Annotated in this window: 178 protein-coding genes and 1 riboswitch (1 of these 179 only partly in view); of the genes, 79 read left to right on the top strand and 99 right to left on the bottom strand. The window is 43.0% G+C overall.

The genetic code is table 11. From position 1 onward, the window contains the following. The 3 genes from IQO02_RS14815 to IQO02_RS14805 all read left to right on the top strand — a co-directional run. Nucleotides 1-73, top strand: partial view of a 5-oxoprolinase subunit PxpA gene (locus IQO02_RS14815; RefSeq protein ID WP_010429651.1) — the 3' end only. Its footprint begins 671 nt before the window's first position; only the last 73 of its 744 coding nucleotides appear in the window; its start codon lies off the left edge, out of view; the stop codon is at nucleotides 71-73. 130 nt (nucleotides 74-203) lie between these two features. Continuing rightward, nucleotides 204-971 (top strand): 5-oxoprolinase subunit B family protein, encoded by a 768-nt coding sequence (locus IQO02_RS14810; protein WP_010429648.1) that lies wholly within the window; start codon nucleotides 204-206, stop codon nucleotides 969-971. After that, complete coding sequence (locus tag IQO02_RS14805) at nucleotides 964-1,914, top strand: biotin-dependent carboxyltransferase family protein (protein ID WP_010429646.1); 951 nt, start codon at nucleotides 964-966, stop codon at nucleotides 1,912-1,914. The genes IQO02_RS14810 and IQO02_RS14805 overlap by 8 nt, the downstream gene beginning before the upstream one ends. A gap of 151 nt (nucleotides 1,915-2,065) precedes the next feature. On the opposite strand, the gene IQO02_RS14800 is transcribed toward IQO02_RS14805, so the two are convergent. The 3 genes from IQO02_RS14800 to IQO02_RS14790 all read right to left on the bottom strand — a co-directional run bounded on the left by IQO02_RS14800 (nucleotide 2,066) and on the right by IQO02_RS14790 (nucleotide 7,184). Beyond that, nucleotides 2,066-3,520 carry an FAD-dependent oxidoreductase gene (locus IQO02_RS14800; protein ID WP_010429644.1) on the bottom strand — a complete coding sequence of 485 codons (1,455 nt, stop codon included), beginning with the start codon at nucleotides 3,518-3,520 and terminating at the stop codon, nucleotides 2,066-2,068. Nucleotides 3,521-4,069: 549 nt separating this feature from the next. Then, nucleotides 4,070-6,508, bottom strand: coding sequence for an ABC transporter permease (locus tag IQO02_RS14795; RefSeq protein WP_029189175.1), 2,439 nt, complete (start codon nucleotides 6,506-6,508; stop codon nucleotides 4,070-4,072). 1 nt (nucleotide 6,509) lies between these two features. Beyond that, nucleotides 6,510-7,184: an ABC transporter ATP-binding protein gene (locus IQO02_RS14790; RefSeq protein ID WP_102282491.1), complete on the bottom strand. Its 675-nt coding sequence runs from the start codon at nucleotides 7,182-7,184 to the stop codon at nucleotides 6,510-6,512. On the opposite strand from IQO02_RS14790, the gene IQO02_RS14785 reads away from it, so the two are divergent. The 5 genes from IQO02_RS14785 (at nucleotide 7,183) to mrdA (ending at nucleotide 15,098) form a co-directional block, all read left to right on the top strand. Further along, nucleotides 7,183-7,824 (top strand): arylesterase, encoded by a 642-nt coding sequence (locus tag IQO02_RS14785; RefSeq protein WP_016788251.1) that lies wholly within the window; start codon nucleotides 7,183-7,185, stop codon nucleotides 7,822-7,824. The two genes, IQO02_RS14790 and IQO02_RS14785, sit on opposite strands and share 2 nt — an antisense overlap. A gap of 81 nt (nucleotides 7,825-7,905) precedes the next feature. Beyond that, nucleotides 7,906-9,105 carry an enoyl-ACP reductase FabV gene (gene fabV, locus IQO02_RS14780; protein ID WP_016788250.1) on the top strand — a complete coding sequence of 400 codons (1,200 nt, stop codon included), beginning with the start codon at nucleotides 7,906-7,908 and terminating at the stop codon, nucleotides 9,103-9,105. Nucleotides 9,106-9,281: 176 nt separating this feature from the next. Continuing rightward, the gene (locus tag IQO02_RS14775) at nucleotides 9,282-11,189 is read left to right on the top strand and encodes a GGDEF and EAL domain-containing protein (protein ID WP_016788249.1); all 1,908 of its coding nucleotides are present in this window, start codon (nucleotides 9,282-9,284) and stop codon (nucleotides 11,187-11,189) included. A gap of 119 nt (nucleotides 11,190-11,308) precedes the next feature. After that, nucleotides 11,309-12,964, top strand: a complete 1,656-nt coding sequence (locus tag IQO02_RS14770; protein ID WP_010429631.1) for an ABC-ATPase domain-containing protein — start codon at nucleotides 11,309-11,311, stop codon at nucleotides 12,962-12,964. 235 nt (nucleotides 12,965-13,199) lie between these two features. Then, nucleotides 13,200-15,098 (top strand): penicillin-binding protein 2, encoded by a 1,899-nt coding sequence (gene mrdA / locus IQO02_RS14765; RefSeq protein WP_010429629.1) that lies wholly within the window; start codon nucleotides 13,200-13,202, stop codon nucleotides 15,096-15,098. Between the two features lie 145 nt (nucleotides 15,099-15,243). Here the strand turns inward: mrdA and IQO02_RS14760 are convergent, their stop codons facing one another. Together IQO02_RS14760 and IQO02_RS14755 are read right to left on the bottom strand one after the other, a co-directional pair. Further along, nucleotides 15,244-15,882 (bottom strand): DNA-J related domain-containing protein, encoded by a 639-nt coding sequence (locus IQO02_RS14760; RefSeq protein WP_016767430.1) that lies wholly within the window; start codon nucleotides 15,880-15,882, stop codon nucleotides 15,244-15,246. A 157-nt stretch (nucleotides 15,883-16,039) separates the two neighbouring features. Next, nucleotides 16,040-16,879: an isopenicillin N synthase family dioxygenase gene (locus IQO02_RS14755; RefSeq protein WP_016785231.1), complete on the bottom strand. Its 840-nt coding sequence runs from the start codon at nucleotides 16,877-16,879 to the stop codon at nucleotides 16,040-16,042. A 199-nt stretch (nucleotides 16,880-17,078) separates the two neighbouring features. Here IQO02_RS14755 and IQO02_RS14750 point away from each other — a divergent pair, with 199 nt between their 5' ends. Next, nucleotides 17,079-17,687: a DUF2238 domain-containing protein gene (locus tag IQO02_RS14750; protein WP_016785230.1), complete on the top strand. Its 609-nt coding sequence runs from the start codon at nucleotides 17,079-17,081 to the stop codon at nucleotides 17,685-17,687. A 107-nt stretch (nucleotides 17,688-17,794) separates the two neighbouring features. On the opposite strand, the gene IQO02_RS14745 is transcribed toward IQO02_RS14750, so the two are convergent. The 5 genes from IQO02_RS14745 to IQO02_RS14725 form a co-directional block, all read right to left on the bottom strand. Then, complete coding sequence (locus IQO02_RS14745; RefSeq protein WP_016788247.1) at nucleotides 17,795-18,046, bottom strand: hypothetical protein; 252 nt, start codon at nucleotides 18,044-18,046, stop codon at nucleotides 17,795-17,797. A gap of 21 nt (nucleotides 18,047-18,067) precedes the next feature. After that, nucleotides 18,068-18,988 carry a DMT family transporter gene (locus IQO02_RS14740; protein WP_016788246.1) on the bottom strand — a complete coding sequence of 307 codons (921 nt, stop codon included), beginning with the start codon at nucleotides 18,986-18,988 and terminating at the stop codon, nucleotides 18,068-18,070. A gap of 30 nt (nucleotides 18,989-19,018) precedes the next feature. Next, on the bottom strand, nucleotides 19,019-20,710 hold the full coding sequence (locus tag IQO02_RS14735) for an SgrR family transcriptional regulator (protein ID WP_010429613.1): 1,692 nt from the start codon (nucleotides 20,708-20,710) through the stop codon (nucleotides 19,019-19,021). 163 nt (nucleotides 20,711-20,873) lie between these two features. Continuing rightward, entirely contained in the window at nucleotides 20,874-21,107 is a 234-nt protein-coding gene (locus IQO02_RS14730) for a DUF3389 domain-containing protein (protein WP_010429612.1), read from the bottom strand. Nucleotides 21,108-21,193: 86 nt separating this feature from the next. Further along, nucleotides 21,194-21,619, bottom strand: coding sequence for a hotdog fold thioesterase (locus IQO02_RS14725; RefSeq protein WP_010429610.1), 426 nt, complete (start codon nucleotides 21,617-21,619; stop codon nucleotides 21,194-21,196). Nucleotides 21,620-21,757: 138 nt separating this feature from the next. Here IQO02_RS14725 and IQO02_RS14720 point away from each other — a divergent pair, with 138 nt between their 5' ends. Further along, complete coding sequence (locus IQO02_RS14720) at nucleotides 21,758-22,546, top strand: M48 family metallopeptidase (protein ID WP_016792035.1); 789 nt, start codon at nucleotides 21,758-21,760, stop codon at nucleotides 22,544-22,546. A 103-nt stretch (nucleotides 22,547-22,649) separates the two neighbouring features. On the opposite strand, the gene IQO02_RS14715 is transcribed toward IQO02_RS14720, so the two are convergent. After that, complete coding sequence (locus IQO02_RS14715; protein ID WP_016793692.1) at nucleotides 22,650-23,732, bottom strand: site-2 protease family protein; 1,083 nt, start codon at nucleotides 23,730-23,732, stop codon at nucleotides 22,650-22,652. Nucleotides 23,733-24,088: 356 nt separating this feature from the next. On the opposite strand from IQO02_RS14715, the gene IQO02_RS14710 reads away from it, so the two are divergent. From IQO02_RS14710 to IQO02_RS14700, 3 genes are all read left to right on the top strand, one after another. Then, a complete protein-coding gene (locus IQO02_RS14710; protein ID WP_010429604.1) occupies nucleotides 24,089-25,342 on the top strand; it encodes an outer membrane protein transport protein in 1,254 nt (417 codons plus the stop codon). 18 nt (nucleotides 25,343-25,360) lie between these two features. Then, on the top strand, nucleotides 25,361-27,880 hold the full coding sequence (locus IQO02_RS14705; protein ID WP_016793691.1) for a VolA/Pla-1 family phospholipase: 2,520 nt from the start codon (nucleotides 25,361-25,363) through the stop codon (nucleotides 27,878-27,880). A 227-nt stretch (nucleotides 27,881-28,107) separates the two neighbouring features. Further along, nucleotides 28,108-28,665 (top strand): PhnA domain-containing protein, encoded by a 558-nt coding sequence (locus IQO02_RS14700; RefSeq protein WP_004730927.1) that lies wholly within the window; start codon nucleotides 28,108-28,110, stop codon nucleotides 28,663-28,665. Nucleotides 28,666-28,754: 89 nt separating this feature from the next. On the opposite strand, the gene IQO02_RS14695 is transcribed toward IQO02_RS14700, so the two are convergent. From IQO02_RS14695 to aspT, 7 genes are all read right to left on the bottom strand, one after another. Further along, nucleotides 28,755-29,915, bottom strand: a complete 1,161-nt coding sequence (locus tag IQO02_RS14695; RefSeq protein WP_102282492.1) for a BamA/TamA family outer membrane protein — start codon at nucleotides 29,913-29,915, stop codon at nucleotides 28,755-28,757. Nucleotides 29,916-30,174: 259 nt separating this feature from the next. Then, nucleotides 30,175-31,080: a LysR family transcriptional regulator gene (locus IQO02_RS14690; RefSeq protein WP_016767437.1), complete on the bottom strand. Its 906-nt coding sequence runs from the start codon at nucleotides 31,078-31,080 to the stop codon at nucleotides 30,175-30,177. Nucleotides 31,081-31,235: 155 nt separating this feature from the next. Continuing rightward, nucleotides 31,236-31,661, bottom strand: a complete 426-nt coding sequence (locus tag IQO02_RS14685; protein ID WP_029203009.1) for a hypothetical protein — start codon at nucleotides 31,659-31,661, stop codon at nucleotides 31,236-31,238. Nucleotides 31,662-31,677: 16 nt separating this feature from the next. Then, the gene (locus tag IQO02_RS14680; protein ID WP_016793688.1) at nucleotides 31,678-32,850 is read right to left on the bottom strand and encodes a patatin-like phospholipase family protein; all 1,173 of its coding nucleotides are present in this window, start codon (nucleotides 32,848-32,850) and stop codon (nucleotides 31,678-31,680) included. Between the two features lie 218 nt (nucleotides 32,851-33,068). Beyond that, nucleotides 33,069-33,926 carry a pyridoxal kinase PdxY gene (gene pdxY / locus IQO02_RS14675; RefSeq protein ID WP_010429583.1) on the bottom strand — a complete coding sequence of 286 codons (858 nt, stop codon included), beginning with the start codon at nucleotides 33,924-33,926 and terminating at the stop codon, nucleotides 33,069-33,071. Nucleotides 33,927-34,144: 218 nt separating this feature from the next. Further along, on the bottom strand, nucleotides 34,145-35,743 hold the full coding sequence (locus tag IQO02_RS14670; RefSeq protein ID WP_016793687.1) for a bifunctional aspartate transaminase/aspartate 4-decarboxylase: 1,599 nt from the start codon (nucleotides 35,741-35,743) through the stop codon (nucleotides 34,145-34,147). Between the two features lie 163 nt (nucleotides 35,744-35,906). Continuing rightward, nucleotides 35,907-37,622 carry an aspartate-alanine antiporter gene (gene aspT, locus IQO02_RS14665; protein WP_016792029.1) on the bottom strand — a complete coding sequence of 572 codons (1,716 nt, stop codon included), beginning with the start codon at nucleotides 37,620-37,622 and terminating at the stop codon, nucleotides 35,907-35,909. A gap of 472 nt (nucleotides 37,623-38,094) precedes the next feature. Here aspT and IQO02_RS14660 point away from each other — a divergent pair, with 472 nt between their 5' ends. The 6 genes from IQO02_RS14660 (at nucleotide 38,095) to IQO02_RS14635 (ending at nucleotide 46,288) form a co-directional block, all read left to right on the top strand. Further along, nucleotides 38,095-38,307 carry a DUF1656 domain-containing protein gene (locus IQO02_RS14660; protein ID WP_010429574.1) on the top strand — a complete coding sequence of 71 codons (213 nt, stop codon included), beginning with the start codon at nucleotides 38,095-38,097 and terminating at the stop codon, nucleotides 38,305-38,307. Nucleotides 38,308-38,317: 10 nt separating this feature from the next. Then, nucleotides 38,318-39,184 carry an HlyD family secretion protein gene (locus IQO02_RS14655; RefSeq protein ID WP_016785222.1) on the top strand — a complete coding sequence of 289 codons (867 nt, stop codon included), beginning with the start codon at nucleotides 38,318-38,320 and terminating at the stop codon, nucleotides 39,182-39,184. 9 nt (nucleotides 39,185-39,193) lie between these two features. Continuing rightward, nucleotides 39,194-40,549 (top strand): FUSC family protein, encoded by a 1,356-nt coding sequence (locus IQO02_RS14650; RefSeq protein ID WP_102282493.1) that lies wholly within the window; start codon nucleotides 39,194-39,196, stop codon nucleotides 40,547-40,549. A 321-nt stretch (nucleotides 40,550-40,870) separates the two neighbouring features. Then, entirely contained in the window at nucleotides 40,871-42,529 is a 1,659-nt protein-coding gene (locus IQO02_RS14645; protein WP_010429568.1) for a hypothetical protein, read from the top strand. 129 nt (nucleotides 42,530-42,658) lie between these two features. Next, nucleotides 42,659-44,755: a carboxylesterase family protein gene (locus IQO02_RS14640; protein WP_016796777.1), complete on the top strand. Its 2,097-nt coding sequence runs from the start codon at nucleotides 42,659-42,661 to the stop codon at nucleotides 44,753-44,755. A gap of 81 nt (nucleotides 44,756-44,836) precedes the next feature. Then, on the top strand, nucleotides 44,837-46,288 hold the full coding sequence (locus tag IQO02_RS14635; protein WP_016796513.1) for a phospholipase D family protein: 1,452 nt from the start codon (nucleotides 44,837-44,839) through the stop codon (nucleotides 46,286-46,288). A 300-nt stretch (nucleotides 46,289-46,588) separates the two neighbouring features. On the opposite strand, the gene IQO02_RS14630 is transcribed toward IQO02_RS14635, so the two are convergent. The 6 genes from IQO02_RS14630 to IQO02_RS14605 form a co-directional block, all read right to left on the bottom strand. Then, on the bottom strand, nucleotides 46,589-48,307 hold the full coding sequence (locus IQO02_RS14630) for an autotransporter assembly complex protein TamA (RefSeq protein WP_016796776.1): 1,719 nt from the start codon (nucleotides 48,305-48,307) through the stop codon (nucleotides 46,589-46,591). A gap of 186 nt (nucleotides 48,308-48,493) precedes the next feature. After that, complete coding sequence (locus IQO02_RS14625) at nucleotides 48,494-49,780, bottom strand: DEAD/DEAH box helicase (RefSeq protein ID WP_016785217.1); 1,287 nt, start codon at nucleotides 49,778-49,780, stop codon at nucleotides 48,494-48,496. 143 nt (nucleotides 49,781-49,923) lie between these two features. Next, on the bottom strand, nucleotides 49,924-50,664 hold the full coding sequence (locus IQO02_RS14620; RefSeq protein WP_016793681.1) for a DUF1223 domain-containing protein: 741 nt from the start codon (nucleotides 50,662-50,664) through the stop codon (nucleotides 49,924-49,926). A gap of 182 nt (nucleotides 50,665-50,846) precedes the next feature. Then, nucleotides 50,847-51,035, bottom strand: a complete 189-nt coding sequence (locus IQO02_RS14615; RefSeq protein ID WP_010429554.1) for a hypothetical protein — start codon at nucleotides 51,033-51,035, stop codon at nucleotides 50,847-50,849. 312 nt (nucleotides 51,036-51,347) lie between these two features. Beyond that, entirely contained in the window at nucleotides 51,348-52,349 is a 1,002-nt protein-coding gene (locus IQO02_RS14610; protein ID WP_016793680.1) for a TerC/Alx family metal homeostasis membrane protein, read from the bottom strand. Nucleotides 52,350-52,997: 648 nt separating this feature from the next. Continuing rightward, nucleotides 52,998-54,737 (bottom strand): bifunctional metallophosphatase/5'-nucleotidase, encoded by a 1,740-nt coding sequence (locus tag IQO02_RS14605; RefSeq protein ID WP_016767452.1) that lies wholly within the window; start codon nucleotides 54,735-54,737, stop codon nucleotides 52,998-53,000. Nucleotides 54,738-54,975: 238 nt separating this feature from the next. Here IQO02_RS14605 and IQO02_RS14600 point away from each other — a divergent pair, with 238 nt between their 5' ends. Then, entirely contained in the window at nucleotides 54,976-56,721 is a 1,746-nt protein-coding gene (locus IQO02_RS14600) for an ATP-dependent endonuclease (RefSeq protein ID WP_010429541.1), read from the top strand. 222 nt (nucleotides 56,722-56,943) lie between these two features. On the opposite strand, the gene IQO02_RS14595 is transcribed toward IQO02_RS14600, so the two are convergent. Beyond that, entirely contained in the window at nucleotides 56,944-57,438 is a 495-nt protein-coding gene (locus IQO02_RS14595; protein WP_016793679.1) for a DUF1097 domain-containing protein, read from the bottom strand. A gap of 203 nt (nucleotides 57,439-57,641) precedes the next feature. Continuing rightward, on the bottom strand, nucleotides 57,642-58,547 hold the full coding sequence (locus IQO02_RS14590; RefSeq protein ID WP_010429535.1) for a LysR substrate-binding domain-containing protein: 906 nt from the start codon (nucleotides 58,545-58,547) through the stop codon (nucleotides 57,642-57,644). 259 nt (nucleotides 58,548-58,806) lie between these two features. Between IQO02_RS14590 and focA the strand changes: the two genes are divergently transcribed. Beyond that, on the top strand, nucleotides 58,807-60,258 hold the full coding sequence (gene focA / locus IQO02_RS14585; protein WP_016768772.1) for a formate transporter FocA: 1,452 nt from the start codon (nucleotides 58,807-58,809) through the stop codon (nucleotides 60,256-60,258). A gap of 307 nt (nucleotides 60,259-60,565) precedes the next feature. Here the strand turns inward: focA and IQO02_RS14580 are convergent, their stop codons facing one another. The 3 genes from IQO02_RS14580 to IQO02_RS14570 all read right to left on the bottom strand — a co-directional run bounded on the left by IQO02_RS14580 (nucleotide 60,566) and on the right by IQO02_RS14570 (nucleotide 62,109). Further along, a complete protein-coding gene (locus IQO02_RS14580) occupies nucleotides 60,566-61,135 on the bottom strand; it encodes a YceI family protein (protein WP_010429532.1) in 570 nt (189 codons plus the stop codon). Next, nucleotides 61,132-61,671, bottom strand: coding sequence for a cytochrome b (locus IQO02_RS14575; RefSeq protein WP_010429530.1), 540 nt, complete (start codon nucleotides 61,669-61,671; stop codon nucleotides 61,132-61,134). The genes IQO02_RS14580 and IQO02_RS14575 overlap by 4 nt, the downstream gene beginning before the upstream one ends. Before the next feature lie 192 nt (nucleotides 61,672-61,863). Further along, on the bottom strand, nucleotides 61,864-62,109 hold the full coding sequence (locus IQO02_RS14570) for a DUF2164 domain-containing protein (protein WP_010429527.1): 246 nt from the start codon (nucleotides 62,107-62,109) through the stop codon (nucleotides 61,864-61,866). A gap of 307 nt (nucleotides 62,110-62,416) precedes the next feature. Here IQO02_RS14570 and IQO02_RS14565 point away from each other — a divergent pair, with 307 nt between their 5' ends. After that, a complete protein-coding gene (locus tag IQO02_RS14565) occupies nucleotides 62,417-63,052 on the top strand; it encodes a hypothetical protein (protein ID WP_010429523.1) in 636 nt (211 codons plus the stop codon). Between the two features lie 574 nt (nucleotides 63,053-63,626). Continuing rightward, nucleotides 63,627-64,364 (top strand): EAL domain-containing protein, encoded by a 738-nt coding sequence (locus tag IQO02_RS14560; protein WP_016793678.1) that lies wholly within the window; start codon nucleotides 63,627-63,629, stop codon nucleotides 64,362-64,364. Between the two features lie 160 nt (nucleotides 64,365-64,524). Here the strand turns inward: IQO02_RS14560 and IQO02_RS14555 are convergent, their stop codons facing one another. Genes IQO02_RS14555 through IQO02_RS14545 form a run of 3 tightly spaced genes read right to left on the bottom strand, consistent with a single transcriptional unit; the run spans nucleotide 64,525 to nucleotide 69,724 of the window. Continuing rightward, nucleotides 64,525-67,584 carry an efflux RND transporter permease subunit gene (locus tag IQO02_RS14555; protein WP_016793677.1) on the bottom strand — a complete coding sequence of 1,020 codons (3,060 nt, stop codon included), beginning with the start codon at nucleotides 67,582-67,584 and terminating at the stop codon, nucleotides 64,525-64,527. Beyond that, complete coding sequence (locus IQO02_RS14550) at nucleotides 67,581-68,636, bottom strand: efflux RND transporter periplasmic adaptor subunit (RefSeq protein WP_010429514.1); 1,056 nt, start codon at nucleotides 68,634-68,636, stop codon at nucleotides 67,581-67,583. The genes IQO02_RS14555 and IQO02_RS14550 overlap by 4 nt, the downstream gene beginning before the upstream one ends. Continuing rightward, nucleotides 68,636-69,724 carry an efflux RND transporter periplasmic adaptor subunit gene (locus tag IQO02_RS14545; RefSeq protein ID WP_016768768.1) on the bottom strand — a complete coding sequence of 363 codons (1,089 nt, stop codon included), beginning with the start codon at nucleotides 69,722-69,724 and terminating at the stop codon, nucleotides 68,636-68,638. The genes IQO02_RS14550 and IQO02_RS14545 overlap by 1 nt, the downstream gene beginning before the upstream one ends. Before the next feature lie 156 nt (nucleotides 69,725-69,880). On the opposite strand from IQO02_RS14545, the gene IQO02_RS14540 reads away from it, so the two are divergent. Further along, on the top strand, nucleotides 69,881-70,609 hold the full coding sequence (locus IQO02_RS14540) for a TetR/AcrR family transcriptional regulator (RefSeq protein ID WP_016785211.1): 729 nt from the start codon (nucleotides 69,881-69,883) through the stop codon (nucleotides 70,607-70,609). A 146-nt stretch (nucleotides 70,610-70,755) separates the two neighbouring features. Here IQO02_RS14540 and IQO02_RS14535 read toward each other — a convergent pair whose 3' ends face one another. The 3 genes from IQO02_RS14535 to IQO02_RS22375 form a co-directional block, all read right to left on the bottom strand. After that, nucleotides 70,756-72,027 carry a DEAD/DEAH box helicase gene (locus IQO02_RS14535; protein ID WP_010429504.1) on the bottom strand — a complete coding sequence of 424 codons (1,272 nt, stop codon included), beginning with the start codon at nucleotides 72,025-72,027 and terminating at the stop codon, nucleotides 70,756-70,758. A gap of 57 nt (nucleotides 72,028-72,084) precedes the next feature. Next, nucleotides 72,085-72,696: an ACP phosphodiesterase gene (locus IQO02_RS14530; protein ID WP_010429502.1), complete on the bottom strand. Its 612-nt coding sequence runs from the start codon at nucleotides 72,694-72,696 to the stop codon at nucleotides 72,085-72,087. Between the two features lie 191 nt (nucleotides 72,697-72,887). Further along, nucleotides 72,888-73,016 (bottom strand): hypothetical protein, encoded by a 129-nt coding sequence (locus IQO02_RS22375; protein ID WP_010429500.1) that lies wholly within the window; start codon nucleotides 73,014-73,016, stop codon nucleotides 72,888-72,890. A gap of 447 nt (nucleotides 73,017-73,463) precedes the next feature. Here IQO02_RS22375 and IQO02_RS14525 point away from each other — a divergent pair, with 447 nt between their 5' ends. Then, nucleotides 73,464-74,687 carry an aromatic amino acid transport family protein gene (locus IQO02_RS14525; protein WP_016793676.1) on the top strand — a complete coding sequence of 408 codons (1,224 nt, stop codon included), beginning with the start codon at nucleotides 73,464-73,466 and terminating at the stop codon, nucleotides 74,685-74,687. Nucleotides 74,688-74,835: 148 nt separating this feature from the next. Beyond that, nucleotides 74,836-76,260, top strand: a complete 1,425-nt coding sequence (locus tag IQO02_RS14520; protein WP_010429493.1) for a methyl-accepting chemotaxis protein — start codon at nucleotides 74,836-74,838, stop codon at nucleotides 76,258-76,260. 596 nt (nucleotides 76,261-76,856) lie between these two features. Here the strand turns inward: IQO02_RS14520 and IQO02_RS14515 are convergent. The 3 genes from IQO02_RS14515 to IQO02_RS14505 all read right to left on the bottom strand — a co-directional run bounded on the left by IQO02_RS14515 (nucleotide 76,857) and on the right by IQO02_RS14505 (nucleotide 80,307). Beyond that, nucleotides 76,857-77,582, bottom strand: a complete 726-nt coding sequence (locus tag IQO02_RS14515) for an HAD-IA family hydrolase (RefSeq protein WP_016768765.1) — start codon at nucleotides 77,580-77,582, stop codon at nucleotides 76,857-76,859. A gap of 325 nt (nucleotides 77,583-77,907) precedes the next feature. Next, complete coding sequence (locus IQO02_RS14510; RefSeq protein ID WP_016793675.1) at nucleotides 77,908-79,752, bottom strand: HD domain-containing phosphohydrolase; 1,845 nt, start codon at nucleotides 79,750-79,752, stop codon at nucleotides 77,908-77,910. A gap of 60 nt (nucleotides 79,753-79,812) precedes the next feature. After that, complete coding sequence (locus IQO02_RS14505) at nucleotides 79,813-80,307, bottom strand: hypothetical protein (protein WP_010429480.1); 495 nt, start codon at nucleotides 80,305-80,307, stop codon at nucleotides 79,813-79,815. A gap of 248 nt (nucleotides 80,308-80,555) precedes the next feature. On the opposite strand from IQO02_RS14505, the gene IQO02_RS14500 reads away from it, so the two are divergent. From IQO02_RS14500 to IQO02_RS14485, 4 genes are all read left to right on the top strand, one after another. Then, nucleotides 80,556-81,032: a CreA family protein gene (locus IQO02_RS14500; protein ID WP_010429477.1), complete on the top strand. Its 477-nt coding sequence runs from the start codon at nucleotides 80,556-80,558 to the stop codon at nucleotides 81,030-81,032. A gap of 143 nt (nucleotides 81,033-81,175) precedes the next feature. Then, nucleotides 81,176-82,480 (top strand): inosine/guanosine kinase, encoded by a 1,305-nt coding sequence (locus IQO02_RS14495; RefSeq protein WP_010429474.1) that lies wholly within the window; start codon nucleotides 81,176-81,178, stop codon nucleotides 82,478-82,480. Nucleotides 82,481-82,780: 300 nt separating this feature from the next. Further along, nucleotides 82,781-84,529, top strand: coding sequence for a formate--tetrahydrofolate ligase (locus tag IQO02_RS14490; RefSeq protein WP_010429472.1), 1,749 nt, complete (start codon nucleotides 82,781-82,783; stop codon nucleotides 84,527-84,529). 254 nt (nucleotides 84,530-84,783) lie between these two features. After that, a complete protein-coding gene (locus IQO02_RS14485; protein WP_010429468.1) occupies nucleotides 84,784-86,688 on the top strand; it encodes a diguanylate cyclase in 1,905 nt (634 codons plus the stop codon). Nucleotides 86,689-86,753: 65 nt separating this feature from the next. Here IQO02_RS14485 and IQO02_RS14480 read toward each other — a convergent pair whose 3' ends face one another. Further along, a complete protein-coding gene (locus IQO02_RS14480; protein WP_016793674.1) occupies nucleotides 86,754-87,359 on the bottom strand; it encodes a beta-phosphoglucomutase family hydrolase in 606 nt (201 codons plus the stop codon). Between the two features lie 87 nt (nucleotides 87,360-87,446). Between IQO02_RS14480 and arfB the strand changes: the two genes are divergently transcribed. Continuing rightward, on the top strand, nucleotides 87,447-87,857 hold the full coding sequence (gene arfB, locus IQO02_RS14475; protein ID WP_016768716.1) for an alternative ribosome rescue aminoacyl-tRNA hydrolase ArfB: 411 nt from the start codon (nucleotides 87,447-87,449) through the stop codon (nucleotides 87,855-87,857). 142 nt (nucleotides 87,858-87,999) lie between these two features. Here arfB and IQO02_RS14470 read toward each other — a convergent pair whose 3' ends face one another. After that, nucleotides 88,000-88,317 (bottom strand): helix-turn-helix transcriptional regulator, encoded by a 318-nt coding sequence (locus IQO02_RS14470; protein ID WP_010429462.1) that lies wholly within the window; start codon nucleotides 88,315-88,317, stop codon nucleotides 88,000-88,002. Nucleotides 88,318-88,516: 199 nt separating this feature from the next. Here IQO02_RS14470 and IQO02_RS14465 point away from each other — a divergent pair, with 199 nt between their 5' ends. Further along, a complete protein-coding gene (locus tag IQO02_RS14465) occupies nucleotides 88,517-88,840 on the top strand; it encodes a hypothetical protein (RefSeq protein WP_016768715.1) in 324 nt (107 codons plus the stop codon). A 108-nt stretch (nucleotides 88,841-88,948) separates the two neighbouring features. On the opposite strand, the gene IQO02_RS14460 is transcribed toward IQO02_RS14465, so the two are convergent. The 3 genes from IQO02_RS14460 to IQO02_RS14450 form a co-directional block, all read right to left on the bottom strand. After that, on the bottom strand, nucleotides 88,949-90,013 hold the full coding sequence (locus IQO02_RS14460) for a S1 family peptidase (protein ID WP_016788233.1): 1,065 nt from the start codon (nucleotides 90,011-90,013) through the stop codon (nucleotides 88,949-88,951). Between the two features lie 251 nt (nucleotides 90,014-90,264). Continuing rightward, nucleotides 90,265-91,398, bottom strand: coding sequence for a glycine cleavage system aminomethyltransferase GcvT (gene gcvT, locus IQO02_RS14455; RefSeq protein WP_010429454.1), 1,134 nt, complete (start codon nucleotides 91,396-91,398; stop codon nucleotides 90,265-90,267). A 447-nt stretch (nucleotides 91,399-91,845) separates the two neighbouring features. Then, nucleotides 91,846-92,469 carry a helix-turn-helix domain-containing protein gene (locus tag IQO02_RS14450; RefSeq protein ID WP_010429452.1) on the bottom strand — a complete coding sequence of 208 codons (624 nt, stop codon included), beginning with the start codon at nucleotides 92,467-92,469 and terminating at the stop codon, nucleotides 91,846-91,848. 441 nt (nucleotides 92,470-92,910) lie between these two features. Between IQO02_RS14450 and IQO02_RS14445 the strand changes: the two genes are divergently transcribed. The 3 genes from IQO02_RS14445 to gcvP all read left to right on the top strand — a co-directional run bounded on the left by IQO02_RS14445 (nucleotide 92,911) and on the right by gcvP (nucleotide 97,604). Further along, a complete protein-coding gene (locus tag IQO02_RS14445; protein ID WP_193838589.1) occupies nucleotides 92,911-94,203 on the top strand; it encodes a serine hydroxymethyltransferase in 1,293 nt (430 codons plus the stop codon). A 51-nt stretch (nucleotides 94,204-94,254) separates the two neighbouring features. Next, a complete protein-coding gene (gcvH, locus tag IQO02_RS14440; RefSeq protein ID WP_004730871.1) occupies nucleotides 94,255-94,635 on the top strand; it encodes a glycine cleavage system protein GcvH in 381 nt (126 codons plus the stop codon). Nucleotides 94,636-94,724: 89 nt separating this feature from the next. Continuing rightward, complete coding sequence (gene gcvP, locus IQO02_RS14435; RefSeq protein WP_016793673.1) at nucleotides 94,725-97,604, top strand: aminomethyl-transferring glycine dehydrogenase; 2,880 nt, start codon at nucleotides 94,725-94,727, stop codon at nucleotides 97,602-97,604. Nucleotides 97,605-97,969: 365 nt separating this feature from the next. Here gcvP and IQO02_RS14430 read toward each other — a convergent pair whose 3' ends face one another. The 3 genes from IQO02_RS14430 to IQO02_RS14415 form a co-directional block, all read right to left on the bottom strand. After that, nucleotides 97,970-98,587, bottom strand: coding sequence for a hypothetical protein (locus IQO02_RS14430; RefSeq protein WP_010429442.1), 618 nt, complete (start codon nucleotides 98,585-98,587; stop codon nucleotides 97,970-97,972). 138 nt (nucleotides 98,588-98,725) lie between these two features. Further along, complete coding sequence (locus IQO02_RS14425) at nucleotides 98,726-99,163, bottom strand: hypothetical protein (RefSeq protein WP_010429440.1); 438 nt, start codon at nucleotides 99,161-99,163, stop codon at nucleotides 98,726-98,728. Between the two features lie 146 nt (nucleotides 99,164-99,309). Beyond that, nucleotides 99,310-99,906 (bottom strand): DJ-1/PfpI family protein, encoded by a 597-nt coding sequence (locus IQO02_RS14415; RefSeq protein WP_016793671.1) that lies wholly within the window; start codon nucleotides 99,904-99,906, stop codon nucleotides 99,310-99,312. Nucleotides 99,907-100,298: 392 nt separating this feature from the next. Between IQO02_RS14415 and IQO02_RS14410 the strand changes: the two genes are divergently transcribed. After that, complete coding sequence (locus IQO02_RS14410; protein ID WP_102282494.1) at nucleotides 100,299-101,681, top strand: MATE family efflux transporter; 1,383 nt, start codon at nucleotides 100,299-100,301, stop codon at nucleotides 101,679-101,681. 97 nt (nucleotides 101,682-101,778) lie between these two features. Here the strand turns inward: IQO02_RS14410 and IQO02_RS14405 are convergent, their stop codons facing one another. From IQO02_RS14405 to IQO02_RS14395, 3 genes are all read right to left on the bottom strand, one after another. After that, nucleotides 101,779-102,324 (bottom strand): type II secretion system protein, encoded by a 546-nt coding sequence (locus IQO02_RS14405; RefSeq protein WP_010429415.1) that lies wholly within the window; start codon nucleotides 102,322-102,324, stop codon nucleotides 101,779-101,781. A gap of 385 nt (nucleotides 102,325-102,709) precedes the next feature. After that, on the bottom strand, nucleotides 102,710-104,236 hold the full coding sequence (locus tag IQO02_RS14400; RefSeq protein ID WP_016788227.1) for a methyl-accepting chemotaxis protein: 1,527 nt from the start codon (nucleotides 104,234-104,236) through the stop codon (nucleotides 102,710-102,712). Between the two features lie 409 nt (nucleotides 104,237-104,645). Continuing rightward, the gene (locus IQO02_RS14395; RefSeq protein ID WP_010429411.1) at nucleotides 104,646-105,530 is read right to left on the bottom strand and encodes a LysR family transcriptional regulator; all 885 of its coding nucleotides are present in this window, start codon (nucleotides 105,528-105,530) and stop codon (nucleotides 104,646-104,648) included. A gap of 153 nt (nucleotides 105,531-105,683) precedes the next feature. Here IQO02_RS14395 and IQO02_RS14390 point away from each other — a divergent pair, with 153 nt between their 5' ends. Then, entirely contained in the window at nucleotides 105,684-106,289 is a 606-nt protein-coding gene (locus IQO02_RS14390) for a short chain dehydrogenase (RefSeq protein ID WP_010429409.1), read from the top strand. A 141-nt stretch (nucleotides 106,290-106,430) separates the two neighbouring features. On the opposite strand, the gene IQO02_RS14385 is transcribed toward IQO02_RS14390, so the two are convergent. The 7 genes from IQO02_RS14385 to IQO02_RS14355 all read right to left on the bottom strand — a co-directional run bounded on the left by IQO02_RS14385 (nucleotide 106,431) and on the right by IQO02_RS14355 (nucleotide 113,445). Beyond that, complete coding sequence (locus IQO02_RS14385; protein WP_016784203.1) at nucleotides 106,431-107,057, bottom strand: LysE family translocator; 627 nt, start codon at nucleotides 107,055-107,057, stop codon at nucleotides 106,431-106,433. Between the two features lie 246 nt (nucleotides 107,058-107,303). After that, complete coding sequence (locus tag IQO02_RS14380; RefSeq protein ID WP_010429404.1) at nucleotides 107,304-108,164, bottom strand: delta-class carbonic anhydrase; 861 nt, start codon at nucleotides 108,162-108,164, stop codon at nucleotides 107,304-107,306. Between the two features lie 358 nt (nucleotides 108,165-108,522). Beyond that, nucleotides 108,523-109,002: a hypothetical protein gene (locus tag IQO02_RS14375; protein ID WP_016768836.1), complete on the bottom strand. Its 480-nt coding sequence runs from the start codon at nucleotides 109,000-109,002 to the stop codon at nucleotides 108,523-108,525. Between the two features lie 133 nt (nucleotides 109,003-109,135). After that, nucleotides 109,136-109,537: a hypothetical protein gene (locus IQO02_RS14370; RefSeq protein ID WP_016768835.1), complete on the bottom strand. Its 402-nt coding sequence runs from the start codon at nucleotides 109,535-109,537 to the stop codon at nucleotides 109,136-109,138. Between the two features lie 199 nt (nucleotides 109,538-109,736). After that, nucleotides 109,737-110,801, bottom strand: coding sequence for a tryptophan--tRNA ligase (gene trpS / locus IQO02_RS14365; RefSeq protein WP_016794783.1), 1,065 nt, complete (start codon nucleotides 110,799-110,801; stop codon nucleotides 109,737-109,739). A 257-nt stretch (nucleotides 110,802-111,058) separates the two neighbouring features. After that, nucleotides 111,059-111,859: a hypothetical protein gene (locus IQO02_RS14360; RefSeq protein ID WP_016768834.1), complete on the bottom strand. Its 801-nt coding sequence runs from the start codon at nucleotides 111,857-111,859 to the stop codon at nucleotides 111,059-111,061. Between the two features lie 254 nt (nucleotides 111,860-112,113). Next, nucleotides 112,114-113,445: a D-serine ammonia-lyase gene (locus tag IQO02_RS14355; protein WP_016768833.1), complete on the bottom strand. Its 1,332-nt coding sequence runs from the start codon at nucleotides 113,443-113,445 to the stop codon at nucleotides 112,114-112,116. Nucleotides 113,446-113,578: 133 nt separating this feature from the next. Between IQO02_RS14355 and IQO02_RS14350 the strand changes: the two genes are divergently transcribed. Further along, nucleotides 113,579-114,772, top strand: coding sequence for an MFS transporter (locus IQO02_RS14350; RefSeq protein WP_016796501.1), 1,194 nt, complete (start codon nucleotides 113,579-113,581; stop codon nucleotides 114,770-114,772). 14 nt (nucleotides 114,773-114,786) lie between these two features. On the opposite strand, the gene IQO02_RS14345 is transcribed toward IQO02_RS14350, so the two are convergent. Both IQO02_RS14345 and IQO02_RS14340 read right to left on the bottom strand, forming a co-directional pair. Next, nucleotides 114,787-115,599 carry a helix-turn-helix transcriptional regulator gene (locus IQO02_RS14345; protein ID WP_016796500.1) on the bottom strand — a complete coding sequence of 271 codons (813 nt, stop codon included), beginning with the start codon at nucleotides 115,597-115,599 and terminating at the stop codon, nucleotides 114,787-114,789. A gap of 97 nt (nucleotides 115,600-115,696) precedes the next feature. Continuing rightward, nucleotides 115,697-116,230, bottom strand: coding sequence for a YbhB/YbcL family Raf kinase inhibitor-like protein (locus IQO02_RS14340; RefSeq protein ID WP_016784198.1), 534 nt, complete (start codon nucleotides 116,228-116,230; stop codon nucleotides 115,697-115,699). Nucleotides 116,231-116,601: 371 nt separating this feature from the next. Here IQO02_RS14340 and IQO02_RS14335 point away from each other — a divergent pair, with 371 nt between their 5' ends. Then, nucleotides 116,602-117,459, top strand: a complete 858-nt coding sequence (locus tag IQO02_RS14335; RefSeq protein WP_016784197.1) for a polysaccharide lyase family 7 protein — start codon at nucleotides 116,602-116,604, stop codon at nucleotides 117,457-117,459. Between the two features lie 172 nt (nucleotides 117,460-117,631). Here the strand turns inward: IQO02_RS14335 and IQO02_RS14330 are convergent, their stop codons facing one another. Continuing rightward, nucleotides 117,632-118,543 (bottom strand): LysR family transcriptional regulator, encoded by a 912-nt coding sequence (locus IQO02_RS14330; protein ID WP_010429377.1) that lies wholly within the window; start codon nucleotides 118,541-118,543, stop codon nucleotides 117,632-117,634. 127 nt (nucleotides 118,544-118,670) lie between these two features. Between IQO02_RS14330 and IQO02_RS14325 the strand changes: the two genes are divergently transcribed. After that, nucleotides 118,671-119,735 (top strand): HlyD family secretion protein, encoded by a 1,065-nt coding sequence (locus tag IQO02_RS14325; RefSeq protein ID WP_010429374.1) that lies wholly within the window; start codon nucleotides 118,671-118,673, stop codon nucleotides 119,733-119,735. A gap of 3 nt (nucleotides 119,736-119,738) precedes the next feature. Next, entirely contained in the window at nucleotides 119,739-121,289 is a 1,551-nt protein-coding gene (locus IQO02_RS14320; protein ID WP_010429371.1) for a DHA2 family efflux MFS transporter permease subunit, read from the top strand. A gap of 113 nt (nucleotides 121,290-121,402) precedes the next feature. On the opposite strand, the gene IQO02_RS14315 is transcribed toward IQO02_RS14320, so the two are convergent. From IQO02_RS14315 to IQO02_RS14305, 3 genes are all read right to left on the bottom strand, one after another. Further along, nucleotides 121,403-121,813, bottom strand: a complete 411-nt coding sequence (locus IQO02_RS14315) for a phosphate ABC transporter substrate-binding protein (RefSeq protein WP_010429368.1) — start codon at nucleotides 121,811-121,813, stop codon at nucleotides 121,403-121,405. A 9-nt stretch (nucleotides 121,814-121,822) separates the two neighbouring features. Continuing rightward, nucleotides 121,823-122,971, bottom strand: a complete 1,149-nt coding sequence (locus IQO02_RS14310; protein WP_010429365.1) for a hypothetical protein — start codon at nucleotides 122,969-122,971, stop codon at nucleotides 121,823-121,825. 131 nt (nucleotides 122,972-123,102) lie between these two features. Continuing rightward, complete coding sequence (locus IQO02_RS14305) at nucleotides 123,103-124,716, bottom strand: methyl-accepting chemotaxis protein (protein WP_010429363.1); 1,614 nt, start codon at nucleotides 124,714-124,716, stop codon at nucleotides 123,103-123,105. Nucleotides 124,717-125,087: 371 nt separating this feature from the next. Here IQO02_RS14305 and IQO02_RS14300 point away from each other — a divergent pair, with 371 nt between their 5' ends. The 3 genes from IQO02_RS14300 to IQO02_RS14290 all read left to right on the top strand — a co-directional run bounded on the left by IQO02_RS14300 (nucleotide 125,088) and on the right by IQO02_RS14290 (nucleotide 128,369). Continuing rightward, a complete protein-coding gene (locus tag IQO02_RS14300; RefSeq protein ID WP_016784196.1) occupies nucleotides 125,088-126,671 on the top strand; it encodes a response regulator in 1,584 nt (527 codons plus the stop codon). Then, nucleotides 126,665-126,997, top strand: coding sequence for an Hpt domain-containing protein (locus IQO02_RS14295; RefSeq protein WP_010429358.1), 333 nt, complete (start codon nucleotides 126,665-126,667; stop codon nucleotides 126,995-126,997). Before IQO02_RS14300 ends, IQO02_RS14295 begins: the two co-directional genes overlap by 7 nt. A gap of 475 nt (nucleotides 126,998-127,472) precedes the next feature. Beyond that, nucleotides 127,473-128,369, top strand: coding sequence for a sigma-70 family RNA polymerase sigma factor (locus tag IQO02_RS14290; protein ID WP_016788220.1), 897 nt, complete (start codon nucleotides 127,473-127,475; stop codon nucleotides 128,367-128,369). Between the two features lie 205 nt (nucleotides 128,370-128,574). On the opposite strand, the gene IQO02_RS14285 is transcribed toward IQO02_RS14290, so the two are convergent. Both IQO02_RS14285 and IQO02_RS14280 read right to left on the bottom strand, forming a co-directional pair. Next, nucleotides 128,575-128,922 (bottom strand): hypothetical protein, encoded by a 348-nt coding sequence (locus IQO02_RS14285; RefSeq protein ID WP_010429354.1) that lies wholly within the window; start codon nucleotides 128,920-128,922, stop codon nucleotides 128,575-128,577. Between the two features lie 217 nt (nucleotides 128,923-129,139). Beyond that, on the bottom strand, nucleotides 129,140-146,365 hold the full coding sequence (locus IQO02_RS14280) for a tandem-95 repeat protein (RefSeq protein ID WP_102282495.1): 17,226 nt from the start codon (nucleotides 146,363-146,365) through the stop codon (nucleotides 129,140-129,142). 186 nt (nucleotides 146,366-146,551) lie between these two features. Between IQO02_RS14280 and IQO02_RS14275 the strand changes: the two genes are divergently transcribed. From IQO02_RS14275 to IQO02_RS14230, 10 genes are all read left to right on the top strand, one after another. Then, on the top strand, nucleotides 146,552-146,914 hold the full coding sequence (locus IQO02_RS14275; RefSeq protein ID WP_016768822.1) for a hypothetical protein: 363 nt from the start codon (nucleotides 146,552-146,554) through the stop codon (nucleotides 146,912-146,914). A 3-nt stretch (nucleotides 146,915-146,917) separates the two neighbouring features. Then, entirely contained in the window at nucleotides 146,918-148,267 is a 1,350-nt protein-coding gene (locus IQO02_RS14270) for an HlyD family type I secretion periplasmic adaptor subunit (protein ID WP_102282496.1), read from the top strand. Nucleotides 148,268-148,270: 3 nt separating this feature from the next. Then, complete coding sequence (locus tag IQO02_RS14265; RefSeq protein ID WP_010429315.1) at nucleotides 148,271-150,502, top strand: response regulator; 2,232 nt, start codon at nucleotides 148,271-148,273, stop codon at nucleotides 150,500-150,502. Next, entirely contained in the window at nucleotides 150,477-151,901 is a 1,425-nt protein-coding gene (locus IQO02_RS14260) for a TolC family protein (RefSeq protein WP_016796497.1), read from the top strand. The genes IQO02_RS14265 and IQO02_RS14260 overlap by 26 nt, the downstream gene beginning before the upstream one ends. Continuing rightward, nucleotides 151,891-153,477 (top strand): ABC transporter transmembrane domain-containing protein, encoded by a 1,587-nt coding sequence (locus IQO02_RS14255; RefSeq protein WP_016796496.1) that lies wholly within the window; start codon nucleotides 151,891-151,893, stop codon nucleotides 153,475-153,477. Before IQO02_RS14260 ends, IQO02_RS14255 begins: the two co-directional genes overlap by 11 nt. Continuing rightward, nucleotides 153,474-155,612, top strand: a complete 2,139-nt coding sequence (locus IQO02_RS14250; RefSeq protein ID WP_016792798.1) for an ATP-binding cassette domain-containing protein — start codon at nucleotides 153,474-153,476, stop codon at nucleotides 155,610-155,612. The genes IQO02_RS14255 and IQO02_RS14250 overlap by 4 nt, the downstream gene beginning before the upstream one ends. Before the next feature lie 109 nt (nucleotides 155,613-155,721). Continuing rightward, nucleotides 155,722-156,096 (top strand): hypothetical protein, encoded by a 375-nt coding sequence (locus IQO02_RS14245; protein WP_010429308.1) that lies wholly within the window; start codon nucleotides 155,722-155,724, stop codon nucleotides 156,094-156,096. Between the two features lie 214 nt (nucleotides 156,097-156,310). After that, a complete protein-coding gene (locus IQO02_RS14240) occupies nucleotides 156,311-159,493 on the top strand; it encodes a response regulator (protein ID WP_016793656.1) in 3,183 nt (1,060 codons plus the stop codon). Nucleotides 159,494-159,502: 9 nt separating this feature from the next. Next, nucleotides 159,503-159,979 carry a hypothetical protein gene (locus IQO02_RS14235; RefSeq protein WP_010429302.1) on the top strand — a complete coding sequence of 159 codons (477 nt, stop codon included), beginning with the start codon at nucleotides 159,503-159,505 and terminating at the stop codon, nucleotides 159,977-159,979. 1 nt (nucleotide 159,980) lies between these two features. Next, nucleotides 159,981-161,048 (top strand): ABC sulfate transporter permease, encoded by a 1,068-nt coding sequence (locus IQO02_RS14230; RefSeq protein WP_010429299.1) that lies wholly within the window; start codon nucleotides 159,981-159,983, stop codon nucleotides 161,046-161,048. 136 nt (nucleotides 161,049-161,184) lie between these two features. Here the strand turns inward: IQO02_RS14230 and IQO02_RS14225 are convergent, their stop codons facing one another. The 3 genes from IQO02_RS14225 to IQO02_RS14215 form a co-directional block, all read right to left on the bottom strand. Further along, a complete protein-coding gene (locus IQO02_RS14225) occupies nucleotides 161,185-161,595 on the bottom strand; it encodes a phosphate ABC transporter substrate-binding protein (RefSeq protein WP_010429296.1) in 411 nt (136 codons plus the stop codon). Between the two features lie 9 nt (nucleotides 161,596-161,604). Next, nucleotides 161,605-162,741 carry an outer membrane beta-barrel protein gene (locus IQO02_RS14220; protein WP_016768816.1) on the bottom strand — a complete coding sequence of 379 codons (1,137 nt, stop codon included), beginning with the start codon at nucleotides 162,739-162,741 and terminating at the stop codon, nucleotides 161,605-161,607. Nucleotides 162,742-162,872: 131 nt separating this feature from the next. Continuing rightward, nucleotides 162,873-164,339, bottom strand: a complete 1,467-nt coding sequence (locus tag IQO02_RS14215) for a methyl-accepting chemotaxis protein (protein WP_016768815.1) — start codon at nucleotides 164,337-164,339, stop codon at nucleotides 162,873-162,875. A gap of 621 nt (nucleotides 164,340-164,960) precedes the next feature. Here IQO02_RS14215 and ggt point away from each other — a divergent pair. Then, on the top strand, nucleotides 164,961-166,691 hold the full coding sequence (ggt, locus tag IQO02_RS14210; RefSeq protein ID WP_102282497.1) for a gamma-glutamyltransferase: 1,731 nt from the start codon (nucleotides 164,961-164,963) through the stop codon (nucleotides 166,689-166,691). Between the two features lie 139 nt (nucleotides 166,692-166,830). On the opposite strand, the gene IQO02_RS14205 is transcribed toward ggt, so the two are convergent. Both IQO02_RS14205 and IQO02_RS14200 read right to left on the bottom strand, forming a co-directional pair. Further along, entirely contained in the window at nucleotides 166,831-167,889 is a 1,059-nt protein-coding gene (locus IQO02_RS14205) for a hypothetical protein (protein ID WP_016796495.1), read from the bottom strand. An 87-nt stretch (nucleotides 167,890-167,976) separates the two neighbouring features. Continuing rightward, entirely contained in the window at nucleotides 167,977-169,308 is a 1,332-nt protein-coding gene (locus IQO02_RS14200) for an anaerobic sulfatase maturase (protein ID WP_010429281.1), read from the bottom strand. A 137-nt stretch (nucleotides 169,309-169,445) separates the two neighbouring features. Between IQO02_RS14200 and IQO02_RS14195 the strand changes: the two genes are divergently transcribed. After that, a complete protein-coding gene (locus IQO02_RS14195) occupies nucleotides 169,446-170,234 on the top strand; it encodes a formylglycine-generating enzyme family protein (RefSeq protein ID WP_016768812.1) in 789 nt (262 codons plus the stop codon). A 106-nt stretch (nucleotides 170,235-170,340) separates the two neighbouring features. After that, on the top strand, nucleotides 170,341-172,023 hold the full coding sequence (locus IQO02_RS14190) for an alkaline phosphatase family protein (RefSeq protein ID WP_010429274.1): 1,683 nt from the start codon (nucleotides 170,341-170,343) through the stop codon (nucleotides 172,021-172,023). Nucleotides 172,024-172,191: 168 nt separating this feature from the next. On the opposite strand, the gene yegS is transcribed toward IQO02_RS14190, so the two are convergent. The 10 genes from yegS to IQO02_RS14140 form a co-directional block, all read right to left on the bottom strand. Next, nucleotides 172,192-173,100 carry a lipid kinase YegS gene (gene yegS / locus IQO02_RS14185; RefSeq protein WP_010429272.1) on the bottom strand — a complete coding sequence of 303 codons (909 nt, stop codon included), beginning with the start codon at nucleotides 173,098-173,100 and terminating at the stop codon, nucleotides 172,192-172,194. Between the two features lie 18 nt (nucleotides 173,101-173,118). Beyond that, nucleotides 173,119-174,024, bottom strand: coding sequence for a LysR family transcriptional regulator (locus IQO02_RS14180; RefSeq protein WP_010429270.1), 906 nt, complete (start codon nucleotides 174,022-174,024; stop codon nucleotides 173,119-173,121). A 78-nt stretch (nucleotides 174,025-174,102) separates the two neighbouring features. Further along, a complete protein-coding gene (locus tag IQO02_RS14175; protein WP_010429269.1) occupies nucleotides 174,103-175,455 on the bottom strand; it encodes a BatD family protein in 1,353 nt (450 codons plus the stop codon). Then, a complete protein-coding gene (locus IQO02_RS14170) occupies nucleotides 175,452-177,176 on the bottom strand; it encodes a VWA domain-containing protein (RefSeq protein WP_102277648.1) in 1,725 nt (574 codons plus the stop codon). The genes IQO02_RS14175 and IQO02_RS14170 overlap by 4 nt, the downstream gene beginning before the upstream one ends. Next, entirely contained in the window at nucleotides 177,169-178,248 is a 1,080-nt protein-coding gene (locus IQO02_RS14165; RefSeq protein WP_010429266.1) for a vWA domain-containing protein, read from the bottom strand. Before IQO02_RS14165 ends, IQO02_RS14170 begins: the two co-directional genes overlap by 8 nt. Next, complete coding sequence (locus IQO02_RS14160) at nucleotides 178,241-178,783, bottom strand: DUF4381 domain-containing protein (protein ID WP_010429265.1); 543 nt, start codon at nucleotides 178,781-178,783, stop codon at nucleotides 178,241-178,243. The genes IQO02_RS14165 and IQO02_RS14160 overlap by 8 nt, the downstream gene beginning before the upstream one ends. After that, the gene (locus IQO02_RS14155) at nucleotides 178,784-179,746 is read right to left on the bottom strand and encodes a DUF58 domain-containing protein (RefSeq protein ID WP_016766798.1); all 963 of its coding nucleotides are present in this window, start codon (nucleotides 179,744-179,746) and stop codon (nucleotides 178,784-178,786) included. It lies immediately after the preceding gene. A gap of 12 nt (nucleotides 179,747-179,758) precedes the next feature. Continuing rightward, nucleotides 179,759-180,742, bottom strand: coding sequence for an AAA family ATPase (locus IQO02_RS14150; protein WP_010429261.1), 984 nt, complete (start codon nucleotides 180,740-180,742; stop codon nucleotides 179,759-179,761). A 166-nt stretch (nucleotides 180,743-180,908) separates the two neighbouring features. After that, nucleotides 180,909-183,305, bottom strand: coding sequence for a tetratricopeptide repeat protein (locus IQO02_RS14145; RefSeq protein WP_016794980.1), 2,397 nt, complete (start codon nucleotides 183,303-183,305; stop codon nucleotides 180,909-180,911). Nucleotides 183,306-183,502: 197 nt separating this feature from the next. After that, the gene (locus tag IQO02_RS14140) at nucleotides 183,503-185,050 is read right to left on the bottom strand and encodes an arylsulfatase (RefSeq protein ID WP_016786452.1); all 1,548 of its coding nucleotides are present in this window, start codon (nucleotides 185,048-185,050) and stop codon (nucleotides 183,503-183,505) included. Nucleotides 185,051-185,395: 345 nt separating this feature from the next. Between IQO02_RS14140 and IQO02_RS14135 the strand changes: the two genes are divergently transcribed. Both IQO02_RS14135 and IQO02_RS14130 read left to right on the top strand, forming a co-directional pair. Beyond that, nucleotides 185,396-186,958: an arylsulfatase gene (locus IQO02_RS14135; protein WP_010429253.1), complete on the top strand. Its 1,563-nt coding sequence runs from the start codon at nucleotides 185,396-185,398 to the stop codon at nucleotides 186,956-186,958. Nucleotides 186,959-187,246: 288 nt separating this feature from the next. After that, nucleotides 187,247-187,912 (top strand): DUF2057 family protein, encoded by a 666-nt coding sequence (locus IQO02_RS14130; RefSeq protein WP_016766795.1) that lies wholly within the window; start codon nucleotides 187,247-187,249, stop codon nucleotides 187,910-187,912. Between the two features lie 116 nt (nucleotides 187,913-188,028). On the opposite strand, the gene IQO02_RS22220 is transcribed toward IQO02_RS14130, so the two are convergent. The 5 genes from IQO02_RS22220 to IQO02_RS14110 form a co-directional block, all read right to left on the bottom strand. Then, a complete protein-coding gene (locus tag IQO02_RS22220; RefSeq protein ID WP_010429247.1) occupies nucleotides 188,029-188,172 on the bottom strand; it encodes a hypothetical protein in 144 nt (47 codons plus the stop codon). Nucleotides 188,173-188,325: 153 nt separating this feature from the next. Then, the gene (locus IQO02_RS14125; RefSeq protein WP_016796494.1) at nucleotides 188,326-189,045 is read right to left on the bottom strand and encodes a Crp/Fnr family transcriptional regulator; all 720 of its coding nucleotides are present in this window, start codon (nucleotides 189,043-189,045) and stop codon (nucleotides 188,326-188,328) included. Between the two features lie 404 nt (nucleotides 189,046-189,449). Beyond that, nucleotides 189,450-190,448, bottom strand: a complete 999-nt coding sequence (locus IQO02_RS14120; RefSeq protein WP_010429242.1) for an adenosine deaminase — start codon at nucleotides 190,446-190,448, stop codon at nucleotides 189,450-189,452. Nucleotides 190,449-190,536: 88 nt separating this feature from the next. Further along, nucleotides 190,537-190,636, bottom strand: a riboswitch (purine riboswitch). 83 nt (nucleotides 190,637-190,719) lie between these two features. Continuing rightward, nucleotides 190,720-191,214: a GNAT family N-acetyltransferase gene (locus IQO02_RS14115; RefSeq protein WP_016796493.1), complete on the bottom strand. Its 495-nt coding sequence runs from the start codon at nucleotides 191,212-191,214 to the stop codon at nucleotides 190,720-190,722. Between the two features lie 162 nt (nucleotides 191,215-191,376). Beyond that, complete coding sequence (locus tag IQO02_RS14110; RefSeq protein WP_050612845.1) at nucleotides 191,377-192,360, bottom strand: DUF2860 family protein; 984 nt, start codon at nucleotides 192,358-192,360, stop codon at nucleotides 191,377-191,379. Between the two features lie 202 nt (nucleotides 192,361-192,562). On the opposite strand from IQO02_RS14110, the gene IQO02_RS14105 reads away from it, so the two are divergent. Then, nucleotides 192,563-193,060 carry a fasciclin domain-containing protein gene (locus tag IQO02_RS14105; RefSeq protein WP_010429233.1) on the top strand — a complete coding sequence of 166 codons (498 nt, stop codon included), beginning with the start codon at nucleotides 192,563-192,565 and terminating at the stop codon, nucleotides 193,058-193,060. A gap of 101 nt (nucleotides 193,061-193,161) precedes the next feature. Here the strand turns inward: IQO02_RS14105 and IQO02_RS14100 are convergent, their stop codons facing one another. The 5 genes from IQO02_RS14100 to IQO02_RS14080 all read right to left on the bottom strand — a co-directional run bounded on the left by IQO02_RS14100 (nucleotide 193,162) and on the right by IQO02_RS14080 (nucleotide 195,965). Next, a complete protein-coding gene (locus tag IQO02_RS14100) occupies nucleotides 193,162-193,458 on the bottom strand; it encodes a hypothetical protein (protein ID WP_010429230.1) in 297 nt (98 codons plus the stop codon). Between the two features lie 106 nt (nucleotides 193,459-193,564). Further along, on the bottom strand, nucleotides 193,565-194,044 hold the full coding sequence (locus IQO02_RS14095) for a GNAT family N-acetyltransferase (RefSeq protein ID WP_016785165.1): 480 nt from the start codon (nucleotides 194,042-194,044) through the stop codon (nucleotides 193,565-193,567). Between the two features lie 76 nt (nucleotides 194,045-194,120). Further along, nucleotides 194,121-194,450 (bottom strand): cupin domain-containing protein, encoded by a 330-nt coding sequence (locus IQO02_RS14090; RefSeq protein ID WP_016796491.1) that lies wholly within the window; start codon nucleotides 194,448-194,450, stop codon nucleotides 194,121-194,123. 90 nt (nucleotides 194,451-194,540) lie between these two features. Then, nucleotides 194,541-195,044, bottom strand: coding sequence for a YgjV family protein (locus IQO02_RS14085; protein WP_050612844.1), 504 nt, complete (start codon nucleotides 195,042-195,044; stop codon nucleotides 194,541-194,543). 120 nt (nucleotides 195,045-195,164) lie between these two features. Beyond that, a complete protein-coding gene (locus IQO02_RS14080; protein WP_050612843.1) occupies nucleotides 195,165-195,965 on the bottom strand; it encodes a PhzF family phenazine biosynthesis protein in 801 nt (266 codons plus the stop codon). Between the two features lie 646 nt (nucleotides 195,966-196,611). Here IQO02_RS14080 and IQO02_RS14075 point away from each other — a divergent pair. Next, nucleotides 196,612-197,643: an ABC transporter substrate-binding protein gene (locus IQO02_RS14075; protein ID WP_102277649.1), complete on the top strand. Its 1,032-nt coding sequence runs from the start codon at nucleotides 196,612-196,614 to the stop codon at nucleotides 197,641-197,643. Nucleotides 197,644-197,646: 3 nt separating this feature from the next. After that, complete coding sequence (locus tag IQO02_RS14070; protein ID WP_016793647.1) at nucleotides 197,647-200,079, top strand: putative bifunctional diguanylate cyclase/phosphodiesterase; 2,433 nt, start codon at nucleotides 197,647-197,649, stop codon at nucleotides 200,077-200,079. A gap of 399 nt (nucleotides 200,080-200,478) precedes the next feature. On the opposite strand, the gene IQO02_RS14065 is transcribed toward IQO02_RS14070, so the two are convergent. The 3 genes from IQO02_RS14065 to IQO02_RS14055 all read right to left on the bottom strand — a co-directional run bounded on the left by IQO02_RS14065 (nucleotide 200,479) and on the right by IQO02_RS14055 (nucleotide 204,024). Beyond that, entirely contained in the window at nucleotides 200,479-201,504 is a 1,026-nt protein-coding gene (locus IQO02_RS14065) for a diguanylate cyclase domain-containing protein (protein ID WP_010429209.1), read from the bottom strand. Between the two features lie 10 nt (nucleotides 201,505-201,514). Beyond that, complete coding sequence (locus IQO02_RS14060) at nucleotides 201,515-201,970, bottom strand: hypothetical protein (RefSeq protein ID WP_010429206.1); 456 nt, start codon at nucleotides 201,968-201,970, stop codon at nucleotides 201,515-201,517. Nucleotides 201,971-202,485: 515 nt separating this feature from the next. Further along, nucleotides 202,486-204,024, bottom strand: coding sequence for a bifunctional GNAT family N-acetyltransferase/carbon-nitrogen hydrolase family protein (locus tag IQO02_RS14055; protein WP_010429203.1), 1,539 nt, complete (start codon nucleotides 204,022-204,024; stop codon nucleotides 202,486-202,488). Nucleotides 204,025-204,604: 580 nt separating this feature from the next. Between IQO02_RS14055 and IQO02_RS14050 the strand changes: the two genes are divergently transcribed. The 7 genes from IQO02_RS14050 to IQO02_RS14020 all read left to right on the top strand — a co-directional run bounded on the left by IQO02_RS14050 (nucleotide 204,605) and on the right by IQO02_RS14020 (nucleotide 211,882). Beyond that, complete coding sequence (locus IQO02_RS14050; RefSeq protein WP_016766787.1) at nucleotides 204,605-205,858, top strand: GGDEF domain-containing protein; 1,254 nt, start codon at nucleotides 204,605-204,607, stop codon at nucleotides 205,856-205,858. 476 nt (nucleotides 205,859-206,334) lie between these two features. Further along, nucleotides 206,335-206,745: a c-type cytochrome gene (locus IQO02_RS14045; RefSeq protein WP_016796490.1), complete on the top strand. Its 411-nt coding sequence runs from the start codon at nucleotides 206,335-206,337 to the stop codon at nucleotides 206,743-206,745. A 65-nt stretch (nucleotides 206,746-206,810) separates the two neighbouring features. Further along, nucleotides 206,811-208,235 carry a cytochrome-c oxidase, cbb3-type subunit I gene (gene ccoN / locus IQO02_RS14040; RefSeq protein WP_102282498.1) on the top strand — a complete coding sequence of 475 codons (1,425 nt, stop codon included), beginning with the start codon at nucleotides 206,811-206,813 and terminating at the stop codon, nucleotides 208,233-208,235. Beyond that, entirely contained in the window at nucleotides 208,236-208,850 is a 615-nt protein-coding gene (locus tag IQO02_RS14035; protein ID WP_016766784.1) for a cbb3-type cytochrome c oxidase subunit II, read from the top strand. Then, on the top strand, nucleotides 208,847-211,003 hold the full coding sequence (locus tag IQO02_RS14030) for a c-type cytochrome (protein WP_016785157.1): 2,157 nt from the start codon (nucleotides 208,847-208,849) through the stop codon (nucleotides 211,001-211,003). Before IQO02_RS14035 ends, IQO02_RS14030 begins: the two co-directional genes overlap by 4 nt. 261 nt (nucleotides 211,004-211,264) lie before the next feature. Then, nucleotides 211,265-211,492 (top strand): PAS factor family protein, encoded by a 228-nt coding sequence (locus tag IQO02_RS14025; protein WP_004730426.1) that lies wholly within the window; start codon nucleotides 211,265-211,267, stop codon nucleotides 211,490-211,492. Nucleotides 211,493-211,699: 207 nt separating this feature from the next. After that, nucleotides 211,700-211,882, top strand: a complete 183-nt coding sequence (locus IQO02_RS14020; protein ID WP_004730424.1) for a hypothetical protein — start codon at nucleotides 211,700-211,702, stop codon at nucleotides 211,880-211,882. Nucleotides 211,883-212,050: 168 nt separating this feature from the next. Here the strand turns inward: IQO02_RS14020 and IQO02_RS14015 are convergent, their stop codons facing one another. From IQO02_RS14015 to IQO02_RS13985, 7 genes are all read right to left on the bottom strand, one after another. After that, nucleotides 212,051-213,343: an alpha/beta fold hydrolase gene (locus tag IQO02_RS14015; RefSeq protein ID WP_010429186.1), complete on the bottom strand. Its 1,293-nt coding sequence runs from the start codon at nucleotides 213,341-213,343 to the stop codon at nucleotides 212,051-212,053. 385 nt (nucleotides 213,344-213,728) lie between these two features. Then, nucleotides 213,729-214,466, bottom strand: coding sequence for a DUF3726 domain-containing protein (locus IQO02_RS14010; protein WP_102270168.1), 738 nt, complete (start codon nucleotides 214,464-214,466; stop codon nucleotides 213,729-213,731). Next, nucleotides 214,463-216,289, bottom strand: coding sequence for a hypothetical protein (locus tag IQO02_RS14005; protein WP_102277651.1), 1,827 nt, complete (start codon nucleotides 216,287-216,289; stop codon nucleotides 214,463-214,465). Before IQO02_RS14005 ends, IQO02_RS14010 begins: the two co-directional genes overlap by 4 nt. Before the next feature lie 278 nt (nucleotides 216,290-216,567). Beyond that, on the bottom strand, nucleotides 216,568-218,175 hold the full coding sequence (locus IQO02_RS14000) for a BCCT family transporter (RefSeq protein ID WP_016786459.1): 1,608 nt from the start codon (nucleotides 218,173-218,175) through the stop codon (nucleotides 216,568-216,570). 228 nt (nucleotides 218,176-218,403) lie between these two features. Further along, the gene (locus IQO02_RS13995; RefSeq protein ID WP_102277652.1) at nucleotides 218,404-219,399 is read right to left on the bottom strand and encodes a membrane dipeptidase; all 996 of its coding nucleotides are present in this window, start codon (nucleotides 219,397-219,399) and stop codon (nucleotides 218,404-218,406) included. Between the two features lie 210 nt (nucleotides 219,400-219,609). After that, nucleotides 219,610-221,070, bottom strand: a complete 1,461-nt coding sequence (locus IQO02_RS13990; RefSeq protein ID WP_016788197.1) for an aldehyde dehydrogenase family protein — start codon at nucleotides 221,068-221,070, stop codon at nucleotides 219,610-219,612. 199 nt (nucleotides 221,071-221,269) lie between these two features. Further along, a complete protein-coding gene (locus IQO02_RS13985; protein ID WP_010429168.1) occupies nucleotides 221,270-221,668 on the bottom strand; it encodes a RidA family protein in 399 nt (132 codons plus the stop codon). 157 nt (nucleotides 221,669-221,825) lie between these two features. Here IQO02_RS13985 and IQO02_RS13980 point away from each other — a divergent pair, with 157 nt between their 5' ends. From IQO02_RS13980 to IQO02_RS13935, 10 genes are all read left to right on the top strand, one after another. After that, on the top strand, nucleotides 221,826-222,707 hold the full coding sequence (locus IQO02_RS13980) for a LysR family transcriptional regulator (protein ID WP_010429166.1): 882 nt from the start codon (nucleotides 221,826-221,828) through the stop codon (nucleotides 222,705-222,707). Between the two features lie 792 nt (nucleotides 222,708-223,499). Continuing rightward, nucleotides 223,500-223,901 (top strand): hypothetical protein, encoded by a 402-nt coding sequence (locus IQO02_RS13975; RefSeq protein ID WP_010429164.1) that lies wholly within the window; start codon nucleotides 223,500-223,502, stop codon nucleotides 223,899-223,901. A 1-nt stretch (nucleotide 223,902) separates the two neighbouring features. Next, entirely contained in the window at nucleotides 223,903-224,673 is a 771-nt protein-coding gene (gene atpB / locus IQO02_RS13970) for a F0F1 ATP synthase subunit A (protein ID WP_010429161.1), read from the top strand. 45 nt (nucleotides 224,674-224,718) lie between these two features. Next, nucleotides 224,719-224,955, top strand: a complete 237-nt coding sequence (atpE, locus tag IQO02_RS13965; RefSeq protein ID WP_004730405.1) for a F0F1 ATP synthase subunit C — start codon at nucleotides 224,719-224,721, stop codon at nucleotides 224,953-224,955. Between the two features lie 54 nt (nucleotides 224,956-225,009). Further along, nucleotides 225,010-225,480, top strand: coding sequence for a F0F1 ATP synthase subunit B (locus tag IQO02_RS13960; protein ID WP_004730401.1), 471 nt, complete (start codon nucleotides 225,010-225,012; stop codon nucleotides 225,478-225,480). Nucleotides 225,481-225,491: 11 nt separating this feature from the next. After that, entirely contained in the window at nucleotides 225,492-226,043 is a 552-nt protein-coding gene (locus IQO02_RS13955; protein WP_010429143.1) for a F0F1 ATP synthase subunit delta, read from the top strand. A 9-nt stretch (nucleotides 226,044-226,052) separates the two neighbouring features. Then, on the top strand, nucleotides 226,053-227,594 hold the full coding sequence (gene atpA / locus IQO02_RS13950) for a F0F1 ATP synthase subunit alpha (protein WP_010429141.1): 1,542 nt from the start codon (nucleotides 226,053-226,055) through the stop codon (nucleotides 227,592-227,594). A gap of 47 nt (nucleotides 227,595-227,641) precedes the next feature. Then, nucleotides 227,642-228,511 carry a F0F1 ATP synthase subunit gamma gene (gene atpG, locus IQO02_RS13945; RefSeq protein WP_102277653.1) on the top strand — a complete coding sequence of 290 codons (870 nt, stop codon included), beginning with the start codon at nucleotides 227,642-227,644 and terminating at the stop codon, nucleotides 228,509-228,511. Nucleotides 228,512-228,553: 42 nt separating this feature from the next. Next, the gene (atpD, locus tag IQO02_RS13940; RefSeq protein WP_102277654.1) at nucleotides 228,554-229,939 is read left to right on the top strand and encodes a F0F1 ATP synthase subunit beta; all 1,386 of its coding nucleotides are present in this window, start codon (nucleotides 228,554-228,556) and stop codon (nucleotides 229,937-229,939) included. 15 nt (nucleotides 229,940-229,954) lie between these two features. Then, nucleotides 229,955-230,398, top strand: coding sequence for a F0F1 ATP synthase subunit epsilon (locus IQO02_RS13935; RefSeq protein WP_010429133.1), 444 nt, complete (start codon nucleotides 229,955-229,957; stop codon nucleotides 230,396-230,398). Nucleotides 230,399-230,686: the final 288 nt, after the last annotated feature.

The raw sequence follows: 230,686 nt of genomic DNA, 5'->3' as shown, positions 1-230,686 counted from the left end.
CGTGCATGGTGATAACCCTCAATCCATCGCTCTGATTAGAAAAATCAGACAAGATCTTAATACGTTTAATTAGTACGAAGCGTAAGTCTATCGCACGCTAATTATTAAGTAATGATTGTTAAATCCTATGTGACTTAGGACATGGAAGTTAAAAAGCTAAAGCTAAGTTGAAAAACAAGAATATCAAAATGTATGGAAACGAAATGACGACGAATCCGATTGAATTTAATATAGCGCCGGTTGCCGAATGTAGCGTTTTAATCACGTTAACGTTGCCGCATTTAAAAGGTGATACTAATGCGATCAATGCGCAGTATATGGCTCATTTTGCTGATGCCATTCGCCAGAACTTAACAACCGTATTGATGAATGTGACACCCGCTTACCACACTATATTGGTTGACTACTTACCTTATCGAATCTCAGAGCAACAGTTTATCAAACAGCTTAATTCGCTATTAGCTGCAGCGCTTTCTTCCTTCTCAGAGACTCAAGAAACGCTCAATGTTATTGAACTACCCGCCTATTACTCACCTGAAACCGCGCTTGATTTAGATAGGTATCAGGAGAAAGGCTTATCGATTGAGGATATCATTGAATATCACACCTCTCAGACCTACAGTGTCAGCGCGATAGGATTTATTCCCGGCTTTGCCTTTATGTCGGATGTGGTGAGTAGGCTTGCGTTACCACGTCACTCAACCCCGCGTTTAAGTGTTCCTAAAGGAAGTATCGCAATTGCAGGATCAAAAACGGCGGTTTACCCATCGGAGTCACCAGGTGGTTGGAACATTATTGGCAACTGCCCTTTGTCGCTGTTTGACCACAGCCAATTGAAGAACGCAGATACTACACAAGTTCCGCTATCACTGCTGAATGTAGGTGATACTGTCCGTTTTAAAGCGATATCAAAACATGAGTTTATGGATCTTAGGTTTATAGCGCTTGGTGGAGATATCACATATGGGTAAATTAAATAATAAACCGACGCTTACAGTAGTTAAACCAGGCCCTTTGAGTTTGATTCAAGACTTTGGCCGATTTGGTGTCGCTCACCTTGGGTTGACACAAGGCGGGCCAGTTGATGATTACTCTTATAGTTGGGCTAATTATCTATTAGGAAATGCCGTTAACTTAGCGGCGTTGGAAATTACACTCGGTCAATGTGCGTTAAAAATAGATTTTGATTGTGAGATGGCGTTATGCGGCGGCGATCTACAAGCGAAGTTAGATGGTATGCTTTTAGGGAACTGGAGTACTTTCCAAGCTTTTAAAGGACAAGTCCTCTCATTTGGTCTACCTAAAAATGGATTAAGAGCGTATTTGGCAATTAAAGGAGGCTTCGATGTTCCTTCCACCCTTCATAGCTGTTCGACTGTAACGAGAGAACAGATTGGTGGGCTTGATCAAGATGGAGAACCCTGTAAACAAGGGCAACAAATTGGTTTTTCCAAGCATCGTATTACTCGCCCTTTTAAAGCGTTGAGTGTGACCTTCCGCTATAAACCGGATTACAACCTACCAGTAAATTTAAGAGTTATTGAAGGTTACCAAAGCAACCTCTTCTCAGAACCAGCAAAAGAGACGTTGTATAATACGCAATATAACGTTGACCAGAATTCGAATCGAATGGGCTATCGACTCAATGGCGAGCCAGTCGATTCCCCTGATATTTCTCTATTGTCCGAAGGTATCGCCCTTGGTGCGATTCAAATCCCACGAGATGGGCAACCGATCGTATTGCTCAATGACAGACAGACCATTGGGGGTTATCCAAAGATTGGATGTGTTGCGAGAATCGACTTACCGCGCTTGGCACAAGCCAAACCAGGGCATCCAATTTCGTTTAGTAGAGGCGATCGCTTAGGGCTTCAAGATGTATGGTGTCAGTGGGCGCAGTTTTTTGGTTATTGATCTTTTCTGTTTAGAATGGCTATTCGAAGCTTCCGCGACTATGTTCGCATAAAAAGGCGTTTAAATTATAAACCCAGCTTACTACTTGCTAGTAAGCTGGGTTTGACTTTTGGCATCTTGGTTTGGGTAACAAACAAGGCTGAATAAGCTTTTAGTGGTGCTCTTGCCCTGATATTTTAGCAAGAGCGTCCGGGTAACCACGTTCCTTGGTCAAGTCTATCGCTCTGTTTTCAATATCATTTATGTTAAGTGACATTGTCACTGAGTGTGCGCTTTCAATCGGCATAGTCTCGGTCACACCAAACCAACGTTGAGCAACCTTCTGCGCGGCCTCTAGTGTTGAAGACGCCTTTACGACTTCAAGTCGAGCATAGCGATCACCACAGAATGAAACATCTGAAGCTCTTAGACTCGGATCGGTTCCTGGAATCTGCTGCGCGCCAAACAGAGGTTTGCCACCAACCATTGCAGAACTAAAACTTGGGATGAACTGAGACATATGCGTAATTGCAGCACGAGTTCTTAATTCAAGTTGCTCTTCGCTCCAACCGGATACGATTTTCTTAAGAAGCTTTGAAGGCAACTGTGGCTGGGACGAATCTGTTGATGAAGAAACTAGCCCACCCTCAAACAGAGTAATCCCTTCTGTCATACCGTGAAGTTGGAACACACCATCAGCATACGGCGTTAATTGCGCCATACCTTGCGGGGTGCCTCTCGGGCCATGGAAGATTACCTCTGGCCACTCTTCTTTGCATTCTTGAGAATATGGCCACTCTGTCACGTATGCAGCTTTGAACTCAACAAGTCTTTGTTGTTTCGAACCGACAAAATCATCCACAATACCTGTTTCAAACCCACTAGCATTGATCAAGTAGTCAGTCGTCAGATGTTGGTTTTGGTTTTCATGGTCTGAGTAAGTCAAAGACCAGCCTTGTCCTGTCGATTCAACAGACTTTAAGCGACTGTTGGTCAACACAGTACAATTCGGTTGCTTACCTAAAGACAGTTGAGCCGTCGCCGAAAGTCGAAATACACTCCAGCCATACTCTTGAACCATTGCGACCGGGTATTTAAGCGTATCTAAATTAGTATGCTTAGCAAAAGGAATGCACCAGTCGTCGAGTGAAATCGGTTTTAGAGGCTGAGTTTTTGTAGAAAGGGCTAACAACTCATCTTTGCTATAAAGTTTGTAGTACTCATCCGGGTCACCAAGCACTTGATTGCTGTTATCTTGTTTAACAAGCTCAGCGTAAGCGTTTTTGATTATCTTTAAACGAGGAAGTAGATCCATTGGTTCCCCACCATCACTATGCGGCACAGCAATGATTGTTGGGCGTATATTGATGGTGTGTGGGAATAAACGGACGGTATCAATAGACTGAGTGAGAAGTTGTAGACATTGCTCTACAGAAATATCTCGATACAAATTGCCGCCCGCGTGCAGGTGGCAAATAGGTGGGCCATTAACCAAACTCGGCCCTTTTTCCAAGATAGTGACATTAAAACCCAACTCACTAAAGTGAATCGCACTTGTCGTTCCGGCAATGCCGCCACCAACAATGGCAATAGAAGGTTGATTTGTATCCGTTTTGTTGTGGTTCATCGTGTTCTGTAGAATATGATTAACTGTCTCTATTCTACTTTTGTTCTGCGACGAATTAAAACACATTTTTATCAAGGTCTTAGTTGGGCACTTATTAATATCTATGTAAAAAATATAAATAATCTCTTGACTCAATAACTCCAGATAGAGTTTTAAAGGTTATTCTAACAGTCGAATTTGCCCTAAGTGACGCCACATAAAGGCTGCCTCAATACTTGTAAAACAATGATGTTAACTTATCCCTAAAGTTATCCACCGTTTTTGTGGATAACTGTTGATAACGTTCTTGCTAAGTTGCGCAAACCCTTTGTTTACAGGGACTAACCGTTGTTCATTAAATCGGCATTATTGCTCAATAACTTTTAATTAATGCTAAAAAATGTCGATTTTAAGGTGTGAAATTTTTTACTTATACTACGAGTTGGTCAAATAAAAAACGATCTAAAGCGGTGTATTATAGATAGTGCATGACTAAGTATAAAAAATTCACTTTAGACCGTTTGACTCGATTTCGTTAATTTTTAATCTTTACTTGCCGTCTGTTGGTTTTTAACCAAAATCTTTGTTCATTGGCGCTAACAATCGTTTAATCAAACTATTCACGACAGCAGCTAGCGTGATGAAAGTAAGAATTGGTAAAACAACCCAGAGCATTGGGTGAAGCGATGGTTCTAACTCAAAACCAAAGTTCATTACACCGGCTACGCTAAGTTCTGAACCTAGAGCAGCAATAGAACCCGCGACTAAAGCCATTAAGCCATATTCACACCAAATCGTGTTGAGAATCCGCTTCTTACTTGCCCCTAGAGTTCGATACAAGCGTATTTCTTGTTGTCTTTGGGATAAACTCAACCTTAGTAAGGTAAAAATGAGTAACAGCCCCGCTACAACACCCAAAGCCGCAAGCACGGTAATAGACCAAACAATCTGCTTGAGTAGTTCCTGGATCTTACTACCCATTTTACGAATATCCATCAAACTGACGGTTGGATGCTTTCGGGACAGTTCGTTGAGCATTTGATTGTGTTGCTCTTCGAGCCTGAAGCTCACTAGCCAGGTTGACGGAATCGAACTCAAAACATCAGGAGTAAAGATAAAATAGAAGTTCGGTTTCATTTCGCGCCACTCTACTTCTCGGATGCTATTCACTTTTGCGGAAACGCTTTGGCTATTAATGGTAAACGAAAGTTCATCATCAATCTTCAATCCAAGTTGATCAGCCACATCAGATTCAACAGACACGCCCTGCCCTTGTGTCCAACTGCCTTCTAGCACCTCATTGTATTCAGGCAAACTATCACCCCAAGTGAAATTAATCTCACGACTAAGAGCGTCGGTCTGATCAGATGTATCGCTGTATTCTGCTGCCTCTACGCCATTGATTGTCGTCAATCGTCCACGAATAATTGGAAATGCTTGAGTACGCTCTACTTCATTCGAGTCAATGGTCGCGAGATAACTGTCTTTTTCATAGCTCGCAATATTCAGTGCGAAAGCATTGGGTGCGTTTTCAGGTAAGGTTTGTTGCCAATCGGATAATAAATCGCTTCTTACTAACCAAATAATCGATAACAACATTAAAGACAAAGCCAAAGAGCCAAATTGGATGCCCGTTGCTAATGGTGTTCGATTAATTCGGCTTAACGCCAAGCGCATCGATGTTGACGTTGGCAACTTACTGAATAGGCGAAGAACAACCGTACTCACTATTGCTAGCACTAAGAACAGGCATGCAATACCCACTAAGACTATCCATACCAACAAGTTATCGCCGTACATCAACATCATTGGAATAATAGGAACGAGCAATAACAAGTACTTCTTATAACTTTCGTTTGACTGGTGGCTCGATTGAATCACGCTGATTGCTGAGGTCGAGACCAAGCCAATCAATGGAATTCCGAGTGCAGGAACACCAATCAAAAGACTAGATAAAATGGCCAAAATAGCAGGTTCTGCACCATAGCTAGGAAGCGGCGTTGGCAGTAAGTCTCCGAGCGGAATTCGAAGCAAAAACTCTAGGCCTATACCTATAGCGATGCCTAATACTGCACCAATAACCACAAGTAGAAAGACCTGTACTGACAGCCATTTAATGATCCATTGCTTACTCGCCCCCAAGCTTTTAAGCATCGCGATGGTTTTACGACGACTCGCCACATAGTGCTGGCAAGTTAAAACTAAAGTCGTTGCAGCCATAATCACCACGATGGCAACGGTCAGTGACAGGTATTGCGTGGTGCTTTCAAACATCTCATTGGTGCGGCTTGCTGAATCTTGCGTGCGCCATCGATCGCTTGGTGTTAATTCGATACTGTCTTGAGCGGATTTAAGCTGTGTTTCATCGCCGTTCAAAAACAATCTAAAGCTAACGCGACTGCCCGGTTGAATTGCACCCGTGGCATCGATATCACTTTCGTGTATCAATACTGCAGGCATCTGTTGGAATGGGTTAAAGCTCAACCCAGGCTCTTGGGTGATTCGCCCTGTTATCGTTAAATCCGCATCGCCAATCGTGACATTGTCACCAATTTCAACTTCAAGTTGAGCAAATATACGTTCATCCAGCCAAAGTTCCCCCGGCTCTACGTGATTTCTAAACGTATCATTAGCTTGCTGAAGTATCATTTCGCCGCGTAATGGATAATTGCTTTCAACAGCCTTAACCGTGACTAACTGCATTGAGTGGTCACTAAATGCCATGGTTGAAAAACGGGTTAATTGGGAGCTTTCTAACTGCTCAGCTTCAGTGAGTTCGAGTAAGAGCTGTGGGATTGGGTTCGCCGAAATAAACACACTGTCCGCTGTTAAAGCATCCTTTCCCTGCTTAACAATGACTTGTTCCATACGCTCCGCCAACGCTGACAACGCGAATACACAGGCAATAATTAGTGTTAAAGCGATCGATACTGGCCACAGTTGTCCGTGTCGAATCTCTTCTATACTCCATGAAAACAGGCGTTTGTTGAGTCCCTTTGATGAATTCAATTTAGACTTCCTCTATATTACCGACGTGCATTTTCAAAGTTCGCTGGCAACGTTGTGCAAGCTTAGGATCATGTGTCACTAAGACTAACGTTGTTCCGTGGGAAGAGTTGAGCTCAAACAACAGCTCGATAATTTTTGCTGCCGTCTGTTGGTCTAGGTTGCCGGTAGGTTCATCGGCAAACAAGATTTTTGGTTTGATCATAAAGGCACGGGCTAAAGCTACTCTTTGTTGCTCGCCGCCAGATAGTTGAGATGGTAAGTGATCGAGCCTGTCTTTTAATCCGACAGACTCTAATAAAGCGGTCGCACGTTCGATGTCTTCGTCTTCACCTTTAAGCAAACAAGGTAGTGTGACATTTTGCAGTGCAGATAAACTTGGGATTAACAAAAAGCTCTGAAATACAAACCCGACAGATTCACTGCGGATTTTTGCTCTAGCTTCATCATCAAGTTGTGATAGAGGCTGACCTAATAAACTGATTTCGCCCATTGTTGGTACATCAAGACCCGCAAGCAAAGTCATTAAGGTCGATTTACCAACACCGGATGTCCCCACAATCGCCACAGTTTCGCCTTCACGAATATCGATATCGACGTGTTCTAAGATTGTTAAATGTTCTTGATTAGTAGACACTGTCTTGGAAACAGCTTCTGCTTTTATGATGGATGTATGCATGACTCGACTAATTTCCTTTTTATTTTTTATTTTATTTTCAACCGCTTCGTTGGCTCAAAATACTGAGCTAGTTCGAAATCCTACGTTAGCTCCAAGCGCTACTTTATTGATACTTGGCGATAGTTTGAGTGCTGGCTACAACATGGATATCAAACAGAGTTGGCCAAGTTTGCTGCCGGACGCTCTTACGAAGCATGATAAAGCGATTACCGTGGTTAATGGTAGTATCTCTGGTGACACAACAGGCAACGGTTTAGCACGTTTACCGCAGCTACTTGAAGAGCATGCGCCTGACACCGTTCTTATTGAGCTAGGAGCGAATGACGGACTTCGTGGCTTCCCACCTAAGCTTATGTCTGCAAATTTAGACCAAATCATTGAGCAGATAAAAGCCTCGGGCGCCATACCAATCATGATGCAGATAAAAATCCCACCTAACTACGGTAAGCGTTATAACCAACAATTTGAATACGTTTTCACGTCACTTGCTGATCAAAAAAATGTACCGCTTTTGCCATTTTTCCTGGAGCATATCATCCTTAAACCTGAGTGGATGATGAACGATGGATTGCATCCAAAACCTGAAGCTCAACCTTGGATCGCTGAATTTGTCGCCGAAGAATTATATCAGTATCTTTAGGTTTTAATGGTCTAGCTCAATAAATTTTACACAGCTTTACGTTAGCCTGAGTGCATATCGCCGTTAACTGTAAGGTTATTTATGCTGATCGAACCTATTATCAAGGGTGTGGTAGCCAAAAGCGCTCATCCTCTTGGCTGTCAAGAAGCTGTCAAGCAACAAATTAAATTTGTTAAGAGTGCGCCGCAAATCAAAAATGGCCCTAAACGAGTACTGATTCTCGGCGCTTCCTCGGGCTTCGGACTCGCCTCTCGTATCGCCCTTACTTTTGGCGGGGCTAAAGCAGACACCATCGGTGTTTCATTTGAACGTGGTCCTAATGAAAAATCGCTAGGGACCGCCGGTTGGTACAACAACATCTATTTCAAAAAAGAAGCCGAACGTGAACAACGTACTGCGATAAACATCGTTGGAGATGCTTTTTCAAAAGAAACACGTGCACAAGTTGTCGAAGCCATTGAAACTTACTTCGAAGGTGAAGTCGATCTCATTGTATACAGCTTAGCTGCTGGCGTTAGACCTAAACCCGATTCCGATGAATTCTGGCGCTCCGCGATTAAACCTATTGGCGAAAGCGTTACCGGCGCCACCATCTCTCTTCAACATGACAACTGGGTGACCAATACGCTTGAAGCTGCGACGGAAGAAGAAGCCGAAAGTACACTCAAGGTAATGGGCGGAGAAGATTGGGAAAACTGGATAGATGATCTCATTAACGCAGAATCTATTGCCCCAGGGTGTAAGACAATTGCGTTTTCTTATGTTGGCCCAGAAGTGACACACCCTATTTATCTAGACGGCACTTTAGGTCGTGCCAAGATAGATCTTCACCAAACCAGCCACGCGCTCAACCTTGAGTTGGCAAACTTTGATGGTAACGCTTACGCGACGGTTTGTAAGGCATTGGTGACTAAGGCAAGCGTATTCATTCCAGGATTAAGTCCTTACCTACTTGCTCTGTATAAAGTAATGAAAGAAAAGGAGACACACGAAGGTTGTATCCAGCAGATGCAGCGTCTTTTTAGCAGCAAATTATATGGCCAATCAAAAGTACCACTTGATGGTGAACGCCTGATAAGAATGGATGATTGGGAGTTAGATCCTGAGACACAAGCGCATGTTGCAGAGTTACTTGATGTTATGGATGGAAATAACTTCCAAACCCTGGGTGACTACAAAGGGTTTAAAGAGGAGTTTCTGCAGTTAAATGGATTTGCTCAGCCATCCGTAGACTATAATCAGAAACTTAACACTGAAGATTTTATAAAGTTAAAGCCTTAATTGAAACTTATCTCATTACTGAGACCCAGATTCATATTTGAAAACCTCTGTGAAATTGCAGAGGTTTTTTTCTATAACATTTCTTATACTTAGTTTACGTAAGATTCACAGTTTTTGGTTCATCATAATTGACACAGGATGTGTTGATGCATTTAGCATAATAGACTCGGAGTCATATGAAGAAAATCAAAACTCTAGATTTAGACATCCCAGACGATATGGAGTCTAGTTGGCAAAATATTGTTGACCTTTTAGCTCAAATCACTCAAGTGCCCGCTGCACTCATCATGCGTGTTCACACCAATTACCTTGAAGTATTCTCTACTAGCAGCAGTGAAAACAACCCATATAAGAAAGGCGATACAGAAATATTGGGAAACGGGCTTTATTGTGAAAGCGTTATGGAGTCTCAACAACAGCTCGTTGTGCCCAACGCTTTGGCCGATCCAAAATGGAAAAACAACCCAGATGTCGAGCTCGGCTTAGTTTCTTACTGTGGTATTCCGCTGCTATGGCCTAATGGTGAGCTTTTCGGCACCATATGTATTTTAGATTCTAAAGAAAACCATTACACACCTACCTACATCAAGCTGTTAGAAAGCTTTCGAATCTCTATAGAATCTCAGCTAAAAACCCTGTTTCAACACGCTAAGCTGACTCAAATGAATCGAGACTTGAAAAATCGCGTTTATACTCGAACCAAGGATCTCGCAAGCCTCAACTATTCCTTAAATCAAGAAATTGATAAACGAAAAGCCGCTGAGCAAAAGATAAACTTTCAAAAGAATCATGATTTAGGAACCGGTTTTTTAAACCGCAATGCGTTTGAATCCCGCTTAAACAACAAACTTTCAGCCAAAACAACGCTAACTGGCCGTTCATTCGCTGTCGTCCATATTGGATTTACTAACGGAAGACGCATCCAAGCACGCTATGGTTACAACGCATTAGATCAAGTGCTCGTAGAATATCGACAACGAATCGACAGCATAGCCGATCTTGAGGTATTAACCGCGCGCCCTACTTCGATTGACCTCGTACTTGCGTTCAGTGTTAAAGATTTAGACCATCGCCTTGAAGAGCTTTGTCAAACTTTGGTTAGAGTGGGACATTCCGAGTTCGATATTGAAAACGATAAAATTCACTTACATGCATTTATTGGGATTGCGGTAACGGATAGTGAAGACGATGCGGAAAGTGTATTGCAAAAGTCATCAGAAGCGATGCTTGCTTGTAAAGATTCAGGACAAAAATTTGCTTACTACTCGCAAACCCATGCCGAAGAACAAAGTCACATCAATAAGATTGAGAGTTACCTACTACAGGCCGTTCGTAATGATGACCTCATGCTCTATTTTCAACCCAAAGTCTGTCCATTAACTCATCGCTGGGTTGGTGCAGAGGCTCTACTACGTTGGCGTCACCCAGTTTTGGGAGACATCTCCAACGAAACTTTGATACACATGGCTGAGCAAAACGGTTTGATTTTTGAAGTCGGTAGCTTTGTTCTACGTCATGCGATCGAAAAAGCCAAAGAATGGTCGAAACACGTTCAAGACTTCAAAATGGCTGTTAATGTGTCAGCAGTCCAACTCAAGAACGTCCACTTTGCAGAACAAGTCGTTCACCTATTAGAAACTTACCACCTTGAGCCCTATTTATTAGAACTGGAAGTCACTGAAAGTGGACTGATTGCAGATGAAGTTGTTGCCAAGAATACATTGGAATCACTACACGACATTGGCGTTACATTGTCACTAGATGATTTTGGTACCGGTTACGCATCATTCAGTTACCTTAAGAAATTTCCGTTTGATGTTATTAAGATTGATAAGAGTTTCATCGACCAAATGCTCAACTCAAATGAAGACTCAGAAATTGTCCGATCTATTGTTCAAATAGCCAAAAAGCTCGACTTAAAAGTGACGATTGAAGGAGTAGAATCTGAAGTTCAAGAGAAGTTTATTATTGATGAGGGTTGTGATGTGGCTCAAGGATATCTTTACGGTAGACCAATGCCGAGCCAAGAATTCGAACACAGCTTAATCAATCAAAACTATTTAGGGACAACTCGTTACGCTTAAAGCGAAAAAGATCAGTTAGTTTTGGATTTAGGCCTACTTTCTCTTTACTCTAAAGGTGGTGATTTTTATAATCGCCGCCTTTCTGTTTTTATCTTCCCTTTATATAGGCATTCCTCGTTATGGATCAGTTGACTGCAAAGCTTAAAAAGCTCGAAAAACAAAACTTCCGCGCATATCAACAAATTAAAGGTCAATACGACTTTGCTGATTTCGAATTACACATCGACCACGTTCAAGGTGACCCGTATGCATCATCTTCACGTTTTCGCGCAACACGCGCCTGGTCGTTAACAGGGTTAGATTGGCTTAAAGAAAAATCTTATGAATACCAAGTAGCAGCTCGTGATTTTATTGCACGCAGCTTCTCTGAGTTTGCTAAGCAAGAAGCGACGGTCTCTATTGCACTGACAGGTCAAACCGTTTTAGACAATACTGCTGTTGTTTTCACTGATCACGGTATCGAAATTCGTTTTCGTATCAACCTACCTGCTGATGGTCGCAGTATTCTTGCAAAGAAAGCAATTAACATCATTACATTCTATTTGCCTAAGTTTATTCGTCGCGCAACGCTTGAACGCGAACTCAACATTGAAGCGATGATTAAACATTGTGAAGCTGTTGAAGACCAAGACGCATTACGTGCTCAATTAGAAGAAAACAACCTAGCGGCATTCGTTGCAAATGGCAGTGTATTACCTCGTATTGCAGGTAACTGTGACCTGCCAATGAAAGGTGCGGTTCCTTTCCTAGCACCAGAGTCTTTGAGTGTGACGCTAAACACACCAAACCAAGGTGATGTGACAGGCCTAGGTATTCCAAAAGGTATCACACTGATTGTTGGTGGTGGTTTCCATGGTAAATCTACACTATTGAACGCCGTAGAACGTTCTATCTACAACCATATTCCTGGTGATGGTCGTGAAGGCATTGTTACTGCTACGGATACAATGAAGATCCGAGCGGAAGATGGCCGATGCGTACATAACTTGAACTTATCTAACTACATCAACCATTTACCGATGCAAAAAGATACGTCTGATTTTAGTACTCAAGATGCTTCTGGCTCTACATCTCAAGCTGCTTGGTTACAAGAATCGATTGAAGCGGGTGTACAAACGCTCCTTATCGATGAAGATACGTCAGCGACTAATTTCATGATTCGTGACGAGCGTATGCAAGCGCTGGTATCAAAAGGGGCTGAGCCTATCACTCCACTTGTTGACCGTATTGGTCAACTTCGCGAAGAGATGGACATATCAACTATCGTAGTAATGGGTGGTTCTGGCGATTACTTAGATGTGGCAGATACTGTGATTCAAATGCACGACTACCAAGCCGTAGACGTCACTGAAAAAGCTCAAGAAGTGATCGCTCAACATCCTACTCAGCGAACTAACGAATGTGAGACGGCATTAGAAACGTTTGTTCCTCGCTCGTTAAACCGCGCTGCACTAATGAACATTCTTACTGACGGAAAATTCAGAGTTAACGCGAAAGGCAAAGAGTCACTGCGTTTTGGTAAGGAATTTGCTGACCTTTCAGCATTAGAGCAATTAGAGTCGACTTCAGAAGTGAACGCGATTGGTTGGGCTTGGTTCCAGTTTGCACAAACGCCGGGTTGGTCAAACAACCCTGCAAAAGAATTCAACGCAATTCTAAGTGATGAATGGTACGCAAACATGCCGAAATATGGTGACTTAGCAAAACCAAGAATACTCGATGTAATGGCGGCTCTAAACCGTATGCGTAAATCTCAGTTCAAACCTTCGAACTAGATATACCCAACAGCACTAATACATATCTTCGGCTCTCACTCATGAGGGCCATTTTTTCGCGTGTATTCTCTAAATTTCTCGTGGATCCCCGTCTAATTTAATTCAGTTTTCTTTATTGCATTCGTAATATCAGACAATCTTGTAAATAATGACACAGCTTTTACAAAGCCATGGTGATATTCAGATAAAGTCCTGCCTCGACAAATGTAACTAAATGTAACTGACTGAGGTTTTGATGAACCACAAACGCGTAAAAATGCGTGATCATAAAAGCGAAGTAAATTTATTCAGAAATCGTGTCATCGTGGCATTTCTCGGGATTGTGATCTTCACCCTCGTCTTGATTGGAAATCTTTATAGACTCCAAGTCCAAAATTTTGAGAGCTACCAAACTCGCGCCGATGGTAATCGAATCAAAGTACTGCCAATCGCTCCGACTCGTGGGCTGATATACGACCGCAATGGTGTGCTATTGGCTGAAAACCAACTCGTCTATGATTTGACAATGATTCCTGAACAAACGGATGACGTTGAGTTGATGATCGAAAAGCTCAATAAGTTTATTCCTCTAAATGAGGAACAAATCGCTCGTTTCACAAAGCGCTTTAAGAACACTCGCCGTTTTAAGTCGGTAACAATACTGGAAAACCTCACAGAAGAAGAAATCGCTAAGTTTTCTGTTCATCAATATCAATTTCCGGGTTTATCCATCAATACCAGCCTAAAACGTTTTTACCCTAGCGGTGAAATACTAACTCATGTTTTAGGGTATGTTGCTCATATCAATGATAGCGATCTAAAAAAGCTAGAAGAACAAGGTAAAGACGCTAACTATCAAGCCACTACCACCATAGGTAAACTCGGCGTGGAGCGATATTACGAAGACTTACTCCACGGACAAAAAGGTTATCAAGAAGTTGAAGTCAATAGCCGTGGTCGTGTTGTGAGAACAATCCAATACGTCCCCCCCGTCGCAGGTAAAGACATCGTTCTCAACATCGATATCGAGTTACAAAAGTACGTGTTCGAGCAACTCGAAAATCGCACTGGTAGTGCTGTGATTCTTGATCCGAAAGACAACAGTGTTTTAGCGATGGCATCGAGTCCTAGTTATGACCCAAATCTGTTTGTTGATGGTATATCGAGTAAAAACTATCAAGTATTACTGAACGATCCTGCTCATCCCTTGGTGAATCGCACAACGTTAGGCGTGTACCCGCCCGCCTCTACAGTTAAACCATTTATGGCCGTTGCTGGGCTACAAGAGCATGTCATTTCAGAAAATACCGTTCGTAATGATCATGGTATATGGCGAATTCCAGGTTCTAAATCCAATTCGAAAGCATGGCGAGATTGGAAGCGTTGGGGACATGGTCCTGTCGATGTGACACAAGCGATTGAAGAATCGGTTGATTCATTCTTTTATCAAACCGCTTTTGATCTGGGCATCGATCGTATTTCAACTTGGATGAATCGCTTTGGCTTTGGCAAACCAACAGGAATTGATATCTATGAAGAGAGTAACGCCAATATGCCGACACGTGAGTGGAAAATGATGCGCTATCGTACGCCTTGGTATCAAGGTGATACAGTTCCAATCGGTATTGGCCAGGGCTACTGGACTTCTACACCTCTACAATTAGCTAAAGCAACGTCAGTTTTGGTTAATCACGGTAAAGTCATGCCTCCCCATATTTTACGAGCAACGTTAGATCACGGAGAAGATTTTGACACGCAACAACTTGTTAAATCTGATTCAATGCCGTCTATCACTGAGGTGCCAGATAATATATGGGATGTGCCGATCAACGCAATGCGACTCGTAAACCACGGTAGTAGAGGCAGCGGCAGACGTGCATTTAAGGGAACTAATTATACTAGTGGTGGGAAATCAGGGACGGCACAGGTGTTTGATCTGGCGAAGGATCAAGTTTACAACTCTAAAAAGCTCGCAACGCACCTACTCGACCACGCTCTTTACACAGCCTTTGCACCTTATGAACACCCTGAATATGTCGCAACTGTTGTAATTGAACATGGTAACGGTGGTTCAAAAGTAGGTGCGCCTTATATCCGCAAAGTTCTGGATTATGCTTTTGAGCATAAAAGTGGTCAGAACAAAGATCACTCCTAGCACTAACAAATAAAATAGCACCAACACATAACGTATGTTAAAGCACATAGACGTAATGACGACAAAGCCCTACTTGTTTCACTCACTAGGTAGGGCCTTCTATTTTGGGCTTCAAATCAACTAGGTATCAAAAAGTTACGTTCGATTACGAGCTTCGCAATACATGCCACGCTTCACAGAGCGTTTGAAATTTTGCCGTGTTGCCTTCGTCTCTGTCTGGATGCCATCTCAACGCCAGTTGTCTCCATCGTTTTCTAATCTCATGGTGAGTGGCGTCTAAAGGTAACTCAAATAAGCTCAACGCTCGGTTTCGATCCATATCGAGCTCATCACCACCAACAAACTTCCTGTATCGAGTCCAAAATTCGTTCAACAGCCTTTTGACTTCGCCTTCATCAGCTTCATAGTTAACCCAGTTAATGTAGTAGTCTCTAAGTGGGTCTTGATGATCGATGCAGTGACTGCTTTCGTGATAACGACCATTCATCAATTCGATATCCATCGCTTGGACTTGCAGCCAGCTATCAGGGTGTAAGGTTTCTTGAAGCTGATAAAGCGCATTCATGATGAGGAAGTTCTTTTTGAACAACTCTTTCTCAGCCACAGCATCTAACACTGGAACAAGCCCAAGGTCATTGAGGTGCGCTGCTAGTGTATGCACTTTCCAGCCACTTGGCTTATGTTTGAGTACTTCCATAATTGGCCAAAGCAAAGGGTTTTCCATATGAGCTTGGAAACTACAGCTTATGTCTTGATTGCTCGATGTATTTAGCTTGTCTAGCATAATGAATGGGCCCGTGGCCAAGTACCTGAAGTTCTTTAATTGAAAGCGATTTATGGAAATTTGTCGAGTTTCAAATAAAAAAAATTCAAACAGTTAAACGTATATAAGCAAAAGGACCAGCATTACGCTGGCCCTTTAGAGAATAAAACTTATTTAATTAGATAACGCCAAGCTCTCGTAGACGTTCCATTAAATATTCATTCGCAGTGTATTTTTCTGATAATACCACTTCTGGTTTCGGGTGTAAGAATAGCGGAAGAGAGATACGTGACTTCTCTTGGCGCTCGCCCGATGGGTTAATCACGCGATGTGTCGTTGATGGGAAGTAACCGCCTGACGCTTCTTGAAGCATGTCGCCGATGTTGATGATCATGTTACCGAAGTCACATGGAACATCTAACCACTCGTCATTTTGAGCTTTAACTTGAAGGCCCGGCTCGTTTGCAGCAGGAAGAACAGTCAGTAGGTTGATATCTTCGTGTGCTGCTGCACGGATAGCGCCTGGCTCTTCGTCACCTTGCATTGGTGGGTAGTGAAGTACGCGAAGTAATGTTTGCTCGCTACCGTTAATCATTTCAGACAGAGCAATTGAAAATTTCTCTTGTACTTCTTTAGGAGCATGCGCTTCAACCCAACCCAATAGCTCTTGAGCAAAAGTGTTAGCACGTTGGTAGTAATCTAGAATCTGTTCTTTCAACTGATCAGGAATCTGGCCCCAAGGGTATACGTGAAAGTACTCTTTGATATCTTTTACAGTGTGGCCCTTTGCAACTTCAGACACTGAAGGTGGAAAATATCCATCTTGTGTTTCAACATTAAAGTGGAAGTTCTCTTTCTCTTCAGAGATGAAAAATTGGTACCAGTTTTCGTAAATAGACTCAACAAGCTCTTTCGGAATTGGGTGGTTTTTTAGTACGCCAAATCCAGTTTCACGTAGAGAGCGAACAAATTGTTCTGCTGCGTCGTCAGCAAGATAATCGACAGTTTCCAGTTTCATGACTTTCTTTCTTGTTATGTAGTGATTGAGAGATTTTATGGTTCGCTTTGTTGTAAATCAAACTTTTGTGAAACTCTCGCAATCGTTTGTCTAGATACTGGGCTACAACACTAATTTTCAACAAATTTGGTAATACACCCCAATTGAACAGTGTTCAAAACTGTGTAACTATTAATGAAACTTATATTGGGATCTGATGATGACAACTACACCACTTGTTCAAAATAGACCTTTACTTACGTTAACCGCCTTCTATTTGGTTATCTTTCTATTCTCTGCATTTTCGCCTTCTTCGAGAGCTGTGTGGATAGCGGAAATTGTACCTGCATTATGTATTCTCGTTGGTATTTGGTGGCTTTCGACTAAGCTTACTTTCTCAAAAACGTCTTATGCTCTAATGTTTATCTGGCTTATCTTGCACACGATTGGCGCGAAATATACTTTCGCAGAAGTGCCATTTGATTGGTTCAATAACATGATAGGTTCTGAACGTAACAACTTTGACCGCGTGGCGCACTTCTCTATTGGTCTTTATGCTTACCCACTCGCTGAGTACTTGATTCGTAAAAAGCTGGCTCAACCGATATTGGCCTGTTTCTTTGCGCTATTTGCGATCATGAGTGTGGCTGCAGGTTATGAAATTATAGAGTGGTGGTACGCGGAGATTGCAGGTGGTGATGAAGGTATCTCGTTCCTTGGTTCACAAGGTGATATTTGGGATGCACAGAAAGACATGCTGTGTGATACCACGGGTGCAATTGTTTCACTACTGCTTCTTAAGCTTCAAGGGATTGTCAGAGCTTATTGAGCTCAATCTTTTATTCTGAGTATCAAAAGCAACGTTGAAATGCCAAACACAAACAGTGTTTTGGCATTTTTAGTGGGTCATCATACTTGGTATTTGATAATGACTGTTTATTTCATTGTGACCTTTCCACCAACAAATTTGTAAGCAGGCGTCCCTCGAACCAAGGTGTCTCGCGCAAATTCAACCCCGCATTCAGGGCACACACATGGCTCTGTCGTGAAGTCTTCAACAATACGCTCCTTAAAACACTTCATGAGTGCACCTTTGCCACCTTTGCGATACTTAAAAAGTTGCGTTTTACATTTCGCACAGAAAATGTGAACCGTTTTGATCGGTTGTTTCTTATTTGGTTTAGCCATAGAAGTTAATGATTCAACTCTTTATTTCTTAAGTTTAGGTGCGACAAGAACCAAGCTGATCCCAAGTAAAATAACCGTAGATGAAACAACAAACTGCATGGTTACTGGTTCAGATAGTAATAATACGCCTCCAAGCGTTGCTATTACTGGCACAGAAAGCTGCGCGATCGACGCAACCACAGTATTGAGCTTTTTCACGACGTAATACCACACGCTATAACCCACTCCCGAAGCAACAGAACCTGACATAACCGCGTAAATCATGCCTTGTTCGGTGATAGATATTTGAGGTAACACGCTAGGTAGAACAACAAATATACTTAACACTACGATAATGGCTAGTGAACCGAATGCAAAATTGGCAGTCGTTGATTGAAGAGCGTCTGTGGATTTTTTACCTGCTAACGTGTAAATACCCCACGCGATTCCTGCTAATGACATCAATACAATAGAGAGCAAATCTGGTGAACGAGCAGATCCTGTCGGCATCAATAAGTAAGCGAGACCTGCGACAGACAATAGACATCCCCCCCACTCAAGTGATGACATTCTATTTCCTGACAACAAGTGTGCCGCAATCATAGTAAATTGCACAGCGACAAAGAGCACGAGAGCACCAAGCCCGGCTCCAAGTTCCAAGTAAGCAAACGAGAAACCAAACATATAAACGAGCAGCGACAATATTGAAGTCAATTGAAATTGAGACCTAAGCTTTGTGAGAGCGGATGCACTTGTTTTTGACTCCACAAGCTTAGGTTCAGATGTCGATTTAGATTGGGAAGATAAGGTTAATAAAATCAGAAGTGTCGCCGCACCAGACAAGATACGCACGATCGAAAAACTCAAAGGATCAATCGTTTGATCCATTAATGCCCAGCGACACAAGACTGAATTGGCAGCAAAGGCCACCAGCGTAATAAGTGTGATCATCGCAGTTTGCATTGTTTTGTCCTAATTGCATTTTCTAGTATTTCAATCAACTTCAGGCTTAACCCAAACTTGGCTAAAGTCGAACCAACCAAGTGCATTGCACTTGGCATTTTGCAGCGTACCGCATTGATCTTTATTAACACCTAACCAGCAATGGAACATAGGTATCAATTGATTACTTTGTACGAGTTGTTTACCAAGTTGTCTTGCAGGGAATTGCTCAAATTCACCGGACCGCCAACGATCAATCATATGACACCACTGGTCAAAATCGTCCGCTGGGCTAGATTCATCGAGAAAACTGTAATCCATCAACCAACCCGCCAACGCATCGTCTCGATTATTAGCAATACCCATTGGGTTGATCCAAATATCAACGTCATCGGCATGTGGTGGTTCTGTTTTGTAACCGTGAAGTTCAACATCAACATTGTATTGCTTTAATACTGTGACAATCGCTTTTGCTAACGTTGGAAACATTGGATGCTGGCATTGGTACGCCAGTCTTATAGTCGGTTTACTGTTTGCTGGTGGACAAACTGGAGTCTTCAATTTGATGTCATACCAACCAGGCTTGATTCCATATGCGTGAAGTACGCCCAGGTCTATGACAGTTTCTTTGGGAATATGCACAAACAGATCAGCCGCATTCAAGGTGTTCGATAAAAACTCTGCCCACGCCGGATCTTTTGCAATACCCTTTTTTCTGTTCAGTAACAAATACGTACAACCAGGATCAAGTTCAACTTCATCACTGTCGCCACGGTCTGCCATCACAGGCTTAGAAAGACTTGGATAAACCATTGATGAATACGCCTCATCGACAACCCAAACTTCAACACGGTCTATCAGAGGCCTAAAACCAAAGTATCCATTAAAAGCATTTAACACGAGTTGCTTTTCGTCGTTCTTCTCTACGCGATACGGGCCGGTGCCGATAGGTCTAATATCATAATCTTCGCCACGTAAAGTCATCGGTAACGTGACTTTAGCAACCGATTCAGTGAGAGCGAGGGGGAAATGCCTATCCGGACGCGTTAAAAAAACATCGACGACGCAATTTGCTGGCGATGAGACATCTTTAATATGAGAGAACATATTGAGCGGCTCAAGTTGTAAAAGCGTATCCACTACATGATTAGTTAATAGCGGTTCTCCGTTATGAAAGCGGACCCCCGGTCTCAAGAAAAATCGCCATTGATAGTCATTTATTTTTTGCCAAGAGTGAGCTAAATCCGGCTGTAGTTGATCATTTTCGTCTAGGCGGGTTAAACCACTAAAAACCTGACAAGCAATGTGTTGTTCAGAACGGCGCATTGATTTGGTAGGGTTGAGCATTGATAGTGGACGATAATAAGGTAAACGTATGACCTGTTCACCCTCTTGATACTGTACACCTAAATAGTTCTGTATAACTTGAGTGAGTTTTGCAGCATTGTGGTCGAGCACTGAAAGTGCCTGTCCAATTTTGCCTTCTTGTAAATAGCGCGTAGCTAAGTTTTCGCTTACATCACAACGATTCTGCTTAAAGATAAGTTGAGATAATTTACCCCGCCCCGCAGCAGGTAACCACTCTACCCACCCTTCTTCTTCGAGCTTGTTGAGAACCATTCGGGCATTTCGGCGCGTACAACAAAGGACATCTGTGATGTCGTCTAACTGAACATCAGAATCTTTACCGTCAAAATGTTCAAATAGAGTTTCAAATTGAACACGAAGTCTTGGGCTACTCATAAAGAGGAAAACTTATTCAAAGGATATTGAATTCAGTTTCCCTATTTTACGAGTCAAAATCAATCGAACTTATGATTTATTACGAAGAGATTATGAATGTGAGTCGGTTTAGTATCCTTAACAGAAAGCGAAAGGTTTGAATAAACGCTGTCATAGCCAGTAATTACATCACATCGCAGCCAATTTCATTGGCGATGTCACGGAGCTGTTGTTCATTGTCTAATTTAATCGACCATTTACATTCTGAACCGTTGGCAGAAATAACGTTTGCCCCTTTTCCGATCAGTTGAATCGCATCAACTTGCGCTTGCAGTGTGACTCTATGCTCACCATTCAGACGAACAACTAGCTCATGTGCTGTTGCGATGACTTTTCCACTTTTAAACGTTATGACCATGGATTTCTCTAACTAAAATAAACAGTTTATATGAGGTTAATAAGCTGAGGATGGATTGATTCCTGTCCCCAGCCTTTCTTATCGAATTAACGTTTGTGCTTCTTCACTGCAATAGTTAGCCGGCTTGTACAGACTAAGCGTTGACGCTCATCAGTAATGTTTATCTGCCATACTTGGGTAGACACGCCAAGGTGAATAGGCTCGGCAGTGCCGATAACATGGCCCTCACGCATTGAACGAACGTGGTTGGCATTAATGTCTAATCCAACGCAATAGTAACCATCAGGAACGCAGAAGTTTGCTGCGAGTGAACCTAGCGTTTCGGCTAAAACTACCGATGCACCGCCATGAAGCATGCCCAGCGGTTGGTGCGTAAAGTGACAAACCGGCATCGTCGCCACTAAAGAACGATCGTTAACTTCAGTGTAAACAATGTCGAGGTGCTCAATTAAGGTATTCTTTGAGGTCGCGTTGAAAATATCGAGGTCAACGGGCTTTTTCCAGATCGTCATGTTGGGTCCTTAATTATTGATTTTGCTATCGCGTGAGCCGCTTTTTTTGTCTTAAAGCTATAAGTTATCTTACAACTATTAGTTATTACGCAAGTTGATGTTAACATGCATAAAAACCGAATATACAGAGGATATTGTATGACGTCATGGATGAAGTTTGCCTTGCTTCTCACACTTGCAGGCCTAACCGCATGTAGCGCTTCCCCGACAGGAAGAAACCAATTGCTGCTTTTTTCAGATCAAGACATGTCTCAGCTTGGAGCACAGTCTTTTGAACAAATGAAGAAAGAACAACCAATCAGTAAAGATGCAAAAACCAACGCGTACGTTCAATGTGTAGCGAACAGTATTACTCAACACATTCCTAAACAAGGCTTTAGTGAATGGGAAGTCGTTGTTTTTGATAGCGACCAAGTGAACGCCTTTGCGCTACCTGGCGGAAAAATTGGCGTATACACGGGTTTGCTCAATGTTGCGGTTAACCAAGACCAATTGGCGACAGTTATCGGCCACGAAGTTGCACACGTATTAGCGGATCACAGTAATGAGCGTCTTTCTCAGTCTCAAATAGCTAATACAGGTTTATCTATCACTAGCGTCGCCTTGGGAGCTTCGGAGTACAAACAGTACCAAGGGATGACGATGGCAGCCCTAGGTTTAGGAGTTCAATACGGTGTTATTCTACCTTATGGCCGAACTCAAGAGTCAGAAGCCGATGTCGTAGGTTTAGAGTATATGGCTCAGGCCGGCTTCGATCCTAACCAGAGCGTCGACTTGTGGCAAAACATGGCAAAAGCATCAGGTGGAAGTCAACCGCCAGAACTGTTGTCTACGCACCCTTCTCACAGCACGCGTATCAAGGATCTGCAAGCAACCATCAAAACGTTACCTCAGTCTGGTGCCACGAAACCAAATTGCAAAGCATAATTTACCCATCAGTAACATGGCTTAATACAAAAGCGCCCTATCCATTTTGGTTAGGGCGTTTTTGTTGGTTTCATGAGCTATTCGAACGGGTTCAACTCACAGATTAAGTGCCTAGAATTTGTAACGGAAGGCTTAGTAGTTCATCACCTGTTGACGCGAAGTACCAAATAACGCCAATCAAGCTACTCACCAAACCAACATACCAGACGAATGACACTACTTGTCCATACCTATCTAACGGCAGCAAGTGACTGTGATGACGCCCTTTCCATTCGAACAGAATCTCAACACTACCCATAATTAATAGGAAACCAAACAGGGTTAAGTTCAATTGGTAACTCAACACGACACCTGCAACGGCGGCTGCGACACAGAGTACAATACCCAACACGCTGTTCATCGAAAAGCTGATACTTTTCAACACGTGGCCGCCATCAAGAGGCAAGATCGGTAGCAGATTGAATAAGTTTAACAAGGCATTAAATACTGCAAGCCCGGCAAAGAACATCTCACCAGTTGCCCAATACAACACCATAAATACCAACGACAATATCAACCCAAACAGTGGTCCCATAATCGAGATCACCACGTCTTGCCAGCGTGTATTAATCTTTTCGTCAGAGAGCGCCAAGCCACCGAGGAATGGTATTAAATAGATGCCTTTAGTCTTCATACCAAAGTACTTCATCGCTCTGATATGACCATATTCATGAAACATTAGACAAGCGATCAAGGCCAAAGCGAACTGAATAGAAAACAACCATGAATAAGCCGCTAAACTTGCAGAGGCTAAAACTACTTTAATCAACTTAGCGCTTTTGAGCGCTTTCATACCAAGTGATACTAAACCGATTAAGCTAAAACGCTTCTCTGTTTTAGGTGCTACAACGGGTGTTTGTTGCTCGATATCTTTAGTATTACGAGTGCCTTCAGTAATGGTTTGGCCATTAACTGACGCTTTATACGTCATCTCAAACGGTTGCCATTGAACCAAGGCTTCAACGTGACACTGCAACGTATCTTCACCAGCACGTAACGTAAATGTATGAATTCGAGCGTTATCTAACTCCGTAGTTGCATCAAGTTGCGACACTAACGTATTGTCCCAAAATAATTGCTGCCATCCTGCCATTGACCCTTCTAAACGAAGTGGCTTCCCAAGAAATTCTACAGCGAGTAATTCCAAATTTAAATTCCAATCTAATGACTTTCAAAACGAATCAACATTATGCCGATTTAGTGATAAACGGTAAACATAAACAAAACTGTTACATATTGAGCAATTGGACACTATTTATGCCGATAGTGTGCATAAACATTCTGGTCACACCTCCAACCACGAATAAATCATTGATTACATGCATATTATTGATGTTAAAGTCCCGCCCCCTAAAAATATAACTTCACAAAATGACAACTCATTCTTTGACTTTACATGAAACATGAATTTAACATGTTATTTACATTAGAGCATCGTTCACAAGAATGCTCCCTGTGTTTTCAACAATAAGAATGAGATTTGATGCCCTAGGAGGGTCAAGGATGAAAACAATACAACGCTCTCTCGTTTCACTTTCTGTGCTATTTGCATGTAACTCACTTGCGGCTGGTTTCCAAGTTGCTGAGCACTCTGCCTCAGGTCTTGGTCGCGCATTCTCAGGTGAAGGCGCGGTAGCGGACAACGCAAGTGTACTAGCGAGAAACCCCGCCGCGATGACCCTATTTGATACAGCCCAATTTTCAGGCGCGGTTTCTATCGTTGATCCAGAGGTTAACGTCACTCAAACCAAAATTAATGATAGCGATTTCAATCAGAAGTCTTCTGACGTAGCCCCTTTGCAAATAGTCCCGGCCGCTTACTACATCAGTCCAATCAATGAAAAGTGGGCATGGGGGATTGGCATGTTCACTACATATGGCGTTGCTACTGATTATCCCGACGATATTTATGCAGGTGATTTAGCTGGTGACACATCTTTGGTGTCCGTAAACCTAAATCCAAACATTGCTTACAGAGTAAATGAAAGCTTAAGCCTTGGTGCTGGTATCAATCTGGTATATGCGGAAGCTGAGTTAAATAGACACAAAGGAAGCCTGCCTGTTGGCGGATCGCCAAGTGATAAACTGATATCAATGACTGGTGAAACGTTCGCTTTTGGCTGGAATGTGGGTGCGTTGTACGAACTGAATGAAAATAACCGTTTTGGTTTTGGCTATCGCTCATCTGTTGAACTTGATTTTGATGACGGAGAGTTCACGGATTACACCGGCTTAAAAATGGAGAGTGGTGCTCCAGGTAAGACAACCGGACGCTTAGAAATTGAACTACCCGATATCTTTGAACTATCTGCTTTTCATCAACTTAGCGATGCTTGGGCAATACATTATGGTTGGCAATTAACCAAATGGAGTAAGTTCAAAGAATTAAAAGCAACGAGTTCAGATTGTAAAAATAATGAGTGTTTCTTAAAAACCGAGCATTACGAAGACAACCAAAGATGGTCTATAGGTGCTACTTACATGGTTAACCAAAGCTGGACTCTACGTGCCGGTTTGGCATATGACGAACAAGCTGGTGAAGCAACGTTAAGCATCCCCGATAGCGACCGTATGTGGTATTCAGCCGGTTTAACTTATGCAGTTTCTGAAAACATGACTGTCGATGCAGCATTTGCGTTAGTACAAAGTGAAAGTGGTTCGTTTACCGAAACCGATGCAGCAGGACAAAAGCTTACATTTGATGCTGAAGGCGTTGCTTACCTTTCAGCGATACAACTTAACTACACGTTCAACTAACCGTACGGGAATAATTACATGAATAACAAATTTTCTTTATCTCTCGTATGCTCAGCTTTACTTCTTGCTGGCTGTGGGGACAACAGTGAAAGCTCTGGCGATTCAACGGCTGCACCTTATTCCGATGCAATCAATCAGTCATTGGCTAGAAGTTCTAAAATTAGCTTTACGCTTTTAGGTAGTGAAGCGGATGTTCCTCTTCCCTCTTTCTTTCTATTCGATACCAATGATCACACATTGAACATTCCGTTAGATTCAAATTCAACGGGGTTATTGAATGATCCAAAAGTAGCGATGGGAGAAGCAGATGGTTGGAGTACTATCATGCCGTTCACCATCAATGTGAACCTTTCTAATGACAGAACGTTGAAGAATGATGTCGTAATGATGGGTACGACACCGTTTAGCGCGCACTTAAATGCTGGCGTAAAAGTCGCTAAAGTGGATGTTGATCTGGGCACCGGTGTAATGTCTAACTTTACTGCGCTAACTGCTGGAGTTGACTATTTAGTGGCATCTAGCGATTTTAAGACCATACAAGTTTTACCTCTTAAAGGTTTAGATCCTAGCTCTGACTACATCTATGCATTAACTGACTCAATTGTTGATAGCGCAGATGAACCACTAGGAACATCAAGCTCCTACGCGTCTTTAAAAACTACAGATATAGACCAAGCAGGCTCGCTCGATTTACCACAAAAAATCATCCATCAAGTTGAAGCGTTATTCGCTGGCTATGGTGAAGTGTCAAGTTCAGATGAGATCATCTATTCATCTTGGTTTACGACTGCTTCAGCTGGTAACGTTATGAACGGTGCTAAAGCTGCAATTGCACAAACGATTAGTCCCGCAGTTACCCCTTCTGATATATGGAAGAACCTAGCGAATCCAAATAATATTTCGGTAGCTGATCTCGATAAGCTATATACTTTTACAGTTGATGGAGCGAAACAGGATTTTGCTACAGCTGTACAAGCTGACGCGATGTTTAAGAGCGCATTTGGTGACGATGCTGCTACACAATTAGCGGCTGGTTACAACGCTAACTTCTCAGCACCAGCTGCTGCTTCTATTCAAGTTTATCGCGGAACAGTTGAACTGCCATATTTCTTGTCTGATTCATTAACAGACGATGAATGGAAAACAACGCCTTGGCGCAGTGCTATGCCTAGTGTTTTAACTATCTTAAGCGTACTCAGCTCAGGAAGTGACGCGGACAAAACAGCCGTTGCTACACAGCTAGCAGGTTTAGGGATTACTGAGCCTACTACTCAACTCTATCAAGCAGAGTACCAACAATTACTCATTGGAGAAAAGTTAACCCTCGCAGATGGAGAACAGTTAGACAGCGCGCGTATCATGACTAAATACAGCGCTGTACCGCAAATTCGAGCAGTAACGTCAGTGCCGTTCGTTATGTTTGTGCCTGAAGGAGTAGCTATCGACAGTAGTTTACCAATTTTACAGTATCAACACGGTATCACTAGTATCAAAGAGAGTGCTTATGCTTTCGCGATTCAGCATATTGGCGGCGCACTTACTGGAACAGCGCCATACAAACCCTATGCAATTATCGCTATTGATCAACCACTTCACGGTCAACGCGCACTAAGTGCGGATGCCGTGACGACACCAACGTCACCTACCGTATACATGAATCTTGAGTACTTGCCTGTTGCTCGAGACAATATTCGCCAAAGTGCAATTGATGGGCTTGGGGTTCGATTTGCTTTAAATTCAGCTACCGATGCTGCATTCAGTAACCTAGATAAAACAAATGTATCTCTATTTGGGCATTCCATTGGGGCTATTACAGGAATCAACTCTTACACGGTAGGTAATACTGTGTTGAACCCTGCTATCGATTCTATGTTTAGTTATACAAGTGCAACCCTTGCTAACCCAGGTGGTGGTATTGCTCCTTTCTTGCTTAACTCAGGTTCTTTCTCTCCTGAGATCAAGCATACCGTTAGCCTATCAAGTGTAACAGAGTACCAAGCACACTATTCAAGTAACTGTGTTCCAGTGAGTAAATCTGGTGGCCTTTGCTTTAATGAGTATTACACGACCTTAAGTAGTGACAGTGCGCCTAGTTCAGATAAAGCAATTAAAGCGACAATTGACTCTACTCTTACTTCATTCATGTATGCTGCGCAAACAGTTCTAGATAACGTTGACCCATATAATATTGCATCTACAACTACCGGACCTGTACTTGGTATTCAAGCAGATGGTGATGGAACAATACCAAACTCTGTTGCTGAGATCCCAACAGCCGGAACTGAACCACTGTTTAAGAAATTATCCTTGGTTAATACTGCAATCGATGCTTCAGGGACGAGAGTTGCTTCTTACTTTGACGCAAACTCTTCAGCTGGGCATTCAACTGTAATTTCAGCGAGCACTACTGGTACAGATGTTGCTGCAAATACAGAAATGACCTCTCAAATCATCCAGTTTACTCTTACTCAAGGTAACGCTACTGGAACGTTAGCAGTAGACGATACTCTACTGGATGCTTCTAAAAATGTTCAGTAGACGCATACGGAGATAAACCACCCTCTAATGCCAGCTTAACCGCTGGCATTTTTGTATCTGTCGTTCGAACAATCTCCCTCGTTAACCGTTTGCATAGAACCTTAAAACACAAATGGTTGATCTCAGCTAAAATTAATCAAGACAGAATACCGTACGACCTCTTTCTTTATTGTAAATAAAGTGGATAATAGCCTCGTAATTTAATACCTAATAAATGTGAGTCCATTATGTCTTCTGAAGCTACTATGCTAGAACGCTGCCAATCTAAATGTGAACTATGTGGTTCTGATTCTTCTCTTACTGCATACGCAGTGCCGCCACACAGCCACGTAACAGTGGATCACGGCATCATGGTATGTGACAAATGCCTTGGTGAGATTGACGATCCTAAAGACATCAACCACTGGCGTTGCCTAAGCGACAGCATGTGGAGCCAAGAAGCGCCAGTTCAAGTAATGGCGTGGCGTCAACTAACACGTCTGAACTCTGAAAGCTGGGCTCAAGACGCGCTAGATATGATGTACCTTGAAGAAGAAACATCAGTTTGGGCACAAATCGGTATGTCTGCTGATGACAAGCCTCTTGATGTGAACGGCGTTGAACTAAAAAAAGGTGACGACGTAACAGTAATTAAAGATCTGCCAATCAAAGGTACTAACCAAGTGATTAAGCAAGGTACTGTTATCCGTGGTATCAGCGTTGGTGACGATCCTAAGCTTGTTTCTGGTAAAACAAACGGCGGTCAATCAATGTACGTAATCGCTGAGTTCTGCCGTAAAAAGTAATTATTCTTTTAGCTGAACAAAATCTAAAAAGGCGCTAATGAATAATTAGCGCCTTTTTTATTAGAAAAAATCAAACCGATTTAGTAGTTCTAGAAACCACTGCCTATATTAAAGTAGATAGCGCGTTCTTCATGGCTTTGCGCGTAGTCCATACCAAGGTGTAAACCATAACGTCTCGCAATTTGATATCTGAAGCCCACTCCACCCGCATTCACCTTGTTACTTTGATCAGCTCGCTCCGTTGCTTTTCCTGAACCATAGAAGCCTGATACTTTCCAACGATGATTGATACTGTAACTCAGCTGCCCTTGAAGGGTTTCAACTTCATCCCCTTGATAGCGAAATGAAGACACACCTCTTAATTCAACATAGGGCTTAGCTGTGGGAGACACAAATCCATCACCTTGCTCATAATTTTGATAGTTACCCGCTAACCCAAGTGTCCACTTTTCTGACACTGGAATGTAACCTTCCCCTTCAATATTTAAGTTTCGATAGTTTGAATCACTACCAATCACCTCGTCAAATACCATGTAGTCTGCAGAAAATCGATATCCTTTTGTTGGATAAAACAAATTGTTCCTTGTATCGAACTCAGCTTCAATACCTAAACCAGATGTCACTGATTCAGTGCCTAGGGTAAACTCCATGAGTTTGTCGACCAAACGATTATCAGATTCAACTTTAGACTTGGCGAATAACTGTTTCAAACCTATCATCCAAGGTGTATCACCGATTCTAAATTGCACCTTTTTTGAAAGTACCGCGACCGACGTTGATGTGCCAAATTTCAAGTCTAATTCTTTGCCACCAAAAGAAAGTTGCTTATATAAATCGATATTCGCAACACCGAAACCACCGCCACCGGTATAACGAATTGAATCATTCATCCATGAACGTCTGTGGCCACCAAAAACAAACCAGGTTTCATTTTCTGTTCCTAAAGCACCAACAACACTCATCGCAGATGGAACAAGTTGCGCACCACCATCAATAGCCTTTAACGCTGCTTCTTTACGGATTCGTTTTTCTTCTTCGTCCTCGTGTAAAAACAACCCAGCAACACCACCACCATAACCAACCGCAGGCTCGGTAATTAGTATAGGTATAGGTAAAAACCCCGTTGCATTTTCTGCAATGTGATGTCCCATATCAAATTGACTATCAACAGGATCATAAAACGATGCAAAGGAAGGTGTTATCGTAAGCAAAGAGCAAGAAAAAAGAGCAAAGCCGCCGCAGCGATTCATAAGATTGGCCTCAATAAAAAGGCCGGGTAATTACCCGGCCGAAAGTTTGCTTCCTTGCAATAAACATAGAAATTAAACACTTATTGCCAATAAAGGGGGTCCTTAATCGACTGGGTTAGAGTAGGTCAAACTGTGGCATTGCCCTACTCTCATATGGAGGATCTAGCCCTACAAAATCAAATCATTCTAAAGATGACAAAGACGAAAAAGGCTCATATAAATGAGCCTCTGTGAACAAGTAAACTGTGTTATTGGTTCATTAATCTCGCTTTAGCAATCGCTCTACGTTTTCTTTGATAACTGATAATACTGATGACTTAACTTCGCTAATTTGTTTAGAATGAGGGCACCATAGTGCAAAGCCAAATTTAAATCCTTGTTCCATTTCAGACGATTGTATAGGTTCGATGTCGTAATGCGAAAATTCAGAATGAGCGAACGTTTTTGGTAGAAGTGCCCATCCTAGACCTGCTTCAACCATTTTGATAACTAGCGCTAATTGGTCGACTTCTTCATTGTCAGAACTAACGGTTATTTTTTCGGACATTCCTTCTTCAATGAAGGATTTTAAGACAAACTGCTTCGCATTTCTTAGCGCTAAAAGTACATCTTCTTTTGCCAAAGATGAAAACTCACCATTTTTTTGAACGAAAGGAAAAAATTCTATATGGCCTAAAAAGGTGGCATCAAAACTGTGTATTCCACGACTGTCATGCACGTTGACCAATCCAAAATGATACTCACCGCTCTGAAGGCCTTGCTTAATGTCTTTTTTATTTCGTACAAGAAAATTCACTCGCATCATCGGGAAATCACGACGCAACTTCTTTCGAATATCCACAAGGATTTGATGAGGTATCACACTTGAATAAGCAAAAGTAATGTTTTCCAAACCGCCATAAGACAAGCTCAAGGCTACCTTGTCGAAAGTGCGTGCTTGTTCAATCGTTTGCTTAGCATAGTGATAGAGATGGTGCCCATCTTCTGTTGGCTTAACCGATCTTCCAACCCTTTCAAATAGACTTACCGCGAGTTGGTCTTCAAGGTTAGTAATAACCTGGCCGATTGTTGTTCTGTGCTTGTTAAGCTTAACCGCAGCCTTGCTAAAAGACAGTTGGTCATAGACAGTCACAAACGCGAGAAGTTGTTCAATGCTGAAATTCATTTTGTTGTGCTTACTTTTAGTTGTTATGTATTTAAATTATCACAGGTTGACGAAATATCTACTTTGTCAGAATAATAATAGTGAAATGAATTTGTCTGGTTTAAAAAAAAACCTACTTAAGTCAGTAGGTTCTATCATTGACGTGTAACGAATACTTAAATGTATTCGATAATTCGTGCTAAGTAGTTAAAGTCGCCTGAATCACCGTGGTAATTGCGGTAAACATCGACACTAAAATATCTAGGTTGATCCGCTTGAATATGTTCAGCAATACGCTGCTCAATGGACTCTAGAGTTTCACCCGTTTGCGAGTAAATGTATTTTTTGGTGTTTTTTTGAAGCTGGCGTTGCTTGGCTTCTTTGTGTGTAACGTAATTGTTCACTTCACCCCACAGACCAATGTAATCAATCGCCACATAGTCTGAATTTTCTTCAATCATGATCAACGCCGCTTCTTGCTGAACGTCGGCCAGTTGTAGCATGTCATTATCGACTTTCTGTTGTTCCATTAAGGTTGCGTTTTGGGCTATTACACAGGTAGACGTTGTCATTAAAAGTATCGCTAATGTTGTTTTTCTCATTTTCTAATATCCCTAACTAAGGTAATTCGGTTACCCAAGGTTTCCCGCGTGTTGCTTTGTGATAACCATATTTGTATATGGTTAATAGGTAATGTTCATCAAACATGTCTTTGGTGCGTTTTGCATAACTAAAGTCGTGTTCCATATAAGTAAATTGCATATCGATATTGTTGATTTCGCAGATGTATTTCATTCGATATAGGTCACCACGTGTTTGAGCAAGAGTCAGGCTTGATACGCTCTTTGCTACCAAATCGAGCCCCTTATCTCTGAGTGAGTGATACGGTGCTTTCAGCGAGCCATTTCGAATAATATCGAGTTGTGGTGATGTCTCTAACCCAAGTGAATCTGAGATCTGTTGATAATCGAAGTTAGATGGATTGAAGAACACTTGAGTCGCTAAACCGCCATCGACATGCAACTCTTCAAAAATTACACCTTCATGTTCCACATTAATAAACTGCGGTGGGAATACTCCGGGAATGGAAGCACTTGCCGCCAAGACCTTATAAATGAGTTCAGACTTATTTGGCATGTCACTGTTTGCTATTGCGCCCACATTCCAAATGACAAGCTCGCCAGAATCAAAATGTGTGGTGCCAATAAACAAACGTTTGCCGCTGCGATGTTGCGTTGCAATTTGCTCAATCATCGGTTCAGGGAAAGCCTCAGCAATAAACTGGTACAAGTGTTCTCCATCGGTAAACGCATCTTTAAAGACAGTGTTTAAAAAGTTCTTTTTTCCGAGCACTGATTTATCATTGATGTTCAACATTACTTTTTTCATCTTCGAAAACGCATCTCCCCCGATAAACACAAACGGTGCCATTAATGCTCCTGCGCTGATGCCAGTCACTATCGAGTAGTCCTTCAGTTGGCCTGATTCTTCAAGCCCTATTAAGATACCCGCACCAAAAGCTCCGTTTGCGCCACCTCCTGACAATGCCAAGATGTTCAGTTGATCGCCTGATACGGTAATCGGCGTGGTTTGATCGTCTGCAGAGTATAAGAAGTCTGGCGCCTCACTCGCCCAAATACGCAGTGGCTCTTCTACTGATGATGCATCTTCTACAATGACGTCTTTGTAATTGTCTTTGTTTACGCGTACATCCAGTGTGTGAGGTGAACTACAAGCCACTACTAGAAATGACAAAGCAACGGTAAGACCCGAAGAGATTAGACGGTTCATATTTAGGCTCATTTAATTTTCTCTAACGTGATTCAGAGACTCTGTTTAATAAAATTAAAAAGCAGAGAAGTTAATAAATAGGATAAAGTGAAGTCCATCTCTTTGTGGTCGTAATATAGCTAGAATCGGGCTTAACTCGTAATCTCGTTTGTAGGACTCTATCCATCGAATAGTCACCCTGTTAGCCTTCGTCTTAAACACTGTTGGAGTTAAACGCTCTAGCCTATTTTAACTACGTTGAAGTCGTGAGTAGGCTCAACAAATTCATATTGAGCATTAATCGTTTGTAGTTCCCAAGTGCCATAGCTCTTAGTCAGCTCCAATACACCGTAGACGGCGTTGTTTGCGTGACGGAGTGCAGCCACCGGAGACATTTTTTTCATTAATCCTGCAGTAAATAAGCCCGAAATAAGATCGCCAACACCAACCGGTTGTTTATCAAATTCGATGTTCGGTCGTTGAGCTAAATAGCATGCTTTTTTCGTTGCGAGGATCATACTGAATGCGTCGTCCGGTAATGAGTGTAGATGTTTCACTAGCACGATTTTTGGCCCAAGCTCCAGAGCTTTCTTACAGGCTGTAACCGCATCATAAAGCGAGTGAATTTTGGTGTCGGTCAATTCACTCAGCTCAAATTGGTTTGGTACGATCACATCAGCTATAGGTAGCAAATGCTTAGCAATAGCCGCTTTAACGCCTACATCAACAATGCAACCTTTGTCCGGGTCTCCCATTACAGGGTCACAAATATAGAGCGCACTGTGGTTCTTTTCTTTGATGAGGTTCACCGCCTCGGCAACCGCTTTGCATTGGTCTGCACTTCCCTGATAGCCCGATAAGACCGCCCCACAATCTTTCAACGCACTGATGTTGTCTAAGCCTCGAACTAAGTTTCGAATATCGTCCGAACTAAATGTTTGCCCCGTCCAACCTTGTTCATATTGAGTGTGATTAGAGAACTGTACAGTATGGATTGGCCACACATCGAGCCCCATTCTTTGGATTGGAAAAACCACAGAGCTGTTGCCTGCATGCCCATAAACCACGTGAGATTGAATAGAAATAATGCTTTTCATACGCCGCTCTTTTTTTAATTTTAATTAGATTTTGGATTACTAGGGTAAGACGACTAAATAAACACAACGGAACGTCAAGATAGGCAGTTTTTGCCTTCTAACCACTGTGCTTATTTGGTCGGAATAGCCTCGACATCGCCGAGGCTTATTCTTAGTGAGTTGAACGTCATTGACTTAAAATCGAGTCTTCAGTTTTAAGTTTTAAGTTTGACTAAAACTTATTCGCCTTGAAACTCAGCGAAGTGTTCGTCTAACACCTTGCGTGTTGCGCGGCCAATCAGTTCGTACTCGTGGTGAGTCAAGTTAGCCAGTGACACACGAACAGAAGCGTGTACTACATCGAAGCCTTTGCCAGGAAGCAAGATAACGCCAGTTTCGTGTGCAAGGCGGAACAGGAAGTCTTTACCCTTCTCGTTCGCTTTGAACCATTCAACGAAAGCTGGGCCATACAATTTGCCACCCAAAGTGTCGAGCTCAAGCAATGTGTAGTAGTCCACACGGTCTTTGTTTTCTTCAATTTCAATACCCATATTTTTGTACAAAGTTTTGTAACGCTCGCGAATAATACGTTTGCACGCTTCTTTGTAGTTTTGCTCTGAGTCCATTAGGCAGTTCAATGAGAACAGCGCCATTTGAACTTGTTGTGGTAGTGAAAGACCGGCAGTGTGGTTTAATGCAACACTTCGGCTGTCTGCAACGATACGGTCAATGAACTTAATGCCGCGTGGTTCCGGGTCTAGCGTCTTGTAGCGATCATCCAGTTCCAGCTGACGAGTTTCTGGTTGGCTGCGCATTGCATCATCGAACACGTTGTTGTGCTGAATCGCAATCGAGCCAAGGCGCCAGCCTGTCGCACCGAAGTACTTAGAGAATGAGTAAACACAAAGCGTGTTGTATGGAAGTTTGGCAAACAGTGAAACGAAATCGTCTGCGAATGTACCGTATACATCATCGGTGATAATGAACAGATCACTACGTTGTGTGTTAACGAAGTCTGAAAGGTTATTCAGAGTCTCATCGGAGAACTTCACTGATGCAGGGTTTGCTGGGTTTACCACACATAGCAGTTTGATGTCTTTGTCTTCAAGCTTCTCGATTTCAGACATAGGTAGCTGCCATGTTGTCTCATCTAAACGAAGTTCTACAATCTCAAGTTCGTATTCTGAAAGCTCAGGGATTTCTAGGTAAGGTGTGAAGATTGGTGTGATTAACGCAACCTTATCGCCTTTCTTTAGTAGACCGTTGTGAAACATGGTTTGGAATGTGTACGTCATTGATGCCGTGCCACCTTCCGTTGCAAACAGATCGAAATCTGTCGTCATTGGCATAGGACCGTACATCTCTTCTGCAATGTATTGTTTTACAACGCTTTCGATATTCGTCAGCATTCGTGGTGGTACTGGGTAGTTACACGCTAAATACGCATTCACTAGCTCATTTAAGAACACTTGCTTCTCGATACCTAATCGATCTTTTGCGTAACTCAGAGCTTTTTCAATGAATTGAACACCTGGGTTCTGTTGATTGTTGTTTGCGTAAGAATCAAAGCGCTCAACAATACCAACACCATCTGGAATGCCGCCAAAACTTCCGTCTAAGTAAGAGTATGTGCGCTCCGCTTCCATTACTGCGAATTCACCCAAGCGAATAAATGCTTTACGTGGCAATGTTGCTAGGAAGTTTGGATTACCACGACCTGCATCTAATAAAGTACGGTCTGGCACTGTTTGCGCAACTTCAATTAATTTGTCTTTTAATTCAAACGGGCTTAAATCAGCGAATTTAGAAAAGTCGATAGTTGTATTTTGTGTAGTCATGATATTTGCCTAATAATTTAATCTTAAACACTTTCAATTAGAATGAAGTGTTTTACTTAAGTGTGATTATTCAGGCCTACCCTATTTCGTTATTGGGCAGGTCTTTTAATAAGGTGATAATTTTTTAGTGTCTTTTAAATCTGTAATGAATTCTTAGGTTCAATTACATACCCGCATTAACGGTAATAATGCCGACGATAATTGGTCCCCATAGAGTCAGTAACACGTTGGCTACAGCGTAAGTCACGGTGAACGAAAATACTGGCGTTGCATTGCCTGTTTTCTCCATCAATGCTGCGAATGCTGGGTTTGCACTTCGACCACCAGTCACACAACCTAAAGCTTCTACTGGGTTCTTGATCTTCAACACAAAGTACGAGAAGAAGAATGAAATAATCTGTGGAATGATGGTGACTGCCATACCCAAGAACAGAAGTGACATTCCGTGTTCTTTGATGGTATCAACCGCTTGAGGGCCTGCTTGTAGGCCAACAATACCTACAAATGCCGCTAGACCAAAGTCACGAATGAAGTTTGCTGCACCCACTGGGAACTGAGCCACATGTGGGTTTCGGCTACGTAACCAACCAACAAGTAAACCAGAGATCAAACAACCTGCACCAGAACCAATCGTGACGGGAATGCCTGCAATCTTGAAGCTAATTAAGCCAATAAGAAGGCCCAACACCATACCGAAACCCAGTACGATGAAGTCAGTCATAGTCGCAGAACCCATGCGCTTACCGATGTATTTTTCAACTCGGTTAATGTCTTGAGCGGTACCCGTTAGCTGGATAACATCGTTCTTCTCAACAATAAGGTCTTCAGTAATCGCCACTGAAGTACCTGCACGCATGTAGTCTGTCACATACACGCCACGGAATGAGCGTTCGTTTGAGCTGTCTTTGATTTTTTTTAGCGAGCGACCTATTAGCTTGCGGTTATCAGCGATAAGTTGACGATTTTCTTCAATAACTTCATAGCTTTCCGGTAATGCTACTTCATTGCTTTGTGCCTTGCTCTGTAGCTCATGAACCGCATTTCTACGGCCGGTAACCACAACAAGGTCGCCGGCTTTAAGCGCAGTGAACTTGTCTGCACTTAGCTCTTTTCCATCGCGCTCAATAAGTTCGATACACGCAGCAAGTGATGATTGATTCAGTTGTGCTAGCGTTTTCCCAACCAATTTATCGTCGTGAGTTACTTTAAAAGCACGTGTCACTAGAGCGGTGACTGCGTTAAATTCGCCTTCTGCTAAATCGCGTTTGCCGTTAGAGTTTTTCTCTTCTAGGGCTATCGCTTCAGCTCGAATGTCCCATTTCATCAGTGTTGGGAATACCCAAGTCACCATCAAGATTGGTCCTAAAGAACCAAAGATGTATGTTACCGCGTAACCAACCGCTACGTTTGTTTGCATCAGGTGTTTGGCTTCTTCAGATACGCCGCCTAAACGTGCAATCGCATCGCCTGCAGTACCAATGATCGCGGATTGAGTTAAGCCACCAGCCGCTAGACCTGCAGCTGTACCTCTATCTAGATCAAATAACCACGCGGCAGCAAGCACACACAATAAGCCTGAAACCGTCATAACAACCGCAGAGAGCAGAATGTTAATGGTTCTGAAGTTAAGGGCTTTAAAAAATTGCGCGCCGCCTTGATAACCCACAGCATAAATAAAGAGCGCAAAGAAAATACTTTTTACGCCGGGATCAATCTGAACACCAAATTGCCCAATAATTACACCCATTAATAATGTTCCGGCTACCCCGCCTAAAACAAATCGGCCGATAGTAATTTTACCAACCATATAACCCAATGAGAGTGTAATAAATAGTGCGACAAATGGTGCCATGTCAAACAGATTAGAAATAATGTCCATGACAAATTTACTCTTGTTACTAAATATAAGGAGTAAATAATCTAACGAATAACTTAATAATGATATTTGTTGGATTATTAAAAATAAATAAAGCATCTCGTTGCTTCGAACCGAATATTAAGAACAAAAGGTTTTAATATGTAATCTCATTTGATGGATCAGATCATCACTTTGACTATTTGGATAACTCTTAAAGCGTAATTTACTTCTAAAGTCGTTGTTTTAACTGCATTAATCTGGCACCAGCAGAAATGAGTTATTTTCGAAATAAATTGCGATTAATTGTTTTTAAACCCTGAACGGTAACCTACCTGGCCTTGTTCTAATGGCTTGCGATACTAAAGAAAGACATGGCTGGCATAGCTACCTAGTAAAGTCGATTTTTTGATGGATCCGGTCCTCTATACGCGATTATCACAATAAATCGAATTCCGTTATCTTTGTATTCATCAAACAAATAGAGAAAAGAACCATGAACACAATGCCACATGAACTTGTGTGGGGTGAAGTCTACTTCCCACCGCTGTTATTGGTTATCGCACTGGCTTACATATTGACAATGCTAACAGGGTCAATCGCTACCAGGTTTGGCCTTCATAAGTACGTCGCCTTTCCTGCAATAGCAGAACTGAGCTTGATCGTGATTTTTACTGGCGCTATCGGCCATTTTATTACCATTTTTTGAGGCACTTACTTTGATCAAACGTTATCTCATCACACTTTTATTATTGGCTGCTGCGGGAACTGTGGTTTATAGCTATTACCAGTCGTACTCAAGTAACCCGTGGACCAGAGACGGGCAAGTGAGTGCTTATATTGTCTCGATTACACCTCGAGTAACGGGTCAAGTGATTGAAGTACATGTCGAAGACAACTCTAAAGTGAAAAAAGGCGATCTTCTTTTTGAAATCGATCCGAGTATTTACAAGGCGACCTACAGAAAAGCACTTGCCACACAAAAACAAGCGTTTGCCCTACTCGCCAAAGCCAAAAATGAAGAACAACGCGCCTTGAATTTAGAGAAAAGAACGCCCGGTGCCGTGCCCGTGCTCACTCTAAACAACTTAAACAACGCGGTAGAAACAAGCGCCGCGAATGTCGAACTGGCAAAAGCTAACGTAGAAGAAGCACATCTTAACCTTGAGTACACCAAGGTATATGCACCTACTAACGGCTATATTACTAACCTGACCCTACGCGTGGGTTCTCAAGTCGTCGCAAATTCACCTGTGGTTGCGCTAATTGATGAAGATAGCTTTTGGATTGAAGGTTATTTCAAAGAGACTGATTTAGTCGGCGTCGACGTTCAGGACACTGCCTATGTGACCTTAATGATGCACAACAATGTTCAACTAGAAGGACATATCAAAAGTATTGGCTTTGGTATTGCCAAGCAAGACGGCAGCACTGGTAATGATTTATTGCCAAATGTGAATCCAAATTTCCAATGGATACGTCTCGCTCAACGCATTCCTATCAAAGTTAAGTTAGACAAAATACCTGAGGACGTACAACTGCGTGTTGGTATGACTGCCTCGATTAAAATAATCAAAAATAGCTAGGTGGTTCTAATGTTCACTGCATCGACTAAAGACGCGATTAAAGCCGCACTGTCTATCGTTATCGCAATCTGCCTAGCGTTGTGGTTTGGCTGGGAAAAACCCTATTGGGCTGCGATAGCCGTTGCAGTGATGACATTGAACGAAAGCTTCGCCCATTCAATAAACAAAGGCCATAACCGGTTAATGGGAACCTTGTTAGGGACCGGTTATGCCTTTTTCCTTATCGCCATGTTTTCTCAAGATCGTTTCTTGTTTCTAGCATTTTTTACGCTGTTCCTTGGGGTGTGTATCTTCATGTCGAACGACGAGAAGTACGGTTATATCTTTTCAATTGGATTTGCCGTGTGTTCAATTGTTTCATGCATGGGCGGGTTTGATAGCCAAACCACCTTTCACTTTGCTGTTCTTAGGCTTCAAGAGACACTACTAGGAGTTGTGGTCTTCTCTTTTGTGTATCGCATCGTGTGGCCTGTGAATACTGAGCTCAACTTTGTACAACGTTTCGAAACAAGTAAACAAGCGTTGTTAGATGCAATGGAAAAATCAGACGACATCGATATTGCCGCACTTGAAAGCAACACCGCAAATATTGATAAGCTGTATCAACTTTTAGATTTACCACTGACCGGAAGTTATCATCTTAAAGAGAACATCCAAACATGGCGTTTGCGTATCGATGAAATGGCGCATATCCAAGATGCATTAATCAAACAAAGTAACAGTGAACCTAACTTGGGTATCCAGTGGTCGGTTATTATTAAGAACTTGAAGACGTTCGATGTCTTAACACCAGAACAATCTCTTGTTGAAGGCGAACTCAATGTAATGGGCGATCATAAAGAAGTTTCTTGGCATCATGCTCATCGCACGTTTGTTGAACATTTGAATGAAGATGGGCGCAAAGTGCTGCAAGGCGTGTCGATGTTTATCACATCACTATTGATTTGGATTTATCTTCCAGTGCCGGGCGGGGTTATCTTTCCTATGTTAGCCGGTGTATTCTCTTCTATGGTGCCGACAATGCCACCAAGCGTTATTAAGGATGCCTTCTATGGTGTATTGGGCACAGGATCGGTGATTCTGTTGCAGTACATCTTTGTGATGCCCTCAATGACGGAGTTATGGGCGCTCGGTCTATTCTACTTCCTTAACATTATGGTGATATGGAAAGTGTTCGCCACGCCTAAACTCATGGTGCATCGAATACTAGGTGTTAATTTGTTAGTCGTACTGACATCTGGAGCTCTCAACCTTACGCCCGTTTACCAAATTGAAACACCGCTATTAATGTTGGTTAATATCTTAATCATTTTAATGATAGCCAAGCTGTTTACTGATCTATTTAGGGTGAAGGTCACCGCTTAAAGCTCAATACATAAACCACTTCAACAATACGGCCTGCCCAGCATTTTACTTAGCAGGCCGTTTTTTATCTTATAAAAATCATATAAATCAGAATGTTAGAGTAGTTATTCATTAAAGTAGGATAGCGTCCATCAAACGCGATTAACGCGATCTGCCACCTCCTCTTAAAATCCTCTCATTGATTGACGCAATGCATTTTTAGTCGCGACATTCACACTAGCAATCCTAACGGATAAATACATAACAACTGAACACGACGTTCAGTATTACATCGACTGTTTGAGTCTCGAAGGTTTGAGGCCACTCAGCGTGGAAACCGTCATGAGTTTTTTTGAAATACGCACCAGCGCCTGTAAGACCCATACTCTTTCTGTGTTAGCGAGCGCCCTATTACTTATTACTCCCACTTTTGCGTCAGCAGCAAAAACCAAGACTTACACCGAAGTCAAAGAGCAAGGTCGAGTACTGTTTGACAAATATGGCATAAGTCATGACTTGCCAAAGCTAGCAATAAGCTCACTAGTACAAGGTCAGCACCTAGTTGAACACGCACATCGTACACTGCAAGTTGGTGATGATGTTCGTGACTCAAGCGTCTACCTCGTCAAGAACACCGACACTAAAGGCAACATCGACCTTCGTATCAAATATAACCCAGATGAGCTGGATGATAACGAAAACCTACTCGATGAAATAGAAGCCTTCACACGTACCGAATATCGCTTACGTCACTATGCAGAAAGCTTTGATTCATCTTCGGTTCGAGTAAAAGAAATCGACGATAACAAAGTAATCATCAGCTTCGATTATTCGAAGTATGGACTCCCTCAAGATATCGCATATTTCCGTTTTTTGAATGTCGACATTGAGTTAGTCGACGGTGAACCAAAACGAATGCTGATCAGCAATGACAAGCCGTTCAAACACCATACCTACAAGGTAGAAAGCTATAAGCAAGAGATTGAGTTTCACACTTTACCGACGGATAAGTTAGTCATCGCAAATAAAACAACTGAAGTGGTTGGTACAACCAAGAACAAGCCAATGAAGATGACGAGCATCATCGAACCAGTCGCGTTTTATGAAGAGGATAACGGCGTACAAGTGGTCAACGAAGCGAGGCTTCAAGAAGTATCAGACCCAAGAATGTTAGAAGCGAGCGTCAAGCTAGACCGAGTTTTTCCGTTAATGGGTGACATGGTACGACGTCAAGGCATTGATTTACCTCTTCCATTCGGCGTATCAGTGGCTTATCGCAACCAAGACATGGACATTCCAATGACTGATTACGTGATTGGTGGTGTTCGCTTGAACGACTTATTTGATCCTGAAGATAGCGTTGCGACGGTTAAGGCTGAGAGTCTTTCTATACGTGGTGACGTTAATATCCTGCCATTCTGGAATGTATTCGGATATGTAGGAAAGGTAAACGTTGATGCGAATGTGGATGCGGCTTATACCGGCGCAGCAGGTGAATACCTAAAAGACAAACTCAATGACAAATTACCTGGGCTAGGTAACGCACTTTGCGAAGGTGTCTCTGCCTTATGTAACAGTGGCCGTTTGAATGTACCACTTCATCTTGAATATGACTTACGCGGTGCGGGCACCACATTATCTGTTGGTTACAAAGAGTTCTTTGCCTCAGTCACAGGTACCTATTCACAAACACGCCTGAAAGGAATGGATGATTGGGGCGATGGCATTGTTACGGTTCAACCTATGTTGGGTTATCAATTAGTCGATTATCGAGCTCAGTTTTTCGTTGGCGCTGAATACCAAGGTTTAAATTCTCGTATGCAAGGCACTGTAAAAACTGATGACATCGAATTTGATTATGACGTTGGTGTCGACATCGATCAGTGGGCATTCCTAACAGGGGTTAACAAACAGATCGGCAAGCATTACAACATGACCGTGTTGTACAACAAAGGTGAAACTCGTTCGGCTGTAACGCTGAATCTTGGCTACCGATTCTAGTCACTGAGCTTGGGATACCAGCCTAACCTTAAAACTAGGTTGTTCTTAATAAGAAATTTTGTAGCTCTGTTATCTACGTAGATGACGATTAAACAGACTACGCCGAATACTATTGTGGAAACTCTTTTTATGACTATTGCATACCGCTCTACGATCGCCCTTACTATTGCTGCTGCGTTAGCAGGTTGCGATACTGATACTGCCCCTACAGTTCCATTGCCAGACAAACCAGAACCGCTAGTTCCGGCACCTGTTGAACCTTTTACCGCTCAAATCGGTGACGTAACGATTAAAGCGACCAAAGAAGAACTGGTTATTACTTCAAATACCGAAGACAACAAACTGACTTCTGTTGAGTCTTTTAAAGGTATTAAATTTGCTGAGGCAGAGCGCTTTGAGCACAGTGAACTTATCGATCTTGGGACTGACATTGATGCGACTGCGTTTGGTGATGCTTGCCCTCAATTGAAGACCGTTTCACAGACACAATCTGAAGACTGTTTGAACCTTAACATTTGGCGTCCAGTAGACTTAGATGCTGATGCAGATCTACCGGTTTATGTATTCATCCACGGCGGTGACTTTGAATATGGCTCAGGTTCTGAAGCACTTGTGCACGGTGATACCGTGGTTGCTCAAGGAAGCGACGATGGTAAGCCTTTCATCTATGTAAGCTTGAACTACCGTCTTGGTCAGTTAGGTACTCAATGGATTAAAGGCGCAAACGAAGATGGCAACTATGGCCTAGGTGACCAAAAGCGCGCCTTAGAGTGGGTACACAATAATATTACCGATTTCGGTGGTAATGCTCAAAATGTAACCGTTATTGGGCAAGGCTCAGGTGCTATGTCTATTGGTTTCTTGCAGCAAGATGACGATATCGCAGGTCAATATTTCCAACGTTCCATCATGCAGAGCAACCCGTATGGTTTTGAGTACGCTAGCTATGACGTGGCTAAGGACCGCAACAATGATTTTGATGCAAACACTTCGATCGACGAGATCATGGCGTCGCAAGAAACAGCTTTGAATGGTATTGAACAGCTAAAAAATTGGTTGTTAGGTTCTTTGCAAATCCCAATTCTGAGCCCAGCAGCAGATGAAACTCCAATGTCAAACCTGATGCCTTTTGCTCCCTACATCTTGTGTGAAAAAACTAGCTTACTTGGTAGCTGTAGCGAATCAGCAGAATCACCAATACAAGCAGGCTTCTCAGTACCTACTGTCCTCGGTGAAAATGCACATGAAGCGAACAGCTTTGGCATGCTCTTTACTACAACGTTCTTGATTCCGACAGTCATTGAACTACTAGCAAATGATGAGCCTGAACTGCTTACTAACGAAGAGCCAGCACAGCTTGCACTTGCAATGGTTAACTGGTTAGAAGATCAAAACAACATCGTTCTTCTTCAGCAAAAACTATCTGAGCGAGCAAGTGATGAAGTTTCAGCAGAGCTTGTATTGCCAAGCAGCGCTTACAGCGCTGTAACGAGTTTATTTTATGGTGCCAAGCTAGAAGGAGATCTACTTGAAATGACTGGATGCATTGATACCAGTGATATTGCGGGTACCTTAGGTTGCTTGGTCGACATTGTTGATATAACTAGCCACCAACAAACCCAAGACATTCTGGCTCTAACTGATTTTTACCCTAACTCAGAAGCAACTCTGGGCGACGCAACAGCGAACATGAAGCAATTTAAAACCTTGCTAAATGACACACTATTCAATGGCCCTGCTCGTTATATGGCAGCAAACAGCGAAGTACAAGCAACGTTATACTACTTTGAGCACAAACCAAGTTTTAACATGTGGAACTTTAAAACAGCTCTAAATGAAGAAACAGGCGAATACGACCAACTGTCAATCATTGATCTATTCAAAACGATTGGTTGCATCAGCGGTGCATGTAACGGTTCAGAACTACCATTTATGTTCAACAAAGCTGTACGTTTTGACGGTAGTGAGATTCACCCAACAAGTAATGAGAAGGCATTAATGAACGAAATGTCACGCCTATGGTTTAGCGAAGAACTATTCACTAACTACCAGTACAGCGATTCTGCCGACAATGTATTAGTTATCGAATCTCAAGGCTTTAGCGATAACACAACCTATGACTGGGACTATGTCACAAACCCAGGTGTTGATCCTAAGCTTCGTGAAGGTCGCTTAACGGGTCTAACAGAGCAAGGTCTTATGCCTTGGGACTGGTACCTAAACTAAACATATTCCCCCCCTCCTACTTTAACGGCCAGCTCGCTGGCCGTTTTTATATCCAATTTTACGCTCAAACGCAGGTTAGTTATGACACTTAGCAAACTAAAAACAGCATGCACAATGATGTTAATTGCTTTGGTCACAGGATGTGCCCAACCTTACCCCGATGTTGAAACAGACTTCGAAGCAAACTGGCAAAGCACCGAACACCAAGCAGAAGTGTATTTGATTCCTTCTGCGCCAGAAGCCTTCGCTCGTCGTATCGACCTCGTTCGCCGAGCACAACATTCGATAGATATGACTTACTTCTCTTGGGAACGTGACACGCTAGGTTTGATGCTTCTAAACGAGCTAAAGCAAGCAGCGGATCGTGAGGTTCACATCCGACTGACCTTAGATGACCTACTGGTTTTTAATGATAAATGGTTAGCGGAATTGGACTCACACCCCAATATTGAGATTCGACTGTTTAACCCTTTTGAGTCACGTAAAGCTGGCTGGGTTGGCCGTGCGTTCAACTTCTCGACTCACCAAAAGCGACTGGATAATCGACTTCACGAGAAGTACTTCAATGTTGACCATCAATCGATGATTTTGGGCGGAAGAAACATCGGTAATGATTACTTTGGTTATAGCGAAAATGCCAATTTCTTTGATATGGACGTTCTATTTCGAGGTACGGTAATAGCGTCTTTCGATCGCAACTACCAAGCACTTTGGGAGAGCGAATATGTTGTGCCAATTCAAGAACGAATTAAAGTCAAAGGTCAATACAAAGCATTTATTAAAGCAATGAACAATGGCGAAAAGAATAAAGAACAGATCACGTTCGATGTTGAGAAACAGATAAATCACCTAGGTGAACCAAACTTTATTGAAGCATCGGTTACTCCTCTATTTGATTCGTTAAAGAAGCTCGATGACAACAAACCCTACTTTCGTCAACGTACAGAGTACTTAATGAAGCAAAAAGTAGCGACCCCATCTAAGGCTATAATTTCTACGCCTTATATGGTGCCAAGCGATAACCAGTTTGTGTTTGTCGGTGCGCTTAGAGAGAACCAAGCTGAAGTAACCTTACTAACCAACTCATCTGCTTCCAATGATTCAGGCTTTGTGCCAGCGTATTACGAAAAACACCGTGAGACTTTACTCGACAGAGGCGTAAGTATCTATGAGTACAAAAGCCAAGCTATCAATGATGATCACTACTTTCATGTTGATACCTACTACCATAACAAGACCGTCATTTTAGATGAACGAGTGACCTATATTGGCTCTTCTAACTTCGATCCAAGATCAGACTTTTTGAACGTTGAGTTTGGTGTGTTGATTGAGAGTGAAGAGTTTGCGAAGCAAGTGACACACTACTTAACGCGTCAGAAAGAGGATTTGTTCTGGGCTGTTTCGCGAGCCCAATCAGGCGAGACTATTTGGATTTCAGGCGAACAAACACACACAAAGAGCCCAAACTACAGTCCATTGAATAAATTTCCGGATTGGTTGTTTCGAAAAATGAACGGCGAGTTTGAGCTGTAATCCAATGGCTGAATGCTTGTCTTAGCTAGAGCAAAACTCTGTAAACTAATCTCTGAACCATAAAACAAAGAAACCGCGTCACATGCGCGGTTTCTTTGTCTGAAGAAAAACTAATCTTACATGCTTGGTGTAATGGTTCTATTGTCCACGTTATTGACCATTCTAACGTAGTTTAGTAGGTCCGCATCGTAAGTATGCCCACATCCTCCTGCCGTTGATAAATACCGACTTTCAACTCTGGATTCGACTCTTTAATTGGCTTGAATACCCATTAGCGAGAGCTCAAACAAAGTACGAGCATCAGAATTGAGTACCCAAAGAAAAGTGAATACGAAACTCATCACCTTCAGGGGCATCTAAACCGTATGCAAAATCGAGTTTTACAGGAATGAATTGTGATTTCCAAATCAAGCTAAGGCCTGTGCCACGCTTCCAATCTGCTTCATCGTCAAACGCATCACCAACATCGAGAAACGCGCCCATCCAAATTGACTGATACACCTGATGCTGATATTCAAGGCCTGCCGTTAACATGTAGCGCGCGCCGGTTAGTTCGCCGTTATCGTCTTTCGGAGAAATCGATTCATAACCATAACCTCTTAAGCTTCCATCACCACCAGCAAAATAACGCAGTGAAGACGGTACGTCCAACAATGATTTCGCAATGTTAATGCCAACGTTTGAACGGAAATGGAGCTTCTGATTATCACTAATATCCCACGAAACTACACTGTTTCCTTCCAACCGCAACAGCCTTGAATCAGAGAACAGATTAGGGTCAGAATATTCAATAGAATAGATGTGTCGATGATTAATCTCCAATTGATCATTTTTACGATCAACCTGAGAGAAGCTGATGCCAGGTAGCAACAATTGCGATTGGTCTTCCTCAGACGCCTGAATGTACTGTTCGTGCAAGTACTTGACGTAAATGGTGCTTTGCCAATCACTATCTAATTGCCAGTAACGTTCGAACTTAAGATCGTTTGTAAGACTATTGGTGTCTCGATGATCAATTCGTTTCGATTCAAACTGAATACCAAAGTAATCAGTTGTGACCTTTTCCGCTGGGATTTTGTACCCCAACTGCAGTGATTGCTCTTGTTCAGACAAATATGTCTGTGTTTCAAAGCTATGGCCTCTTCGGTTATACCAAGGCTTTGACCAACTGAGCGAGGCTCGTAAACCGAGATCGGTAGAATAACCGCCACCCACCTGCACAATATTACGAGAACTTGGCTCGGCAATGATATCAATTGGAACTTCTAGGTTGTCATCAAGCTTATCAAAGTCACCATGTACGATGACACTTCGAAACCATTGAGTGTCAGACAAATCGGATTGCAGTTCACCTAACTTGATGGTGTCAAAGTCGTCACCTTTTTTGAAAGTTGGTATTTTCTCGATACGGGTAGGATCAACGCCATCATCTGGAATACTTATAGAACCAAACTTGTATCGTGGCCCACTTGAAAAGTGCAGGTAAATGTTGGCGATGTTCTCGCTGGGAATAACTTCAATCTTTGACTCGATAAACCTACCGTCAAAATAACCTTTCCGCTTCGCTAAAGAAAAAATCGCACGCTTAGTATGGTCGTATTCTTGATGAGACAAAGTTAAACCTGAGCCTAACTTGCTATGATTGAGTATGTTGATGAACTCTTTATCTTTACTCGCTTCGCCTGTGACTTTTACTATCGATTCTGCGATGCGCATGACAGGGCCAGAATCGATGTTAATGATCACGTTATCAGAATCATTGAATTCGATATCTAGCTGAGGGTGATAATAACCATAAGGATTGAGCGCATCTTGAATACGTTTAGATAGCTTAGTTTTCGATAGCTGTGAAGCAGGAACATCAACCAAAGGTTCTAAGTATAATTCTACGTTTTCGGTGAGAGTTTTATTAACCCCTTTAGTCTCAAATTCAGCAGCTCTCGAAGAGTGTTGGGTAAACAGGAAAAATGAAGCTACCAGCACTAATTGTTTAATCGAGGTCTTCACGCGGTTACCCAATTTGCTCAAAACCCGAACAGGTTATGAGCAAAGCGTTAAATCGCTGAATCTCTTATGGAGGATCTGACCCTACGAACTAGCGACCGGGCTTTTTGCTAAGATTAGGTTATTACCAGAGCCAAAATGTAAGTACAAAAAAGGCGCAATTAAGCGCCTTTATAAATTTTATTTTTTACTGACTCTATATTAGTTATTTCTCAACCAAACATCTTGGTTTTTAGGTGCTTTCTTCTTTTTCTTCTTGCCTGTGCCAGCAGGTGGCGCAACAGGTTTGAGCGCTGCAACCAGCTCAGCAACCGCTTCGGAATCTACTTCAAAGCCTTCGATTTGCTCACGCTCAAGACGGATTTTGTTCTTCTTCTCAATGATTGTGAAGTGATGGTAATCTTCGTGGTCGATCAAAGATAGCGCTAGACCAACCTCACCCGCACGACCACTTCGGCCAATACGATGCATGTAGTCTGATGGGCTACGCGGTAAATCAAAGTTGATTACTACTGGTAGCTTTTCGATATCCAGACCACGTGCCGCGATGTCTGTCGCGATAAGAACGTCAATCTCGCCAGATTTAAAATCTTCAAGAATACGAGTACGTGAACCCTGCCCTTTATCGCCGTGGAATACTTCTGCGATGATACCGCGCTTGTATAGCTTGTCTGCAAGGTGCTCACAGCTGTTTTTCGCGTTTACGAAGATAAGAGCTTGGCGCCATTCGTGCTGTTGAATCAGGTGCGCTAACAATGCTGTCTTACGACCTTTTTCTACTTCGAATACACGCTGAACCAATGTGCTCGCATTAGCACTTTGAAGTTGAACTTCAATTGGATCATTCAGTAGTTCGTGAGTCAGCGTTTTAACTTGCTCGGGGAAAGTCGCAGAGAACAACAAGGTTTGTTTTTTGCTTGGCAGAAGTTTCAAGATCGCGTCTAGTTCTTCTGTAAAACCAAGGCTTAACATTCGGTCAGCTTCATCAAGTACTAACGTTTTTGCTTTATCGAGTTTGATAGCGTTGCTTGAGATCAGGTCAAGCAATCGGCCTGGTGTTGCCACCAAGATATCTGTACCACCACGTAGCGCTTGCATCTGAGTGTTCACCGACACACCACCGAATACACAAACGGTTTTAATTGCACCGTTGAAATGCACTGCGTAAGACTTAACGCTATCGGCAACTTGCTTAGCAAGCTCACGTGTTGGAACCAAGATAAGGCCAGAAACATAGTTACCTTTGCCCGAACGACGGTCTAAAGGTGCATCTTCATGGATCTGCTGTAATAGTGGAAGTGCAAATGCCGCGGTTTTACCTGAACCGGTATTTGCGCCTGCAATTAGGTCGCGTCCTGCTAACACACTCGGAATAACTTGCGCTTGGATAGGCGTTGGCTGTTGGTATTCAAGCTCGGTAAGACGAGCCATCAATGGTGAAATTAAGCCAAGATCAGAAAAGTTGGTTGGTGTTGTGGTGTTAGTCATTAATTGCAGGAACTCAAAGCTAAAATAATAGCGCGCTATACTAACGTATTTCAGCCGTATTACGTAACTAAATCGCCCCTTTCTCCCGTGTTTCAGCGATTAAGCCCCTCTAAAACACATCCAGATACCAAGTTATCGCAAATTTAGTTCAGCCACCCTGCTACTGTTTGTTCCGGTTCATACGAGTTAGGCTCTGTTAACCACACGGCTACTGCATCAGGTGTGGCAACTAACGGGGAGAAGTCGATATTGAATTGCCATTCAGACTCACCACGTTGGTAGCCATCGTAAACCACGACAAAATCGTGCTCAAGTTTCTTATCTCTGTTCTCGCCCGCTTTAACGCTGGTGACTTCGTTCATCGCCAACAAGGCAATATGAGCGACATAGTCCCCTTTTCCTTCATAACTGACACTGAACGTGTCGCCTTTATGATTGACTGTAAGCTTGGGGTTATTTTGTTGGGGGAGCGAAGGCAGCGTTCTATCAAGCCAATTGAAATAACCGCGCCACTCTTTACCGTCGACAACGAAGCCTGGCGTATAAACGCCACTTGTTACCCCATAAGCTTTGTATAAACGTTGCTTCTGACTGAACGCTTTGCTGGCAAACTTGTCTCCCCAACCTAGGTAATCCCAGTAGTCAACGTGATAAGCGAGCGGAATAACTTGTGTCCAGAGTTTCGGATGTTCTTCAAAAGTGCTGAGGTATTCATCAGCAGGCGGACAACTCGAACAACCTTCAGAGGTGAACAGTTCGATCACCTGAGCAGGTTGCCCTTCATTACTCCAGGTTTGTGCAAGCGACACTGAGGAATACAAACTGATCGGTAAGGCAAATAAACAAAGTTTAATCAATGATGGATTGAGTTTGGCGTGTGACATACCGAGCTCCTTGTACAAAGCGAATTGATTGGCGCTCAAATACAGACCGTTATGCCTAGGTTTTTCTTTCAGGAGCTTAGTTTGCGAAAAGATAGAGTTTATTTCAGATACAAAAACGCCAGCTTCAAAAGCTGGCGTTTCTTAATTCTGTATTTCTTTAATTCTATGCATTTACGCTGAGATTAACGGTTGATACCGATATCGCGCTGCATGTGACCCGATAGGTCGCTTGCGTAGTAACTACGTGGAGAGTTGTCTACGAAAAGAATATCGAAAATGTGTGCAATCAATCCTTTGAAGTTAACCGAGTAGGTCTTCTTATCCATAGAGTTAGGAACAGCGATAGTATTCATTTGCATTGCTTGAGCCATGATTGCCTCTCTATAAACTTGTTTAAGTATTTCGTTCTGATGACAAGAATAATAGGTGATATTTTACCCGTTAAAAAATGACTAAAATTGAAAATTCAGATTAGTTTTTCTAATAAAACAAGCCATTAACAAGCTGGGAGAATACATATTCACTCACCATGCTTATAAATTCAATAAGACATCAAAATCATGCATTTAGTTCAAATAACCCCCTATACAAAGCGGCCAATGTCACAGAAAATTTACATAAATAAATTATCCACTTCATCGGCCACGGACTTACTATCGAGTTTTCGATAAGTTATATTTGGTTTAATTTACTTGTTCAATGGCAGGTTTCTTCGCATAAATCGACGCTATAATAGCAATGGCCATCGTAGAGATAAGTACCAAAAGTGACCAATGCGTAGGGATTGCCCACTCACTATCAACTAGCAGCATTTTCACACCAATAAAGACCATGATGAATGAAAGCGCTGGCTTCAAGTAGATGAACTTGTCCATCATACCTTGGAGTACAAAGTACAGTGAACGAAGGCCAAGTAACGCAAAAACGTTTGCAGCCAGCACTAAGAATGGCTCTCGCGTAACGGCGAAAATCGCAGGAATCGAATCCAATGCAAACATTACGTCCATCACTGCAATTGCACCGATCACCAACATCATTGGAGTGAATGCCCATTTAGCACCCTGTTTAACCATTAATGCAGGACCATGGAAATCCTCGGTTACGGGCATCACTTTACGAAGTAGCTTTTCAGGCAGTGTATTTATACTCTCTTCTTCGTCTTTATCTAACGCCAGTTTAATACCTGTACCAATTAGGAACGCAGCGAACACGTAAAGTACCCAGTGGTATTCAGCTAATAATTGCGCGCCTAACGCGATCATGATTGCACGAAGTACCAACGCACCAATAACCCCCCAAAGAAGCGCACGCGGTCTTAAGTGCTCTGGAACTTGATACTGAGCGAATATCATCGCGAATATAAATAGGTTGTCTACGCTAAGGGATTTTTCTAGCAAGTAACCGGTAATGAATGACACGGTTGCTTTTTGAGCTGTGTATTCACTATTCGGCGCATAGAGGTCCCAAAACAAGTAAATAGAACCAGCGAACAAAAATGCGAGCACAAACCAGAAAACACTCCAGATCGCCGCTTTCTTGATGGTGACATTACCTCCGCGAGTCTGATAGATATCAATAGAAACAAGAATCACAGTCAGCAGGAAAAAGCCCGCATATGTCGTCATGACTGGCGATGAAAAAAAGGATTCACTATTGGTAGATAATAGAGATTGAGTTGAGTTCATTATTCCTCCGGGCGGAAGAACTTTACAAAGACCTTCCGCAAACAAAACATATCAAGCTCCACGACGGATCTTGATTGTGATTGCGTTGGTCTCGTTGAAGTGAAATATGGGATTTCACCTTTACATACCGGATAGACTCTTGGCCTAACGAGATGACGATATGTAAACTTGCGCTAACTACTCCCCAAACGCGTGGATAATATTCCTCTAACATTGTTTCGTCTAGATAAATTTTAAAAATAAATAAAAAAGAAGCACAAGGCTCCTTTTTTATTGCTGTAAGCTTATCAAAGCGACACTTGTATTGATTCAAATAATCCCCCTAAGAGGTTCACCGATTTTTGAAACTGAGTGTCATTCCAAGCCTGCAACCCTTATGTTGTTGTGGTTTGAAAATCGCGTTCAAACCGAATCATCTTATAGCTTTGTTAAGTTATAAAATCGACAAGTTATAAACCTGCAGTAGGTACTAAGTACACCAATGCAGACCAAACAGACACCCAACCGACAACAGCTGCAGCGTCGAACCAATCTTTCTTATCCATGCTTTGCCTCCACAGAAAGTTACCTGGAAAACTAAGCATAAACAGTGCCAATTTTATAGATTTACTTAAGCAATAATAATACGTCTAAATAGGCTAAATGGGATTACCTAAAACACTCCATGCAATTCAATATTTCGCTCTGCTGAAGTGACTCTGGGTTGTCTTGAAGAAACGCAATAAAACAGTCTGACATTGAATCGGTGGTCACTGTACCATTCCCTATCATATCTAATACAGCATCATAACCTTCTTTACCTTTCATTGTGTAGGCAGACGATGCGCCGCGGTATACCTGTTCACGATCAACATCTTGCCAACCAGCCTCATCAGTGTGTATTTCTAGGTGGTGAATTCGGTGCCCTAATGGCGCCTCTTTGTGATAACAAAACCTCAAGTTGTGAGTATAAGGAAAGCTACCTGAGCCAGTACCAACAACGCCATTGTCTAACGCATTATTGATCGCACCTTCTAACATACCCGCGATCGTTTCACCTTTTACGTCATATACACCAATAGGTACGGCAAACGGTAGCAGTTTTCCGGCAATATCGGCAACCGAAACATCACCACTGTTGAGCGAATTTCTAACGCCGCCAGAATTGTGAATAGCGAAGTCTACTTGATGACCTTTTTCGTTCATCAAGTAATGGAAAGACTGAGCAACCAACGGTGCCAGTTGGCTTGGCCCTTTTTCATCAGGAATGCGCACATGACGCAGTTTCGTATCTGCATGAGCAATAACCTGTTTCTGCAGTTTTCGAACTCTAGGCTGATATTTGTCAGTAAGTATGCTTTGCAGTTCAGGATCTTTTTTACATACCGCAATATTCTGGTGGTTGTTCAAGAACTCACACGCCATATCATGGGCATCGTCTTGACCTACTTCACTTAATTTAGCGTCTATAAACAGTCGACGCCCCAACAGCAATTCGTTTTTGCCATTAAAGTGAGTCACCTTACCTTTAGAATCGAACTCGATTTCACAGTGCCCTAGGCTCATTGCGTGAAAACCAGATTGAACCACATACGTGTCGCCAACTTTCACACCATAATCGTCATCTTTAACTAAACCAATATCAGAGAAGTCACCTTGCAGGCGGTGACTATGACCACCAACAATCACGCCAATGCCTGTAACGTTTGCCGCTAATTCTAAATCAGCTTCATAACCAAGGTGACTGAGTAATACGATCTTATTAATACCCGTTTGGTGAATTTGCTCTATTGTGGCTTTTGCCGTTTCTAATGCATTTTCAAATGGTGTGTCAATATCAGGGTTAGCGATACCCGCCATCTTGTCGATGCTTAAACCGAATATCGCAACTTTCTCTCCATCAAACTCTTTCGTTATAAAAGAAGCACTTCGGGTTTCAGTCAGGAAAGGCTTAACAATGTCGTTGTCCGCTAAAGTATGAATTTTATTGATATCCTCATTCGATAAGTTCCAGTTACCCGCCAACAGTGGGAATTTGATTCGTTTGGCGAAGATTGCAACTGGCTCGTTACCCATATCAAGTTCATGATTACCGAGCGTCATGGCGTCAATATTAAGAGCATTCAACAGATCGGCGTTTGCTTTTCCCTTAAATAATGAAAAGTATAAGGTGCCCTGGAAGCAGTCTCCAGCATGCAAAAACAAGGTTCCAACCTTTTGTCGTTGCGCATCTTGTTCTATCTGTTTAAAGCGCGTTGAGATTCGAGCAAAGCCACCAGCACTGACATAAGGTTCAATGATGTGGTTATTCATTTTAAGTGATAGCTGTAATGACGTTGGTTCAAAGTATGAGTGGGTGTCGTTAATGTGTGCCAACACTATTTTGGTCGGCTTATTATTTTTAGTCATATTGTGTTCTCTCTTTGTCCCTTCATACTAGGTCGAGAATCATGACAGAATCGTGAATTTTATGAAACTGCACTGCAAAAAAATACTCGATATAGATCAAAAATCTGATTTTGCACCGTATTAATAAAGAGCGGTTTTTGTGACAAGCGAACATACTGAACACGTGTTTTTCGATTATGATTAAAGATATCTGTTAGCTTTCAAACAATTAGCAGAGCCTTCCGTTAGGAGTAAGCCTATGCAACTAGAAAGAATCGAGATTTCTGGCTTTCGAGGTATAAAGCGCATGTCTCTTGCGTTTGATGAGTTAACCACGCTGATTGGTGAAAACACTTGGGGCAAGTCTTCATTATTGGATGCTCTATCCGTCGTACTTCCATCAGATGGCGTTCCATATCATTTTAAAATGACCGATTTTCATGTCGATTACTCTGTTTCACACCCACAATCTCAACACCTCCAAATAGTTCTCGCATTAAAAGCCAGCGATAAAAGTGAACTAAATGCCGGGCGTTATCGCAAACTAAAACCCATTTGGGTTCAAGATGAGTTCGGTGTGTTCCGTATCTATTACCGAATCAGTGCGACGTTAGAGCAATATGAAGCCACCACTCATTATGCTTTCTTAAATATAGAGGGAAACCCACTAAAGTTGCACCATTCTGAAAAGCTCGCTCAAGAGTTGATGACATTGCACCCAGTGATCCGTCTGCGTGATGCAAGACATTTTGATCGTCCTTTCAATAGTAAATCACTCAACCACAATGCTCATCTCCATACCAATGGGCATAATGGTAACGGCAACAACGAAAATGGTAGCGCGAATAGCCACGCCAGTACTGGTCATGGAAACGGGCACAATGGCAATGGGCGTCAAGCTCGAATAGAGAAACGAATTGATAATACATGCCGACGATTGATGGCGATCCCTGGCCATGTAAACAAAGGCGAAATGCGTAGCAGTCTAGAGTCTATGCAAAGCCTAATTGAGCATTACTTTTCTTTCAAAAGCACTGCTCGCCGCAACCCTAGAAAACAGAGGGACGGTTTACTCTACTCTGCAGGCGCAAACGATAAGAGCATTCATCAGCTTGTAGAAGAAACTAAAAACAAACAAACTCGCCTATTATTCATGGGTTTGCTCAATGCCTACCTTCAAGCAAAAGGGCCGAATGAATTAAGGCGATGTGCACGCCCCCTTTTGATCCTCGAAGATCCAGAAGGCCGCTTACACCCAACGCACTTGGCAAGGGCTTGGAGCTTGATGCAGAAATTACCGATGCAGAAAATCCTCACCACCAACAGTGGTGACCTTCTAGCTGCGGTACCTCTACAATCGATTCGTCGATTGGTTCGCCATTCAGACAAAACCATCGCTAACCAACTCAACATGAATCACTTCAGCAAAGATGAGTTGAGACGAATTGGTTTCCATATTCGTTTCCACCGCTCTGGTGCATTGTTTGCCCGCTGCTGGTTATTAGTGGAAGGTGAAACCGAAGTTTGGTTATTCAACGAATTAGCTAACCAATGTGGCTATAACCTTGCCGCTGAAGGTGTTCAAATTATCGAGTTCGCTCAGTCAGGTCTTAAAGCGCTCATTAAGGTTGCACAAGAGTTTGGTATCGACTGGCATGTAGTGACCGATGGCGACGCGGCAGGTAAAAAATACGCAGCGACCGTTTTATCAAAGCTTGGTAATGACCAAGAACGACACCGCTTAACTGAATTACCTGATAAAGACATAGAACATTACTTGTATATGAACGGCTTCGAGAACTTTTTCCGTGACATGGTGAAAATTCCATACGATCACCCTATTCCTCCAAAGAAAGTAGTCGCTAAGGTACTCAAAAAACACGCAAAACCCGACCTTGCATTGGCGATAGTTTCTCATTGCGAAAATCAGGGGCAAGAATGTATTCCATTATTGCTGAGGTGGACCCTAAAACGCGTCATCACTATGGCAAACGGGAATACTTAAATAACTAGCACCTAGCACCTAGCACCTAGCACCTAGCATTCAATTTGTCTGATCGATGTTATAATTTCAATTTTAAACAAATACTTAAGCTTATTATCACAATAACAATCAAACAAAAAAGGCACACCAAACGGTGTGCCTGTATAAATCGATATACAAATTAATTGGGGATTATCTTGCAAGAGTTAACCGTGACTAAAGCGTCAATACTTAACGTATTTATTAAGCCTTTGCCTGTTTAGCGTGTTGTTCAACAACTTCCGAAGATTGAGTCGATTTCTCGTGAAGCCATAGCCCCGTTGCTTTCATCAAGTATCCGAATACACCACCAAGCAGCAAAGACGGCACTACAAGTTGCCAATCGCCACCTGCAGCAAACGTAGCACAACAACCAATAAAGGTGCCGGGGATATAACCTAGCCACGCTTGTTTCGCTTGAATACACATAAAGAAAGCAACGATAGCGGTAATCATATAGCCTAAAATCTCTAGACCTGCGAAGGTTGAGCTTTCGATAATCACCATTGCCCAGAATACACCTGTCATATTGGTTAATAAGCTGCTTGCTAGCCCTTTTACACCGCCCATAGGCGAAGCAAAGTAACTGGTGCAACCTAAGAAACCTGCCCATGACAACAGACCGAAAGAGATAGCAATCCATCCCCATAGACCTGACAAGATACCTGTTGTTAATGAAATCGCGACTAATGTACTCATACTATTTCTAAAGCCTAACTGTAGGGTTTCTACAACCGGATTTAGCCTCACTTAAAATCAAGTGAGTATATTATGTGAAGAGAGCTCTGATTTAGCCGATCATGATCACATTAATAATGTATGCAAATGTGCATTTATCACGATATAGAGACAGAAATCGCTTATTCAACATATTTGGTTATTAGTATTTTATCAAATCTAGGTTACAGAACCGACCGTTTACCTTTCATCATGCGTTTACCTTCACGCTTAATGCACTCAGCGAGTGGGTTCTCTGCCATGTCAGCACGCCAAATAAAGGACAGCGTTCTTTCCATTTCTAGCTCAGGAACATTCAACGTCACCAGTTGGCCTGACTCAACAAATTGTTCGACATCTAGATAAGGTAAACACGTTAAATATGGGCCGTTTGCAACCAAACTTCTTAAAACAGGAACGTGTTCGTACTCTCGCCAAACATCGAGATCGCCAATTAAATGATGAATAGAGCTATCAAAAACTTTGCGGGTACCTGAGCCGTGCTCGCGTAATACCCACTTCGCTTGCTCTAATTGCGCCAAACTTACTCGTTCTCGCTTGGCAAACGGGTGATGAGCCGACGCAACCACCGTTAAATGGTCAGTACACCATACTTCTTGGTGAACACGGTTGTCGTCACAACGACCTTCGATTACGCCCAAGTCGTATTGATAATCTAATACGCCATCTATTACTGCATCCGTACTTTGCACCCCAAGTGAGATTCGCATCTCAGGAAAGTCGTTATCAATAATACTGATGAGATCTGGGACGAGGTGTTCCGCAGGGGTTTGGCTTGCACCTAATTTGAGCTCACCACTCAGTAAATGCTGCTCATAAAAACCCATCTCAATTTGCTGCGCATCTTGCAGTAAACGCTTCGCTTTTGGTCTCAACCACATGCCCCAATGAGTAAGGGCCATTTGCTTGCCTTGCCTTTCAAACAAAGGCCTGCCAAGCATTTTTTCCAACTGTGCAAGAGACATACTTGTCGCCGACTGAGTTAACGCCAACTTGTCTGCTGCCTGACTAACACTCCCGGAATCTGCTACTGCATCAAATACCGCGAGTTGCTTCAATGAATAACGCAAAATTGATCCTTAATGCTTCTAATTATTTGTGTCCAAATGCTCGTTTTTTATAAAGCCGATGAGCAATCAATTTCATTCTACGCGTAACCAAATCTATATCAATAAATTTGATGTGGTTTCTAAAAATTATCAATTTTACCTCTACCTCTCAACCCCCTAATCTGTAATGGCAGGACACAACGAGCCCTGTAAAACACTACTGATTAACTCAGTCATTAACACTAGGAATTAAACATGACGGATTGTTCAAGGGGGGAATATGGCAACAGGCACTTCTGAAAATCATCAACTGTTCTCACCAACAGAAATGATGGCGGAAGCAGAGAAGTTTGCACTAAGTAAGGCAAGTAAAACCAGCAGCATGACATTGAGTTTGGCAATCATGGCTGGTGCATTCATAGGGCTTGCTTTTTTATTCTACATCACGGTTACCACCGGTAGCGCTGATGCGGGATGGGGATTAAGTCGCTTAGCTGGCGGCCTAGCATTCAGTATGGGTTTAATCTTAATTGTTATTTGTGGTGGTGAGCTGTTTACCAGTTCGGTGTTATCAAGCATCTCATGGGCAAACAAGCAGATTACTTTCACCAAGATGCTTTCAATCTGGGGCAAGGTTTACGTAGGTAACTTTGTTGGTGCGATGTTCCTTTTGGCGTTAGTCAGCGCCGCAGGCTTGTATCAACTTGATGGCGGACAGTGGGGCTTAAACGCTCTTAACATTGCTCAGCACAAGCTACACCACAGCCCTGTTCAAGCTTTTGCTTTGGGTGTGCTTTGTAACTTACTGGTGTGTTTAGCAATTTGGTTAACGTTTAGTTCTGCGAATGCGATGACTAAAGCAATGATGACCGTATTACCCGTAGCGATGTTCGTTAGCTCAGGCTTTGAACACTGTGTGGCAAATATGTTCATGGTTCCACTAGGCATCACGATTCAAGCGTTCGCACCAGAGAGTTTTTGGATGCAGATTGGCGCGACACCAGCTCAGTACGCAGACCTTAATGTCGTGCAATTTGTTACCGCAAACTTAATACCAGTGACAATAGGCAACATCGTAGGTGGCTCGGTATTAGTCGGCTTAGCTAATTGGAGCATCTACCGTCGCCCACAACTTAAAGCAACAAAAATTACAGCAATTACACAAACAACAGAAATCACGTCAGTTAAGGAAATCACTATGAACACAGCAACTACTATCAAGCAAATCATGAACACTCAACCAATTACACTTAGCGTAGAAATGCCTACCTCTGTTGCAATTGATACACTTTTAGACGCTCAACTTGTTAGCGCTCCTGTTTGTGATGTTGAAGGCCGCCTTGTAGGTATCTTCTCTGTTCATGACGTAATGGTTGACCTATGGTGCCAGGATTACATCCCTACTAAAGGTCAAAAAGTGGTAGACCTAATGAGTCGTGACGTAGTCGCTATCGATGCTAACGACAAGCTAGTCGATGTTGCTGAGTTCTTATGTATCGACAAAGAGCAACTATACCCAACAACAAGTATGGGCTTCGCCACTCGCCTGACTTCTCTTTCTCTAGAAGAGCGTGCAAAAGCGATGAAAGTAAGCCAACCACACATGCTTCCAGTACTAGAAAATGGCGTGATGGTAGGTGTACTGACTCGCATTGAAGTTATGCAAGCACTGCGTCCTATCTATGGCGACCGACTAAACGTGGTTCCACAAGCTGAGCTAGAAACGGCTTAACTAACGGCTACTTGCAAAGCTAGAAACAGATTAACGAATCTAAAGCTGAACTATTAGGGATTAGTAGTTCAACTGGATAACTCAGTCATAGCAACGTTGACTGGCTAGAGGCAAATGGTGGCTTTTGACGTAATAAAAGGTTTGACACAAAACAGACCTAAACGCGTTGCCATTTATCTCAATAAAAAAGGCGCAAAGTGAAAACTTTGCGCCTTTCTCTATTTCTAACTGTCGCTTTCTTGATATCAATTAAACTTTTGATACTTTTTAAAATGTTGATATCAGACGACCATTGTGAATAGCTAGATTACTTCTTTACACCTTCAACGTGCAGGTCCATATCGACATAGCTTGAAGCTCCCATTACAGGAATATTGAAGTCAGCAAGTTCTAGGCGAGTCGTACCAACAAAACCAGCACGCTCACCACCCCATGGGTCTTGGCCAGCGCCAATGAATTCAGCTTCGATAACGATAGGCTTAGTGACACCATGAAGTTTAAGGTCACCCATTACTTCAAGTTTGCCGTCGCCTTTATCAACCACTTTTGTGCTGTTGAAAGTGGCATCTGAAAATTTGCTTGCATCAATGAAGTCAGAGCTACGGATGTGCTTATCACGTTCTGCGTGGTTTGAATCTAGGCTTGTTGTATCAATAGTTACATTTATTTTTGATGCTTCAATATTGCTTTCATCAAATGAAAAATCACCTGAGAACGTATTAAAACGACCCTGGATAAAGCTGTAACCTAAGTGGCTAACTTTAAAATTAACTGAAGCATGTGCGCCTTTTGTATCAATCACGTAATCAGCGGCGTTCGCAGCGAAAGGCATTGCCATAGCAAATGCTAATCCTGTAGCGATAATTGACTTATTCATTTTGAAGCTCCTATCATTTTTCGTAGCGTATCGTCTTTGTCGATAACGTGGTGTTTTATCGCCGCTAAGGCGTGTACTGATGCCATAATGATCAGTACCCATGCAGCGTAGTAGTGAATCGTTCCTGCAAGATCAGATTGGTTTGCAAACAGTTCGCCCATACTTGGGACAGTGAACCAATTGAATACCTCTATCCCGCGACCATCTGATGTAGAAATCAAATAACCTGAAATAAATAAAACCGCTAAGTTTATGTACATAAAACCGTGAGCAATCTTAGCAGCTGCGACTTCATAGCTTTTACCTTCCACCTTGGGTGACGTGGTAACTAGTTTCCAAAGCAAGCGAACAACGGTCACTGTAGCTAAAAGAATACCTACCGAACGGTGATAGTCTGGTGCTGTTTTGTACCACTCGCTGTAGTACGAAAGATCAACCATCCACAGGCCCACACCAAATAAGCCAAAAATTGCTAGAGCTGAAATCCAATGCATCGCTCGTGCTAAAGGGTTGTAATTTCTAACGTTGTTGTCCATGCATCTTTTCCGAATGTTAACGAGTAGTGTAGTTTTAAAAAGCGTACCCTACACCAAGTTTGTGTAACATATTATTTACCAAGCTTTACATTAGTTACATCATTTCAATCTAAACGAGTTATTCAAATTTTTTGAACAAGTGGCTATTTTCTTGAACCAGTCACTCTTTTACCTGAACAACGCGCATTGTTTTTAAATTTCAACGATTTGTTCAATCTCGTAAAGCTCATCTGCAATATCTAACATTTTACGTTCCATCACTTTTTGAGCATCTTCTATCCCTTTGTTGTAATAAATCGCGCCAAATTTTTTACTGATGAAGTCCACTATAAACTCGGTATCAAATTGCCCTACTTCTATATCGATCTCATCCTGCAGATACTTTTGAAGAGCATCAGTAAGCTCAGACTTTTGTTTTGAATCTAATTGAATAGTCATAAATGTTTCCGAATAAATACGAGTAGAAGAACTGTGATTAGCTGACTAAGATTAGGTGAGCTAAACGCAATTGATAATGAGAGATGGCTACAATTCTGGTTGCTCACTGTAATCCTAGTAACTCACTATAATTCCACATAATTTAGAAGACAGACCACTAGACTGCCAGTGCTATCCATAAAAAAGACTTGGAATAGCTAATTTTGATAGAGGGATCAAGAACTCGCGTTTTGCTCATAGGTAATGGCACACAAATTACCGTACTATTGCCCATCAATAAGATAGTAACTATGTATAAGGGACTTCATTGTTATTAGATCTCGTGATTAAAAGCGTTAATCAATTTCAAGACGACTGTCTAAAGCTCTGTGAACACCATTACCCTACCGTACACAACCAAGGGATCAGTGAACACCACATAGGAAAAGCGTTTGCTCGACGAATGGAACACACCTTCGTGAGTTTTAATCATGTGAGCAACATCAGCCCACTCGAAATGTTCTCTTCTGGTGATAGCCCTCGTCACTTCCGAATTTCTTCTGAAATTGGTACGGTTTGGATGATTAGCCATCATATGGTGAGCGCCGGAAAAACGTGCCGCAAAAAGTTAATGCTAGACATTCATAAATGGCAATCAGAGTACGGATTTGCCATTCAACCTAACGATCTTTTGATTATTGTCTCTGACCATTGGATCAGCAGAAGTAAGACTAGCGGTGAGCTTTTGCACTGGTGGATGGGAGAGTTGCCTGACGAAATATCCGAATACAACCAACAGGGAATCACATTAAGAGAGAGTGAATCTCAGTTTGCTACTGATTTGAATCGTAATTTTAGAATTAGCCCGTGCTTTATTAAATTCGGACATCCATTAAAACGGTCAGGAAATCAACAATTAGTTCGTAAATACTTACAACTTTATGCAGTACTTCAATGGCAATAAGAATACGAGTCAATTTTTAAATTTAATATTTAAAGTAAATTTTTGACTTTCACAAAGTATTTTATAACCGAAAACTTTTCTTGTGTTCATTAATTATCCAAATGTCAATTTTGAATGATTAATAACCTTTACGCTAACTTTATCGATTATGAGAGATAGATATCATTTCTATGTAACTGGTACAGTCTCTTTAATTCTTAACTTTGATGCCCTCCCAAAATCTAAGTCTTTAACCCTAGTTTTCTCTGGTGTACTGGTGCTCTAGCCTTATATTAGTTGTGGTTACTATGCGATAGGTTCCTTAGCTATTAAATTCAGTGCAGCAATGAAACGACAGGAAGTGATAATTGAGACTAATTACTGATATCATTTATCATCCTGATTTTTCGTTAATTATATTTATTTAAATATTGACGCTGTAAATGAATTTTTATTAATTGACAATTTACTAACACCTGTCAATATTGTGACAGCCATGGCGAATGTTTTCGTCACTGAATAAACACCTTTACTAACGACTATGATTCTATCAAACAGAAGTGAATTTATTAGCTGTATATCCGTGGATACCGATATGCAGTTTATTGCTAAATACCAAGATCTAACACTTAAAAGTGTCTATCAACCGATATTTGATTGTTCTATGGCTCAGATAGGCGTAGAGGCTTTAGTTCGCCTATCGAACGGCAAGGGTGAAATTGTTCGTCCTGATCACTTCTTCCATTCCGACGAAACTTTATGCGTTGATAAGATCAATGTAGAAAGGCTGAGTAGAGCTATCCATATCCGCAACTTTGCACAATCAAAAATTCGTCACTTACACCTGTTTTTGAACGTGCTCCCGAACGTTGGTGAGCTGTTTGCCGCAGAAAAAGTAAGCGACAGTCTGTTGGCTAAACGCCTCCATGAACTTAACCTATCATCGTCTCAAATAGTAATGGAATTGGTTGAACTTAATGCAGAAAGTGAAGAGCGCTTGAAAGATGCTGCTCACTCTCTTGCAGAGAACGGCTTTCAAATTGCTGTTGATGATTTTGGAACACAAGCGTCAACAGAACAGCGCGTTCGTCATATCAATCCTCATATAATAAAAATAGACCGATCTGTTATGCTCGACTTCGAAAAAGGCAACACTCGTGAAATGACCTTAGTACTAGAGCTTGCTAACCAAATTGGCGCCAAGACCGTAATTGAAGGAATTGAAACTCAGCAACAACTCGTTGCAATGCAAAGTTTAGGCTTCGATATGTATCAAGGCTACCACTTAGCCATGCCACAGCCGATTGAGTTGGATATACGCCTCGCTATCTAAAACCGCTTATCTATAGAAGCTGCTTTTCCATTAATTAGCGGCTTTTTAACTCCTGTTGGTTAACTCTCTTTTATAAACTTAACGCTTAGCCTTAGCACTTATAAAAAAGCCCAGTCAAGATGACTGGGCTGGCTTAAAAGAATCTGTTTTATATCAATCCCTAATAACCCGCAGTGGACGGTTTGATTCTATAAAGGATAGCGAACATCACTGGTACTACTATTAGCGTTAGTACTGTAGCAAAACCTAAGCCTGCCATGATGGTGATCGCCATCGAGCCAAAAAATGCATCAAATACCAAAGGTATCATGCCTAAGATAGTCGTTAACGCTGCCATAGAAACCGGTCGCACACGGCTGATCGCGCTATCCACAACCGCTAAGTATGGGTCTTTACCGGTTGATAATTCAGTGTTGATCTGGTCAAGCAATACAATACCATTCTTCAAAATCATGCCACTTAGACTTAGTAAGCCTAAGAACGCAGTGAAGCTGAATGGCATATTGGTACCTAACAAACCAATCGAAACACCAATGATTGAAAGTGGAACGGTAAACCAAATCACAAGCGGCTTACGAACCGAGTTAAACAGAAGCATTGTGATGATAAACATCAGCAAGTAACCCATTGGTAGTGAACCAAATAGAGATTCTTGCGCATCTTTGGAACTTTCGTACTCGCCGCCCCAACTAATCTCGTAACCTGCAGGTAGAACGAGTGCTTCAACCTTTGGTTTTACCCTAGCGAACAAGCTAGCTGGCGTTTCGTCACCCAACACATCGTGGTCGGCAAGTACGGTTAACGTGCGTTTTCTGTCACGACGTTGAATCAGCGGTTCAGACCATTGAAGTTCAACCCCATCGATCACTTGTTCAACGGGAATGTATGTTTGCAACGATGGACTCCAGATTTTCACATTATTCAGTGATTCAAAATCAAAACGTTCGGCTTCAGGCAAACGCGCTACGATAGGCAACATATGAGTACCATCACGCAATAACCCAATGTTGTAACCACCAAATGCCATTTGTAACGTCTCAGACAAATCAGTCTTTGAAATGCCAAGACGACGAGCCTTTGATTCATTGAACAGTGGCACTAACTCTTTAGTACGTTCACGCCAGTCATGACGAACATTTCGAGATCCCGGATCCGCTAACAAAATATCTTCTACTTGAACCGCGATGCTGCGAAGTATCTGTGGGTCTGCGCCACTAATACGTGCTTCTATTTTTGAAGCTGGTGACGGGCCAAACTCAATCAATTTGAATTGGAACGTCGGTTGTTCAAATTGGTTGGCTAAGTCCTTGTCTAACTCTTCTAGCACTTCAAACATGGTGTCACGGTCAGTCGTTCGAATTTGTAGCTGACTGTACGCTTCGTAACTTTTCTCTGGTTGATATGTAAGCGCAAAACGTTGCATACCCTGCCCAACCGTTGTTGTCACAAACTCCACGTTATCTTGCTGGCGAATATAACTTTCAACCTTTTCGGTCTGCTTGATCGTTTCACGAACATCAGTGCCTTCCGGCATCCACATGTCTACATAGAACATTGGTGTGTTTGATGGTGGAAAGAACTGCTGTTTCACCATCCCAAAGCCGACTACGGAAACTGCTAATAGCGCAACCATACTGACAACAGTAAGCCATCTAAATCGAAGCGCTACTTTCAGACACACACCAAATACAACGAACAAGATGCCTTTGTAAGGGTCTTCGTTTTCATCAACTTTGTCTTCTTCTTTAAGCAACATTTCAGCAAGGAAAGGCGTTAATGTTAGCGCCGTTACCCAACTTAAGAATAGCGAGAAGCACAGTACCCAGAACAACGAGCCCATGAACTCACCTGTTGCATCTTTCGACAAGCCGATAGGCGCAAAGGCTGTGATAGCAATAATGGTCGCACCCAATAGTGGCCATTGTGTTTGTGTCACGATGTCTTTCGCTGCTTGAAGTTTGGTCTTACCTTTTTTCAAGCCAACCAGAATACCCTCAACAACAACAATCGCATTATCCACCAGCATACCCAATGCGATAATCAGTGCACCCAGTGAGATACGGTGCAGTTCTACATCGTTGTAGTCCATAAGAATGAAGGTACCAAACACCGTCAATAAAAGTACCAAACCAATGATTAAGCCACTGCGTAAACCCATTGCAAACAGCAGCACAATGATAACGATAGCAACCGCTTCAACTAAGCTAATCAAAAAGTCTGCAACTGATTTGTCTACTTCTTGTGCCTGGTTATAGAAGTAGTTCAATTCTACACCGGCAGGTTTAATGCTTTCTAAGCGATCCAACTCCGTATCAAGCGCATTGCCAATTTCGACTACGTTTACACCTGACGAAAAGGCGATACCTAGGTTTATAGCCGGCTTGCCGTTGTAAGTAAGCACATTGCCAGGCTTTTCTTGAATGCCACGCGTAACATCAGCGACATCTTTAAGGCGAATTAAGTTACCCGTGTCACGACCATGAATGATCAGGTTTTCAAGTTCTTCAACGGTATTGAGCGTACCATTAGGTCTAATCGTTAAGCTTTGACCGTTTAGCATCACTTCACCAGCCGATACCACACTGTTTTGCTGTGCTAATAAGGAGGTTACGGTCGACATATCTAAGTTCAACGCAGCTAAGCGTTCAAGTGACATTTCAACAAACATTTGTTCTTGTTGATCACCGGCAATGCTGACTTTCCCAACGCCTTCTACAAGTTCAATTTCACGTGTTAGATAGTCAGCGTATTGCTTCAATTCAACAGAATCATAGCCGTCCCCCGTTAGCATAATCATGACACCGAACACATCACCAAAATCGTCGATAATCTGAACAGAATTAACACCACTTGGAAGCGTAGGTTGAAGATCATTAATTTTACGACGCATCTCATCCCAAATCTGTGGTAGCTCGTCCGGACCGTAATCCATCTTCATACTGACCATTATTTGAGACATGCCACTCGATGAGGTCGACGTAATCTTATCGATATAAGGGAGCTGTCTTATCTCTTTTTCAAGTGGATACGTCAGCTCTTCTTCAACTTCCATTGATGTGGCGCCAGGGTAAGTTGAAATAATCATGGCATCTTTGATGGTAAAAGCTGGGTCTTCTAAACGGGATAGATTACCAAAAGATGTGACACCACCGATGGCCAAAATGACGAGAAACAACCAACTGATTACTTTGTTCTTTATTGAATATTCTGCGATGTTCATTCTGCTTTTCCTGACAATTTGATTCCGTCACGGAGTTTTCTTAAATTTGAATTTACGAGTTGATCACCTTGCTCAACACCGTGAGCGACAAGTGCGCCTTTACCACTGATCTTTTCAACTTCAACTTCGCTTTTGAACGCTTGTCCATCTTCGAGTTTCCATACAAAAAACTGGGTTGCTTCACCCCCAGCTTGTAGCGTTGTCATGGGTAATTCATAGCCTTGAACATCACTTAGACCCGCTTTAGCCATATCTACATTTACCGTAACACTTGTACCTGGTAAAACTTCGTTCTTAGGCTGTGGCATCTGCATCCAAAATTCATAAGTACGAGATTGTGGGTGTAATTCACTGGTGTGTTCTAAATACGTCAATGGATATTGACCAGTATGCCCACCGAAAGTCGCTTGAGGGCGGTAACTGTTTGACCGCATATTTGGGCTGATTGACGCTAAGATTGAATCTGAGACTTGAATTCGCACATACACCTTTTCGTTTTGATACAAGCTCAATAAAGTTTCACCCGGTGTTACATTTTCAAAGCGCTGTTTATCTACTGTTGAAACCGTTCCAGAAAATGGTGCTAAAAGCTCGGTGTAACTCAGCTTACGCTCTGCCGCAGCCAAGTTAGCCGATGCCAATTTGTAGTTAGCGGTTAGTTGATCGTGTTCAGATTGAGATAGCATCTTGCTGCTGAACATCTCAGTACCACGCGCAAGTTGCTTACTCGCTAGCTCAAATTGAGATTTAGCGTCCGTCAAACCTTGCAGGTAGGTATCGTTATCAAGCGTTGCGAGCAATTGCCCTTTTTCTACTCTGTCTCCGGCCTCGACCAAGACTCGCTTAATTTCACCAGGCAGCTTAAAAGATAAAGGCGTTAACTCAGCAGGCATCACTTGACCGTTAAAGCTTCTGAACTGTTCAGTGAGAGGAGCACCAACTTCAAAGGTAGAAACGAAAAGAGAAGGTTGCTCGCGGTGATCAGCCTCGCTGTTACAGGCTTGAAGAAACAAAGTAGATGCTACGACAAATGATAATTTAGAAAGGTTCATTAAATACCGCCCTCACGTTGCCACGCCTTGACTTGCTGGCCCTCAGATAAAACATCGACACCCGCTTCAACGATAAGGTCGCCAGGAGACAAGCCATCAATAACGTTGCCTTGTGGGTCAAGAGATACTTGTACTTTAGAAATCAATTGAGACTCTGGGCTATAACGCCAAAGCTCGCCGTGGTTCGTTTCTCTGCTTAACCATGCAGAGTCAACGATTCCGATGCCTAGCTGAGATTTACTTTTCTGAACTTCAACTTGGGCAGTCATGCCGGACAACAGATTTATCCCGTCAGGTTTTACGATAGACACAACCGCTTGATAGCTGTTGGTGTCTTCGTCGGGCTGAGTCGATATCTCTTTAAAACGAGTGGGAATACGAATGCCTCGGTGGCTATCCATCACTACCCACATGTTTGAACTGGTTAGGTCTTGAATAGAACGGTCTTCAAGCTTTGATACCGGGATAGAGAACGTCACGTCCATTTCGCTGTGATTCAAAATGTTAAGCACTGGCTGCTTTTCTGCGATTAATTGGTATTGCTTACCGAACACCATAGACACTACGCCATCGAATGGAGCAACTAATGTGGTGTAACCAAGGTTTGTTTTTGCTTGGTCCAATTCAACTTCAGCGGCAGTAAATGTATTTAAAGCTTGGTCATAGTAATCAGTGCTTACTAGCTTTTTCGCGTATAACTTTGAAGCTTGTTTGAACTGGCTATTCGCCAAGTCAAATCTTGCTTGAGCCGCATCAAGCGCAATTCGGTAATCCGTTGCATCCAACGCTGCTAATACTTGGCCTTTCTTCACTTCCTGCCCCATTCGAACAGAAAATATTTCAATGTCTCCACTAACTTGGAAAGAAAGCGCAGCACGATCGGTTGCGTCAACTTTGGCGATAAAGCTATCTAGGTCAACATCACTTTGTTGAGGAATTTCAAAAAGCTTTACAGGTTTAACAACTTGAATAGTTTCTTCGGACTGGGCTTTATTACACCCAGTTAGAGAACCCGCAAGCATGATCGTGGCGATCGCTAGCAACGCATTCTTTCTTAAACTGGTTTCGATAGACAAATTGGATTGCATGATGCTTCTCCATTTAATTATTATGTTTTATTACACAGGCGGGCAGTATATTTAAAATTAGATAATTCTCAAGCTTTACTTTCCACCTGTGCAGTATTTTTTATTTTAATAAAAACAGTGTAGAATGTGGTAATCAGGTAAACGTGTGAAGTAAAGATGACAGAAAAGAAACAAGGTAGAAGAAGTGCAAAAGACGCGGAGGAGACGCGATTTTTGATCATGACGGTTGCTGCGGATATGTTCTGTGAGCATGGTTATGATAGCGTTTCGCTTCGTAACATCAGTGAAAAAGCAGGCGTATCGCATAGCCTTATCCGCCACCACTTTGGTAGCAAAGAAAAGATTTGGCATGCTATAAGCGATTGTTTACATGGCTATTTTCAGTCTTATATTGCTAAAATCATGGATGAGCTTCCAAAAGATGCAGCGCCAAACATTACTATCTATTTATTTAGTATGCGCCTCTTTAGCAACATGATTCACTCACGTAAGCCGATGCAACTTATCACCGACTCTGTTCGCCAAAAAGATAACTTAGTTGATTACTTTATCGACAATGTTGGCAATGTTGAAAAAGAAATCAATATGCTAGCTGAGCAGTATAATGAGGCGAATCCTGAAAACTTGATCAACATTTATGAGATTAAGTGGCAAATGATCATGTACGCGCATGGAGCCGTATGCCTAACTCCGTTCATGGAAAGCACATGGAACGAAGGCGAGATGCAGTCAACACCTGAAGAAGCATTATTAAAACATTGGCAGTTATTCAACACACAAATGCTCAGCACGTTCAACATCAATGAAGAATGGGCACTGAATCCTACCTCGATCGAAGAATTAGTTTATGACGTACCTTGCGTATGGAAGTGCGAACAAGACTAAGTAACGCTGAGGCCTTTGTACTCGACATTTAAATTGCCTTGATACGAAAATGCCCCATGACTGATCACAGTCATGGGGCATTTTTATATTGGCTCAGGTTAATACTTTCGAATTAATAAACGCGATAAACATCAACTCCAACAAGACTAGCGTCGCGCTTTACCGCGGTTTTGGTGAATTTTTAGCTTTGCTTTCATCTTACGTTTTTCTGATGAACGACTCTTACTACGCCCCCCTCGTTCTGGTGCCACGTCTTTTTCAAGGCTTGGTTCAAAGCCCTCTAACCACTCTTGAGGCAAGCGTGTATCAAGTAATCGCTCAATGTCACCCAGGAGATAAGCTTCATCCTGACTCATCAAAGATATCGCTAAACCGCTGTTGCCTGCACGGCCAGTTCGTCCAATACGGTGAACGTAGTCTTCTGCTTTGAATGGCAGGTCATAATTCACAACTTGTTCTAACTGCTGAATATCGATACCACGAGCTGCTACGTCTGTCGCAATAAGCGCTCGTACTTTACCCGATTTAAAATCGTCTAATGCTTTTTGGCGCGCGCCTTGGCTCTTATCACCATTGATAGATGCCGCTTTAATGCCATCTAGCTTAAGTTCTTTAACTAGAGCATCAGTGCCCTGCTTAGTTTTCGTGAACACCAACACTTGTTGCCAGTTCTTCGATCCGATTAAGTAAGCCAACAGTTCACTCTTACGCGATTTATCTACAGGGTAAACCATTTGGGTAACTGTCTCTGCTGTACTGTTTTTTGGCGTGACTTGAATTTCACTTGGCGACTGCATCATACGATGTGCAATCGCTTTGATTTTGTTATCAAACGTTGCTGAGAAGAACAAGGTTTGACGAACTTCGTTCATGCGAGAAAGAATGCGCTTAATGTCCGGCATAAAGCCCATGTCTAACATGCGATCCGCTTCATCCAGTACCAATACTTCGGTATGGCTTAGCATGATGTTCTTGGTAAACATATGGTCAATAAGACGACCAGGCGTCGCTACAAGAATATCAGCGCCGCCGCGCAGGTTATCAGTTTGAACCTTCATGCTAACGCCTCCATAAGCCACAACGACTTTAATATCGGTACCTTTTGCGTACTCGGTTACGTTATCAAACACCTGTTGTGCTAATTCACGCGTTGGCACTAACACAAGCGCACGCACTAACTTTGGATTTGGAATAATGTTGTCTTTGGTCTCGATTAATCTTTGAATAATCGGCAAACCAAATGCCGCTGTTTTGCCTGTACCCGTTTGAGCACCAGCTAATACATCTTTGCCTTCTAATACCAATGGAATCGCTTGTTCTTGAACACTGGTAGGAGCCGTAAAATTAAGCTCTGCTAACGTAGCAAGAAGGTGCTCAGATAATCCAAGTTGGTTAAAAGATTTGGTAGATTCAGACATAGTATGATGCTCAACGATTAAATAGGCGCGGATTGTAGCAAACCTGCATTACGCTGTTTACCTTTCCTTTTGATTTTTCTTCAATTGAAGCGTACTAAACTGGTTAGCTTGCTCTAAAACCAATGGATAAAGCTCATTAAAGTGACACTGCAACGTATCATAGTGGTACTCAAGGTCAGCATAACAGTTTTTGAGCATGCCTAGTTTGGGCCTTCTTATAGCCATTCGTTGCAGTACCATATCGATTGAAGACATGTCTTGATAACTTTCTAACCATCGTTGTTCCGCCATTTTCTGATGGATAGTAATAAAACTCTCAGGCCAATGTGGTTCTTGATGTGCGAAAATTTGTTGGTGGGAATCCAGGCAAAAACGTTCCAGTGTCTGTTGTGAGAATTGCTCCCAATGATTGGCTAAGCAATGATCCCAAAATACATCGAGAGCAATAGGAGCAAAGCGTCGTGTTTGAACTGAAAAGAGTGATTTGGCTGAGCGCGACACATCATGGAGGTCGGTGTAACTGTCCACGAATCGATGAAGTCTGATGCCATTTGCAAGCGAAGTTGAATAATGCTTATTCGGATCGCCTTTAACAAAATCACCTAACAGATTTCCTGCCAAGTTACTCTTGCAATGTTGCGCGATGTGAAGATGTGCGAGAAAGTTCATTGAACCTCATTAAAGTATCGAGAACTAAGTAATATGGTAAACGTACTCGTTTATCTTCGCGAACTTTAATGAGGATAGTTTTGATTGACGTGTGAGCAAATGAGGTTTGCTCAGTTTAAGAGTTGTCTAATTTGGGAAACATTGAGCTATGGAAGTATTGAGCTTTAGTATACCCAAAACTTAATAAAACTTTAGTTTGAAGAGTTAAAAAGTTCTTCTGCTAATTGTTTAACCGTCTGCTCATAGTCAGATAAATCAATACCAATTTCCATGGCATCTAACAACTCAAGACTTTCGTCATTAAAAGATTGGTCACTCATAGTGCCCCCTCTATTCCTTGGTGTGGACATAATGTCCTGTTAACTAGTGCACCATCTTGGACTTATATTATGTCACTTTGATGAACGCACTCTACTTTACCCATTCCATATTTATAGCTTAAAGCTACTCGCGGTCATCAGCGCCTTTTTACGCTAAAGGGGTATACGCGAACGACATATGTACTGCCACCTTACACTAAGTACAACCATTTACTCTAACAATTTTGAACCAGATCATAGTCAAACGTTTGCTTAGGCCATCAAGTTTTTGAAAATACGCCTCAGTGTAAACCAAGATTTACACTGGATATTTTTAATTACACAAAGCATTGCATTTGGAATTAAACTCAATCAGAATACTTGAAAATCGAGATATTCTTTGGGTTTATGCACTTAAGCTAGAAGAATTACAATGAAAATACACTCTAACGTAAAGAATTATATACAATGAATAAATCAAAGGTTTTTGGTAGTACTTTGATCATTGCTGGTACCACAATTGGTGCTGGCATGCTCGCTCTTCCCCTTGCTTCTGCAGGTATCGGCTTTTCCACTTCACTTTTCTTGATGTTGGGTTTGTGGGCATTAATGGCATTTACGGCTCTATTAATGGTAGAGCTTCATCAATTCGCAGAATCTGACGCAACCCTACACACTTTAGCTCACACAATTTTAGGGACAAAAGGAAAGTGGATTGCGAGCTTCGCGGTGATGTTTCTGTTTTACGCTTTATGTGCGGCATACATCGCGGGCGGTGGTGCCCAGTTTAACCAACGTATTTCGGATATCGCGGGTATCGAGCTCAACTCTCAAATCACCACTCTTCTATTCACACTGTTAGTTGCAGGCGTTGTAACTATTGGTACACACAGTGTCGACAAAGTTAACCGCGTTTTATTTGGGTTAAAGCTAATCGCAATGGTTTTAGTTCTAAGTTTCTTAGCACCAAACATTACCTCTCAGTACCTAATGAGTATGCCATTGCAGCAAGGTCTTATTGTTGCAGCAATTCCTGTCGTATTTACTTCTTTCGGTTTCCACGGCAGCATTCCATCGATCGTTCGCTATTTAGATGGCGATGTTCGCTCTTTACGTAAAGTAATGATTATTGGCTCAGCACTACCTTTAGTTATCTACGTTTTCTGGCAGAGTGTGACTTTAGGTGTGATTAGCCAAGAACAACTATTGTCAGATACAAGCTTGGGCGCGCTTTTAGTATCTCTATCGCAAACCGTTCACCAATCCAACCTGAGCGTGATCGTCGGTGTATTCGCGGACCTTGCACTACTGACTTCTTTTATTGGCGTAAGTTTAGGGTTATTTGAATTCATGGGTGATTCTCTTAGCAATAAGCTTGGCAACGGCAAACGTGCAAAAACAGCGGTTATCACCTTCTTACCACCACTTGGTTTTGCTCTGTTTTACCCTCAAGGATTCATCACAGCATTGGGCTACGCAGCTATTGCGCTTTCTGTGCTGGCAATCCTTTTACCTACCGTCATGGTTTACAAGATTCGTTACACTGACTTCTCTGTTCAATCGCAAGGGACAGGAACGACTTACCAAGTATTAGGTGGAAGCAAAGCACTGTTTTTAGCTGGCACTATTGGTATATTTATCATTGCTATCCAAATCTTGATTTCAGTAGGGTTATTACCGTCACTTGGCTAATAAAGGGATCTGAGATTGAATAAGTTGATCGATATCTCATAATTGATATCTCCATATCATTAATTTTCACAGTTACCTGGATTAGATCACATTTTTATTAGGGTCGGTTATTTAGAGTCCACGGTAAAGGATTTACCGTGGAGTTTTTATGAAAGAAGTACAGTTTCGAACGATAGACAAGTTGTTTATCAAAATGTCTATTAACGATAAGTTTTGGGTCATTTTCTTAATATTTTTGGCCGCAGTGGTAAGCTTATCTGGTTTAAACTACGTCAGTAAAATGGACCAAATTGACGCTAGTGCAAAACAGCAGGTTGAGTATCAACTTAAAGGTATTTTGTCTGCATCAGAATCACCTGCCTCTATCGACTCAGTTCGCCAACAATCACGCCCTCAAGAAACCAATGTACTCAACAATGGTTCTGTTACGGCAACCGCGTTAGCGAAAGATGGTAACTACTACTCACTGACTGTTTCCGATATCAATACACAAAATCAAAAGCAACAAGCACTATACACCTTCTTACTCAGTCTCTTATGGTGTGTCCCTTTTGGTATTTTCTGCTATTGGGTAGCGACCTTCTTAGGCGGCGCGCTTTGGGTACTTTATTCAACCACTCAAAAGATTGGTGACGGTGACTTAACCTCACGACTTGGTTTCCACCCAGGCCGTGATGAGTTTGGTACGATTGGTTGTGCACTCGACCGCTCAATGGACACACTTAGCGAGCTCGTAGACAATGTAAACCACAGCGCTGCGACACTAAGCGAAACGTCTGCATCTTTTGAAACAGAGATGAAACGCAGTGAAACTCAAATTATGAGCCAAAACGCGTCACTGGATTCCGTTGCAACAGCAATGGACCAAATGACCGCTTCAGCCAATGAAGTTTCTAATATTTCAGCTCGTTCAACAGAACAAACAGAACAAGACGCACAACAAATTAACGATAGCCACGCTAAGGTTCAGCAAGCCATCTCAGAGATCACCACCCTTTCTTCTTTGATTGAGCAAACTTCTTCTTCTGTTACTAGCCTCAACGTAAACACTAGTCAAATTAATGAAGTCATCACGACGATCAACGCTATTTCAGAGCAAACTAACTTACTTGCATTAAATGCTGCGATTGAAGCGGCTCGTGCGGGTGAACAAGGTCGTGGTTTTGCTGTTGTTGCTGATGAAGTAAGAACCCTGGCAAGTAGAACTCAGTCTGCTACAGTTGAGATCCAAACAATGATTGAGCGTCTTCAACAAGAAAGCCAAAATATTGCAAAGATTACCGAACAAACCGTTGACCAAGCACAAACCAGTAGTCATCTAATTTCGGATATTGGCCATGACGTTCACTCTATCGCTGACTCAGCGCAAGCGTTAATGGACATGAGTATTCAAATAGCGACCTCGGCCGATGAACAAAGTAATGTTGCGAACACGATTGCTGCAGAGCTTAATGATATTCGCAGCCAATCTGATGTAATTAAAGACGTCGCACAGAATTCTTCAAATGGTGTATCTAAGCTGACAGAAGCATCGGTTTCTCTGTCTCAGACACTAGCGAGATACCGCACTTAACGACGAGATATACGAGACAAGCAGCGTGAAGCAACTTGTTCCAAAACCAGTTAACCCAAAAGGACTCGTAAGAGTCCTTTTTTATTGGGGTTTTGTGTATCTAATTAACCATTGATAACTAAGCTTAGCGTCGCAAGATACTAAGTACTGGGGATATAGCGGGTAAAGGAAACAGAAAATAAACAAGAAAAATTGGTCCAGAATGCTTCAAAGAGACATCGTTAGACTGCTAAGCAACCCATTACTCAGAAAACTCACAGAGTAAAAACAATGCAACATGGCCACCTGTATGCCCGTTAACTATCAGATTATCATTACCATGAAGTTAGTCGCAAAGGAGAGATTATAAGCAGTCAAAACTGTCTAATAATCGAGCTTAGGAGTAATCTAATAGTACGGGTCTTATTTTCGCTTACCCTCTTGCTGCAGGTGACACATAATGAATAAAACAGAAGCACCGAACACCGAAAACATCACGTGCCCTTTATGCCAACACGACGAATATCTGCTTTCAGAAAGTGGAGAGAAGTTTACTTGCGCATCTTGCGGTTTTCATACCAAACAATTTAGTAAAGTCATTAGTCTTGAGCTCGGCTCTACCCCACCAAAGCTCCCGAACTCGGTATACCCCCACTTGAACAGTGCTTGCCATTAATCCAAACCGAAATTTCTTCCAAACTGTATATATCCTGAGCCGCTAGTTCTGTAGAGCCGGCTTCTGGATATACGCTTAATTCTTCAATACTTGGGCGCAGTCGGAACGATTGAATACCAGCACGCACACCAGCCTCAATCCCCTTCAAAGTGTCATCCACATAAATACATTCATTGGGTAAAAAGCCCATATTCATAGCTGTATACATAATAAGGTCAGGTTCTGGCTTCCAGCTATTGGCGTCAAAAGCCGAAAACACTTTGCCTTTGAAGTCGTCAAGCATACCTGTCATCGCTAATGAAGATTCAACTCGAGATTTAGGTGCATTGGAAGCAATACAAAATTCGATATCTTGTCGCTTAAGGAATTCAATAAGCTCTATAGCACCATCCATTGGCTTTAAATGGCGCTGGAACAATGCTTCTAGTTCTGTTCGATATAACGGCTCAAGCGTATCGATCGAGATAGAAAGCCCTAAACGTTCCTGTGTATCCATCAATATATCGGCTAACTTCCCGCCTTGAAAGTGAGCATAACAATCATTGACGTTTAAACTAGCTCCAAAATCAGCAAACACATTCACTAAAGCTTGGCAGCAAAGCTTCTCACTATCAATCAGCGTTCCATCACAATCAAAAATCACACATTTAGTCTGTTCTAGCCGCATAGGTATTTCACTCACATCAAATCCAAGCTTTATCCTATAGGGTTATCTTAATGCTAGAGATGACTTAGGTAACAGTTTACCGATGCGCACTTATTTATCTTCGCAAAATATGCAGCTGATCACTTAATAGCTAAAGTTAAGCAACAGGTTTCACCAAATTAAATCAACTTTATTAGAACCAAATGCTGCCATGTTTACAAAAGCAAATGAATATCAGTTCAAAATATAAAGGGACTTGGCTAATGTTCTGAAGAAAAAGGCCAACTGGAGAGTGTTATAAAGGTTAAAGAGAGCATCTGCTTAAGCTAATGATGGCGACAATCGCCTACACAGTACTTAACTCACTCTTTGCAGACACTGTTTGCTGTAGGTCAGTTGCATCTTTTGGAGCGACAGTAGCTTGTAAATTGATCACGTGACGTGAATCCTCGGTATCAGGATAAGTATCTCTTATCGCGACGAACTCAGCTAAGTGATTCAATAAGATCTTGGTCAGCTTCGGGTCGAATTGATAACCACACTCTCGCTCAAACAAGTCCACAACCATCTCTAATGGCCATGGCTCTTTGTAGCAACGAGTACTAAGTAGTGCATCAAATACATCAGCCACTGCAGTAATGCGAGCAAACAGATGAATTTCCTCACCAACCTTACCACTAGGATAACCCGCTCCGTCCCAACGCTCATGGTGCTCGTTAGCAATGATCGCAGCAAGGTTAGTAATGTCACCAGCACCGCTTTTCAATAAGTTGTAGCCAGCTGTAGTATGTAATTTCATCACCTCCCACTCTTGTGGCGTTAACTTGCCAGGCTTATCCAAGATCGATTCCGGTACCGAAATTTTTCCGACATCATGCATCGGGCTGATTATCTCAATCATCTCGACCTCACGATGACTTAAGCCGTGATGCTTGGCGAGTAATGCTGATAATTTAGCGACACGTTTAACGTGATTCCCTGTCTCACCAGAGCGGGTTTCAATGGCCTCACCCAATACATGAATCATGTCCTTTTGAACATTTAGTGTCTGCTTCTGAAGGGCTAGGATTCGTTTGTTCTTCTTCGCTAACTCTTTCTTCTGACGTAAAGTAATGAACTGCATTACGATAATCAGACTCAACCCTGCAATCACCATGATCAAACCCAACAGTATTTGGAAATTCTTACGTATGAAAGAAGCTGGTTCATTGATGACTACCGATTGTTCAGGAAGTGCACTCTTGTTAATACCAAACTTATTCATTGCAGGGTAATTAAAGACAAAACGTATATTATCACCCGGAATTAAAGGGGCAGAAAATCCGAGCGGCACGTATTTATCCAAAGCATTGACCGCCTCTTCCCCCATACTTTGTGAATGATTTACATAGCCACCGAATACATCACCTAAGATGTTAAATTGCCAAAGCGCAAATACAGGTGCCGCGCTCGAAGTTGACAGGATCTCCGCTACCTCTTTGTAAGAGTGGTAAATTGCTTTATGTAGCTCTGTGTTGTAGTGACTGAGTAACACAGCGTCATCAACAGAAATTGTCTTTAAGTATTGGCTCGCTTGTTCAAGCGTTTGACTTCCAATTTCAATCAAGTTGATATGCGGAAATTCAGCCATTACTTTATGCACTTCTTTTCGTATCAACTCAGACGTGACACTGTAATCATTTACAAAATATAAGTTCTTAAGGTTTGGTCTTAATTGCGCAATAAGCGCAATATTAATATCAATATGGTCATTCTCATACAGCACGGTCGCCTTGTCGGTGACCGCGTACATATCAGTACTAATATCATTGATACCAGCAGCAACAACAGGTGTCGAACGATCAATCACTGAGCTTAACGACTTAAGAAAATTTGCTGCGTTATCGTCAGTGACAATGACGCCATCAAACTTATACTCCGAATATTTAGTTTCGAAGTATGCTGCCAAAGCGTCGTAATACTCAGGGCTATGGATACGCTTGGTATCTAAGTATTCTACAGAGAGCTTTATTTCAGCTTTTGAGTGTTTGAACGCGTTTTCGATTCCTTTTTGGAAATCCGCGGTCCATTGGTAGGAAGGTTCGTAGGAGTGCAGAACTAGAATTTGTTTAATATCCCAGTCTTTAGCATGTGTAACAGGAGAAAAAGCGCTAACACACAATACAGCGATTGATATCAATAGCTTGTACATACAAAACCCTTTTTAAAAGATGGGGTATTGTACTCAGATTAACGCTTTCTCAAAGAATCTTTAGTTCTCAACCCATACTTGATCGCCAGAAGCATGATCTTGTGCCCAAAAATCATGTAACTGTTTAGCAAAGCCGTTGATATCTTGATCATTCTTATTAACAACGTCCGATATCAACAGACAACTTGCACCTTGAGTCACAATCGCACTCGCCACAACATCGCCTTTTGTTGTCCCTACATAAAGCTCATGTTCGTCCGACAGCATTATCTGGCTTAAGAATTCCAACATGTGCGCTCTTTCGGTTTCATTTTGATAGGCACTGGCTTGGTTAAGAGAGAAAAGTACGGTCAGTTTATGGAAGTCGACTTTGTGCAATTCATCAATTTGAGTAGGAGTTTGGTCTTGCGGGAGGAGTTGGTAAGTCTTTTGAGAAAGTTGGTTTTTATAGATGTCTCGACCGAGGAGGCTCTCTTTTGCAGGATATGCAATATCGAGTTGACTAAATAGCCATTTATTTTTCTGGTGTGCAATTTCAGGTATTTCGTTATTCATTCTTTTAGTACCCACGGTTAGTATCCCCAAATATCACAGTTATTTGGAAGACATATGGTCGACTGAGGTGCCGAACTACAAGCAGAAAGGATACAGAGCATGATCAAAGCCAACAAGTACTTTAAATGCTTCATCTTTTTCATTATCCAACAACATCCTTTAAGAACTTAACGAAAAGCTCTACACTCGTATTCAAGCTTTCAATATCCTTATAGTAAACAGAACTATATAAATAAAAAGGACTTCTTATGAAAAAAGCCTTAATAACAGCAGGTATCATCGCAATGTTAACTGGCTGTTCGGACAACGAGGTTGGCGACGTCTCACTGGGTTTCTTCACAATGAAAGATATCAAGATGTCTTCTTTAGATGACGATAAGATCGCAGGTGTGACTTGCCATATCGCATCAATAGAGGCAAACCTCAGCCTTTCTGATCCAAGTGATAGCTCTATTTCTTGTCGTCAAACAGGTGAAATCACACCAGAAATGATTGCTCAAATTGACAAAAGCAAGTCAGGCGAAGTGGTATTTAAGAAATCAAAGAGTATTTTCTTCAAGACAATGAAGGTTCGCCGTATTTACGATGCAGAGAATCAATCACTGCTCTACTTGTCTTACACTACAAAGGAAACAGAAGGTAGCTTCAAACACAGCCTTTCAACTGTTCCGCTATGGGGTACAAAGGCTTACGTTGATCCCGCAACGTTAGTACCAACAGAATAGCGACAAGCGAATAGTCTTACGTAAATAGTCAAGCGAATCACCTGTACAGACATTGTACAGGTGATTCAAAATGTAATAAAAATGAAAGAAACAGAAATAAAATGTGATATCATGCGGCAAAATTTTTTCACTGTATTTTTCATATGAAGTTTCCTGGACAGCGTAAATCTAAGCACTACTTTCCAACTCACGCACGTGATCCGTTGGTCAACCAAATTCAACAAACACCCAAGCTACACCGCGCAACAATTGTCGGTGTTGGTCAAACGATTGTTGATATCGAAGCCCGTGTTGATAACGCGTTCTTAGAAAAATACGAGCTGAGTAAAGGTCACTCGCTAGTATTGGAAGAAAGTAAAGCAGATGCGCTATATGAAGAGTTAGTTGAGCGTGGTTTGATCACACATCAATACCCTGGCGATACTATTGGTAATACACTGCACAATTATTCCGTACTCGCAGACAGCAAATCTGTTCTGCTTGGCGTCATGTCTAAGAAAATTGAAGTTGGCTCATTTGGTTATCGTTACCTATGCCGCACTTCTTCTCGTATGAACTTAAACCACCTACAAACTGTTGATGGTCCTATTGGTCGTTGTTATACGCTCATTACCGAAGATGGCGAACGTACATTCGCGATCAACGAAGGACACATGAATCAACTGCTTCCTGAAAGCATTCCTGAGCAGGTTTTCGAAAAGGCCTCAGCGTTAGTCGTCTCTTCATACTTAATGCGCGGTAAGCCAGAAGATCCAATGCCAAAAGCCGTGCAAAAAGCAATTGAATACGCGAAATCGCACAATGTGCCTGTTGTACTCACGCTTGGTACTAAATACGTGATCGAAGGAAATGCTGAATGGTGGCAAGAATACCTAAAAGAAAACGTTACTATCGTTGCGATGAACGAAGATGAGGGTGAAGCTCTAACTGGCGAGAAAGATCCTCTACTTGCGGCTAATAAAGCACTTGAATGGGTAGACCTAGTGCTATGTACTGCTGGCCCAATCGGTCTTTACATGGCTGGCTACACAGACGAGTTAGCGAAGCGTGAAACGACTCTGCCATTGTTACCAGGTAACATCCCAGAGTTCAATAAGTATGAATTCAGCCGTGCAATGCGTAAGCAAGACTGCCAAGACCCAGTGAAAGTATACTCTCACATCGGCCCTTACTTAGGTGGTCCACTAGAGATTAAAAACACCAACGGTGCTGGCGATGGCGCGCTTTCTGCTCTATTACACGATATGGCAGCGAACAGCTACCACCACGTGAACGTGCCGAACTCAGAAAAACATGAATACACGTGCCTAACGTACTCGTCATTGTCCCAAATTTGTAAGTACGCAAACCGTGTAAGCTACGAAGTGTTGACTCAGCACTCTCCTCGCCTTTCTCGCGCGCTACCAGAACGCGAAGATAGTTTAGAAGAAACATACTGGGATCGTTAATCAGGCTTTAGCTAATTAGATGATTAACTAATTAGCTTTATTAGCTGGTGAGACTTTCCAGAACTAAAAGGGCTGCTATATGCAGCCCTTTTTGTATCAAACGATAATGTAAGTACAACCGAAGGTAATCAAATCGAATATTTTGCTCGTTTAAGATTTGATCTCGCGCAATGACTCTTTAGATCTGTTATCTTCCAGCACATAATTCGTGTGGTTTGCCTTTACTTGGCAAATTTATACAGTACTATCGCCACGCAAACGTTTACGTACCACCTTTCTGTTCTGATATAAGGATCAAATATGCTATCTGATATTGATATTTGTCGCTCAACTCCCCTTAAAAACATCAGTGAGGTTGCCAAACACGCTGGCTTACAAAATAACGAACACCAGCCACTAGGGCAATATAAGTCAAAGGTGTCTCTAACGTCACTGGAGCGTCTCGCTAACCAACAAGATGGTAAGTTGGTTGTCGTAACAGCGATTACTCCGACGCCGCTCGGTGAAGGTAAAACCGTTACCACAATCGGACTAGCACAAGGGCTCGCTAAGATTAACCAATCGGCAATGGCCTGTATTCGTCAGCCTTCAATGGGCCCAGTATTCGGCGTTAAAGGCGGTGCTGCAGGCGGTGGATATTCTCAAGTAGCCCCAATGGAACAATTAAACCTGCATCTGACTGGCGATATTCATGCTGTAACAGCTGCTCACAACCTCGCATCTGCCGCGATTGACGCACGTTTGTATCACGAGCAACGTGAAGGTTTAGGAGCTTTTGAAGCGCGCTCTGGCTTAAAAGCCTTAGATATCGATCCCAACAGAATCGTGTGGCGTCGTGTGCTCGATCACAATGACCGCGCACTTCGTATGCTCACCGTTGGAAAAAATGAAGCCGGTAAAACGATTAATGGCTTTGAGCGTGAAGACGGATTTGATATCTCAGCAGCTTCAGAGTTAATGGCAATACTCGCATTGGCGAATAACCTTCAAGACTTGCGTAAACGTATCGGTCGAGTGGTACTTGCGTATAACCAGCACGGCTTACCGCTAACGGCAGATGACTTCAGCGTTGCAGGGGCGATGACCGTAACAATGAAAGATTCTATCGAGCCTACATTGATGCAAACCCTTGAAGGCGTTCCTACGTTAATTCACGCTGGGCCATTCGCAAACATTGCACATGGCAACTCATCCATCATTGCCGATAAAATAGCATTGAAGCTTAGTGACTTTGTTGTAACTGAAGGTGGGTTCGGCTCAGATATGGGCTTTGAAAAAGCGTGCAACATAAAAGTGAAGGCGTCGAACAAGAAACCTGACTGCGCAGTTGTCGTTGCAACATTACGCGGCTTAAAGGCGAACTCTGGATTATACGATTTAAGACCAGGGAATCCCTTACCAGATTCAATTTTTAGTGATGACCAAGACGCGCTGATAGCAGGCTTTGAAAACCTTAAATGGCATATCAACAACGTCAAGCAGTACGGCGCACCTATTGTCGTTGCAATCAACCGCTTCCCACAAGACTCAATTCAAGAGCTAAACGCTTTAAAACAGATGATCATCGATTTTGACCCAAGTGTTCGCGTTGAAATAAGCGAAGCATTTGGCAAAGGCGGTGAAGGTGCCACTCAACTAGCGCATGCCGTCGTAAAAGCTTGCCAAGATAACAATGAGTTCAAGCCGTTGTATCAATCTGAACAGAGTTTGGAAGAGAAACTGATGGCAGTTGCTGAAGTTGGCTACGGGGCATCAAGCATTACATTATCAGCTCTTGCGAAGCAACAGCTTGAAGAATTTAACAAACACGGCTTTAACGGCCTATCGGTTTGCTTGGCAAAAACGCCGTTGTCTATCTCGACAGAAGCACACATAAAAGGAGCGCCGGCTCATTTTGACGTTCCTGTTAGAGAATTAAAACTGTGTGCTGGTGCGGGCTTTATTTATGCTTTGTGTGGCAATGTGATGACCATGCCTGGGTTACCTGATAAACCTGCATTTATGTCGTTGGATATTGATGACAAAGGGGACATCATCGGGTTAAGTTAATCAATACAATATCTTAGTTCAATTGAGAAGCTCACCAACGATTTGCCTACTCGCCATCTAACGAATTAGCCTGTTACGAGTAGGCATCATTTAGCGTTGTTTATTATTACTTAATCAATCAATTATCAACCCCAATTGCAAAAAGTTGCACTAAAACCATAATAATATGCAAATCTTGCTTTAAGTTCTGGGTCAAGATCACATTAAAAACCCTATAAAATATATAGTATTGCGCTGATTCTTTAAGGACAGCGATGAATACGAGTATAAAAAAGCTAATCAGTCAATTTCTGTGCACCTTATTTGCGCTAGGATTAGTCCCTGCCCTCTATATTAACTCCGAGCTTGATAGGGTCGAGGCTCAGCACGCGTTAAATATTAAACAGTCTAGCCAAAATCAAATCGAATATAGCTTCAATGAGCTTGCTGTTATTGTCGATCAAATCTCAAACTCTGTTCCTGCCATTGCCGATTCACGGACGCTGCTACGCGCAATTGAAGAGCCTTCAACTATCAATAGAGAAACATTAGAAGATCTTTGGGTAATGCTGGCTCGTGGCCAACAATATTACTCTCAACTTCGCTATCTCGATCTAGAGGGTAATGAAGTTTTTCGTATAAATTACAACAATAAAAAAGCAAAGATAGTTCCAAATAACAAGTTACAAGACAAATCAGCTCGTGGTTACTTTAAAACACTTCAGCAGTTAAAAATTGGAGAAGTTAGCTCTAATGGGATTGATCTGGAGATTGAAAATGGTGAGATCGTCCACCCACTGATCCCAGCACTGCGAATAATGACGCCAGTTGCTTCAGGCAACCGTATTCTCGGATATTTTATTGCCAACCTAAACATGCTTGAAATATACGACCGCCTTCTGTATCAAATCGGCACATCGTATGCTGTTCCCGTCATACTCAACCAAACGGGACATGTCATCATGGGGCCCGATATTGAAGAATCATTTGGACACCTTATTGAATCTCGTGCTGATAAAACTTACGCCAAGCTTTATCCAGAACTTTGGCGAGCGATTCAAGATGATCGCTCTTCAAGCTATTTTGATGGCAAAAACTGGTATTTCCATTCAAACATTAGTCCAAAAATAAAACAGTTTGAAGGGCCTATTTATATGGTTCTTCATATAAAAAATCAGCAAGTAAACAGTCAATACCAACGAGAGCAACACTCAATCCTGGTTCAGACGATTACTTTAGTTGTATTAATATCAATGATTTCAATCGGTTTCGTGCTTTGGAATATAAACCATAAAAAAAATAGTATTGAAAGCCAATTAGCCAAGGCAGCAATGAACGGTATGTCTGCATTGGTTATCACCGACAGAAACAACCGAATCATCAAGGTGAACCAAGAGTTTACTCGTGTCAGTGGCTACGAACTGGAAGATGTAAAAGGCCGCCAACCATCAATGTTTGCTTCTGGACGCTATAATCAAGAGTTTTACATTAAAATGTGGAGCGTAATTCAGAAAAAAGGCATGTGGGAAGGTGAAGTAGTCAATCGTCGCAAAGACGGGTCCTTAATTACTGAAATACTTCGAATTCAGACCATTAAAGATTCTAAAGGTGTCATCCAATTTTATGTCGCGTCTTTTGTTGATATCAGTAAACACAAAGAACTTGAGAAAAGGCTGCGAAACCTGAGTGAAAAAGATGCACTAGCAGAGTGTTGGAATCGACGTAAATTCGATCTTGAACTTCGCGATGAATGTTCCCGTGTCAACCGTTACCCAACCCGAGAGCAATCTTGCTTGGCGATCTTAGATATTGATCACTTCAAACGTATAAATGACAGGTTTGGGCACGATTACGGTGACCGCGTCATTCAAACAGTCGCTCAGGTACTACAACGTGAGTGCCGTGAAACCGATGTTGTTGCGCGCATCGGCGGTGAAGAATTTGGCATCATTCTGCCGCATACCACAACCGAAGAAGCAGAATACGTACTCAACCGTTTAAGAATCGCTGTGTGCATCGAACTGGACAACGTCGTTACCATTAGTGGTGGAATTACCAACCTAACGAACGACCCTGCCCTCAATTACAAGTGTGCTGATCTTGCCCTATACGAAGCGAAAGCTGCGGGTCGAAACAACGTATGTTTATTCCTAGACAGTGAGATGAGTGAAATCGCCTAACAGAAAATCAAGGCCGTTCCTTTAGGTTGTTAACCAAAGCGCTTGCCCACCTATTAGTAATTCATTCAACTTGGCGCAGGATAAAACTCTAAGTTATTCCCTTCGACCACAAGAATACAGTCCATGTTCGCCGCGTGAGCTGCCTGCTTACCAAGATTTGTATCTTCAAACACAACACACTGTTCCGGCTTCAAACCCATTCCAAAACAAGCATCAAGGAATGTATCTGGGTTTGGCTTGTGATTTTTAACGTCCGTGGCGGTCACTAAAATATCAAGCTTGTTTAGAATATCGGTTTTCTCTAACAATTGCTCGGCACTTTTACGTTGGCTCCCCGTCCCTACAGCGATTTTCTTACTACCCAAGTGTTCTAACAACAAAGAATGCGTACAAGGAATAATATCGCCTTTGTCTTCAATAGCCGCAAATGAAGCCATCTTAAAAGTAGATACAGCCTGTGGGTCAAGCGATAAGCCATATTTACTGTTCACTTCACCTGCTATTTTATAGCTAGGCATCCCGCCTAAACTGTGCAGCCAAGATGCCTCAAAATGAAAGCCGAACTGCTCTGCCGTTTTTTGCCATGCTTGTACATGGGCAGGCATCGTATCGATCAGCGTACCGTCCATATCAAAGATTAGTCCTTCATATGCAGCCAAATCTATTTTCATCACTACTACCACTCTTTAAGAAAGTTACTGATACCATAACCAATATTCAGTATCATGACCCCATATTACCGTTCAAAATGGATGTTTATGTTACAAATCTCAAACTCTGTTTCAATTCAAGACTGGGAAATTCAGTTAACTGCGATCAGAGCACAAGGAGCTGGCGGTCAAAACGTCAATAAAGTATCCAGCGCGATACACTTGCGTTTTGACATTAACCACTCAACACTACCTGATTTCTATAAAGAAAAACTGTTAGCACATAAAGATAACCGCATCACCAAAGATGGCGTGATTATAATTAAAGCTCAACAGTATAGGACTCAAGAACAAAATCGAGATGATGCCCTATTGCGTTTGAAGGAGTTGATCTTGGAGGCGACTAAAGTGCAAAAAGTCAGAAGAGCAACTAAGCCGACGCGTGGATCTCAAAAGAGACGTTTGGAAAGTAAGAAGCAAAGAAGTACAACAAAACAACTCCGTGGAAGAGTAAGTTAGGCGATTCTAAGCCGTCTATAGAACACCACTCTACTGCAGCACAGCTCTGTTTATTCAAGTAAATCGAACCATCAACACAATCACTAATATTGAATATCTAAACATAGTAAATCAACGTTCCTTAAGAATAACTAAACCGACACTACTGCTGCTTTTTGACAGACAAAATCAGTTTGATTAACAACATTCTTTCTTCACTGCTTAACAAGCGACTCGCCGCGGCTACGTCTGCCTCTGTCGGTTGAGATGCCCCAACAACATCAAGAACGACATCCAAATCCGTTACTTTCAAGGTTCTCATAATCGAACGATATTGAGACATTTTGATATCCGCTTCACCGCGCTCGATACGTTGGTACGTTTTTAAACTCATTCCAGAACTGAAAGCTAATTTTTCTTGCGATAAATTGGCTTGTTTTCTACGTTCAATCAGCGCTATCACGATAGGTTCTTGAGACATTATCTATTCCTAAATGGACAGTTATGACCTAATTTCAGCAAGAAACAGACCATATTGACGAACAACAGTTTACATAAGCTATCAAAGGCATATTATTCGCCCTATAAAAAGCGTTATGTTTCATAAACCTTCACACATTAACCGTGATGAACGAGCAGTCTAAAAACTTGAATATTCGAGTATTGGGAAGTAGTTAAAATTGCAAATTGCGAATAAAAAAAATGTCGAATGGGAAATTGCGAGTCAATATGAATTGGCTTTTTCTTGTATCAAACAGGCTTTAAAATCAAAGTATGCGCTAAGTGAGATCAGAGCAATACAACATAGGCTTCTAACTTATAAAGAAGTATTACTTCACCAGAGTATGCTAGATGACAAGGAAATGAAGCAAGCTTTTGAAGCACTCAATTCAACAGAGAAACAGATAGTAAAGAGTGGTATCAAGACAATTAACGATACTGTTAAAGAGATCGATGAGATCATTGAGAAATACGGCAGGAAATCGACCCTAGAATTGAACTAACAGAGAAGGTTTGAGCTACCATCTGGGGATGGTGCATAGTCGACAGAAAAAGCGAACAACAGGTAAGTCGACGATATCCAGAGACATCATGTCGACTTACACATTACATTAAGTTCTGCGTGATAGAGTAGATCTCAAGCCTGCAAGCAACATCAGCATCCCGAGCAATCCAAATGAAACACTACCACCACTGCTACCAGAGCCAGTCGATGTATGTGCATTCACATAAGCTGTTCGCTTAGCATCAGTAGAAACGAACTTAGCGGTTTCAGTACCAGCAATAACACTGTCAATCCAAGCTTCATAGTCTTGGATTTCCGTAAATACAGACGTTACGGTTGAATTTCCACCACAAGTATCTGGTCCAAAGCTGGTAATACCAACTTGTCTATAATCAGCACCATCTTTCCAATACACTGGGCCGCCTGAATCGCCTTGACACGTACCACCGTACAAACCAGAAGTAGCCCTGTCACCAACAAAACAGATTTGATTATCAGTTAACGATGAACCGTCAGTAAAGGCTAAAGCACAAGTAGCGTTGTCTACGTAATTCAAGTCAGCCTTCTGCAACAAAGTTGTCCCGTCAAAGCCTGATCGTGTATCACCATGCCCAACAGCAACAAAGTCATTAACACCAACACGGTAACTCTCATCGGAAGGACGCTTAACCACATCGTTAACTGAATCAATATTAAGTGCGCTTTCTAACTTAAGAATAGCAACATCATTGCGTAATAGATCACTCAACGCATTTGAATAATCACTGCGATAGTAAACTTCTGAGACTCGCGCTTTTTGAATATTCCCATTAGGAAACTGAGAAGTATCTTCAATTTGAGGAACGACAACCGTAAATAACTGCCCTTCTTCATTGCCGTAAATACAGTGTGCTGCCGTCAGAATATGCGTTGGATCTAAAATTGTTGCTCCACAGTATGGGCCTGTAGAGTAAACACCGTCATAATCAATACGATCAATGAACAAGCTCGCCATCGAAGGGAAATCAGTTACTGATGCATTACTGCCATTCACAATATAAGGTGTTACACCTGCATCAGGAGTAATTTCGAACGCACTTTCCGTTGCCATTACACTGGATGTGTAAATCAATGGTACTAAAAGTCCTAAAACGGCCTTACGAACCGGGCTCATTGTATGGTTCACATTCATAGTTAACTCCTTGTAACCCCTACCACTTATACACAAAAATAATGAGTCGCCACCATAACACGCCATAACCATCAGTATAGTAAGTATTTATAACGAAATGGTCACACATCTCACTATTTAAGCTGATTTTCGAACCAAGCTGAGTGGATTAGATACGCTCCAAATAACAAAAAAGCCCATTGTCTTATTTCTCCATCCAGAGAAAACACAATAGGCTTTTTGTCAATGTGGAATAATTCTCTCAGAAGAGATTAGCCACGATAATAACGCTGAGGTACAAACGGCATTTTTTCTACTGTCATTGGTAGCTTCTTACCACGAACTTCAGCGAATACTTCAGTACCGATAACTGCTAGGTCAGTGCGAACGTAAGCCATAGAAACTGGCTTACCAGCGTTAGGACCCGCAGTACCACTTGTTACTACGCCAATCTTGTTGTCTTCAGCATCAAACAACTCAGCGCCTTCACGTACTGGCGCTTTAGTCTGACCAACAAGACCAACACGCTTACGTTGTACGTCTTTCGTTGCGATTTGCTCAAGGATGATATCAGCGCCAGGGAAACCGCCAGCACGTTCACCGTCAGTACGACGCACTTTTTGGATACCCCATAGAAGGCTAGCTTCTACTGGTGTTGTCGTTGTATCTAGATCGTGACCATATAGGCAAAGACCACACTCAAGACGAAGTGAATCACGAGCACCAAGGCCGATCCACTCAACTTCAGCTTCTGAAGTCAGCTTACGCGCTAACGCTTCTGCGTGATCGTTCGGTACAGAGATCTCGTAGCCATCTTCGCCCGTGTAACCACTACGGCTCACGATGCATTCAACGCCATCGATATCGACTTTTTGAACGTCCATAAAAAGCATATCTGCAACACTAGGTTGGAAACGAGCAAGAACTTCAGACGCTTTAGGGCCTTGAAGTGCTAATAAAGCGCGATCATCAATAACTTCAATTTCCACGTCAGCTGGAAGGTGCGCCGTTAGGTGGTCGATATCTTGTGTCTTGCATGCTGCGTTCACAACAACAAACAGGTGGTCACCTAGGTTTGCCACCATCAGGTCATCCATAATGCCGCCCTGCTCGTTAGTAAAGAACGCGTAGCGCTGCTTACCAGAAGGAAGGTCAATAATATCTACAGGAACCAAAGATTCTAAGACAGCAGCTGCGTTTTCACCATGAAGACGAAGTTGCCCCATGTGAGAAACATCAAAAAGACCGGCAGCATCACGAGTGTGTAAGTGCTCTTTCTTTACACCTAATGGATACTGAACTGGCATGTCATAGCCAGCGAAAGGAACCATTTTTGCGCCCTCTTCAACGTGAAGTGCATGCAGTGGTGTTTTTAGTAGGTCTTGATTTGCGTGTTCTTGAGTCATTTTATTCTCCATGAAGCGTTGCAGGCTTTCCTAAATCGAATCTGCCGCTTATATCTCTATTTAGAGTCGCCCTAACGATAGTGATTACCGTTAGAAACAGTAGATAGTAAAAAGTGATGTCTTTTATATAGGTTTATAAAGCTAGCGTTATAAAAACAGACAGCAGTACAAAAACTCTACAACTCACTTTCTAAGAATTCACTTCAGTAAACTTCAATCAACATGAGTAAACCGTGTTCACTATAATAAACAAGGCTGAGTCAGTTTTACACCCTTAACAAGATTAAAACAGCTCAAAATGTGACATTTAACAATTTAAAAACAATTATTCGATGCATACAAAAACGCGATATTGATGATTTTCACATCAATATCGCGTCATTTGGCAAACGTTAGAAACAAAAGCAAACGTTTGCATCCACTATAAGAAATTCGACCTTTGTTAATTTATTTTGCTGTCACCCACAAAATGAGCGCGTCTTCTGCGCTAGTCGAGATAAGCATGTGACCCATATTGGCATCGTAATACATGCTATCACCTTCACTCATAGGCACCGGTTCGTAGAACTCTGAGTAGAACATCACATCGCCGGAGATAATCATTAAGAACTCTTCACCGTCGTGACGAACCCAATCATTGTACTCTTCAAAAGTACGAGCTCTCACGCGGCTCTTAAATGGCATCATCTTCTTATTAGACAGCTCTGTTGCAAGCAGTTCATGCTCGTATGTTGGGGTTGGATGAGGTTTACCCTGACCGACTTTAGTTAAATCTCGCCGACCTGTTGCAACTTTTTTTCTAGGTGGTTCAAATAGTTGCGGCATATCTATTTGCAAACCCATCGCTAATTTTTGCATAGCTTGAAAGGTTGGCGAAATTTGTTCGTTCTCGATTTTACTGAGCGTAGAACGAGCTAAGCCAGTACGCTGACTCGCCTCTTCTAGCGTAATCCCAAGCTTGCTGCGAATATCTTTAATACGCTGACCGAGCCTAAGTGGTTCAATATTCTGGTCTAACGTTTCTTTCGCCAACGTTAAAGATGGGTACTCATCATAAATGTCTTCTGACATAGGTCCCTCATTAATTTCTTACTTCCTGTCTATTAAACTCATTGTTGCATGAAGCGCTTTGTTGATTAAAGAGCGCACACAGAAATAAAGCGTGCTCCCCGTAGCAAAACCAGAAAAGTTGTTTCCTATTGGAAATTTTTGTTGAAAATTGAATTTAACGGAGCTATGTTATCGACTTGTTAGATGAAGAGATGCTACTTCAGCTTGCTGCAAATGATAAATTTAACATTTGTAAGAGCTGTTTTTACCCGAACTTTTTTGGGAAACAATTCGTGCTGCATTGATCCTACAACGATCGCTTAGACGCTGTAAGAGTATATTTATAACGCTATTCACGTTTATTTATACCTATATAGCGCAAACGATACCGATGCAGAAATCAACGTAAGACCTAATGGACTATAAAAACAATCACCATTAGCTTAATGAAAGGTCTCGACAATGAACGCTTACCAAAACCATAGCTTAGACAGTTTTTTCTCTACAAACCTATCTGGTACTGACAACGCTGTATTTGCTGGAATCCAAGCAGAGAACACTCGTCAAAACGAACAAATCGAACTTATTGCTTCTGAGAACATCGTTTCTAAAGCAGTAATGCAAGCTCAAGGCACTTGCCTAACCAATAAATACGCGGAAGGTTATCCAGGCCGTCGTTATTACGGTGGTTGTGAGCACGTAGATACCGTTGAATCTATTGCGATTGAACGCGCTAAACAGCTGTTCAAATGTGAATACGTAAACGTGCAGCCTCACTCTGGCGCTCAAGCAAACGGAGCAGTTAAACTTGCGCTACTTCAACCTGGCGACACTATCCTAGGTATGTCTCTAGACGCTGGTGGTCACCTTACACACGGTGCACGTCCTGCAATGTCGGGCAAGTGGTTCAACGCAGTACAATACGGTGTAGACCGCGATACTCTAGAAATCGATTATGAAGCGGTACGCGCTTTAGCTATCGAAAGCCAACCTAAAATGATTATTGCTGGTGGTAGTGCTATCCCACGCGTTATTGATTTTGCCAAGTTCCGTGAAATCGCTGACGAAGTTGGCGCAATCCTAATGGTAGATATGGCACACATCGCGGGCCTCATCGCAACAGGTGCTCACCCTAGCCCACTACCACACGCACACGTTGTTACTACAACAACTCACAAAACACTTCGTGGCCCACGCGGCGGTATGATTCTTACTAACCACGAAGACATCAACAAAAAGATCAACTCTGCAGTGTTCCCTGGCCTTCAAGGCGGCCCACTAATGCACGTTATCGCGGCTAAAGCTGTGGCGTTTGGCGAAGCTCTTGGCCCAGAATTTAATACTTATATTGATTCAGTGATCGACAACGCAAAAGTTCTCGCTGAAGTGTTGCAAACTCGCGGTTGTGACATTGTGACTGGCGGTACAGACACGCACCTGATGTTGGTTGACCTTCGCCCTAAGGGCTTGAAAGGTAACGTAACTGAAGAAGCATTAGAACGTGCAGGGATCACATGTAACAAAAATGGCATACCATTCGATACAGAGAAGCCTATGATTACTTCTGGTATCCGTTTAGGTACGCCAGCTGGAACCAGTCGTGGTTTTGGCACTGAAGAATTCAAACTTATCGGTGAATGGATCGGTGATGTACTTGATGGCTTAGTTGAGAGCCCTGAAGGCAACGCTGAAGTTGAGCAACGTGTTCGCAAACAAGTTAAAGAGCTTTGCAAGCGCTTCCCTCTTTACCGTTAAACCGTTTTTAAGATTTAAATTAAAACCTCATAAATTTTTGGAGAATAAGCAATGGACAATACACTAAAGTTTGCAGACAGCCACGAGTGGGTAAAAGACAACGGTGACGGTACTGTGACTATCGGTATTTCTGAGCACGCTCAAGAAATGCTAGGTGACGTTGTGTTTGTTGACCTGCCTGACACTGGAGACGAAATAGAAGCTGGTGAAAGCTTCTCTCTCGTTGAATCAGTGAAAGCAGCTTCTGATATCTACGCACCAATCTCTGGCGAAATCGTAGAAATCAACGAAGAATTAGAAGATAGCCCTGAGTTAATTAACGAAGAATCTTATGAAGGTGGCTGGATTGTTAAAGTGAAGATGTCTGATGCGTCTGAACTAAACAACCTTAAAGATGCGGAAGAATACCTAAGCTCTATCGAAGAAGATTAATAGGTAACCTCATTACGATAAAGCTGCTCTTGTGAGCAGCTTAATTTTAGGGGCTAGCTCACGGCTCCAGAGAGAAAGTAGAACATATCATGACTGAATTACTTCAAAGCCAATTACTGAAAGACCTGGGTACTCAAAACGAGTTTGTTGCTCGTCATAACGGCCCTAATAAAGCAGACCAGCAAAAAATGCTTGAAGCGATCAACGCGACTAGCTTAGACGCACTGATCGATGAAACGGTTCCTGCACAAATCCGTCTTGAAAAACCAATGACACTTGCTGCGCCACTGAGCGAAATGGACATGCTGACCTCTCTTAAGGAGATCGCGAACCTAAACCAAGTAAAACGTACTTTCATTGGCCAAGGCTACTACAACACATTCACTCCAAACGTTATTCTGCGTAACGTTTTAGAGAACCCAGGCTGGTACACAGCTTACACACCATACCAACCAGAGATTTCTCAAGGTCGTCTTGAAGCTCTACTAAATTACCAACAAATGGTAATGGATCTAACAGGTATGGAAATCGCGAACGCATCCCTTCTTGATGAAGCGACAGCGGCTGGCGAAGCAATGACACTGTGTAAGCGTGCTGGCAAAAGCAAGAGCAAAGTATTCTTCGTTGCTGACGATGTTCACCCTCAAACACTAGAAGTTGTTAAAACTCGTGCTGAGTACATCGGTTTTGAAGTAATGGTTGGCGCTCTTGAAACACTTCCTGAGCAAGACGTATTTGGTGCGCTTCTTCAATACCCTAGTACAACGGGTGAAGTTCGCGACTTAACAGACATCATTGCGAAAGCTCAAGCTAACAAAACACTGGTAACAGTTGCTACTGACCTACTTGCTTCAGCTCTACTCAAGCCAGCTGGCGAAATGGGCGCAGACGTAGTCATCGGTTCAGCGCAACGTTTCGGCGTTCCTATGGGTTACGGCGGTCCACACGCTGCATTCATGGGTACTCGTGAAAAGCATAAGCGTACAATGCCAGGTCGTGTAATCGGTGTATCTATCGATACTCACGGTAACCAAGCACTACGTATGGCAATGCAAACTCGTGAGCAACACATCCGCCGCGAGAAAGCGACATCGAACATCTGTACAGCTCAAGCACTTCTAGCAAACATGGCGTCTTTCTACGCGGTTTACCACGGTGCAGAAGGCCTACGCACTATTGCTCGTCGTACACACCACATGACAGCTATCCTAGCGGCTGGCCTGACTAAAGCGGGTTACGAGCTAACAAACAACAGCTTCTTCGATACCATCACGATCAACTCTGAAGAGAAGACAGATGCACTGTATGCGAAAGCACAAGCAGCAGACATCAACCTTCGCCTTCTCAAGGGTAAAATCGGTATCAGCTTAGATGAAACTACAACGATCGACGACGTGAACTCACTGTTTGCAATCTTCGACGTGAAAGAAGACGTTCAAGCACTATCTTCTGACATTGCATCAAACGAGTTTGCAGCAATTCCAGAAAACTGCCGTCGTGAATCAGAGTTCCTAACTCACCCAGTATTCAATACGCACCACAGCGAAACGCAAATGATGCGTTACCTAAAACAGCTTGAGAACAAAGACTTCTCACTAACGCACGGCATGATCCCACTGGGAAGCTGTACGATGAAGCTGAACGCTGCTGCTGAGATGATTCCAGTAACATGGCCTGAGTTTGGTTCAATTCACCCATTCGCACCTCTAGAGCAAGCTGCTGGTTACACGGCACTAGCAAAAGATCTTAAAGAGAAGCTATGTGAAATCACTGGTTACGACGATTTCTCACTACAGCCTAACTCTGGTGCATCTGGCGAATACGCAGGTCTAATCGCAATTCAACGTTACCATGCAAGCCGCGGTGAAGCTCACCGTAACGTTTGTCTGATTCCAAGCTCTGCGCACGGTACTAACCCTGCTACAGCATCAATGGTTTCAATGAAGGTAGTGGTTGTTAAGTGTGATGAAGATGGCAACATCGACATGACAGACCTAGCAGCGAAAATCGAGAAGCACAAAGAAAACCTATCAAGCATCATGATCACTTACCCTTCTACGCACGGCGTATACGAAGAGCAAGTGAAAGAAGTGTGTGAACAAGTTCACGCAGCGGGTGGTCAGGTTTACCTAGACGGCGCGAACATGAACGCTCAAGTAGGTCTAACTTCACCTGGCTTCATCGGTTCAGACGTATCTCACTTGAACCTACACAAAACATTCTGTATTCCACACGGTGGTGGCGGTCCGGGTATGGGTCCTATCGGTGTTAAATCGCACCTAGCACCTTTCCTACCGGGTCACATCGAAAACGGTGTCCAAGGTTCTGACTACGCGGTATCAGCAGCAGATTTAGGTAGTGCTTCAATCCTACCTATCTCTTGGGCTTACATCGCAATGATGGGCGAACCTGGCCTTACGGACGCGACTAAAGTTGCGATTCTAAACGCGAACTACGTGATGGAGAAACTACGTCCTCACTACCCTGTTCTTTACCGTGGCACTAACGGCCGCGTAGCTCACGAATGTATTATCGATATTCGTCCGCTTAAAGAAGACACAGGCATCAGCGAAGAAGATATTGCTAAGCGTCTAATGGACTTCGGTTTCCACGCGCCTACTATGTCTTTCCCAGTAGCTGGCACACTAATGGTTGAGCCAACTGAGTCAGAAGATTTAGAAGAGCTAGACCGTTTCTGTGAAGCGATGATTGCAATCCGTCACGAAATGGCAGCTGTGAAAGCGGGTGAATGGCCACTAGACAACAACCCTCTAGTGAACGCACCGCACACACAAGTTGACCTAGCTGGCGCAGAATGGGATCGCCCTTACTCTCGCGAACTGGCTTGCTTCCCATCGAAAGCAACTAAGAACTCGAAGTACTGGCCAACAGTTAACCGTGTAGACAACGTATACGGCGACCGTAACCTAATCTGTTCTTGCCCAAGCATCGATAACTACGAAGACTAATTCGTAGCGGCGCTAAGCAGCGAAACATAACAAAGGCGAACCAAACGGTTCGCCTTTTTGTTTTCTGAAATCTGAGCCTGACAAAAGCATTGACCTTACCGTAAGGGAAAGGTTTATGGTTGTTTTAAACCAACACTGAATTAGGAATCAATGATGGGATGTTGTAACAAGGCTCCAAAAGGTGGTGCCCCTCTTGGCTTACTTTTGAAGGTAACGTTAGGGATTGGGCTTTTGGTGTTTCTGCTGGCTCTGTGGCAGTAGAAGCTAATGTAACTAGGTTTGAATCTAAGAAGTGATGGTTAAGTAAGGGGTAGATAGCGCCAAATTGCTATTGGCGCCATAGTCGTTTGTTATAAGTACAGTTTCTACGTTACTTGATTTGAACTGAGCACTTTAGCTAAGTGTTCAGAGTAGTCGATGACAGCTTTCAAGATAAGAGTTGTTACACCAAACTCATGTTGTTCAATCTCAAATATGTCGATCATACCAATTAACTGTGAGTCGCTATATTGATTCGCGCTGTACATTAGCTTCAAGCTTTCAAGAGATAGGTTCGAAATAAATTTAACAGTCACATCAAATTCACCATACTTGTCAACGAGTGTCCTAACTTTCATTGATTTCTGACTTAGTTCACTGTTCGAAATGTGAACATTATAGTTTCTTAACAACTTTATCATGTGAAGAATAGGGTTCTTAGATTTATATATAGCAAACTCCGCATTGCTCAACGTCGGATATAGTTGTTTCAATAAATCTTCAAGACCAACAAATTCACATAAAGCTGACCGTATATGAGTCGCTTCCTTTGCACTCAAAGGTATACACTTTTTTACTGGCTCACCAGATACCATCGAACAATGGTAAATGACACTGCAAACTCGATCATAGACATCTGGAAAATCTACCAACCCTTTTGCTGGCTCAGGGGTCAATAAGTACCCATGTTCAACTTTTGTAGCAAGATTAAAATCTAATTTCATACTGAGAACTCAACGTACTTATAACGCCCAATTAAGGTGTGAGCCACGCTACCACTAAACTAGACTTAGACACCGTAATCACTGAACTTGACCCAAACCAAAAATGCCAAGCGTGGGGAGTCACTCTTAAATTGTTTGTTATAACGTTTCAAAATCCAAGCGCAAATCTAATAAGTCGCTTGTTGCATGAAGTTCAAACACAATTTGTGTGCAACCTACCGTACCTGTTTTGTGAGTAGCTGTATCTTTACACATCTCATACGCGACAAAATTTAGGTTTTTGCAAGCATTAAGTAAATCTACTTCACGAGGAAGCTTCAGCAAGCGTGCCACTTTTGAATAAAATGGGATTGCTTCTTTTTTTGATAAAATTGTAGATATTATCTGGCGCAGCTCATTTTGATCATCTAGAGAAGCGTTTGCATTAGTAATTTTTGCACGATTTTTTAGGCAAAATGCTGACAGTGAACCAAGAGCCTCTTTAAAGGAAACTATCGGTTCTAGCACTAATTTCAAAACAAACTGTCCCAAAACAAAAACTAAGAAACCTGAAACTACTGTAAGTAAAACTGACACTTTAAACCCTCTAAGTTATAACGCCTTGTTAAGGTGTGAGGCACGCAATACTGACGCCTCTGCATACCACCTTAATCACTGTACCTACCGCATAGTAAAAATGCCACGCGTGCCGAATCACCCTTGAACAATTTGTTAGGCAAATTTTAAAAATATGCACCGACTACTGACATGCAGTGCTGAACCGTGTTCTCTTTTTCACCGACTGGCGCGACATAATGAATTGCCGATTCAGCATCCGCCCTACTCGACAACTTACTAATAACCCACGCAGCTAAGTACTTTGATGACAAACAACCACCTGCTGTTGCAAGATTACCATTAGCATAAAATGGCTGCTCTAGAACGGTCACTCCTGATTCGACAACCCAAGGTCTCGTTGTTAAATCGGTACAAGCTGGTATTTGATGCAGTAAACCAAGCACAGACATGAGCAAAGTACCTGAACATTGCCCACCAATTAACTGAGTTTCAGGGTTTAGCTTTAACCTTGAAAGTATATCTCTATCTTGAGCAATATCGCGCGTTAGTACACCGCTACCAAACAATACAACGTTGGCTTGATTCGCAAACTCTAGAGGCTGTTGAGATTGAATTGTAACTCCGTTCATTGAAGTGACGTACTGAGATGGACTCGTTATTTGCACGTTCCAACCTGCGTCTTTCATTCGGTTTAAAATTCCCGCGGCTATAAATGAATCAAGTTCATTAAATCCGTCAAATGTTAGTACTGCGATATCCATATCTACTCCTATTTGCCTAACAGCTATTAGATAGAAAATTCTGCATTTAAATATAGAATATTTCTATCTAGTTTCTTATGCCATCAATTGTACTAAATTTGGTTCATCTATAACAGTGACTTATGATGTGCGCATTGAAATTCAACAAGCAAATATAAAAACTTTCTATCTAGTATGATTCACATTAAAATCATCAGGTTATGTACATAGAAACAGTATCTAACACCATGTAAATCTGGCGTTCTTCCAGAGCAAATTAGCCCCTATAAATCCAATGCTTGACCCTATACGGTAAGGTGTTTATATTGTCGCCCGCCCAACGGGCACATCCTAAAATACACACCGGCCATCCTGCCATCATTCGTGTATTTATATTGGTGTTGTGAACTTCCATGCTAACGAAATTTCGTCCTTTTACTCGTGAATCGGGTGCGCTTATGCATCTTTCGATTCCAATCATTTTGACTCAAATAGCTACCCAAGCCATGGGATTTGTCGATACGACAATGGCTGGCCAAGTAAGCCCTGCCGATCTCGCCGCTATTGCACTTGGCACTAGCCTTTGGATCCCAGTGTTACTGCTACTGCGTGGCGTGATTATGGCGTTAACGCCTGTTGTCGCTTACCACCGCGGCGCACGTGACTTTCAAAGTATCTCTATTGAATTCTTCCAGATGGTTTGGTTGGCATTAATTTCTAGCGTATTACTCATCGCTTATTTGGTGAGTGCAAAACCGATCTTAGAATGGATTGGTGTAGCCGCTGAGATCATTCCAATTGGCAGTGACTATGCGTTCGCCCTAGCCTTTGGTGTACCGGGTATTGCTCTGTTCTACACCTTAAACGGCTTCTGTGAGGGTATGAACAACACCAAAGTACCAATGATCATTTCGGTGGTTGGTTTGTTGGTGAATATTCCGGTCAACTACGTGCTTATCTACGGAAAGTTCGGCTTCCCTGAAATGGGCGCTGTAGGTTGTGGCTGGGCAACAAGTTTGGTGTATTGGCTGATGTCGGGAATGCTGTATTCCTACATAAAAGGTCATCACCACTATAAAACCATCATCAGCTTTGCAGACGCTAAGCCAAAAGCAAAAGAGATGCTTCATCTTTTAAGACTAGGTTTGCCTATAGGCATGAACATCGCAGTATGTGGCAGTATCTTTGCGGTAATCGCACTGATGATTGGTCGTATTGGTGCAGAGAACGTGGCAGCAGCACAAATTGCTCTGAATATATCGAGCCTGACTTACGTGATTCCAATGAGTATCTCATTTGGCATTACAATTCGTGTTGGGCATGCACTAGGCGAGCAAGATGAACTAGGCGCAATTGAACGCAGCAAAGTCGGTATCTTAGTTGCAGCATTAATCTCACTTCTTTCAGTAGCGATGTTCTTACTGTTCCCTGAGTGGATCATTAGGCTTTACACCACCGACCCTGCGATAAGCGCAACGGCAGCGGTATTGTTGACCTTTACAGCTATGTATCAATTCAGCGATGCATTGCAAACGTCTGCTAACGGCGCACTGCGTGGCTATAAAGACACTAAGATCCCGATGATCTTAGCTATCGCTTCATATTGGGGCTTGGCACTACCACTGGGCATGGTGTTGGGCTTAACAGACCACATTGTACCTGCAATGGGTGAAGAAGGCTTTTGGATTGGTATCCTAACGGGATTGAGCGTTTCAGCGACGCTGATGTTAATTCGCTTGCGATACGTGATTAAGAAGCGTGACTTGCCGCCAGCAGATGCAGCAATAGCAAACTAAGATAGACCATTAAGCTAATACAAAAAAGCGCGTTATTGCTACTCGGCAATAACGCGCTTTTTTATTGAATTTCTATAAGTCAGTTAATGTATTTGGGTTAACATTCGTCATTCACTACACGAACGGTGCATTCACAACCACCAGCAGGACATTCATTTCCGGTTACTCGCCCACCAAAAGAATCGTAAAGAACATAACAACCTTGGCGCGTTTCTAGATCCGCGTCAGTTATGTTCGTACTATCTAATTCAGCTTGGGTAAAATCGTAGTCATACCCGACCACAGTGTGTCGATTACCAAAATCAGAAGTTAAGCTGTCATCATCTGACAAAGTCATAAAGTCGATCATCGTCAATTTGTCGCCCGACTCTCCCCGGCTCTCTGGGCAAAGCGTTCCCCAATCAACCTCAACGCTACCGATACCAAAATCGATTACATAGTTACTCTGATCACCTGGATTTGATGCGTCAGGATCAAGCCCTGCGATAATAGCTTTAGAAGTCACCTGCGTGATCACGCCTTCCATCGCACCCGCAACACCTTCAAGTACTGCTTCTCTCGCTGACTCTTGAATATTGAGGAACCTCGGGGCTGTTGTAACGGCCAATACTCCAAGTATCACGATCACAATGATTAATTCCATTAAAGTAAATCCGTTTTTCTTCATAACACCCACATCAACTGACAACTACAGATACAATTACTGAATGAATTATCAATAACTATACATCGTGATGAGATGCGGGACACCTTATGTGTCGCGTCAGAGTTGTTGTTTAGTCGATTTTTAGACCTTGCGCATGAGAGGATGAAAATTAACGCCTTGTTGTCGCTGTCTTATTTGATCGCGTTGTTTTGAATGAGCTAAATTGTCACGATATTACACTGCAGGTACATTCTTCATTTCTGTTGCGCTCTATCGGAGTATCTGCGTCTGCATATCGCAAAAAAATAGCGCTCATGTATGACATAAGCGCTATTCAATAACTGGAGACTCACACATCTCTTAAAGAGGTATGTTGGGAAGTCTAGATTTTAAATGAACCAACATAACGATCGAGAACTTGTGACAACTCTGCCAGCTGCTGGCTTGATTGCTCTAGCTTCTCACTTGCGCTCAAACCGTTTTTGACTGAGCTATTAACCGTATCCATGTTCATATTAATTTCATTCGCCACCGCTGATTGCTGCTCAGTTGCTGTGGCAACTTGAGTGTTAATATCGAGAATGGCCAAAACTTGCGTGGAAATTTTTTCCAAAGCTTGGCGAGCCATTTCTGTTTCAGTCGTACCGTCTTCAATTAAGCTCTTACTATTACTCATCGAGCTAACAGCGTTCTTAGCTTCGGTTTGAAGTTGGTTGATCATGTTGTCAATTTCATCGGTAGACTGCGCAGTTTTTGTCGCAAGATTACGAACTTCATCAGCAACTACAGCAAAGCCTCGGCCAGCCTCACCAGCACGCGCAGCTTCAATTGCAGCGTTTAGTGCAAGCAAGTTTGTTTGCTCAGAGATACCTCGAATAACGTCAAGAATCGTACCGATGGACTGTGTATTATCAGCAAGGCTCACGATGATGTCAGAAGCACTATTCATCTCTGCTTCAAGATTCAAAATTGAAGTCGACGTTTTTTCGATTGTCTTATGACCTTCTTGAGTTTCACTCGCAGCCATATTTGCCGCACTGGCCGCATTGGCCGCGCTAGATGCAATTTCATTGACCGTAGCAATCATCTCATTCATAGACGTCACGACCAACATAGTTTGTTCGTTCTGTTCTTGTCCTCTTTGCAATGCTTGCTGCGATTGCTCACGAAGACCAATAGCGGTGCTATTTAATTCAACACCCGTATTCACCGTTTGGGTAATTATCTCGTGGACCTTACCAACAAACACATTGAAAGCCGTTGAGATTTGAGCAACTTCATCATTCCCTTTGATCGGCAGACGTACTGATAGATCGCCATCACCTTCAGAAATATCTCGTAGTGTGTTTTTTAGTACCAAGAGAGGCTGCATCAGTTTGTTCAGAAGAAACGATAGAACAACGAGACAAACAACAAAAATGAAAACCATCGAAGCGAGCTGATAGCTAATAATGCCATTCGTTGCTTGGCTAACCTCTGTGATCGGGATACCGATATCAAAAGTACCGTACAGCTCACCGTTGACGTAGATCGGTGCCATGATGTCAAACACCCACACTTGTTGAACATCTGCGTACCACTTCGAATACTGTTGTACGCCTTTGGTTGCACCTTCAACGGTATAACTATCTTCATAAACTTTATTGAGCTTATTTTTATCGCTGTGTGCGATAGCACTTACGTTGCTATCAATAACAATGGCATAAGTCACATCAGATCGCTTTTTCAGCTCACCCACCAGCTTTTGTAAATCTTGAACTGGGTTGTCCGAATTCTCTAAGATATACCCAGCGTTCCCAGCCAAGAACTCAGCTTGAACTTGAGATTTGTTCAATATTATCTCATCAATTTTTTCGCTTGAGATGAAATAAGTTGACGCCATACTCGCAGCGACGGCAATGCCAAACATTATAAAAACGGCAAATAGGATTGTTTTCTTCATTTCGGTTGTCTCGACGCAAGTTTGTTAAAATTTCTCTAAAGGTTTCAAAAAATGAAACCAAAGCTCGCACGTTTTCTCTCGTGTTCAAGCTCACCACTATTCCTTTATCTGTTAAAAGCCCGATAACTTTAGCTGAAGAATATAAAAAACATATGCTGATCACATTTGTGCAACACGAAAAATCATTAAAAAAGTCAATTAATTGGAAATCAAGTAGTTGGATATCAAGTTAAAGGGAAGAAATATCGCTTAATAAATAAGTGCAAAACACCCGTTAATGTAGCGTCAGTTCAGGTCGGAACAACATAATCAAATCACATAGACAGCCCAATAAGAGCCGTCCTTGATGCGTTGCGATGCAAAGACACTCTTCCCACTAATCGATTTCTAATAAAGATGTAACCCATTTTTGTAGCGGATCGTCATTATATCTCGGGTGCCAAGCGGCTATCACATCGAAACTCTCAGGCGATTGTTCCATTGGAAGTTTGACTAGGTTCAGCCCTTCTATCGCTCTGGATGGTAAGAAAGCAATCGAGTCAGTGGTGTTTAAATACATAGGCACAATCGAGAAACACGGGGCGGATACTACGACATTGCGCTTTAATCCGAACTTCCCAAACCATTCGTCAATCGACCCTTTAAAGTTTGGACGTGATGGTGACGCAATTATGGTTGGATAACTTGCAACCTCTTCTAATGAAGGCGTGGTTTGTGCGATAGATGAATGAGGTGAAGTAACACAAACATGGTTCTCTTCAAACAGCTTAATGACTTTATAACTATCTGGAATGTAATCAGGGAATGCGATGGCTAAGTTCACCTTACCGCTTTCCATTAGCTCCTGCAGATTATCGATTTCGAAGTCACGCACAATCAACTTTAACTTTGGCGCTTGCTCCCTTAGCTTTGCAATTAAGCTTGGTAGGATGATCTGCTGGGCATAATCCGTCGCCGCAATCACAAACGTCCCGTTAGCTTTCTCCGGCACAAAGTTGGTCTTTGATAACAACAAATTGAAATCGATAAGTAAACGATCCACTCCTATCGATAGCTCTTGTGCAAACGTCGTCGGGACAAAGCCATTAGTTTTCCTTACAAATAACCTATCGTCGAACACTTCTCTTAGTTTCTTCAAATGCTCACTAACAGCTTGCTGAGTCAGCCCCAATTGATTGGCGGCTTTGGATGCGTTCTCTTCACGTATTAGCGCTTGGAAAACCCTGAGTTGCTTTATGTCTAATCGGTCTAATTTGCTCAAACTTACCTACCGCTCTGAAATTGGATTCTTTGTGAGTGTAACACTGCACAAGAAAAACCAGTAACACTCACAATTAAGCTTTGTTTCTACTTGTTTAGCTATTTGGTTAAAGTTCTTCCATCGAAACGAAACACATACAGATCGGAGAACAATATGAAAACAATCATTCTAATTGGCGCACGTGGCAAGATGGGTCAAGCAGCATTAATGGGCTTAGGCAATCATAACGTTATCACTGCGGGTCGCTCTGGCGATGTAGACCATATTGTTGACATCACTGACCCACAATCAATTGAAGCGCTGTACAAGAACGTTGGACACTTTGATGCGGTTGTGAACACCGTTGGCCTCTGCGAATACAATACCTTTGCGGATATGACGGAAGAACAGTGGATGACCACGGTAATGAGCAAGATGATGGGACAAATTAACCTTGTTCGTATCGGCCAAAAGTACATCGCTGACGGTGGTTCATTTACGCTGATTAGTGGCATATTGAACGTTAAACCAATCCCTTTTGCAATTGCCGACGCAACCACAAGCGGTGCGATAGACACCTTCGTAAAGTGTGTCGCTTATGAAATGCCAAGAAATACTCGTATCAATGTCATTAACCCGACCGTTCTTGCTGAAGCATGGGACGTTTACGGTGAAATGATGCCAGGCTTTGAACCTGTACCAAGCAAATTAGTAGGCAAAGCCTTCGAGCGTTCAGTCGATGGCTTCCTTACTGGTGAAGTAATTTTCGTAGACGCTTAGATCTCGTCAGTAAACGTTTTTGTAAGCGCTAGATTTTTATGAAAATTGCTTTGATCGATACCTAATCCGTCTATGTCTAATAAAAAAGGCGAACCATTTGGTTCGCCTTCTTGTTTGAAAATCGTGCTTAAAAAGTCATGTTTATCGATTTATCGCCAAATATGATCCAGCCGCAATCATTATTCCACCTGCACTTTGGTTTAATCTTTTATGTGCGCGTGGCGTTTTAAGTAAACTTGCCATTCTGCCCGCCCCCATTGCAATTAGCATTAAACCGGACATCAGAGCAACAGATGCTAAAACAGAAACCAAGACGATATCTTGTGAACGCAAAACCGTTAGATCAACGAAAGTTGGCAAGAACGAAATATAGAACAAAATTACTTTGGGATTTGATGCCGAAATTAAAAACCCTTGCGCAAAACTGGCGAGTTCTGATTTCTGACTTTGCTTGGCCGCGAGCTCCGCTGAACCTTGCACTTCAGGTAGGCTCTTAAACATCTTGTAGCCTAAGTAAATCAAATAAGCGGCACCAACGTAGCGAATCACCTCGAAAGAAAACGACCAATTCTCAGCAATCGTCGCGAGACCAAAACAGGCAAGCGTAAGATAAATAAGATCACTGCATATCATTCCTAACGAAAGAGTGATGCATTTTCGCCATCCCTGAACCATGCCACGAGCTAAAATGGCAAAGACTCCAGGTCCTGGAGTGATACCAAATATAAACATGGCAATAAAGAATGTAACTGCACCTTCCAATGACATCGGCTTGTCCTTACTTATAAGTCAGCATGATTGATCCAGAACGTACCATGCAGCCTTGATTCTGGTAAAGAACGTTTTTGACTAACAACGATTCGCGCTGCGCATGTTTTGAATAAGTGTCACACGTAATTTACCCAGTAAGCATGTCTAGTAAGCAAGAACCAAGGTATTTTTCGTTAAGACATAAAAAGGCAAACCTAGTGGCTCGCCTTTGAAAAATATTGATTACAAATCAACGTGACAAGATTAGTTCGCTATTGGTGACAACAACTCTGGGTTTACAACTATGTTTCTCACTCCATGCGCGTGATCTTCGTTGAAGTCATTGCCTTCACACCAGCTGCCAACCGTCGCAATGTTTACTTTCGCTACTTGTGGTCTCACGCTCCATGTTACTTGGAACGGCGAACCTTGTTCATTATAGCCAGGGCCCGTTGTAGAGCCTGCGTATTGAATAGCTGACCCCGTATTTTGTGGAATATTTGGAGCTTGGTTTAAACCGTTGACTTTAGAGTGCTTCGCTAATGCTTCGAAGTCGAGAGCTTTGCCGTCATTGACTAGCACGAAAACTTGGGTTTCTACACGCAGCTGCGGGTTGGTAATTGCATTATTAAAACAAGCGCCCAATGTTTCACCCGGTTCAACTTGCGCCGTTGAATATACGTAATGCACCTCAATAGTATCTCCCGAGTGAAGAGAACCATGGTCACTTGGACAAACCTTTTGATCGAATGGTTTAAGTTCAGCCGCACTTAGCTTACCTGTGTATTTGAAACCACTTTGGAAGCCCTTACCATCACCGTTGCCGGCGTATTGAGTAAACTCTCCACCTTTGTGCTCAGCGTTTTTGTGGAAGTGAATATTACACAAGTTCATTGCGGTAGAATCTGGTGCATCCGAAAACAAACGTGCGTTGGTCCCCTTTAAAGACCCCAAATCACGAGGGGCTTGCGGACCGAAACCTTTCCCTTGAGTATTTTCGGACAGGTTCGCTCTTTGTTCAGCGATAACACTGTCTGCCACAGACTCATGACTCGCATCTGATGCGTTCGCTTGAGCTGACAACATCACCATCGCGACACTTAAAAATAGACTCTTATTCTTCATATCTCTTCCCTAGAATATTGATAACTAAACCCAAATACACGTTACAGCAAAGATTTTACTATGCTCACCAATGAATATAAGGGTTGTCTCTGTAAGATTAGATTTCATTGCTTAATTAGGGAGGAATATTAGAACCCTTGATGCATATAACAAGTCAAGTGCAGCAAATTCCGCGAGTCCCTTCCATAACGAATAAATTCCTACTTTCGTTGACGGTCTCGTGACTCAAACTCGTAGAACACTGATTGACGAAAACCAATTAGAGCAATGAAAAAGAATGGTAAGATCTAAAAAGCGAACCCATGGCTCGCTTTCATCGTTTGATTTGTTCTGTAGAGTTGGAGCTAATGTGTAACCGCTACCCGTGACCTGTAGCAAATATCCCAAATGTCATGACGTTCAATGCGTCTGTCACGCCTTCTAGAGATTTAATCACTTTCTGGGTCGGTGTGTTATTGCGCAAAAAGTAACTTCCGATACCTTTTTCACTTCCAGCTTCAACACTATCTTCTGAGGCCAGTTTCGCATCGGCTTGAGAGTTTTCGACAGATTCAGCTTCTGTATTTGTATTTGAATTAGAGTCTTGCTTTGAGTCAGACTGCGTGTTGGAGTCTAAAGTCACATTAGAATCGTGGCTAGCTACCTCGTCATGTAAAAGCGCAACACTTGTGTCAGCATGTATCTTTATGACATCGAGATGACTTTCTTCCTCTACTACACCTTTTGACACAGTATCTTCGTTGCTCAGAGCCTTGTCTTCGAGCTTGTTATTACTCGCAGTCGAACAAGCAGTTAAGAAAAACAGGCTAACGATGAATGTGGTTAAGTTTCTCACCATAATGACAACGCATGAATCAATAAAACATTGTTCGATTGTATTTTATTTAGTTGACGACATCCAGTGATAAGACAAGTAAATATGAAAAGTCCGCTTTCGAAAGAGTATACGGGTTTAGTGCTCATTATTAAGCTTAATAATGAGAGTCCTCAATCAGATTGCTTTCAGGATCTTCGAGCTTACCAAGTGTATAGGTAATTAAATCGTCGTCTCCAACCTTGAATACCCAAACATTGTCGCCTTTGATAAACTGAAATTCGCTGTTAGATTCATTCGGTTCCAATGTTGCAATAAATTCCGATAATTCAGGATCATTGATAATAAAGCGCCCATCTGATGTGTTGCTATCTAGGTTGTTGTTCACTTCAATCTTTTTAGTTGAGGCAGGAAGAATGTCGGGTAACCAACCTCTATCAAATAATCGCTCTTTTTTGGCTTGCGCATAAGTCGCATATTCACTCCTAACGACATCTGAACAGCCAGACATTAAAGCCAGAACCGAAAATGAGATGGAGAGTAATGCCTTATTTTTCATTTAATTACCAACACTTGAAGATATGGCTTTGACAGTGTGCTTGGTCATATCAACATCAAGAACTAATCACAAAGGCGATTTTATAAATCAATCGCCCTCTTCATTCAAATCAATTGACTTTATTTACATATCAGTCGCTAGAATTACGGAACCTGCTAGTAAAAGCACTCATACCTTATCGATAATTTAAGCCCGTATGCTAAAGTATATTTAAACCGAATACCTCTCTCACATCGAACAATACCTTTTGCGTTCTTTCTCTGGAGACTTGGGTGCCACTGCGTAAAATATCGATGAGTTGCGCTTTGTCATTCAGCAACTCAGATCTTCTTTCGCGAATCGGACGAAGCATTTCTTGCAAGCACTCCTCCAATACTTTTTTGGTTTGACCATCGCCCAGCCCACCTTTTTGATAATGCTCTTTTAGTTGACTGACATAATTAGCGTCTGCGTGAAAAGCATCAAGATAAGTGAACACGATATTCCCTTCTACCTTGCCAGGGTCTTCAATTCGTAGGTGATTTGGGTCGGTATACATGGATTTAACGGCAGCTCTGATCTCTTTCTCTGTCGCACCCAAATTAATGGCGTTGCCCATCGATTTAGACATCTTACTTTTACCGTCAGTACTAGGGAGACGAGATGCATTACTGAGAAGTGGCCTGCATTCATTCAAGATTGGCTTACCCGCCAACGAATTCATTTTCCTCACTATCTCATTGGTTTGTTCTAACATCGGTAGTTGGTCATCGCCGACAGGTACTAAAGTTGCGTTGAAAGCGGTGATGTCTGCCGCCTGAGATATGGGATAAGTGAGAAAGCCTGCTGGAATTGAGCGTCCAAATGCTTTGTTTTGAATCTCGCTTTTGACCGTTGGATTACGTTCCAAACGAGCGATAGAAACAAGATTGCTGTAGAACATCGTGAGCTCAGCTAACACAGGCAGTTGTGATTGCAGACAAATCGTGGTCTTGGTCGGGTCGATACCCACCGCAAGATAGTCAGCGACTACATTGAGAATGTTGGAAGAAACCTTCGAGGGATTATGGGCATTGTCGGTAAGCCCTTGCATATCAGCGACCAAGATCGTTTGGTTGTGAATATGCTGCAAAGAGACTCTCTGTTGAAGTGAACCGACATAATGACCCAAATGCAAAGGCCCAGTTGCCCTATCCCCAGTCAGAATGATTTCAGGCTTGTTGGTATTGTTCTTACTGCCAGTATTATTGTTGCTGTCGATATGGCTTTTTGAGTTGGTATTCATGGTGTATCTCCAAGTTAAAAAGGCTACTGGAGATAAAAAGAGGCGACATTTTTGATGACATTCTTAGCTACCGTCCAGCAGCTAAAGAATGTAAGTATTCCGTGCTGCTCTATTGAGAGCACCACCAAAAGAAAATTGAAGTTGAAGTTGAAGCAGAATTAAATTTCATGGTTAAAACCTATCAACAATACAGACGAGCGACAACTGTTATTTACGCGCACCAGGAAAATAGGTCTTAAGATTAACAGGTTATAGGCTTAATCTTTACCGGAACACAGTTCAGTAATTCGGTCACACATGGCTTGATTGACCGTGAAGTGGGTGTTGAGAAATGCTAATTGGGCAAGTGCCGATTCAGCCGTGCGCTCGTAACCTTGTGTAAAGGTTGGTAGCAATTGAGCAAACTTAGGAAAGCGTGCTTCTAGCCTTCTATCCGACATAAACTCATCAACGAATTCAGGCTCAGATTGTTCAGTTTGATCCACAAGATCGATCAAACGATCAAGTGCGTAAGATTGAACGAACCGACTGCCCGACAGCTTTTCGCCTCGGTTATAACGAGACATGCCGACATAAAGATTGGTTAGTGCCTCACCAATGATCCACTCTTGAGAGTTTGCGTGTGCCTCCCCTTTTACTGGTGGAACACAACACTGCGTATCAAATTCAGGTTGCTGCCAAACAATGCGCCCTTCAGCAAATGGAATATGCGCTAACTCATGGGATTCAAACACCGCAAATTCGCAAAAGATTCCGTCAGCGTATAAGACTTTATAGCCATCGACGGTGTTTCTCACTGCGTAGTCGATTGGGTGAATATCAGATAGCCAATGCAAGCTGTCTAAGAAATACTGCTTATGTCCCGTTTGTACTATCGCGAAAAAATCGACATCTGAATACTGATCAAGTCGCTCCGTTTCAATACCTACGGAGCCCAATCCCAGTAAAGCATGAGCCTTACCCGATGCTTCCAAAGACTCCCCAATCGCATCTAAACGCTGGAGTAATTTTTCTGGTGTGTTTATGTGTCTTGTCTGCATCACTTTATCCGTTTGCATTGCTAAATCCCTATCAAGTTGAATGCCACTCAACCTAACTGATAGTTAGAACACCTAAGAAGCCTAATTTATAAAATATGTGTTTCGGATAACGATCTGCGCAAGTTATTGTTTGAATAACGACTGGATTTAGGAGTAACAAAGAGTGCGTTCAACCGATAAACAACACTCTTCTATCATGACTGATCTTTTTAAATGCTTATATTTGTAACAGCTAAGCATCAACAAACAGCGAGCTTATAAACGCTTTAGGGCTAAACCGACAATTTTTCCAAGTAAGCGGCCATTTCTTCTTTCGGTACCATGCCTCCGCCAGTTGCCCACACAAGATGCGTTGCATTCGCTAGCGTCGACTCATCAATTTGTAGACGAGCAAGGTATTCGCTATTTTGCTCAACATGAATCACGCCCGGCATGCCCGCGAGTGCTGAAGGCTCTAGTTGAATCCCCTCGGCTTGATTCAGTTCACTTAGTAATTGATACATGTGCTCGTCGGTTAATGTGTAGTAACCATCAAGCAAACGCTCCATCGCACGACCAACAAAGCCAGAAGCACGCCCCACCGCTAAACCGTCTGCAGCAGTTAGATTGTCTATCCCCAGATCTTGCACTGCGATCTCATCATGCAAACCCGAGTGAACACCGAGCAACATGCAAGGCGAATGAGTCGGCTCAGCAAAAATACAGTGCACGTGATCACCAAAAGCCATTTTCAATCCAAATGCGACACCACCGGGGCCACCACCTACTCCACATGGCAAGTAAACAAACAAAGGATGCTGTTCATTAACCACAATCCCCTGTAACTCGAATTGCTGCTTAAGCCTTTCTCCTGCGACAGAGTAACCAAGGAACAGTGTTTGTGAGTTTTCATCATCAATGAAAAAGCATCGAGGATCTTGTTCTGCCTCTTTCCGTCCTTGTTCTACTGCAACGCCATAATCTTGTTGATACTCGACTACGTTAACACCGTGCTCTCGCAGTTTACTTTTCTTCCAAGCTCTCGCGTCTGCCGACATGTGAACAGAGACCGTAAAGCCCAATTTGGCACTCATGATACCGATCGACATACCTAGGTTACCCGTTGAACCTACCGCAATGCTGTATTGTTGGAAGAAGTTACGAAACTCAGGTTCGAGCAACTTACTGTAGTCATCGCTCTCACACAGTAACCCGGCTTCAATCGCAAGCTTCTCGGCATGCGTTAGTACTTCATAAATACCTCCGCGCGCTTTGATTGAACCTGAAATCGGCAAATGGCTGTCTTTCTTCATCATCAAACGCCCTTTTATTGGCTGCTGATAATGAGTTTCTAATGCCAACTTCATTGCAGGGATATCGATAAGCTCAGATTCGATGATGCCATTCGTCACATGAGTTTCAGGAAATGCCTTCGCCAGATAAGGGGCAAACCTTTGTAACCTCAAACTCGCATCATGAATATCTTGCTCGCCCAATCCCACATAAGGTAAACCGCGCTCCAGAGTCGTCACATTTGGGTTAAACCAAACCACTTCTTCCAATGCAATCACTTGTTGAAGTAATGGGAAATGTGAGATGAGTTTATCGATATTCAATTCAGTCATGGGTGACCTTCTCTGGTAAAGCGCGTACTGCGCACGTTCAATCATTAGTAAACCTATTTAAACGGTATTTGTGTAATCATTCAATGACCTGTAGGCTAGCTTTTCTTCTCATAAGCAAACAGTAGAACAACCTATGAGCGTCTCTCTTCGTAATAGCATTTTCGTCATGTTAGGGATTCTATTTCTAGCACTTAACCTGCGTGGGCCTTTTACGAGCTTAGCTCCTGTGCTTTCTCAGGTTATGGAAGGCCTCAACCTTACGTCGTCGGCTGCTGGCTTCTTAACAGCTTTGCCACTGTTAACTTTTGCCTTATTTTCACCATTAGTCACCAAAATATCCGAACGAATTGGTCTAGAACCAAGCTTGCTCTTAGGCTTAGTTTTGATCACTACGGGTATTACACTGCGTTCTTTTGGAGCAATTCCGACGTTATACATCGGCACAGTAATGATTGGACTTGGTATCGCGATTGGTAATGTGTTGTTGCCCGTAGTAGTGAAAATTAGCTTCCCTACTCGTATTGCGACAGTCACTTCTTTGTACATTTTTACGATGGGCATCGGTTCGACGTTAGGCTCAAGTTTGATGGTGCCGTTTTCGAATCTAACCTTATTCACGATTACGGGTTGGCAATTAGCACTGTTAATGAACCTAATATTCCCAATATTAGCTTTGATGATTTGGTTGCCTAAGATCAGAAAGCGCTCTTCTTCAGCAACCAATAACAAGTATCAAGAAAAGCCTATTCCGATGCAGAAGATGATCAAGAGTGGCGTTGCATGGCAAGTGACACTAGCTCTTGGGCTTAACTCATTTACCTTCTATTCTTTGGCAGGCTGGCTTCCACAGATCTTGAACGACCTTGGCTACAGCGAAATCGACGCGGGCTATATTTATGGATTTCTACAATTTTCGACCATGGTTCCGGGATTGCTGTTACTGCCGTTCTTAGGTAAAAGCGATAACCAACAATGGCTCATCACGCTTTGTACTTCGAGTGTATTTATTGGATTAATTGGGCTGTTGTATTTGCCTGAGTTTGCAATCTTTTGGGTGGGACTCTTTGGATTAGCCAACTGCTCTACGTTTATTATCGCGCTCTCTTTTGTTGGCCTGAGAACATCGAATAGCAGTCAAGCGGCTTCGTTGTCTGGTATGGCTCAAGGAATTGGTTATGCTTTAGCGGCAACAGGCCCAACGCTAGTGGGTAAGCTTCATGCTCAAACCGATTCTTGGAGTGTTCCCATTCTGCTGATCGCATCTGTTGCTTTCGCGTGCACGATTTTTGCGGCATTGGCAGCACGAGATAAGAAAGTGAGCGTTTAGGACAAACCGAATGGTTATGGCGTCGCGACTTTATTGCTCGCGACTCTATTGCTGACGACTGTCTTGATGTATTCGCTTGGCGACAAACCAAATTTGCCTTTAAAGCGCTGACTAAAACGACCTTCTGATTGGTAACCGCAAGATTGAGCCAACACAGCAACATTCTGCTGTCCGTTTTGCATCAGATAAAGCGCATGACTCAACCGAACTTCAGCCAGTACCTCACGATATTGCATTCCTTCAAGTTTCAATTTACGGATAAGCGTGGCGCGGCTCATCGCAAAGCGTTCCGCTACCGACTCTAGCGGATGCTTCTCAAAAGGTGAATGAGAAAGGTAATGACTTAGCTTTTGGCTAAACGAAACGTTGGCACTGGCAAACAATCGATGCAATACCCCTTTTTCGGCTAATTGCTGGTATAAGCCCTGCAACCAAAACTGTTGGGTCTCTTTACTCATGCTTTGTCTATCAAAGGAAAACAGAGCGTTGAGTGAGTCTTGTAAGCTTCGGTCCGCTTGTACTGTAGGCAGCCCCAGATCATTCGAGCGTTCCTCACTTAAACCAAGCATCGCCTGAGAAGGTTGGAATTGAAAGCTGAACACTCGTGATAAGAAGCGCCCTTTGTGGGGCATGTTCTCAAAACTTAGTGAAGCTGATGCCTCACACAACAACAGCTCAGAATGTGAGAGTTCTGCCGCTGAATCTTTCCAAAACAGGCGCTTACTGCCTGTAATGATCTGAATGATACTAGGAGATAGAATCCTCACATTACGTAGCTTTTGTAACTGCTCTGCACGAAAGATCGTCACTTGATATTGATGATTCATCTCATCCCCCTTGTTTACTTATTATCAACGACCAGCTATCGCATCAATAACTGGTCGCTTTATTAGCGTGTGTAAATTATCAACGTGTATAAAGCTATTAACGTGTATAAGTTGCCGTCAGTTTCGCTTTGTCTAGAGCCATGCTGTTCAACGTGAATCCAACCACAGCCGACGGCGTGTTTTCGTCTAGGTTGAGCTTGTCCGTTGGCAATGCCCAAACCGTGAACTGGTAGCGGTGCATGCCACCTTTTTCAGGAGGACAAGCGCCACCGAAACCTACCGTTCCATAATCTATGCGGCCTTCTTTGCCACCCATTTTAGAGATGTCGACACCACGAGGTAGCTCGCTCACTGTTGCTGGAATATCAAACGCTACCCAGTGCCAGAAACCACTTTCAGTCGGAGCATCTGGATCATAAGCCGTGATTGCAAAGCTTTTGGTTCCTGCTGGAGCATCTTTCCACATCAATTGTGGTGATAGGTTATCGCCGTTACAACCCCAACTTGAGTATTCAAACGTCTTCGCCATTGGGTGACCTTCTTGAATATCATTACTCGTTAATTCGAATGCCTGAGCCGAGCCAGCTGTTAAGATACTAAGTGCCAATACTGATTTAATGAGTGTTTTCATGGTGGTTCCTCTGATTAGGTATGAGTCCAGTATAGTCCCCTCCATCCGCCCGATAATGACAATAAGTACACAATTATCTAGTTTAACTCATTAAAATGATACTTACTGTATATTCCAGTTTTCTTTGGAAAATATTCCGTTTAACAGGCTCTATAACCTCACTTATCTCAACCACGATTTAACTAAAGCAAAAATCCACCTTTTGGCTTTCAAGCATCAATCCCTATCGAGACCTAATTCTCTCTATTTTTGTGCAAGAAAATTGGATACCGACCACAATTTCAAACACAGATATTTTCACATAAACCTCAAAAGTGATATCAATATCAATATCAATATTGACCGATAATAATACAAAAGAGATATTTTTGATGAATAAGACCCTACTCGCTTGCTACGCCCTTCTTGCTTTTTCTTCTGCGGCAACGGCTAATGTTCAGTTTTCGAACCCAGAAGGAGCTTTAGGCGAACCTTCTAATTACTCTCAATACCAAAATGTTTTGTCAGAATCTGAACTTCAAATTTCAGATCCTAACGGAAAGAAAGGCAACAAAGGCTATTTTGCACTCGATAATAACTACGACGGCATAGTGAACAACAATTTTTATGTCGACAAAGAAAGTGAAGCGCTAGTCTTTACCATGAAAAATGACCACCTGCGTAACGAGCTACGCGTTCAGGAGAACTTCCGCACAGACTTAGCAAATGAAACATACAAATTGAGTTCGGAAGTGGAGATCATAAACCCTGAAGAGTCGATGAAGAACTCAGACTCTAAACAAGACGAGATTACTTTTCTACAAGTACACAACAAAGGCCTAGATAACCTCGGTACTCACAATGTCCCTCACCCTTTGCTGCGTGTTGTATGGAAACGTGACAATAATGGTATTAAAGGGCATTTCTGGGCAATCGTTAAAAACAACGCTGTCATTTGTAAAGGAACGTTTGGTAAGAAGAACAAAGATAAGGAAATGTGCAAATCAGACGTAGCATATTCTCAGTTCGACTTAGGCAAAGCGCCAGAAGGCAAACCAACAGCATTTGACCTAATCGTTGGTGATAAGAAACTCATTGTTGACGTAAACGGTGAACGTAAAGTTGAGCAGGATATTGATTATTGGCGCCACCTATTAAGCTACTTCAAAGCTGGCGTATATAACCAATTTACAAATGGACAAAGTGAAGCTCACTTCTACAAGCTAGAGTACACAGAGAAAAAGAGCTAATTTAAAATTTGGCTTACAACCACATTGAGCCATCAGAAACAGAAAAACGGACTTGTTAGAAAGTTCGTTTTTCTGTGAGCGCTGTTAAGCATTGTTAATGAGTTAACCCGAATATCTAGATAGCTAGAGTTAAGCAGCCGATTACTTTTGTTGCTTCCAATACAATATGCCTTTATTCAGTTCTTTCGTTAACTCTATTTTGAAAGGCTGTTAATAGGTAATCGATAAAGACTTTCTTGCGTTTTGGCATCAACTGCCTGTCTGCATACACCAAACTCACGGATACCTCAGGCATGTCATACTCAGGCAATAGTCGTACTAATTTGCCTGTTTGAAAGTGATCTCGACAGATGAACTCCGGTAAAACGGCTATCCCCAACCCATCGACACAAGCAGTAAGGCAGGCTGTAATCGTGTTTACCCTCAACTGACACGGCAACTCTATCAAAATCGACTCTCCATCCTCCAGCTGCAAATGCCATTTAGGTAAGCGTGCTGCTTTGTTAACGACTTCAATCAACCTAAATGGTGACTTTAGATCTGTAGGAGTTTTGATATCACCAAACTGTTCTAAATATTCAGGACTCGCTACCAGTACACGTTTTGATGTTGTCAGATATCGAGAAACCAAACTTGAATCCACTAGCTCACCAATTTGCGCGTAAAGGTCGATACCTTCCGAAATGATATCAACTTCGCGATTCGTCAGCTCTAAATTCAATGTGACATTTGGATGTTCTTTCAAGAAACTGTGTATATATTTAGCCAACACTTGGTGACCTAGTTCGACGGGGAGTACCACATTTAAAGGGCCACGAATCAGATCTTGATTTGCGGATACTTCGAGTTCGGCTTGGCTCATGATTTCATGCATTTGAATACTTGATTGATAAAATCGTTCTCCCTCTGGTGTTAGCAGCAAACTTCTGGTCGATCGAGTGATCAACCTCACACCTAAATGCTGTTCTAACTCTGCCAATTTTCGGCTTACGGTCGACTTAGTCATGTTAAGTGTTTCAGCAGCCTGCGTAAAACTCCCACAATCAACAACTTGTGTAAAAACAGTTACAGCATTTAAGTCCATCACGTATTCCTAAAACTATCATTAGTAAAATTTTTGCAACAGTGTTTCTCTTTTTTCCTATCTTATCAATTAATGATATTCATTTACAATTCGTTACATCTAAATAAAAACAAAATGAGAAAAAGAAATGACAGAGAAAAACAACGCTTCGCACACAGTAAGCAAAACAAGACGTAAAAAAGCTCCGCTTATTGCCACTGCGATCATGCTGTCATTGGGTTTAGCAGGCGCGGGATATTGGTACGGTTATGGTCAGTACTTTGAATCAACCGACAATGCCTACCTTCAAGGCGACATTACTAACATTAGCCCTAAAGTCTCAGGCTATATTGTAAAGTCTTACGTGAGTGACAACCAATCGGTAAAAGCTGGTGATTTGTTGGTGCAAATTGATGACCGTGATTACCAATCGGCTCTTGCTCAGGCCAGTGCCCATTTATCTGTCGTTCAATCCGATGTGAAAAACCTTGTAGCACAACAGACGTTACAACGTAGCAAAATAAACCAAGCTGAAAGCCGTGTTGATTCCGCACAAGCTGAATACGAACGTGCGACTCAACAAGTAGTTCGTTCTCGTAGCCTATTAAAACGCAATTACGCCTCTCAAGATGAAGTCGACAGCATGGTAGCACAACAAAAAGTGACCCAAGCCGATTTGGAAGAAGCAAAAGCTAATCTCGTTGCGACCAATGATCAGTTAATTGTAATTGCGAGTGAGATAGAGCAAGCCAATGCATCGGTAACAGAAGCTCAAGCACAAAGAGAACAAGCACAGTTAAACCTTGATTATACTAAAGTGTACGCTCCTACCGACGGTGTTATTGGTAAACGCAGTGTGCGTGAAGGTTTGTTGATTCAAGCTGGAGCACCGTTGATGAGTTTAGTGCCAAATAATCAAGTGTGGATTGAAGCCAACTTCAAAGAGACACAACTCAGTGGTATACACAAAGGTCAAACAGTTGAAGTAGAGCTAGACGCTTTTCCGGGTCAGCCGCTTGAGGGCGTGGTCGATAGCTTCTCCCCTGCTACTGGTGCTAAATTCGCGCTGCTTCCACCAGAGAATGCAACGGGTAACTTCACCAAGATTGTTCAACGTGTCCCAGTAAAAATTACGATTCCAGATCAGCAAGGGTTAAAAGGTCGTCTTCTTCCTGGTTTATCTGTGGTAGCGACCATAGACAAACGAGGCTAGACCATGAGCAACGCTGGTGTTGTCACCCAAACTAATGATGATCACGAGGTATCCACTCGCCATTGGATTGCCCTATTTGGCGGGCTAGTTGGCGCGTTCATGGCGATCTTAGATATTCAGATCACCAACTCGTCTCTTAAAGACATTCAAGGCGCACTATCTGCCACTTTGGATGAAAGCTCTTGGATCTCTACGTCTTACCTAGTTGCAGAGATGATCGCTATCCCACTCAGTGGTTGGCTTTCTAAAGCGCTCGGTAAACGCCGTTACATAACGTGGACGACGGCTATCTTCACCATTTCATCTTTGCTGTGTTCATTTTCTTGGAATATGACCTCGATGATCGTGTTCCGTGCGATGCAAGGCTTCAGTGGTGGTGCTTTAATCCCGCTCGCATTCTCATTGGTGATTCAGTTACTGCCGGTTAACAAACGGGCTGTGGGTATGGCATTGTTTGGTGTAACCGCGACCTTTGCTCCATCGATCGGCCCGACATTTGGTGGTTGGCTGACGGAGAACTTCTCTTGGCACTATATTTTCTACATCAACATTCCGCCAGCCCTACTCGTGATCACCATGATCCGCTATGGCTTAGACGATGAAAAACTCGATCTTGGTACCCTTAAAAAGGCCGATTGGTTTGGTATCGCCACCATGGCACTCGGATTGGGTTGCTTAGAAGTGGTGCTGGAAGAAGGTAACCGCGAGGAGTGGTTCAGCTCAAGTTTCATCATTGGCTTGAGTATTGTGTCGGCGGTGAGTCTGGTTTACTTCGTGATAAACGAACTCCAACACAAAAAGCCCTTGGTTAATTTGCGGCTATTGCGGGATGCTCAATTTGCCATGTCGTGTATCGCCTACCTGATTTTAGGAATGGCGTTACTCGGGTCCATTTATGTTTTGCCATTGTACTTAACACAAATACAACAGTATAACGCGATGGAAATTGGTCAGGTGCTCATGTGGATGGGGTTTCCACAGCTACTGATTTTCCCGATTGTACCTAAGCTCACACAGATAATTAAACCTAAATACCTAGTGACCTTCGGTTTCGCAATGTTTGGTTTAAGTTGTTACGTAAACACACACATGACAATCGATTTTGGTGGTCAGCAGCTGATTCTATCGATGGTTCTACGCGCGATTGGCAGCCCATTTATTATGGTTCCACTGTCTTTGGTTGCGATGAAGAACATCAGTAAAATGGATACACCTGATGCTTCGACCTTAACCAATGTGATGCGTAACTTAGGTGGTGCTTTTAGTATCGCGATTATTGCGACGCTACTTGATAATAAAACACGTGAGCATTTGGCTCATATTAAGGAATCACTGCCTTCTGTTAGTCAATTAGGTTGGCAAACACTCAAAGATCAACAAGCGTTCTTTATCCAATCGGGAAGCGATGCCGCAACAGCAATGCAACAAGCTCAGGCTAGCCTGTTAGGAACCATGCAACGTGACGCCGCAATCATGGCCTACAACGACGTATTCCTAATGATGACAGCGTTTTTGGCATTAGCTGCGGTTCTAATTTTGAACATGCGCGATTAAAAGTAAACTGGCCCATCATTCAGGTTTACCTAGCATAGAAACACGAAAGCCCGATACCGCACTCGTTATCGGGCTTTGTAGATCTTTATTGAGCTATGTTGTATCGCCAGAAATTAGTACTTAAGAAGTACTTTGACATCGCCAGTAAGTGCAGCTTCATCAACATAACCAATCGCGTTCGTGTTTGAAGCGACTTGATTGATTACGGCACTGTAATCAGCAACTTGGACTGGCGCTTCAGCTTTACCAGTGAACACTAAGCGAGCCCAAGCGGATTGCAGTTGGGACTCTGAACGACCCGTTGCTACTTCATGAAAAGCAATACGACCTTCAGCGCCATCAACAAGCTCAACAATTTGAACTTTACTGCCATTACCCAGTTGGTTTGATTTACCCATGAATAATTTTTTCACATCAGCATTGGTTAACGCATCAACACCTGCGCTATTGCCGATAACAACCATACCCGCAGCAGTATTAAACGAAATAAACGTTGCTGCCATAAGCGTTAGTAACTTTTTCATACTGATACCTTAGAATACGAAGTCTAACTTAGCTGAATACAAGATTGAGTCATCTTCAAAGAAATTGCCTGTTGCGAAATATGTACCGACTGTTTCGATATTCTCTTGGAAGCCGCCGCTAGTACCTTTGTAGTCAACGTAAGTAACATCAACTTTAAGTGACATATTCTTAGCAAAATCCCAACGTGAACCAACAGAGTAAGATAGACGCTCGTAGTTTAAAGCCTCTCTAAGAGCAGACTGAACGCCTGTCATATTAGTACGCTCTTCATTGTCAGTCGTTTCTACCCAGTTGATTGATAAATAAGGAGTAAACTCATTGACTCTATAGCCAACTAAAGCAGAAATAGATTGATAGTCATAGAACTCACCATCTAGCTGCACATCCGCACCTTCGATGTTAGCGATTAAATCACCGTTGTCATACTGTGCACCAAGTGAAATAAACTGACCGTCTTTACTGTCTAACATTTTGCCCATTCGACAATATGGGTCAGCAAACAAACTATCGTCGTTAAAGTTACAAGATGGGTTCGATTCAGCAACAAAGTAAGAACCACGGAACGTCATATCCCCTACGTTCCAGTTCGCACTCACACCCATCAATTTGTCTAATTTAACTTCGCCAACAATAGAGTCGTCTTCGTCAATGGTGCCAACACCAATAACGGGTTGAATCAATAAACTTGAATTAACGAATTCTACTGGGATCAAGAGATCAGCACCGGTATAGCTTTTTAAAACGATATTTTCGTACAGCTCTTGCGAAGGACGAATCATCGGATAAGCGTAACCAAGATCCGTGTAATCTGAGTAGAAAAACAGCGGTAGGCGTAGCTTACCAGCACGAGCAGTAAAACGTTCAAAGTCGTATGATGCATACGCCATCTCGATCTTTGGTTCGTATTCATAACGACTATTCGCAACAATCTGCGTTACAAATTTAGCTTTCTCATTCACATTAAAGTCAAACTGAAGTCCAGCAAGCGTCTCTTGCTCCCATTGCAGATTATCGCTGGTGTATCCCGCATAATTGACATCATTGTTCGCTTTACCGATTCCAACCGAACCAAAACCACTAATATTAATATCTTCCATACTTGCAGCATTTGCACCACAAGCAACACTCACCAAAGCAGCAATTAGTGTCTTTTTCATAACGAACTCCACAGTTATGTTTTAGTTTTTATTATTTTCAGCCCCAAATTCGAGGCAAACTCCCGCTGTTCTTCTTGGTGAAAATCAAGAAAAACGTCACTTAAAAAAACAGCAGGAAGAATTGAGGAAAGCTAACGGATCTTAAAGTGACCCGTTAGTTCAGATAGGTTTCGTGTGATTTTTTGAATATCCTGAGCGACTGAATCCACTTGTTGAACACTGTCAGTAGTACCTTCAGCCATATCACGGATATCCGTTACAAACATTTCAATACGAGAAGAGGTTTGTTCTTGCTCTTCAGTTGCCGATGCAATGCTATCGTTACGTTGACTAATTTCCATCACATCATTGGTGATCTGAATAAGAGATTTCTCCGCCACCAACGACTGTTCAACACAATTCTCAGCTTTGATTGCACTTTCCGAGATAATTTTTGACGCCATTTTAGCTTGCTCTTGCAGCTGAGACAGCACGGACTGGATCTCTTGCGTAGAGCTTTGTGTTCTTGATGCTAATGTACGAACTTCATCAGCCACAACAGCAAAGCCTCTGCCCTGCTCACCCGCTCTGGCCGCTTCGATAGCCGCGTTTAATGCAAGTAGGTTAGTTTGCTCTGCGATCGCGCTAATTGAATCTAGTATCGATCCTGCACTTTGCGTATTGGTATCGAGTTGCCCAACCACTTGAGAAGCTTGACGTACATCTGTGGTGAGTTCTTGTACCGCAAGAATAGTACTCTTGACTTGCACTTCGCCCATAGACGCTTGCTCGCTCGCACTTGTAGCAGACAAAGATGCATCACTTGCATTGTGAGCAATATCTTTAGCCGCGCTAAATAGCTGCTGTAACGATTGGGATACTTCTTCAATAGCCAAGTGTTGATTCTTGGACAAAGTGCGCGTGTTTTGGCTTGTGCTCACTAAAGAACGCGAAATAGAATCCAACGCCACCACGTTTTCAATGGTGTCTGTCACATTACGTTGTAAGTGAGAAACAAATGAATTAAACGAATCAACTAGTGGTTTAAGTTCATCGTTTTTCTCATGCTTCAGCCTAACTGTTAGATCACCTTCGCCTTCTGCTATGTCTCTCATTTTGTCACTGATATTGGCTAAGTCTTTACGTATTGCATAGACAACAAACCAGCCAAATAAACACAATGAAATCAATGCAGCAACACCAAGCACTCTCATGATCCGGTTTGAACGAAGATTGTTTTCTTCAAGGGAAGTTACCGAGCTTTCGAAATCAGAAATTCGAGCCTCGGAAAAGTCATTAACCCCTTTGGTTAAACCTTCTAGTATTTCACTGCTCTGTTTAGCCAGTTGCCCTGCTTCACTTAATGAAATATCTTCGTCAATCATTCCTTTAGCTATTCGATACGCTGAATCAAAGTAAGCTTTCGTACTTCTTTGAAGTTCAGTAATCGAATATTTTATGGATGGATCTAACTCAGACTGCAGTTTAAAGTTCGCAATAATCGCCTTGTATGTTGTGACGTTCATTGCCAATAATTCTTCATCACCCAACGTCACCGCTAAATTAAAACGTTCGGCGAGTTGAGGTATTAACACTCGATTCATCGAAGATGAGTCCATTATCGGATAGACAACTTCATCAATTCGATTTACTTGTTGATTGTTATTACTTAAGGCCCTTTCGCCCACAAATAAAATACTACTGAAGCCAGCAAAAGAAAAAAGGCACAAAGCCAAAACTTTATTTTTTATAGAAAGGGAAAACATCAAATATCCTTATAAACGGAATAATATACCGTGTCTTATTTGTAAGAATACTTGCGGGTGTACGCGGCAACAATTCAGATAAAGCATGATTACCATAAATAATTTCGATTAAACACATAAATACGGTAAATCATATGCACCTAGATTTGTAACAGTTATTAGCGCTTAGCATCAAGACTTCTATCGCAGACCAAAAGCTATGGACACTAAAACTCAATTCAATTCAATTCAATTCAATTGCTCTTTTAACCCGTGAATAACTAACATAGAAGCAATAACATCAAGTGGTCTCATTAAAGAATACGCCATCTTGACAATGTGCAACTTGACACCTAAATTGACCTTATAATCGAATTTTTGGGAATGACAATTTGACCTTATCGCCAGACCTAAGGGTTTTGATTGTAGACGACTCTAAGAGCGCCACCATTCTTATCAAACAGCAGCTAGTTGGTTTGGGGATTCCGCATAGAAATGTTTTCATTGCGACCAACTACCAACAAGCGATCAAAGCAGTCGAAAGTCACTCTTTCCATGTCCTTCTCATCGATTATCATCTAGAACAATCTTTCACTGGATTTGAGCTGCTAGGGATTCTCTATCGAAACCGACTGATCGATCATACCGTTGCAATTATATTGCTCTCTGGTGATATGCGTCAGGAAACGGTATTGACAGCTTTATCCGGCGAAGCGCACCACTTTATTTCTAAACCAATCAATACACTTGCTCTTGGAAAGAAAATTCAAACCGCCGTCTTTGAAGCAAAGCAAATTAGCCAGCTTACAAACCTATATCCAATCAATAATCAAGTAGCACTCAATTCAGCATTAAACATTCCAGGAAAGGATACCAAGGTACAGTTCGAAGCAACGCTTATCGAACACTTGATAGCACGCAAAAAGTGGGAATTGCTCTCATATTTACTTAATAAATCTGGAACGAACATGCATCCAACCAAACTGGTAGCAGAAGCTTTAATTTTGGACGGGTTGGGTAAGCCAAAGTCAGCCATAGACAAACTGCACAACTACCTTGTTGCGCAGCCTCTTTCTTTGAACGTGATTGATTGTTTAAGCTGTATTTACGAAAAACACCAGATGTTAATACCAGCGTTAAAATTGGCGATACGAGCCTTTGAATTAACACCGAGCATCAGCCACCGTGCGATTCGCGCCATCGATTTAGCTGAGAACGTCGACAATACTCAAGTTCTGATCAAGTTAGGGGAGATTTACGCTAACAGTATTTCATTAGCAGACCTCGACGTTATTCACTCTATATCGACCTATTTCAACGCGTTGAGAGCAACATATGAACGAGAAATGCATGTAACCAACAAAAAATTGTTGATAGAGCATGCAGGACAATTTACGACACAGGTTAATCTAAAACTACCAAATCACTCGCAAAATCAAATACTTTCAAACCTAGCGATTTTCCATTGTCATATTCTGATATTCGAAAAAAATGAAAAACTTGCTCATCATAAATTGGTAAAAGCGACTACTTTGCTTTCTCATCGTTTTTACGATGGCCCAACGGATTTACTCAACCAATTGTTACCTTTACTAGATCACTTTGGGGAATACTCTATGTACCGTGCAGTGACGAAATGTATCCTATCTCGCGGTGATCCTGTATTGCATCAAATTCAACCAGCAACACTGTCTCCTTCCACTTTGATAAACCTAGAAAGTGTGGATTCAGTAAATGATCTTAAGAACTATATTCACAATTACCCATATTCTGTAGCCGCTAAACTTGACTATTTATATGCTGTAAATAAAACTCAAATACAAGAACAACTTAGTGACGATTTCGTACAAGAAATCACCCAACTAGAACTTCCAGAAAAATGGAAGACATGGGTTAGCGACTTATCACTCAAGGGGTTTATCACCAAGCCACCTTGCCCATTTCCCACAATCAGCCGACGGGAGTCTATATGCTAGATTTTGACGCTTTAAACACCTATTTAGACAATGACCAAGAAGTCATTTTTGCAGTATTGTCTGTGTATCAAGAAGATCATGGCAACTCATTAGACGAGATAAAAGAGTTGGTACAACAACAAGATTGGGGCAAGCTTCATTTTACAGTGCATACTTTAAAAGGCATCTTAGCCAGTTTCGGCGAAGAAACGGCCACGGCGGCCTTGGAGCGAGTCGAGCAAAACACGCTCAATAAACTCGCACCTAAAGATGAGGATCTGTCCGTAATCTACAGCGAAGTGAAGATCATCAACAAACAGATTGATGAGGCGCTTAGCGCTTATTAACAGCCTCAATGTGCAACTAACCCGTTATTATCTTCTAGTTGTTCAGATACTCGATAGAATTAAACGAGCTAATAGAGTTTAGACTTGACTCGTTACACTTATCAGCAGGACAAGATAGAGAGTTGAAGTATTCTAAGTAGAACCTTAACTCTTGCCACTTTCTTTGACGCTAGCCTTCAAATCACACAAGCTATAAACGGCTATAAATTCACACCACCTATCTGGGAACACCAACGCATAGCTCACGCGTTATAACCCATGCATGTTCATGTTTTCAATGAAAAAGCAGTACATTTAATGAGATGCAAAATAGCTAAATATTTGTAGATCTTTTTGTGACAGGAGTATACGAAATTGCATTTTATTTATTGGTAAACGAGAAACTGTTATCTACACTCTAATAAAATCGAGCGTTAATCACTCAGTAGCATAATAATAAAATAAAACGTTCAGTCGGCTAAATAAGGACAAGGAAATGAACAAAGACAGTTTTGCTGCGTTCCAGGAGCTCACGGATCACCCTCCTACTAAAGGCTCATTGACTACCACGACTGAACCCTATGCGTATTATCTAAAGGATCTTGTGGGCATTGACCTTCTATCTCGTGAAGATGAAGTGTATTACGCTAAATTGAATTGCGCTGGTGATAAAAAAGCGCGCGATGTAATGATCGAATCAAACTTGCGCCTAGTTGTAAAAATCGCAAAAAGTTACCTAAAGCGTAAAGGTAATAACTTCACTCTGCTCGACTTGATCGAGGAAGGTAATATTGGCTTGATCAAGGCCATCGACAAATACGACCCAGAACCCGGCTATCGTTTTTCAACCTATGCCGTATGGTGGATTCGCGAAAACATCGAAGCCGCATTAATGAATAAGGGTCGGACTGTCCGCTTACCGGCTCATGTGTGCAAAGAAATTAATAGCCTCGCATCAAAGAAGTTAGATATAAGCAAAAAAATGAGTAAAGAAGTTTCTATCTCAGAGCTATCATCAAGTTCTGGCGTTAAGGTTGAGCGTGTCGATAAATTGGTGGCGTTAAGCGGATTTATTGACGTAACAACAACAGTAGGCATTAGCCATGCTCCACTTGTGTTGGAACAATGCGAAAGCGAATGCATCCCCGACCCTCAACAAGACTGTGAAGATCAATCATTCACACACGCGCTTGAGCAAATCATCAACACACTGCCACCGAAATTGCAGAAAGTGCTCATTCACCGCTTTGGTTTCTTTGATAACAAGGTGAAAACACTTTCGGAGGTGGGAGAAATGTTGGATGTAAATGTGTCTAATGAACGTGTTAGACAAATGCAGAAAGAAGCGATCGAAAGAATTCAAAAACGACTGAAATTTGATGGCTGGGTCTAAGCAATTAAGAACACAAAACTTAGCAACTAGAGCGCTGAATAGCTAGATTAGACATTTAAAGAACAATCATAAGGGTGAGCTTCAAAGCTTGCCCTTTTTGTTTGCCTACTTCGTTAAAACGTTTGAACGATCAGAAGTATATAAAGCAAAGTGCCATTTTGTTGGCTAAACAGTCTTACAGAGAAACATAGGAGTATTGATTACTTCAAGAAGTAACACGTTCACTGCGTAAAATAAGGTAATTCACATAGGTAGTTTCAAGGCAGTTTTGTTCCCACAAAGACAAGATGCGCTTAGTTGCAAAGTAATAGTCTTTATTCCTCAATAACATGCCAACCGTACGACTTAGTTTCTCAAACCGTACTTGGTCGCTTGCCGAAATATAATCGTCTTCACTTTGAATAATCGGAGCCAAACCATCGGCAAACCAATTGTTCAGAATTTCTCGCATCTCTAACTCAGATTCAGGCACATCGATACTCGACAACTCTCGATGTTGAGGTGGTGGCACTATGTATCTAGATGCTTGTGGTGAACTGACATATCGATACATGTCGTCCCTCCTTTTAACTGACTCTTCTAATAATTAAGGACACTTTTATTCGTTCACAAGTTTTAATGTCCAGTTTTTTATAGCAGTTTTTAAATGAGAATAATGAACAATAAATGACAAATAAAAAGCCATGCAAACCCTCTCTGCATGGCTTTAATAAACGCAACGTTATGCGCCTATTTGCTTCTTAGTTCAAAAGACGACTGAACTCATTGGGTTAAATTTGGCTTTGGTCTAAGTCGTTGCCTTGATCAGTTCCAGTTTGAGAATCTGAATCGAAGCTGCCAGAATCGTCGGTGAAGTCAATACCTTGCTCTTGACCACCTGAACTTGTCCAGTCGCTGCCGCCAGACTCCATACCTGCCATGTCCGGTTGCTGTTCTTGCGTCGAACCTTGCATGGTGTATTGATCGTCGATCTCAACTTCAACAGAACCGCTTGCACCGTCTATTGAGCTACCCAAATCATCGTAACCTTGGAATTGCACCTCGCTAGTCCCTTCATAACCCTCAGGAAGTTCTACGGATACAGGCTGATCTAGGTTGCCACTGATTGTGAAGCTACCATCACCGTTATCCAGTGCGTTGCTCACAGTAGCGCCTTCAGGTAAGCCAGACATATCAGCGTAATCAACCGATTCGTTACCACTCACCTCATCTGGAACCGAGATAGAAATAGTATCGCCCGGTGCCGCTGTAACATCAGCCACGCTGTTCTCGACTTCAGTTTCAACATCTTGAACTTGGTCAACAGTTTGCTGAACCACATCTAGTTGTTGCTCTTCTGTTACTTGAGCAGCTTGAACTGGTGGTTCATCACTTTGTGCTGAGTTATCGGCTACTTGGATGCTTAAGCTGTGGCTTGATACTTCGCTGCCATCGTTGACTTCAACATTCATCGCTAAATTGCCATCGAAGTCTTCGTTTGGCCAGTATGTCCACTGACCTTCGCCTGATTCAGCGAAGAAGCCTGCATCATTCGCGTCGGCAACATCAGCAACTTGTGCAGAATCACTCACACCTAACTCATCCACCAGCTGTGACTCTGTGATGATTAATGAACCATCACCCGCTAAGACATAGCCTTCGCTTAGGGCTAATTCTTCGGCGTCTTGTATATCAACATTGAAGAAGCTTTCGATACGGTTTTCGCCATCGGTCGCTATAAATCCAACTTGAACATCGCCGGTGTAGTCTTCAGCCGGTGTGAATTGATAGTTACCTTGGTTATCGCTCTCAATTACGCCCTGACCTTCCATCAAGCTTACTGACTCAATGCTCAAGCTATCGCCTTCTGCATCGATCAGGTTCGCTAACATGTCTTCATCAGTGAACGACAAGGTTGTATCCGCTGCTATTTCAGTGGTTGTGATGCTGTTAATTTCTGGTGCTGCATTCTCTCGCGAGTCACCTTCTTTCACGACTACGCCAGTTTGCTCATCATGAAGCACGCCGTCTTTATCAATCACGTAAGCAATGTCTGCTTCGCCAGTAAAACCTGATGCTGGCGTGAACGTCCAGGTGCCATCGCCATTATCGACAATCTCACCTTGGCTTCGGTCTGCTAGATGAACCAGTTTCACTTCATCATCGCTATCAGCATTCACATTCTCAGCTAAACCGATTAGGTCATCAGCGGTTAGGATGATGGAATCACCCGCTAGGGTTTCGAAATCACCTGAATCGATGCCATCTTCGAACGCTTCTGGTTCATCTCCGTAATCAACCGTTGTTGCGCTAACCGTTACGAAGAACTCACCATGGAAGTCTTCAGGAGGCGTCATTTGAATGTTTGAGATATCCCAATCGAACAGGTCGATGTATTGACCCGGCTCGGTGATCATCACGGTATTTACACCATCCGTCACCTCAAATCCAACCGGAAAACCTGTCATCACCAAGTTACTGAGTGTTTCTGAATCATCGACTAAGCCAACGTTCAATCCTAAGTGACCCGTTTCATCTTCACCGAAGACTAATGGACCGTCATGGTCAGTTGAAATAACCGCACCATCTGCGGCAGGACGTACGTACACAGGAACATCGAGAACCGTTTCGAACTCACCGTCACTTACGACAACTTGTAGGTCTGAAACGCCTGCAAAGTCACCCGTTGGTGTGAATGTCCAAGTACCATCGCCGTTGTCTGTTACTTCTCCGCCATCTTCACCGTCTGCGGTGATGATGCGTGAAACCACAAGGTCAGCGGTATCAATGTCACCGAACAAGTTCATCAAGTCGCCAGCATCAAAGGTGAACGCGCCATCTTCGTTTGTGGTCATCATTGCGTTGCCGACGTTAAATGGTGCGTCGTTAACCGGAATGACATCCACATTAAGCGAGCCATCAACCACTTCTTCACCATCAGTTGCTTGATAACCCAGTTCTACCAAGCCATTGAAGTCTTGAGTAGTCACTAAGTGATACATGCCATCTGGCTGCTGAGTTAAGGTCGCATTGGCTGGAGCACGAACCGTGATGCTTTCGATGCTGATCTCGTCACCATCAAGGTCTGTGACTTGATCCGCGATGTAAGCAGGGTCAATCACCATGACCACATCTTCTTCGCCTTGCATCTCAATCATTGGCGCTTCAGGTGCATCATTCACTGGCGTGACATCGATGTTACCGTCGACTGAAATTGTCTCTTGGCCATCACTAACGTTAAACGTCATTGGCACATCGCCATTGAAATTTTCGTTTGGCGTAAATGACCAAGTACCATCTTCGTTGTCTAACAACTCACCCAAGCTAGGATCGATTTGTAGACCAGAAGCTGACAGCTCGTCTGCGGTGTTATCGATGTCGGTAGCTTGAGCTAACAACATATCTTGTGTGATAAGAATGGTGCTGTCTTCGGCTGTGGTTAGTTCCACTTCCTCAGATTCTGGTCCATCGTTCACAGCCAGAACTTCGATACCTGCCGTTGTTGTTGCAGTCGCACCGTCGTCATCGGTCACGACCACATCTAAGCTGATATCACCGTTAAAGTTCTCACTCGGCGTGAAGGTCACAGACCCGTTATCGTTTTGAACCAAGGAGCCGTCAGAGCCTGAATAAGTCACGCTTTCAAGCGACACTTCACCATCAACGTCTGAGCTATTAGCAATCAACTGCTCAGGGCTCAATGTGATGGTGCCATCTTCGTTCATTTGGTAAGACGTTGCGCCTGCCACTGGTGCATCGTTAACGTCTGTTACCGTTACGTCGATGTTTGCATCAACCGTCTCTGTACCGTCAGATACTGAGAAGTCCAGACTTACTTCACCGTTGAAGTTTTCGTTTGGAGCAAAGGTGTAAGTGCCATCGCCATTGTCGGTAAACACACCCTCTGCGCCAGTGTAAGACACATCAGCAACTGAAAGCTCATCACCATCAATATCAGAAGCACCCGCTAGCAGTTGCTCGTCTGTAAAGGTAAGTGAACCATCTTCTTCAATGGTGTAAGCGACATCTTCTACAACCGCGATGTCATTCACTGGATTCACAGTAAGGTCGGCCGTTGCAACAACCGTTTCAGTACCATCAGAAAGGTCGAAGCTAAGGTCAATATCACCATTAAAGTCGGCATCCGGTGTAATAGTAAATGAACCATCATCGTTTGCCGTAACGGTAGCGTTATCACCCGCGGTTAGATTAGCCGCGGTAAGATCATCGCCGTCCAAATCCGATGCTTGAGCAAGCAGTTGTTCTTGGCTTAGCGTGATTGAACCATCTTCATCGACTGAGTAAGCCAAGTCACCTGATACTGGTGCGTCGTTGACTGCGATTACATCAATACCCGCAGTAGTTTGAGCCGTTGCACCGTCGTCATCAATAACCGTCACATCAAGGTTGATGTTGCCGTTAAAGTTTTCATTTGCTGCGAAGCTGTAAGTGCCATCACCATTGTCAGTGAAGATACCGTCCGCGCCAGAGTAGGAAACGTCGCTAACGGATACATCACCTTCAATGTCTGAGCTGTTCGCAATAAGCTGCGCTTCAGAGATGGTAATCACGTTATCTTCGTCAACGCTGTAGGTCGTTGAACCTGCAACTGGCAAGTCATTAACAGCAATGACGTCGATACCTGCAGTTGTTTCAGCAGTTGCGCCATCTTCATCCATTACAGAGACATCAAGACTGATATCACCGTTAAAGTTTTCGTTTGGAGCAAAGGTGTAAGTACCATCACCATTATCAGTGAACACACCATCGGTGCTGCTGTAGCTGACATCGCTGACAAACACTTCCCCTTCAACATCTGAACTGTTCGCCAGTAGTTGCGTATCGCTTAGGGTAATGCTGCCATCTTCTTCAACACTGTAAGCAGTGGTTCCAGCAACCGGTACGTCATTAATTGGGACAACTTGCACATCAATGTTTGCCGATACAACATCGGTACCGTCACTGACATCGTAAGTTAGGTCAACGTTACCATTGAAGTTCTCGTTTGGAGCAAAGGTATAAGTACCATCGCCATTATCCGTGAACACACCGTCGGTACCTTCGTAATTAACCGATTCGACAGAAAGGTTCTCGCCATCAATATCCGTTGCACCAGCCAATAGCTGTTCATCAGTAAAGATCAACGACCCATCTTCATTAATGGTGTAGTCGTGGTCGTAAATAACAGAAAGGTCGTTAACGGCTGTAACGGTGACGTCTAGTTCTGCTGGAGTAACACCACCGTTGCCATCGTCCACGTTATAGCTAATCGAGAATTCACCGTTGAAGTTCTCTTCAGGAGTGATGGTGTAAGTGCCGTCACCATTGTCAGTGATAAGCGCGTTCTCAATTGAGACGTCTCCAACACTTGGTTCGTTACCACCCGTTTCACCAGAGTCTCCATCTTCATCACCCGTTAGCAACTCAGAGATATTAATGCCGTTTTCATTCGCGAGCGCTTCTTCAGCCGTTGGCAAATCAAACGCATTCTCGCTGCCTACATCTTGGCTTGGAACTACAACACCATTAACGATATCAAACACATGCCAATGCTCACCCGTTGGATTGTCAGGCAAGTCTGGAGTAAAGGTCTCAACCAAAGTATCGCCAACAAACACCTGAACCTGCACATCTTCAACACCATCTACATCCCAACTTCTGTTGGTGTAGTTGTGTACTGAATAGTGCATGTCAGCATCTTGATAATTTGGAATAGTGATGGTTTCAGGGCCACCGCCATTTGTGTCATCAACATCTTGTTGGACGACATTGCCTTCACCAAGGTCGTGGCTCATATCGCGGTAATAGATATGGTCTAACTCATTTCCATTCTCTGTATCGTAAAGCCATAGGTGATTATCCATATCACGAGGGCTCTCACCCCAGGTCACGACGATACGCATATCTGTTTCTTCAAGGACTTCAGATATTGCGGTTACGCCACCATTGGTATCTTCACCTGCTGGTATAAGGAAGCTGCTAGTAATAGAGCCTTCTTGTTCAATAGTTACGGTACCTTGGTCAACAACTGGACCACTCACAGAGTAGTGACCAAATTGGTCTGTCACCGTAGTGTATGAGTGACCGGCGTTATCGGTCATTGTGACGTCTGCACCAACGACTGGGCTACCCGTTTCAGCATCCAGCACCGTACCGGTTACGGTCGTTTCATCGCCCTGCTCTCCGATAATTGCGGTCATGTCATCGTCTTCGATGTCAGTCGCGAATTGTAGGAGTTCTTCTTGAGTAATGGTGTACGAACCATCTTCTTCAATGGTTATCGCAACATCAGCAGAAACAATTGGCGCATCATTAACTGGATCAACCGTCAAACCTAAGTTAGCCGCAATCGGTGTGTCACCATCGCTGATACTGTAAGCCACATCGATGTAGCCATTGAAGTTTTCGCTTGGAGTGATCGAGAATGTGCCATCGCCATTATCGACAATCGTTGCATCATCTCCCACCAAGGTTAAGTCGGAAGCGACAAGATCACCACCTTCAATATCAGCGGCATTCGCAAGTAGTTGCTCCTGCGTGATCGTGATGACATTATCTTCATCAACGTTCGCGTAAACATCAGATGTCGTTGGCAAGTCATTAACTGGGTTTACCGTCAGATCGGCGTTTGCCACAATTGACTCTGTACCATCCGAAATATCAAAGCTTAGGTCGATATCGCCATTGAAGTTCGCATCTGGCGTTACCGTAAAGGTGCCATCACCATTATCAACAACGGTTGCATTATCGCCCGCACTTAGGTTGCTTGCCGTAAGCTCATCACCATCCACATCAGAAGCTTGAGACAGCAATTGCTCTTGATTCAGAATAATCGAGCCATCTTCATCAATGCTGTACGCCAAGTCGCCCGATACTGGTGGATCGTTAATTGGCAAAACATCAATACTTGTGCTGGTGGCAACTGTCGCACCGTCTTCATCTGTCACCACTACATCGAGGCTCACATCACCGTCGAAGTTTGCATTCGGTGCAAAGCTGAATGTGCCGTTACCGTTGTCAGTAAAGATACCGTCAGCGCCTGTATAGTTAACGCTATCAATCGCCACTTCACCTTCGATATCAGAAGCGTTCGCCAACAGTTGCTCGGCACTGATGGTGATAACTTCGTCTTCGTTGACAGAGTAACTGGTTGAACCCGCGACTGGTGGATCATTCACCTCAAGAACAGTAACTCCAGCTGTCGTTGCTTCAGTTGCACCGTCTTCATCGGTCACAACAACATCTAGACTCACTTCGCCATTGAAATTTTCGTTTGGCGAGAAGGTATATGTACCGTTACCGTTGTCTTCGAATACACCATCGGCACCGCTGTAAGCCACACTATCAATCGCAAACTCACCTTCAATATCTGAAGAGTTCGCTAGCAATTGTTCGTTACTGATCGTGATGGAGTTATCTTCATGAACCGTGTAAGACGTGCTGCCCGCCACTGGTGGATCGTTCACCTCAAGTACACTAATACCCGCGGTGGTTGCTTCAGTTGCGCCCTCTTCATCGGTAACGACAACATCAAGGCTAACTTCGCCGTTGAAGTTTTCATTTGGCGAGAAAGTATACGTACCGTTACCGTTGTCTTCCAAGACACCATCGGCACCTGTGTAAGCCACACTGTCAATCGCGACCTCACCTTCAATATCTGAAGAGTTGGCAAGTAACTGTTCATCACTGATAGTAATTGAGTTGTCTTCATGAACCGTGTAAGACGTGCTACCCGCAACAGGTGGATCGTTCTCTGGTGTCACGCTCACATCAATATTGGCTTGAACCGTATCGGTACCATCTGATACATCAAAACTGAAGTTCACATCACCATTGAAGTCCTCGTTTGGCGCAAAGCTGTAGCTTCCGTCGCCATTGTCAGTAAGAACACCGTCGGCGCCAGTGTAAGTCACACCTTCAACCGATAGGTCATCCCCATCGATGTCTGTCGCACCTGTTAGCAAGTCTTCGTCAGTGAAGCTCAAGACGCCATCTTCACCAATACTGAAGGCTTGATCTTGTGGTTGTGGTAAGTCATTAACCGGGTTAACAGTTAAGTCAGCGGTAGCAACAAGTGTGTCTACCCCGTCGTTGATGTCGAACGTTAGGTCAATATCACCGTTGAAGTTCGCATCTGGTGTGATGGTAAAGCTACCGTCATCGTTAGCGGTAACCGTCGCATCACCATCAACCATTAGGTTGGAAGCGGTTAAGTCATCACCGTCTACATCATTCGCTTGAGATAGAAGTTGCTCTTGGCTCAAGGTAATCGAACCGTCTTCCTCAACGCTGTATGCCAAGTCTCCTGATACTGGAACATCATTGATTGGTAAGACATCAACCGTAATATGAGTATCAACTTGAGCGCCGTCTTCATCTTGAATGGTCACATCTAACTGTACTTGGCCGTTGAAGTTTTCATTCGGTGCAAAGCTACATGTGCCGTCACCATTGATGGAGAAGATGCCGTCAGGGCCATCGTAGTTAATCTCGACGAGTTGTACATCACCTTCGATATCAGATGCGTTCAATAGAACTTGAGTCTCATTGAAGGTCAGTACAGAATCTTCATCGATAGTGTATGACGTTGGACCAGCCACAGGAGGGTCGTTTACCTCAAGGACTGTAATACCCGCGGTAGTCGATACGGCAGCATCATCTTCATCAACCACGACAACATCTAGGCTAATTTCGCCGTTAAAGTTTTCGTTTGGAGAGAAGGTATAAGTACCGTTGCCGTTGATTTCCAACACACCGTCACTGCCACTGTAGGTGACGCTATCAATTGCCACCTCCCCTTCAATATCCGAAGAGTTCGCTAATAGCTGTTCGTTACTGATCGTAATGGAGTTGTCTTCATGAACGGTGTAAGACGTGCTACCCGCCACTGGAGGATCATTCTCTGGCGTCACGCTGACATCAATGTTAGCAGTTACCGTATCGGTACCATCTGATACATTGAACGATAAGTTCACATCGCCATTGAAGTTTTCGTTTGGCGCAAAACTATATGTGCCATCGCCGTTATCTGTGAGAACACCGTCTGCGCCAGTGTAAGTCACACCTTCAACACTTAGGTCGTCCCCTTCAATGTCCGTTGCACCCGTTAATAGGTCTTGGTCATTGAACGTTAACACACCGTCTTCACCAACTGTGAACGCTTGGTCTTGCGCTTCTGGACCATCATTCACTGGTGAAACGGTTAACTCAAGATTGGTAGAGACAACATCATCACCATCCGATACATCAAATGTGAAGTTAACATCGCCATTGAAGTCAGCATCTGGCGTTAATGTGTAAGTACCATCACCGTTATCGGTAATCGTAACGCTCTCATCATCAGTTGCTAAATTCAGAGCGGTCAGCTGGTCGCCATCGAGATCACGAGCATTAGCTAACAAGTCTTCTTGCGTAATGATGATAGAACCATCTTCTTCCACAGTTGCAGCAACAGGAAGTGCTTCAGGTGCATGTTCAATGTGGGCGCCTGTCGCGTTAATGTAGATGGTTTGAGAGACCGTTTCAGAATCATCATTCGATAGCTCTGTTGCGGTTGCGGTTACATGAACTTCAAGCTGCTCGTTGAAGTCTTCTGGTAACTGGATTTGTAGCGCATTTTCGATTGCCGTTGTTGGTAAGTTCACCGTACCAACAGGGCCAACCGTCACTTCACCGCTGTAGATTTGGCTGTTCACTTCACCCACATCGATTGTGAAGTTGAAGTCCGTGTAGTCAGCGTCACCACCGCCATACAAATCTTCAAAGCCGTAAACCAGCTCGCCGTCTTCATTAACCGTCGTACGAGTATGTTCGATACCATCTTGGTTTAGCTGAGAGCTTGAACCACCATGGAAGATCGCGTCACCGTTCTGCCCTTGCACTACGGTTTCGGTTCCATCTGCAGCAACAAAGACAAGTTGAGGATCAACCGTGTCCATGTTCGCTGGTGAACCATCCGCTGCACGGAACTCGTACTGACCGTCTTGCATCGCGTCAAAGTCATTGTGTTGATGTCCGTTTGGAATCAAGAACAAGTTGAAACTCTCACCTTCCTCGACTTGGAAGCTGAACTGATCTTGCCCAGGAACAAGGTCACCACCGCCATCAACTTGTGATGCGTTTTCATAAACGACTTCAACACCCGTGATGTTACCGTCTTCGTCAACTTTGTAGTAACCCGCGGTGTTTTGGTAACCTGCGGTTTCACCTTCAAACGTTACAGTGATTTCAGTATCGTTGTAACTGGTGATACCGTTATCTTGGTCATTCAGAACGCCTTCGTTATCGTATTGGATGACAGAACCTTCCGGCACACCATCAACCGTTACAGTCAGTGTTTCTGATAGATCTTGGTCGACAAGCGCCGCTGCAATGTTCAGTTCAACAATGCCGCCAGGCTCAACCAAAATAGCTTCATCATCAACGTTAACGCCGTCGCCATCGGTAATCACAAGATCTGGCGCATCCGCGACCGCTTCAATATGAACGTTTAGGTCTTGCTCTACTTCAGTTGTGCCATCGGTAACCGTAAAGCTGAACTGTAGGTCACCACTAAAGTGCTCTTCAGGAACAAAGCTGAACGTGCCATCGCCGTTATCGGTGACTGTGCCTTCATCGCCAGAATAATTGATACTGGTAACGCTTAAGTCATCACCATCAATATCAATCGCACCACTCAACAGATCTTCTTGAGTGAACAGGATGCTGCCATCCTCTTCAATGTGATACATGCCTGGAGCAACAATTGGAATGTCATTCACCGGATTAACGGTCAATGTCATGTCATTAGATGTGCTTAGCTCTCCGTCACTTACCTCATAAGTAAATGCAATATCACCGTTGAAGTTTTCAGAAGGTGTTACTGTGTAAGTACCGTCACCATTGTCTACAATGCTGGCATTTGGATCATTGGTTTCCAGCGCACTCGCAAACAGCTCATCACCATCTTGATCGCTCGCGCTTTCCAACAACATCTCTTGTGTAACGAGAATTGAACCATCTTCGTCGACATCTGCAACCATTGGCGTCGCTTCTGGCGTGTCATTGACGAACTCAACTTTTAGGTCAATGTTTGCAGCCACCACGTCGGTGCCGTCACTCACATCAAACGTTAAGTCAACATTGCCGAAGAAACCCTGCTCTGGCGTTAATGTGTATGTACCGTCACCGTTGTCCGTGACTTCTACCGTGTCGCTCGCGCTAGTCACATTCACAACAGACAGCTCATCGCCTTCAACGTCTGTCGCTTGTGCTAATAGTTCAGCTTCGGTAATGGTGATTGCTTGACCATCTTCCGTTGTGAAAGACATGTCTGGAACGTCTGGCGCATCGTTGATTGGATTTACGATCAGGTTAAGATCGGCTGCCACTGTCTCAATTGCGTCAGTGACATCGTAAGTGAACTCAATCTCACCAAAGAAGTCTGCACTTGGTGTGATTGTGAAGCTACCGTCTGAGTTTTCTACAATAACCGCATTTGGATCGTTGGTCGCAAAGTTAACCGCTTCAAGGTTGTCACCATCGACATCGGTTGCATTCGCCAACAAGTCCTCTTGCGTAATGGTGATTGAACCATCTTCATCAACCGCCGCTTCAATTGGGCCGCTAACTTCAGGGCCTTCGTTGACAATTTCAACGTCGACTGTTGCAATGCTTGGCGCGCTTGCTTGACCATCACTGATATCGAAGGTCAGATTCACTTCACCAGAGAAGTTCTCTGCAGGCTCGAAGGTGAAGGTATTATCACCGTTATCCGTTAAGGTACCTTGCGTTTGGTCTGCAAGTAGTAGGTTTTCAACATGAAGAATGTCACCATCAACATCGGTCGCACCAGACAATAGGTCTTTCGCTTCGATGATCATGGAGCCGTTTTCAAGCATTTGGGTGTGTAGCGGCTCACCTGGAACAGGAATATCGTTGACTGGTATAACTGTTAGATCTAGGTGCGTTGCTACTTCATCGGTGCCATCGAAGACTTTGTAATCGATGTCGATTTCACCATTGAAGTTTTCATTCGGCATGAAGGTAAACGTGCCATCGCCGTTGTCGACCAAGTCACCGTGATCACCACCGTAAGTGATGTCAGAAATAGACAGCGTATCGCCTTCCACATCTGTAGTGTTCGCCAATAAATCATCAGCACTGAAAGTAATACCTTGGTCTTCGTCTGTCGATAGCACCATTGGACCAGAAACGATTGGTGCATCATTCACCGACTCGAAGTTAATGTTAATGATGTTGTCGTCGGTCAATTCACCATCGGTAACTTGATAACCCAGTTCGATTTCACCATGGAAGTTTTCATCCGGTGTTACCGTCCAAGTACCATCACCATTATCAGTCAGTGTTGCATGCTCTGAGTTTTCACCCACCAGCTCTAGATTTTGAATATCAAGGTCGTCGCCATCAATATCAGAGGCTTGTGCCAGTAACTGTTCTTCTGTAATCACAACAGAAGCAAACTGAGCAGAACCTTCCGTATCGATAGTGATATTTGGAAGATCAGCCGTTAGCTCGATTTCGTTGTCACCCGCATGGATGTTCAACTCAACCGTTTCAGTGATTTCAGAACCGTCTACACCAATCGAAGTAAACACGGCTTCATCATGACAGGTTTGTGACACTGTCATGTTTTGAACGACGTAAGTACCATTTCCTTGTACCGTACCGAGTTCAAAGTAAGACACAGGTTCAGAGACGGTAAGCGTGTAATCAGTCTCGTAACCACCACGATCTTCTTTGTGGTAAGTCATCGAGTCAATTAGGTCGCCATCCTCATTGAATGCTTTGATTTCTACTTCTGTAAAGTGACGTGAATCTTCCATGAACCAACCACCTAAACCATCTAGGTGGAAACTGATTTCGTTGATGTCTTGGCCTTCAACTGAAACAGTCAGTTTTTCATCACCACTCAGCCCTTGGCGATCGGTATCACCAAGGCCGTGACCAATGTGTGTGTTACCATTCCAAGCGCCAAGTGGATCATCGTTACTTTGAACCGTTACCGTTAAGTCGCCATCCGAGAACTCACGCGTGTATGGGTCTACTTCTGTGCCCCAATCGTCTACGCTCGCATTATCGTCGAAGGTACCAATTTGCGTGGTATGTGTTCCTTCAGCCAGAGCACCCTCACTTGGAACAAAGCGTACTTCTGTATCAGCAGGCACTTCTTGTCCGACTTCCAGTACTACCCACTCATTGTCAAGATTTGCTTCGATGATGCCGTTTTCTGGTGCTTGATCCAGGCGTAGTGCCGGCTCTTCACGAAGCGTCACACCAACCGTTTGATCTTCTTGTGCTTGAATGAAGATTTCTTCGCCCGCTTCTGGCGCATCATTAACTGGGTTAACCGTTAAGTCGAGTGTGGTTAGAACTTCATTGTCACCATCACTGATGCTGTATGTAAAGTCCAACTCGCCATTGAAGTTCTCTGTGTGCGTGATGGTGAATGAACCATCGTCATTAGTAACAATTGTTGCGTCTGGATCGTTGGTTTGTAAGTTAGATGCCGTTAACTCATCACCTTCAACGTCAGTTGCATTCGCAAGTAACTGCTCTTGAGTAATGGTAATTGAATTATCTTCGTCTACCTCAGCCTGAATGCCCGAAGTTTCAGGTCCATCATTCACAGCAATAACATCGATGCCAGCGGTTGTTGTTGCGGTTGCACCGGCTTCATCAACGACAACTACGTCTAGTGAAATATCACCATCGAAGTTTTCATTTGGCGTAAAGGTGTAAGTACCATTACCGTTATCAACAAACGAACCGTCGTCACCAGCGTAAGTCACGCTCGATAGAGCAACGTCACCTTCAACATCGGAAGAGTTCGCTAATAACTGCTCATCACTGATCGTGATTTGGCCATCTTCTTGAACTGTATAAGACGTTGAACCTGCGACTGGAGGATCGTTCTCTGGCGTTACGCTGACATCAATAACAGCAGCCGTTGAGCCTGTGCCATCAGAAACATCGAATGAGAATTGAACCTCACCATTGAAGTTCTCGTTTGGAGCAAAGCTGTATGTGCCGTCACCATTGTCACTAAGAACGCCGTCTGCGCCAGTGTAGAGCACGTTTTCAATCGACAGTTCATCACCATCAATATCTGATGCTCCTGCGAGTAGGTCTGCGTCTGTAAAGAGTAGTGTGCCGTCTTCTTCAATTGAGAACTGTTGATCTTGCGCTTGTGGCAAGTCATTCAGCGGATTCACGGTAATGTCTAGGCCAACTTGAACTGAACCACCGTCGTTATCGATGATATCGAAGCTCAAGTCTAAGTCGCCGTTATAATCAGCGTCTGGTGTAATCGTATAGCTACCATCGTCGTTTTGTTGGATGGTCGCATTTTCATCGGTCGACAGGTTAATAGCTTCTAGGTTTTCGCTATCAATATCACCCGCTCGAGCTAGCAATTGATCCTGGCTCAGAGTGATCGAGCTATCTTCATTAATGGTATAAGCCAAGTCACCAGAAGTCGGTGGATCGTTGATTGGTAGTACATCAACATTAATATGAGTATCAACCGTTGCGCCGTCTTCATCTTTAATGGTCACACCCAGTTGAACTTGACCATTAAAGTTTTCATTGGGTGCAAAGCTACATGTACCATCACCATTTACGATAAAGATACCGTCCGAGCCATCGTAATTGATGCCAACTAGCTCTACACCGCCCTCAACGTCAGAGGCATTCACTAAAATCTGAGATTCGCTGAATGTAAGAACAGAATCTTCATCAATGGTGTAAGACGTTGGACCTGCAACCGGTGGGTCATTCACTTCTAGAACGGTAATGCCCGCGGTGGTTTCATCAATCGAACCATCTTCATCAGCAACAATCACGTCAAGGCTAATATCACCACTGAAGTTTTCATTAGGAAGGAAGGTATAACTGCCGTCACCGTTGTCTTGGAACACACCATCTGTGCCGCTGTAGGTCACGCTATCAATCGATACCGCGCCTTCAACGTCAGATGAATTTACTAACAATTGCTCATCAGAAATAGTAATGGTATTGTCTTCGTTCACCATATATGAGGTAGAACCCGCAACTGGCGGATCGTTCTCAGGCGTGACGCTAACGTCAATGTTGGCGCTGACTGTTTCTGTACCATCAGACACATCGAAACTGAAGTTCACATCACCATTGAAGTTTTCATTTGGCGCAAAGGTATAAGTACCATCACCGTGGTCGGTCAGTACGCCATCGCCACCTGTATAGCTAATACCTTCTACGGTTAGGTCATCACCATCAATATCGCTCGCACCAGTCAATAGATCGGCATCAGTAAATTGCAGCGTACCGTCTTCTTCAATACTGAATTGTTGGTCTTGAGGAGCGGGTAAATCGTTAACTGGATTAACAGTAAGATCTGCAGTTGCTTGAACCGTGTCAGTACCATCATTGAGGTTGAATTGAATATCAATGTCACCATTGAAGTTCGCATCTGGTGTAATGGTAAAACTACCATCATCATTAGCGGTTACTGTCGCGCTACCATCAACCGTTAGGTCGCTCGCAGTTAGATCTTGGCCTTCAACATCAGACGCCTGAGACAGCAACTGTTCTTGGCTCAATGTGATTGAACCATCTTCGTTAACGTTGTACGCCAAGTCACCCGATACTGGCGCATCATTAATTGGCAGAACATCAACATTGATGACAGTATCAACTTCTGCACCATCTTCATCACGAATAGTCACATCAAGCTGAACTTGGCCATTAAAGTTCTCATTCGGAGCGAAGCTGCAAGTACCATCGCCATTAACCGAGAAGATACCATCTGGGCCATCGTAGCTAATACCAACAAGCTCAACGTCCCCTTCAACATCAGAAGCATTAAGTAGCACTTGCGATTCATTGAATGTCAGTACTGAGTCTTCATCAATGGTGTAAGACGTTGGGCCTGCAACTGGCGGATCGTTCACTTCAAGAACGGTAATTCCAGCGGTTGTGGCATCGGTTGCACCTTCTTCATCAGTGACAACTACATCCAGTGCTATTTCACCGCTGAAATTCTCGTTTGGCGAGAAGGTATAAGTACCGTTACCGTTGATTTCAAGGACACCATCACTACCAGAGTAAGTCACGCTGTCTATGGATACATCACCTTCAATATCTGAAGATGTTGCCAATAGTTGTGCATCAGAAATGGTAATCGAATTATCTTCATTCACCGTGTAAGACGTTGAACCCGCGACTGGCGGATCGTTCTCAGGAGTCACGCTAACATCAATGTTTGCAGATACGGTATCGGTACCATCAGACACATCGAAGCTAAAGTTAACCTCACCATTAAAGTTTTCATTTGGCGCAAAACTGTATGAGCCGTCACCATGGTCTGTCAGTACCCCATCAGTCCCTTCATAACTGATGCCTTCAACCGTTAAATCATCACCCTCAATATCGGTTGCGCCTGTAAGCAGATCCGCGTCAGTGAACTGAAGAGTACCGTCTTCTGCAATACTGAATTGTTGATCTTGAGGGACTGGTAAATCATTAACGGGGTTAACCGTTAAGTCTGCAGAAGCTTGAACTGTGTTGGTGCCATCTGAGATATCAAAGCTGATATCGATGTCGCCATTGAAGTTCTCATCGGGCGTGATGGTAAAACTGCCATCATCATTCTGAGTAACTGTTGCATCACCGCCAACTGTTAGGCTGCTAGCCGTTAGGTCATCACCTTCAACATCTGATGCTTGCGATAAAAGCTGCTCTTGGCTTAAACGAATCGAACCGTCTTCGTCCACTGAGTAAGCAAGGTCACCCGATACTGGCGCATCATCAACCGCCGTTACACTCACATCGATGTTTGCGGACACCGTATCAGTCCCGTCAGACACATCGAAGCCGAAGTTTACGTCACCATTGAAGTTCTCATTCGGAGCAAAGGTGTAAGTACCATTACCGTTATCAGTAAGAATACCGTCGCCGCCATCGTAGGTCACACCTTCAACAGTCAGGTTATCACCTTCAATGTCTGTCGCGCCTGTTAATAGGTCTGCATCGGTGAAGATGAGTGTGCCGTCTTCTTCTATTTCAAAGGTTTTATCTTCTGGTACAGGCGCGTCATTAATAGGACGAACCGTTAAATCAATTGCGCTGCTTACGGTATCTTGGCCGTCGCTGATATCAAAAGTTAGATCAAGTTCGCCGTTAAAATCTGCAGAAGGAACAACCGTGAAAGTGCCATCACCATTATCTTGAACCGTTGCATCTGCGCCGACTTGAACGTTAGAAGCAACCAGTTCATCTCCATCAACATCACTTGCGTATTCGAGTAATTGTTCTTGAGTGAATGTTATGGAGCCATCTTCATCCATGATGTATGCCAGGTCTTGTTCTACTTCTGGCGCATCATTTTCACTTTCTACTTGGATTTTGAACGTTTCGCTTACTGTTTCAGAATCAAAGTCATCCTCTACTTCACTGATGCTCTCTTCATCAGAAGCTTGAACATCAACTGCAAACGTCTCTTCTATCGTTTGTGAATCTAAATCGTCATTAGCTTGTTGCTCACCAGAATCAGAAGAATCAGCGTTAAGCGAAGCAGATGTTGTTGCTGCTTGACCTTGCCCTTCATTACCTTCCGCATCTGTCCCACCGTCAGAAGACGTGCTTTCTCCACCACCTACAGCTTGAGCCCCTGCTCCTGAGCCGCCACTCCCAGCTGTGGCACCATCTGTGCCTGTCTCTGTTGCTGCACCATCAACCACGTTAGATTGAGCAGCATCTGAATCACTACTGCTTTCTGTTGTTTCTTCTTGAACAGCCGCGCCAGAAGCAGAGGCATCTTCAGCATTGCCTGCACCACTCGGGTTATCTTCTAAAGCCTGGTTTATTTCGTCTGCCGCATCCGTATTTTCAGCACCCGTCGCTACCGTCGACGCAATCGTATTTTGTTGATTTTGTTGATTCTGCTGTTGGGAGGGCGTACCCGCGTCGTTCGTGTCCGTCTGTTCTACCGCGTCATTGAGATCTTCATTTTGGTTGTTTTGGTTATTTTCGCCTGCCATTACAGCCTCCGTTGCTACTAGCTAACTGATCGTATTTAGAGGCATTAAAGGACACCATTTTGGAAAACCAAGTTTTTATACAACTTTTTTCATATTTTTGTTTTTATACATAAAGAATCAAAAAAAATTTGAAAACTGCTTTTAAAGATCCTTAGTTATTGTGATTAAAGCAATTAAGGCAGTGGAATGATGATAGACATGACGAATTTGTTGCGTTCAATCGACAACAACCACAAAGGGCTGCAATTGCTGTTAGGCGACTTTTATAAGAACTTCTCGGACGCACCAATGAACATAGAGACACTTCATAAAGGGAATCGTTTTGACGAACTCAACAACTACTCTAAAAAATTGAAGACCATCTTAACGTTGTTATGTGACCAAGACCTGCCGCCAAAAATGGCTAAGCTAGAACATTTGAGCAAACACGAGTTCCCTGCACCGGAAGCGCTTTTAGAGGATGTAAAAACTGAACTACAAAACGTCAATCGACAAATCAATCACTTGCTGGATATTAAGGAAGTGGTCGATGACAAGTCATCGAGGTAGGTCATGAGTAATAACCAAATAGAGCACCACCTTAGAAAAGCACTCGTTTCTAATAACGAGGCTTCGAAGGTGACGGCAGATGACACCATCGTACTTGCGAGTGCCATGACCAGCGTTCATAAAACCTTGCTCATCATCTTCCTGCTCGCTTTGGTCGCTATCGCCGTGGCGTCACAGGCGCGCATTGACATTGTCGTTTCTGTGCGTGGTGAGCTGCTGTTGGAATCTGACGTTGAGAAGGTTCAACACTTAGAAGGCGGCATTTTAGAAGAGCTGTTAGTCAGAAAAGGTGAAGTTGTATATGAAGGTCAACCTATTGCCCGAATCCGCTCACTCGACCGCAACACCCAACTCGATACCGTGAACACCGAAATCATTCAGTTGGAACTCGACAAGATTCGTTATGAAAGCTTGCGCGACATGATCGAACCAAACTTTGCATCTTATATCGAAAAATATCCAGAACAAGTCCAAGTCAACATGAACACTTGGCAACAAGAATTTTCCAAAAACCGTTCAAACGAAGAGCTCATCACTCACGATATTAAGCACAAGAACTCGTTAATTCGTTCAATGCTAAAGCGTCGCAAAAGTTCAGAAAATCAACTATCTCTAATACGCAAACAGCTCAACATCAAAAACACGCTCTATAAAGAAGAGATGGCGTCTTATGTCGATGTTCTCAACATGAAAGTACAAGAGTCCAATATGGTACGTGAGATTGAGAACCTTGACGAGTCGGTCATGAACGAACGTTTTCAGCTCGACAAACTCGAGAAACAACATCGAGATTTGGTTGAGAACCGTAACTCCGAGTACCAAGCGCAAATCATTCAGGCCAATAAAGATCTCAAACTGAAACGGATCCTACAACCGCAGCATTACGACAAGGTTGACCGCTTAATCGTCTACTCGCCAGTTGATGGTGTGGTCGACAAACTGCACTTCAATTTCCGTTCAGCTGTGATTCCGCCAGGCGAGAGTATCGCAGATATTGCCCCAATAAATAATTCGCTACACGGTGAAGCGAAGATCCCGCGTAAAGACATGGGGTTTGTTGAAATTGGCCAAGCGGTGAAAGTAAAAATGGATACTTATAACTTCGCAAAATATGGATTTGTTGAGGGAACCATCGCCTCAATCAGCCGTTCATCCTATGAAGAAGAAGATGCTGAATTCTATTTGGCAGAGATTGAGATTGATCGAAACTTTCTTGAACGAGGAGGCACTCAATACAAGTTATCGCCTTATATGGAATTTACCGCCGATGTAAAAACAGGCTCGCGTCGCGTGATCGAATACGCAGCGAAACCTGTGATGTCTGCCATCGAAGATGCATTCGATGAGAGGTAATCAATGAGCGGAAAACCTTCTTATAACATTTCCGTACCCGCTCTACGTCTGAGCATATTGTTCAGCGTGGTACTGGCGGCGCTCGCTTTCTATTTATACTTTTCTTGGTCGAAAGTCGATTCGGTTGCGCAAGTGCAAAGCGCCCCACTTCTGATACAAGCCCAAAAGCTCAATCAGACCATAGAACTGGACATCCAAACCTTACAGTACTGCTTACAAGCCAATAATTGCAGTGCCAGTGACTTGAGCCTTTCTACCTTGAAGAGTGAAATCGACGAGTTTAGGTCTTTGGCTTCTTTGAACAAAACTGAATTTAGTTTGGTTGGCGCGACTGAATACACCCAACTTGAATTAGCTATCAATCGCTTTTCCGACAGTACGAAAACACGCAACGACGTACTCGACTTATACCTGTCGCTGACGAACAACTACCTGCAGATGGACGACAACTACCGCACCATGTTTAACAACCATGCAAGCGACTTAATGTCAGAGAAAAACGAGTTCTTTGTCTGGTTGCTTATGGTGGTCATGATATTGGCCGTGATTGCCGTTTTTTCTAACTCAGTTGCCATGTTGAAACTGAAGAAATCCAGCTCTAACGAGCGAGAAATCGACTATGAGTTTGATGCGCTCTATCAAGAGCTAAAGGAACTCGATTTACAAAGACTCGAAGAGCTTCTTAATGAAGTGAGCATCAACCCCAAACAACGCCAAATCTACTCTCACCTCAAGCTGATTTTTAGTAAATTGGAAGACCAAAAACGCAATAATGATCTCTACAAACAGCTTTACGCACTGATTGGTTACGAGATTCGCGGAATCACCAACACCATCAACGGTGGAGTCCAATATCTGGTTCAAGAAACCGATGAAAACGGCGTATTGATGGCGAAGGATATTACCTCTGCGTGTAGTACCTTGTCTGAGTTAGCAGAAAACTATAACCGATTGATTTCACAGGGTACGGAAAGTAAGTCGAAAGAATTTTCTCTACTGAGCGTGTTGTCTGAATTGATGATTCATATCAGCGCCAAAGTTCAGAGAAACGAAGGTCAACTTGACTGCTTTATCTCTGACAATTTGCCGAACCGTGTTGAAGGCCAATCCACCAGCTTATTCTGGATATTGTTCCTGCAGCTTTCTAACGCCATCCAACTTAAATCAAACAAGAAGTTATTCGTGACGATAGAGTCTGGCGCGGCTTCCGATATGGAAAATACGCGTGTCACCATCAATCTCAACTTCCTTTCAACGTTGGATGTATCTGTAGCTAAGCTCAATAAGCTTCATTGGAGCGCTCACAAGCACCATACCGCTAACACCGACGACTTAGCGAAAAGCGTTTTAAAAGATTACGGCTATTACGAGAGCCATTGGTTCCAATCGGGTACACAGGAACGTTTTCAGATCGAGCTTGATCTCAAGGCTAAGAATTTCCATACAGAGAAAACACGCTTCGACGGCAAGCGTTTACTGCTTTGCGCCAATACACAAGTTCGTATCGATGTAATGAAGAAAATGCTCAGTAACTTGGGGCTTGATATCACTGAAATCCGCACTGCAAATGAGTTGTTTTCAGCGGCGAAGACCTTTGGTGAGTACGATGCCATCATGCTGACCGATACCTTTGAACCTAACAAGCTGCCATCACTGAGCAAAACGGTGAAATCTCAACTTAAGAGTCATCCAAATACCAAGCTGTTGCTGTCAGTAACTAATACTCAGCATGCACAAGAGTGTCACAGCTTCGTCGATAAGATCATCAACTCCCCTGCGATTCCTTACGAGTTTATTCCGAACTTACTTACCATTATGGAAGCAGAAGCATCAGAAGAGCAGATGGAGAACAGTTCGTTCCTTATCGTAGAGGATGACCGAGTTCAGCAGATCCTACTTAAACGAATCCTCACCAAACAAGAGTATGAACCAGACACGGTTGGCGATGGCGCTGACGCAGTGGAGCACTTCATGAATAAACGTTCTGACATCATCTTCATGGACTGCATTATGCCAGGTATGGGGGGCATTGAAGCGACTAAACGCATTCGCCAATTTGAACAAGATAACGAGAAAAGCCCTTGCACCATCATAGGAGCAACCGCATTGACCAGCAGTAATGAACACCAGGCTTGTATTGAAGCCGGAATGGATTACGTGATCAGCAAACCTTACAAAAGCGACCAAATCATCAAGGTGATCAACAAGTATGTGGCGGTACAGAAACTTAACTAGCAGCATTATGGCTGCGCTTGCATTCAGCACGATACCTTCAGCATCGGCGACGACCCTGCTTGAGGCAGTAGAACTCGGCCTGCAAAACAGCCTGTCTCTTCGTGCCAGTGATAAAGGTGTGGAAGAGAACGAATACAATATTGGGATCAGCCGATCTAAGTTTCTTCCTTCACTCAATGGTGCAGCCGATACCACATGGAATGAAAACGAAACCTTGTTATCAAGCGTGCCCGACGAAACCTCTAGCTATAACTCAAACAGCTACAGCCTTTCCCTTTCCCAATCGATATTCAATCTGGGTGATATTTTTAAATATGGCACGGCAAAACTCGACTTTAATATCGAAGAGATTAAACACGAGAACAAAATCCAGAGCACCATTTCTGAAATCGGCTCTCAATACTTCGAGTATTTGAAAAACAATGCGCAAATAAAAGCGACCAAAGTCGAACTTAAGTCGTCTGAGACTCGTGAACATCAGATGCGACGTAACGTAGAATTGGGGAACACAGCCGCCAGTGAGCTGTACGAAGTTATCGCTCAAAAAGAAGGCGTGTCGAATCGATTAAGAACCTTGCAAAAAGATCGCCGTGTCATTCTCAACGGGCTATCCATTCAGATTCAGTACCCTATCACTCCGTCACAAGACATATACGAAAGTGTGCCATTAAAAGAGATTAACGAAAGCGAACAACGCTCAATCATGGATCAGGCGTTAAAGCTCAATAACGACTTGTTAGTGGCGAAGAAAAACGTCGAAAGAAGCCGGAGAAGCTTAAAAGAGAGCGGTACAAACTTCTTGCCTACCGTGTCGCTTTCAGCCAGCTATCGTCACGATGACGCCAATAACTACGATAAAACCGACATCACTGCGACAGGCGAAAGCAACTCTACCAGTGTAGGCTTGAATCTAGCCTTGCCTATCTTGTCTGGTGGCTCTGATTATTACGGATATCAAAAATCATCGACGGCAATTGAACGTACCGAACTGCTTTATCAAGACTCGCTTTACACCACACGTAACAGCGTGAACACCTCTGTACTCAACATTAATGATTTCTCCCAGTCTATAAGCAGTTACGAAAACATCATTCGCGCTAACTACGCCTCGTACAAAGGAATCCAAAGGGCCTACCAATTAGGCACGCGTACTATCACCGATTTGCTGGCCGCTGAAAGTAAACTGTTCAGCGCCTTAAGAGACTACGAAAGCGCTCGATACGACTACATCATCGAAACCATTAAGCTTGAGCAAGTTAAAGGCGTGCTTTCGATTCAATCGATAGAAAGCATCATGCAATTGATGAGCGATATTGAAGGTCGTAACAATCAAGGACTCGTGCCGAAACACCTTCTCTCAACGGAGTCGTTGAAAACAGGAGGTCGCAATGCAAACTGAGCAGTTTTCACAAAAGATCAATATGGCAGATAAGTGTTATCTGACTTTCTCTACGATAATTTCCACCCTGTTTGGCTTGGTACTGCCCTTCTCTATTCTGATCATTTTTGACCGAGTGTTACCCAACCAAGCACAAGACACGTTGTTCTTGCTGTTCGCGATTATCTTGATTTCTATCTTCCTCGACTACCACCTGAAAAATCAGGAAGAAAAGATTTCCTCTGTCATCATGAGGCAGTTTGAGACCAACTTAACCAACAAGGTGTTCCAATCAATATGTTTGGCTGAAATCTCTAAATTTCGCCGCTTAGAACCGGGCGAATACCTAGAACGAATCTCAACCATTCCTGAGTTGAAAACCTTCTTTGGCGGCGAATCAGTTCGAGCCCTGATAAACCTTGCTGTCAGCGTGATCACCATCCTCATTATTGGTCTAATCAACATATGGGCTGGCGTGACGCTTCTGATTGCCTCGCTCATCTTAGCCATTTTCGCTTGGAGCCTTTCTAAACAAAAGATTGGCAGCCTACAAAATAAGTCCGATATAGAAGGATTAACCACTTCTAAAATCATTGAAATTATATCTAGCCCCCTAGATATCAAAGCGAGAAATATGGAATACCGCGTTGAAAGCCTGATGACACAAATGGTCGAAGAGCGTGAAGTGGAGAACATCAAATACGAACAGATTGAATCGAACTTTGGCTTGATCTTGGCGCTCATCCAACAGCTTTCCATTGCTTGCGTTGTTGTAGTACTAGCAACCGCCGTTATCAACATGGAATCAAGCCAAGGAATCATGGCCGCGATCATCATGCTGACCAACCGTTACTTCGCGCCCTACCAACAAGTGATGCGTACCGCGAGTCGTTGGGAATTAAACAAACTCCACATACAACGTATCGCCGAGCTTCTTGAGTTGGCAGCGTCTGTTGAACACCAACATGAGACAACGGAAGTAGAACGTATTTCTGTTAAATACTCAGAAAAACAGCGTATTGAATTCGAACTCGGACAAGCCTATTTACTGACAGGGAAAAGCGGCTCAGGCAAGACTCATCTCGCCAACTGTATTACGCGGCAGAACAGCGATAACAAACTGGACATTATGATTAATGACACGCCTTTAAATGACGTCAATTACAACGTTTGGCGTAACAGCGTGCTAATGGTTGATAAAACAAGCTCGTTCGTAGAAGGGACGATTATCGATAATCTCACCTGTTTCCGACCAAGCTTGAATAACACGGCGTTTGCACTGTGTGAAACGATGAACATCAAGGCGCAAATTGACGGGCTTCCTGCCGGTTTTTATACAGAACTCAAAGGGCACATGCGCAATCCATTCTCTCGCCAAGTTGGATATGCTCTGCTATTAGTCCGAGCCCTGCTCGCCAGTAAATGTGTATTGATATTTGATGATATCGATTGTGTATTTGATGAGGAATTTGCACGGGTTGTGCTAACCAGTACAGCTTATCGTGCCAATGACAAAATCCTAATCATCGCCAGCAATAAAATGGACAAACTTAACCACCGCCTCAAACGCGTAAAACTTACCGGAGGTGACCAATGAGTATCCTTGTAGACTTCAATAATGTTCCACAACGTGTCTTGGATTTTGAATCTAGCGGATACGACGAACGTTACAGTCAATCTCCTCTTATTCGTGGTTTGGCCTACACCCTGATAGCACTCGAATGGGAAGGCACTCCTGCTATACTCAGCGATGCTTTTATTCCAAAATCTAAAGACGGCGACAGCTTTACAGCAACCATCGAGCGCCTTGGGTATCGCTGTGATGTGACCAAGCTAAAGACACTCGATAATATCGATAAGCACCCTCATCCATGCTTTATTGAAATAGAGAATCTAAGTGCGATTTTCTTAGGCACCAAAGATGGAAGGCTGCTGTTGTTTGATTACACAAACAACAACACCATTGAATACCCAATGTGTAAAAAGCCCTGCTTACTGATTGCTATTAGTGAATATTCTCGTCTGTTCCGAGAACCACCACCGGAATCTCAAGACAGAAGTAATTGGATTAAATACGCTTTTTATCGTTACAACAATGAACTCAAAAGCCTGATTATCTTGAGCTTCGTGATCAGTATTCTAGGTGCGTTGCAGCCGTTCTTTATTATGAGCGTGTATAACTTCGCTCTTACTTCTAGCTCTCAAGCAACACTCTATTGGCTAACCTTATTTGCTGTGATTGTTGGCTTCTCGGAGTATTTCTTTAAGAAGATGCGAGTCAACATCATTGCCACCTCCGGTAAAGATCTCGCGGTACACATATCCCAAGCCGTAATATCGAAGCTTCTTTGGTTGCCGTACGCGATGACATCAACCGCAGGGGTCTCGTCACAATTGGCTCGTTTGAAAGATATCGATACCTTCCGACGCTTAGTGACAGCAGAATCGACCCTCAGCTACTTTGATATGCCGTTTGTGATTGTGTTTATCATCGCGATAGCCCTGATGTCTGGCACAGCTGCTCTCGTGGTAATGGGCGGCTTAATATTGATGTTGGTGTTCTGTGTTTACTCACGCTATATCTACTCGCAAGCCACATCTAAAAGCTCGCGCGCCAATGCGATGGTCTCGTACCAATGGAATGAAATCCTGCGTGGTATCAAGACTATCCAAGGGCTACCTTTACTTCGTGTCGTTCAATCTCGATTTAGTGCCTCACATATGCAAAGTTCCAACGATGCCGAGAATGTTGCCGTGACTAACAGTAAGATTCAGGCCGCTGGCGGCAGTTTGATACAGGTGATTGGTACTGCAAGTATTGTGACCGCTGTAATCGGTGTAATGGAAGGCACTTCTGACGCGGGTGCCATGTTAGCCACCGTTATTTTGGTTTGGAAAGCATTAGGCCCGATCATGGGTATCTATAATTCAATTTCTAAGTTTCAATCCATAAAGGCGTCATCGGCACAAATCAACAATTTAATGTCGATGAATGATGACAAGCTGACTTTGGAGAAGAGCCCACCTATTCGCCTGTTCCAAGGCAGTATTGTGGGCAGCGGTGTAAGTCATCGTTACACAGGCGCAGCAACCGGCTTAACCAACTTGGGGTTCAAGATACCCCCAAGCGCAAAAGTCGTCATTTGTGGCCCAACTGGCTGTGGAAAAACGACGCTAATTTCCATCATTGCGGGGCTAGAAGATCGCTATCAGGGCGCAGTGTCTGTCGATGGTTACAACATCAAGCAGTTCAACAGCTACCGCTATCGCACATCGATAAACTACATCCCTTTTAATTTACATATTTTCGAAGGTTCGCTAGAAACCAACTTCATTCTGCATAACGGACTCATTCCAACAGAGAAGATGCAAGAGATGGTGAGCTTCTTCGAATTAGATGAATGGCTCCCGGAAGGTTTAGCTACTCAGTTAAACGTGGACAAATGCAAAAGTCTTCCCAACGGCATTCAGCAAAAGCTGCGTTTAGCGCTTGGTTTAGGTAACTGTGAGCAATCTCTGATCATCATTGATGAACCGTTCAACGGAGCGGAAAATGAAAACTCGCAGTATTTTAACCGCTTGTTCAGCGATAAGTTGTTGAACAAAACAGTCATTTTTTCAACCAATGACCCCGGTTTGATCGCCACTTCCAACATGAGTTTGGTTCTGGAACTAGATGGCAATTTAAAATATTTTGGCTTAACAGACAAATACTTAAACAGTTTAAGTTAACTACAACGACGCTTATTCACAAATTACTCGTTAGATAAATGGATATAATTGACAAAACCATAAGTGAGAGAGATGATTCGGTCTCAAATTACGTTTAACAGGGAAGCAAATGTACACATTCGTTGCAGACAAGCTTGATGTAGCTTACTTATCCGCAATTCCTGAAAACCACCAACTTCAGGGCTGCGATGTGCCTGAAGAAGAGATTGAACTTAGAGAAATCGTTGAGATTTGGTATGAGTGTGCATTCCTACCCGCTTTCAATCTTCAGAAAATTGATATCGCAAACAAAGCCGAACTGACCGTAATACAAACACAAGTTCTAAATAACGATACAAGTACTCTCGCCTTCCTACTCAAAAACAAAGTTTATCGAGCAGCGTTAAACAGAATTTTGGGTATTTGGACACTAGAGCCTTCTGCTAAAACGGCGCTAGAACAACTTCTATTTGAAGTAAATCAAGACAACAATCACTCTCACTAAACTGTTTTCAAAGTTATTCCTCAATAAGCATATAGAATAAACCAACCACCCACCGCTATAAACGAGTAGAAATAGGATCCCTTTCAAAATAAGCTCTGGAATCACAAGAACTTATACCCCTCCCACACTTCCATTAAATATACCGTCTCAAAGTTTCCATATCGGCATTTTTATTCTACTGTTTTTATATAAAAACAGTTGGATGGATCCTTATATGGCGATTACGGTCTGGAATAACCTTTCAGTCAAACATAAACTCTTTGGCTTAGTTCTACTTCCCGTTTCACTACTGCTTTTTCTCGCAGGCAGACAAGCTTTTATCTTGACGACTCAGTTAACCGATTTTGAACGAACCAGTCAGCTATCTGCCTACCTCCAAGATATTTCGCTCCTGTATCGAAGCTCATCAGCTTCTAGCCCTGAAGAGTTCGCAGCACAAAGCAGCCAAGTAAAAGCAGAATTAAAAAACCTATCGCCAATCATTTTCTTAGATACTTCAAATGAAATGAATCAGTTAGTAGCTGACTTCAGCGAAGCAACACTTTCGACAATTCAAGCTATCGACAGTTACGATAAGTTGGATGCACTCGAATGGCAGAGCGATTTATACAAACAATTATTGCTAGAAGTCGAGAAGGTCCCGTTTGAAAACACCAAGCGTGAAATTCAACAACACCTCACGGCATTGCAGCAGCTAGAATGGTTAATGTTTTGGTCAAACGAGGAGTTCAAACTGGGCACCTCACTGATTGAGATATTTCAAAGCAGCCAAGAATACGATCCTGAACTTGCAGAGCAAATCGAGACTCTGAGTGAAAGGCAGCAACTGTTTTTAGAACGCTTTGTTTCGTTGAATGCCAATGAGCATCAGGTATCTTTAATGGTCGAAGTGTTTAGAAATGATGTCTTTGCTCAAAGCCAAGAAATCCGAACTGCTCTACTTGACCTGAACGCCATCAGCCAACTTACTCCACAAGAAATATCTGTTGGTCTAGAGGCCATGAGTGCTCGACTCAACTTATTGCAAAGCCTTGGCGGTGTCATTAAGCAAGAATTCCAAACAGAGGTTGCCCAAGCGATTTCAGACGCTCAAATGGAGCGAACCCTGTTTATTTCCATCGTAGCCTTACTCGCTACCCTTGTTATGGGTTTAACCTTAAGCTTAGCGAGACAAGTGACGAACAACCTTGGACTCGTCCTTAACTTTTTAAAAAGTGAAAACGATCAAACTCGCCCCTCTTTACAAAAACTCATTCAAGGTAAAGATGAGCTCAGTTTATTTGCTCAACAGGTCGAACGACTCACCATCGAAAGAGAGTACGCTAAAGAAAAGCTAACCCAAGCCAAAGAAGACGCAGAAAAAGCGAAAGATCACGCAATACAAGCCAGCAAAGCGAAAAGCAGCTTCTTAGCCAACATGTCTCATGAAATTCGAACACCTCTCAATGGCGTCATAGGTATTTCAGAAATACTGGCTGATACCCCACTAACACCAACACAACGCGATTACGTTGATACCATCGAAACCTCATCACAACTGCTGCTGAGCTTAATCAACGACATTTTAGATTTCTCCAAGATCGAATCTGGAATGTTACTGATAAGTCCACATTCAGCATCCATTAGAGAATCGATATACGACATCGCTTCTATTGTTGCACCAAAAGCAAAAGAGCAGAAAATTTCAGTTGACGTCGACATCAGCCCTGATACCCCAGCTCGAGTGATGATAGACGATCACCGATTGAGACAGATCTTGATGAATTTCATGTCTAATGCCGTAAAATTTACGGCTGAAGGTGGTGTAACGCTGTCCATTCAGACGCTTAACAAGACTGAAAGCGAAGTCACGATTCGATTCGCAGTACGAGACACGGGTATTGGTATCGACAAACAGCAACAGAAACAGATATTCGAGCCCTTTGCTCAAGAAGATGACTCAACTACACGTCAATTTGGTGGTACTGGGCTTGGCCTAGCCATCAGTACTCAGTTAGTTGAGCTTATGGGCGGACAGATTCAACTTAATTCCGTAAAAGGTGAAGGTAGCTGTTTCTACTTCGATTTAGAACTACCGGTTGACTTAATATTACCAAAACCAAGTACCGCGAGCGCTGATATTTACGTGCTAGGTAAGGAGAATATGCTCTCTGAGCGAATAGAATGTAACCTTAATCTTTATGGCCTAAACGTAGTTCAGCGAACGAAGGACACAGTTAGGCTCACCGAACAACTCGCGACTCAGAAACACAATAAACCAATCACTGTCGTTTTCGCTGAAGACGATACTTTTCAAGCCAACAATTACTCAAATGAATTAAATCGACTGCATAATAATGGAATCACAATCTGTTTGATTCGCTCATTCTTAAGCGAGCCAGTAGATTTAGGCAATTGCATCACAGCTCAAGTATCACAACCTTTACTAGGCTTGCGATTAATTAAAGCCGTCGAGCTTTGTGATACACAAGGCTTAGCAGAGCTGTCTGAGACGACTCAACAACCTTTAGAGATACAACACAAAATCCTTATCGTCGAAGACAATAGAATTAACCAAAAGATTGCTGGTCTTCATGTGGGAAAAAGTGGTTTCGAATTCGAGTTTGCTAACAACGGCCAAGAAGCCATAGACAAGTTTACCGCAAATCCTCATTATGCAGCGATCCTGATGGACTGCATGATGCCTGTTATGGATGGTTTTGAAGCTACGAGTAATATTCGACGAATTGAACTAGAAACAAAAGCTACACGCCGTATTCCGATCATTGCCTTAACCGCCAGTGTGATTGATGACGATATTCAGAAGTGTTTCGACGTAGGCATGGACGATTACGTGCCAAAACCTTTCAAGTTCGAAATGTTAAAGGAGAAAATACTCACCGCTGTTGAAGCAATGCCGCTTGCCAACAGGAATGTTTCCCCGACCACATCAAAAACGTCTACGGTCACTCCCATTCACAACGCCAGCTCTGCTAAACAAACCTTACCGGAAGAACTCAAGCAAAAAACGATACCTAGAAAATCCGAAAGAATACTACTTGTAGAAGATAACCGAGTTAATCAGAAAGTGGCTTCTTTGATGTTAACTAAGGCTGGCTATGCTTTTGAACTTGCAGAGAATGGACAAATCGCCGTAGATATGTATCAAAACGACAGTGGTTTCGACGTTATTCTCATGGATTGCATGATGCCAGTGATGGACGGCTTCACCGCAACAAAAGAGATACGTGAATACGAGAAAAATCTAGGCTTAAGCAAAACTCCTATCATCGCGTTAACCGCCAGTGTTATCGATGATGATATCCAAAAGTGCTTTGATTCAGGCATGGATGGGTACGTAGCGAAGCCCGTGAGAAAAGAGAAACTATTCCATCAAATAGAAAGTGCGACTTGTTAGGAGAAACCAATGGATTGGATCAGAACGATTAAAGCACTCCCTTGCAGAGTTATGCTATCAACAGCAATTGGGCTGTTAGGGAGCCTACTCCTTGCCACCCCAGTGCATGCAGCGGAAGATTACGCGATTTTTTCTTTAGATTCTGGGTTTGAAGAGATAACAATAAATAAAGCGAGAAAGCTATATCGAGGAAAAACCAAGCGTCTGAACGGCAAGCGTGTAGAACTATCAGATTGGCCTGAAAACAGTACCGAAAGAGAAGATTTTTATCAGTTACTTCTCGGCAAAAATGCAGCTCAAATGAACGCACACTGGGCTGGCTTATCTTTTTCAGGGAAAGCGCGTTACCCAAGAGAAATCAAACAGGCTTCAACAGACAGCCTAGTCGATTGGCTCGACGACAAACCCAACCGCATTGGTTATTCACCACTCTCGACGGTTCCTCAAAATGCCAACGTTTTGTACGTTATAAGTTCGGAGAAATAACATGAAAAAAATAATCACGTCAGTGCTATGTGCTTCAATAGCCTCTCCGGCCTTTGCTATTATTGAGTTTACCGATAATTTATCGTTGAGCGGATTTGGCTCTACATCTTGGGCAAAATCAGATAACGACAACCCCTTAATTATTACCCGCGGCTTTACCGATGAAAACTGTTACGACTGCGATACTACATTTGGGGTACAACTCGACTATTTTTACAATTCATTCAAAGCTTCCGTGCAAGTTGTCAAACCACCACAATACGATTGGAGTGAACCACAACTCGAGTGGGCTTATCTTGGCTATGAGTTTAACGACCTTGATGTAAGTGTCGGGCGTCTGAGGCTCCCGTTATTTCTCGCGTCTGAATACTATTATGTAGGCCAAGCTTACATGACAGCAAGGCCGCCTACAGAGGTCTACAACAGCGTACTTGGCATCACGGCGTTCAATGGTATTAAAGTGAACTGGACTCATGATGTGAGCGATGAAGCGACCTTGTTACTCTCCCCGTTTGTTGGAATTAAGGATAAGAATGATGTCGAGTTCAATTCATCAACCAAGCTTGAATTTGAAACCAATCGAATGTTCGGAGCGAACTTGCAGCTTAGTGGTGAAGATTATCGTTGGAACATATCTTTCCTAGATTCAAATTTTGACCAAACGGTTAAAATCAAAAACATTGGCTCTCTTCCAACAGATAACAATCAGCATATCCAACTTTGGTCTCTAGGTGCAGAATATGAGTTTGGTCAGGCCATCTTTGCCAGTGAGGGGCAAATCAGTGACTTCAATTCTTCTATGTATGCAAGCCTTGGTTATCATTTAGGTCAATTTACCCCATACCTTGTATACGGGGCGCAATTCGACGCCAATGAACACTTAAATGGTAACAGTTATCTTATTGGTGTGGACTACGATGTACTGCCAAATGTATCTATCAATGGTGAAATTCAGTACTTTGAAGCTCATAAATCAAGAGGTGCCTTTATCGAAGATTTCAGTTCACTCAATACTTTTGATGACAAAGACGCGATGCTTTATACCGTCATGTTGAGCTTCGTGTTTTAACCCACGATAAAAAATCGTATCCATCAAAACATTGGTCAACGCGACTATTAGTCATCAATAACAATAGTGATTAAAACCAAAAGCCCAAGGTAATCAAATAACCTTGGGCTTTTTAATACTGGTAAGTAAGCAACGCTTAGTATTTAAATAATACTTTCACGTCGCCTGTTAAAGCGGCTTCATCTACATAACCAATTGCATTGGTTTTTGAAGCAACCGTTATAATTGCTTCGTTGTAGTCTGAAACCTGGATTGGAGCTTCAGCTTTACCGGTAAATACAAGTCGCGACCACGCTGATTGAAGTTGTGATTCGCTGCGTCCCGTTGCCACCTCATGGAAGGCAAGTCTGCCTTCAGAACCATCAGCTAACTCGATGATCTGTGCTTTAGTACCATTCGATAGCTTGCTTTTCTTACCCATGAATAACTTTTTAACGTCTGATTTAGATAAAGAATCAACGCCAGCATTGTTACCAATCACTACCATTCCAGCAGAAGCGTTAAATGAAAGAACCGCTACGGTTATTGCTGCCAGTAAACTTTTCATATGGCCTCCTTAGAATACGAAATCAAGACGTGCTGAATAGACAATAGAGCTGTCTTCAAGGTAATTACCCGTTGCAATATATGGGCTTACTGTTGTTTCAACATTACTTTGGAACCCACCACTAGTATCGCGGTAATCGACATAGGTCACATCCGCTTTTAAAGACATGTTCTTAGCGAAATCCCAACGGCTACCAACAGAGTAAGAAAGACGCTCGTAATTCATCGACTCTTGAATAGCCGTCGTAGTCATGTTCTCACGTTCTTCGTTGTCTGTTGTTTCAACCCAGCTAACGGAAACGTAAGGCGTAAATTCATTGACTCGGTAACCAACCAAACCAGAAACCGATTGATAGTCATAAAACTGCCCTTCCAATTGAACATCTGCAGCTTCTACGTTAACTAACAGATCACCATTGTCATATTGAGCACCCAAAGAGATGAACTGACCATCTTGGCTATCTAGCATTGCACCCAATTGACAATACGGGTCTTGTGAGTTTTGGAAATCACAAGATGGATTAGATTCAGCAACAAAATATGAACCACGGAAGGTAAAGTCATCTACGTTCCAGTTTGCACTGATACCGAATAGTTTATCCAGTTTCACCTCACCAACAATTGAGTCATCTTCATCAATAGTACCTATACCAACCACTGGCTGAAGAAGAATACTTGAATCTTCAAGTTCAATCGGAATCAATAAATCAGCACCCGTGTAGCCCTTCAAAACAATGTTTTCATACAACTCTTGAGAAGGCCTGATCATTGGATACGCATAGCCAAGGTCTGTGTAATCTGAGTAGAAAAACAAAGGTAAACGCAACTTACCTGCTCGAGCTGTGAAGGCCTCAAAATCATAAGAGGCATAAGCCATCTCAATTTTTGGCTCATAATCATAACGGCTGTTTGCAACGATTTGCGTCACGAACTTAGCACGCTCATTTACTTGAAAATCAAATTGTAAGCCTGCTAATGTCTCTTGCTCCCAATCTAATTTTTCGTCGGTATAACCCGCATAACCTATCGCATTGTCTGACTTACCGATGCCTACAGAACCAAATCCACTAATTCGAAGATCATCCATGTTTGCAGCATTTGCTCCAAACGCCATACTTACTAGGGCAGCAACCACTGTCTTCTTCATAACTAACTCCAATTGTTATGTGATTTTTCGTTTTTATATAATTGTTTTTGTATAATCAGCCCATATTTGGGGCATACTCCCGCCCTCCTTAAGGCATAGCCGAAAGGAGAGAGGGAATGATTCTAGGGAACTTAACTGACTTTAAAGTGGCCAGTTAGTGTTGAAAGGTTACGAGTCACTTTTTGAATATCTTGCGCCACGGCGTCCACTTGCTGAACGCTGTTACTGGTGCCTTCTGCCATCTTGCGAATTTCTTCGACAAAAGTTTCAATACGAGTGGAGGTTTGCTCCTGCTCTTCAGTCGCAGCGGCAATACTTTCGTTTCGTTGACTGATTTCGATAATATCTGAAGTAATTTTCTGCAGAGAATTTTCCGCGACAATTGACTTTTCAACACAAGTTTCGGCTTTAATTACGCTATCAGAAATAATCGATGACGCAGTTTTTGCTTGGTCTTGTAACTGTAAGAGTACAGATTGAATTTCTTGTGTAGATGATTGAGTTCTTGATGCTAACGTTCTTACTTCATCAGCAACGACAGCAAAACCACGGCCTTGTTCACCAGCGCGTGCAGCTTCAATTGCCGCATTAAGCGCAAGCAGGTTGGTTTGCTCTGCAATCGCACTGATCGACTCAAGTATCGAGCCAGCACTTTGTGTGTTGTCATTTAGCTGTTTAACCACTTGAGATGCATTACTTACATCATGCGTTAATTCTTGCACGGCTAAAATCGTACTCTTGACTTGCTTCTCTCCTAAGCTTGCTTGCTCACTCGCACTGGAAGCTGAAGTCGAAGCATCATTAGCGTTCGTAGCGATTTCTCTAGCGGCAAGAAACAATTGATTTAATGAACTTGATACTTCTTCAATAGAGAGATGCTGCTTAGTCGACAACTCACTTGTTACTTGACTTGATTTAACAAGTGAACCAGAGATCGTGTCCAGCTGAGTAACGTTACCTATAGTGTGTGTGACGTTCTGTTGTAAATGAGAGACAAAGTTATTGAATGATTCAACTAAAGGTTTCAGTTCGTCATTTTTTTCATGCTGTAGGCGAACCGTTAAGTCTCCATCCCCTTCAGCAATATCACGCATTTTGTCACTGATATTCGCGAGATCTCTACGTATACCTTTCACCACAAACCAACCAAAGATACACATCGCAAGCATGGCTACAGCACCAGACACACTCATGATTTGGTTAGCTTTTTTATTGTTTGATTCTAAATCTTGTACCGCGTTTTCAAACTCTGATTGACGAGCCAAAGAAAACTTATGCATACCCAAAGTAAGCTCATCTAAGATTGCGGTGCTCTGTTTTGCAAGGCGCCCAGCTTCGCTAAGGCTGATCTCTTCATCTATCATGCCTTGAGCAATTCGGTAAGCTAACTCAAAATATTGATTGGTTTGATCTTGCAAAAGTGCAGATGAGCTCTGTAATGAAGGATCGAGAGAGATTTGAATGTTGAAGTTATTTTGAATCTCAGCGAGAGTTTGCTTGTTCATCTCCAAAATCTCGTCATCGCCTAGAGTCACTGCCAAATTAAAGCGCTCGGCTAATTGAGAGATCAATACACTATTCAATGAAGCCGCATTCATAACCGGATAAGTAACTTGATCAATTCGATTAACCTGTTGGGTGTTACTGGTTAACGTATCCCCTCCGACAAATAGAATACTAGTAAATCCTACTAGCGACACTAAACATAAAGCCAAAATCCTATTTTTGATCGATAGTGTAAACATAAGCTCCCTTTGTTAAACAGTATGATGAACTGCACATGTATTTTGAACAATAACAGATCTGACCAGTATATCAATCTGTCACACCGAAAATAGTGACAAAAATGTTAATATTATTTATAAATTATTATGCAAGTAAGAATAACCATATAAATCAGCATGTATAATTAACTACTTTATTAAAAACGAGTTCAACATCAAACTGAACACCTCTCCATAAGACTGTAATTCATCATGTTCCAAAATCGCTTTAGTTATTCAAAAATTAGGATTTCAAGATAGTTAAATTAATATTGAGAACCCAAGTTTGCCCTTACATTTAGCTTCGCAATAAATTTAAGCCGCAAAATTCTCTACTATTTAATGATTCTGTCAGCAGCGTCAGTGTTGTGTAAAAAGGCTGCAAACTCACGAACTTCACCGCCCTTACTCGGTCAATCTTAGAGCGAATAAACAGATACCTTAAACGGAGAACGCATGCGAATAGCGACTTTATCTTTAAGTTTGGTTTCAGCGGTCGGTTTCGCGGCTGAGCCAAATCCTTTTCCAATTACGCCCGATGAAAGTGGCGAAGAGTTTATGGTAAGTGCAACTAACCCATACGTAAGCAGCACAGGGTATTCGATACTCAAAAAAGGCGGTAACGCAGTCGATGCCATGGTTGCGATGCAGATGACCATGTCGGTGGTAGAACCGGATATGACAGGGATCGGCGGTGGTACTTTTGCGCTGTTTTATAAAAAAGACAAAGACCAATTCCTTGCACTCGATGGGCGCGACGAAGCGCCCTCAAGTGCGACTCCAAATATGTTTATGGAAGATGGTAAAGCACTCAATCGAAATGAGATTTTAGGACCAAGATCTGTAGCCGTTCCCGGCACGCTTCGTTTGCTCTACAGCTCTCACCAACAACACGGAAAACTGCCATGGTCAGAGCTTGCTCAGCCTGCCATTGAGCTTGCCAGTAAAGGTTATGCAATGAACAGCTACACCTATGACATCGTGGTTCGTGAGCAAGAACGATTGATTGAAGATCCAGAAATCAAAGCACTCTATTGGAATAACGGCGAGATTAAACCAACAGGCACTTTGATGACCAATTCAGAGCTGGCCAACACACTGACCAATATTGCTCAACAAGGCGATAGGTACCTTTATGGTGGCGAGTTTGGTAAGCACATCGTTGAAACGGTCAATAGCCGTATCGACTCAGACCACGCTAAGCTCTCTATCGAAGACTTTGAGCAGTACCACGTTAAACAACGTGATGTCATTGAGAGCGACTATCGAGGCAATAAAATTGTGTCGTTTGGCTACCCTGCCTCTGGTGGTGTGATGGTTGCTCAAAGCCTTGAAATGCTAGAGGCCTACGACTTGGCAGACATGTCCAAAACCGATGTGGAACCTTGGCGCTTGATGACAGAAGTAATGAGAATAGCCAAGGCCGATCGTATCGCTTATGCGGGCGATCCTGATTTCATTGAAGCACCAGTTACTGCCCTCCTCGACAAAGCCTATATCGACGAGCGACGTAAACTAGTCCCGGAAAGTGGCATAGCTAAAACCAAACCGAAAGCAGGCAAGTTGTCCAATACCGAATACGCTCAGTATCAGGGGTTTGAGAGCCAAGACACCGGGCATATTTCCATTATCGACAAAGACGGCAATGCTATTGCGATGACCAGTACCGTCGGCACAGGAATGGGTTCAGGGATAATGGCCGATGGCGTGATTCTCAATGCACAAATGGCAAATTTTTCTACAAAACCAACCATCAACGGTAAGCCAACTCAAAATGCTATTGAAGCAGGTAAACGTCCTCGTTCAGCAATCACCCCATTAATGGTGATGGACAAAAAAGACAACCTGCGCCTAGTAGTCGGTTCACCTGGAAGTTCACAGATTCCGGGGTACGTGTTAAAAACTGTGGTTGGCGTTCTTGATTGGGACTTATCCGCGCAGGAGGCAATTGACCTGCCAAACATCCAATATGGCACAAAGATCGACCGCACCAAGCCTTATGACCCAACGGGTTTGTTGGTCGAGAAGAAAACCTACGCTGAAATGCTAGTACCAGAGTTCATGCAGCTCGGTTATCCGGTGCATGTCATTCCAGTAGTCAGTGGTTTGAACGCCATTGAAATCAGAGATGGCAAGATCCATGGCGCAACAGACAGACGCCGTGCATCAAGCTCTATGGGGGAATGATAAAACGAAACGGGCAAGTAATAGGCTTGCCCTTGTTTTGTCTCTAGTCACTTGGCCTTGTATAAGCAGTTCATTGATACGAAAAATCCAGTCGAATATTTCGACTGGATTTTCATAAGCGGCTCATCTATTTACTCATTCAAATATTATGAACTTGGCGCTTCTCTTTCAACTGCTCAATAACATAGTCAGGAGCCACTTTACCTAGCTCACTTAAGCAATCATCGGTCTTGTCGTTGCCGTATCGCACGTAGATATCACATACCGCATATAACTGCTCTGGAGAACCAGAGATCAAATACGCCTTCTCGAACGATTTAGTCGATTTGTCGATATCCAGCTCTTCTTGTAGTACCCCATTCAAGTACCAGTAGTAGCTGTTATCTTTTGCAAGTTCTGCTGCTACTTCAATCTCTTTGGCTGCTGCTGCCTTGTCTTCAAGGCGAACCAAAGTTAATGATTTAGAGTAATGCATCGCTGCATTGTCAGGCACGCTTTTCAAACCACGATCTAACACTTCAACCGCCTGCTGGTCTTTATTCTGTGCTCGGAAGTTATCTGCATAGCTCAACCAAACTTGTGGCTCTTTAGGGTGGGTTTTAATGAGCTCTAAATAAACCGTTTCAGACTTGTCCCACTCGTTGTGCCATCGAAGCACATCAGCAAATAGCAATTGAAACTTTTCAGATTCTTGTGATTCCAAGAATGTGATTAACTCAGCGACGGGTTGTTCAATTTGTGCTTTCTGTTCTTTATCTAACGTATTGTAATCACGTACTAAGTTCGATGTTGCCGAGTGACGAACCATGGGATCTGTATCGCTCAGCAAAGGTGAAACTAACGCCCAACGATGCTCAAGTTGATATGGCGAAGAACCGATAACCGACGCTTCACGAACTTCAGGATTTTGATCTTTTAAGCCTCTTGCAACCGCCACCAATGCATTTTGACTTGGATATGAAGCAAGCTCTTGCAATGCACCAGTACGATTTTCAACAGATTGATTCTGATCTTGTGCCATGTAAGACAACTGCTGAATACGGGTTTGAGTGTCCGTCATTTCAAGCACTTGATTGATATTTTGTGCTGGCGCGTCAACCGTTTTTTGAACGCTATTCGCTGCCATCGCAGACGTTGAAATCAATGCGGACGTTGATATCAACAAAGCAACAGCCGTCGCTAAACTCTTCTTCATCATAGTATTACCTTAAACTGGAGAACTTAGCCTGTCCTTAGACTCGTATCTGATTAAATTTGCATTGGATCTGTTGACCCAAAAAACGAGTTAAAACTTCGTCTCAAACGTAGCTTGTTGCGCCTGTTTTGCTCGATGCGCCATCAATACTGAGTCGCTGAATTTGCCATGAGCCACTGGATGCCCCATCGCGCGAGCGATATAAGCCATCGACTTATCGACATGAGAAAAGAACTTGTGCCAACCCGCACATAAGTAGTTCAGACCCGGCTCACCGGCACGAGTTTTGATAAAGCGGTTTTTCGGACATTCACCGTGACAAGCAAACTTGTAGTCACATTGCTGACATTGGCTGGTCAATGTGCGTGATTTAGCGAAACCAAATTTCTGTTGTGGCGCGCTATACGCCAAGTCATCAAGCTTGTCGTGGTGGATGTTGCCGATTTTGTATTCTGGGTATACATAATGGTCACACGAGAACACGTCACCGTTAGGCTCCATCGCTAGGCCTTTGCCACATATCTCGTTCAAAGTGCAAAGCGGGTTCGGGCGACCAATCCACGTTTCTAAGCTCGCTTCAAAATACTGAACGAACACCTTACCGATGTCGTGCTTCGCCCACTCGTCAAACACAGCAATCAGGAAGTTACCCCAAGCCAAATCCGACACACACCAAGATTCCATGATCGAATCTTTATGACCAGGGATCAGACGTTTATCACCTTGCTTAAGTTGCTCACTCACTTGAGACGTTTGTGGCGCAACCGTTCTAAAGGTTTTTTGTTCTACGATAGGAATAAACTGCATTTGTGGAGACTTCACCACATCACGTAGGAAGCGATACACTTCTAATGCATTTTGACTGGTGAGGTTATTCACACAGGTTAGGGTTGCGAATTTGACTTGATGTTTGTGCAGCAACTCTGCAGCCGCCATCACTTGTTTAAATGTGCCACGGCCTGCTCTGTTGACACGATACGCATTGTGCAGCATCTCAGGGCCATCAACACTTAAACCGATCAGGAAATTGTTCTTTGCTAAGAATCGACCCCAATCGTCATTCAGCAGCGTGCCATTAGTTTGTAGGTCATTTGAAATCAGCACACCTTCAGGTTGGTGCTTTTTCTGAAGTTCAACCACACGTTCAAAATACGCTAGACCCAGCATAGTCGGTTCACCACCCTGCCATGAGAAAATGATCTCAGGTGTGTTTTGACCTTCGATGTATTGTTGGATATACGCTTCTAACGTCTCATCATCCATTCTTGGAGAGCTGCCTTTCTTGTACTCCAACAAATCTTGCTTACTTAGGTAATAACAATATTTACAGTCAATGTTGCACGCTGCGCCAATCGGTTTAGCCATAACATGCAAGCGCTTAGACGCTTTACCGTTATATTGTGGACCTTGAGTAATGTGCATGATTTACCTACCTATCTTAGTGTCTTGGACCTATCATAATTCCTAATTAAGTCAGTGGCATGTTATACCCTTTATAACCAATAGGAATGACCTTAAACGTTAGAATTACACCCTATTTCGAACATTTGAGGCACGTGATGAAATTTTTCAATTACAAACATTTAGCAACGATTAGCAGCGTCACCATGACTATTTTACTGAGTGGCTGTGCAAGCGTGCCTACACACCCAATCGCCCTACAGGTTGACCAAGATATGGTGTTGGTTGAAGGCGGGACATTCAGCATGGGTTCAGACAGATCAGAAGCAACTAAAGCAGAGCGACCTGCTCGAAATATAACTGTAGATAGTTTCTACATTTCGAAGTTTGAGGTAACTCAAGAATTGTTCGAATCGGTTATGGGTTCATCTCTCAGTTATTTCCAAAACCCTCAGGTTCCAGTCAACAACCTAAGCTGGCAACAGGCGAACTACTTCGTTGAGCAGCTTAACGAACTCACTGGCGAAGCATACCGTCTGCCTACTGAAGCTGAATGGGAATTTGCAGCGAAAGGCGGCAACAAAAGTAAAGGCTATACTTACAGTGGTTCCAATAACTTAGATGATGTTGCGTGGTACTCGGCAAATTCTAAAAATAGCGCACACCCTGTCGGCCTAAAGAAGCCAAATGAACTAGGCTTATATGATATGACCGGAAATGTGGGTGAGTTTGTAATCGATGCCTTCGACGACACCTTTTACCGATTCGGTCCAACAGACAATCCTAACAACGCGAAACACAGTGACGTGGGTTTATCACACAAATCAGTTCGTGGTGGCAGCTTTGCTTATGACGAAAATGAATCTGAAAGTTACCGTCGAGACTTTGCAAGTCAGTCAATTACCATGTCTGACATGGGCTTACGTTTAGTTAAAGATACTAACTAACGATGCCAACGGTTACGGCTCAATAACCTTCACCAAAAAGATTAAAAATACAATTTTCACTATCCAAACGTTAAGTCGCTACGGCAATACTGAATAAGGAAACTCTATGCAATACACCAAGCTATCTGGGCTTACACTCGCATTACTCTGTGCTTTCCCTGCTTCGGCGGCGGATAAGCCAGATCTGGTCCTGCAAATTACGGTAGATGGCCTGCGCGCAGACCTTATCGAACGATATAAACACAACTTCGGTGACGGTGGATTTCGTTACTTGATGGATGATGGTACCTACTACACCAACGCGAACTACCAACATGGCAACACAGAGACCATTGTTGGTCATGTGTCGCTTGCAACCGGTGCTCCACCAAGTGTGCACGGCATGGTGGGGAATGTTTGGTATGATCGCAGTGAAGAGCGTTTGGTGTATAACGTAGAAGATGGCAACTATGAAATGCTAACTTCAGGGGCGGGCGTTGATAAAGCAACCGAGATCGATCCGACGCAGAAAACAGCACAAGGCGATGGCCGTTCTCCAGAGCCGATACTCGCTACCACGTTTGGTGACGAACTAATGATTTCCAATAGCGGAAAATCTAAAGTCTTTGGCGTATCAGTAAAAGATCGCGGCGCCATCTCACTCGCAGGGCATAGCGGCAAAGCGTTTTGGTTTTCGAAAGCACAATCTGAATTTGTTACCAGTAACTATTACTACGACGAATATCCAGACTGGGTATCACGTTGGAATGAGAAAGCCATTGCGAGCCAGTACTCTAAACAAAGTTGGGAACTTTCTTTACCACGTGAGAAATACACCCTTCAAGAACACAATACTGACCACAAGGTGAAGTTAGGTAATTTTGAACGTACCTTCCCACACCCTTATGGACCTGCGAGCTATAAATATTACAGCACAACATTAACCGTAAGTCCGGCTGGTGATGAAATTACAGAAAACTTTGCTAGCACACTATTGATGCAAGAGAAGCTTGGTCAAGGCGATGCGACGGATTACCTATCGGTTAGTTTCTCGTCGAATGACTATGTGATTCACCTTTATGGTCCTGAAAGCTTAGAGACCGAAGACAATTTAATTCGTTTAGACAGAACAATCGCCAAGCTTCTTAAGACCGTTGATAACCAAGTCGGCCTAAAGAACACATTAATTGTCTTGTCTGCCGATCATGGTGTTCCTGAATCTTCACCTGCGGCAAATGCACTTGGTTTCCAACAGGCACAATACTTCAATAAAGATACCCTGCTATCTCAAGGCGTAGAAAAGAGGTTGAAGAGTGAGTTTGGTTTGGACAAAGACGCCATTCGATTGTATGCACAACCTTACATTTATCTGGATCACGACGTGATTGCCAAGGAAAAGGTTGATCTAGCGAAAGTGCAGAATGCCATCGCAGATGAGATTGCGAAAGTAAAAGGCGTTGCGTTTGCCGTATCAAGTAGTGATATTGCAGCAAACCGAGTACCTGATACGCATGTCATGCAGCTCATCAAGAACAACTACCACCCCGCTCGTTCAGGTGATGTTTATGTGGTATTTGCCCCTCGTAGCTACATTAACGACATGGAAGGTCTTCAAATCGCCTCTACGCACGGCTCACCTTGGAAGTACGATACTCACGTCCCAGTCATTTTTGCAGGCTACGACGTTGAAGCTCAGAAGGTTTCGCGTGCAATCACTCCATACGACATTGCGCCAACACTTTCGAATAAAATGGGCATAACCCAGCCAAGTGGATCAATTGGAGAAGTGTTACAAGAGATCACTGAATAGGCTAAACCTCCGAGGTTCCGTCATCTAGATTTCGAATCCAATACCCGCTCAATAAAAAAGCCGTTTATCATATTCAGTCGAAACGGATAAACGGCTCTTTTTTACCCCAATTTTCTGCTCTTAAACCTTATCGACTACATCAATACCTTAACTAAACTTACATGCTGTTCAAGCTCGGTTCTTGCTCAAACAAAGGCTGTTTTCAGGCAACACCAAACTGATGCTTGATGGGACAACCTCAAATCGAATCTGATTTGAACGATACGGTTCTCCGTCTAAATTAATCGGTAAAGTTTGAGGAAAGTCGATATCAAGCCAACGAGCTTGCGTATGCACGACATATTTCCCGTCTTCAGCTGGGCTCTTTAATTCTTCAATCACTTGCGGTAATTCTGTCGCGACGAACGACTTTACTAACGTCAAATCCATCAAACCATCGTCAATAAGCGCATTCGGTGCTAACTCTTGTCCACCACCTGCTAAGCGTCCATTACAAAAAGCGCCAACCAGAATTTCACCGGTAAAGGTACCTTTATCTATGGTCAAAGTACCGCTGTAAGGTTTAAAACCAAGCGCTTTAACTACACCTGTCAACGTATATGCCCCACCACCGAGAAAATCTTTTAATTCAATAGGGGTTTCTGCCGTCACCTCAGCGCCAAAGCCTGCCGCAGCCACGTTCATAAAGTAACGGTCGTTCGCCCTCACGCTATCGACCGCGTAAGCTGAACCTTTTATTGCCAAATCGAATGCCGAAGGTATATCGCTTGGGATGCCGGTAGCGGTAGCAAAGTCGTTCGCAGTTCCCATTGGAATAATTGCAAGCTGTGGTCTTTCGCTAGCGCGGAATTGGTTGAGTGCATTGACTGCTTCGTTCACCGTTCCATCACCACCAGCGATAATCAACCGCTTCACACGATCGCATATGGCCTCGCTCACTAAACGAAACATATCCGCGGATTCCCAAGTAACTCTGACTTGTAGGTCGATATCCCTGTCTCTTACTGCAAGAATGGCTTGCCTCAATTCAGGGATGTTGGCCTTCTTTCCATTTAAAATAGCGCGGATACTTTCCATGGTTATGTCCTTTATAAGCTAACTAGAGATATCTTTTGCTGCGGCTTTGAGCTTAGATCGCAACCACTTGTGGCTTGGCTCGTTAGTACGACTTGGGTGCCAAATCATACACATATCAAGGTTTTCTAAGTCGAATGGTAAAGGCAGTGTTTTCACATCGTACTTCTCGGAAAAACAACGAACTGAAGATAGAGGAAGCACACCAATATAGTCAGAGCCTTCAATAACAGGAAGCATCTCAACCACGCCAGCAGCTCGATACACAATCCTGCGCTTTTCCAAATCGCTAAAGTGTTCAGAACTCAATAGGCTTTTTCGAGCGTGCCATTTAGAAACAACTACATGATCAAGCGCTAGAAACTGCTCCATATCAATAGTATCGCCAATCTCTGGGTGGCCAGAGCGGCATACGACGACAAGCTCCTCAGTAGAAATAACTTCATGCTTAAGCATGGTTCTACCCCTTGGCGTCATATCTATGATCACATCGTGTCTTTGTAACCTAAGATCGGATTCGTAATCTTCCGTAAACAAAGGATGAACTTCCAATGCAATACCAGGTGCGATTTGGCTGATCAACTGCATAACTCTTGGCATCAATTCGTAGCTTGCGGGTGATACACAAGCAATGGAAAACACGCGACCTGATGTTTTAGGATCAAAATCTCTCGAGGCCGATAGCGTAGAAGTGAAGTTTTTTAATGCAGCGGCCATTGCTGGATAAATATCGATCGCAAATGTCGTCGGCTCAACGCCTGAAGTGGTTCTGTGAAACAGTGGCTCATCATAAATATCACGAAGCCTAGCGAGCGCTTTACTCACTGCAGGTTGGCTGATGTTCATACGATTCGCAGCCCTAGACAAGTTCTGCTCTTCATAGATCGCGACAAATATAGGAATTAAATTGAGTTCAGTACTTTTCATACAGTTCCATATTAAAGAAGCAGGTTCTCCATAGTAGAGAACCTGCCGATTATGTTCGATGCGAATGACTAAAGTTTGCTACTTAGTTCTATCTTTTAAGTCAGGCAAGGCTTTAGGGATTTTCAAGCGGTCGAAAATTGAACGAGAATTGCTTGAGTTTGATGTGTCACCGGGAAAATTACGTATGCCTTTCCACAAACGAGTAAATACGCTTTTATCTTCACGCCCTTGTTGGAGGGATTCACTATCTTCTAGCCAACGTTTCTCTGTGCTCACTTTACCCAATTCTAACTGAGTGGTTTCAATGCGCAATTGACGATAGATAAAGGTTCTTAATGCAGCCCCATTACCTTGCTTAAGTAAACGACGTAATACCAACCAACTTGGTGTTGGACGGTCGCGATAATAACGCTTAAGGGTGAAGACAGAACCAATAAGAACAACCAAACCAGCAACCGCAAAAACAACAACGTTTATGTAGGCCTTTAAGAACGACTTTAGCGTGTGGCGCGCTTTAAAAACCTGACCTTCAATAACAGCACTTTCAAGACGCTGATTTTTGCTGTCCCACCACTGGAATGAAAATTCAGGCAAGGTAAACTCACCACCTTGTTGAATCACATAGACCGTTTCTTCAATTCGACTTGAACGGTAATCACCACGTTCTTGTGTATCATCTAAACGATTGGGTTGTGGGTAAGCTTGATACTGCAGCGTCGCTTCATTAGTCAATACATTCGGCAGCAAAACAGACAAGCTATCTTTCGCCTTTATTGTCACGGTACGAGTAATGGCATCACCCACTTTCAACTCTTCGCTTGAACGTTGCCATTTCTGATCAATATCCACATCTGTCGCAGAAAACCAAGGCGATTGTTCGCTTAGTAAACCAGAAGGTAGTGAGGCTTCGAACTTAATTGGCTGCGTGTATAGCGTGCCACCAACGTTTGATCCGTCAGGAGCGGAAACTTGAACACGAACAGGCAACCTAGGAATGACAAACTCACCCGATGTCATTGGATAGAGCGTCACTTCCCAGCGTTGACGTGACCATGTAGTACCATCCACTCGTTCCGTGTAATTCGTCGCAAGTTGGTTACGCTGCTTAGCAATCACATTAGGAATTTCTACGCCGCCAATTCGAGTTCCGCCCGTTAACCAGCGAGGTGTCGCAACCTCTATGTTCAAAATCACTTGCTCATTAACGCTCACTTTGGTCGGCGTTATTTTATCGCCAGGCTTCGGTTTCTCGCCTATCCAAGCGATCAATTCAACATCACCACTCTTTTGTAGATCGAAGATATCGGCAGCCGGAGCAACAGCGGAAAAAATGCAGCTCAACATAAGAGTAATAGGCAATAACCACTTACGGGTTCTGAATCGCACTCTCTTTGATTGAATGGCTTCAAGAGCTAAGTCATATCTACTCATTGGGTTTGCTCCTGTTTTGATGCCTGTTCCTGTTTTGGCGTCTGTTCGTTCGAAGGGGCAGGTTCTCGTAGCTGAATTTGGAATTTCGATTTCAAGAAGAACTTAGGGTCCGCTTCTACTCGTTTTAACCACTTGTCGGCAAGCTCTTGGCTACCCAAAATTTCATTGGCATTAAGCGTTTCCTTGAGCATCAATTCCGCTACAGTTTCTTCTTCAGCGCCATCACCCGTTCGCGGCTGATCATCATCTAACTCTAACGACTCCTCTGGACCATCTGTCGTTCCAGATTGACTTTCGCTGGTGCGATTGACTTCTTCGACAATACCGCCGATTACCGCTAAGTTATGCTCAACGTCAGGCCTTAATTCTGGTGAAAGGTCAGGCTTTTCACTCAGAGATTTGAGGAGATCTCGCGCGGCAAGATACTCACGTTGGCGAGCCAAAGCACTTGCGGCATTATACAAACCATAATCGGTTTTCATTTGTAAGAACGCGCTGTGCGCCAATTTAAAATCGCGAGCATAGTAATAAGCCGCGCCCTTTCGCATTGGGTCAGTAAAATGTTTGGCAGCTTGAAGATATTCGTTCTGGTTCAACAGGCGTTGACCTTGTTGGTCAGGCGTTAGCCATAAGTCCCACCACCATTGAGCGGTCTTATCCCAAGCCGTAACCGACTCCACCACAATTGGTTTCTCTGCGGTTAGGTTGACGGTTTTCGCCAAAGTACTTGGTGAATACACGCTGCTTGTAATCAAAACGCCAACCACACACCATTGAACCAGCCACCCTTTTCTAAACCACAACAACATAATGAAAGCCATTGGAATAAGCAGTCCATAGCCCATGTCTTTCCAAGGCATTGAAGATTCGCCGTTGAGCTGCATGTTTCTTTCAACCGCTCTGTTCAGTTGTTGGATATCGGAATTATCAACGCTCACTTCGATCAGTCGTCCACCCGTCTTACTCGCTAAGTTACGCAGTGAATCTAGGTCGACTGGGTTATCACTCACCACATTACTGTTTCCTGCGGCTAGAATGAGCAACTGATAAGGGTTGTCGTTAAAGAAACTCTCGTACGCCCTAATGGTGCTTGGGTTGACACCGTCTGATACCAACAACACTGACGAGCCTAGCTCACCAGACAATTGCTGATTGATAAGTGGCAGCGCTTCTTCTGCTGACTTACCTGATACCGGCATGATATCGGGTGTAATAGCCGCCAAAAACGGTTCAAACACTTTGCTGTCTTGAGTGACTGGCATCGCGACGTGCGCACTGCCAGCATAAACAACCAAACCTGTGTTACCACCTTTGCGAGCTGCAAGTAAGTCTCTAATTTTCTGTTTAGAGCGTTCCAAGCGACTCGGTGGTAAATCCTTAGCCAGCATGGAGTCACTGTTATCGAGCACCACTAACATTGACGCTTTGTCTTCACCAAAAGGCGAAGCTTCACGTTGCCATGTTGGGCCTGAACAAATAATGATGGCGATCGTCACAATCACCATCAATAATTTCAATGGTAATTGTTTGCGCCAGCCGGTTTCTCCAATGGTCAGCGCATCACGTAAGTGTACTGGAAGAATGTCTTTCCACGTTGGCTTAGTTTCTTCTCTCCAACGAATCCATAATAGGAAGAACATCGGAATGAAGGCCAATAACCACAATGGTCGAATAAAATGAAATTGGGTAAAAAACTGCTGTAGCATGAGAGAATCAGGCATCATCCTCTCCTTTCAAAGTTCCAGTTGAAGAAGCCAAAGGTGATCTTCGACGTATCGTCGCAACGCTGAAAGCCGTCAAATACATGACAACAACCATCGCCATCAAATAATGATGCAAACCTTGCTTAGGGCGATAAGTGGTACTTTCATATAGCTGAGGCTCTAGTTCACCAATCTGAGCGTACGCTTTGGTCAGTTCGTCGCGATTAAGCGCTTCAAAGGCTTCACCGCCAGACTCTTGAGCCACGCGCTTGATGGTTTCCATATCTAAAGCGACTTCACCAACGGTTTGCGGATCTCCCATGGCGATAACATGAATACGAACGCCTTTCGCCTTGGCCACTTTTGCGGCATCAATCGGCTCAACAAAACTTCCCGTATCATTACCATCGGTTAGCACGATCACGACCTTTTCTTTTTCGTTGGCATCAACACTTGAATCTTGAACTTCTGCACTTTGCTTTTCGCTTTGTTCAAACACCTTAATTGCCAAGCCAATTGCATCGCCTAAGTGAGTACTTTGCCCTGCCATTGCAACATCGGTTTGATTAAGTAGTTCAAGCCATACTTCTTGGTCAGCCGTAAAAGGTGTTTGTACAAACGCAGCATCACCAAACAAGATCAAGCCGAGCCGGTCACCTTTTCGGGTTTTCGCAAAATCAGCCAGCACTTCTTTAGTCGCGTCCAAACGTGAGATTTTATCACCATGCTTAGAGGTAAAGTCTTGCTCTGCCATTGAACCAGATAAATCAACCACCACCATCACGTCACGGCCTAGTTGCTCGCGAACTTGCGGCTCGCCTAAGACGGTTGGTTTGGCTAACGCGCAGACCACCAATACCCAAGTAATAATGAGCGTTGTTCGTTGCCACCAACTGGGTGTTAACTGGCTTGCCCCTTCAGATGGTGCTTCACCAATAGCCTCGACCAACTCTCGAAAAAATGGCACTTTGATAGCCATCTGTTTAGTTCGATAAGCTGGCACTGCAAAATAGACGAACAAAGGTAAAGGTAATGCAATAAACCATAATGGATGAACGAATTCAAAACTAGCGGATAAAGAATCAAACATTACCTTGTCCCCCAGTCGTCGTTTGTATCTCCGGCTTATGAAGTTTTAACCAAGTCATTGCGGTTTGAATGACCTCTAAACGCTGTTCAAAGCTCAAACGCACCTTAGGGTCTACTAGGCTTTGCATCCATAACTCCGAGACTTCATCAGAAAAAAGTGCACTGCTGCTTGTATTGGTGTTAGCGTCAACTGGCAGATAAGCATTCAAGCGACTCACGTAGGCTTGACCAAACAATTTTGCATTACTGCTGTCTAGGTAACGAAGCACCACTTTGAGCACTTTAAATGTGCGCTCGGTAGAGCTTTTGTCACGAGCATCTAACAACATCAATTCTTTGATTGCCTCTTTACGGTAACGATTCTTCCACCACCTCAATACCAAACGGTATGTCAGATAAAGAGTGGCCAATAACAAGATCACACCTAAGATCTTCCAACCAATCGTTTGAGGAGCCCAGCTCACACTGTCAGGAATCGCTACATCGTGCAGGTCTCGTAAGATATAAGTGCTAGGAACTGTATGTTCAACAGACATTTAGCGTCCCCCCACCAGCTTTTGAAGCTGAGATATGTGAGTACCAGATGTATCTAGTTCTATATAAGGGAGGTTTTTCATCGCCATTAATTTGGCCAGTGATTGTTTTTGGAGTGCTGCTTTTTGGGACAGGCTTTCACTCGCAAGGTTAACCTTTGATTGGCTATCAAGATTGAGTTGAAAACGACCATCACCTACGACCCAGTTAGCATTCGCAAGATCTTGAGGCAAAGATTGTTCCAATGGATCGGTCACCATAATGGCTAAGATATCGTTGTGTTGTTGCATTTGCTTAAGTCGATCAAGATGTTGCTCTTGGCAATCTCGCCAATCACTAATAAATATTAAGGTCGACTGCTTTAATCTCATTCGTTTTATCAGTTCAATCCACTGACTAAACCCAACACCATCGCTGTCGCTGACATTCACTCCTAAGCTTTGATTTGCTTTTGATAAATGCTTGAGTTGCGCCAGTAAATCAGACTGTGAGCGCTGTGCTTTGGTGTGAAATAGCTTTTGGTGTGAGGCTAAAACAAAACCGACACGGTCACCATCTTTAAGCACTCGCCACCCGCATAACGCAGCCACTTCGGCAGCAACAACGGATTTCATGGTGTCTTGAGAGGCAAAGAACATCGAACTGCGCTGATCGACGCAGATCATCACATTGCGGTCCTTTTCTTCGGTGTAACTACGAACATGGGGTTTACCTGTTCGCATCGTGACTTTCCAATCCAGGTTACGAATATCATCACCGAATTGGTAGTGTCGCAGCTCCTCGAAGTTCAGACCACGGCCACGGAACAGAGAATTATGTCTCCCCGACAGTACACTGCCCGCCTTAAGATGAGGCAACAGAGAAAACGACTCAGCTTGAGCCTGAATTCGCACTAGCCTTGAATAGTCACAGTACAATCGTGGATCAAGGCCTTGAGGTTTGGGAGCTTGTGTTGGCTTCGCCATGACGCCCCCTAGTTATCCGATCTCAACATTATCAAGCAGTTCTTCAACTACTCGTTGATGGTTCACACCGTCAGCCAATGCGTCATAAGACAATGAGAATCTATGGCCTAATACGGTGGGGAGCATTGCACGCACATCGTCTAACGTGACATGGTCACGCCCTTGTAACCACGCATAAGCGCGAGCACATTTATCTAATGCGATTGAAGCACGTGGGCTTGAGCCAATTTCAATCCACTTTGATAAGTTGGATTCTGGGTAACGCTCAGGTTTTCGCGTTGCCATTACCAAAGCCACGATGTAGCTCTCAACTAAATCGGAAACTGCAATGTCTGGAAGTTGGCGACGAGCTTCAAGTACCAATTCAGGTTCAATATGCTGTGGTGTGACTAATTCTGAACTCGTCTCACTGCCTAACTCTTCGCTGCGAACAAGTCGGATGATGTCACGCTCCGCCTCGTCTTCTGGGTAGTCGACCGTCACCTTCATAATGAAACGGTCCATTTGCGCTTCTGGAAGCGGATACGTACCTTCTTGCTCAACTGGGTTTTGAGTCGCTAGAACCATGAATAAATCTGGCAGAATATGAGTTTGACCACCTATAGTAATCGTCCCCTCCGCCATCGCTTCAAGTAGAGCCGCTTGTACCTTAGCCGGCGCACGGTTCACTTCATCGGCTAAAACAATGCTATTGAATATAGGTCCCGGCTGGAAATGCAGTTGAGGTTTACCCTCTAGCTCTTGGTACACTTCCGTACCCGTTACGTCTGATGGCAGCAGATCAGGCGTAAACTGAATTCGACCAAAGCTTGTATTCAGTAAGTTCGCCAACGACTTCACTGAACGAGTTTTCGCGGTACCGGGAAGGCCCTCAAGAAGCACATGGCCATTGGTCAATAACCCGATCACTAGAGCACGTATGACGTGACTCTGACCGATGACACTTTTTTCTGTCTGTTCAATCAGTTGGTTTATTGCTTGTTGCGCATGGTTCATAGATCTTCCCTTAATTCAATCTGGCTGTGAACATCCTACTCACAAGCCCTATAACTATTAGTTATAAACGTGATAATTAGTTATAAGCACCATAATTTATGCGTGCCATAGACAAGTTTTTGCTAACCCTTTATTTCAGCTAAGCTTTCTACTGGCTCATCGCTATTTACTTACTAAGTGCTCTCAATTGGTTAATGGCTTCCGGTGGTGCCACCTTACTCAATGACGAAATACATTGTTCAAACGCTTTTACTACGCCTGGTTTCTGGTAATTTCGAGCCAAAATCTCACACTGTGCGTACAAATGTTGTGGGTTACGGCTAAATTGGTAAGCCTTATTCAATGACTTACTCGCAGCAAGTACATCAGACTTCTCTAAAGCCAAGCCGTACACATACCAATATTGTGGGTCGGTTTTTGCTGTTTCTGCCGCTTGTTTTAGGTAGTCGGTTGCTTTGTCGTAATCTTTCACACGAAGCAAAGATAAGCCTGCGCTGTATGGCAACACACTCGATTTTGGTTGCGCTTGAATACCTTGTTTCAATATCGCTAATGCCTTTGGTTCGTCACCAAGTGCACGATACAAGTCGGCCAAGTTGGCGTAGCTGTTTTCGAAGTAAGGTTCAATTTCGATAGCGCCTTGATAGAGCTCCATCGCTTTTTGATACTGCCCTAGATCTCGATAAACGTTACCTAAATTAGTACGACCAAAACCTCTGTCAGCATTGAAGCGTTGTATCTCGATGTACTCTTCTAATGCTGGCTTGATTTGATCTTTCTGCAGAGGATTCATTTCTCCCCAGTAACGCACTAATGCACCTGCGGTTTCTGAACGAATCGACAATACAGGGTCTTTCAATAGCGGCTCTAGAATCTGCCAACGGTCAGTAAATGGAAAACCAGATGAGCCTTGAACAACACCCAATCGAATCATTTCATCGTCATGTTTCACCGCTCTTGCCAATGAGATAAGTGTATTTTTGCCCGTGTTACCACCCAAACGCTCTAGGCTCGATGCTCTAATAATATTGCTTAAGCTGGAATCCTGAGCCGAATACGCCAAGGCATCTTCAGCCCCACTATGTCCAATTGAGTCAGCATAAAAGGCAACAGCAAAATGCTGCTGATTACGATACTTAGAATCTGGGAACCACTCACCAATTTGCTTATCGGCCCACTGGTCAGTTTGATCTTCATGACAACTGGTACACACGTTTGGTGTTTTAATGTGTTGGCTAATATCAGGACGCGGGATATGCCAACTGTGGTCACGCCTTGGATCGACCTCCATGTAAGTCGTCTCTGGCATGTGACAAGTCGTACATTGTGAAGCTTCGGTATTGGCTTCGTGGAATGTGTGCTTTTCAGGCGCGTATTCAGATGCAATGTGACATTGACCACATACGGCTTCTTCGGCAATTTTCAGTTCTGCAGTATGGGGATCGTGGCAGTTAGTACAAGTGACGCCTTTCTCTGCCATCACTGATTGTAAAAAAGATCCGTAAACGTAATCTTCATCGTAGATTTGACCATCGTTATGGTAAAGCTCAGGGGTAATCAAGCTCAGACGATACTTATCAAAAAATGAACCGTTAACATGGTCGCCTGTTTCATTCAACTGAGTGCGTCGGCTGTGGCACTGAGCACAGGTTTGAACTTGATTGGTATGGATGATGTCTTTTGGTTGCAGGGTTGAGTTGCCCTCTTGATAGATCCACTCTTTCACCGACCTCGACAAATCACGATCAAAACCATAATGCGCCGAAATCTGGGCATCTTTTCCACCTTTGGCTGTGGCTTGCTTGTTATTTGTTCGCTGAGCTTGTTCAACATGCTCACTCGCTGGCCCATGACACGCTTCACAACCGACATTAATCTCAGACCAAGTGGTGTTGTAAGTATTACTTGCGCTGTCGTAGTTCTTTTCTAGGTTTGTTGAATGGCAGTCAGCACACATGAAGTTCCAGTTCTGACCACTATTGGTCCAGTAGAATTCATCAGTGTTGGTGGTATCTGGGTAGAGGTGAAACCAACGCTGACCGCCTTGTGCCTTTTCTCTTGAGTCCCAAGCAAAAGGAATCAATTGCACGCGACCATCCTCAAATTCAACCATGTACTGTTGTAGAGGTTCAAAGGCAAAGGTATAGCTGATTTTGTAATCTTTGAATTGGCCGTCTAGCCCTTCGATATTTACCCAGAACTCACCACCTTTGCGAAAAAAGCGATTGGGTTTCCCTTTGTGGGTAACGGTTTGATTATTGAAGTCGCCCAATACCGACTCGTCAGTAGCGTGCTTCATTGCCATATCATGATGAGAACCTTGCCATGCTTCCACTTCTGCGCTGTGGCAATCAACACAAGCATCAGAGCCTATATATGTAGCCTGAGAACTGAAAGGCGCTGCTTCTGAACCTGTAGCTGCTGAGCCAACTGACGAAATTAGCTCACTGGCATAGACATTAAGACTGACTATCAACAACATAAATAACGACAACATTCCGGATAATACTGCAACTCTCTGGTGTTTCAATCCGTTCACTAGTGAGCACAACCATGCAGACATAACATTCCTTGTTTTTATACATCCTTATGCTTAATAAGATAGACGTAAAAACACCTAAAATACAATTAATTAGTGTCTCGGGTATCGAATACTTATGATTTGTATTTACATCGGTTAAGTGCCTATAAAAAAAGAGCTCCGGAGAGCTCTTTCAATCATAAATTTTCGCTTGTGAATATTTACTTTTGTAATAAGAGTTACTTGTTATGGTTCTCTTGCAGTTTCTCCATTACCTGATCCAAGCTAAAGCTTGCCGCTTTTTGGCGTGGTGGGTACTCGGCAAACGTTTCTAAGAACTCACCAACATACGCTTGTGCAGGAACGAACATATATGCATGGTCTAACAACCAGTCATAATAGGTATTCGATGTGATATCTGCATTTTCATATGGGTCCATGCGTAGGTTAAATAACTTAGGTAAACGTAACGTCACAAACGGTTCTGACCAAATCTGCATAGTGCCCGTTGCACGCTGCTCCATGAACACCGCTTTCCATTGGTTATAACGAAGCGCGGCCAAATCACCATCATCAGTAAAGTAGAAAACTTCAGAACGGCGACCTTTTTCTTCTTCACCTGTTAGGTAAGGAAGGAAGTTGTAACCATCTAAATGAACCTTAAATGTTTTATCACCCGCAGTGTGACCTTTCAGAAGTTTCTCTTTGATTTGATCATCGCCGGCAGCTGCAACAAAGGTCGGCATCCAGTCCATGTGATGCATAATTTCATTAGAAACCGTACCTGGTTCAATCTTACCTGGCCAACGAACCATTGCAGGTACACGATATGCACCTTCCCAGTTGGTGTTTTTCTCACCACGGAACGGTGTTGTACCCGCATCAGGCCAAGAGTTCATGTGTGGGCCGTTATCCGTTGAATAAAAAACAATGGTGTTGTCTTTGATACCCAGATCATCCACTTGTTTCAATAACTGACCTACATGTCTATCGTGCTCTACCATGCCGTCAGCATAGTTACCTACCCCTGTCACACCTTTGCTATCAGCTTTGACGTGTGTTCTAAAGTGCATACGCGTTGCATTCCACCAAACGAAGAATGGTTTATCGGCTTTCACCGCACGGTCCATAAAATCAAGCGCTGCATCGAGCGTTTCTTCATCGACAGTCTCCATACGCTTACGCGTTAGTGGGCCGGTGTCTTCAATCTTACCGTCAGCGAAAGATTTGATTACACCACGAGGGCCAAACTTCTTACGAAATTCTGGATCGGTTGGGTAATCTTCATTTTCTGGCTCTTCTTCAGCATTTAGGTGATAAAGGTTACCAAAAAATTCATCAAAACCGTGTGCTGTTGGAAGGAATTCATCTTTATCGCCAAGGTGGTTTTTACCAAATTGACCCGTCATGTAACCCATAGGTTTCAACATTTCTGCGATTGTCGCGTCTTCTGCTTGAAGGCCAATGTCTGCACCTGGTAAGCCTACTTTACTCAAACCTGTTCTTAATACACTTTGACCAGTAATGAACGTAGAGCGACCAGCTGTACAAGATTGCTCGGCATAGTAATCTGTGAACATCATGCCTTCTTTAGCGATACTATCGATATTCGGAGTTTTGTAACCCATTAAACCAAAGGTATATGCGCTGACATTAGATTGCCCAATATCGTCCCCCCAAATCACGAGAATATTCGGTTTTTCTGCTGCGAATGTGGTGGTGGAAGCCGCCATCATCGCCGTACCCAAAATCGCTAAACGACGTTTAACGCCATATTTCGCTGTCATAGAAACCTCTTCGTTAGTTATTTGCATCCTGCCTTACAACATATAGTCCATTTTTTTAACTCTCGCGACCTTGGTTAAACTATTAATATTTTTATCATTTTCATAACGAACAGTATGCGTAAACACGCGATAAAATGACGTAGAAAAACATGACGAAGATCACGCATAATATTCGAAGATAAATCGAGGTAAGCATATAAAACCAAATTGAATCATAAAGTTAGATCTGCTTCATAACAATTGGTTATAACCACTATAAAAAGACACCATCAGTTTTTGAGATTAATGTTTGCCCAACGATGTGTTGCTCTAACGCATTAATCTTAAAAGTGAATCGGAGTCCTTATGGGTACTAAAATTAATAAACTGGCATTAGGTGTTGGCTTATTAGCAGCTTCTTCAGCAGCAACCGCAGCAGAAAAGCCTAACATTCTTGCTATCTGGGGAGATGACATTGGTGTGTTCAACATCAGTGCATACAACAACGGAATGATGGGGTACGAAACCCCTAACATTGACCGTATTGCTAACGAAGGCGCACTATTTACTGACCACTACGGTCAACAATCGTGTACTGCTGGTCGTGCTGCATTCCTAACAGGCCAAGAACCTTTCCGTACTGGTCTATTGACTATCGGTATGCCAGGTTCAGACCACGGTATCCCAGATTGGGCTCCAACGATCGCAGACCTCCTCAAAGAACAAGGCTACATGACAGCTCAGTTCGGCAAAAACCACATGGGTGACCAAGACAAACACCTTCCAACGAACCACGGTTTTGACCAGTTCTTCGGTAACCTGTACCACCTGAATGCGGAAGAAGAGCCAGAGACATACTACTACCCTAAAGACCCTGAGTTCCGTAAAAACTTTGGCCCTCGTGGTGTAATCAAATCTACTGCCGATGGTAAAATTGAAGATACTGGTCCTATGACGCGTAAGCGTATGGAGCATGCGGATGAAGAGTTCCTAGAGGAATCTCTAGCGTTCATGGAAAAGGCAGTGAAAGCTGACAAACCATTTTTCATCTGGCACAACACAACACGTATGCACGTGTGGACTCGTCTACAAGAAAAATACCAAGGCGCATCGGGTATCAGCATTTACGCTGATGGCATGTTAGAGCACGATGACCAAGTGGGCGTGCTACTAGATAAGCTTGATGAATTGAAGATCGCAGACAATACGATCGTAATCTACTCAACAGATAACGGTGCAGAAACTGTATCTTGGCCTGATGGTGGTGCGACTTACTTCCACGGTGAGAAAGGTACAACTTACGAAGGTGGTATGCGTGTTCCTCAGCTCGTTCGCTGGCCTGGTACAATCAAACCGGGATCTAAGATCAACGACATCATGGGTCACCAAGACTGGATTCCTACTCTACTAGCAGCAGCTGGTGATGATAAAGTGGTTGAAAAGCTAGCGTCTGACAAAGGTGCAACTTACAACGGTAAGAACTGGCGTGTACACCTAGATGGGTACAACTTCCTACCTTACTTCCAAGGTAAAGAAGAGAAAGGCCCTCGCGACAGCATGCTTTACTTCTCTGCTAACGCTGAGCTAAACGCTGTACGTTGGAATGACTTCAAGATTTCATTTGCGGTACTAGAAGGTAACATTGTTGATGCAGTACGTTTCCAAACGAACTGGCCTCAAGTTGTTCACCTACGTGCAGACCCATTCGAGAAAGCACCACACGAATCTGGCATGTACTTACGCTGGATGGCAGACAACATGTGGCTATTCGTACCAGTAGGCGGCAAAGTACAAGAGTTCATGAACACGCTACCTGACTACCCAATGCAACAAAGCCAAGTATTGAACCCTGGTAACTTCAACCAGAACGTTTACATGCTTCAGGGTAAGCTTCAACAACTAGAAGCGGCTGCATCGCAAGCTAAGTAACCAATTAGCTAACGCTACGAAAGTAAACAAAGCCGTGATAAATCACATTTATTACGGCTTTCTTGTTTCAAAAATAAAGCATATATCTGCCATAATATGACGAATGACTTTATCGAGATTCAGCGTGTTTGTTGGATGATAATTACCCACATTGGTCTTTAGTTATCTCGATATATGACCGTTGCGTTAAGATTTCGCAAATTTTTTTAAAACACTATGACATGACTTGAAATACATACATTTGCATGCGATTGTAATTCATCTAACCATAACAACAACTGTATGATTATGAAGACAATCCAAAGTATAGCCCTACTTTCAGCTATCGTTGCTGCACCCGCAGCATTGGCTGATGTAACCATTAAAATCCCTTCTAGCGCAGATGCCTTAGTTGACGTCGTAGCAGTTAACGAGGCTAAGCCTGACCTTGAGGGTGGTTTTTTCTCTTCAAGCAAAACAATAACCGTTCCAGACGGTGTAAACCAAATCGTTTTCCAATATCAGCTTGCTTTTAGTCAAGGTAACGATCGTGAGTTTGTCGATAGCGACGTCATAATTGCAACTTTTGATGCAGCAGACACTACATTGACGTTTGAAATGCCTAAATTCCGTAATGTATCGGAAGCGAAAAAAGGCTTTAATAACCTTGATTGGAAACTGATTGATGAGAACCAAAATGTAATCAGTGTTAATCAAGATAAGCTAATCAAAGATGGAATGCAGATTGGTCGTAAATATCCTCAAGAAGCGAAAGAATACAACCAGAAAGGCGGTATTGCTGCATTAACTATGGGTACATCAGCAGTTGCAACAGCAGCGGTTGTACAACCTGTCACTCTACCAGCAAAGATTGATGCGAACGCGGCGAATACTGCGGAAGAAATGCTGTATTTCTGGTACGAGAAAGCCGATGCTGAAACCAAGCAGAAATTCAAAGATTACGTGAACAAATAGATTTGTTCTGCTCACTTTAAAGCAAGAAGCTGACATCAAGTCAGCTTCTTTTCTATCTCTAGGATTATTTCATAAGAAAGGGAAAGGTTATTCCGAATTCATAGGTTAAGCCTCATCTATTGCGATTTCCCATCCACCTTAGCTGGCCAACCCAAACCTTTATACTCAGCAGCCAACAAATAGGCACAACGACTCGAAATCGTTGTTCTAATCCAGTCACCGACCCCATACACTTTGTATTCCAAAACAGCCATTTTCATAACAGTACTACTCACTCAATTTTAAATTTATAAATCTTGAGTTAACGTTACCGATTTCCGTGATTCATGTATGTTCCTAAAGGAACAAAAGTTGAGGATTTAGCCACAAATAGCCGCCTATTTGAGTCTTTTCTCGAGAAATAAGTATTTTAATTATAATGCGTTCATCGTCGATATAGGGTCGCGGATCATTAAATTCATTGGTGAAATACGTTCGTACAAACCTTCAAAATCTGAGATGGACACCTTACCTCTTTGTATCGTCACTAGACCTTGTTGTTCGATACTTTTTAACACCTCATTTAACCTCGGCCTTGATATACCAGTAATGGTACTCAATTGGGTTTGCGAAATATTGATACTCACCTTTGCCCCTGTAACATTTGTCTGGCGAGCAGCGAGCTCTAAAAGGACATAAATCGTTTTTTGCTCTTTTTCATGGATGGAAGATAAGAAAGCCTGCATCCAGATAGATTGCGATTTAACTCCACAATGGAGTAGCCATTTGAAGACCATGCATTTCTTTTCAGCGAGCTCCAATACCTTGTCCGCGGGGAAAAATACCATGGTAATCGGCTCAACTTCTTCTGCGACAGCAAATAATTTGTAGTTCGCATGAATGGTCAAAGCGCCGATCCAATCGCCTTTACCTATCACACCACCCGACAAGCTTTTCATGTTTTCAGTTGAAAAGCAGATACCCGCTGAGCCTTTAAGAATATAAAAGACCCCCGGTAAATTTTGGAATTTTTTCGTAATCTCTAAGCTATGAACACCCGTTTTGAAGAGCGCAATCTCGAGCAAGCTGTGGATCAAATCTTGTGACAAATCACATGGCCACTGTATTTGTTCGCCTATTTTAGGGTCTAACAACGATTAACTCCTTGTCTAACAATATCTGCATGAGTGCAACGCATCTCACTGAACCTTTTCTAAATGTAGTCTAATACTACTAACACCCAACAATTATTTATCAAAAAAGTTATATTTTTTAGTACTTTAAGATAATAGCGTAGCTTACAAGCTGTAAGTGAACCATTTGTCTCGTTAAGAGGCGACTGAATTTCCAGTCATGGAGTCATAATGCTCAGACCATTGAACTTCTTTGATTAAACAGCCCATATGCTAGGTACTCGGTTTGACTAATCCTCCCCCCCTTTAAAGAACCAATTTGGTGGTTTCTGGAAACATCAAAGCCAGCCCAAATAAAACGACCAGTCATTGCCAGTCGTTGGGCAATTCAAATAGTGAAACGTTGGATACTAGCTAACATCATTCTAGGCAATATAGGCTAATACGACATCGCGATATTGCTGTTTCAACGACTCTTCAATAAAGCTCGCGTCAATTGCATTCAAGCTAAACTGGGCCAACTCTTTATGTGTAAGCGTATGAGCATTGTTTACTGCGTTAAAGTTATCCGACATATAACCACCAAAGTACGCAGGATCATCCGAATTAATCGTAACGGAAACGCCCTTTCTTAGTAGATCAACAATATTGTGGTCTTCCATTACATCAAACACTCGTAGTTTAATGTTAGACAATGGACACACGGTCAGCGGCATTTTAGTCTTAATCAATTCCGATATTAACGCTTCGTCTGTCATGCACTGCACGCCATGGTCTACTCGGCTAACACTGAGCATTTCAATAGCGTCGACAATGTTCTGTGCGGGGCCTTCTTCACCAGCATGAGCCACTGTTAGAAAGCCCGCTTGTTTGGCTTGTTCGAATACGCGTTTGAATTTCTCTGGCGGATGCCCGAGTTCTGAGGAGTCTAATCCAACCCCAATAATTTTGTCTTGGTGCTTGAGAATATCAGCAAACGTTTGAATAGCGCTCTCTTCAGATAAATGTCGTAAGAAACAAGCTATGATTTGAGAAGTAATCCCTAATTCTTTCTGACCACGTTTGAGCGCACGATAAATACCATTAATCACAGTATCAAAAGCAATTCCACGATCGGTATGAGTTTGAGGATCAAAGAAAATTTCAGTATGAATAACATTGTCAGCTATAGAGCGTTCTAGGTAAGCCCATGTTAAATCGTAGAAATCCTGTTCTGTGCGCAGTGCATCAGCACCTTGATAGTAAATATCGAGAAACGACTGCAAATCATCAAATTCGTATGCGAGTCTTAACTGCTCTGGAGATGAATAAGGCAAATCTATGCCATTACGTTGAGCGAGTTTAAACAGTAATTCAGGTTCGAGTGAACCTTCAATGTGTAAATGCAACTCTACTTTTGGAAGCCCTTGAATAAATGCGTTCATATTCCACCTACTATGGATTTTAGGTGTGCACTTACTCTGAGTAATAGACAGGATATTTTTGAACGCCATTACAAAGAGTAAGAACACAATTGTGATCTAAACCCTTCGTAATCAGCACTTTTCGGGAGCTGGTAGAGACCCCCAAACCATATCATTGGGGTTATACGAAGCAAACGATTGCTATTATACCAAATTAAGCTGCGATGAAAAGGTTTAACGAGTGACGAACCGAATGAAACCGCTTTGAACAAAACCAATCACCAGCTCACTATCAACGATAATCATGCCTAATTCTCGACATCAAAAGCATATCAACGTATTTCCCACCTTTGAATGTACTAAGCTTTTTGGTTCCTTCTAATTGAAAACCAACGCTTTCATATAAAGTAGTCGCACCGTGATTATCGGCATGAACTTCTAATTCAAGTCGAACGAGGTTAAGCCAATTATCGGCCTGATTGATCGCTTCTTGCATTAAGACCTTGCCGACCCCTTTGCCTTGCATATCCGGATTGACCGCTATCGCAAGGCCTGCACAATGTCTGTCTCTCACTTTGGTGGTCATGAATAAAGTGATGTGGCCCACGACTTTTCCGGACACTTCAGCAACCAAAGTAAAATGGTCAGAATGCCCAAACAATCTCTCAACTTGATCAGAACTAAGAAAAGGCTTCTGTGATGTATTCTCAGAGACTGAAGGTTGACGATAAATATCAAAAATATCTTGGTAATCTGTTAGTTCGAGGTGTCTAATTTGTATTTCCAAAGCGCTTCCTTGTTATCTGATCCTATATTCTCGCTGATTTTTATATTACGGATAGCGATAAGCACCTACAACCTTAAATATGATAAGTGCTAAAAATAACTGAACAAATAATAAAGTTAAATCTTAACGCTAGTTTGGCTGACTTTTGGTTAGGTATGACCGTTAAAATTTGTAGTCGATACCAACACTCGCTAACACTTGTTCAGAATTGTAAAAGTCGATGTTAGAGTCAATGGTTCTTAGGCCAAGTAACGTAATAAACGACCAACCATCATATCCCATAAAACCACTCAACTCGTAAGCTAAAAAAGCACCGTATTCATTCTCTTTACGCATTTTTCCATAAAGAGGGTTTACTTCATCGTACTGACGATCATGTGCGTCTAACGTGACGACGAAACCATGACGACCCATTCTTTTTGCGTAATTAAGTTCTACGCCGTAGCTATCAAAACTGATCGCGTCTCCTTTCGCATCTGAACTAAAGTAAACCATAGAAGGGACCAGTAACCCAACTTGGTCCGGCAATATAAAGCGGTATCCGGCCTTTGCGTACAAATAGGTTCTTTCCCTATCTAACAAGGCTGCGTCTTGGGCAGATAAGTTTTGAGTTCCCGACAGTTCATCGTCAACATCAGATTCACCAATTGCAAGATCCGCTTGAAAACCGGTGCCTCCAACGCTCGTCAATTGCAGTCGTCCCACATTACCTTTTACGTCCGTTTCGTTTCGATTAACGCCAACCGCGTACGGATCAGCCCAAGCTTTACCCGAGATAAACGTAGGGAGCACCGAGAAGTCGATAATGGTGCCACCAGAGAACTGATGTCGATAACCAATCTCAAACGCTATTGTACCTGTCGCAATATCCTCTCGAGTAGTTCCCGTATAAACTTGGTGGTTCAACGATTCCCCAAAGGTGTATTGAACCGTTCCGAGAAAGCCGAGAAGCCCCTGGTTTTCACTACTCCCTTCTTTCGTGTTGTTTGCTTGAATAGAATCTTGCTCGGTACTCAAGTTACTGCTATCTGAATAAGAACCAGCCAAAATACTAAAGTTTCCGCTGAAACCATCGCTTGGAGCAAGTCCACTATATGCAGGCATCGAAGCAAATGCCGTAAACACGACTGGTAAAAAAAACCTCATATTCACATCCGTTAATTGAATAATCACCAATTAACTATAAGTAACAAAATGGAATTATAACAATTATTTAGCCAGCGAAATTATGTGTTTGATGGCACAACCAAACTAAAGAAGCCACTTAAACGTGCAATAAGTTGATCTATCGCTTTTGAGCTCTCGTAATACATCTCGGAAATAACAGATAAACTCAAAGGACTAAAATATGTTTAATAAATTAAGCAAGACTCTGTCAGTACTAGTTGCAACACTCCTTTTCACCACATTTGCTCACGCTAATCACCACGGAATGAAGAAAGACATCGTGGACGTAGCGGCTGAAAACGGTTCATTCAACACTTTAGTGGCGGCAGTAAAAGCAGCAGGTTTAGTGGAAACTTTGAAAGGTGATGGCCCCTTTACTGTATTTGCACCCACAGATGAGGCGTTCGCGGCACTTCCTGAAGGAACAGTTGATATGCTCCTGATGCCGGAAAATAAAGATAAGTTGGTTGCAGTACTGACCTATCACGTAGTCGCGGGGAAAGTGATGGCTGCCGATGTGATAAAAATAGACAGTGCTGATACGGTTCAAGGACAAGCTGTTATGGTCAGTGTCAGTGATGGCACTGTTATGATTAACAACGCTAAAGTAATTACAGCCGACGTCAAGGCAAGCAACGGTGTTATCCATGTAATTGATACTGTATTACTTCCTAAATAGTGCAGTTGAAATTCTTTTAACAAATTCAAATTGAATTTTGTTTAGGGTGTGACAAGTTCACACCCTTTTATTTGCCTGTTTCAAATCAAATTAGGTCTTCGTTACACAAACAGTCGACCGAATATTAGAAATGCCGCCATAGACACTACTTTTGTAAATACCACCACCCAAATGCAGTCACCAATACTCGCATGCGTCGCCTTCCCAAGCAGGAAGACAAACAGAATCACCCCCAAAACCCAGCCAACAGTCGGAATCAGTGATACCAAAGCAACGATAACGGCAATAACAAGAAGAGATTTAAAGTCAGCCACGACAAAAGACATCTTTGACGCAATATACATACAACATGTTGTCATTAATGCATCCATCACAAACGCTAAAGCTTCAATTCCCACGTTACTTCTTTCACTCAAATTAGTTGCAGTGAATATTATCGCTAAAGTGATGATTTTTCTTTAAGAAGAGAACCAAAAACAGGTGAAAACTGTAACAAAAATGAGATTACCGTTCGTCTGAAGGCACTACCTTCTCCATCACGTAATTGGTGAGTTTTACGCCACGCATTTCAACTTCCTGCTCATTAACGACTTTAAAACCAAGGTGTTCATAGAAAGGCCTTGCGGTAATACTTACTTCAGAGAAATACCGCGATACACCACGAACACGACCAACAGCAAGAACATGTTCCATTAGCGCTCTTCCAACGCCTTTACCCTGGCATTCATGATGACAGAAGAAATGATCAATCAAGCCATTGGGTTGCAGGTCAGTATAACCAACAACGCAACCATCTAGCTCAGCCACAAAAGGTAGTAACTCGTTCATACGCTTTTGCCAAAGCTCAGAGTCAAAGCTACTTGGTGCCCAAGCTTCTACTTGCTGCTGAGAATAATCTCGAACATTAACATTGCGAACGGTATGAAAGTAAATCTCCCACAACGCCTTAGCATCACTGGTTTGGTAATTTCGGATTCTAACCACGACATAGTCCTTTCATGTATTTAGCGTATTGGACAGGTGACGTATTGTCCCTAGGTTCTCTCTGAATGAGTCGACTTTAGAACAAAGAGTTTGAACGATAAAACACAGCCAACCAGATCGTCACCATGTCTTTATCCGTACCAACAACCTTGTGCTTTTCTCTTGCTGCAATGTTGATATAATCCCCTTTTGATAAAGTCACAACGCGTCCATCTTCAAACTCAATCACACCTTGACCTTCGATCACCATTACCCACTCATTTTCATCTTGGTCATACCAACCCTCTTCTGGGGAACTGTGACCATGAGACAATATTCTTTCGATTCGAACACTGTCGTTCGCAAGCAGGTCATTGAATATTTCATTGGGCATCGACGAAGGAACATCAGCGTAAATATTAGACATCGAACTCTCCTAATCCTTGTTAACTGTAATCTGGTGCTGCGCTTTGAATCTTGTGGTTCTTTAACTTAATAAACCGTATAAAGCTGAAACCTAAGCAGCGACACTCTTTTTGAAGTAAAAACGGTAATAGCCCACTAAGTTACTGCATATAAACAGCGCTTCCATCACTACAGCAGTAGGAGAACCAATCAAATAGTTATGCACCAACCAAAAACTGGTTCCGATGATCATCAATTCACGTAATCGACGATCGTCTTTATTAAAAGCGGCAAAGGTTTGAAACACAGAAGCAAAACAACTTAAAACACTCGTTAGCCCCGAGTAGGTAACGGCTGTCGCAACGACAGACATAGAACAAAACAGGTACTTAAACTTGGAAGATGTTGAGAACACGCTTGTTAAATAACGAGTAGTGGCAATGATCATCAAACACGCGGCGGTCCATTGCTCTAACAAAATGAAGTGACTCGAAATAAACGTTCCTGCAAAAAATAGACAAGTGACGATTTTCTTCCTTTCCTTAAACTGGAATGACAGCAGATCGAAACAGATGGCAATCGCAACTAATACTTGAGACAGATAAAATGCTGACACGGTAATTCCTTCAAAAATGACACTACATCGACTTCGTTCAACCAGAAATGAACGAAGCCGCTATTTAATTCAAGCATATAAGACAACCGCTTTGGTCTAACATTAAGCCAGTAATCAACGTTAAACCTTCAATACACCACAAATCACTGTTGTAGCCGTACCAATGATTTTTATTCTTCCGTTCGCTAATAACTCTGTCGACATAGACCCACCACGACGGGATGCTTGATAAGCGTTAAAGCTCCGTTTGTTGAACTTTTCTGCCCAGTGCTGCGTCAATGCACAATGTGCCGAACCAGTGACGGGGTCTTCATTAACACCCACCCATGGCGCAAAGTAGCGAGAAACAAAATCAAGTTCAGGATTTGATGGAACTGCCGTTACCACAACACCTCTACCATCCATGCGTTTCAAGGAGTCAAAGTTTGGAGACAAATCCAATAGAACGCGCTCATCAACGACTTCGATTAACTGCTTTGAATCAAACTCTCTAAATGAAACAACTTGGTTGAACTCCAAGCCAAGGTGTTCGAGCAATTCTTGATCGGGTTCCAGACTCGGCGATAAATGAGTGCTAGGAAAATCCAGCTCGATAGACGATTCACGAACCGTGGCAGATAACTCACCAGACAAAGTATCAAATACTACCTTATCACCCGTTTTCACTAACCCTTGCTCTTTCAATACGTGGACGGTTGCCAAGGTACCATGTCCACATAGTTTCACTTCTACTTCTGGCGTGAACCATTTAAGCGTCATAGTGTTAAGCACAAGAAAAGCCGTTTCTGATACCGCCATCTCTTCCGCTATTGAAAACATTAATGCTTCATTCAAAGGCTCTTGAGAAATACAAACCCCAGCAGGATTTCCCTTAAAGGTCTGGGTTGAGAAAGAATCTACTTGGTATACCTCTAATTCCATAACAACTCCTTGGCTGACGTAGGTTTTCTACTGTTCGAAAAAGCTAAGCAACGCTCAAATGCGTTAAACATAAACCACAAGTCTAAGTTTAAATATCAACCACTAGCCTAAGTATTAATGCTACACCGACGTATTACTCGCACGTTTAAGTGTTACCCACAAACCAAAGCAAGACTCGTTTAACTTAAGCTATTGCGGCCTACAATAAGCACAAACACACCGTGCTACAAGAGTAAATAATTGCAAAGTCCTGAACCAAAACCATGATGTTTATCCGAACACATAACTTCCCGTTAGTCTAAACACAAACCAAGCCGTCATTAAATGCATTAAAATTGCATAAATAGTTGCATTAACCCCCACTATGTTGAATATTAATCTATAATATCAGGTTAAATCTGACCCAAAACCCCACTTAAGGTAAAAGATCAAAAATAATTTTTTCACTAACGAGTGGGCACAAAGAACCTTTAATTAATTCAAGGCATTACATCAGACCCAGATCAGTCATATGGAATTAACAAGGACTAACAGAGCATTTTAATACTGTGCAACGAGTTTAATTATAATTAGATACCTAAATTTGAAACATGTCCCAAATTTTGGGCTACGATTTAATTAATCACAGTACGAAAGGAATCCGTCGGTGAAAATATTTTATATATCATTACTTGCATCAACATCCTTTATAACTGGCTCTGCTTTTGGCCAACACCATGATATTTATATCTATAATTGGGATGCATTTCTGTCTGAACGCGTTGTTGAACAACTCCTAGATACTTACGATATATCCCTAAAACAACAGTACTTCTCTGATGAATCAATAAGAGATGAAGTATTGTTGAGCGAGCGTCGAAGTGCGTTTGAACTCGTAATTGTAGAAAGCGTAAAACTTAAAGCCTTAGCAAAACAAAAGCTGTTCCATAATCTTCGCGACTTGCAAGATTCCATTGCCGGTCACCTTGATCAAAGATGGGTTGAAGGGTGTGGTGAATATGGCATCCCCTATGCTTGGGGAACATCAGGAATTCTATATCGAAGCGACAAAGTTGCCGAACCTCAGTCTTGGAAAGCCTTGCTTGCCCCGGAACCAGAAAACAGCGGCAAAATCAGCATGTATTACGATCCCACAGACCTTGTTGGTGCTGCCTTGCTAATGAATCAATTTGCCCCTTTTACGAATAATGAACAAGAACTGCGAGTAGCGTACAAAACTCTAAAAGAACAAAAACCACACCTTGAAAGTAACGAGTACATCCTTGATTATCTCAACCATCCAGAGCGCCTATCCAACATCAATCTCGCATATGGATATTCAGGCGATACATACGTACTCAACGATTTAGAACCTGAAAGCACATGGGCTTACATTGTCCCTCAAGAAGGAACAACCTTATGGTTAGAATGCATTGCTGCAATTAATAATGGAGAACTATCTACTCAGTCAGTTACTGCCATATCATTCCTGTCTGAACCCAATATTGCCGCTCAAAATGCGATGGATGCATGGTTTGCTACCCCAAGTACAAAAGCAAAAGAGCTGACATCTCAAGAATATCAAAATGATCCGGAGCTGTTCCCAAGTAATGAAGTATTAGATCGTAGTTACCTTTATCAACAATTAGAACCCAGTAGCCTTCAAATTCGAAACCGAATTGTCGACAGTTTGAGATAGTTAATGCCAATATTAAGAAAGTTGTATTTAGTACTCATACCAACCTTGCTCCTTGTCGCTACAATAGCAGGGGTGGTGACATATAATTTTGCATCACACCATGCTAAGCGTATGTACTTAGACAAAGTTCAATCTGACGTGAATACGGCTCTAGTTGCAGCAGAATACGAACAACTCGGTTTGTCGTTGCTCGTTAAAGATATTGGTTCTTCATTACAGTTTCTCCGTTACATCCAAACTCCCGATGACTACACTACCTTATCTCTACTAGAGAAACGGGTTCTTCGTGTCCTCAATCAGAATCACGTCAATCAATTTGGACAGCGTAATGTCTATATAGTAGATCCCAAGTTCAATCTAACGCTATCGACGTTAAGAGCCGACCCATTTGAAAGGCTAAAAATTCCTGATAATATTTATGAAAAGGTTTTCGATTTATACACGTCACTGGTCAACAAAAAAGAGCTATCTCCAAAAGGCTTCTCTTATATATCGGTCAGTGGTGAGCTCAGATATGCTTATGTCGCTGCAATTGACCCGTACTTACTGCCTCAAGATAAGCGTTCGGGTAACAGTTTAAATCGATACATATTAATCGCAGACGGCTCTTTAAAACAGCTCTCTAGATTACTGATTAAGTATAATGATGACGACAATATGCAGCTCTTAATAGAGCCATCATCAGACGTTGCTAACATTGAAAATACACAGTTTGTGATTAAGTCCATTGAACAAACGAAAGAAAGCATCAATGTACAGATGACAAGCCGACACTTTATAGCTCAAGTGAATATTCGCGAGCAAAAGTTCAACGAGGAAAAGGCAATCATCGTCAGACAGACTCTGGTTGGTTGCTTTACGACCCTTTTTGCAATCATGCTAATCATACATATGGTGGTACGTTACCAGCTCGTTCGCCCACTCAAAGACTTACTTCACGAGATCTCTATTGGTGGATTAAAGCTGCGATATTTCAAACGCTCATCTGGGCAAAGCGAAATCGATGGTTTGAAGAATGCGTACATTGACTCCTTGACGGAATTGAAGTTCGAAGCCGAATTCGACCAACTCACTAAATTAGCCAACCGACGCTCATTCATTCGCCATTTAGATGTCCGCCTAAAAAGCTCAATGAGCCCACATTGTTATTTGGTTTGTTGGGACATTATTGATTTCAGAAAGATCAACGACTTATATGGAGCAAAAGTCGGTGACAATGTATTGGTGAGCTTAGCTAAGGCATTGAGAGAAACGCTGCAACACCAACAGTCCTCTTTAGGGTTTAGCTGCAGTGATTATTCTTTGGCAAGACTTGGCGGGAACCAATTTATTGCCATACTAGAGATGGATGAACGCAAATCGATAAACGAAGAAATTGAGAACATCAATAACACCCTGACCGGAACTACATTCCTTGATTATTATGGATTTAGGCTCTCAATCGCTACAGCTGTCTTGCCTGTGGACACTCCAAAATTCGAAGAGATATGGCATAGATGTGTTGATGAAATGCTGATCAATGCTAAGTCTCACAGTGATGGAGAAAGTCGCATCATGTACGGTGAAGAGTTGCTGCATACATTAGAGCGACATGACACGCTCGAGAAAAGGCTATTAGAATGTTGTGAGAGCGACAATTTCGAACTTCGCTTTATGCCCATATTCAACGCTCAAACACTTCACATCGATGGTGCTGAATGCCTCATACGCTGCCCTGCGTTGTTTGATATTAACGCTGGGCCCGACGAGTTCATTCCTGTCGCGGAAAAGAGTAATCTAATCTCCAAACTTGACATGTGGGTAATTAAAACAGCAATCAAGTGCTATAAAGAACTCGCAGAAGTTCACAATTATCAAGGCACCTTATCGATCAACATTTCAGCTATGGAGCTCTATAATCGTAACTTTGCCGATAATATACGTAAAGTTCTTGAACGATATCAGGTCACTCCAGGTAACATAATTATAGAAATCACAGAAACCAGTTATGTAAAAAGCACCAAACTTACCGTTCAAACCATTGAGAGCCTCAGAAGCTTGGGGTTAAAAGTATCCCTCGATGATTTTGGTACCGGTTATACTGCATTTAACCAACTTCTTCATTACCCAGTAGATGAACTAAAAGTTGATAAGAGCTTTATCGACAATATAGTCAACGACAAAGCAGGCCGTAAAATGGTTGAATCAATGGTTAACTTAGGCCACTCTTGTGACACGTTAGTTGTCGGTGAAGGGGTAGAATCAATAGAGCAGTATCAATACCTCAAAGAGGCAAACTGTGATTTGATACAAGGCTACCTATTTAGTCAACCGCTAACCTACCTGCAATTCATCGAGTTTGTCAGAGACCACGACCCCCAAGCTATTTTAGACGCTCAACGCCATCTCAAATCTAGTTCTAGTGAACGAATAGTCTCATTAACTCAGAAAAAATAACGTAGATATTCATCTGTTGTTGTTTTTTGAATGCTTACGGCGACCACTATGAAGTAGCAAGGTCCTAATCTATAACGACTACTGCCCCTTTCTATTTTCAAATCATCCTATCTGTCTTAATCTGCCCTAGCTATTAACCTTATCTAGATTAGATCTATGCAAACCAACTTTATCGACTTTTGCGACTTCACATCAAACAGATGAACAGATGAACAGATAAACAGATAAACAGATAAACAGATGAATCAGGACGAAAAAAATATGATTCGGCTAGAAGGTAAACGTGGGAAATTACAGTTACGATTGCCAAACTGACAGCCGCCGATTTGATTGAGTGTAGGGATAGGGAGAAAGATGAGTTAAATAATAGAGGTCAGTATTCGCTCAGATAAAAGAGTATTAACCTTGCATATTAGTTAATAGCTCCATCATATCTTGAAAACTGATGTTCTTTTTATGCCTCACGACCGCATCAATCATCAACTCTAAGTTACCTGCCGCTATATAGTCACTGAGCACATCGTTAAATTTCTCCAATATTTCATCACTCGTGCACTCATGGTCTGGAATGAAGAACAAAAACTGACTACCGCTGCTACGAAACGACATGGTATTTTCAGGAATCTTTGCTATCAGAGACTTAGCTGCCGAGCTAACAACTAAATCACCATATTCGAGTCCATATTTTTGATTAATCTCACTAAGATTTCGGATTCGCACGAAGTACAGATCGAAATTATTATCCTTTAGGTAATTATTTTTAACAAACTTCATTAACGAAGCTCGATTACGAAAGCCAGTGGTGACATCAGTCGAGAGTAGTCTTCGCTTAGTGGTAAAGTCGACATAGAAAATAATACCTGTAAGCATCAATATCAGGGTAAGAAATATACTACTTATTTGATGAGTCATGACTAATTTATCGACCATGAAAGTATTTTCTTCGATAACGGGACTTTGTAACCGGAATTTTTCGTTAATAAAACCAACTAATGTATGGTAACAAATATCAATCTTTTTTTGTAAAGACTCTTGAGCTAGGATGCCTTCGTTCACTAATTTAATTGATGGCTCCAACGCCTTAAATTTATCAAACTCTGTCGTAAAGTATGGCTTAAAGTTAGCGGATTTAATGAAATTCGAAGATTCTGTACTGTTGATTAAAATATCAAACCGGCTCCAAGTGATATCATAAGCGAGCCACAACTTTTCGTAATCAATTTTATCAGATTGGCTGATCATCAAAAAGTTGGCGTATTCCTTTACTAATTGAAAAACAAACCATGTAGCTTCATTTTGCCGATTAGAAAAACTCTTGTTGATATCATTTATCCGAGTAACACTATAGATATTGATAGTAAGAACGGCTACCGCTAAAGACAACACAACGACTTTCACGACAGCCAAAGACAACAGCTTTTTCATAATCGCTCCTCTAAAGGTGAATATCTCTTATCTGCCAAATCATCTTTGCATGGAAATCCGTACTATCGATCTCTGGGTTCGAAGATAATGGATAAACCAACCAGTAAGGGCCTTTATCTCTTACCGACATAAGCTTTCCATTTTGCTTGATCGCGATAATTGGTTGATAGTCCAAGAAATCTTCTTTGGGCACGGCAATCTTGTAGTCATTTAACGCCACAAATGTTACTTGAGAGGGGATTGGCTTATCTAGCGTTTCAAGAACAGTCTGCAACGTCACTCCACTGTATACCGACAGTCCATCAACCCAAGGAAGCGAAGTCTCGATTTCTTTTTGAGGCAAAGATAAAAGCTGCTCCGTACTTAACTTGTGCTTTTGCCCTAAGTGATCAAACACAGTGAGTTCAGAGGCGGCAAGATTAGAAAACGAAAAAAGAAAAATTATAAACAGAAATACAGTTCTCATTTTAAACTCCATTTTAAACTCCATTTTAAAAAGTCACTAAATTGAGTCTAGACCAAATTGACCATTTGACTTAACTAGTGATTGTCTAATTTTCAATCATATAGCTTTCGACTTAATCACCTCACTGCCACCTAATTTATAAGTCAGGGAGACCGTATGAATGCCTATTTTTTACCACCTAAGTAAAAGCACTCAATACAGCCTCTAGCATGGCTATATTCATCATGCAGCGCTTTTGCTCTGCGCTTAGCACTTTAGATCTAATGTAATAGCGACACTCTAGATAGGTTTATAAATTGATACCTAGGTTATCACGGCGTACATCATTGCCGTATGTTGCGCATCAATCTACACATTGACGGTGCCACTTCAAAGCGTAACAACCCCCTCTAATAAGGTAGCAAATAGACGATAGATGAAATGAACAACTCAAGTGAATTATCGATAGTACAGTCAACGCAATGTAGCCTCCCCTCAGTCACTCGCAACACCCAATATCAACATTCTCCGCCTTATTAAGACTTGTTGTTTTTGGTAAAGCCTCCGTACAAGTCAAGTCTACGGTGGCGTAAGTTGGTGACCGAACCTTCCATATTGAGCTGCTTAAGCTTGGTTAAATCGACATCCGCAAAAATGATCATTTCGGTATTGGCACTGGCTTCCGTCAACGTGGCATCGTGCGGGAAATAAATATCTGAGGGTGAGAACACCGCTGACTGCGCATATTGAATATCGACATTATCGACACGTGGGAGATTGCCCACACTGCCACCAATCGCCACGTAACACTCATTCTCAATAGCTCGCGCTTGAGAGCAAATACGAACGCGCTGATAGCCATTTTTGGTATCGGTCCAAAATGGCACAAACACAATTTGTGCGCCTTGCTCTGCCATCATTCGACCCAACTCCGGAAACTCACTATCGTAACAAATGAGTATTCCCACTTTACCTGCGTCCGTATCAAATACTTGTACCTTGTCGCCCCCATCAATCACCCAATCCTTTTGCTCATGAGGCGTGATGTGTATTTTGTACTGAGCGTTAATGCTCCCGTCACGCTGCAATAGGTAAGCGACGTTATACAGTTTTCCATCCTCTTCAATAATCGGCATGCTACCTGCGATGATATTGATGTTGTAAGTAACGGCCAATTGGGAAAAGCGTGATTTAATCTCTTCAGTGAAACTAGCAAGAAAACGGATCGCCTCAACAGAGTTTTGTTCCTTTTTTAGCCCCATCAACGGCGCGTTAAAAAACTCAGGGAAAAGTGCAAAGTCAGCTTGATAGTTGGCCAGAGAGGAAATAAAGAACTCCGCTTGATCGAGCAGATCTTCTAAATCGTTCATGGCACGCATTTGCCATTGCACCACGCCAATACGGATCAGGTTTTTCTCGACATCGTGCACCGATTGAATGTCTTCCTCATAAAAAAAGTTGTCCCACTCCAAAAGCGTTGCATACCCTTTAGACGCATCGTCTTCAGGCAGGTAACCGCGCATGATTCGTTTGACATCGAAGTCGTTGGCCAACTGAAACGATAAAATAGGATCATGCAGTTCGCGACGTTTTACCTTGTCGATGTATTCCGCAACACTCAGGTCATCGGCATGCTCGTGGTAAAGAGGGATGCGCCCCCCTGCCAATATCGCTTTGAAGTTTTTGCTCCGGCACAGTTCTTTGCGGGCATTATACAAACGGCGACCTAAACGGAGGCCTCTATAATCAGGGTGTACAAAAACATCCAAGCCATACATGGCATCGCCTGTCACTTGATTCTGAATCACGTTATTTTCCGTGATGATGTCCGTGTAAAGGTGAGGCAGTGAGAAGCGGTTGTAGTTCACTTTTATCGTCAAAGCCGCGCCGATGATCTTGCCGTTATCTTCAATACAAATTTGACCATCAGGAAACTGATGGATTAGATCCAAGATAGTCAAGCGGGGCCATGCACCTCCCACATCGGGGAACACGAGATTCATTAATGCCGCCAATTCAGTGTAATCCGATGGCTCAATAGTGCGTAAAGAGAGTTGATGCGAGTTGGTATCCATATCCGACGGTCCGTGTGTCCTTTTTAAATGATAGGCTTGAGGATGCCATATTTTGAACCATACATACACCCAAAGGCAGCCGTTAGGGGTGACAAGCCGAGGGAAGTCGTCTCCCCCTTTAACTGATAATTTGCTAGGGTTTCGAAACTGTCATATCAAGCCCACTTAGTATCCATTGATCGGTTGTATGATGGGCAACAACATGTCGTATGAGCGGTAAACTGTCACAGGCCCAATTAGGCATCATTATCGCAGAATGAGGTAAAGCGAACTACACTCGGCTTGAGTAAGCGGTATCCACTCACTTGATGTTAAACACTATTTGTCTGTAACCGCGAGCTTTGCAACAATGAACTCTACACCATTCGATAGCTAACCTAGTTCTAGGTTTTTGTTGGTAGTGATTTTAACTCTAATGAAGCACTGGAAACTTGTTTTTAAAAGAAATAGTTGATAATTTCCATTATATAGATCGCATCTATTCACGTAATAAATAAACGTCTCCACGACGAGGCCATGATTAGCCAGATAACGATTCTTATTACCTCTCAAACATCGCTGTCAATCTTACAGGAAAATAATGGTATCACTGTACTCGGTTCCCCTGATCGTTGCTTCTAGTATCAGCCTCATAGCGGGTCTGTTCTTTAACGTGCTTTACCACCATTTACATTCTCGCCATGAAGAAAAAATACAGTACTATCTAATTTTTTCTTTATTCGCTTTCGTTAGCGGCGTGTTTCTGGCCGCCTTTTTTATTCTCATTAACAGTAGCGATAACCTCGATTATCTTGATATTGCTAATCGTGTGACGGTTATTACTGCAATGTTCACTGTTGTATTGGGTTTACATTTCTACGTTTCATTCTTTGAGTATGACGCTCCTGTCTACTTAAAGCGCTGTTACACCATTTGTACTCTGTTCGCAGTGATCGCTTTATTTCCTAACGAGTACTTCTTAGCTAAAGAGCTTTACCCGACGTCCACTTACTATACCGGGCTGTCTTTTGGACCACTCTTTCAATTATGGGGAGCTGGGGCAATATTATTATTAGGATATTGCGTTCTCATTCTGGCTCGAATTTACCAACATCAGTGCAAGATAAATCAACGTGTTGGCATAGTGCTACTGCTTTTACTTACAACCATCTTTTGGGCAGTAACCGGGGTTTTGGATGCCCTAACCGGAATTCAGGTTATCGACCTTCCACCACTGACATGGATTGGATCTTTCCTCGTCACTTTTTGCATTGCATGGATTTTAGTACTTCATATCGACGAGCTGTATCAGGAAAGAAATCAGTTAAATAGCCATTTGATGTATGACTATTTGACGAAGGCGTTTTCACGCAGTTACTTTGAAGTTCGGTATTCTGATGCCCTTGAAGCCTTTTCGGCTAATAGAGCGCCTCGACTTCATTTATGTATGTTCGATATTGACGACTTCAAGTCCGTTAACGACCAATATGGACATTCGAGTGGTGATGAGCTTTTAAAGACAGTGTCGACTATAACTCAACGTTTTATTGGCTCTGAGGATTGCTTTGCCCGGTTCGGTGGGGATGAATTCGTTATACTGTTTTCGGGGCAGGAGGAAGAACAAGTAGTACAAAGACTAAAATCAATCAAAGAACAAGTATCCAGATACACTTTTGGACTACCGCCTTATCAATTTCACGCGACTTGCTCCTTTGGCCTAACAGGTGTTGATACGACACACCACTTTCACAAAGACCTTTCAAACCAATTACTTTCCCATGCAGATGAGGCACTCTATAAAGCTAAAAACACGGGTAAGAACACCATCGCTGTATCTAATTTAACGGCACCTTAACGTTGGTCGGTGTTCTTTCAAGTGGTTAATGTGCATGATTAGCCCCCTAAAAAGGAAGCATATGGTCATAGCTAAATGTGCTCGTCAAATCGACCGTAATTTTGTCTAAGAAACACTCACGATCTCACCCTGACTTACAAGTTATCTATCCCTCTTTGCTCCTCATCCGAATTTAAAGCACATTGACTGAATTGCTACCATTAAGATAGGTATCATTTCATAACGATGGCGATTAAAACTCTACTTTTTAAGCTCGATAAGTAAACCAATCGACTAGGTAAGTACGTATTAAGATACGAAATTACTAATAAATATGGCTCAACAAGTAGCGAGAATGTGCAACGCTGCATAACCTTTAATCGAACGTAATTCGTTTTTACGATTTTTTAATCGCTTTAGGTCAGGTAGTCGCAGCCAAATATCACCGTTCTATAATCACGAAACGCTTGTTAACTTTAGAATCAAGGGAATCAGTAATGAGTTTGAATAAACATAAGTTTAACTCCATAGCCGCACTTTCCACCGTTTTAATGATGCTCGTAACGTACCCAGTTTATGCAGGGATCGATGATGAGCAGTTCGAATTAGGTAAGAAAAAAGCCAAGGTATGTATGACCTGTCATGGTGCTGATGGTATTTCAACACAAGATCCCTACCCTAACCTTCGTGGACAAAAGGTGGGATATCTCATTTCTTCTTTGAAAGATTACCAAACGAGAGAAAGAACGAGCGGCCTGGCGATATTGATGCAGCAACAAGCTGACACGCTTTCCGATCAGGACATCCGTGACATTTCCTATTTCTATTCTCAATTGGGTCACGAAGCACAGGTGGATAATGGCTTCCAGCAAAGCAACGACTCTCAAGCAAGCCAAGCTTCTAAATAGAGATGTGCGGACCGGCAATAAAATAATAAATAGACGATTTAAAATTTTAGGCAAGGAGCCTTGTTATGGAAAACGTGACAACGCAATACAGTATCAAGGTAGTGAAATGCTTTATTATCGCCTCCTTAGTCTGGGCTATTGTAGGCATGATCATCGGCGTAATTCTCGCCGCGCAACTGTATTGGCCAGTGTTAAATTTCGACTCTCAATATTTTCAATTTGGTCGTCTTCGCCCTCTTCATACCTCAGGTGTAATCTATGGGTTTGTAGTCAACATTCTAATGGGGACATCACTTTATATTGCCCAGCGAACTGGTCATTGCGATCTGTTCAATAAAAGCCTGTCATGGATGGTATTTTGGGGCTGGCAATTCATTTTGTTACTCGCTGTGATCTCCTTGCCTGCCGGCCACACCAGTTCAAAAGAATATGCGGAGCTTGAATGGCCAATCGACTTATTGATTGTGTTGGTTTGGGTGCTCTATGCGGTACTGTTCTTTGGCACCCTTGCTAAGCGTAAAGTGAGTCATATCTTCGTGGCTAACTGGTTCTTCGCCGCTTTCATTATTGTTGTCGCAATGATCTTCATCGTGAACAATCTCGCGATGCCAGTCTCGGCCATGAAGTCCTACTCTGTGTTTGCAGGAGCTCAAGATGCAATAGTTCAATGGTGGTGGGGACATAACGCCGTCGGTTTCTTGCTAACAGCCGGTGTGATTGGAATGAATTACTACTTCATCCCCAAGGCCGCAGAACGCCCTATCTACTCGTACCGTTTGTCTGTGATCCATTTCTGGGGCTTGGTCGGCTTTTATACGTGGGCCGGAACGCACCATCTAGTTTACTCGTCCGTTCCCATCTGGATTCAGAACATCGGCATCGTGATGTCATTGATCCTGTGGCTCCCTTCTTGGGCCGGTGCTTTCAATAGCGCAATGACCCTGCTGAAAAACAAAGAAAAGTTGAAGTCCGACTACATTCTATTATTCTTTTTCTCAGCAATTCTCTACTACTGTTTGGCGACGTTCGAAGGTCCTCTACTTGCCATTCGCTGGTTCAACATGGTGGCACACAACACCGAATGGATCATCGGTCACGTACATTCTGCTGCACTTGGATGGGTTGGAATGTCAGGGATTGCGGTTTTTTACTACTTCATCCCACGCTTATGGGGCCAAACCGGTCTTTGGTCACAACGACTGATTAAATGGCACTTCTGGCTCGCTCATGCAGGTGTCGCCATCTATGCCATAGCGCTTTGGGTCGCGGGTATCGGTGAGGGCTATATGTGGCTCGCTCAAAATGAAAATGGAGAGCTGATTTATAGCTTTGTTGAAGCTATGGACTTCAAAGCACCTTGGTTGTTCTTACGATTCTTTGGTGGTGCATTGTTTGTTCTGGGTTTATTCCTTATGGCATTTAATTTGTTTAAAACGGTTCGTATGCCAGTCGTGCATGACGCTAAACATGCCATTAATGAGGGGGCTTAAATGATGAGTAAAGACTTTACACATTCAATTATCATTTTAATTTTGACTACCGTTATTGTCGCCTCTTTCTCTTTACTGGTCTGGGTAGTGCCAAGCATTGTCCGTGGAGACGATATTGCGAAAGACAGCTTAGCGATGCCGCTGACACCTATCGAATTAGTAGGACGAGACATCTATATCAGTGAAGGCTGTCATGTATGTCACACTCAGATGGTTCGCCCTCTAGAACCAGAAGTGAAACGTAATGGTCGTCCGAATAAAGAAGCAGACGATATCTATGAGTTTCCTAACTTGTGGGGTTCCAAACGTACGGGTCCCGACTTAACCAACTTAGGCAGAAAGTATTCTGACCAATGGCATGTTATTCACCTAATCAACCCTCGACAAGTTGTACCGACATCTATCATGCCGTCTTACCCATGGTTGTTTGAGCAGACTCTCACTGGCGACGATATTAGCGCCAAAATGGAAGTGTTACGTACCTTAGGTGTGCCTTATACCGATCAAGAAATTGGTGACGCCCGATTGCAAGTAAGAGGCAAAACCAAAGGTGAAGCTTTGATTCGCTACTTACAAAGCCTTGGTAAAGATACGTCACAGGAGTTATCACAATGAGCACATTTTGGAATCTATGGGCGGTAATTTTAACCTTAATTTTTTTCGCTCTTATGGTGTCCGTTGTTGTTAAATATTGGCGTAGCAATCACAAAGCCGATCACGACCACACCCTTGGCACCTTTGATGGCATAGAAGAGAAAGATGCACCTCCACCCAAATTACTGTTTGTCAGTTATGCAGTGGCATTTCTATTGTCTGCGGGTTATTTGGTACTTTACCCTGGTCTTGGCGAATGGGAAGGGTTAGTCGATTGGAAACAAAGCGACGATAAGCTAAGCTCGCCGACCACCAGCCTGAATGAACAATTCTCTCAAACCAGTGAAACCACTTTAGAAGGATTATCTGCAGTACCAGAGATCGTTAACAGTGGTCAGATCTTGTTCCAAACTCATTGTGCAGCCTGCCATCGAGATAATGCTCAAGGGCAAAAGCATTTCCCTAACCTAATAGATCAAGAATGGTTATATGGCGGCAGCGACGAAGCCATTATTCATTCCATCGTCAAAGGTCGAAACGGTGCAATGCCAGGTTGGAGCGAAATAGTACGTCCTGATGAAGTGGCTAAGATGTCGTACTATCTAGCGTCTCTCAACCAACGTCATACTGATGTGCCCGAGATTAAAGTCGAACTCGGTAAAACCTTATTCACGAAATACTGCTCGTCTTGTCACGCCGATGGTTCAGTTGCAAACCCGTTAATAGGTGTACCGGATCTTTCTGACGATATCTGGCTACACGGCGGAAGCATTGAAGAAATTCAGCACACCATAAATCACGGTTTGAACAACGTAATGCCAGCGTTTGATAAGCAGCTTACCGAAAATGAAATACTCGCTCTTGGGGCTTATATTCGTCACGCTGGTGAGGTGGAACAACAAAGGCTCGCGAGTTTGAAAGCTTCATCTGTTGAGCGCGGCGAATACCTAGCGTACGCCGGTGACTGTGTGGCTTGTCATAGTGCGGAAGGTGGCGAACCTTTTGCTGGCGGCCTACCATTCGTTACCCCTTTTGGTACTGTGTACTCAACCAACATTACCCCACACACAACAGAAGGGATTGGAACATACAACTTTGAAGACTTTCGAGCCGCGTTAGTCGCTGGCAAGGGTAAGGAGGGCTATCTATACCCTGCTATGCCTTACACCTCATATCAATATCTGACCGACCAAGATATGGTGGATTTGTGGGAATACATGCAGTCAATCACCGCCGTACCACGACGTAATGATGACAACAGCATGATGTTTCCATCGAACATTCGCTTAGGTTTGCTTGGTTGGAACATTGTGTTCATGGATACCGATCCCGTTGATTATCAAGTACCTGAAGAGTTAAAAGACAAAGTAGACAACGTTGATAAATGGCAACAAGGGAAATATTGGGTCACTGGTCTTGGCCACTGCTCTGAGTGCCACACACCACGAAACATTGCTCAAGCTCTGATACCTGAACGTATTTTCCAAGGTAACTTGATTGACGGTTGGAATGCGCCAGATATCACAGCCAATGAGCTTTATATCGATGGTTGGGATGAAGCAACACTCACCGATTTCCTACACACAGGTCACTCTGACAAAGGCACCGCTTTTGCAGGGATGGCTGACGTAGTGAAAAACAGCCTGAGTTTGATGACGCGTGAAGATATCGAGTCGATGTCCTATTACCTACTCAGTGGTGACATCAACAACACCATCGCCAGTGGTGCAGTTCAGTTACAGCCTAAAGGGTTTGATGAAGCCGCGTATGGCAGTGAAATCTACACCACGTATCGTCAAACCTGCGGAGCGTGTCATGGTGACGATGGTAAAGGTCGCGCCCCTATCGCCCCTACTCTGTTGAATAACGGCATTATCATGCACAGCGACCCATTCAATACCATTGCCGTGACGGTGAGAGGTTTACAACCCACCTATCTCGACAAAGACCGAAACTTCATGCCAATGGCAAGTTTTGAAGATGTGTTGTCGGATCAACGTTTGGCTGAGTTAATTACCTTTGTACGCTCTAACCTTGGGGATAGAAACGATCCCGTCACGGCTGAGCACGTTCGAGAGGTAAGAGAAACACTAGAAGCAGCAGGTTATGCGGGCGGCTTGCATACCACCCCAGATATGTATGACCGTAGAGACAATACGATCAACATTAAATAGAAGCTGTGTACTTAGTCGATTAGCTCCAAAAGCAACGCGACAAATGTGATTTTTATCACTGTTTACCAAATCGAAAGGAGGCGAGCGAGCCTCCTTTCTTCTATGTGACCGTCACAACGAAACCGTTTAAAGACAACACAATCGCAACCATCTGGTTACACAATTGAGCAGAGCTGCACATAATGCGATCAATCTCGCAGAACAAAGATGATACCAAGTGCATAATATACAAAATTTTATAAAGATGTACTAAGGACAGATATGGACACAACTACACTCATTTACGATACGTTGGAAGGCCTGTCGAGCGCAAAGCCACAGCAACACGCTCAAATCCGCCAAAATCTATATAACCAATTAGATTTATCATTTGAGAAACAGTTGGCTTTGTATTCATCAGTTCTTGGTCCAGCGAGTGCTGGTAGATTGACAGACTTGGATAGTGCGGTGATGTCTGCACGCAAGATTGTTGGCTTAGAAAACAGCTAAGCAATCTCCAACATATCTCAACTTTAACGCTGCCATTGTGCAGCGTTTTTTTATGTTCATCGTTTGTTATATGTGTAAGTTAGTCTTATTTTCAAGCGGCACTTCACCTCATTTGGTTAATCTTATGTTTCATAATTAACAGGTGTGCAACCAAAACAAAGTCGCTAATGTTAGTAGCACGTTAACCACACACCGGATAGAAGAATCATGAGAGTACTTATTGAATATACACAAACAGGCAAATATCGTGATCATGCGTGGGAAGCATTAACGATACGTTCAAAAGGCGAAATTCAAGCTGTGACTCCTTCTTATGCAGCTCAACTTATCGAACAGAACCGCGCCAGCTTATCGACCACTGAAAATCAAGATATCGTCATCCAACCTTAATGGCTTCAAGGGCTACCCCTCCTAGTTCCTTAAATCGAATAGTTCGATGACATAAAAAAAACGCTGCACGGATGCAGCGTTTTCTTGTTTTTGACGTATATTGTCTCTAACGTAAGAGCTTCTAACATAGATAGCTTCTAACGTAGATAATCTACGCTAATAATTTGATTATTTTGGCAAATTTTCTAATGCTTCAACCATCATCATTAGCTTATCGACAATTCGTTCACCATCCACTCTCAAGCCATTGTGCTCATACTCGTTGGTAATCCACGCTTTCGAGTTTGGAATGTTGGCAAGCGTTTCACGGCTGTAATCCAGCTCCACGTACATGTCGTCAGCGTAAACTGCGCATGCCATTGGAACGGTATTCTTACTCAGCTGCTCTGCGTTGTACAAAGTGCCCCAGTCCGACTTCTCGGCCAACATGTTTGCCGCTTCACGTAATGGTTTCAGCGTTTCTAGTTGGTCGAACATCCATGGGTATACCATTTCTCCGGTAAACCAGAACTCACCACCTGATTGGTAGTTAAAGTGTGAGTACTGCTCGCGTACTCGGTGTGCAGACCAGTTAGACGCTGCACCTTGGCAGTAAATAGATTCATGCAAAATCGCGTAGATTGGATTCGTCAGGTAGCCCTGCTCTTGCTGCATTTGATTTAAGAAGCTGTAGCTCAGCTGCTTATTTCCGTTCACTTCAACAAACGCACTCTCCAGTGTGAAGTACATAGGAAGGTTTGCTTCGCCGCCACCTAGATTAATACCGATCAACTGGAACTGTTCAACGGTAAACACCTGACCGTTTGGCAGTCTCACGTCGTTGTTAAGCAAGTAATCAGAGATCTCACGACACATAGCTTGAGCTTGTGGGAACTGAGCAAAAAAGGCTCTGTTTTTGTCTTCTACACGCTTGTAAGTCGCACGATAAACATCGTCAGCTTCGCGTTCAATAGAAGGAATGCCGCCCGTCACATAACAACGCTGCAAGCTCTGTGGGAACAGCGACAAATAGCTCAGTGTACAGAAGCCACCAAAGCTTTGACCAATTGTCGACCATTGTTTAATACCAAACTGTTCACGAATCGCTTCAGCGTCACGAACGATATTGTCGGCTCTGAAATGCGTTAAGTACTCAACTTGTTGCTCTGGAGACAGATGGGCCAACGTTTCATGGCTGATAACCGTGCTGTTGCCTGTACCACGTTGGTCCAGAAGCAGAACACGATAGTTTTGTAATGCACGCTTTAGCCAACCTGATTGACCGCTCACTCGTGGAGATGGAAAGCCTGGACCGCCCTGAAAGTAGATAAGCCACGGCAGTTCTTGCGAATCTTTAGCGAGATCAACTAGCTCACGTGCGAAGACTTGGATCTGTTGTCCATCTTTAGCTTGATAGTCAAGTGGCAACTCAAAAGAGTGCTGACGATACAGGGTGGTTCCATCAATAAAGTTAGCTTGCACGCTTCATTCCTTTTTATCTGATTCTAAAGTCATCGGTACGAATAAAAACGGTGCCCTTTGGGGCCCTAGTTAGCAAGATACGCATAGTGGCTTGTAAATGAAACCGTTTGTTTAACATGAATGTGAAAGTGCTTCGTTTAATTGTTCAATTACCTCTCAACGGGTAACAACGTATGTCAAAACAGTCAATTTAGAATAGGTAGATCCAGCGAGAGATCAAAAGAATGAGGTAAAGCAGACCCAAAGCGTGAGGCAAATAAAAAGAGCTTAACGAGGTGAGGATTCGTTAAGCTCTTTGGTTTTATCTGTGTTGATAAACTAACTCGCTTATTTGCCGTTAATCTATCGAACCTGTTAGTTCTAATGAACCTAATAAATCTAGCGACTACGAAGCCGTCAGTTCACCTGCACCTTGAGTCGAGCGTTCGCTGCTCTGAACTAGGATTGCGGTAGCGGTCTCTTTCAGTGCCGCCCACTCCCCATCATCAACCTCAATGCCATCGTTCCACGCTTTCTCTTGAGTTTTAAAAAGCGCTTCTGATTCAATGTGTGTGTGGTAGCCATCTGACAAACGTTCAATATCGAAATCCTGGACGGAAAGTTCGATGGTCATATTGTGGATATGTTCGTACGATGTCAGTGGCAAATCTGATAAAAACAGTTCTGGAGCAACGCAACCACGATTAAGCACATACAAAGTGCTCTTAGGGCTAGAGCCGTTATCCCAACGTGCCATGCACGCGATACCTTTCGCAGCCAGTTTTACAAGCTCGCTGTACGCTAACCAACGGTTGTGGCAGTTATTTAGCTCAATTTTCAGCGTCTTCTTACCAACCATTTTTTCAATCGAATAGTCCATAATCACAGGAAGATGACAAGCCAAACTAGCCTTGTGCAGGTCGACTTCAACCGTATTATCACTGCGCAGTTGAATATCTACAGGGCGGTCGTCCTCTAGCCCGATGAAGTTGCTCGCACTGTTAAAATGACGAACACCATCCAAACCGACCATTTGTAAATCTGCCACCATGTTCGCTATCACATCAGCTTCACCACATGTACGACGCATACCTAAAAAGGCTTTATTGACGGCCGCTACCAGTTCATTGTGAGAAACGATCATAACGATTTACCTCCATGTTGGCCTTTCGCATTTGTACTGTGAGTTAGTGTGCTGTGAATTGAAACATTTTGAGAACCAGACAGTTCAGCTTTACTTGGTAATACAGGGAACACCCATTCGTCCTGATGAATCTCATCAAGCAGTGGCGCACCTTGGAAAAACGTCACTCGTACCCAGCGATCTGAGCGAGGATCAAATTTTGTTGCACCAAACATCGCAAGCTTACAGCGCAACAAGTGCATTGGGGGTGAATCTTGGTGAAGCACATTCATTTGAATGTCACCCATCGCTTTGTTACCCAGCGTCCACACACGGCGCGCAATTGCACGATGCTGCGGCTGTTTAACAAGGAATTCAGCCAATGAAAGCTCTGGCGCGAATTGCAATAAAGCATGGTACAAACGATAAGCTTGACGGCCAATATCCAACGGCAGTTCACGCTCCTCACCTAGCTCTTCGCCTCTAACACCGAGTCTTGGCTCTTCTTTGTCTTGAGAGCGATACCAGAACCAGTAGTTGTTTTCTGCTTTAGTAAAGTCGGTCGTGATCGCCCAACGGTACTTTTCTTCTAGTACAACAAGAAGGTCTTGAATCTTTTTGCCGCTAGGAAGCGACAGTGTTTCGCTGCAATTCATTTGCTCTTGATGGGCGTCCACTAATTCTGGGTACAATTCCATCAAACATGAGATAAGGATTTCTTGGGCTTCCATACTCATTTGCTTAGATTGCTCGACTAACTGCGACCATGTATCACACTGGCTGACAGACGTTTCTAGCGATTGCTCTGTTTCCTTCAAATCATCAACAGCGGCTTTGTTCAGCTCTTGCTGTGTTTCATTGATGGTAACAACTTGTTCTAAATGACAAATCGCTTTTTTAACTAATGTACGTAGTGGCTCGATCAACGCCGTATCAGTCTGACTCGCTAACACTTCAGCTAATGCATGCTCACGGGTCGTCATCCACTGATCGACAATACTTGGGTGGTTAATCAGGTATGGCGCCATGCCTAAACCTGTCGCATTACCAACGCCTAGGTAGCGTTGTAATCCACGATGTAAAGAAATCGCTTGTTCGCCACCTTGTTGCTCTGCTAGATAATGAACCCAATCTAGGCTGAACTCTCGCAGCATATACACCGCACACATTTGAGCGCTAAACGACTGATTGAAATCTTCATTTTTCTCTAAGATTTTAAAGTCAGCAATGCCAAATTTGCCATTACCGTAAACTGCAGTAGTTCGTAGGATGTAGCCCACTTCAGCCAGTTCTTTGGGTGTTGGTTGAACACCTTTAGCCAAGTGACTAACGATATGTTCAAACACACGCACACTTTTATTTGCACGCGCTAAAACAAGCACATTGTTAGGATTACGTCCCGCTTCTTGAAGCGGTACATTCGCACGAAGTCTTTCAAGTAGGGTGACATCAACATCACCAAGAACAAGCGCAAACGTTACGTCCCACTTTTCAGCAATTACACGGTCATTTCGTTCGTCGTCTGCAATTTCATCGCAAAAAACAACCAAATGATAGACATGGTTTGGCGTCAATAGCTTATAGATAACGTGACCAAAACCTCGAGCGTCTAATTGCCACTCATGTTTCGTCACTTTCCATTCTTGCTGCGCCATTTTACGAATCAGAGTTCTAACGAAGCTGATACGTGTTTGGTGCATTGCACCTAGCCTTTCCGGTGCCATGACGACAGTCGCATCACGTAGTGCTGATTCAGTGTAGGTAGAACGATGTGCATCCATTTTGCTCACCACCTTATAGTTATAGGATTTTGCTAGCCATTCAGAACCGATCGTTGCCATCATTTGAAGCATTCGTTGTTACAGTATGCTGGTTAGCTTTCACGTTATGTGGGGCAAGCGATCTCGCCCCTTATTATTTGTCCTGACTAGATCGATTGACCTAAATACTTTGCCGTCCGGTGTATTTTCACCAGTTCGGGTTTGCTGTTCTTCTCGGAATTTGCATCAGCCTTCTTTCAAAGGCTGATTTGTTCTTATTTAATCCGTTTCTTGTTTTACAGAGCTCTTGTCTTACAGAGCCATATCTTTATTGAACATTATCTTTTATAGACTTAGGCTTTTTATAAACCCTGTTCTTTTGCCATCTTGATTGCGATTTGAGGCGCATTCCAGAGCGATGGCAGTAAGATTATGGACACTGGTACCGCTGTGATTACGATGAACGATTGCAGCGCTGAAATACCGCCAGAACCTAGGGAAATCAGAATTAATGCTGTTACCCCCATCATCACCCCCCAGAAAGTACGAATAATTGCGTTAGGCTCAGTCTCTCCACTAACGACCACACTGATGGTGTAAGTCATCGAGTCACCGGTTGTTACGATGAAGATCGTGGTTAAGATCAAGAACAAAATCGAGATAAGCATTGGCATTGGTAGTTGCTGAGTTACAGCCAGTAGCGCACCGGGTAAGTTGAAGCCTTCGAATGCTTTACTTACGCTGCCTGGGTCTGCGATTTCGAACGCAAGGCCTGAGCCACCAACAATCGTGAACCAGAAACATGTTACAAACGGCGCAATAAGACTGATGGTTGATACCAACTGGCGAATACTACGACCACGTGAAATACGTGCGATGAAGATTGCCATCATTGGGCCGTAACCTAAGAACCAACCCCAGAAGAATACTGTCCACCAGCTTAACCAACCTTCGTCACCACGGTATGTTGCCATTGGGATGAAGTTATCTATCATGCTACCTACACCTTGGATGTAGCCATTGAAAATGAAGTTTGTTGGGCCGAAGATCAGGATATAGACCATCAATGCCATTGCTAAAATTACGTTGTAACGGCTTAGCATTTGCATCCCGCGGTTAAGACCACTTAATGCAGACAATGTGTAAAGAACGATAGCGAACAAGATGATGATCAACTGTGTCGTGAAGCCATCAGGAATACCAAACAGTTCATTCAGAGCATAGCTGACTTGCAAGCCTAAGAAACCGATCGGACCGATAGTACCCGCCGCTACAGCGACAATACAACATGCATCAATCAGCGCACCAGTGTGACCTTTCAGTGCTCTTTCACCCAAAACTGGGTAAAGCAAAATACGAGGTTTAAGAGGCAAGCCTTTGTCGTAGTGAAGGTGCATAACCACGATAGACGTTAAACTGCCAACGATAGCCCATGCAAGGAAACCCCAGTGCATGAATGATTGTGATAGAGCATTCACCGCGCCTTGTTGTGCGTTTTCTTGTGCGCCATATAATGGTGGGGGGCTAACGTAGTGAGCGATAGGTTCTGCTGCTGCCCAAAATACACCGCCGCCTGCAAGTAACGTACAGAAGATGATAGCCATCCAACGGAAACCATCCATCTCAGGTTTAGCAATGCCACCTAGGATAACCTTGCCTGTTCGCCCTGCCGCTAGGCCAAGACCAATAAGAAAAGTCAGAAGAAGAAGCATTTGCCAGTAAGGCCCGAATACTTTTACAGACCATGCAAAGCCCGTATTTACAAGGCTTGATAACAGCTCGCCGTCAAATAGAGCAAGTGCAACGAACAGAGCGATAAAACCGCCGCTGTACCAAAGTGCTGGGTTGGTTAATCCCAATTTGTCTGACGTAGATTCAGACTGTTTGGTGTTGCTTGTTTTGCTACTTGCTGTGTGTACTTGACCCGCATTTAAGCTTGAAGGTTTCACGCTATTGGTTAAATCAGACATACTCTGACTCCAGAGGTTTCTTTGCAGCTGTCATTTGAATGATGACTACAAGGGTGTATTTAACACCTGCCCTATTGTTTTTTGTGTTGGGCAGGCTAATCCATGTTTGGGTTACCGCGTTGCGAAATAGACCGTTGTTCCTTTTAAATAGTGGAATTGGTTAAAACAGCATTTCCAAATGAACGTTAATTAGAAGTCTGCTAATTCGATGATGGCTTGAGAGAGCGCTTAACCCTTGCTTTGAGGCTCTAGGCCATCTTTCAAGAAATTAAACCAGTTTTCTCCCAAGACTTGCCCAGCTTCAGACTCGCTGAAACCATGACGCATCAATCCGTTATAAATATTTTCCATACCCGCACTACCACAAAACCAAGGCAACGCATCTGGCCAACCTGAGTTGTTTGCAGAGCCTTCGCCGTAGTCCATTGCTTTAGACCAACGACCATTTCTCATCCATTCAAGAACAGCTTGAGGTTGGTTTAAACAAAGGTCACTACCAATTCCCAGGTGCTCTACGCCGACCATATCAGCTGTCGTCGCAACCATTTGGCAGAAGTTTTCCAAAGTACATTGACTGCCGTTTGGTAGGTGGAATGGGTATAAACTGAATCCGATTAAACCACCGCGTGCAGTTAAGGCTTTAATCACATCGTTTGATTTGTTTCGTAGTGCATCATGAGCAAACGTTGGGTTCGCGTGGCTGATACAAATAGGACGAGAAGATAGGTCAATCGCCTCAAGCGTTGAACGCTCGGCACTGTGAGACATATCGATGATCATGCCCACTCGGTTCATCTCTTCGATAGCTTGCTTACCAAATCGAGTAATACCCGTATCGTTCTTCTCGTAGCAACCCGTCGCTAATAAGCTCTGGTTGTTGTACGTCAATTGCATGATCAGAAGGCCTTGCTTACGCATCACTTCGATAAGACCAATCTCATCATCGATTGGAGAACAGTTTTGAGCACCAAGGAAAATGCCGACTTTGCCGGTCGCTTTTGCAGTCTCAACATCAGCCATTGAGTTAATCTGCATGATAATGTCTGCATTCTGCTCAAATCTTAGGTTCCACTCTGCAAAGCGAGATAAGGTTTCACGAGCTGTCTCGTGGTAAACCGCGGTAGCGTGAACTGCTGTAATGCCGCTCGCCTTTAGTGTTTGGAAATATTCTCTGTTCCAATTGCAGTATTGCAATCCATCTATAACAATCCGTTGCTGGTACATAACCACTCCTATTGAAAGCTCAGTGTTCTAGCTCGGTTTTGAAAACACACTCAAATAACATGTTTTCAAAAATGGGTTAAATCACTTGTCTAAGTTCGTTTGCTGCTTTGGTTTGAATGTTGGCCCGACTCTGTGAATCAGGCCAATTCGTTAGCTGGATAGCTAGGGACTTAATATCTTCAGCTATCCAATTCTTATATGGAAAGCTGGCTAGTAAGGACGCTGGTAAGCTGTCTTCACTACTGTGTAGAACTCTTTCGCATACTGACCTTGCTCACGAGGACCGAAGCTAGACTCTTTACGACCACCAAACGGTACGTGGTAATCTGTGCCCGCTGTTGGTAGGTTCACCATCACACAACCTGTTTGCGCTTGTTGCTTGAACATTGCGCTAGTACGTAGGCTTTGAGTAATGATGCCGCCCGTTAGACCAAAGCGAGTATCGTTGGTTGTCGCGATAGCTTCTTCTAGGTCGGCGACACGAATCACGCTTGCCATGGGTGCAAACACTTCTTCTTGGTTCACTTCCCAATCGTTCTTAGTATTCAAGAACAGCGTTGGAGACATGTAGAAACCTTCGTGTTTCATGCTTAGGCGCTCGCCACCAAATGCCAGCTCACCGCCGCTTTGACGTGCTTTCTCAACCCAACCTAGGTTTGCTTCAAGTTGGTTTCCGTCCACAACAGGGCCCATGAACACGCCCTCTTCCAGTGCGTGACCCACTTTCAGCTCACTCATACGCTTAATCAGTGCTTCAACGTACTGGTCGTGAATGCTATCCATAACCACTAGACGAGAAGATGCTGTACATTTTTGACCAGCACCCGAGAACGAACCTGCAATCGTTGCGTCAACCGCAGTTTGGATGTCTGCATCGTCAGCAATAACAAGTGCGTTCTTACTGCCCATTTCTAGTTGGCAACGAACGAAGTTTGGCGCTGTAGCAGCCGCAACCTTACGACCTGTATCAACAGAACCAGTAAAGCTCACACCGTTCACTTCTTTAGAGTTGATCAGTGCATCGCCTACTTTCGAACCACTACCTAGAACAAGGTTAAACGTGCCTGCTGGCATGCCTTGGCGGTGGATGATCTCAGTAAGCGCAACCGCACTTGCTGGTGTTAGGTTTGCTGGTTTCCAGATAACGCTGTTACCGAAAGCCAGTGCTGGAGCAATTTTCCAAGCAGCCGTTGCTGTCGGGAAGTTCCAAGGAGAGATGATGCCGATAACACCTACCGCTTCACGAGTCACTTCAACAGAAACACCAGGGCGCACAGATTCAGCGTTGTCGCCAATTTGACGAAGTACTTCTGCGGCGAAGTATTGGAAGAACTGACCAGCACGGTAAATTTCGCCACGACCTTCAGCAAAAGGTTTACCCTCTTCACGAGAAAGCAACGTACCCAGTTCATCACAACGCGCAATCAGCTCATTACCAATTGCTTGTAGTACAGCTTGTTTACGTTCAATTGGCGTTTTTTCCCACTCTGGTTGAGCGTGTTTTGCCGCTGAAATCGCTTGTTGCACTTGCTCTGCGCTTGCTTGTGCAAAGTTACCAATGTTTTCAGAAATATCTGATGGGTTAATGTTCGCGACGGTGCTTACACCCGCTTGCCATTCGCCGCCAATGTAAAGTGCGTTTTCTGCTTGAACATTCTGTAATTGAGTCATCATTCTGTCCTTGTAACGGTTAGGTTGCGGTTGAGTCTGGCAACCATCTGGTTAATTAATAAACTGTTAATATTCAGGTAATTAATTGCTAAAATAAGTCGTACATTTTGTATCTAGAGTGAACCCGTTCGCTTGTATCAATAAAACACTTCAATTCAAAAGAGTTTTGACCTGCAAATAGCCTTAGTTCACAGTCCGATTATTCAGGTTGAGACGCCGATGCATAAACAACGAATTCAACCAACATTTCTTCTCTTGCTAACCCTGCTACGACAACCGCAGCACGGTTTGGATAAGGTGCATTGAAGTATTCTCCGTATACGCTATTTACCGTTTTTAGATATTCACGGTCTGTCACGTAAATCAGAACTTGCAGCACTGAATCCATAGATTCGCCTGCACACTCCAACGTATGAACAAGGTTGTTAAAAGTCTGACGCGTTTGCGCTTCGATACCGCCGTCTACTACTGCGCCAGTTTCATCAATTGGAATCTGCGCTGTGTATAGAGTGCCGTTATTAACGATTGCCCACTCTAGTGGTGCTTTTGAAGCGAAAAGCTCGGTTTTTACTGGGTGTTTTTTAGTTTGTGCGTTCACGATTCCATCCAACTTTGTAACAACTATGTTTCAAGATGGTTAAATATTGCACCTTGACGACTGATAAATCTAACGGTAAATTTTGTGCATTTGATAAATAAAATCTATCACCTTGCGAAAAGTAAGGTATAGCAAGGGCTAGAGAAGGATCAGTGCCATGAGTATTAAGCTACAACAGTTAAAACATTTTGTTTTAGTGGTCGAAGAAGGCGGATTTCGAGCGGCATCTCACCGAGCAAATCGCTCGCAAGCGGCACTTTCTACATCGATAAAAGAGCTAGAAAAAATACTCGGTCAGCCACTGTTTGAAACAGGCAACAAATCAACCCTGACACCTTTCGGCGAAATATGCCTGCCAAAAATCATTCAATTCCTTAATGTTTACAAAGCATTAGACAACGACTTACGCGCAGCCGCGGCAGGACAACAAGGAAGAGTTAGAATAGCAAGCGTGCCATCAGTAGCGGCGAAATTAATCCCTAGCGTTTTAGGGGCCTTTTGTGAGCAGTACCCTAATGTAGAAGTCAGCTTGATTGATGATAATGCGGCAGGTGTGGAAGCGAGATTATTGTCTGGAGAAGTGGACGTTGCCTTAGGAAATAGCTCCCATTTAGAAGAAGAGAGCATCGATTTCACGCCTTTACTTTCCGATCCTATCGGTGTGGTGTGCCTCAAAGACAACCCTATTGCCTCTCAACAGGAAGGAATCGAATGGCAAACGTTGTTAAAACAGCCCTTCATTCGTAACGGAACTTGTACCCTGCTCGACCCAACACCTGCGCGAATGCTCAGCGAACAAGCCCTGTATTCAGTAGAGAACATCACTTCCCTGTTTTCGGTGTTAGAGCTCGGAATAGGCGTGACCACGCTGCCTAGACTGGCTTTCCCGACCAATGAAACCCGCTTGGTGTGGATTCCATTGATTGACCCGCCTTTACAGCGTCAAATCGGTATTTTCAGATTGTCTGATCGTACGATCTCGCCACAAGCGCAAGCTTTTCATGACTTATGTATTCAATATCTAAGTTATGAGGACTAATAGAGGGACATGATTGAATTTGTTTGCTTAAAAAGCGGTTGATAGAGCAACACATCAAGAAATTCCAGTTCGAATCTCCAGACTTTTGACCTTTCTATCTTGAGCTTAGTGCCCTAACCTTCAGATTTTTGCCCTATCTTCAGCTCCTTACATCCATGTGAGGAGCTGAATTTCTTCCATAATATTCATCTTAAACGCCGATTTATCCGTTTCGAATAGTTTGAAAGACGTTAAGAATGAAGTCGTGACAAACTATTTTGAAAAATAATCACTTCTAGATAGAGAACGCCGTATAGATAAATCACTCAATGCACGAAGGCTTTCATCGCTGACTAAAACTGGCTTTATCCACTTGTAAAATGGCACTCAATAATCAACTTATAAATGACGCTAAGTGTTTGAATAATAATAATAGATAAGCTCGTAATCGGCCAAAATAACTCTCTAAATTCTACTAAAATCCCCCTCTTACCATTGAAAATAAAGCATCTGAAATTTTCATGAATATACTAATAGAACTATTACTTTCATAAATGAAAAATACATCTTTCAAAAATGGAATTATTGATGTCGATATTTGTCGTTTTGATCACATAATTTTAGGCGTAATTTATATTTTGTCGAAACGATAGCGAATTAGTTTATATCCGTTTAATTTCTTCAAGCGATATAAAACCAGAAAGGGTTTTTCTTTAAAGCAAGTCAAGTGTTATCAACAACTGAAATGTCGTAACAAGTTAAATTTAAACTGTGTTTTATATTTACTTACACTGTTTAACATAAGGTTTTATTATGAGGCTTAATGGGATAAGTAGCGACATCCTTGTTGCCGCTAAAAGAGTTGTTCTCTGCCAAATAGTATTAGCCATCGGTGTGGTTTTATATGAAGTGTTTTTTGGTAATAAAGTAGATATGGAATCATCAGCTTTAGGGATCGTCATCGCGATGCTACCCCCGCTGTTTGGATTTATATATGCAAGCCTAAAGGTGCGTAAGAACCCTAATTATAGTTTACGTGACTTAATGCAAATGAGTCGTGTCGTAAAAATAACATATACGTTTTTAATGTTTATCTTGGCGTTCCAATTCTTCAAATTGGATAACCCTGTAATATTATATGCGTACATTTTAACTATGGTTGGATATTTCTTAACACCATTTATTACCGCCTCTAATAGATCGGAGTACGTGTAGTATGGATCAAGTCACTACCGCTCATGAGTATATAGAGCATCACTTAACCTTCTTAACTACAGGGGATGGTTTCTGGGCATTCAACATTGACTCAATGTTGGTATCTTGGATCACAGGTTTACTGTTTATAGGCGCGTTTAGATATGTCGTCACGCGAGGCACTAGCGGTGTACCTGGTCGTTTTCAATGTTTTATCGAGCTTATCTTTGATTTTGTTAACAATCTCGTCAAAGAAATTTTTCAAGCGGAGGATAAATTAATAGGGCCACTGGCATTAACCACGTTTGTTTGGGTGTTGTTAATGAATGCAGTCGACCTATTACCTATAGATTTAATACCGGGGTTAACTCGTGTAATGGGTTTAGAACACTTTAGAGACCTACCGACAGCGGATGTAAATATCCCAATGTCGATGGCACTCGGTGTGTTTATTCTACTGTTAACTTATACGTTAAAAAATAAAGGTTTGAAAGGCTTTATCAAAGAGCTCACTACTCAGCCATTTGATAACCCTCTTTTATATCCTGTTAACTTCGTTCTTGAATTAATAACATTAATTTCAAAGCCAATATCACTAGGCTTACGATTATTCGGAAATATGTATGCAGGCGAGATGATATTCATCCTTATCGCACTAATGCCTTGGTGGATGCAATGGGCACTAAGTGTTCCATGGGCCTTATTCCACATATTAATCGTATTCTTGCAAGCATTTATATTTATGGTACTGACCGTTGTTTATTTAGCAATGGCAACAGAAGAACACCATTAATTAATAACTAAAAATTAACTAACAAATTATTTATCGGAGATACAAATGGATATCGTAAGCGCAGTTTTATATGTAGCAGGTGCATTACTGATCGGTTTAGGTGCAGCGGGTGCAGCATCTGGTATTGGTAACTTAGCAGGTAAATACCTTGAAGGTGTTGCTCGTCAACCAGACCTTACTCCAATGCTTCGTACTCAATTCTTCATCATGATGGGCCTTGTTGATGCTGTACCGATGATCGGTGTTGGTATCGGTCTATACATCATCTTTGCCGTTGCTTAATTAAAAGCTTTGAAAAGATCGATTTGTAAATAATCAAGATTTAGTGAGGAAGGTATGAATTTAAATGCCAGCATGTTTGGTCAAGCAATCTCATTCGTGATTTTTGTTTGGCTATGCATGAAATATGTATGGCCCCCTCTCACCGCGATGTTAGACGAGCGCCAAAAAGAAATCGCTGATGGTTTACGCCACTCAGAGAATGCAGCGAAAGAGCTAGAACTAGCAAAATCAAATGGCGCACAACTCGTCGCAGATGCGAAAAAGAATGTGACCGAACTGATTGAGCAAGGCAAGAAACGCCGCAACGAAATCATCACTTTAGCTCACCAAGAAGGTGAGCAAGAAAAGGCACGCATCTTAGAACAAGGTAGAGCTGAGCTAGAAGGCGAACGTCAAAAGTTACGCCGTGAACTTCAGGCGGATATGGCAGATGCGGTTATTCAAAGTGCACAGAAATTGATTAGCAAGAACCTAGATTCTGAAACGAACCGAGCGTTAGTTGATCAAATGATAAGCGAACTCTAAACGGAGGCAATATGTCAGATTACACCAATATTGCTCATCCCTACGCTAAAGCATCGTTCGACTTTGCTTTAGGTGAAAACAAGTTACAAGAGTGGCACTCAATGCTGTCCATTCTTGTGACGGTAGCGGAAGAAGAAACGATCGCTAAGCAGATTTCATCAGCAGAAGGTGTTCACACAGAGCAATCTGAAGAATTGGTCAATCTTATCATTCACGTATGCCAAGGACTCGTTGATGACCACGTCATTAATCTCATTAAAGTCTTGGCTGAGAATGGCCGTCTTGCAGTGATCAGAGACTTGTTTAACTTGTTCAGCGACCTAAAGGACGAACATGAACGTGTAATCCCTGTCACTGTCACCAGTTCAGAATTGCTTACACAAGATCAAGTGACATCACTCACTGCTGCACTTGAGAAGAAATTAGAGCGTCAGGTTGAAATGGAACAGGTTATTGATGACTCGCTGGTTGGCGGGATCGTCATCAAGGCGGGTGAAACCGTCATCGATGGTTCTTTGAACACATCAATTAACCGATTAGCTCATCAACTTCACGCGAGATAGGTAACAATAATGCAATTAAATTCAAATGAAATCAGCGACCTGATTAAAGATCGCATCTCGAAATTTAATGTGAGCACCGAAGCTCGCAACGAAGGCACTATCGTCTCGGTTCGTGACGGCATCATTACCATTAACGGCCTTGCGGATGTCATGCAGGGTGAGATGATCGAGCTTCCTGGTGGCAAATACGCTCTTGCTCTTAACCTTGACACGCATTCAGTCGGTGCCGTGGTTATGGGTCCCTACACTGGCCTATCTGAAGGTATGAAAGTGAAAGGGACAGGTCGTATCTTGGAAGTACCCGTAGGTAATGGGCTTCTTGGCCGTGTCGTGAACACATTAGGTGAGCCAATCGATGGCAAAGGCCCAGTGAGTTGTGACCGACTCGACCCTGTAGAAGTAATTGCGCCCGGCGTAATCGAGCGTAAGTCCGTCGATCAGCCAATTCAAACCGGCTACAAAGCAGTAGACACCATGGTGCCTATCGGTCGTGGTCAACGTGAACTTATCATCGGTGACCGTCAGACTGGTAAAACAGCGCTCGCTATCGATGCGATCATCAACCAGAAAGACTCTGGCATTAAATGTGTTTATGTTGCGATTGGCCAAAAAGCGTCAACCATCGCTAACGTGGTTCGTAAACTCGAAGACCACGATGCACTTAAAAACACCATTGTTGTTGTGGCATCAGCTTCAGAGTCTGCCGCGCTTCAATACCTAGCACCTTATGCGGGTTGTACCATGGGCGAATACTTCCGTGACCGCGGTGAAGATGCACTGATCATCTATGATGACCTATCAAAACAAGCCGTCGCTTACCGTCAAATCTCATTGCTACTTAAACGCCCACCGGGTCGTGAAGCCTTCCCTGGCGATGTATTCTACCTCCACTCACGCCTACTAGAACGCGCAGCAAGAGTGAATGCAGAGTATGTAGAGAAGTTCACAAATGGTGAAGTGAAAGGCAAAACAGGTTCATTAACCGCGCTTCCTATCATTGAAACTCAAGCGGGTGACGTATCTGCGTTTGTACCAACCAACGTAATCTCAATCACCGACGGTCAGGTTTTCCTACAAACCCAACTATTCAACTCAGGTCTACGTCCTGCTGTTGACCCAGGTATCTCGGTATCTCGTGTGGGTGGTGCAGCACAGTGCAAGATCATCAAGAAACTGTCTGGTGGTATTCGTACATCGTTAGCTCAATACCGTGAGTTAGCCGCATTTGCTCAGTTCTCTTCTGACCTAGACGACATGACGCGCAAGCAACTTGATCATGGTGAGCGTGTAACCGAACTGATGAAGCAAAAACAATACTCTCCAATGTCTGTCGCTGAGCAAGCAACGGTTATCTACGCTGCAGAAAAAGGCTATTTGGCTGACGTAGAGTTGCACAAAGTTGCGCGTTTTGAAGAAGAGTTAATTGCTTACGCAAAAGGTCAAAACCCAGAGTTGTTCGACACCATCAACGCCAACGGTGACTACAACGACGAGATCGACAGTGCACTTGCAAAACTTCTCGGTGACTTTGTAGCGTTGAAAGCTTGGTAAACGCTCCGGTTTGTTGGCTGGAAATCAAAACAAATTAGGAGCAGATAATGGCAAATACTAAAGAAATTCGCACCAAGATAGGCAGTGTTAGTAACACTCAGAAAATCACCAGTGCAATGGAGATGGTTGCGGCAAGTAAGATGCGTAAAGTTCAAGACAATATGACGCTAACACGTCCATATGCCGAGAACATGCGCAAAGTTATCTCTCATGTCGCATCAGGGTCGCTGGAATACCAGCACCCCTATCTTCAACAGCGTGAACCAAAACGCGTTGCTTACATCATTATTTCGTCTGACAGAGGCTTATGTGGTGGCTTGAACTCAAACCTGTTCAAGAAAGTTTTGGAAGAGATGGAGCAATGGCAGGCAAAGGGTGTTGAGGTAGAAACCACCCTAATCGGTTCGAAAGCTATCTCGTTTTTCCAACGCAGCGGCAATGTTATCGCGCAAACGTCAGGCCTTGGTGACGCGCCTAAATTGGAAGACATCTTAGGTACGGTTAACGCGATGCTAGGGCATTACGACGACGAAAAAATCGACAGTTTGTATCTCGTTTATAACCAGTTCATCAACACCATGGTTCAAGAGCCAACGACTTTGCAGTTGCTACCCCACCCCTCAGATTCTGAGGCCGATGGCGGTACGAAAAAAACGCGTCGTTGGGACTATATCTATGAGCAAGCACCAAGAGACATCCTCTCCGAGCTGTTACATCGATACATTGAATCACAAGTTTATCAAGGCATCGTAGAGAGCATTGCCTGTGAACAAGCAGCCCGAATGGTAGCCATGAAAGCGGCGACCGATAACGCAGGCCAACTCATCGATGATTTGCAGTTGGTATACAACAAAGCGCGACAGGCTGCCATTACCCAAGAACTGAGTGAAATAGTCTCAGGTGCTCAAGCTGTCTAAGGGCAGAAAGAGTGGGTCAGAATAGAATTTGAGGATTTAGAGATGAGTGTTGGAAAAATAGTTAAAGTTATCGGCGCGGTGGTAGACGTCGAGTTCAGCGGCGGCAACAGCCCACGCGTTTATGATGCATTGAAAGTGACGAGCGAAGAAGCAAGATCGCTCGTATTAGAAGTTCAACAACAGCTGGGTGGCAGTATCGTTCGTTGTATTGCAATGGGTACGTCAGATGGCTTGCGCCGCGGCCTCACTGTTGAAAACACAGGCTCTCCGATCACGGTTCCTGTGGGCGAAGAAACCTTAGGCCGTATCATGAACGTGCTTGGTCAGCCTATTGATGAATGTGGTGAAATCGGCCAGAAAGAAAGCTACGAAATTCACCGTGAAGCGCCCTCTTATGAAGAGCAAGCTAACAGCACTGAGCTTCTAGAAACAGGCGTTAAGGTTATCGACCTTATTTGTCCGTTCGCGAAGGGCGGTAAAATTGGTCTGTTCGGTGGCGCTGGCGTAGGTAAAACCGTCAACATGATGGAGCTTATCAACAACATCGCTAAAGCCCACTCAGGTCTCTCTGTATTTACCGGTGTTGGTGAACGTACTCGTGAAGGTAACGACTTCTACTACGAGATGAAAGAAGCTGGCGTATTAGACAAAGTTGCCATGGTTTACGGCCAGATGAACGAGCCACCGGGAAACCGTCTACGTGTTGCACTGACAGGCCTGACTATGGCTGAGCGCTTCCGTGATGAAGGTCGTGACGTACTCTTGTTCATTGATAACATCTACCGTTACACGCTTGCGGGCACAGAAGTATCAGCACTGCTAGGTCGTATGCCATCAGCAGTAGGTTACCAACCAACGCTGGCTGAAGAGATGGGTGTGCTTCAAGAACGTATCACATCAACCAGACAAGGTTCGATCACGTCTATTCAAGCGGTATACGTACCTGCGGATGACTTGACCGATCCATCGCCAGCAACAACCTTTGCTCACTTGGATGCGACCGTTGTACTGTCTCGTAACATCGCTGCATTGGGTCTATACCCTGCGATTGACCCGTTGGATTCGACCTCTCGTCAACTGGATCCTCTCGTGGTTGGTCAAGAGCACTACGACATTGCACAAACGGTTCAAACCACGCTGCAACGTTATAAAGAGCTTAAAGACATTATCGCGATTCTTGGTATGGATGAACTTTCAACGGAAGATAAGCAGATCGTATCTCGCGCTCGTAAGATTGAACGTTTCTTAACTCAGCCTTACCACGTAGCAGAAGTATTTACTGGTCAGAAAGGTGTCTTTGTACCGCTAAGTGAAACACTGAGAGGCTTTAAAGGCCTGCTAGGCGGCGAATACGACGATATTCCAGAACAAGCATTCTTGTACTGTGGTTCTATCGACGAAGTGCTTAACAAAGCAAAATCACTCTAAAAAGGTAGGTGCATCATGGCTATTGGAGTTACAGGCAATACATTTCAACTTAATATCGTAAGTGCGGAAGGTACACTGTTTTCAGGGCCGGCACATGCCCTAGCTATTTCTGGAGCAGACGGTGAACTGGGGATTCGCCCAGGCCACTCCCCTCTTCTGAGTAAGATAAAACCGGGCGTGTCTGTGTTCGTTACCGACCTTAAAGCCGAGGAGCAAGTGCTGTACATCTCTGGTGGTATGGTCGAAGTGCAACCAGATGTGGTAACCGTGTTAGCCGATACGGCCTTGCATGGTAAAGACATTGACCGTGCTCGCGCGGAAGAAGCGAAATACGCAGCTCTAGAAAATATCAATAAAGGCAATGTCGACATCAACTTTGCACAAGCTCAACTGGAGCTGGCGAAAGCTGTCGCTCAGCTTCGTGCATCAGAATTGACATCTTCTCGCACTCGTCACTGAGAAGAAGCGTTATTTGCCGTTAGCTGTGCTAGCAAACAAATACAAAAAAGGCTCACTAAATAGTGAGCCTTTTACTATCTGCTTAACGCAAAACCGAAGTTTAACGTTGCTCGAATTTCAAAAGAATAGTTTTAGATCTGTAGTTTAGAGCTATAGTTTAGAGCTATAGTTTAGAGCTATAGTTTAGAAGAATTCAATCGAGTTACGGCCGCTTTTGTCGTCACGTTGTGGCTTAGGCGTATCCGCTTTCTTTTTCGCTTTGTTATCTTTCTTCTTTTCTTTTTTCTC

It is taken from the genome of Vibrio sp. OPT24, from assembly GCF_015163545.1.
In the GTDB taxonomy this organism is placed as follows: Bacteria; Pseudomonadota; Gammaproteobacteria; order Enterobacterales; family Vibrionaceae; genus Vibrio; species Vibrio cyclitrophicus.
The sequence above is the reverse complement of the archived record's forward strand: the minus strand, read 5'-3'. Positions and strand labels throughout refer to the sequence as shown.

Coding starts and splice junctions, on each gene's coding strand:
- IQO02_RS14510 (WP_016793675.1), bottom strand. CDS start 79,752: ATGTACAAGCTATTGATATCAATCGCTGTATTGTGTGTTAGCGCTTTT.
- IQO02_RS14485 (WP_010429468.1), top strand. CDS start 84,784: ATGAATACGAGTATAAAAAAGCTAATCAGTCAATTTCTGTGCACCTTA.
- IQO02_RS14575 (WP_010429530.1), bottom strand. CDS start 61,671: ATGGACAACAACGTTAGAAATTACAACCCTTTAGCACGAGCGATGCAT.
- IQO02_RS14750 (WP_016785230.1), top strand. CDS start 17,079: ATGACAACTACACCACTTGTTCAAAATAGACCTTTACTTACGTTAACC.
- IQO02_RS14215 (WP_016768815.1), bottom strand. CDS start 164,339: ATGAATGCGGCTTCATTGAATAGTGTATTGATCTCTCAATTAGCCGAG.
- IQO02_RS14610 (WP_016793680.1), bottom strand. CDS start 52,349: ATGAACTCAACTCAATCTCTATTATCTACCAATAGTGAATCCTTTTTT.
- IQO02_RS14415 (WP_016793671.1), bottom strand. CDS start 99,906: ATGGATATCGCAGTACTAACATTTGACGGATTTAATGAACTTGATTCA.
- IQO02_RS14110 (WP_050612845.1), bottom strand. CDS start 192,360: ATGAGGTTTTTTTTACCAGTCGTGTTTACGGCATTTGCTTCGATGCCT.
- IQO02_RS14350 (WP_016796501.1), top strand. CDS start 113,579: ATGAGCGTCTCTCTTCGTAATAGCATTTTCGTCATGTTAGGGATTCTA.
- IQO02_RS14545 (WP_016768768.1), bottom strand. CDS start 69,724: ATGCAATCCAATTTGTCTATCGAAACCAGTTTAAGAAAGAATGCGTTG.
- ccoN (WP_102282498.1), top strand. CDS start 206,811: ATGGAAAACGTGACAACGCAATACAGTATCAAGGTAGTGAAATGCTTT.
- IQO02_RS14170 (WP_102277648.1), bottom strand. CDS start 177,176: ATGCCTGATTCTCTCATGCTACAGCAGTTTTTTACCCAATTTCATTTT.
- IQO02_RS14745 (WP_016788247.1), bottom strand. CDS start 18,046: ATGGCTAAACCAAATAAGAAACAACCGATCAAAACGGTTCACATTTTC.
- IQO02_RS14160 (WP_010429265.1), bottom strand. CDS start 178,783: ATGTCTGTTGAACATACAGTTCCTAGCACTTATATCTTACGAGACCTG.
- IQO02_RS22220 (WP_010429247.1), bottom strand. CDS start 188,172: ATGAAAATGGCTGTTTTGGAATACAAAGTGTATGGGGTCGGTGACTGG.
- IQO02_RS14390 (WP_010429409.1), top strand. CDS start 105,684: ATGAAAACAATCATTCTAATTGGCGCACGTGGCAAGATGGGTCAAGCA.
- IQO02_RS14070 (WP_016793647.1), top strand. CDS start 197,647: ATGCCAATATTAAGAAAGTTGTATTTAGTACTCATACCAACCTTGCTC.
- focA (WP_016768772.1), top strand. CDS start 58,807: ATGGCAACAGGCACTTCTGAAAATCATCAACTGTTCTCACCAACAGAA.
- IQO02_RS14410 (WP_102282494.1), top strand. CDS start 100,299: ATGCTAACGAAATTTCGTCCTTTTACTCGTGAATCGGGTGCGCTTATG.
- IQO02_RS14495 (WP_010429474.1), top strand. CDS start 81,176: ATGAAGTTTCCTGGACAGCGTAAATCTAAGCACTACTTTCCAACTCAC.
- IQO02_RS14710 (WP_010429604.1), top strand. CDS start 24,089: ATGAAAACAATACAACGCTCTCTCGTTTCACTTTCTGTGCTATTTGCA.
- IQO02_RS14800 (WP_010429644.1), bottom strand. CDS start 3,520: ATGAACCACAACAAAACGGATACAAATCAACCTTCTATTGCCATTGTT.
- fabV (WP_016788250.1), top strand. CDS start 7,906: ATGCTGATCGAACCTATTATCAAGGGTGTGGTAGCCAAAAGCGCTCAT.
- IQO02_RS14450 (WP_010429452.1), bottom strand. CDS start 92,469: ATGTCAGAAGACATTTATGATGAGTACCCATCTTTAACGTTGGCGAAA.
- IQO02_RS14460 (WP_016788233.1), bottom strand. CDS start 90,013: ATGAATGTGAACCATACAATGAGCCCGGTTCGTAAGGCCGTTTTAGGA.
- IQO02_RS14470 (WP_010429462.1), bottom strand. CDS start 88,317: ATGTCTCAAGAACCTATCGTGATAGCGCTGATTGAACGTAGAAAACAA.
- gcvP (WP_016793673.1), top strand. CDS start 94,725: ATGACTGAATTACTTCAAAGCCAATTACTGAAAGACCTGGGTACTCAA.
- IQO02_RS14735 (WP_010429613.1), bottom strand. CDS start 20,710: ATGAGTAGCCCAAGACTTCGTGTTCAATTTGAAACTCTATTTGAACAT.
- IQO02_RS14660 (WP_010429574.1), top strand. CDS start 38,095: ATGAACACAATGCCACATGAACTTGTGTGGGGTGAAGTCTACTTCCCA.
- IQO02_RS14090 (WP_016796491.1), bottom strand. CDS start 194,450: ATGTCTAATATTTACGCTGATGTTCCTTCGTCGATGCCCAATGAAATA.
- IQO02_RS14375 (WP_016768836.1), bottom strand. CDS start 109,002: ATGGTGAGAAACTTAACCACATTCATCGTTAGCCTGTTTTTCTTAACT.
- IQO02_RS14275 (WP_016768822.1), top strand. CDS start 146,552: ATGATGATAGACATGACGAATTTGTTGCGTTCAATCGACAACAACCAC.
- IQO02_RS14080 (WP_050612843.1), bottom strand. CDS start 195,965: ATGGAATTAGAGGTATACCAAGTAGATTCTTTCTCAACCCAGACCTTT.
- IQO02_RS14635 (WP_016796513.1), top strand. CDS start 44,837: ATGACACTTAGCAAACTAAAAACAGCATGCACAATGATGTTAATTGCT.
- IQO02_RS14810 (WP_010429648.1), top strand. CDS start 204: ATGACGACGAATCCGATTGAATTTAATATAGCGCCGGTTGCCGAATGT.
- IQO02_RS13935 (WP_010429133.1), top strand. CDS start 229,955: ATGGCTATTGGAGTTACAGGCAATACATTTCAACTTAATATCGTAAGT.
- IQO02_RS14555 (WP_016793677.1), bottom strand. CDS start 67,584: ATGAACATCGCAGAATATTCAATAAAGAACAAAGTAATCAGTTGGTTG.
- IQO02_RS14120 (WP_010429242.1), bottom strand. CDS start 190,448: ATGAACGCATTTATTCAAGGGCTTCCAAAAGTAGAGTTGCATTTACAC.
- IQO02_RS14320 (WP_010429371.1), top strand. CDS start 119,739: ATGAGCAACGCTGGTGTTGTCACCCAAACTAATGATGATCACGAGGTA.
- IQO02_RS14600 (WP_010429541.1), top strand. CDS start 54,976: ATGCAACTAGAAAGAATCGAGATTTCTGGCTTTCGAGGTATAAAGCGC.
- IQO02_RS14370 (WP_016768835.1), bottom strand. CDS start 109,537: ATGAAAAATAAGGCATTACTCTCCATCTCATTTTCGGTTCTGGCTTTA.
- IQO02_RS14245 (WP_010429308.1), top strand. CDS start 155,722: ATGTACACATTCGTTGCAGACAAGCTTGATGTAGCTTACTTATCCGCA.
- IQO02_RS14225 (WP_010429296.1), bottom strand. CDS start 161,595: ATGAAAAGTTTACTGGCAGCAATAACCGTAGCGGTTCTTTCATTTAAC.
- IQO02_RS14595 (WP_016793679.1), bottom strand. CDS start 57,438: ATGAGTACATTAGTCGCGATTTCATTAACAACAGGTATCTTGTCAGGT.
- IQO02_RS14335 (WP_016784197.1), top strand. CDS start 116,602: ATGAATAAGACCCTACTCGCTTGCTACGCCCTTCTTGCTTTTTCTTCT.
- IQO02_RS14805 (WP_010429646.1), top strand. CDS start 964: ATGGGTAAATTAAATAATAAACCGACGCTTACAGTAGTTAAACCAGGC.
- IQO02_RS14760 (WP_016767430.1), bottom strand. CDS start 15,882: ATGCTAGACAAGCTAAATACATCGAGCAATCAAGACATAAGCTGTAGT.
- IQO02_RS14135 (WP_010429253.1), top strand. CDS start 185,396: ATGGGTACTAAAATTAATAAACTGGCATTAGGTGTTGGCTTATTAGCA.
- IQO02_RS14295 (WP_010429358.1), top strand. CDS start 126,665: ATGCTAGATTTTGACGCTTTAAACACCTATTTAGACAATGACCAAGAA.
- IQO02_RS14260 (WP_016796497.1), top strand. CDS start 150,477: ATGTGGCGGTACAGAAACTTAACTAGCAGCATTATGGCTGCGCTTGCA.
- IQO02_RS14625 (WP_016785217.1), bottom strand. CDS start 49,780: ATGACTAACACCACAACACCAACCAACTTTTCTGATCTTGGCTTAATT.
- atpB (WP_010429161.1), top strand. CDS start 223,903: ATGGATCAAGTCACTACCGCTCATGAGTATATAGAGCATCACTTAACC.
- IQO02_RS14035 (WP_016766784.1), top strand. CDS start 208,236: ATGATGAGTAAAGACTTTACACATTCAATTATCATTTTAATTTTGACT.
- IQO02_RS14045 (WP_016796490.1), top strand. CDS start 206,335: ATGAGTTTGAATAAACATAAGTTTAACTCCATAGCCGCACTTTCCACC.
- mrdA (WP_010429629.1), top strand. CDS start 13,200: ATGAACCACAAACGCGTAAAAATGCGTGATCATAAAAGCGAAGTAAAT.
- IQO02_RS14230 (WP_010429299.1), top strand. CDS start 159,981: ATGAAAAAAATAATCACGTCAGTGCTATGTGCTTCAATAGCCTCTCCG.
- IQO02_RS14130 (WP_016766795.1), top strand. CDS start 187,247: ATGAAGACAATCCAAAGTATAGCCCTACTTTCAGCTATCGTTGCTGCA.
- ggt (WP_102282497.1), top strand. CDS start 164,961: ATGCGAATAGCGACTTTATCTTTAAGTTTGGTTTCAGCGGTCGGTTTC.
- IQO02_RS13960 (WP_004730401.1), top strand. CDS start 225,010: ATGAATTTAAATGCCAGCATGTTTGGTCAAGCAATCTCATTCGTGATT.
- IQO02_RS14540 (WP_016785211.1), top strand. CDS start 69,881: ATGACAGAAAAGAAACAAGGTAGAAGAAGTGCAAAAGACGCGGAGGAG.
- IQO02_RS14330 (WP_010429377.1), bottom strand. CDS start 118,543: ATGGACTTAAATGCTGTAACTGTTTTTACACAAGTTGTTGATTGTGGG.
- IQO02_RS14355 (WP_016768833.1), bottom strand. CDS start 113,445: ATGACTGAATTGAATATCGATAAACTCATCTCACATTTCCCATTACTT.
- IQO02_RS14580 (WP_010429532.1), bottom strand. CDS start 61,135: ATGAATAAGTCAATTATCGCTACAGGATTAGCATTTGCTATGGCAATG.
- IQO02_RS14770 (WP_010429631.1), top strand. CDS start 11,309: ATGGATCAGTTGACTGCAAAGCTTAAAAAGCTCGAAAAACAAAACTTC.
- IQO02_RS14685 (WP_029203009.1), bottom strand. CDS start 31,661: ATGAGAAAAACAACATTAGCGATACTTTTAATGACAACGTCTACCTGT.
- IQO02_RS14195 (WP_016768812.1), top strand. CDS start 169,446: ATGAAATTTTTCAATTACAAACATTTAGCAACGATTAGCAGCGTCACC.
- IQO02_RS14290 (WP_016788220.1), top strand. CDS start 127,473: ATGAACAAAGACAGTTTTGCTGCGTTCCAGGAGCTCACGGATCACCCT.
- IQO02_RS14175 (WP_010429269.1), bottom strand. CDS start 175,455: ATGAGTAGATATGACTTAGCTCTTGAAGCCATTCAATCAAAGAGAGTG.
- trpS (WP_016794783.1), bottom strand. CDS start 110,801: ATGAATACCAACTCAAAAAGCCATATCGACAGCAACAATAATACTGGC.
- IQO02_RS14615 (WP_010429554.1), bottom strand. CDS start 51,035: ATGGCTCAAGCAATGCAAATGAATACTATCGCTGTTCCTAACTCTATG.
- IQO02_RS14165 (WP_010429266.1), bottom strand. CDS start 178,248: ATGTTTGATTCTTTATCCGCTAGTTTTGAATTCGTTCATCCATTATGG.
- IQO02_RS14670 (WP_016793687.1), bottom strand. CDS start 35,743: ATGACTACACAAAATACAACTATCGACTTTTCTAAATTCGCTGATTTA.
- IQO02_RS14305 (WP_010429363.1), bottom strand. CDS start 124,716: ATGTTTTCCCTTTCTATAAAAAATAAAGTTTTGGCTTTGTGCCTTTTT.
- atpA (WP_010429141.1), top strand. CDS start 226,053: ATGCAATTAAATTCAAATGAAATCAGCGACCTGATTAAAGATCGCATC.
- IQO02_RS14500 (WP_010429477.1), top strand. CDS start 80,556: ATGAAAAAAGCCTTAATAACAGCAGGTATCATCGCAATGTTAACTGGC.
- IQO02_RS14140 (WP_016786452.1), bottom strand. CDS start 185,050: ATGACAGCGAAATATGGCGTTAAACGTCGTTTAGCGATTTTGGGTACG.
- IQO02_RS14065 (WP_010429209.1), bottom strand. CDS start 201,504: ATGAAAAAGCTGTTGTCTTTGGCTGTCGTGAAAGTCGTTGTGTTGTCT.
- IQO02_RS14405 (WP_010429415.1), bottom strand. CDS start 102,324: ATGGAATTAATCATTGTGATCGTGATACTTGGAGTATTGGCCGTTACA.
- IQO02_RS14570 (WP_010429527.1), bottom strand. CDS start 62,109: ATGACTATTCAATTAGATTCAAAACAAAAGTCTGAGCTTACTGATGCT.
- IQO02_RS14605 (WP_016767452.1), bottom strand. CDS start 54,737: ATGACTAAAAATAATAAGCCGACCAAAATAGTGTTGGCACACATTAAC.
- IQO02_RS14055 (WP_010429203.1), bottom strand. CDS start 204,024: ATGGATACCAACTCGCATCAACTCTCTTTACGCACTATTGAGCCATCG.
- IQO02_RS14030 (WP_016785157.1), top strand. CDS start 208,847: ATGAGCACATTTTGGAATCTATGGGCGGTAATTTTAACCTTAATTTTT.
- IQO02_RS14480 (WP_016793674.1), bottom strand. CDS start 87,359: ATGAAAATAGATTTGGCTGCATATGAAGGACTAATCTTTGATATGGAC.
- IQO02_RS14755 (WP_016785231.1), bottom strand. CDS start 16,879: ATGAAACTGGAAACTGTCGATTATCTTGCTGACGACGCAGCAGAACAA.
- IQO02_RS14505 (WP_010429480.1), bottom strand. CDS start 80,307: ATGAATAACGAAATACCTGAAATTGCACACCAGAAAAATAAATGGCTA.
- IQO02_RS14255 (WP_016796496.1), top strand. CDS start 151,891: ATGCAAACTGAGCAGTTTTCACAAAAGATCAATATGGCAGATAAGTGT.
- IQO02_RS14645 (WP_010429568.1), top strand. CDS start 40,871: ATGAGTTTTTTTGAAATACGCACCAGCGCCTGTAAGACCCATACTCTT.
- IQO02_RS14400 (WP_016788227.1), bottom strand. CDS start 104,236: ATGTTTGGCATTGCCGTCGCTGCGAGTATGGCGTCAACTTATTTCATC.
- IQO02_RS14190 (WP_010429274.1), top strand. CDS start 170,341: ATGCAATACACCAAGCTATCTGGGCTTACACTCGCATTACTCTGTGCT.
- IQO02_RS13990 (WP_016788197.1), bottom strand. CDS start 221,070: ATGACTCAATTACAGAATGTTCAAGCAGAAAACGCACTTTACATTGGC.
- IQO02_RS14520 (WP_010429493.1), top strand. CDS start 74,836: ATGAAAGAAGTACAGTTTCGAACGATAGACAAGTTGTTTATCAAAATG.
- IQO02_RS14790 (WP_102282491.1), bottom strand. CDS start 7,184: ATGCATACATCCATCATAAAAGCAGAAGCTGTTTCCAAGACAGTGTCT.
- IQO02_RS14235 (WP_010429302.1), top strand. CDS start 159,503: ATGGATTGGATCAGAACGATTAAAGCACTCCCTTGCAGAGTTATGCTA.
- IQO02_RS14200 (WP_010429281.1), bottom strand. CDS start 169,308: ATGCACATTACTCAAGGTCCACAATATAACGGTAAAGCGTCTAAGCGC.
- atpD (WP_102277654.1), top strand. CDS start 228,554: ATGAGTGTTGGAAAAATAGTTAAAGTTATCGGCGCGGTGGTAGACGTC.
- IQO02_RS14380 (WP_010429404.1), bottom strand. CDS start 108,164: ATGAAGAATAAGAGTCTATTTTTAAGTGTCGCGATGGTGATGTTGTCA.
- IQO02_RS14700 (WP_004730927.1), top strand. CDS start 28,108: ATGTCTTCTGAAGCTACTATGCTAGAACGCTGCCAATCTAAATGTGAA.
- IQO02_RS14205 (WP_016796495.1), bottom strand. CDS start 167,889: ATGATGAAGAAGAGTTTAGCGACGGCTGTTGCTTTGTTGATATCAACG.
- IQO02_RS14315 (WP_010429368.1), bottom strand. CDS start 121,813: ATGAAAAAGTTACTAACGCTTATGGCAGCAACGTTTATTTCGTTTAAT.
- IQO02_RS14340 (WP_016784198.1), bottom strand. CDS start 116,230: ATGAAAACACTCATTAAATCAGTATTGGCACTTAGTATCTTAACAGCT.
- IQO02_RS14650 (WP_102282493.1), top strand. CDS start 39,194: ATGTTCACTGCATCGACTAAAGACGCGATTAAAGCCGCACTGTCTATC.
- IQO02_RS14345 (WP_016796500.1), bottom strand. CDS start 115,599: ATGAATCATCAATATCAAGTGACGATCTTTCGTGCAGAGCAGTTACAA.
- IQO02_RS14325 (WP_010429374.1), top strand. CDS start 118,671: ATGACAGAGAAAAACAACGCTTCGCACACAGTAAGCAAAACAAGACGT.
- IQO02_RS14740 (WP_016788246.1), bottom strand. CDS start 18,988: ATGCAAACTGCGATGATCACACTTATTACGCTGGTGGCCTTTGCTGCC.
- IQO02_RS14180 (WP_010429270.1), bottom strand. CDS start 174,024: ATGAAAAGTACTGAACTCAATTTAATTCCTATATTTGTCGCGATCTAT.
- IQO02_RS14280 (WP_102282495.1), bottom strand. CDS start 146,365: ATGGCAGGCGAAAATAACCAAAACAACCAAAATGAAGATCTCAATGAC.
- IQO02_RS14005 (WP_102277651.1), bottom strand. CDS start 216,289: ATGATGGCAACGATCGGTTCTGAATGGCTAGCAAAATCCTATAACTAT.
- IQO02_RS14310 (WP_010429365.1), bottom strand. CDS start 122,971: ATGAAAAAGACACTAATTGCTGCTTTGGTGAGTGTTGCTTGTGGTGCA.
- yegS (WP_010429272.1), bottom strand. CDS start 173,100: ATGGAAAGTATCCGCGCTATTTTAAATGGAAAGAAGGCCAACATCCCT.
- gcvH (WP_004730871.1), top strand. CDS start 94,255: ATGGACAATACACTAAAGTTTGCAGACAGCCACGAGTGGGTAAAAGAC.
- IQO02_RS14360 (WP_016768834.1), bottom strand. CDS start 111,859: ATGCAAACGGATAAAGTGATGCAGACAAGACACATAAACACACCAGAA.
- IQO02_RS14785 (WP_016788251.1), top strand. CDS start 7,183: ATGACTCGACTAATTTCCTTTTTATTTTTTATTTTATTTTCAACCGCT.
- IQO02_RS14385 (WP_016784203.1), bottom strand. CDS start 107,057: ATGTCATTGGAAGGTGCAGTTACATTCTTTATTGCCATGTTTATATTT.
- IQO02_RS14270 (WP_102282496.1), top strand. CDS start 146,918: ATGAGTAATAACCAAATAGAGCACCACCTTAGAAAAGCACTCGTTTCT.
- IQO02_RS14240 (WP_016793656.1), top strand. CDS start 156,311: ATGGCGATTACGGTCTGGAATAACCTTTCAGTCAAACATAAACTCTTT.
- IQO02_RS14150 (WP_010429261.1), bottom strand. CDS start 180,742: ATGAACCATGCGCAACAAGCAATAAACCAACTGATTGAACAGACAGAA.
- atpE (WP_004730405.1), top strand. CDS start 224,719: ATGGATATCGTAAGCGCAGTTTTATATGTAGCAGGTGCATTACTGATC.
- IQO02_RS14050 (WP_016766787.1), top strand. CDS start 204,605: ATGGTATCACTGTACTCGGTTCCCCTGATCGTTGCTTCTAGTATCAGC.
- IQO02_RS14430 (WP_010429442.1), bottom strand. CDS start 98,587: ATGAAATTAGATTTTAATCTTGCTACAAAAGTTGAACATGGGTACTTA.
- IQO02_RS14680 (WP_016793688.1), bottom strand. CDS start 32,850: ATGAACCGTCTAATCTCTTCGGGTCTTACCGTTGCTTTGTCATTTCTA.
- IQO02_RS14025 (WP_004730426.1), top strand. CDS start 211,265: ATGGACACAACTACACTCATTTACGATACGTTGGAAGGCCTGTCGAGC.
- IQO02_RS22375 (WP_010429500.1), bottom strand. CDS start 73,016: ATGAGTGACCAATCTTTTAATGACGAAAGTCTTGAGTTGTTAGATGCC.
- IQO02_RS14445 (WP_193838589.1), top strand. CDS start 92,911: ATGAACGCTTACCAAAACCATAGCTTAGACAGTTTTTTCTCTACAAAC.
- IQO02_RS14560 (WP_016793678.1), top strand. CDS start 63,627: ATGCAGTTTATTGCTAAATACCAAGATCTAACACTTAAAAGTGTCTAT.
- IQO02_RS14265 (WP_010429315.1), top strand. CDS start 148,271: ATGAGCGGAAAACCTTCTTATAACATTTCCGTACCCGCTCTACGTCTG.
- IQO02_RS13995 (WP_102277652.1), bottom strand. CDS start 219,399: ATGTACCAGCAACGGATTGTTATAGATGGATTGCAATACTGCAATTGG.
- IQO02_RS14220 (WP_016768816.1), bottom strand. CDS start 162,741: ATGAAGAAGACAGTGGTTGCTGCCCTAGTAAGTATGGCGTTTGGAGCA.
- arfB (WP_016768716.1), top strand. CDS start 87,447: ATGTTACAAATCTCAAACTCTGTTTCAATTCAAGACTGGGAAATTCAG.
- atpG (WP_102277653.1), top strand. CDS start 227,642: ATGGCAAATACTAAAGAAATTCGCACCAAGATAGGCAGTGTTAGTAAC.
- IQO02_RS14490 (WP_010429472.1), top strand. CDS start 82,781: ATGCTATCTGATATTGATATTTGTCGCTCAACTCCCCTTAAAAACATC.
- pdxY (WP_010429583.1), bottom strand. CDS start 33,926: ATGAAAAGCATTATTTCTATTCAATCTCACGTGGTTTATGGGCATGCA.
- IQO02_RS14155 (WP_016766798.1), bottom strand. CDS start 179,746: ATGGCGAAGCCAACACAAGCTCCCAAACCTCAAGGCCTTGATCCACGA.
- IQO02_RS14285 (WP_010429354.1), bottom strand. CDS start 128,922: ATGTATCGATATGTCAGTTCACCACAAGCATCTAGATACATAGTGCCA.
- IQO02_RS14550 (WP_010429514.1), bottom strand. CDS start 68,636: ATGAACCTTTCTAAATTATCATTTGTCGTAGCATCTACTTTGTTTCTT.
- IQO02_RS14525 (WP_016793676.1), top strand. CDS start 73,464: ATGAATAAATCAAAGGTTTTTGGTAGTACTTTGATCATTGCTGGTACC.
- IQO02_RS14105 (WP_010429233.1), top strand. CDS start 192,563: ATGTTTAATAAATTAAGCAAGACTCTGTCAGTACTAGTTGCAACACTC.
- IQO02_RS14060 (WP_010429206.1), bottom strand. CDS start 201,970: ATGAGAACTGTATTTCTGTTTATAATTTTTCTTTTTTCGTTTTCTAAT.
- IQO02_RS14695 (WP_102282492.1), bottom strand. CDS start 29,915: ATGAATCGCTGCGGCGGCTTTGCTCTTTTTTCTTGCTCTTTGCTTACG.
- IQO02_RS14720 (WP_016792035.1), top strand. CDS start 21,758: ATGACGTCATGGATGAAGTTTGCCTTGCTTCTCACACTTGCAGGCCTA.
- IQO02_RS14705 (WP_016793691.1), top strand. CDS start 25,361: ATGAATAACAAATTTTCTTTATCTCTCGTATGCTCAGCTTTACTTCTT.
- IQO02_RS14730 (WP_010429612.1), bottom strand. CDS start 21,107: ATGGTCATAACGTTTAAAAGTGGAAAAGTCATCGCAACAGCACATGAG.
- IQO02_RS14535 (WP_010429504.1), bottom strand. CDS start 72,027: ATGTCTGAATCTACCAAATCTTTTAACCAACTTGGATTATCTGAGCAC.
- IQO02_RS14530 (WP_010429502.1), bottom strand. CDS start 72,696: ATGAACTTTCTCGCACATCTTCACATCGCGCAACATTGCAAGAGTAAC.
- IQO02_RS14690 (WP_016767437.1), bottom strand. CDS start 31,080: ATGAATTTCAGCATTGAACAACTTCTCGCGTTTGTGACTGTCTATGAC.
- IQO02_RS13975 (WP_010429164.1), top strand. CDS start 223,500: ATGAGGCTTAATGGGATAAGTAGCGACATCCTTGTTGCCGCTAAAAGA.
- aspT (WP_016792029.1), bottom strand. CDS start 37,622: ATGGACATTATTTCTAATCTGTTTGACATGGCACCATTTGTCGCACTA.
- IQO02_RS14020 (WP_004730424.1), top strand. CDS start 211,700: ATGAGAGTACTTATTGAATATACACAAACAGGCAAATATCGTGATCAT.
- IQO02_RS14000 (WP_016786459.1), bottom strand. CDS start 218,175: ATGTCTGATTTAACCAATAGCGTGAAACCTTCAAGCTTAAATGCGGGT.
- IQO02_RS14620 (WP_016793681.1), bottom strand. CDS start 50,664: ATGTCACACGCCAAACTCAATCCATCATTGATTAAACTTTGTTTATTT.
- gcvT (WP_010429454.1), bottom strand. CDS start 91,398: ATGACTCAAGAACACGCAAATCAAGACCTACTAAAAACACCACTGCAT.
- IQO02_RS14010 (WP_102270168.1), bottom strand. CDS start 214,466: ATGATCGTTTCTCACAATGAACTGGTAGCGGCCGTCAATAAAGCCTTT.
- IQO02_RS14250 (WP_016792798.1), top strand. CDS start 153,474: ATGAGTATCCTTGTAGACTTCAATAATGTTCCACAACGTGTCTTGGAT.
- IQO02_RS14640 (WP_016796777.1), top strand. CDS start 42,659: ATGACTATTGCATACCGCTCTACGATCGCCCTTACTATTGCTGCTGCG.
- IQO02_RS14725 (WP_010429610.1), bottom strand. CDS start 21,619: ATGACGATCTGGAAAAAGCCCGTTGACCTCGATATTTTCAACGCGACC.
- IQO02_RS14775 (WP_016788249.1), top strand. CDS start 9,282: ATGAAGAAAATCAAAACTCTAGATTTAGACATCCCAGACGATATGGAG.
- IQO02_RS14515 (WP_016768765.1), bottom strand. CDS start 77,582: ATGCGGCTAGAACAGACTAAATGTGTGATTTTTGATTGTGATGGAACG.
- IQO02_RS13955 (WP_010429143.1), top strand. CDS start 225,492: ATGTCAGATTACACCAATATTGCTCATCCCTACGCTAAAGCATCGTTC.
- IQO02_RS13980 (WP_010429166.1), top strand. CDS start 221,826: ATGAGTATTAAGCTACAACAGTTAAAACATTTTGTTTTAGTGGTCGAA.
- IQO02_RS14145 (WP_016794980.1), bottom strand. CDS start 183,305: ATGTCTGCATGGTTGTGCTCACTAGTGAACGGATTGAAACACCAGAGA.